This window comes from Paraburkholderia largidicola, from assembly GCF_013426895.1.
In the GTDB taxonomy this organism is placed as follows: Bacteria; Pseudomonadota; Gammaproteobacteria; order Burkholderiales; family Burkholderiaceae; genus Paraburkholderia; species Paraburkholderia largidicola.
Genome location: NZ_AP023175.1, coordinates 2,336,820 through 2,563,163, shown reverse-complemented (window position 1 = coordinate 2,563,163; position 226,344 = coordinate 2,336,820). Strand labels below are relative to the sequence as shown.

Sequence of the window (226,344 nt, the reverse complement as noted above, 5' to 3'; positions counted from 1 at the left end):
CGCCGACGTAATCACCTGCCCTTCGTCGACGTAGAGCGCATCGGGCTTCACGCGCAGTTGCGGAAAGCGCTGCTGCAGTTTCTCCGCGTATCGCCAGTGGGTCGTGACCGTCTTGCCGTCGAGCACACCCGCCGCGGCCAGCACGAACACGCCCGAGCAGATCGAACAGACCCGCGCGCCACGCTCGACGGCCGCGCGGATCTTTTTCAGCAGCGGCTCGGGCGGACGCTCGTCCGGATCGCGCCAGCCGGGCACGACGATCGTCGACGCGCGATCGAGCATCTTGAGCGAATACGGCGCGGCAATGCCGATCCCGCCCGCCGCACGGATCGGCCCGGGTTCGACCGCGCAGACGGCGAAGCGATACCACGTCACGCCGAGTTCCGGACGCTCGAGCGCGAACAGTTCGGTCACGCAGCCGAATTCGAAAGTGCACAGGCGGTCGTAGACGAGCGCCGCGACGAGATGATCTTGCATGGCGTGATGTTACCGGAGATTGACGATTGCGCCACTTACGAACATGCGGCCCGCTGCCCATAATCGACACATCATCCCCGCCATCGACAAGGAGAACACGCATGATCCCGTCCACCGTCAGCGCCATGCCCGCCGCCGACAGCGCAAGCGCGCTCACGCATTTCGAGTCGTCGCTGCGCTTCGAGACCGACTGCTGGGACGTCTCCGACAGCCTCGCATCGGGCCACGCCGACTTCGTGCTGCTCGACGTGCGCAGCCCCGAGCTTTTCGCGCGCGGCCATATTCCGGGCGCGATCAATCTGCCGCACAGAAAAATCATCGAGTCTAAATTAAGCGAATATCCGGCCGATACACTATTCGTGACCTATTGCGCCGGCCCGCATTGCAATGGCGCGACGCGTGGCGCAATCCGGCTCGCGAAACTCGGCCGGCCCGTGAAAATCATGATCGGTGGCGTGACCGGCTGGCTCGACGAAGGCTTCGCGCTGGAAACGCAGGCGGCATGCGCCTCTACAGAAGTGGGACAGGAACCCTGAGCTTCGACGGAATATTTCGCCCGCCATTTTGCGCGGGCGATTTCATGCCTTTAAAAGACTTCAAAAGCCGCTAAAGCGCTTTCAAACTCTTTCGCTAAATCTTCGAATAAAACTTTTAAAAAAGTGCTCAATGTTTTAGAAGTGCTGCCGTTAACCAGTCGAGGGAACTTCCTCTTGCGACGGAACTGACATGCAGAGCACTTATCATCTGGGTCTGGTTGTCGTGTCGCTCGCCGTCGCAACACTGGCTTCATTCACGGCGCTCGACCTGGCCGGACGTATTTCGACCATGGCATCCGCCCGCCTGCGCCACCTTTGGCTGGCAGGCGGCGCGGCAGCAATGGGCACGGGCATCTGGTCGATGCACTTCATCGGGATGCTGGCCTTCTCGCTGCCTATTCCGCTGGGCTACGACTTCGCGATCACCAGCTACTCGCTCGTCATCGCGATGATCGTGTCGTACTTCGCGCTGATCCAGGTGGCGCGCCCGACGCTCTCCGTCAAGCGCCTCGTCACGGGCGGCCTGCTGATGGGCTTCGGCATCGCCGGCATGCACTACACCGGCATGGCCGCGATGCAGATGCAACCGGGCATCCACTATCGTCCGGGTCTGTTCGCCGCGTCCGTCGTGATTGCGATCGCGGCGTCGATCGCCGCGCTGTGGATCGCTCATACGCTACGCGATTCGCGCCAGCATCGCGTGCTGCTCAAGCGCATCGGCGCAGCTTGCGTAATGGGCGTCGCGATCACGGGCATGCACTACACGGGCATGGCCGCCGCCGACTTCCTGCCCGGCTCGGTGTGCGGCGCCGCGCGCGGCGTCAACGCGCAGTGGCTCGCGACGACGATCATCCTGTTCACGTTCGCAATTCTCATTGTCACGCTGATCCTGTCGCGCTTCGATGCACGCACAACCTTCCTGGCCGGTTCGGTTTCGTCACTGAACAACCAGATCGTGCGGCTCGCTACCTACGACACGCTCACCGATCTGCCGAACCGCCGCACGCTGAACGAGCGCATCGAGCGCGCGATTCACGCGTCGAAGCTGAGCCACCGCGGCTTCGCGATCCTCTTCATGGACCTCGATGGCTTCAAGACGATCAACGATTCGCTCGGCCACGCGTTCGGCGACGAAGTGCTGAAATCGTTCGCGCAGCACCTGCGGCAATGCGTGCGCAACGTCGATACCGTCGCGCGGCTCGGCGGCGACGAGTTCGTCGTGCTGGCCGAAAACCTCGGCGCGCCTCGCGACGCGGAACGGATGGCCGAGGCCGTGCTGGAACGGATGCGCGCAGGCATCAGCACGCAAAGCCAGATGCTGCAGATCATGCCGAGCATCGGTATTTCGCTGTATCCGCAGGACGGGCATTCCGTCGACGAGCTGCTGAAACACGCCGACGCCGCGATGTACGAAGCGAAGCGCGGCGGGCGCAGCACGTACCGGTTCTTCGAAGCGCACATGAACGAAGCGGCGATGCGCACGCTCAAGATCCAGCGGGCGCTGCACGAGGCGCTCGGCAAGGGTTATTTCTCGCTGCACTTCCAGCCGAAATTCCGCGGCGACAGCGGCGAGGTGGCAGGCGCGGAAGCCTTGATCCGCCTGAATCACCCGGAACTCGGCGTGCTCGCGCCGATGGACTTCATCCCGATCGCCGAGCGTTCCGGGCAGATCGTGGAGATCGGCTATTGGGTCGTGCGCGAGACCTGCCGCCAGATTCGCCGCTGGGAAAACGCCGGCCTGCCGTCGATGAAAGTCGCGATCAACCTGTCGCCGCGCCAGATGGCACAGCCGGACCTGGTCACGAAGATGCTGGAGATCGTGCGTGGAGAAGGCGTCGTATGCAGCCAGATCATGTTCGAGATCACGGAAACAGTCGCGATGCAGGACGCGGCCAAGACGACCGAAATGATCCGCGAGTTCCAGAACAGCGGCTTCGAAATTTCAATCGACGACTTCGGCACCGGCTATTCGAGCCTCGCCTATCTGCAGCGTTTTCGCGTGAAGCAGTTGAAGATCGACCGCTTCTTCACGAGCGGCCTCGATGCCGACGGCCATGAAGGCAGCGCGATCGTGCAGGCGATCATCGCGCTCGCGCATTCGCTGGAAATGGACGTGGTGGCGGAAGGCGTCGAAACGGCATCGCAGCTCGACAAGCTCAAGGACCTGCAATGCGACGAAATGCAGGGCTTCCTGCTCGGCAAGCCGCTTACGGCCGAGGCGTTCAGCGAACTGCTTCAGGAGCGCATGCCGACGACGTGACGTGAGCGGCCGTCCAGACCCGTCACTGATCCGCGGTCGACGCCCGGGCCTGTTGTAAAGCGAACGTCGCGGGCTCGATATGCGGGCTCGCCGGCACGGGGGTCGTATCGCGCCGCGCCAGCTTGCCATCCACCGATGCGCCCACATCCATCCGCAACTGCTGGTAGTAGATGTTGCCCGTGATGTGCGCGTTCTCCTGCAGCTCGACGAAGTGGTCGGCGATCACGTCGCCCGTGATCCGGCCGTTGACGATCAGGTCGTAACCGTACACGTTGCCCGTGATCGAGCCGCGATTGCTCAGCACCAGCAGCGTCTCGCATCCCGCTTTGCCCGATACATTGCCTTTCACGTGGCCGTCCATGCGCAGGCCGTCGCTGAACTCGACGTCGCCCGTGATGTGTACGTCGTGTGCAATGAGGGTCGCCAGTTTGTTCTGGGAGACGCCGGGTGACTTCTTCTTGCTGAACATAATCGATACCGGGATGAAGTTGAACATGCGCCCCGCCTCAGCGGTGCGAACGGCTTTGACCCTGCAGAAACAGAACTTGCGCCTGGAGCCGGCGCACTTCGACGGTGAGCGCGTCGGCGGATTTCTGCACACTGGCGCGCGACGCCGCTTCCTGCTTCAACGCCAGTTGCGCGCGCGCCAGCGCGTCTTGCAACGCGTCGTGCGCTGCGGGCGCAACGCAAGGCGGATCGGCTGACACATCGGCCCTCACGTGGCCACGCATCGCCGCCGCGCCCGCCGCCATGCACGCGATGCAAACGAGCACCCACACGCCGATGCACACCGCGCGCGAGCGCACGGGCTGCAACGCATACGCGCGCTGCGCCACGACATGCCCGCGAACGTGCCCGCGCCGCCGGCCAGAGCGAAGCAAATCAGCCATGAGACGGCCCCATGAACAGTGCGAGATAGTCCGTCGGATCGACAGGCGCGCCATTGACGAGCACTTCGAAGTGCAGATGCGGGCCCGTCGAGCGGCCCGTCGAGCCGACATCGGCGATATGCTGGCGCGGCAGCACGAGATCACCCTCCTGCACGACGATCTTCGACGCGTGCCCGTAGCGCGTGATCAGGCCGTTGCCGTGATCGATCTCGACGGCATTGCCATAGCCGCCTTGCGGGCCCGAGTGAACCACGCGGCCGCCCGCTGCGGCGAGAATCGGCGTGCCCGGCGGCGCGACGAGATCCACGCCCGGATGAAAGCTGAGGTGATGTGTGAACGGGTCGACGCGATTGCCGAACGGCGAGCCGAAACGCGCGCCATCGACGGGCATGCGGCCCGGGAACGACTCCCAGTTCGCGACGTGCGGCGTCGTTTCCTGTTCGAGCGCCGACAGCGTCGTGACGAGGCAGGCGATCTGATCGTGAATCGCCAGCGCGTCGCGCGCCGGGTGGCCGATCAGTTCGTCGCAACGGCGCGGCGGCAGCGATGGCCCGCCTTCGCCGCTTTCTGCGGCGGCTTCGCTGGCCTTGTCGATTGGCTGTCCGGCGGGGCTCCCCGTCGACGGGCCTTCAGGGACGTCCGCATCATGATTCGGAGCGGCGCTTGCGCCGCCCTTCGCCGACGGCCGGGACTTCCCCGTCTTCTGCCGCGCGACATCAGTCACGTCGTCGCCTGCATCGTCACCGAGCACGTCGCTCGCCGACAACACGGGCGGCGCGAACACGGGGCGCGGCAGGGACTTGATCGTCTTCAAACGCGTTTCGAAATCGTGCAGCGTCGCGACCTGCGAGGCGAGCTGCGTCAGACGCGGCTGCATCTGCTCGATTGATGCATTCAGCTTGCCGAGTTCCGCGATCGTGTAGTCGCGGGCGACGCGGCTGTCGCTGGCTTGCAAGGCCGCGTTGCGCTTCGGATGATCGCGGCCGATCACGATGCCCGCCGTCAACGCCAGCGCCGAACTGCAGCATGCGACGAGCGCGGCGAGGGTCAGCGCGGTGTGCCGCGTGACGAAGCGCACCGAGCCGTTCGTCAGGCTCTTGCCGGTTCCCCAGATCAGCGACATCAGCAGCCGCCCTGCGTCCCGATCATGACGATGCGCGGCGACAGGCATGCGAGCGACGAAGACGCCGCAAATGTCGTGATACGCGCGACAGACGGCGCGGTGTTGCGGTGAACCAGCATACGCAGGATGACGAATCGATCTCGTTGATGGGAAAACGGTGGCGCGAATTATCATGCCATCCGCGAGGCCCGCATCTCAAATTGGACGACATCGGATTCGTCGCATGTCCGCGTGTGCGTTTGCGTGACTCCGTGTGCGGTCGACGCAGACGAAGTCACGCAACCCGCCGAGCAAATTCAGACGGCAAGCAGTTGCTGCAAACGCTCCCGCAATATTTCGCTCGCCTGCGTCATCGGCGCGCGCAAATCGCCTTGCATCAGACCTTGCACGGCAAGCGCCGCCTTCACAGGCGCGGGGTTCGACTCGGCTGTCAGCGCGCCGATCAACGGCACGAGCGAATGGAACAGCGCGCGCCCTTCATCCAGACGCCCCGCCTTCAGCGCGCGATCGAGCGCGACGAAACGCTCCGGCCACACGTGCGCCGACGCCGCGATCGCGCCGCTGCCACCCATGCAAAGCGTGTCGAAGAGGCGGATGTCGTCGCCGGCGAGCACTTGCAGCCGGCCGTCGAGAATCAGCGCGTGCGTCTTGTCGAGCGAGCCCGCGCAGTCCTTGATTGCTTGAATGCGCGGATGAGCCGCAAGCGAAAGCAGCGTGTCGAGTTCGATGCGCACGCCGGTTCGCGCGGGAATGTCGTACAGCACCACGGGATGCTCGCTCATGTCGGCAAGCATCGTGAAGTGCGCGGCGATGCCCGCCTGCGACGGCCGCACGTAGTAAGGCGCCGAAATCAGCACGCCCGCGAGCGGCAACGCGTTCAGGCGCAACACGCGCTCGCGCATGCCGTGCGCGTTATTGCCCGATACGCCGACGATCACCGGCAGCGCGCGGCCCGCCGCGTCGAGCGTGGTCGCGAGCACGGCCTCCTGCTCGCCGGGGTCGAGCGACGACGGCTCGCCCGTCGTGCCGAGCGCGACGACACCCGCGACGCCTGCGGCGGCGTAGAGCTTGATCAGGCGGCGCAGCGCATCGTGATCGACCGTGCCGTTTGCGGAAAACGGGGTAACAAGCGGAATCCAGATACCGGAAAAATTGGACATGACTTTCCTCGAACGCGACCGTACGGGAACCGTTCAGCGGCGAGGCAGCAGGATCAGAAGCGGGAGTGTCGAGGACCGTTGATCGAGGCTGTTCCGTCGCGCATCTGACGGAACAGCAGCTCCGGTCAGATGAGCAACTGTTTTTTGGCTTTGGAAGCGGCGCGTGCGAGCGCGGCACGCAGATGCGCACCCGTTTCCACACGATCACGAAGCAATGAGCCGTTTTCCATGTCCGGCAGTGTAACCGCAAATCCGCGCCTGCTGCCGCGAGCTTTTCGCCGGCGCAGGCGAAAACAGCCGCACCGGACGGATTGATGCACGAAATTCCTTGACTTCCTCGCCCGGCGAATTAATATACGCACCGCGTACATCCACCCGATCTCCTGACGAAAAGAGAGGCAGCCCATGAGCGTCCCGCAACAAGCATTTCTCCGTGACGCGATGCGGCGTCTGAATCTCACCCGCGACGGCTTCGCGACGCGCATCGGCGTGTCGAAGCGCGCACTCGACACGTGGCTGCTGCCCGACGATTCACAGGAATCGCGCGCCATGCCGGAAATCGTCGAGCGCTTCGTGTCGGAAATCGTCGTCAACGGCGCGCCCGCCGAAAAACATACGCAAAGCGTAGATTCGCAGTCGCTGGCCAGCCAGATGCTGTTCGAAGGCAAGCCGCAGTTGCTGTCCGTCGATCAGTTCTCGCGCGACGCCGTCGAAGCGCTGTTCCGCGTCGCCGACATCATGCAGCCCATCGCGCGGCGCCGGAAAATCTCGCGCGTGCTCGAAGGCGCGGTGCTCGGCAACCTGTTCTTCGAGGCCAGCACGCGTACCCGCGTGAGCTTCGGCGCGGCGTTTTGCCGCCTGGGCGGCTCGGTGTGCGACACGACGGGCTTCACGTTTTCGTCGATGGCCAAGGGCGAATCGATCTATGACACGAGCCGCGTGATGTCCGGCTACGTCGATGCCCTCGTGATCCGCCACCCGGACCAAGGCTCCGTGGCCGAGTTCGCGCGCGCCACCAACATTCCTGTGATCAACGGCGGCGACGGCCCCGGCGAGCACCCGAGCCAGGCGCTGCTCGACCTGTACACCATTCAGCGCGAGTTCTCGCGTCTGGGCAAGATCGTCGATGGCGCGCATATCGCGCTGGTCGGCGATCTGAAATACGGGCGCACCGTGCATTCGCTCGTCAAGCTGCTCGCGCTGTATCGCGGCATCAAGTTCACGCTGATTTCGCCGCCCACGCTGGAAATGCCCGCGTATATCGTCGATCAGATCTCGCGCAACGGACACGTCGTCGAACAGACGCACGATCTCACCAACGGCCTGCGCGGCGCGGACGTCGTCTATGCGACGCGCATCCAGAAGGAGCGCTTCGCCGATGAATCGTTCGAAGGCTACACGCCCGACTTCCAGATCAATCAGGCGCTCGTCGATACCGTGTGCGGCCAGGACACACTGATCATGCACCCGCTGCCGCGCGACAGCCGCCCCGGCGCAAACGATCTGAGCACCGACCTGAACCACGATTCGCGCCTCGCGATCTTCCGCCAGACGGACAACGGCATTCCCGTGCGGATGGCGATCTTCGCGGTGCTGCTCGGCGTCGAGAAACTGGTTCAACATTCGATGCGCGATGCCGCATGGCGTCCGCCCGCCTATCTCGGTCCGGACGATGCGGTGTTTCATGGCATCGATTGATCGGCGGGTACGCTGATGCGTTGCTGGTTCATGTAAAACGCGCGTCGAGGTTCGACGCGCGTTTTTGTTTTTGCATCGCGCCTGAAGTCGTTCGACGCATGGCGTATACGCCATCCTCCCGCCATCTTGGCGCCATCTATCCGTCACCGCTGCGCCACGGCGGATGTGCCACGATCAACACGTGCTTTCAACGGTGCGCGAACACGCCGCAACCTTGTACCTTGCGCCGCGCCAAACGCAGTGTGAAGTCGCTTGAGAAAGCCGTTCGCCGCGTGTGCGGTCGTCCTGTGATGTTCTGCACCAGCGGCATCGAAATTGCTCATTGACAAGGCTTGCCATGCACGGGCGCCCGCTTCGGGTTCGATGTGACGCAAGCCTGCATCGAACTTCCATGGAGCAAGCAGAACATCATGTCCCACGATATCGACTGTCAGGGTTCGTGCCCGCAACACGATGCGCCCACGTCCCGCCAGGACGAGCATGACGTCTCGCCATCCAGCAATTCGCGCCGCCGCTTCCTGCAATCGGCTGCCGCGGCGGCGGCGGTAGGCGCCGCACCGCACGCGCATGCGCAAACACAAACGCCGCCCGCAGCACAGCCCGTTGCACGCACAACGGTACCGCCGCGCGCCGTGAAGCTCAACATCAATGGCCGCGATTACGCGCTGCAACTCGAGCCGCGCGTGACGCTGCTCGACGCGCTACGCGAATACGCCGGTCTCACTGGAACGAAGAAAGGCTGCGATCGCGGGCAATGCGGTGCGTGCACCGTGCTCGCCAATGGACGACGCATCAACGCGTGCCTCACGCTCGCCGTGATGCACGAAGGCGAAGCGATCACGACAGTGGAAGGACTCGCGAGCAACGGCACGCTGAACCCCGTGCAACGCGCGTTCATCGAACAGGACGCGTTCCAGTGCGGATACTGTACGCCGGGGCAAATCTGTTCGGCGACAGCTTTGCTCTCGGAGTTCGACGCCGGCACGGCCAGCACGGTCACGGCAGACGTGCGACGCCGTCCGCCGAAACTGACGGATGAAGAAATCCGCGAGCGCATGAGCGGCAACATCTGCCGCTGCGGCGCGTACGTGAATATCGTCGCGGCCGTGCAATCCGCGCATCGCGGCACGGTCGGCACCGGCACGGACTACAGCTACTCGACGTTCGTCATCAAGACGAGCGACGTCGCGTAAAGGAGACCATCATGGATGCAATCTCCTACGAACGTGCCGCCGATATCACCAGCGCCGTGCGCGCGGCGCAGCAGCCGGGCACGATGTTCATCGGCGGCGGCACCAATCTGCTCGATCTGATGAAAGGCGGCGTGACACGACCTGTCAGGCTCGTCGACATCACGCGCATACAGGGGCTCGATATCGTATCGACGCTGCCTGACGGCGGCCTGCGCATCGGCGCGCTGGTGCGCAACAGCGACGCCGCAAATCATGCGCTCGTGCGCGCGCGTTATCCGCTGCTGTCACAGGCGCTGCTCGCGGGCGCTTCGGCGCAGTTGCGCAATATGGCGACCGTCGGCGGCAACCTGATGCAGCGCACGCGTTGCCCGTACTTCTACGACACCGCGTTCACCGCCTGCAACAAGCGCGATCCAGGCAGCGGCTGCGCCGCGATCAATGGCCACAACCGCACGCATGCGATTCTCGGCGCGAGCACGCAATGCATCGCCGTCAATCCTTCCGATATGAGCGTCGCGCTCGCCGCACTCGATGCGAACGTGCGCGTGAGCGGTCCGCAAGGCGAACGCGTGATTGCGTTCAGCGAGTTTCATCGGCTGCCGGGCGAGCGCGCGGATCTCGACACGACGCTACGTCCCGGCGAGCTGATTACGTCCGTCGATCTGCCGCCGCCCGTCTTCAGCGAGCACGCGTATTACCTGAAGGTGCGCGACCGCGCGAGCTATGCGTTCGCGCTGGTATCCGTCGCGGCCGCGCTGCAGATGGACGGCAACAACGTGCGCAGCGCGCGTATCGCGTTGGGTGGCGTTGCGCACAAACCATGGCGCGCGACGGTGGCCGAGCAGATGATCGCGGGCAAGCCGCTCGATAGCACGACATTGAACAACGCCGCCGCCGCGGCGCTGAATGACGCGAAGCCGCTACACGACAACGCGTTCAAGGTGCGGCTTGCGCAGAACGCGATCGTGCGCGCGGTGAACCAGGCAGCGGGAGGTGTCGCATGAATACGATGATCGGACATCCGCTCGATCGCACCGATGGCTTGCTGAAAGTCACGGGCGAAGCGCGCTACGCAGCCGAGTTTCCCGAAGCGCGTCTCGCGCATGGCGTGCTGGTGACGAGCACGGTGGCAAAAGGCGCGATTGCATCGATCGACACGAGCCGCGCGCAGGCATTGCCCGGCGTGCTGCTCGTGATGACGTACCAGAACGCGCCGCGCCTGCCGAACGGCGGACGGCCCGCGCTCGCGCCGCCGGCGGGACGACATCTGTCGCTGCTGCAGGACAACCAGATCCACTACAGCAACGAGCCGATCGCAGTAGTGGTCGCAGATACGCTCGAACATGCAACCGATGCCGCGCGTCAGTTGCGCATCACGTATGCGGCGCAACCGGCGGCGCTCGACTTCACGAAAGCCAAGTCCAGCGCGCATGCGCCCGACAAGCCGCAAGGCCGCCAGACCGACACCTCGCGAGGCGACTACGATGCGGGTCTTGCTGCGGGCGTGGTACGCGTCGACGCCGTCTACACGACGCCGATGGAGCATCACAACCCGATGGAGCCGCACGCGACGATGGCCGTGTGGGACGGCCCGCAACTGACGCTCTACGATTCGACGCAAGGCGTGACGGGCACGCGCACGTCCGTCGCGAAGACACTTGGCATGTCGCCCGACGACGTGCGCGTGATTTCGCCGTTCGTCGGCGGCGGCTTTGGCTGCAAGGGCTCGGCGTGGTCGCACGTGGTGCTGTGCGCGATGGCCGCGAAGCAGACGGGGCGGCCCGTGCGTCTCGCGCTGGAGCGGCCGCAGATGTTCGGCTCCGTCGGCGGGCGGCCGTACACCGAGCAGCGCCTCGTGATCGCCGCGAAGCGCGACGGCACGTTGACCGCGATGCGGCACGACAGCTTTTCGAACACGTCGATGACCGAAGACTGGACGGAGACCTGCTGCATGGTCACGCGGATGATGTACGCGGTGCCGAACCAGGTAACGACGCATCGTCTGGTACAGCTGAACGTCGGCACGCCGACCTTCATGCGCGCACCGGGCGAGACGACAGGTTCATGGGCGCTCGAAACGGCCATGGACGAACTGTCGTATCAGTTGAGCATGGACCCCATTGCGCTGCGCCTGAAGAACTACGCGGAGAATGATCCGCAGGAAAACAAGCCGTGGTCGAGCAAGGCCTTGCGCCAGTGCTATAGCGTCGGTGCGGAACGCTTTGGGTGGTCGCGTCGCAAGCCGCAGCCGCGTTCGATGCGCGACGGCAATACGCTGATCGGCCTTGGGATGGGCACGGCGACGTACCCCGCCAATCGCAGCGAGGCGGCGGCGCTGGCGCGCATCCTGCCGGACGGCACCGCGATGGTGGTGTCCGGCACGCAGGACCTCGGCACGGGCACGTACACGGTGATGACGCAGGTCGCATCGGATGCGCTCGGCATTGCGCCGGAGAATATCCGCTTTGGCCTCGGCGATTCGTCGCTGCCGAAGGCGCCGGTGTCGGGCGGCTCGCAGTCGGTCGCGAGCGTGTCGCCGGCTGTGCGCGATGCGTGCGATCAGGCGCGCGGCAAGCTGGTGGCGATGGCGCTTGCGGATCGTGGTTCGCCCGTGTTTGGCGTTCCACCGGATGATGTCGTCGTGCAGAACGGTTGGGTCATGAGTCGCGCCGATTCGTCGAAGCGCGATCCCATCGCGGCTGTGCTTGCCCGCGCGGGCGGGCAACCGATCGAGGCGACCACGAGTACCAAACCCGGCGACGAGAAGCAACGCTATTCGTTTCATTCGTGGGGCGCCGTGTTCGCCGAAGTACATGTCGATGCTGATCTTGGATCGATTCGTGTGGCGAAGATTACGGGCGTTTATAACGTTGGGCGGATGCTGAATGTGAAGACTGCGCGCAGTCAGTTGATGGGTGGGCTTGTGTGGGGGATTGGTGCTGCGCTCGAAGAGGCAACCACGCTTGATACGCAGTATGGGCGGTTTATTAACGCCAATCTCGCTGAGTATCACGTGCCTGTGAATGCCGATGTTGGGGAACTGGATGTGCTTGTGCTCGATGAGCCTGATCCTTTTATTAATTCGCTCGGGTCTCGGGGGATTGGGGAGATTGGGATCACTGGCGTGGTGGCGGCGATTGGGAATGCGGTTTATCACGCCACCGGCGTGAGGGTTCGGGATTTGCCGATTACGATTGATAAGGTTGTGATGGTTTGATTTTTGGTTTTTTCCTTTTTCGTTTTTCTGTTCTTTTTGTTCTTTCTGTTCTTCTGTTGTTGGTGTTTTTGTAGTCCGCGCTGGCGTTCGGGGTTGGCGCCTGCGCGGCGCGGATGGTGTTTCTTGCTTTTTGCTGCGCATGCGGTGTGGCTTGCTTGTGTTTGCGCTGGCATCCGCGTTTTGCCTTCGTGCTTCAAGCGTCGCCCCTGTGCGGGGCGGCACCTACTTTTCTTTGCCGCCGCAAAGAAAAGTAGGCAAAAGAAAGCGGCTCACACCGCCAGCACGTGTTCCTATCCACGGGCCCCCAACGTCCCCGCACTTCACACGGCAGTGCCCTGGTTGGTGTTCGTTGCCAACGCGTCGAATGAACGCTTCACCCACTTCAAATACCCGTGCTCAGGCCAGCGTCAGCGAATGGTATATGCCGCCCAGGTGGCAAACTGTGTGCAGGTTGTCGCACCGCATAGGTTAGTGCTCTTACCAGAAACACCAATCTTGCTACCCAGTCCGGAGTGATGCGCGTATGGCGCGAAAGCCTACACACAGTTTGCCACCTGGGCGGCGGCGGACTATCTGGTACGGCGTGCTGTAACGCGGGCACATGAAGCGGGTGAGGCGTACAGAGAGAACGTTGGCAACGAACGTGAACAGGCGCGTTGCCGTGTGGAGCGTAAGACCGGTTGGGGGCCCTCAGGCAAACACTGAAACTGGCGGTGTGAGCCGCTTTCTTTTGCCTACTTTTCTTTGCGGCGGCAAAGAAAAGTAGGTGCCGCCCCGCACAGGGGCAACGCTAGCAGACCAATAACATCACGCGGATGCCAGTGAAAGAGCAAACCGCGGATGCCAGCGCAAGGTCCGCAAAAACCGAACGGCAACGCCCGCGCCACGAAGGCAACCAACGACCACCCCAAAACCAAAAACAAAACCCTTGCCCCCTTCCCCCGTTGCACCGCACAATGCCCATTCAACCCCGACCACCTTCTGGTGCCACCCATGGCATACGCCTCCCTCGCTACCGGCGTGCTGCTCGCGGCCGGCTACGGATCGCGCTTCGACCCGGAAGGCATCCACAACAAACTCCTCGCTCGCCTGCCCGACGGCACCCCCGTCGCTTTCGAATCCGCGCATCGTCTGCTGCTGGTCGTTCCGCATGTGATCGCCATCGTGCGCCCCGGCTCCGAAATGCTCGCCCGCGTCCTCAATGATGCCGGCTGTCATGTCATCTTTTCCGCCGACGCCGAGCGCGGCATGGGCGCAAGCCTCGCCGCCGGCATCGAAGCCAGCGACGACGCCGACGGCTGGATCGTCGCGCTCGCCGACATGCCCCGCATCGCCACGTCAACCATCGAAGCCGTCGCGCGCGCAGTCGATGGCGACGGGTCGATCGTCGCACCCTACTATCAAGGCCAGCGCGGCCATCCCGTCGGCTTCGGTATCGAGCATCGCGACGCGCTGCTCGCACTCGACGGCGACACCGGCGCGCGCGCGCTCTTCGCAACGCATCCCGTCAAACGCATCGAGGTCGACGACCCGGGCGTCCTCAACGATATCGATACGCCCGAAGACCTGCGCAACGTCTAGTTTCCTCGCGCTCACACCGTTGACATATCCGCGCCCTTGAATCCGAAACACACCGCCGCGCACGGTGAGCACATCCGGGAGCCCAGCGTCGATCAAGGTGAGCCGATACAGGAACCACCGTTCTATTCACGCCCAGGCAGGCACGACGCTTGCGCACTGCTGCACCGCGAAAACCGGCCAGCACGCATCGCATCGTTGGTCTAAGCTGTCCACGATGCCGCGCCGAAATGGTGCGCGCTATCCATGCACCACGCCGCCCGGCGCCCGTCCCGTATCCAGCCCAGGATCTCATGAGCGAAACCAGTCCGCGTCTGTTCATCGTGTCACCGCACTTCGACGACGCCGTCTTCGGTTGCGGCGCACTGCTCGCCGCGCATCCCGATGCCGCCGTCTGCACGGTGTTCGCCGCGCCGCCCGCGCAGGACATGCATACCGAATGGGACGAGAAGGCAGGCTTCGCGAGCGCTTTCGAATCGATCCACGCGCGCACGCTCGAAGATAACAACGCACTCGCCGTGCTCGACGCAATCCCTGTGCGGCTGCCGTTCCGCGACGCTCAGTACGGCGATTCGCCGTCGATCGGCAAGCTCGCCGCCGCGCTCGAAGAAGCGATCTATGGCTCGACGTCGAACACGCTGCTGATGCCGCTCGGCCTCTTCCACGACGATCACGGCCGCGTGTTCGAAGCCTGTTGCGAGATCCTGCCGCGCATGTCGCACCTGGAATGGTTCGCGTACGAAGAAGCGATCTATCGTCCGATGCCGGGGCTCGTCCAGCAACGCCTCGTCGATCTCGCCGGGCGCGGCATCGTCGCGACGCCCGCCAGCCCGGCCGCGGATCACACGCTCGACCGCGAGCGCCAGGCGCTGCTCAAGCGCGAAGCCGTGTCCGCGTACGAAAGTCAGCTCGTCGCGTTCGGGCCGCATGGCTACGACGACGTGTATGCCGCGGAGCGCTACTGGCGGCTGACCGTCGACCGGCAGCGCGCCCGCAAAGCGGGACATTGAGCCGTATCAAACTGCATTGAAGGTTGCGTCAGGGGATCACGCCAGCAGTCTTCGCGGCCATCGCCTACGCTAGTGAAAGCAGGACGCTTCGTACCTTGCCGCCAGAGCAGCGCGAATGCGTTCACCGCCGGTTGCCGCATCGTCCACATCGGCCGACCACATCGCCACGAGGTCACACCATGCACACCAGTCCGATTCCCGATCCGAACGCCGATCCGACGCGCGACCCCGAAGGGGACCCGCTCACGCCGCCGTCGCCCGGTCATCACAACGATGAGCCGCAACGCCCCGAGGGCCCACCCGACAAGGACCCCGTGCTTCGCTGACGCTGCGGTGACGCGCCGGGACGCTCAGTCCAGCTCGATCGGCTGGCCGTGCGGCGTACGGCGCGCCGCCGCGTCCCACGCATCCTTGCGTTCGATCAGTCCCTCGCGCGTCACGCAGCCTTTGGCCGTCGCGATGCGTTCGAGCGCCGTCAGCCAGTGCCCGTAGTACGTGTCGCCGCGATCGGGGTCGCCTTGCGCCTGCGCGTCGCGGATCGCATCGGCGAGGGTTGCGGCCCATTCGGGCCATGTGAACACGCCGCGCTCGTAAAGCGCGAGCGTCATCGCAAATGCCGCAGCCTGCCACGGCGCGGCGAAAACCGGGCCCGCGCCGTCGCGCGGCAGGTCGGGCAGCGCGTCGAGCAACTCGCGCGGAACCTCCTGCGACTTACTGCATGCAGGCGCGTTCATACCGTCCCGTCCGCTTCGAGATACGGCTCCCAGCAATCGGCGCACACCGACGACGCCGTCGTGTCCTTGCCCCACAGTTCGACAGCGTCAAAGCGCACCGTGTAAAGCCATTGCGGATCTTCGCCGCGTCCAAGCGCGTTCGAATCGGGGAACACATGCGCGCCACGCACCGCGACGATCCGGCCACGCTTGCCCCGGCAATAGCGCGGCAGGCGCGTGTGCGTCGGCGGGTTGAGCATCAGCGTGCGCACCGCGTCGCCAACGGCAAAGCGCGCGGGCTGCGGCTCGGGCCGCGACGCGGGACTGCCGCGGAACAGCATGGGATTGACCTGGTCGGCGGCGAGCACGCGCGGCACGGGCGCACCCGCGCGCTGCGACACACCGCTGTCGATCTCCTCGCGCGTTGCGAGTCCCGTGTCGATCAGCAGCTTGCGCAAGCCCGCGAACCAGATCTCGTAGTAGCTGCTCGACAGATATTGCGCGGGCGGCAGGCTCTCGCGCGCGGCGCGCGACATGTCGATGTTCCATTTACCCGTCGAGCCCATCGCGATCGTCAACGCCAGCGCGCGACGCTCCCAGTCCGCGTGGAAATACGGCTCGTCGGTTTCGGGCGCGATGGGCCCGAACGACTGCATACCGCCAAGATCCTGTGCGCCGTTCATGGCTGACCTCCGCTTGCGGGCTTCGCGTCGTGCGGCGCGAGCGCAAGCCCTGTGCCGATCATCGAGTCGCGCGTGACGAGATCGGCGAGTGCGTCTTCATTCAGCGTATCCGTGTTGGGCGGGCGCATCGGCAGCACGAGATAGCGCACCTCCGCCGTCGAATCCCACACGCGGATGTCGATGTCGTCGGGCAACGCCACGCCGAATTCCGCGAGCACGCCGCGTGGATCGATCACCGCGCGCGAGCGGTACGGCGCGGACTTGTACCAGACAGGCGGCAAGCCGAGCACGGGCCACGGGTAGCACGAACAGAGCGTGCACACGACCATGTTGTGCACGCCTGGCGTGTTCTCCAGCGCGACCATGTGCTCGCCCTGCCGCCCCGTAAAACCAAGCGATGCTATCGCGGCCGTCGCATCGTCGAGCAGCCATTGGCGAAAGCCGGGATCAGACCATGCTTTCGCGACGACACGCGCGCCGTTGCGCGGTCCGACCTTGTGCTCGTAGGTTTCGATCAGCACGTCGAGCGCTTTCGGATCGACGTAACCCTTTTCGATCAGCAGCGACTCGAGCGCGCGCACGCGCAGATCCATCTCGGGCAGCGCGCTGCCTTCGTGCGCGTGATCGTGATCGTGGTCATGTTCATGTGAAGCGTCATGGCTCATCTGCGTTCCGCCTGAAGAATGCGACACTCGGCCAGTATGGTCGGGCAAATTGGCGAATGCAAACGCATGCGGGTGTCGAGCGCATTCGCCGCCTCATATCTCCACCCGCGCGCCGACCTCGATCACGCGATTCGCAGGCAGCTTGAAATACGCCGCCACGTTGCCGACGTTATGCAACATCACCGCGAACAGGCGCTCGCGCCACATCGCCATGCCCGCGCCCGGTGTCGGCACGACGGTCGCGCGGCTCAGGAAATACGATGCCTCGCACGGATCGAAATCGAGACCCAACGCGCCCGCGGATGCGAGCGCTTTCGGCAGATCGACTTCGTCCTTGAAGCCGTAGCGGATCGTGATCTGATAACAGCCTTCGCACACCGTGCGCAGCGCAACGCGCTCATGTTCGGCGACCCAGGGAATCTCCTCGTTGTTCACGGTCAGGAACACGACGTGGTTGTGCAGCACGTGGTTGTGCATCAGATTGTTCACGAGCGCATGCGGCACGCTGTCAGGATTGGGCGTGAGAAAGATCGCCGTGCCGGGAACACGCACCGGCTGACATGCGATCAGCTTTTCCAGATACGCCTTGAGCGGCATCGTGCCCGCGTGCACGCGCGCTTCCGCGCGCATGATTTCCCCGCCGCGTCCCCATGTCGCCATGATCGTGAACATCACGAAGCCGATCATCAGCGGGAACCAGCCGCCTTCGACGATCTTCAGCAGATTCGCCGAGAAGAACGTCGCGTCGATCACGAAGAAGAACGCGGTCGCGAACACGCACAGTATCCAGTTGTAATGCCATGCGTAGCGCACCACGAAGAAGGTCAGCAGCGTCGTGATCAGCATCGTGCCCGTCACCGCGATGCCATATGCGGAACCCAGCGCCGTCGAAGACCCGAAGCCGAGCACGGCTGCTACCACGGCCGTGAGCAGCGTCCAGTTGATGCCCGGCACGTAGATCTGGCCGATCTCCTTCTCCGACGTGTAGACGACGTTCATGCGCGGCAGGAAGCCCAGTTGCATCGCCTGCTTGGTCATCGAGTAGGTGCCGGAGATCACCGCTTGCGACGCGATCACAGTGGCGATCGTCGCGAGCACGATCATCGGATACAGCGCCCATTGCGGAAAGAGCCGGTAGAACGGATTTTGCAGCGCGGTAGGTTCGGCGATCAGCAGCGCGCCCTGCCCCAGATAGTTCAGCGCGAGCGCAGGAAACACGAGGCCGAACCATGTGATGCGGATCGGCCGCGCGCCGAAGTGGCCCATGTCGGCATAGAGCGCCTCGGCGCCCGTCAGCGACAACACGACGGCACCCAGCGCGACGAACGCGAGCCACTCGTGACGCAGGCAGAACGCGAGACCGGCGAGCGGATCGAGCGCGGCGAGAATCGCGGGCGCGGCGACCACGTTGGTCACGCCGACCACGGCCAGCACCACGAACCACACCACCATCACCGGCCCGAACACCGCGCCGATACCCGACGTGCCGTGCTTCTGCATCACGAACAGTGTGACGATCGCAACGAGCGTCACGGGTATCACGCAGGTCTTCAGAAAGGGCGCAGCGACTTCCAGCCCTTCCACCGCGCTCAGCACGGAGATCGCGGGCGTAATGATGCTGTCGCCGTAAAAGAGCGCTGCGCCCATCACGCCGACGATCAGCAGCACATGACGCAACCGCGGCCGGTCCGCCACCGACGAAGCCGCCAGCGCGAGCAGCGCCATGATGCCGCCCTCGCCGTGATTGTTGGCGCGCAGGATCAGCGTCACATACTTGAGCGACACGACGATGGTCAGCGACCAGAAGATCAGCGACACGATGCCGATCACATTCAGCGGCGTGAGCGGCAGCCCGCCCGCCGACGCGAAGACGGTCTGCAGCGTGTACAGCGGACTCGTGCCGATATCGCCATAGACGACGCCCAATGCAGCAAGCGCGAGCGAACGCAACGCCGGCTTGTGCGGCGCGGGCGCGCCAATGGCCCCCGCGCCGGGATGCGTGGCTGACAGGCTCATGTCTCCTCCAGTGATCGCCTCGTCGTTAGCTGCTATTGGGCGATCTGAAAGCCGGATGAATGGTCGGACCTTTGAGTACGCGTGTCCGTTGTGCTTGCGGCTGATCCCAGTATAGAAAGCGCTTCGGGAAAAGCGCAGCCGACGCCGTGGACATCGTGCCACATGCGATGTGCGCTTCACCGCATATTTCGGTTCTGCTTAAGAAAGTGCATTGACTCGGCTTTGCGCGCGGGCATAGAATTCTCTTATCTTGAAATTTGAGGGGCGTTGCCTTGGACAGTTGCAGTAGTACGTTTTCGAACAGTTTCGCCGCCTGATCGGCAGACGTCCGCGCTTCCTCATCTATAGCCGCCGTCTTGCCAGCAGGCAGACGGTGCGCGTCGCAGTTTCATTCCTCGTGCATCCTGTTTAGCGTCGTTGGGTTCAGCACCCGGCGCAGCGCGTTCGCGCGTGATCCGCAGCCGCCTTCGTGACAGGCGCGGCTACGCATCGCACGCCGGCGTCCGTGCGCGTGCCCGTCAGCGATGCGCCGACGCCGCGAAAGTTCGACCTGTCCATCGCCACGCGTCTCGCCGACGTGCGTTTCGCGAATTGCGATGCGTTTTTTCAATGAACCGGGAGCCACCATGCCCGACAGTGACAGTCATCCCTTGAGCCCAGCAATGCCTTTATCGACCTGAGGCAGGCAAGCCGACCGCTTTCGATTCCATCGATTCTCCCGCGCCTGCCGCCTCGCATGCACGAGCCTTCGTGCCGGAGAACCGACATGTACTTCCTGCTTCTTTCGACCCTGCCGCAAACCCGCGAAGCACGCGCGCACTACGACGCGTTCCTTTCGCTGAATCACGGGCGACGCGATGTATTCGCGACGCTCGCCAGCAAGCTCAGCAGCATTGCCGCCCGCCTGAGGAAGCGGCAAGCCGCATAAACGGAAATCATTCGACCAATATCCGTTCAAGGGAGAATAACAATGGCAACGCCACCACAAGCACTGCCGACGCGCACCGCCGTTCTCGATGACGCGCATGTCGGCGATATCCGCGGCGCGCTCGGCACGATCGCGCATCACGACACGGCCCCTCGCAACAGCTGGGGCGCACGCTTGCGCACACTGCTCGCGATCGTCGGACCCGGCCTCATCGTGATGGTCGGCGACAACGACGCGGGCGCCTTCGGCACCTATACGCAGGCCGGGCAGAACTACGGCACCACGTTGTTGTGGACGCTGCTGCTGCTCGTGCCCGTGCTGTATGTCAATCAGGAGATGGTGCTGCGCCTGGGCGCCGTGACGGGCGTCGGTCACGCGCGCCTGATCTTCGAACGTTTCGGCAAGTTCTGGGGCGCGTTCAGCGTCGTCGATCTGTTCATCCTCAATGCGTTGACCATCGTCACGGAGTTCATCGGCATCACGTTCGTGCTCGACTTCTTCGGCGTATCGAAGGTGGCGGGCGTGTGCATCGCGGCCGCATTGACGATGGCGGCCGTCAGTACCGGCGACTTCAAACGCTTCGAGCGCTTTGCGATCGTGCTGTGTCTGTTGAGCCTGTTGCTCGTGCCGGTGCTCGTGACGATTCATCCGCCCGTCTCGCAGATGGCGAACCATCTGTTCATGCCCGCATGGCCCGCGCATGCAAAGCTCTCGGACGTGATGCTGCTCGTGATCGGCATCGTCGGTACCACGGTCGCGCCGTGGCAGTTGTTCTTCCAGCAGAGCTACGTCATCGACAAGCGCATCACGCCGCGCTTCATGAAGTATGAAAAGGCAGATCTGTGGATCGGCATCGTGTTCGTGCTGATCGGCGCCATCGCGATGATCTCGTTCAGCGCCGCGCTGTTTGGCGGCAAGCCGGAGTTCGGCCAGTTCACCGATGCAGGCGGCGTGATCGCCGGCCTCGAACAGTATGCGGGCCGCACGCCCGCCGTGCTGTTTGCGATTGCGCTGCTCGACGCGTGCATCATCGGCGCGGCGGCCGTGTCGCTGTCGACGGCCTATGCAATGGGCGATGTGTTCAAGATCCGTCATTCACTGCATCGCGGCGTCGCCGATGCGAAGGGCTTCTATCTCGTGTACTTCGGCATCGTGGCGGCGGCTGCAGGGCTCGTGCTGATTCCGGGCAGCCCGCTCGGTCTCCTCACGGAAGCCGTGCAGACGCTCGCAGGCGTGCTGCTGCCGAGCGCAACCGTGTTCCTCCTTCTGCTGTGCAACGACCGCGCGGTGCTCGGGCCGTGGGTCAACTCGAAAGGGTTGAACCTGTTCACGGGCGGTGTCGTGTGGGCGCTGGTGCTGCTGTCGGTCGTGCTGACGGCGTCCGTCGTGTATCCCGACATCAGCGGACACGCGATCATCGAGATTCTCGCGGGCGGCACGCTGCTCGCCGTGGTGGCACTCGTTGCGGCGACGGCGCTGCGCCGGCTGCGGGGCGCGCAGACTGCGGACAGCGCGCCGTTGGTCAGCCATGCCGAGCGGGCAACGTGGCGCACGCCGCCGCTCGATACGCTGCCAAGGCCCGCGATGACGCTCTCGCGCCGCATCTGGATGGGCGCGCTGCGCGGCTATCTGGTGGTGGCCGTGGGGCTCGTGATCGTGAAGGTGGTGCAGCTCGCCTTGACGTGAGTCAGAGCACGCTGACGTCACTTTCGAAGAATCCCGATAGTCCGCCTTGGGCGGTTGTGACAGAGTATCGGCGGCCGGTCCACGGTGCAGGTAGCTGCCGACGCAATGCGAAGCGACAGCGCATGCCCTGAGCGTCGCGTTTCGGTTGATGGGACGTGGATCGGCCCCCTTCCGTTTGCCTCCCCCCGCCAGAAACACGACGAGGCGAGCCATGCGATCTGGCTCGCCTCCACTCCGAACACACGCCGATCAAACCAGACGAGGGTCCGTCGGCACATTGCCGTGATACGGCATGATGACGGGACCGTCGCCGCCCGCATGCACGGGCGGAAGGGGTAGATCGATCGGCGGCCAGGGCATCGACGGCTTGCCGGGGAAGCCAGGCCACGGGCTCGGCTCCGTCGGCTTGGTGATGGTGAGGATGCCGCCACGCGTGGCCTTGGCTATTTCACGGTCGAGTTCGTCGACCCTCGAGAGGTCTTTCACAAGCAGGTGCGTCATGATGTGTCTCCAGCAACGGTAAAGGTTGGCGAGCGCGCGCTACGTCGTGCCCGATCACCGTGCTGCACGCACCATGCCAAATGCGACAAAGCCCGCTGTCGCGGGCCTTTCATCGATGTGGGAGAAGCCAACTGAACGATCCGGGCCAACTGTCGGCCGTCGAGGTGTTGGCTATCCGGATGCGGTTGGACTCACAGGGTTATCAGCCAGTCGCCGGGTTTGCTTTGCGATTCAGCGTGGCAGCCACGTAAGCGGATCGACGGGCTTGCCGTCCTTGCGCACTTCGAACTGGATGGACGGCACGCCGTTGCTGTCGACACCGACTTCGCCGATCGGCTGACCTTGCGTGACGGCATCGCCTTCTTGCACGAGCAACCTGCTGTTCTGGCCGTAGGCCGTGATCAGCGTGTCGTCGTGCTTGATGATGACGAGCGGCCCGTAGGCCTCGAGCGTGCCCGCGTAGACGACCCGCCCGGTCGCGGCCGCGCGCACCTGATCGCCAGGACGCCCGCCGATCACGATCCCTTTCGACTTGCCCGGCAAGAACGGCTTGAGGATCGGACCGCGCAGCGGCCACGCAAGCGCCACCTGCGCGGGCGCAACGGGCGCCGGCTGGACGGGCGTCGTGGTGGGTGCGGGTGTCGGCACGGGCGTGGTCTGCGCATAAGTGGGCGGCCCGACCCGCAGCAACTGGCCGGGCGCGACGGGCGACGACAACGTCAGACCATTCCAGGACGCGATGTCCTGCGTGCGCTGACCGTACGCGCCGGCGATGCTCTGCAGCGTATCGCCCGGATTGACGCGGTAGAACCCGGCAGGCACGCCGCTGGCGGCCGCGCCGCCCGATGTCCGGTAGGTGGGCGCCTGCGACGGCGCGTTATCCCACGGGTACGTGGTACACGCGCCGAGCATGCTCGCGACAGCGAGCGAGATCAAAGCCTGCGTGACGACGTATTGCCGTTTTACTGTCATTTTTGTGGCCCTCGACGCGGTATGGGACGGCGGCTCTCATAGGGGCCGCGCGTCGTTTGAACGTGTAGCGGGATATGCAGTGCAAATATTATGCCTCGACTGTCCGCCGAAACGATGACGGATTGATATGCGCGGGCGGCGCAGCCCCGACACGCCCGTCGCCGACGGTCGACTCGCTCGCACTGCTGCTTCGACCTGCCGCTTGATTCCTTCTGCAATCCCAATCAATTTCGCCTGATCAGCGAAAGCGAAAGGTCACACGCTGCCTTCCGACTCGATCACCAGAATGCGTGCTTCGCCGATCGGATGCGCAACGTGTTCCGTGCCGACCGATGCATGAAACACGTCGCCCGTCTCGAGTACCGTTGAATGCTCGATGCCCGCTTCGCGGTAGCGCATCTCCACGCGCCCGTCCAGCACGGCGAACACTTCCTCGCCATCGTTGACGTGCCATTTGTACGGCTGGTCGGTCCAGTGAAGACGCGTGGTGATGCCGTTCATGTTGGCGATATCGAGCGCGCCCCATGGACGCTCAGCCGTGAACGTGCTGCTGCGGACGATTTTCATGACGGTCTTGCGCAATGACGGTGGTCGGACTGGTCATTATAGTGGCGCTCGCGCGCATGCACGTGTCTTGCTCACATGGCCGGAGAAGTCCATTACATGCGGCTCGCGAGCCATTGCATAGCTGGAGTGCTCGCCTATACTGAAACTTGCTGCGGTCAACAATTATGCGCAGACCCGCAAGACGATGCGCGGCAAGACGGTTCATTCCACTTCAGCGTTTCCGTCTAACGAGGAGGTTCCATGAACAAGGCGTTGTTTCTTGCCGTACAACTGAATGTCGATGAGATGACCGCATCGCCTGCGCTGGTCGAACTGCTCAATGCGCATCTCGTCTTCGCCGTCGATGTCGCCGAGGCCGCCGATGCCCTCGTGCAACTGGCGAGCGTGAGCCGCCTGTCGAGCGGCGTGGAAGCGAGCGTCGAGATTCCGGCGGTCGCCCTCGAACAGTTACGCCAGGCGCTCGAAGCGCTCAGCGAATACGACCAGTCGTGGCTCTTCGCGCTGGAACCTAGCCGTGCACTATTCGACGATATCGCGCGTGGGCAACGCACATTGCATTGATGCGCCCGCAACCCTGACGAGGTACGGCTTCCCGGCCGCCTACCGAGGACCGATCGTGAAAAATCTCCTGAACATGCGTCGCGCTACCGTCAGCAATGGTGCCGCGGCTCACCTTCATTTTCAGCCACACAACCCCGCGCAGGCCGCCCCGCTCGACGACCTTCCCACCAGCGAAAGCGATGCGGGCGCAACCATCGAAGCGCGCCCGGCCAGTTCGCCGCCGCGCCCCGTCACGCCGCTGCATGCGGTGCAGGTCACGCCCTCGGCGCCGAACGGACGCGCCGTGCAGCTGGCGGACGCAGCTGATGTAGAACGCATGAGCGACAACGCGGAACTCAAGACATTCCATACGTTTCGCACTTTTGACTATTCGGTCAGTCTGCTGTTTTACCCAAAGGAATTGAAATACTTCGTCGCACTGTTTCAGGAAGATCGCCTATGGCGCGTGCTGAGCACGAGCGACATCAATACGGCGAAGCAGCTGTTCCACCATATGCAGGATCAGGCGACACGGCTTTCCGACGGCGAGACACGCCGCCTGCAGCTCGAAGCGCAGAACGAGCAGCTGAAGCGGGCGATCGCGGAATCCGAGGCGCACGCGGAGCGGCTGCGTCAAGGTTTGCAGCGCACGACCGAGCAGGATCAGGCGGTGACGAGCCGGCAGCATCAGTTGCGCAAGGAACTCGCGCAACTCGAAGCGCAACGCACGGCCGCGCAGGCGCAGTTGAACAAGACGCATCGGCAGGTGCATCAGCTGAACGTTGCGAACAACGAAGCGATTCCGCATATTCCGCGCTAGGGTGACCGCGGCCTGACCCGACTTCGGCCGCCCCGGACGCAAAAACGCCGCCCAGGTTTTACCTTGGGCGGCGTCTTTTTTACCTATGCGTCTCAGCAGGGCTCGCGGACCCTGGCCGGCGCTTTCGATCTGGTTACTGCGTCAGCCTGGCCGGCAATCAGTTGCCGAAGAAGACCGAACGCGGACCCTTCTCGTCAGCCAGCGAGCGGCCAGCTTGCGACGTGCCGTTCGTCTGCACGCCGTAGCCGCTTGCGTTGGCGTCTTCTGCGTGGACGCGTGCTTCCGCGGCCTGGATGTTGTTCGGGTAGTTCTGGCGATCCGACAGCGGATCGTAGCCGGCCTTCTCCAGACGGGCGAGATCGGCGCGAACTTCGGCGCGCGTCAGCGGCTGCTGGCTCGATTGGGCAAACGATGCGACGGGAGCGGCAACAGCGGCAGCGAGAACGACTGCGGAAATCAGGGCTTTCATGGACAACCTCCGAGAACTTGTTTTTCGATTCGCTGCGAACATCGTGTCCGTCAGCGTTGATGCAAGTTTATGGAAGGGAACGTCCTAGGGAAATCCCTAATCTAGCTAAACTATGTTGCGCGAATTGAAATAATCCACGCAGTCGGGTGTTCGATTCGATTTATGAGATCAAATAATTGCAACACTGTGTTCCAAAAAGTGTGCATCGGGCGAAACAATGAGCCGCACGAAGGCAAACGCCCCGGCGCCGTGAGGCGCCGGGGCGTTTGCAATCAGACCGATCTTCGCGTGACGGGCTGAAACTTCGCCCGTTCGTCCGCTCAGGACCAGTTCGCGTGGTAGCTACCCGGCTTGTCGAGACGCTCGAACGTGTGCGCGCCGAAGAAGTCGCGCTGCGCCTGCACGAGGTTGGCGGGCAGACGCGCCGAGCGGTAGCCGTCGAAGTACGCGATCGCCGACGAGAACGCCGGGACGGGCACGCCCGCCGTGGTCGCGGCAATCACGACGTCGCGCAGCGCCCCCTGGTAGTTCGCCGCGATGTCGCGGAAATACGGGTCGAGCAGCAGGTTGGCGATCTGCTTGTCCTTCGAATAGGCGTCCGTGATCTTCTGCAGGAAGCGAGCGCGGATGATACAGCCGGCGCGGAAAATCTTCGCGATCGTGCCGTAGTCCAGATCCCACTTGTATTCGTCCGACGCCGCGCGCAGTTGCGCGAAGCCCTGGGCGTAGGAAATCACCTTGCTGAAGTACAACGCGCGGCGCACGGCCTCGATGAACGCGGCGCGGTCGCCCGAGAACGGCTTGGCGGCCGGCCCTTCGAGCACCTTGCTGGCTGCCACGCGCTGATCCTTCAGCGACGACAGCACGCGCGCGAACACGGCTTCCGTAATCAGCGGCAGCGGCGCGCCGAGGTCGAGCGCGTTCTGGCTCGTCCACTTGCCCGTGCCCTTCTGCGCGGCGCGGTCCATGATGATGTCGACGAGATCCTTGCCCGTTTCCTCGTCCTTCTTGTCGAAGATCTTCGACGTAATCTCGATCAGGTAGCTGTCCAGCTCGCCCTTGTTCCACTCGGTGTAGACGGCACCCAGTTCCTGGTTCGACAGCCCGAGCACCTGCTTGAGCACCGCATAGCTTTCGGCGATCAGCTGCATGTCGCCGTATTCGATACCGTTGTGCACCATCTTCACGAAATGGCCCGCGCCGTCCGGACCCATGTACGCGACGCACGGCTCGCCGTCCGGCGCCTTCGCCGCGATCTCGGTGAGGATCGGGGCGACGAGGTCATACGCTTCGCGCTGGCCGCCCGGCATGATCGACGGGCCCTTGAGTGCGCCCTCTTCGCCGCCCGATACGCCCGTGCCGATGAAGTGCAGGCCCGACTTCGCCAGTTCCTGATTGCGGCGGATGGTGTCGGTGAAATGCGTGTTGCCGCCATCGATCAGAATGTCGCCCTTCTCCAGCAGCGGCTGCAGCGATGCGATCGTCGCGTCGGTGCCTGCGCCCGCTTTCACCATCATCAGGATGCGGCGCGGCTTTTCGAGCGACGCGACAAATTCTTCCAGTGTGTAGGTCGGAACCAGCTTACGGTCGGGAAACTCCGCGATCAGTTCGTCGGTTTTCTCGCGGGTGCGGTTGAACACGGACACCGCGTGACCGCGGCTTTCGATGTTCAGCGCCAGATTCCGGCCCATCACCGCCAGCCCCACTACGCCGATTGCCTGTTTGCCCATGTGAATTCTCCTGATTCCACCGCTACGCGGCGGTGAGTCGTGAAGCCGCGCCCACCATCAGGGCGCGTCGAGGATGAAAGAATAAAAGAAATGACGGGATGACGCTCGCGTACTCCCCGACCGCCGTGTCCGGCACGCTCGATGCATACGGGCTTTCGCCGTGCTTTCGCGCCGAGCAGTTTGCACGACTCGCTGCCGGCTCTCTAAAGCTTAGTCCGCGAAACGCGCCGCGAAGGTTCGTCGTGCTGTCGCAGAGCAAGGCGTCAGACCCGGCGCGTGCGCTAACGTTTCCTGAACACGAGGCTGAAGTTGTTGGCGGGCATCTCGACCGGCTCGTCGGCATCGAAGCCCGCTGCGTCAGCCAGCGCCACCACGTCTTCCATGTTGCGCACGCCCCATGTGGGATTGCGGCGTTGCAACTGCTCGTCGAACGCGGCGTTGGTCGGCGCCGTATGCGCGCCGCCGCGCCGGTACGGTCCGTACAGAAAGAGCACGCCGCCCGCTCCCAGCAGCCGGCCGGCGCCGCCGATCAGCGCCTGCGCGGACTCCCACGGCGAGATATGGATCATGTTGATGCAGACGATCGCCGCAGCGGCTTCGATGCCCCACGACGCGTCGCGCACGTCGAGCGCGAGCGGCGGCCGCACGTTGGGCAAGCCGCTGTGTGCCGTCCAGGCAGCAATCGACGCGCGCGCCTCGTCGTCGACGTCGCTCGGCTGCCAGACGAGGTGCGGCAGCGCCGCGGCGAAGTGGATCGCGTGCTGGCCCGTGCCGCTCGCGATCTCGAGCACGGTGCCCGACGCGGGCAGCACGCGTTCGAGCACGGCGAGGATCGGTTCGCGGTTGCGTTCGGCGGAAGGCGCGTGCTGGCGCAGGTTGAGATCAGGCGTAGTCATGGTGTTTCGATCAGTAGAGACCGGTTCGCATCCGTTCAACGAGGTCGCGATCATACGCGAGCGCGTCGAAAGTCTCACCGAAAATGCGCTTGTGCATATCGCCCGCGCTCGGCAGCCGCGAGCGCTCCACGTAGCGCGACGGGTCCCACAGTTTCGAGCGCGCCAGCGCTTTCGAGCAATGAAAGTACACCGCGTCGATATCGACGATCAGCACGGTGCGCGGCTTCTTGCCATCCACTGCGAAGCTGTCGAGCAGCGCCGATTCTGCCGAAATGCGTCCGCGTCCATTGACGCGCAGCGTCTCGCCGACACCCGGCACGACGAACAGCAGCCCGACATGCGGGTTGACGATCACATTGCGCAGACTGTCGATGCGGTTGTTGCCGACGCGGTCGGGAATCGCCAGCGTGCGCGCATCGATCAGCCGCACGAAGCCGGGCGCATCGCCGCGCGGCGAGCAGTCGAGCCCTTCCGGCCCGGCCGTCGCCAGCACGATGAACGGCGATTGCTCGATGAACGCGCGATAGCAGTCGTTGACGTACGGGATCTCCTTGCGTATCGAGCGCTCATGCGGCTCTCCATACAACGCTTCCAGTTCTTCTATCGACGTGAGCATCGGCGTTCCTCGTGAATGGAGATGAAACTGGCGGGCATCTACGTGCCTTAGCTGACCGCGAGACGCGCCGCGAGCGCGGCGAGCGCATCGCCGCATGGCGCTTCCACTTTCAGCGACAACAGCGGGTCGGCACGCGTGCGTCCGAGATTGATCGCGGCCACCTGCTTGCCCATCTTCTGCGCCCACACGCAGAAACGGTAGCCCGAATACACCATCAACGACGAGCCGACCACCAGCATCGCGTCGGCGGCATCGAGCGCGTGGGTAGCCGCCTCGACGCGCGCCTTCGGCACGTTTTCGCCGAAGAACACGACCGCGGGCTTCAGCAGCCCGCCGCAGTTCGGGCAAGGTGGCACGCGGAACGAGCCGAGGTCGTGCCATTCGAGATGAGCGTCGCCGTCGGCGGCCGGTTCGGCGATCACATCGAGCAGCGCAGGGTTCGTGTTGATCAGCGTTTGCTGGATCGACGCGCGCGTGTGATGCGAGTTGCAATCGAGACACGTCACTTCGCCGATGCTGCCGTGCAGTTCGATCACGTCACTGCTGCCTGCGCGCTGATGCAGGCCATCGACATTCTGCGTGACGAGCGCGCCGACGTGCCCGGCCGCTTCGAGCCGCGCGAGCGCGTGATGCGCGGCGTTCGGCGCGGCCTTCGCGACCACGGGCCAGCCGACCGTGCTGCGCGCCCAGTAACGCTGACGCGACGCAACGGAGCCAAGAAACTCCTGCAACGTGATGGGCGGCGAGCGCTTCCATTCGCCATTTTCGTCGCGATAGCCGGGGATGCCGGAATCGGTGCTGATGCCCGCGCCCGTCAACACGAAAAGCCGCGGATGGCGTTCGACGAAGTCATGTAAAGCGGCAAGCGCGTGAGGTTCGATCAGCGTGGACATAGAGTCGATGAAGCGGCGCGAGTGAGTGGTTGCAGAGAGTGGTGACAACGGAGCAAGAGGCAAACGCTCAGCGCTTCTTGCCCGGGTCGTCTTCGTGCTCAACCGGCTGCGCGTGCCGCGCTTCCCACGCAGCCAGCGCCGCGCGATACCGCGTGAGTTCTTCCGCGTACAGATCGAACACGCACGGATCGCAGCCGCTATCGCAGCACTCGCTGGGGTCGGGCCGCGTGGGCGGTGTGGGGCGCGGATCGTCGGTGGCCGGCGCCCCCGGGTGCGTGGCCTCGTCAGCAGTCACATTGACGTCCAGTGGTTCGGGAAGCGTCAAGTATACGTCGGCTGCCCGCGCCGCGTGGTGTCACATGTGCGTCATCCGCGGCCGACGAACGGCATCTTGCTCGCCATGATCGTCATGAATTGCACGTTCGCCGACAGCGGCAGGTTCGCCATGTGCAGCACGGCATCGGCGACATGTTCGACGTTCATCAGCGGCTCCACTGCGATCGTGCCGTTGGCCTGCGGCACGCCGCGCGCCATCCGCTCGGCCATTTCCGTCTCGGCGTTGCCGATGTCGATCTGGCCGCACACGATGTCGTAAGGCCGGCCATCGAGCGAGACCGATTTGGTGAGACCCGTGATTGCGTGCTTGGTCGCCGTGTACGCAATGCTGAACGGTCGCGGCGCATGCGCCGAGATCGAGCCGTTGTTGATGATGCGGCCGCCGCGCGGCGTTTGCGCCTTCATCATCGCGAATGCCGCGCGCGTGCACAGGAACACGCCCGTGAGGTTCGTATCGACGACGGAACGCCAGTCGTCGAGTTCGATCTGGTCGATTTCGACGGGCGGCGCATTGCGGCCCGCGTTGTTGAAGAGCACATCGAGCCGCCCGTAGCGCAACCGGATCGCGTCGAACAGCGCTGCCACGCTCGCGGCATCCGTCACGTCGCAGGCGACGGCGAGTGCATCCTGGCCGTTTGCTTGCGCATCTGTTGCGAGCGCATCGAGTGGGGCTTGCCTGCGCCCCGTGAGCACGACGCTATAGCCGTTGGCAAGCAGCTTGAGCGCCGTTGCCTTGCCGATGCCACTGCCCGCGCCTGTCACGAGCGCCACTTTGTCTGCTTGCTTTGTCTCTGCTGTCTGCGTCACACCGTCTCTCCAGGTCGTGCTGCCCGCGACGCGGCGCGACGCAGGCCCGTCAATCGAGCGCGCGGTCGTTCGGCTTCGCGAACAGCTGTTTCATCTCCGCCGACAACGGGTAGTTCAGGTTGATGCCCTTCGGCGGAATGGGTTGCGTGAACCACTTCTGATAAAGGTTCGCCGCTTCGCCTGAAGTTTGCAAGCGCGCGATCACGCCGTCGACCAGTTTCTTGAAGTCCGGATCGTCCTTGCGGAACATGCAGCCATACACCTCCGACATCGGAGAGGTGCCCGTGATCACGTAGTCGTCGGCGTTCTGCTCTTTTGCTTTCGCGCCGTACAGCAGCGGATCGTCCATCACGAACGCGACGGCGCGCCCCGTCTTCACGTTGAGGAACGACTCGGCGTGATCCTTCGCGCTGATGAGGCGCATGTTCATCGACTTCTCGGCGTTCATCTGCCGCAGCAGACGCTCTTCCGACGTGCCCGCCGTCGTCACGACCGTCTTGCTGGCGAGATCGCCGAAGTCTTTCACGCCTGAGTCCTTCTTCACGATCATGCGCACGCCGTACTGGAAGAAGCTGTTCGAGAAGGCGACCTGGTTGTCGCGCTCTTTGGTATGCGTGGTCGAGCCGCATTCGATATCGATCGTGCCGTTCTGCACGAGCGGGATGCGGTTCTGCGACGTGATGGGAATCTCGCGGACCTTGAGGTCCGACAGCTTCAGCTCTTTCTTCACCTCGTCGACGATCTTCAGCGCGATCGCCTGCGAATAGCCGATCACGTGCTGCTGTTCGTCGTAGTACGAGAACGGCACCGACGACTCGCGCACGCCGAGCGAAATCGCGCCTGTTTCGCGGATCTTCTTCAAGGTCGCGCTCGATTCCTGCGCGTATGCGCTGCCGCCGGCGACGGTGACTGCGATCAGTGCCGCGAGCGTTGCGTGCTTCGTCATCGTTGTTTTCATGGTCTCTCCTGTTATGGATGTGTGTGCAACGAAATCAGCGGTCGTAGGCGTAGGCGTTGACATCGACGGACGGCGCGCGGCCCGCGATCCTGTCCGCGATCACACGCGCGCTGCCGCACGCGAGCGTGAAGCCCAGCGCGCCGTGTCCGGTGTTGAGCCAGAGATTGCCGTACGGCGTGCTGCCGATCAGCGGCTTGGAATCGGGCGTCGCGGGACGATGGCCGCACCAGGTCTGCGCGCTCGCGTAGTCGCCGGCGGCGGGGAAGATTTCCTGCGCCTGGCGCTTGAGCAGTTCGACGCGCCCAGCCCGCTGCGCATCGCTCAGACCCGCGATCTCCACCATGCCCGCAATCCGCAAGCGCCCGCCAAGCGGCGCATAGACGATCTTTCGATGCAGGTCCGTCACGCTGACGCGCGGCGTGTGCAGCGGATCGGCGTTGTGAATCGTCAGGCTGTAGCCCGTCAACGGATAAACGGGCAGACGCACGCCGAGTGCATCGAGCAAGGGCACGCTCCCAAGACCGAGCGCGACGACGAACGCATCGGCTTCGATATCGCCTGCCGCCGTGCGCGCCGCGACGATCCGCCCGCCCTCGCTAACCAGTTCGCGCACGGGCGTCTCGTAGCGGATCGTCACGCGATGCCGGCGCTGCAGCGCATCCGCGAGCGCGACGCCGAAGCGATGGCAATCGCCCGCTTCTTCCGACGGCGTATGGATGCCGCCAGCGATCAGCGGCAACGCGTGCGCAAGCGCGGGTTCGAGCGCGACGCACGCGCTGCCGTCGAGCGCACGCTGGTTCGAGCCCGCCGCGACGAGCAGTTCCATCTTGCGGCGCGCGTGCTCGAACTCGTGCGGATCGCGATAGACGACGAGCTTGCCGTTGCGCACGTAGTCGAACGCAATCGACTCGTGCTCGACGATTTCATGCAGCGCCGCCTTGCTGAGCGCGCCGAGGCTCAGCATCTCCAGCGCCGTCTGCCGCGCGCGACGGCTGCGGCACGCGAGCAGGAACGCGGCACACCAGCGCCACTGCTGCACATCGAAACGCGGAACGAAACGCAGGGCGGAATCGCGTTGCAACAGCCACGCGGGCAGCTTGGGCAGGACGGCGGGATCGGCGAGCGGCGCGACGTAGCTGTAGCTCAACTGGCCGCCGTTCGCGAAGCTCGCTTCGAGCGCCGCGCCGCCGCGCGCCTCGACGATCGTGACGTCGTGGCCGTCGCGGGCCAGGCTCCAGGCCGTCGTCAGTCCGACGACGCCCGCTCCGAGAACACAGACATGCATGAAGTTTCACTACCTTGCGATTACATTGCAGGCGAGTGTCGCGCGCCGAAAACGGCGGATCAAATGACCAGATGCGAGGCTGCATAACCTCAGGTTAAGGGTGTGCGCGTCCCCGCGCCCGATCTACGCGAAATGCGCGCGCAACATGTCGACGAACGCGTTGCCCGCCTGCGAAGTCAGGCCGCCGTCGCGCCACAGCGCGAACACGCCGACCGACAGCGGCGGCGTGACGGGCCGCACAGTCACGGCTTCCGCGCCGCTCTTCGCGGTCAGCTCGTCGAGCAGCGCATGGCCGATGCCGCGCGCCGCGAGCGCGCGGGCGACGTGCCACGTGTGCGCCTCGACAGCGGGCGCGTGGCCGTCGAGGCCCAAGGCTTCCAGCGCGTTGCCGATCATCTCGCCAAGCGGATCGGCATTGCCGATACCGATCCAGTCACCTTCGACGAAGGCTTGCAAAGTCATCGGCGCGTCGCCTGCGGCTTCATCGCGAGGGCCGACGCACACGACGGGCGTGCGCCCCAGTTCGGCGGACGCGATGCCCGGCCGGGCTGGCGGATTCAGCGCGACGGCCAGATCGAGATCGCGCGTGAGCAGCGCATTCAGCAGTTCCTCCGTGTGGCGCGTCTGGATTCGCAGCGACACCCGCGGATACGCCGCGCGAAACGCCTCGACGGCGGGCGGGATCAGGCTCAGGCCAAGGCTCGGCAGACAGCCGATGCGCAAATGCCCTTCGGGTTGCAGCGCAAGATTGCGCGCGAGATCGCGGATGCTGTCGAGGTTGGCCTGCAGCTTCTGCGTTTCGGAAAACAGCAGCTCGGCTTCGCGCGTCGGCTGAAGGCGGCCGTGCACGCGGTTGAAGAGCGTCAGGCCCGCACTGCGCTCCGCGTGCGCGAGCACCTTGCTGACGGCCGGCTGCGAAACGCACAGCAGTTCGGCTGCTTTCGAGAGCGAGCCGGTGCGCATGATGGCGTGGAAAACTTCGATGTGGCGCAGACGCATGGCGCGGGTTCGGGTCGGCCGGTCGGTGGAAAGGGGTCAAGCATACTGGCTTCGGCTCTGTTACGGCACCTGTCCCGGCTTCTGTTCCGCCGCTCCGCGTTCCGTCAATTTTCCGAACCCGGCGTCCGTCCTCGCTCTCTTTCCAACCCTGCCAAATCCGGGACGGGACGCGCGCCAATGGTATCGTTCGCGTTTGACGTGCATCACGAAAGTCCTGCTGGTATGACGAAACGGAATCCGGCAGACGAAACGCATCATGAATCAACCGAATCCGCCGCTGCCGCGCGCCGCCGCGAATACTGCGCGCGGGCGCCGCTGGCCCCGCACAGGCAATCCGCCGATGTTCAACGCCACCATCGCGTGGCATGCCGCGATGCTCGCGGGCTGGGCGCTCACGCCCATCGCCTGGCCGTGGTGGCTCGCCGGCATCTTCGTGAGCCATGTGGTCGTCGTGACGATCGGCTTGTGGCCGCGCTCGTCGCTGCTCGGCCCGAACTGGACGCGCCTGCCCGACACGCGGCGCAACGCCGACGCCGTCGCGCTGACGATCGACGACGGCCCCGACCCGGTCGTCACGCCGCAAGTGCTCGATCTGCTCGACGCGCACGGCGTGCGCGCGACGTTCTTCTGCATCGGCGCGCACGCGCAGCGTCATCCGGCGCTGATGCGCGAGATCGTCGCGCGCGGGCATGCGGTCGAGAACCACTCACAGGTTCACGTTCACACGTTCTCGGTGACGCTGCCGCGCGGGCTGACGCGGGAGATCGACGCCGCGCAGCATACGCTCGAAGCGCTGACGGGCGAGCGCCCGCTGTTCTTCCGCGCGCCCGCCGGTCTGCGCAACGTGTTTCTCGAGCCGGTGCTGCAAAAGCTCGACTTGCGGCTCGCCGCCTGGACGCGGCGTGGCTTCGACACCCGCGAGCGCGATCCGCAGCGCGTGCTGGAACGGCTCGTCGACGGGCTCGCGGCGCGCGACATCCTGCTTTTGCACGACGCGAGCGCAGCAATGGGCGCCTCAGGCAAACCCGTCGTGCTCGACGTGCTGCCGCGCCTGATCGAGACCGTGCGTGCGCGCGGACTGCGCTTCGTGACGCTGCGCGAGGCGCGCGACGCCTGACGGACAGCGCCGCGCGAGGCGGGCGAACCGCCTGCGCCTAGGCGCGCCGCCGAACCAGGTGGTAAATGACCAGCAGGATGATTGCGCCGATGATCGACGCGATCCAGCCCGCCGCCTGCCCCGGTTGATACCAGCCTAGCGCGCGCCCGACGTAGCCCGCGATCAGCGAGCCGGCAATACCGAGAATGATCGTCATGATCAAACCCATGCTGTCGTCGCCCGGCTTGAGCGCGCGCGCAATCAGACCGACGATCAACCCGACGACTATCGTGCCAATGAGGGAAAGCATGCAAACCTCCGATCAGAGTTAGCACTACGGTGCGCTGCTACTGCTCGCTACAGACGACGGCATCCGGCCCTGCCCGATTTCCGCCGCATGCCGCGACTGTACCGTTTCGGGACGCGCGCCATCGGACACAGCCCGGCGAACGCGCGCCATCGTCGTCGGGATTCGGGCGCCAATGCCGGACGCCCGATGCCCGATGCCCGATGCCCGTCAGATACGGAAATCGGCGGACATGTCCTCGTCGGTGCGTGCCTCCAGTTCGCCGCTTCGGCACGCCTTCATGAACACGTCATAATCGCGCTCGACCTGGTCCGCATACGCCGCCGCATACCCGGCCAAGGCTTCCGCGAACTGGTCGCTGCGTCCAATATACGCGCTGATCTCGACCGCCTTGCCGCCCGCCTTCGCGTGCGCGCGGGCCAGCGCCCAGCCGCATAGCCGCGCATAGCCGTTCAGCTGATCGACGTCGAACAGGTCGACGCTGGGCGTCAGCTTCATGTCGCGCAATTGCCGGAAATAGAAGTGCCGGCCCGCCGGACCCGTCGACCAGCCGAGAAAGAGATCGCTAGCCGCCTGCAGCATGCGCTGGCCCAGCACGACGCGCTCGCCCTCGTGCTTCGGCTCGAACTTGCGCGGCCCCGCCTTGAAATGCTGCGCGATCACCGAGCGCCGGGCCTCCTTGATCTGCAGAAAGAGCGGCTTGCCGTGCGGATCGACGGTCAGCAGCACGAGACAGCGCGTGCCGACACTGCCGACGCCGACCACCTTGAACGCGAGATCGTGTGGCACGAACTGCTCCAGCAGTTCGCGGCGGTCTTCGTTGAGCGTCTTGAGATAGCCCTCGTACGTCTCGTGCATCAGCTTGCGCCAGTCGCCGATCCGGAACCAGTCGTCTTCGGCATCGAACAGCGTGCCCGAACCATGCACGTGGAACAGGCTGGGCGGCATGTCGCGCATCACGTAGCGGTCGCCCTCGCGCTCGCACAGCTTGTCGAGCATGCTTTCGTGCGTGCGGGTGGCCGCCTTTTCCATTGCGCGACGGATCAGCCGGCGATTCTCGGCGTTCACCGCCATGTCGACCATGCGATCGAACGTGATCCGTTCGTACCACAGCTCCAGCGCGCCGCATTCGGCGTACTGCGCCATGCGGTCGCGATACTGGTTGGCGGCCGTCATCACGAGATCGTAGGCGGCACCGCTGCTGAAGCGCATGTGCCGGGCGGCGACCACGAAGCTCGCGACCAGCCGCTTCAGATCCCATTCGAACGGCGCGGTGGACACTTCGTCGAAATCGTTCAGGTCGAAGATCAACTGGCGTTCGGGTGTCGCGAAGCCGCCGAAATTCAGCAGATGCGCATCGCCGCAGATGGGCAGCGTCAGCGGCGTGTGCGGCGTCATGCTGAGATCGTGCGCCTGCAGGATCGCACTGCCGCGATAGAAGGTGAACGGCGACACCGCCATGCGTCCGTAGCGCAGCGGCACGAGACGCTCGACCCGCCCTTCGCTGCTTTGCCGCAGCAGGTCGACGGGATTGCGATGCATATGGCCGAGCGCGCGGTGACTGGAGCGTTTTGCGTGTTCGCGGGCCGCGCGCCCGCTGGCTTCCCGTTCCGCGATGGTGCTGGCCTTCATGCTGTTCTCCGTTCTTGTGAATCAGCTTGCATCGGGGCGCACTGCAACCGCATGCCGCCAGGGCGCATCGTGACATTGACCGCTTCGGGCTGGCGCGCGCGGGATCGTTCGAGAGAGGCACGTGTCGCCGATTTGCGCAAATGGTGCCGGACCGCAAACGTCCATCGGATGGACTGTATTAAATCCTGCGGCGAACGGGCGCGCAAGTCCGTGCACCGCGAAAGCGCAGCGGCACCGGACCAGACGAGAAAGGAAGAAGCGATGGCGCAGGCCGCGCCATCGCATGGCCGCGTCAGAAGAAGCGCGGCGGCTGGAGAGTCAAGGCAATGCGCACAGCCGGCGACGGCAGCGCAGCCAGGCTCGTGCGGGCGGCCTCGGCGCGCTCGTTGAACGCGACGCGCGCGGCGCCCGACAGCGGCGCGACGAACTGATGCGCAGTCAGCGTCATCGGATCGACGGGATGGTCGTCCCTGCGCACTTCGAAGTGCAGATGCGGCCCGGTCGCCGTGCCCGTGCGGCCGACATAGCCGATCACCTGCCCCTGCTCGATACGCTGGCCGACCTTCAGCGCGCCAGCGAACAGCGACAGATGCGCGTAGTGGGTCGAGTAGCCATTGTCGTGACGCAGCACGATGTGCTTGCCGTAGCCTCGGCCGCTCACCGCCATCTCGACGGTGCCCGCGGCTGCCGCGTAGATCGGCGTGCCAGCGGGCGCGGTCAGATCGACGCCCGTGTGAAAGCGCGGCTCGCCAAACACGGGATGGATACGCATGCCGAACGGCGAACTCACGCGCCGGTAGTCCAGCGGCATCGCGAACGGCTCGCTCGCGATCAGGTCGCCGTCGAGCGTGTAGTACGCGCCTTGCGACGCGCCGGGTGCGGTGAACCAGAGCGCATCGTACGCCCGGCCAGTCAGACGGACTTCCAGTGAAGCAATGTGCGATGCGCCCGATTCGCCCATTGCGTCCAGCACGATCCGGTACTCGTCGCCTGCAAGCGCAGGCGCGTCGATATCCACGCGGCCCGCAAAGATCCGGCCGATCTGCGCGACGAGCGTCGCCGGAACGCCCGCTTGGGCGAGCGACTCGCGCAGCGTCGTGTCGATCGGGCCGGAACTCGAGCGAAGCTCATCGGAAGCCAGATGGAAGCCGCTGACGTCGCCGAATGGCGTCACCGGGGCGGGGTCGCCCGAGGCACCTTCGGGCGTCACGCGGCCCGACCATTCGTGGCCATCGCCGGAACGATCATGCCCAACGGGTACGCACATCGTCGGCGTGGTGGCGCAGACGGTGCCGGGCACGAGTTCGTTCGACGGCATGCGCACGTTGATCGAAGCCGTCGAGTAGGCGCGGGCGACGGCAGGCGCCGACGATACATCGTCGGCGGAATAGACAATGGATTCGGCCAGCGCGCGATCGGCGTCGCGCAATGGCGGCCGTATCGCGTTGAACGAAGTAGCGGGTTGCGCGCCCGGCAATGTCATCTCATGTGCAAGTGCGTGATGGCGCCGCTGCTTGTGCGAGGAACCATGCTTGTGGGCCTTCGGCGCGGCCACGGCGGTGGACGTGCCAGGCACGACGGAAGCGCCGATCCACAATGCCGAAAAAGCGGCCACGCCCGAAAGCGTCTTGCGTTTGACGGACAGCGGACTGAGCGCTGCCGTAGAGATGCCCTGCCTGCGCGCGAGGAATGATCGCAGGTGCTTCACGTCAGGTTCTCGCGTTGGAATCAAAGGGCGGCGGGCATGAGCGGCTGTACCGGGAAGGCACGGCTACGGCGCGTGGCGAGGCGAAGACGGATCGATCGATCCCGCGACCCGTTGGTCGCTCCATCGCGCCGCGCAGCCCGACAAGTGAACTTTCAAGTGTAGGGAGCGCAGGACGCAGGATGAATCGCCTTATTCTTAATTTTCTTAAAACAGTTTCGAGATTGACGTGTTTGCGTTGAAGAAACTGAGAAAAAATAAGCCGTCGTCCGTTACGGACGACGGCTTCGGGCTACGACCGCTCGTTAAAGCAAACCGCGCAGATAGGCGTCCCATTCGCCGATGCGCCTGTCCCACGCATAGAAGCGCGTGAAATATTCGACCTGTTGCGTGCGCAAGGATTCGTCTTCCGCCTTGCGCAACCGGACCGTTTCGATTGCATCGTCGAGCACGGCGGCGAAGCGCTGCGCGTGAACCTGCCGGTTTTCAGTGAACGGATAGAGCCTCGCGAAATTCGCACAGGTTTCCGGCAAGCCGCCGTACGCCGCGCAGACGGTGAGGCAGCCCGCCGACATCGCCTCGATGGCGGCGATGCAGCTCGTCTCCGGCTCGATGTTCGGATACGCGAAGATGTCGCATTCACTCAGCGTCTGGCGCACGACGGCATTGAGCTGCGCGCCGTGATAACGGATACGCGGATGCGCGCGGCATCGCTCGAATAGCGGTTGAAACGGCGCATCGCGCTCCGTCCAGTCGTAGATGCTGAAGCTCGAAAAGACATCCAGCTCGATGTCGGGATGGCGCGCAGCGAGATATTCGAAGACGGGCACGAGAATTTCGAGGCCGCGATCCGGCGTCGTGTGATAGATCAGGCGGATGCGCTCGCTGCGTCGCGGAAGATATGCGCCGAATGGCTCAATCGCGTTTTGCAACACGGTCATCTCGGCGTAGGGCACGCCAGGAATCATCTGATACAGCGCCGCTTGATAGTGCGACACGCACACGATGCCCGCAAACGCCGCACGATTTTCAGGCTGCTCCAGGAAGCTGGATTCTTCGCGGCTTGGTTTGTCGTGCAGCCAGAGAATGCGCTTACGGTCCGGGTCGAGTCCGCGCACGCGGGAAGGAATGATCTGAAACTGTCGCGTCAGTTCCGGATCGAGTCGCGCGTGAAGCGCTTGTAGCATCAATTCCGTGCCGCCCCGTGCGCGCACGCTCAGTTCGTTGGTTTCCATTTTCATGCGTCGAACCCGTTGCGCGTCAGCACTCGCCGCCGATCGCCGTCAGCGGACTGGCCGCAAGCGATGCGCCGAAATCGCCGTGCCACGTGTAGAGGCCCTGATGCGATAGCTTCGATTGCGTATCGACGAATACCTGCCCACCGATATCGCGCCAGCGACGGCAGAACGCATAGTCCTCCGACAGATAACGGCCCGTGGAAGGCTCGACCATCACGTCGAAGAAGCGGTAGCAGAGATCGTAGAGCGGCGAATCCTGCGGACCGTCGGGCACGTACTTCAATTCGGGCAGCCGGGCGACCATCGTTTCGATCGCGCTGCGCCTGATGCACATGAAGCCCGTCGGCGCTTCGCTGACTTCGAGAAAGCCGTCGCCGTCGATCGCCGGAGACACACCGTCGTGCGCATTCACGGGATAGCGCAGGTAGCGTGCAGCAAAGGTTTCCTGCGTGAGTCCGCCCGGCAGCACGCCGGGCCAGTCGAAGCGCTTGAGCGGATAGACGCCCGCGACGACATCGCGATCCGCAAGCAGCAGACGGAACACCTGATCGACGGAAAAACCAATGTCCGCGTCGATCCAGAACAGATGTGTATAGCCCGGATCGAGCAGAAATTCCGCGACGGCCTCATTGCGCGCGCGGGTAATCAGGCTCTCGCCTGACCGGATTCGCACCGAGCCCCGCATGCCCGTCTGCCACATGGCGTTATTGAGGGCGAGCAGGCTATTTGCAAAGTTCGCCATGACGTTGCCGCCGTAGCATGGCGTCATGAAAACCGGCTTCATCGATTGGAGCGCGGACGGGTCGAGCATCGAGGCCTCTTTGTTGGGATGAAAATGGGGGTCGATGAGTATCGCGGACTATCCGAAAAATAACTGTAAGAAGACTCCTAATGCGATAAGGCGCTCACTGGATTGAGATACGGAACTGGCACATTGACGCCGAACAACGGGCTCGCCGCGAATGCCTCGCATCGCCTGAAAACAGCCTTCCGTCTGGATTCCGATCCCACGCAGCCGTCGCATTTTTAGGACGCGTCTCATATTCGCGCGCAGGTCCGCGCGACACACTTTCGCCTTTCGACTTTCATCCCGCAGCGTCACGCCTGCTGCGCCATTGCCGTGAACCCCCTTCTGCTCAAACGATCCAGCATCGCCTGCTTCGCGCTCCTCAGCTCCGCGTGCTCCCTCTTCGTGCCCCGCTCGGCCGCATCGTCCTCGACGCCCGCGGACAATGCGCTCTTCATCGCCCCCGCTCGCGACTTCGCGTACATGCCCGCGCGCGATGGCCACGTTAGCTTCGATCGCATCGCCAACACGGCGACGACGTCGATTCTGTTGAAGAAAGGTGTCGAGTCCGCGGTGCGCGACGCCGTCGTGTCCGCATGGCGCAAGTCGGGCATCGCAGTCACGACGCACGACAAGCTGACGCTGAGCGGCCGCATCGAGGTGTTGTCGGTGGACGATGCACGGCAGCGAGCTACGTGGATGATGACGATCTGCTACTTCGTCACCAATGCGTCGACGAACCAGACGGTCTACGTGAAGAGCAATACGGTCCATCTGTTCCGGCAGAAGTTCACGAATCCCGCATTCGCACTCGATGACGTGGTCAAACTCAGCGTCGATACGATCGTCAGAGATCCGTCGTTCCATCAGGCGCTGCAGCCTGTCCAGTAACACGCGCGTCTCCCCCCGCGCTGGCGCCGGCGGGTTGCGGCGCACATTCTCTTCCGCTGCGGCGTGACCGCAGCCGGCATTTCGCTACAATCACATATTCCCCATCTGAATTTTCCGCCGCGCGCGCCATGCGAACACACGCCGCACGGCGGCTCCGTCCGAGCGAGCTGTCATGTCTCTCACCGCCTGGCTGTTTTTCCTTCCCGCGTGCTTCGCTATCAACATGGCGCCCGGGCCCAACAATCTGCTGTCGATCAACGTCGCCGCACGGCACGGCTTCATGACGGCGTTCGTCGCCGGAAGCGGACGGCTGGTCGCCTTTGCCGCGATGCTGGTGCTCGCTGCAACGGGCCTTGCCGTCGTGCTGCACGCATCCGAATTGTTCTTTCTCGCGATCAAGCTGGTGGGCGCCGCCTATCTGATCTGGCTCGCCATCCAGTTGTGGCGCAGCGACGCCGGGCCGATGGATGCGCTGAAGCAGGACGACGCATCGCTGTGGCGCATCGCGCGTCAGGAATGCTTTGTCGCGGCGGGCAATCCGAAGGCGATTCTCGTGTTCACCGCGTTCCTGCCGCAATTCGTCGATATTTCGAAGCCGATGCTGCCGCAGTTCGCCGTGCTCGGCGCGAGTTTCCTCGTGCTCGAATGGTTCGCGATCGCGCTGTATTCGTGGGCGGGCATGCATCTCGGCAAATGGCTGACGCGCGCCACCGTGCGCCGCTGGTTCAACCGCTGCTGCGGCGCGTTTCTCGGCGCGATCGGCGTGAGCTTTCTGCTGGTGCGGCGCTCGAGCTGAACCTTCGCCGCGGCGCTTGAAAAAAACGGATCGGACGCACAACGTCCGATCCGTTTTTTATTGCTGCGTCGCGATCAATGTTCGAGCGCGAGCCAGATCGACTTCGGCTCCGTGAAGTTTTCGATTGCGACATCGCCGTGTTCACGGCCGAAGCCCGAATCGCCCGAGCCGCCCCACGGCAGGCGCACGTCGGTATAGCCGTAGGTGTTGACCCACACCGTGCCCGCCCTCAGCGCATGCGCGACGCGATGCACGCGGCCGATATCCGCGCTCCACACGCCCGCCGCGAGGCTGTACGCGGTGCCGTTCGCGATCCGCACAGCGTCCTCTTCGTCGTTGAAGCGCACGACGCTCGCCACCGGCCCGAAGATTTCCTCCTGCGAAATGCGCATTTCGTGCTCGACGTTCGCGAACACCGTCGGCTCGACGAAGAAGCCCTTTTGCCCAATACGCGCGCCGCCCGTCACAAGTGACGCACCTTCGTTGCGACCGATGTCCACGTAATCGAGCACCGTCTTCATCTGCGCGGCCGACACGAGCGGCCCCATGGTCGTTTCCCGCTCGGACGGATCGCCGACCTTGAGTGCTTTCGCGCGCGCCGCAAGCCGTTCGACCACTTCGTCGTAGACATCCCGATGCGCCAGAATGCGCGAGCCCGCCGAACACACCTGGCCCGTATTGAAGAAAATGCCCGAGGCAGCCGCGCGGACCGCGTTGTCGATATTCGCATCGGCGAAAATCACGTTCGCCGATTTGCCGCCGAGTTCCAGCGTCACGCGCTTGAAGTTACTCGCCGCGCCTTGCAAAATGCCGCGCCCGACCGACGGCGACCCGGTAAACGTCACCTTGTCGATACCCGGATGCGCAACGATCGCATCGCCCACCACGCGCCCCTTGCCCGTCACGATATTCAGCACGCCGGGCGGCACGCCCGCCTCCAGCGCGAGTTCGCCGATGCGCAGCGCGGACATCGGCGTGATCTCCGCGGGCTTCACGACCAGCGTGCAGCCGCATGCGAGCGCGGGCGCGATCTTCCACATGCCGATCATCAGCGGGAAATTCCACGGCACGATCGCGCCGACCACGCCGACGGGCTCGCGCACCGTGTAGGTCAGCGCATCCGGGCGCACCGGCACGACCTGGCCGTTGATCTTGTCGCACCAGCCGGCGTAGTAAGCGAGCGTATCGATGGCGGCGGGCACGTCCTGGCGCTTGACGGCGGCTAGCGGCTTGCCCGCGTCGAGGCTTTCCAGCGCGACGATTTCGTCCTGGCGTTCACGCAGCAGTTCGGAAAAGCGCATCAGGATGCGACCGCGCTCGGCGGCGCGCATGCCATTCCACACTTTGAGCGCGGCGCGCGCGGCCTTGACGGCCGTATCGACATCCTGCGCGCTGCCTTGCGCGACGAGCGCTATCGGCTCTTCCGTCGCGGGGTTGATGTTGACGGTGTATTCGCCGGTGCCGGGCGGCAGCCGCTTTCCGTCGATGAGAAGATCGTAGCGTCTGAGGTCGGTTTCAGTGTCCATCTCGTACTCCTTGCGATTGCGATATCCCTGCTTCGCGAACCGTTGGCTGAACCGCCCGCACCCTCGCGCTTATGAGGCTCGCATTAACGCCTCTTCATCGGGTACGCACGGCATCGGTTCGAGTGTGGCTCCTTTTATGGTTGGATTGGCAGATGCCGTGCCAGGCGTCGCGGACGCACCAGCACGGTCGGGCAATTCCTTGCCGGCAAACAGCGCCCAGACGGCTTCGGCATTCGGTCGCAACGAGCGGTTGCGGCGGCGCACCAGCATCGTCGTCACGGACACTTCAGGCACGAGCGGAACCGCGACGAGCGAAGCCGGCAGCGCGGCGGAATGCGTGTCGACAGGCAGCACGCCAATGCCGAGACCGAGTTCGATCATGCGCAACGCCGCGGCGAGATGCCCGCATTCGTTGGCGCGTGCCGCGTCGATACGATGCATGTTCAATGCCCGCTCGGTCACATTGCGCGTGCCCGCTTCCGCATTCAGCGTGACGAGTTGCGTGACGGTCCGGGTACTGCGCAGCGCTTCCCAGTGCAGCGCGGCTCCCGAGGCGAGCGGATGCGCCTGCGGCAGCACCGCGCACAGCGGCGTCGAGACGAGCGGTTGCGTGTGAAAGGCATCGGCGCCCGCGACATGCGCGTCGCACAGTACGCCGAAGTCGACTTCGCCCTGCTCGATGGCGGCGAGCACGGCATGTTGAGGCTGTTCTTTCGCGGTGACGATCAGGTCGGGGAACGTCGCGGCGCTGCGCGCGAGCCGCTCGGGCAACCAGCCCGACGAGGTCACGGGATCGCACGCCACCACTACGAGGCCGGTGTGCTCTTCGTGCGCGGCGCGCTCTTCGCGCAGGGTCAGCTCGATTTCTTCGATCAGGCGCCCGATGCGCCGTTCGAGCCGCGAGCCCGCTGTCGTCAGTTCGACCTGACGCGTCGTGCGGTCGAAGAGACGCAACGCAATCGCCTCTTCGAGTTCGCGCACGCACCGGCTCACGGCCGACTGCGTCAGATCGAACTCGCGCGCCGCACGGGTGAAGCTCCGCTGACGCGCGACGGCGACGAACACCTTCAATTGCTGCAACGATACGTTCATGTGTTCAGGTCGCCATGTTGAAGTGAAACGGGTTTATTCGCCCGTCTGTTCCGGCCAGTGACGCAGGCCCGGTCCGCTTGCCGCCAGTTCCGGCTCGAGTTCGTGCGATGCCTCGTTCGATGTGGCAATCCAGCGTGCGCGCATCGGTGCCAGCACGAACTTCGCCGACACGCCCGCCGCAATCGTGATGACGGCCGATACGATGAACACCAGGTTCCAGCCGCCCGTCGCCGCGAGCACGGACGCGATCGGCACGATCAGCGATGCCGTGCCCTTCGCCGTGTACAGCGTGCCCGCATTCGCCGCTGCGTACTTGCTGCCGAACGTATCCGCGCAGATGGCCGGGAAGATCGAGAAGATTTCGCCCCAGAACAGGAAGATCAGCGCCGCGAACGTCATGAACGCATACGGGTTCTGGCCATACTCCATCAGCCCGAGCAGCGCGAGACCTTCGCCGATAAAGATCGCGAACATCGTGTTCTCGCGGCCGAACTTGTCGGAGATGAAGCCGCACAGCGGACGCGTGAAGCCGTTGCAGACGTTGTCGATGGAGAGCGTCATCGTCAGCAGCGGGAGCGTCGCGCCGAACAGCGTCATCGGCAGTTTTGCGAGGCCCCAGTCTTTCGCGATCGGACCGAGCTGCGCCGTCGCCATCAGGCCACCTGCGGCCACTGCCACGAACGATGCATAGATCACCCAGAACACAGGCGACTTGATCATCTGACCTGGCGTGTAGTCCTGCTTCGTGACAGCGAACTTGCGCTTGGCGGGCGGTGCCTTTGCGCCGTCGGGTTTTCTCAGCAACAGCGCGAGCACGAAAATGCAGACGCCCTGCAGGATGCCGAAGAACAGGAACGTGTGCTCGTAACCCGTGCGCGTGATCATGTTCGCAATCGGAATCACCGTGACGGCCGCGCCTGCGCCGAAGCCCGCTGCCGTCAGACCCGCGGCGAGACCGCGCTTGTCCGGGAACCACTTCAATGCATTGCCGACGCACGTGCCGTACACGCCGCCCGCGCCGATACCGGCGATCACGGACGCGGCGTACAGCTCAGGCAGCGTCGTCGCATAGGAATTCATCACCCACGCAAGGCCCGCGCAGATCGCGCCACCCGCGACGACGGGACGCGGACCGAAACGGTCGACGAGCCACCCTTCCACCGGCACCAGCCAGGTCTCGGTCAAAATGAAAATCGAGAACGCGAGCTGAACTTCGGCCTGCCCCCAATGATGCTTTGTGCTCATCGGTGTGACGAACAGCGTCCACGCGTACTGAAGGTTGGCGACGAGCGCCATACACAGGATGCCAAATGCTAGTTGCCACCACCGGTTGCGCCAGAACGCAACGGGAGCTTGCTGAGAAATGCTGTTCATGTGCCTGTCTCCGCTATCTATTTAGGGCAGCCGGCCAAAACGCCGGTCTGTATGCATGCCACCTTATAGTTGTGTCCCCAAACGGGCTGCTTCGGGGTATTGCGCAATGCCAATTCCACTACTTCTTTTATAAAAACCTTTAAGCCGATTTACCGTCTGCTTTTATTCGCCTGTTAAAAGTACTTGTGACCGGCTCTTGTTCCTGTCGCATCGGAGCCTTGTTTTTAAGCGTTAACCCGATGTTTCTGCTGCGAATCGTCCATTACAGAATCCATGCTAGGGTCAATGCTGAATTAGTGATAATTAAAGTTTGTTACCATGAGGATTCATCTTCGCTTATACATCTGCCATGACAATGCGTAACGCGACCCTGCGCCAACTGAAAGTCTTCGAAACCGTGGCGCGGCATCTGAGCTTCTCGCGCGCGGCGGAAGAACTGCATCTCACGCAGCCCGCCGTTTCCACCCAGGTCCGGCAGCTCGAAGAGCACGCCGGTTTGCCGCTTTTCGAGCAGCTCGGCAAGAAGATCTACCTGACGCCGGCGGGCACTGAAATGCTTCACTACAGCCGCGCGATCATTCAGCAATTTCATGAAGTCGACGAAGCGATGGGCCAGCTCAAAGGCATATCGGGCGGCAAGCTGAACGTCGCGGTGATCAGCGCGGGCGACTACTTCTTTCCTCGCCTGCTGGCCGAATTCACGCGCCGCTATGCGGGCGTCGAACTGAATCTTGCCGTGCACAACCGCGAAGAACTTCTGCATCAACTGTCGACGAACCAGACCGATCTCGCGGTGATGGTGCGTCCGCCGCAGGAAATGGACGCGATCAACGAAGCGTTCGCGCCGCACCCGTACGTGATCGTCGCCGCGCCCACGCATCCTCTTGCGAACAAGCGCAACATCAAGATCAGCCAGCTTGCGAGCGAGGCGTTCGTGGTGCGCGAACGCGGCTCCGACACGTGGAACTCGATGGAAGAAGGCTTTGCGGGGCGTCTCGCGAACCTGAAGATCGCCATGGAAATCAAGAGCACCGAGACGATCAAGCAGGCCGTGATCGCCGGCATGGGCATCGCGTTCCTGTCGGCGCATACGATCAGCCTCGAATTGCAGGTCGGGCATCTCGTCGTGCTGGATGTCGAAGGCTTTCCGGTGATGCTCAACTGGTACGTCGTGCATCGCAAGAACAAGCGGCTTCCGCCCGTTGCCGTTGCGTTCAAGCGCTTTCTGATGGAAGAAGGCGCGGCACTGATCGAGCAGATTACGCGCGTGAATCAACTGGCCGTCCATAAGTGACACGCTATGGATAGCCAATAAAACTTTAACTATTGCAGATTCATTGCGGCTCCTATGCTTCTGACGAGCCTCGTCACTCGACATGGGAGTCTTGCAATGAATCAGTCTGCCGATCTGCACAACGAAGCGCTGCTGAGCGCCTACAACGCCGCGTTCAGCGATCTGGGCCTGCGGTTTCGCTGGAGCCAGGCCACGCTCGATTTCTTCGACGATGTCAGCAATGAAATGGCGCGCATCACCGCCTATATCGAGCGCTTTCAATCGCATCTGCTCAACGCCTATGACGCCGACTTTCTCGCGCAACTGATCTTCGACCGGAAGAGCCAGTTCTATCGCGAATCCGTCGCTCAATGACGCAGGGTTGCAGTTCATCGATGACTCTCTCCGACGGCCGTGCTTCGTGAATCGAGGGATTCGCGAAGCGCGGCCGTCCCGTGTTGATTCAGTAACTTCAGTGACGCTTGACCTGATAACGCTGGCGGCTGCGCACGCGCATCGCTGCGTGCGTCATATGCAGGCTTCTTGCTGCTGACAGGCAGCGCGCCTGCGTGCGGCGCGGATTGCTCGTCCATGTCCAGCGCTGCGTGAAATCGTCGGCGACTTGCATGCGCGCAGGATCGCCGTCCCACGCGACCCGCAGCGACGCCCCACGCCGCGCCAACATGCCGCAATGCGCCGGCGCGCGCACATCGTGCTCGTGCGTCGTCAACATCACATGCGCGCCCAGCGCGGCCGCCAGCAGGCTCACCGCGAACAGCGCCGCGATTCCCGGCAACTGCGCAGGCTCGTTGACAAAAGCGTAGCCAAGCCAGATACACAATCCCATCGCCAGCAGGTCGACGATCTTGTCGCCTGCCGCGACTTGCCGCATGTTCCGCCCGCGATGCGTGAGCCGGTTGATGAGCGCAGTCGACGCAATCGCCAGCGCCAATGCGCCCGAAAACACGAACACATATAGCTCCAGCCGTTCGAGTCCCGACCATGCGATGAAGCTCGCAGCATCCGGCATGTCATCTCCTTGCGTCGCGCGTCTGCGCTTGTTCCGCTTGTTCCGCTTGTTCGTTCTGTGCTTCGCTCAGATCGCACCAACGGTTCTGAGCGCTTCGATCTGTTCACGCGAATAGCCGAGTTCGGCCATCACTTCATCCGTGTGCTCGCCGAGCAGCGGCGAACGCGTCACGTCCGTCGGACTGTCCGACAGCTTGATCGGGTTGCCCACTGTCAGATACTTGCCGCGCACCGGATGATCGACCTCGACGATCGTGCCTGTTTTACGCAGCGAGTCGTCTTCCGCGATCTCCTTCATCGACAGGATCGGCCCGCACGGAATGTCGTATTTGTTCAGGATTTCCATCGCCTCGAACTTGGTCTTCGTCATCGTCCAGCGTTCGATCTCCGCGAAGATTTCCTTCAGGCGCGGCAGGCGCGCGGTCGGCGTCGCGTATTCGGGATCGGTGGCCCACTCTTCCTTGCCGATCACGTTGCAGATCTTGACCCACACGGGTGCCTGCGTGATGAAGTAGATGTAGGCGTTCGGGTCGTGCTCCCAGCCCTTGCACTTGAGAATCCAACCCGGCTGACCGCCGCCCGATGCATTGCCCGCGCGCGGCACCGCTTCACCGAACGTGCCGTTCGGATACTGCGGGTACTCCTTCATCACGCCCGTGCGCTCCAGCCGCTGCTGGTCGCGCAGCTTCACGCGGCACAGGTTCAGCACGCCGTCCTGCATCGCCGCGAGCACCTTCTGGCCGCGGCCCGTCATCGTGCGCTGGTAGAGCGCCGTGACGATGCCCAGCGCCAGATGCAGTCCCGTGCCGCTGTCGCCGATCTGCGCGCCCGTCACGACGGGCGGGCCGTCATCGAAACCCGTCGTCGAGGCCGCGCCGCCCACGCACTGCGCGACGTTCTCGTAGACCTTGCAGTCCTCGTACGGCCCGGGACCGAAGCCCTTGACCGACGCGACGATCATCTTCGGGTTCAGCTCCTGGATGCGCTCCCACGTGAAGCCCATGCGGTCCAGCGCGCCCGGCGCGAAGTTCTCCACCAGCACGTCGCACTTCTGGATCAGCGCCTCGAGCACCAGCTTGCCTTCGGGATTCTTCGTGTCGATGGTGACCGAGCGCTTGTTGTGGTTGAGCATCGTGAAGTACAGGCTGTCGGCATCGGGGATGTCGCGCAGCTGTTCGCGCGTGATGTCGCCTGCGCCTGCGCGCTCTACCTTGATGACGTCTGCGCCGAACCATGCGAGCAACTGCGTGCAGGTCGGGCCTGATTGCACGTGGGTGAAATCGAGAATGCGCACACCGTCGAGTGCCTTGCCCATGTTTGTCCCCTCCGAGCACTTGACGCTCTGTTTTCGATCGTCCGTGTTCTATACGGTATGTGATATATCTAATCGCTGCAAGCGCTTTCACCTTCGTAAGAAGAACGCGCGAGAATCGCCAAAAGCCTTACGAGACAAGGCACAGACGCCAAATCACGCATTAAGAATCTGCTTCACAGAGGGAAAACCCCGATCCATTTATCTGCTTGAGCATCTCTGATATATCACATACCATATTTCCACCCTGAGCCGACCGCCCTATCAATTGACGCCACCAAGCGTCGAATCCATCCAGCGAGGAGACAGGTGAATATTCACGAATATCAGGCGAAGGAACTGCTGAAGGGCTATGGCGTCGCCGTGCCGAATGGGCGCGTCGCGTTCACGCCGCAGGAGGCGGAAGACGCGGCGCTCGCGCTAGGCGGCTCGGTGTGGGTCGTGAAGTCGCAGATTCATGCGGGCGGGCGCGGCGCGGGCCGTTTCGTCGACGATCCGAACGGCAAAGGCGGCGTGCGCGTCGTCAAGTCGGTTAGCGATGTCGGTCTGAATGCGACGCAGATGCTGTCGCACGTGCTCGTCACGAAGCAGACGGGGCCGGCGGGACGCGAAGTGAAGCGTATCTATATCGAGGAAGGCTGCGCGATCGAACGCGAGCTGTATCTCGGCATGCTGATCGACCGCAGCACGTCGCGCATCACGGTAATGGCGTCGACGGAAGGCGGCATGGAGATCGAGGAAGTGGCCGCGCGCACGCCCGAAAAAATCCTCAAAGTCGCAATCGATCCCGCGACAGGGCTGCAACCGTTCCACGCGCGCCAGCTCGCGTTCGGCCTCGGACTGACAGGCAAGCAGATCAAGTCGGCGACGCAGTTCATCGCCAACGCGTATCGCGCGTTCGTCGAACTGGATGCGTCGATCGTCGAGATCAATCCGCTCGTCGTCACGCAGCAAGGCGACGTGATCGCGCTCGACGCAAAGATCAATTTCGACGACAACGCCCTGTTCCGACATCCGTCCATTGAAGCGCTGCGCGACGAAGCCGAAGAAGACGCCGCCGAACTCGAAGCCGCGAAGCATGGCCTGAACTACGTGACGCTCGACGGCAATATCGGCTGCATGGTGAACGGCGCGGGCCTCGCGATGGCAACGATGGACATCATCAAGCTCTATGGCGGCGAACCGGCGAACTTTCTCGATGTGGGCGGCGGCGCCACCAAGGAGCGCGTCGCAACCGCGTTCCGGCTGATTCTGCGCGATCCCAAAGTGGAAGGGATCCTGGTCAATATCTTCGGCGGCATCATGCGCTGCGACGTGATTGCCGAAGGCGTCGTGAGCGCCGCGCGCGAGGTGGATTTACGCGTGCCGCTCGTCGTGCGACTGGAAGGCACGAACGTCGAACTCGGCAAGCAGATTCTGCGCGACTCGGGCCTGCCGATTCTCTCGGCCGATCATCTCGCCGACGCGGCAAGCAAAGTCGTCGCCGCAGTCAAAGAACGCAACGCGACGGAGGCAAACTGACATGGCCGTACTGATCGATCGCAACACGAAAGTGATTTGCCAGGGCTTCACCGGGTCGCAAGGCACGTTTCACTCCGAGCAGGCGCTCGCTTACGGCACGCTGATGGTCGGCGGCGTCACTCCCGGCAAGGGCGGCACGACGCATCTCGGGCTGCCCGTGTTCGACACCGTCGCCGATGCCGTCGATGCGACGGGCGCGAACGCGTCCGTGATCTACGTGCCGCCGCCGATGGCCGCCGATGCGATTCTCGAAGCCGTCGAGGCCGAGCTTCCCCTCGTTGTCTGCATCACCGAGGGTATTCCCGTCATCGACATGGTGCGCGTGAAGCGCGCGCTCGCCGGCTCGGCGACGCGCCTGATCGGGCCGAACTGCCCGGGCGTCATCACGCCGGGCCAGTGCAAGATCGGCATCATGCCGGGGCACATCCATCGTCCGGGCAAAATCGGCGTGGTGTCGCGCTCGGGCACGCTGACCTACGAAGCCGTCGCGCAAACCACGGCGGCGGGCCTCGGGCAGACGACCTGCATCGGCATTGGCGGCGATCCCGTCAACGGCACGAACTTCATCGATTGCCTGGAGATGTTCCTCGCCGACGACGAGACCGAAGGCATCATCATGATCGGCGAAATCGGCGGCTCGGCTGAAGAGGACGCGGCGCAGTTCCTGAAGGATTCAGGCTCGAAGAAGCCGGTGGTGGGATTCATTGCAGGAACGAGTGCGCCGCCGGGACGGCGCATGGGGCACGCGGGCGCGATCATCTCGGGCGGCAAGGGCACGGCGGGCGCGAAGATCGACGCGATGCGCTCGGCGGGCATCCATGTCGCGCAGTCGCCGGCGGCGCTCGGCGAGACGATGCTCAAAGCCATGCAGTCATGATGTGAAAAATGCCAGCGGACTGTCAGGTCCGCTGGCATTTGCATGCATCAAACAGCAACGCTCAATCCAGAAAATCGCAATTCGCTTCGACGAAAGCAGCGAGACCGAGCGAGTGATCTCGCACGAGACGCTCGGCGAGTTCGGTATCGCGTTTTTCCAGTGCCTCGATGATGCGCAGGTGATCGACGATCGAGCGCGACGCGCGGTCGCTCTGCGAAATCGTCATGCGACGGATCGCGCGCACGTGGATAAAGATGTTCTTGATCGTGTCGAGAATGATCTGCGACTTCGACAGTTCGACGATGGACTGATGGAACGCAATGTTCGCATCCGAATACTCGGCAATATGCTCGGCCGGCGTCGAATCGCGGAACTGGTCGAACATGTGACGCAGCCGCGCGATCTCTTCGTCCGATGCGTGCAGCGTGGCGAGACGCGCGGCCATGCTTTCCAGCGCGGCCCACATCTGGATCATCTCGACGATCTCACGCTTGCTCTTGCGCACAATATAGATGCCGCGCCTCGGCACCATGCGCAGAAAACCTTCCTGCTCCAGCAACGTCATCGCCTCGCGCACGGGCGTGCGGCTCACGCCCAGCGATTCGCTCAGCGCGCGCTCGTCAAGACGGATTTCTTCGCTCGATGCGTAAATGTCGGCGTCCGCGATGGCCTGACGCAGTAACGCGTAGGCCTGATCGCGGAGGCTGACGCTGTTGCCGATTGGCTGCAGCGCCAGAGGCAAGCTCAGTGCAGGTGTGGACACTGCTTAGTTCGACGAGCCGACCGCGTTCATCGCGGCTTCGACACGCGCGCGGTACGGCGTAGCTTCACGCACGACGGCGGCTTCGAGACCGGCATAACGGCCGTGCTTCGATGCCAGCTCGGCGACATGCTGCGGAATCCACTTGGTCAGCAGCACGGTTGCGGCCGAACCCAGGCCCACGACAGCGACGGCGAACATTGCAAGCGACACGAAATCCATTTGATGCTCCGGTCATTGAGTGATTGGATGACTCAATCATATGCTGCGTCGCGGAAAAAATCAAGTATCTTGTATGTGGTATATCAGATACAGTTGTTCAGCAATTGCAACAGTCTCAACGTAGCACGCCGCACGCGGAACCGCGATGGCTGGCCGTCCCAGCCGATACTGTGCTTTTTTTATCCGCTGCGAACTGTACTTCTAGAAGCGTTTGTCAGTACCGAAACAGCGTCGAACGCTGTTCCAAAAAACCACAAAGCAGCCTTTCCATGTGCATACGCAGCAACCGACGGGCCCAAATCGATTCCGCCCCGAAATGAATACGGGCGCATGGCGCGTCAAGCGGTCACCTGCGGCAGCATGTCGCTTGAAATCGCTGTATCCCGCTGCGCACAACGGTCCTGGCGGTTTCCATATGCATTTAATTCTCATATTGCCAAGCGGATCGTGTGCACCTATCGTCTCGCCATTGCCGAATTTGGCCTCCAGGTAGCACGTTTTTGAATATGTTGCAGCCCAACATATCTATCGAAACTTGCGCTACCTCAAGTTTTGGCAATTGAAACCGATAACCAGACGTTTAGCCCGATCGGAGACCGACCATGAGCAGCATCACTGAGCCCGGCGGTAACGCCAGCTCGCCATCCTTCTTTTCAAAACAGGCAACGATCGCCCAACCTGGCTTTTCCCGCTGGATGGTGCCGCCTGCCGCCCTCGCCGTGCACCTGTGCATTGGCCAGGCCTACGCGTTCTCCGTCTTCAACGGCCCGCTCACCAAAGTCATCGGCATCACGCAGTCCACGCCGGACGACTGGTCGCTGACCACGCTCGGCTGGATCTTCTCGCTCGCGATCGTCTGCCTCGGCTTGTCGGCGGCGTTTGCCGGCAAGTGGCTCGAAAAAGTCGGTCCGCGCCGCACGATGTTCACGGCCGCATGCTGCTTCGGCGGCGGCTTCATCGTCTCGGCGATCGGCGTGTGGACGCACCAGATCGCGCTGCTGTATCTAGGCTATGGCGTGATCGGCGGAATCGGGCTCGGGCTCGGTTACGTGTCGCCTGTATCGACGCTGATCCGCTGGTTCCCGGACCGCCGCGGCATGGCGACGGGCATGGCGATCATGGGCTTCGGCGGCGGCGCGATGATCGCCGCCCCGCTCTCCGTCGCGCTGATGAACCACTTCAAGAGCGCGACGAGCATCGGCGTGGCTGAAACGTTCATCGTGCTCGGCATCGCGTACTTCATTTCGATGTCGATCGGCGCACTCGCGATCCGCGTGCCGCCCGCCGACTGGAAGCCGGCCGGCTGGACGCCGCCCGCGACCACGACGCAGAAGATGATCACGCGCAACCACGTGCACATCGACCAGGCGCTGAAGACGCCCCAGTTCTATCTGATCTGGCTGGTGCTGTTCCTGAACGTGACGGCGGGCATCGGCATTCTCGGCCAGGCTTCCGTGATGATCCAGGAAAGCTTCAAGGACACGGTAAGCGCCGCGGCAGCCGCGGGCTTCGTCGGCCTGTTGTCGCTGTTCAACATGGGCGGCCGCTTCGTGTGGGCGTCGGCGTCGGACTACGTGGGCCGCAAGAACACGTACTTCATCTTCTTCGCGCTGGGCGCCGTGCTGTACTGGCTCGTGCCGAGCTTCGCGTCGGCGGGCAACATTGCGCTGTTCGTGCTGTGCTACTGCGTGATTCTGTCGATGTACGGCGGCGGCTTCTCGACTGTGCCCGCCTATCTGGCGGACATGTTCGGCACGGCATTCGTCGGCGGCATTCACGGGCGTCTGTTGACGGCGTGGGCGGCAGCGGGCGTCGCGGGCCCCGTGCTCGTCAACTACATCCGTGCCTATCAGGTTGCGCATGGCGTTGCGAAAGCGGACGCGTACACGATGACCGTGCACATCATGACCGTGCTGCTCGTGATCGGCTTCATCTGCAACCTGCTCGTCAAGCGTGTGGACGACAAGCATCACATGACGGACGCGCAACTCGCGTCCGCCAAATAAGGTCTGACAAAGGAGAACCACAATGTCGACGCAAACCGCTCATCCGACGAACAAAGGCCTGCTCGCCGTGTTCTGGGTATATGTGCTGATTCCGCTGACGTGGGGCGTGGTGAACACGCTGCTGCAGGCGATGAAGCTGTTCGGCTGAGCCGATTTCAGCACCGCAGTTTGAAAAAGGCCGGGCATCGCTGCCCGGCCTTTTTTATTGCGCTAGAACTTCGGCGCGTCCGCGGTTCCGGTGGGCGGAAGCTGCAGCGGAAAGGTGATTTCGAACGTCGTGCCGACGCCGCGCTGCGAATCGAAGCGCAGTTCGCCGTCCAGCATCCGGGACAATTCCTTGACGATAGCGAGGCCGAGCCCCGCGCCGGGCACATCGTCGTCGTTGGCGCGCTCGAACTCCTTGAACACACGGTCACGATCCGATGCGCCGATGCCCACGCCCGTATCCGACACGCGCAGACACCATGCGTCGTTGCCGCGCGCCCTTACTTCCAGCGTGACCTCGCCCGCCTTCGTGTATTTCGATGCATTCGTCAGCAGATTGATCGCGATCTGCTTGAGCTTGAGGCGGTTCGACTGCACGGACGCCAGTTGCCCGTCGAACGATGCATTCAGCTTGAGCCCCTTCTCGCGAATTGCCGGGCCGCATGACGCGACCAGTTCGTCGAACAGCGCGTGAAGATCGACGGTTTCGACAGCGGCCTGATTCGTGTCGCCGAGCACCACCGAATATTCGACCAGTTCATCGACCAGCACCTTCATGTCGGCGGCCTGCCGGTTCGCGAGCGCCAGCGCGGCCTCGGTCTTTGCCGGCGCGCGCGCGACGAGCTGCAACGCCATCGAAAACACATTGAGAAAGTTTCGCAGATCGTGCACGACGCTACGCGTGATCTGCATGCGCGACTCGTACAGTTCGCCGACCAGCTTTTGCTTGAGCAGCAGTTCGTGGTTGGCGCGTTCGAGCCGCCCTGTATATTCGTCGATCTTGCGATCGCGTTCGGTGACGACTTCACGTATCGACGTCAGCGTGACGAAGCTGACGGCTTCGTCGATGAAATAGCGCGCACGTTCTTCGTGGCGCCGCGTAAAAGCGGGATGCGCCTCCGCGTACTGGACGACGGCGCCCATCAGCACCTGGCGGAACAGATCGAGCTCGCGCACGAGTTCGTCGATGCGGTAACCCTGTTTCCAGCGCATCTTGCCGTGCAGCTTCGCCTTGCGCTCGATTTCGGGCTCGACCTCTTCGAGGTCCTGCTGCTCGAGCGCGCTGCACATCGAATCGAGAATATCGGGGACGTGATCCGCCAGTTGCTCGTTCGTCAGACGATCATGTTCCGTCAGTTCGACATCGCTGAACACGGCCTTCAGCCAGCGTTCGGTCAGTTCGACCTCTTTACTGCGGATGTGCGCGGCGAATGCGCCGAGCGGTCGTGATTGCGTCGTGGCCATGGTTGTCGTTCGCGTGTCGCCCAAAGCGTCGTGCTGCGATATCGAACGGCTGCGATGCGGCATTACCGGCGCACTACCCGCATACCGCAGCCCTCTCCCATGTCGGCTTCGCGCCAACGACGTTCATCGTACTACGACTTCAGGCGATAGCCCGTTTTGAATATCCATGCGATCACCGCAAGGAAGATGCAAAGAAACAGCGCGGTCATGCCCAGACTGATGCCGACGCTGACATCCGCGAGCCCGAAGAAGCTCCAGCGAAAGCCGCTGACCAGATAGACGATCGGGTTGAACAGCGTAACGATTTTCCACGCGGGCGGCAGCATCGCGACCGAGTAGAAACTACCGCCGAGAAACGTCAGCGGCGTGATGATGAGCAGCGGCACGAGCTGCAGCTTCTCGAAGTTGTCGGCCCAAATCCCGATGATGAAGCCGAGCAAACTGAAGGTAACGGCCGTCAACACGAGAAACGCGATCATCCAGACAGGATGCTGCACCTGCAACGGCACGAACAGGCCGGCTGTCGCCAGAATGATCAGACCGAGAATGATCGACTTGGTCGCCGCCGCGCCGACGTAGCTGACCACGATCTCCACATATGACACGGGCGCGGACAACAACTCGTAAATCGTGCCGGTGAAGCGCGGGAAATAGATACCGAACGACGCATTCGAAATACTCTGCGACAACAGCGACAGCATGATGAGCCCCGGCACGATGAACGAGCCGTAGCTGATGCCTTCCACTTCGCGGATGCGCGAGCCGATCGCCGAGCCGAACACGATGAAATAGAGCGACGTCGAAATGACGGGCGCTATCACGCTCTGCATCAGCGTGCGACCGGTGCGCGCCATTTCGAAGCGGTAGATGGCGCGGATGGCATGGATGTTCATCGCACGCTCTCCTCTTGTTGTTGCTTGTGCACGAGACTCACGAAGATGTCTTCGAGCGAGCTTTGTGTGGTGTGCAGGTCCTTGAAGCGGATGCCCGCTTCGCTGAGATCGTTGAGCAGCGCAACGATGCTGCTGCTCTTCTCGCGTTCGGCGTCGTACGTGTAGATCAGTTCGCCGTTGTCGTTCGCAAGCTCCAGCCCATAATCCGCCAGCGACGCCGGAATGCTCGCGAGCGGCGATTCGAGCTGCAGCGTCAGCTGCTTCTTGCCGAGTTTGCGCATCAACTCCACTTTGTCTTCGACGAGCATGATCTGGCCGCCGTTGATCACACCGATGCGGTCGGCCATCTCTTCGGCTTCGTCGATGTAATGCGTGGTGAGGATGATCGTCACGCCGTTCGCGCTCAGCGAGCGCACCAGCTTCCACATGTCGCGGCGCAGTTCGACGTCGACGCCCGCCGTCGGCTCGTCGAGAAACAGGATGCGCGGCTCGTGTGACAACGCCTTGGCGATCAGCACGCGCCGCTTCATGCCGCCCGACAGCTGGATGATGCGGCTATTGCGCTTCTCCCACAGCGAGAGATCGCGCAGCACCTTCTCGATATGCGCCGGATTCTTCGGCTTGCCGAACAGGCCGCGGCTGAACGAGACCGTCGCCCAGACCGTTTCGAACGCATCCGTGGTCAATTCCTGCGGCACCAGCCCGATCAGCGAGCGCGCGGCGCGATAGTCGTTGCGGATATCGCGGCCGTCGACGGTCACGGTGCCTTCGCTCGCATTGACGATGCCGCAGATGATGCTGATGAGTGTGGTCTTACCCGCGCCGTTCGGCCCGAGCAATGCAAAGATTTCGCCTTGGCGAATGGAGAGGTCGATACGCTTGAGGGCCTGAAAACCCGATGCGTATGTCTTCGACAGATTCGAGACCGAGATGATGGGTAGCATAGACGCGAACGATAGCAGATACCGCCCCGCCACGCCGTTACTCTGCCCGATTTGACGTTCCAGCGCCGCCCGTGCGGGCGAATCCGTCAAAGACCGTCGTCTTCCTGACTTTCGATCACCATTCGTGCTTCGACGCGCACGGGCACGCGCGTCAACGCCGCGCCAAGGCAAGGACCATCGACGCACACGCCGTCTTCGAAGCGGAACATCGCGCTGTGATGCGCACACATCAGGTGCTCGCCGTCATAGGTCCAGAAAGTGTCCGGCTCGTAGTTGAGCGGGATCGAGAAGTGCGGGCACACGTTGCGGTAGGCCCACGCGCGATCGCCGCGGCGCAGCACGACGATCGCCACCTCGCCCGCCTCGTCACGCGAGACCTGCCGGCCGCCGCCATCGGGAATGTCATCGAGCGGACATAGTGCCGTTGCCGTCATCATCATGCCGCTCCGTCTGAGCGCGTCAGCACGAAGTCGCGCTGCACGTCGAAGAATGGGCTCGGCAAGTCCCACTCCTTCGCGTCGGCGCGGCTCTCGTTCGTCACATACTCGACCACGAGCGAAGGCTTCACGCCGAACACCGCATCCGAATCGACATACGGGTCGTCGGAACTGAACAGCGCTGTGGTGAGCGTGTCGTAGCCTGGCGCCTGAATCAGGAAATGCACATGCGCGGGCCGCATCGGATGACGGCCGAGCGCGAGCAGCATCTGGCCGACGGGGCCGTCCGTCGGAATCGGATAGGGTGTCGGCTTGATCGAACGGAATGCGTATTCGCCATTCGGTCCCGAACGGAAGCGGCCACGCAAATTGCTCTCCGGCTGGTCCGGGTCCTGTCCTTCGTACATGCCGTTATTGGCCGTTTCCCACACTTCGATCAGCGCATCGGGGACAGGCTTACCCGCTTCGTCGATCAGCCGCCCGCGAAACAGCGCCGGCTCGCCTTCGGTGCGCGCGATGTTCGCGCCGAACGCTTCGTCGTGCGCGCCTTCGCGATAGAACGGCCCGAGCAGGCTGTGCTCCGTGGCAGCCGATTCCGTCACGTCGTGCTGGCGATGAATCGCGTCGAGCATGATCGACAGGCCGAGCGTGTCCGACAGCAGAATGAACTCCTGCCGAATGCCGTCGCACTTCTTGCCCGTCTGCGTGAGGAACTCGATACCACGCCGCCATTCGTCGCCCGTCAGTTGCACTTCTTCGGCAAACGCGTGCACGTGTTTGATAAGCGCCGTCATGATCTCCTTCAGGCGCGCGTCGGCGCAGCCCGAAAGCGTGGCGAGCACGATGTCGGTAGTGGGGTGAACTGCGGAATTGCCGTTTGTCTCGCTCATGATGTTGTCCTCACGCTCTGTGGGCGCTGGTTGCGTTGTTCATTGCTTCACGTCCATACCGCTTGCGCTATGCAGGCCTGCGTCCTTCGTAAGCATCTTCCAGCAACGCGCGAAGCGGCTCGCGCTCCACCGCGCGAGGATTCCAGTAAGGGCTCTTCAACGCGAGACTGAGCGCAACATCAATCTCGCTCTCCTTCATGCCGATGTCCCTCAGCGCGATCGGCGCGCCGTTGTCGCGGGCGAGATCGTACACGGCTTGCGCGGCATCGTCCGCATGCAGGGCACGCGCGATACGCTGCATCGCTTGCGGCGCCGCCGCGCGGTTGTAGGCGAGCGCATGCGGCAACACGATCGTGTGCGTCCCGGCATGCGGCAGATTGAACGTGCCGCCAAGCGTATGACACAGCTTGTGATGCAGCGACATGCCGACACTGCCCAGCACCGAGCCGCACAGCCACGCGCCATACAGACACGCAGCGCGCGCATCGAGATCGTCGGGCGTCTTCATCACGCGCGGCAAGCCTTCGCCCAACGCGCGTATGCCCTCTTCCGCCATCAGGCTCATGATGGGATTCGCGTCCTGCGCATAGAGACCTTCGGCGGCGTGCGCCATCGCGTTGATGCCGCTCGTCAAGGAAAGCGCCCCCGGCAGCGAAACAGTCAAAGACGGATCGTAGATGACCGTCTTCGGCAACACGCGCAAGTCACGGCCCGTCTTCTTCACGCCGCTTTCCGTGAGGCCGTAGATCGGCGTCATTTCGGAACCGGCGTACGTGGTCGGAATCGCGATGATGGGCAGCGACGTTTCGAGCGCAATTGCCTTACCGAGGCCCGTCGTCGAACCGCCGCCAATGGCAATCGCGCAATCGGCACCGACCCGCGCCGCGTATTCGCGCGCGGCACGCGCCGTTTCGACGGGCACGTGCATCACCGCTTCAGCATACACGCCCGCCGCACGCGGCCCGATGCGTTCCGCGAGTTGCTCGGCCTGTGCGCGCTGCTGCGGCGTCGACAGCACGATGGCGCGTTGCGCGCCGAGCAATTCGATCTCACGGCCCAATTGATCCAGACTGCCGACGCCGAATACGACGCGCGAAGGCAAGCCCTGATAGACGAACGATTCCATGACGTTAATCTTCCAACCCGGTTTCAGCGCGGATAGTAAGGCGGGATCTGCGCATCGACATTGATCCACACCGACTTGGCCTGAGTGTACTCGCGCATCGCTTCGAACCCCATCTCACGTCCATAGCCGCTCGCGCCGACGCCGCCGAACGGCGAACCCGGACTCACGCGCTTGTAGCAGTTGACCCACACCATGCCGCTGTGAATCTCACGCGCAATCAGATGTGCGCGTTGCAGGTCGCGCGTCCACAGCCCCGCGCCGAGGCCGTACTCGGTGCCGTTCGCAATCGCGAGCGCTTCCTCGTCGGTGCGGAACGTCGTCACGCTCATGAATGGGCCGAACACTTCTTCCTGCGATACGCGATCGGTCGGCTTCGCTTCGACGATAGTCGGCTCGACATAGCAGCCGTTCGCGAGCGCCGCATGGTCCGGCGACTTGCCGCCCGACAGCACGCGTCCGCCCTGCTCGCGCGCGATATCGACATACGACAGCACGCGATCGCGATGCTGGCGTGACGTCAGCGGGCCCATTTCCGTCGATGGATCGAGCGGATCGCCGATGCGGATCGAGCGCGCGAGCGCTACGAACTTCTCGAGCACTTCGTCCGCAACGGACTCATGCACGATCATCCGCGACGCGGCGATGCACGCCTGCCCCTGGTTATGAAAGATGCCGAACGCGGAGCCTTGCACGACGGCATCGATATTCGCGTCGCCGAACACGATGTTCGCGCCCTTGCCACCCAGTTCGAGTTGCACCTTCTTCAAATTGCCGCTCGACGCCTGCACGATCTTGCGTCCCACGGCCGTCGAGCCCGTGAATGCGACCTTGCCGATCTCCGGATGTTCAGCGATGTACTGACCCGCCACATGCCCAAGCCCCGGCAGAATATTGACGACGCCAGCAGGAAAGCCGACTTCGGCCATCAGCTCGGCAATCGCGAGACTGGACAACGGCGTGAGTTCGGCGGGCTTCATGATCACGCAGTTGCCCGCTGCGAGCGCCGGCGCCATCTTCCAGCTGGTGAACATCAGCGGAAAATTCCACGGCACCACCTGCCCGACGATGCCCACCGGCTCGCGCGTCAGGTAATTCAGAAAGCCCTGCTCGACGGGAATCACCGAGCCTTCGAACTTGTCGGCCATGCCGCCGAAATAGCGGAACGTCGCCGCCGTGCGCGGCACGTCCAGATTGCGCGTGTCGCGGATCGGATGACCCGTGTCCATCGATTCGAGGCGCGCGAGCCGGTCCGCGTTCGCTTCGATCGCATCGGCAAGCTTCAGCAGCAGACGCCCACGATCCGCGCCCGCCATGTTGCTCCATTTCGGGAACGCCGCTTTCGCTGCGGCCACGGCGCGATCGACGTCGCCGTGATTCGCCATCGCAACGTCAGCGATCACCGAGTTGTCGTGAGGGTTGAGCGTGGCGAGTGTTTCGCCCGAGAGCGATGGCACGAAGCGGCCGTCGATGAAGAGTTGCGTTTGCATGTCAGTCCTGCTCGATGAGGCGTTTGGGCGTGAGCGTCCCCGCGGCGCCACCTGTCTGGCGCCGTCCACAGGGAACACGAAAGGAAGTGCTTAAAGCTGAATCGGATACGGCGGCAGTTCACCGCTCTCGTAGCGCTTCGGTAAATCGGGCGTCGCGTTCTCCCACACCAGCAGCATCGAACGCTTCTGCGAATAGCCCTTGTGGCGGATATCGGCGGGCATCGCGGCAATGTCGCCTGCGTTCATCGTGATGCGCGCACGCGGCTCGCCCGTATCCTTGTCGGCGACATCCCAGATGATCTGATCCGACAGTTGCAGGAACCACTCGACGCGATCGTTGCCGTGAAACACGGGCAGCACGAATTCTTCCGTGGTCGGGCAAAACAGGCTCTGCTTGCACACCGACGTCACGGACGGATTCCACGTCACGTCAGAACGCGACAGATACTTGAACAGACTGAACGCATGCAGTTCGTTTTCGAAGCCTGGCGCGGCGTGAATCTCGGGCTCGTCCTGCGCGACATCGGCAAACTGGCGGTTGATCGGGAAATCGTCGCGCAGCGGCGAATCGCCTTCGAGTCCCGGCATGCGCTTCGTCGCAATGCGCGTGCGTTCGATCGCCGCGATGTTGTCGCCATGTTTTGCGCCGAACGCGGAACCCGTCTCTTCAGGCGCGGCGAACGGGTCGAAGCCCTCGTTGACCCAGTCCCGCAGAATCGCCTTGAAGGTCGCCATGATGACGGGCGTGTCGAACTGCTGCGTGTGGTCGACGCCGGCGTCGCGGAAGCTCGCGTTATACGCGCCCGCATACATGTCGACCTTGCCGTAGTGATTGCGCGTGCCGATCACTTCGTCGAAATTGACCCAGCCGTAGAAGAAGCCCCACGCGACGTCCCGCATCATTGCGCGCAGGAAGTCGTCGGCGTGCATCTGATGCGAGCGCTGCTCGCCTTTCGCGGGCCACTTGACGGTGACGAAGTAGGCGTCGCGTGAAAACTCGAAATCGCCGAGGCGGAACGTGCGATAACCCGTGGCGGCATCCGGCTCGCCTGCGCAGACGTTTTGCAACGTATTGACTGTGCTCATGACCGACTCCAGAAAAAGGTGGTGCGTTACTGAATGCAGATGTCTTTCCACTTCTCGACCGAATAGCGGCCCAGAATGGTCTGCACGAGCAGCACGCCTTGTCCTGCCGTCTCGAAGCGATACGCGGCGCCCGCAGGCAACAGCGCCTGATGGCCGCGGCGCAGCCGCACGAAGCCCATGCTCTTGCCCGAAGGCGTGCCGTCGAGCCGCACGCTGCCCTCCGTTTGCGCATCGACCAGCGGGCCGTCGGATGGCTTGATGAAGTGCACGTCGATCTCGCCGTCCATCACGACGCAGAACTCGTCGTGCGACGCTGTGAACCACGGTGACGTGCCTTCTGCGCGCAGCGTTTCGATCACGTACTTGAGGTTCTTGCCGACCACGATCTTCTCGTACGGCGCGGCATGGCTCGCGACTTCGAACACGTTCGACATTGCGTAGTGCTCGGGCTTGCCCTTGATGATTTCGATGGAGCCTTTACGGTAGCTGTCGAGACTCCCCAACCAGGTCTGCTGCATGTCTGCCTCCTTGAATCTTCGTTGATCCTGTCGGCCACGTCTTGCGTGGTCTTGCGTGATTCCATGGACGCAAGAGTAAGTGCCGGGAGGCGCAACAGCAATGATCCGAGGTTCGGCAAATCAGAACGCTGGGTGCGGGCAGAAGACCCCAGGGAAATTACCTGGCGGCGTCGTTCGACGCCCGCCGCGCGGGTCGCGGGCGCTCACTGGTCGGCGAGTTCTTCGCCGACGCTCTTGGTGTCTTCGTCGTCGGGCGCGATGCCGAGCGCCTTGTCCCATTGCGGCTCGCGCAGATAGCGCCCGCGCAGGAAGTCGACGAACGCCTTCACCTTCGCAGTCGAGCGATGCGACGCGGGGTACACGGCCGACAGCCACAACGGCGGCGCCGCGTAGTCGGGCAACACGCGCTCCAGCCGGCGTTCGAGCAGATCGGCGGCAGCGACCATGGTCGGCAGATAGACGACGCCTGCGCCCGCCCGCGCGAATTCGAGCAACAGGTGCACGCTATTGGTCTTCAGCACCGGATTCAGCGCGATTTCGAAGCACTCGTTGCCCTTCATCAGCGGCCACTTGTCGCCCCACGGGTAGTACGAGTAACGCGCGAAATCATGCCGCAGCAGATCGAGCGGCGTCTCGATCACGGGCTCTTCCTTCAGATAGCCGGGCGCGGCGCACAGCACGCCGCGCACGGGAAAGAGCCGTCGCTCGACGAGCAGATTCGACGCGGGCGGATAGATCTGCAACGCGAGATCGAAGCCTTCCTGCACGGGGTCGATCACGCGATCATTGACCGTCACGACGAACTCGATGCGCGGATGCGCCTCGCGAAATTCGATCAGCGCGCGCGAGAAATGACCGAGCGCGAATCCCGGCAACACATGCACGTTGAGCGTGCCCGACAGCGACTCGTGTTGCGCGGCCGAGCGGCCCGACAGATCGTGGACCTTGTTGACCAGTTCGGCGCATTCCCGGTAATACGTCTCGCCGAGTTCCGACAGACGCACTGCGCGCGTCGAACGATGAAAGAGCGGCACGCCGAAATGCTCTTCGAGCTGCTTCACGCGCGACGTGACGACGGATTTCGCCACGCCCAGCTGGCGCGCCGCGCTCGCGAAGCTCTGGGCCTCGGCGGCCCTCACGAACGCTTCCATCGACATGAACAGATCCATGCTGTCTCCTGTGCAACGCCTGCCAGATGACGGACCGTTCCCTGCTGCATGGCATGAGGAAGGCCGTTTCCACTAATAGGGTGAGTGTACGTTTTTTCGCGCGGCACATCGCGATGCGCGCCGAATCAGGATGCCGCGTAAAAACGGCAATGCCGCCGTGCAGTTTGTACAGAACAATGTGCGGCGCAACAATCCGACTATGGGTGAACGGCCTTGCTGCACCGCGGATGCAGGCAAATCCCAAAACCTGGAACGGCCGTTGCTTGATCCGGCGAAAGCTATTGCCCTGCCGCGAAGTCCGCGCGGCTGCAATCAATCGGACATGGAGGGTTCATGCGTCTGTCGATTCTGATCAATACTTCCGACCCGACCGTCAATCACGACTACGCCGTGTTGTGGCTCGACACGATCAACCACGCGTGGACGTCGCAGGATCGTCGCGGTGTCGAGTTGCCGTCGTCGGGCGAGGTGCGCGAGGACGGGCACGTCATGTCGCTGTGCGCGCGCGGCAGCGAAGCGCCGCTCGTCACGCTGTATGGCGTGCGCGTGGACCGGCACGGCAATGTGACGTCGGCGCAAGGCCAGGCGACGTGGATATCGCACTCGCGGCCCGACGCCGTCGCGGGCTTCTGGCGCTTGCAGGCCGTCGAGCGTGACGGCTCGCCTTCGATGCACCGTTAGCCGCTTTCCCCTCGCTCGAAAAAAAACGCCGTTGCTGCGCGGTGGCAGCAACGGCGTTTCTACGCCTGAGCGGTTGGATGTTTTACGTCACGCAGGCACGGTCTCGGCCATCTCCCGACGCGCCCACACGCGATGCTGGCCCATCGCTTCGATGAACGGCTTCAACACCGCCTCGACCTTGCCGTCGTCACCGATGAACACGCCATCGCCTTTCTCGGGCAGATGCGCCGCGCTCAGCACGTCCTTGCCCGCGCCGGTTGCCGCGATCGCCTTCAGATGCCGGAACGCTTCGAGCACGAAGTGGCGCGCGTCGCCCGATTGCGCGAGCGCCTTTGCGCCCTGCGCGCCGCCCACGACCACCACGCCGTCGAACATGATCGACGGCATGCCGGAGATCGTCGCATCGGGGTTCATGCCGTCGATGGCCGCGAGCGTCGGCGACACCAGCAACGGCGTGGCGCCCTGCGACTTCAGCGCCGCCTGCACGCTCTTGATGGCTGCGCCATCGCTGCCCGGCGCGGCGAGCACCGCGATCTTGCGTGTCTTGATGCCGGGCACGCCACGGTTCAGCAGGCTCAACGCCGGCGAAGGCTGTTGCTTGCCCGCTGCCCGCGCGCCCTTGGCCGGCTTCGGCAAGCCGAGACCTTCGGCCACCGTGGCGGCGAGACCCGCGTCGAAGTTAGCGAGAATCTCGTTGACCACGCGCGCGCGAATTTCCGGCTTCGTCACCTTGCCAAGTTCGAACTGATACGCGAGCGCGATGTGCTCTTGCTCGACATCGCTCATGCTCTGATAGAACAGCGCTGCCTGCGAGAAATGATCGGCGAACGATTCGCTGCGCACGCGGGTCTTCGTGCCTTCCATCGGCTCGGGGTAGCTCTCGAAGCCGCCATCCTTTGCAGCGGGATCGGTTTCCTTGGGCCACGCGTCGCTCACTGAATTCGGCTCATACGAAGCCTGGCCAACATTGATCGTCTGCCGGTGCATGCCGTCGCGCTGGTTGTTGATGTTCGGACTGACGGGACGGTTGATCGGAATCTCGTGGAAGTTCGGCCCGCCAAGCCGGCTAATCTGCGTATCCGTGTACGAGAACAGACGCCCTTGCAGCAGCGGGTCGTTGCTGAAATCGATGCCCGGCACGACGTGGCCCGGGTGGAAAGCGACCTGCTCGGTTTCGGCGAAGAAGTTGTCCGGATTTCGATTCAGCGTCATCTTGCCGATGATCTTCACGGGCACGATTTCTTCGGGCACGAGCTTGGTGGGATCGAGCAGATCGAAACCGAACGAATCCTGATCCTTCTCTTCGATGATCTGCACGCCCAGTTCGAACTCGGGATAGTCGCCGCGCTCGATGGCTTCCCACAGATCGCGCCGATGGAAATCCGGGTCCTTGCCCGCAAGCTTTTGCGCTTCGTCCCACAGCAGCGAATACGAGCCGAGCACGGGCCGCCAGTGCAGCTTGACGAGACGCGACACGCCCTTCGCGTTGACGAAGCGGAACGTGTGCACGCCGAAGCCTTCCATCGTGCGCAGGCTGCGCGGGATGGCGCGGTCCGACATCGTCCACAACACCATGTGCGTGGCCTCGGGCACCAGCGACACGAAGTCCCAGAACGTGTCGTGCGCCGATCCGCCCGTCGGCATTTCGTTCGGCGCTTCGGGCTTCACGGCATGCACGAAGTCCGGAAACTTGATCGCGTCCTGAATGAAGAACACAGGCATGTTGTTGCCGACCAGGTCGTAGTTGCCTTCCGACGTGTAGAACTTCGTCGCGAAGCCGCGCACGTCGCGCACAGTATCGGCGGAACCGCGCGGACCCTGCACGGTCGAGAAGCGCACATAGACGGGCGTTTGCAACGACGGGTGCTGTAAAAAGGCTGCCTTCGTGTATTCGGCCATCGATTCGTAGACCTGAAACACGCCATGTGCCGCCGAGCCGCGCGCATGCACGATGCGCTCGGGAATGCGCTCATGGTCGAAGTGCGTGATCTTTTCACGCATGATGAAGTCTTCCAGCAACGACGGGCCGCGCGGACCCGCGCGCAACGTGTTCTGGTTATCCGCGATTTTCACGCCCTGGTTGGTGCGCAGCGCTTCGTTTTGCGGCCGCGCGCGAGAGCGTTCGAGATCCTTCGACTTGAGATCTTCCGCAGGGGCGGAAGGCTGCTGGTTACGCTGCTTGCTTGCCATCAGTGAGTCTCCTTTGCTTGAAGAGCCGCGCGACGCACGGGGCGTCTGCGCCTGCATCCTTCAAGTCTCCGCAAGTGGCGTTCCAGAGAAAGTGATTCACCGCGAGTCAGTCGTGCTGCTCGTGCGGCATGGGGTTTGCGCTATGGAAAGCACGGGCGGGTCAACAGCACCGACTCGTGAAGATCAAACCATTTTGGGAGGTTCGACCATGAATCGCACGATGAAGAAGGTACTTGCTACTGCCCTGGTGATGGCTTTGTCCGGTGGTGTCTATGCGCAAGGCGCAGGCGGTGGCGCTGGGGCGGGTGGCGGCGCTGGAGCGGGTGGAGGCGCGGCTGGCGGTGGTAATGGCGCGGGCGGCGGCTCGTCCGGCAACGGCGTAGGCGCGGGCGGCGGCAATACGGGTGGCGCAGGCGGCGTGGCAACGCCGGGTGCAGGCGTGAACCGCATGCAGCGCGGCAGCACGAACGACAGCGGCTACGGCACGCCGGGCACGACAGCCACGGGCGGCGGCGCGGGCACAGGCACGGGCTCGACGCCCAACAGCGCCGGTATGAACCGTTCGAACAACAGTACGATGCAGCAGAACGGTATGAAGCAGCCGGGTACGAACGGCACGAATCAGGGCGGCCAGTGATGCCCTGCCCGTCCTTCGGATCGTAGAAATGGGCGGGGTTAGACGCGCCCCGGCGTCATATCGACGCCGGGGCGCTTTCGCTTGTGTTGCTCTTGCTACGACGCACCTCGATCGACGCGCGATGAACTTACGCTGCGTCCAGCGAGTCCATTGATGCACAGGCGCACGCCTGCAGACGCCGCCTCGCTCTTCGCGGAGACAAACCTTGAGTGAACGGACAGACCTGATCGTCGCGCGTCCCGAAGGCCTGTACTGCCCGCCAGGCGACTTCCATATCGATCCATGGCGGCCCGTCGAGCGCGCGATCATCACGCATGCGCATGCCGACCACGCGCGCTTCGGGCATCGCCGCTATCTCGCTGCTGAACCCGGCGCGCTCGTGCTGCAATCGCGGCTGCCGGGCATCGAGCTGCAGACGCTCGCGTATGGCGAGCGTATCGCGATCAACGGCGTCGACGTGTCGCTGCATCCGGCGGGACATGTGCTGGGCTCGGCGCAGGTGCGCGTCGAATATCGCGGCGAAGTGTGGGTCGCATCCGGCGACTACAAGCTCGACCCGGATCCGACTTGCGCGCCGTTCGAGCCCGTGCGCTGTCATACCTTCATCACCGAGTCCACCTTCGGCCTGCCCATCTATCGCTGGGACGCGCCGCAAACGGTATTCGACGGCATCGACAGCTGGTGGCGCCACAACGCGTCGACGGGTCGCGCTTCCGTGCTGTTCTGCTATTCGTTCGGCAAGGCGCAGCATATTCTCGCGGGCATCGATGCGGGGATCGGCCCGATCTTCTGTCACGGCGCGGTCGAGCCGTTGAATCGCGCGTATCGCGCAGCGGGCGTCGCGCTGCCGCCCGTGCGCCTCGTCAGCGAGATTCCCGCGACGAACAAAGAGGCCTTCCGCCAGGCACTGGTGATCGCGCCGCCGTCCGCGCAAGGCAGCGCGTGGCTGCGACGCTTCGGCGAATACAGCGACGCGTTCGCGTCGGGCTGGATGCGTCTGCGCGGCACGCGCCGGCGGCGCGGCGTCGATCGCGGCTTCGTGCTGTCCGATCATGCCGACTGGCCCGGCCTGCAAACGGCCATCGCCGCGACGGGCGCGCAGCGCGTGATCGTCACGCATGGCCAGGTCGAGCCAATGGTGCGCTGGCTGCGCGAGCAAGGTCTCGAAGCGGGTGCGTTCGCGACCGAGTACGGCGACGATGCAATCGAAGCCGATGCAGCGGCTGCCGCCAGCGAAACCGAGCCTGCAATGAGCGCCGACGTATCGACGCCCGACGCATCATGAAGCGCTTCGCCACACTCTATACCGCGCTCGACGCCACGACGTCGACACGCGACAAGCTCGATGCGCTGATCACCTATTTCCACGCCGCGCCGCCCGAAGATGCCGCGTGGGCGTCGTATTTCCTCGCGGGCGGCAAGCCGCGCCAGGCAGTGCCAACGCGCCTGCTCACCGACATCGCGCGCACCCGCGCCGGCCTGCCCGAGTGGCTGTTCGAAGAGTCGTATCAGGCTGTCGGCGATCTCGCGGAGACCATCGCGCATGTCTTGCCGCCCGCCGGGCGCACTTCGGAGCTTGGCCTCACGCAATGGATCGAGGAGCGCATCCTGACGCTGCGCGGCGCGTCGCCGGAAGCGTTGCGCGAGCGGCTCGTCGCGTACTGGGACGAACTCGACTGGAGCGGCCGCTTTCTGTTCACGAAGCTGATCGGCGGCGGCTTTCGTGTCGGTGTGGCGCGGCAACTCGTGGTGCGCGCGCTCGCCGATGTCGCCGGCGTCGATCACAAGCTGATCGCGCAGCGCATGGTCGGCTGGACCGATTCGAGCCAGCCGCCCGACGCCGCGCGCTATCTGCGCCTGATCGCGCCCGCGCCTTCCGGCGACGCAAGCGACGATGCACAAGCCGCGCACAGCCGCCACGAAAGCGAACTCGGCCTACCCTATCCGTTCTTTCTTGCGCATCCGTTGCAGGCCGATCCCGCGACGCTCGGCGAGCCGTCGTCGTGGTTCGCCGAATGGAAGTGGGACGGCATCCGCGCGCAGGTGGTGAAACGCGATGGCCGCGTGTGGGTATGGTCGCGCGGCGAAGACCTGATCACGGACCGCTTTCCGGAAGTCGTCGCGCTAGGCGAGGCGCTGCCCGACGGCACAGTGCTCGACGGCGAAATACTCGCTTGGGAACCCGGCGCGCTCGCGCCGCTGCCGTTCGCCCGGTTGCAGCCGCGCATCACGCGCAAGTCGCTGACCAAACGCGTGCTCGCCGAATCGCCGGCGACGTTTCTCGCCTACGACCTGCTCGAAGCGGACGGCGGCGATCTGCGCATGCAGCCGCTGCAGGAACGGCGTGCGCGGCTCGATGCGTTGGGAGCGACGCTCGCAGGCACGCTCGCGAAAGATCTGCTGCGCGTGTCGCCGCTCGTCGACGCACGCGACTGGAACACGCTTGCCGCGATGCGTGACGAGAGCCGCGCGCGCGGCGTCGAAGGTCTGATGCTGAAGGACCGCGCGTCGATGTATGGCGTGGGACGAACCAAGGCGTCGGGCACCTGGTGGAAGTGGAAGATCGACCCCTATGCCGTCGATGCCGTCCTGATCTACGCGCAACGCGGCCACGGCCGGCGCGCGAGCCTCTATACGGATTTCACGTTCGCCGTCTGGGACGAGGCGGACGGCGTGCGCACGCTCGTGCCCTTCGCGAAAGCGTATTCGGGCCTCACCGACGAGGAGATGCGCGAAGTCGATGCCGTCGTGCGCAAGACCACCGTCGAAAAGTTCGGCCCGGTGCGCAGCGTCACGCCGACGCTCGTGTTCGAACTCGGCTTCGAAGGCATTCAGGCGAGTCCGCGCCACAAGTCGGGCGTGGCCGTGCGCTTTCCTCGCATGCTGCGCTGGCGCACCGACAAGCACATCGACGATGCCGATACGCTCGCGACGCTGAAAGGCTTCATCGACGAACGCGAACGTGCGCGTTGATGTCCGCGTTTTTGTGCATTCTAGCCAATGGTGTCAAAATACGGCTTTTGGGCATTTCCAGGACCGAGGCAAACCATGGCAGGAGTTCGTCAGTTCAATGAAGACGACGCTTTCGCGCACGCACTGGACGTCTTCTGGCGCAAGGGCTTTCGCGCCACGTCGATGCTGGACCTCGCGGAAGCGACGGGCGTGCAGCGCGGCTCGCTGTACAACGCATACGGCGACAAGGAAGAGATCTTCATCCGCGTGTTCGAGCGCTATGCGCAGCGTTTCGTCGCGGATGCGCGCAAGGCACTCGACAAGCCCGATCTGCACGACGCTTTGACGTCGTTCTTCACGTTCGCGATCCGCTCGATCTCGCAGGGCACGCCCACGCGCGGCTGCCTGTCGACGAAAACGGCCGTCGAGATCGACCCCGACTCGCCGCGTCCGCGCGCAGCGTTGCAGGCCATGCTCGACGCGCTCGAAGCAGCCCTGCTGAACGTGCTCGACACCAAGGAAGGACGCGCGCAACTGACGCTGCCACCGCAGCAGGCAGCGAACCTGATCGTGACGACGACGCGCGGCATCGCGGTGATGGAACGCGTCTATGGCGACCCGAAGAAACTCAGGCAGACGGCGTTCGCACTCGTCGATGTGCTGGTGCGCAAACACTAAGCCATTCGCTTCAGGCGATACGCGTACGTCACGTACGGCACCGTCACGGTATCGTGCGCGGCCAGCGCCGGTTCCGACGCGATCAGCGCGCGCACCTCGTGTTCCACTTGCGCCCACTCTTCGGGCGGCAACGCGAGAATGAAGCTGGTCGAGTGCACGCGCGTGACGATCACATCTTCGACCGATCCCGTGTGCCCGTGCGGCATGTGCCGCTCTTCCAGATCACCGAACCCTTCTGCCGGAAACACGTTGCGCCATTCGCCCGTGTGATAGCGCGGCGCATCGCCTTCGCGCGCATTGACGATCGCATCGAGCCGCTCGACCCACGGCACGCGCGCATCGCGCACATTCCACACGAGCCCGAGATGGCCGCCCGGTTTCAGCACGCGGCGAATTTCGACGAGCGCTTCCGGTGTCGCGAACCAGTGGAACGACTGCGCGCACAGCACGGCATCGACGGACGCGTCGTCGAGCGGCAAGCGCTGTGCGGTGCCCTCGCGGACATCGACTTGCGGCAGCGCAGCGGCGATTTTTTCGCGCATCTGCGCGACGGGTTCGATGGCGATCACGCTCGCGCCCGTTTCGACGAGACGCGGCGTGAACTTGCCGGTGCCCGCGCCGAGATCGACAGCGATCTTGCCCGGCCCGAGCGCCAGCTCGCCTTTCAGCCAGCCTGCCAGTTCCGGCGGATAGTCGGGACGGCCTTTGACATAGGTATTCGCGCCCTTCGTATAGCCTTCCGATGCGGCGTGATGAACATGTGGCGTGGGATCGGTCATATCGGTGATCTCGGTATCGAAGCGCTTCATTGTGAACGATCCATTTACGCGCGAGCAAATGCTCGCTCCCATGACGCGCTGCCGCATGGATCAGAGGTCGCAACGTAACGCGTGCATGACAATTCGCAAGGCAAACGGGCATCGCTCTTGCAAGACTGTTGTGCGCGCGTTCACAGCGCGATAATGGTTTTCACGCCAGCGCACAGCGCATGGAGGTCGGCATGCAAGGCAGCCAGCTCACCGTGTTCGCGGCCACCACCGGCCCACGCAAGCATCATCAGACGACCGTCGGCTGGATACTCGACGAAGCGCGGCAAGCGGGCATCCAGGGCGCGACGGTTGTCGAGGTCAGCGAATGCGTGGACGTGCACGGCAAGTACCACGCGGCACGCTTTGTCGAACTCGCCGATCAGCCCGTCGCCATCACGCTCGCGGGAGAAAGCGCGCGCGTCGATGCGTTGCTCGACCGCTTGCGGCAAGGCAACGTGCCGCTCTTTTATACGCGCTGTGCAGTCGAATACGAGGTGCTCGGCAGCGGTGTGCCGTGAAAACGCGTAATCTGTTTCAGGTCTGACGCACACGCTTGACCTGGATGCTTTCGACCCACGCACTAGCGGTGCAACGCGAATCCGGGCGACAGGAGAAACGCGATGAAAACAGAGCCAAGACTCTTGCATGATGTCGGACTGTTCGATGCGGTGTTCGCTTACGTTCAGGACAAGGACCCGACGGTGCACGCAGGCGCGATGTTCGGCTGTCCGGCTGCGTTCGTCGGCTCGAATCTCGCGTTTTGCGTGTACGGCAGCGGCATCGGCATCAAGTTGCCCGCCGAACGCGCGGCGATGCTGGTGGACACGGGCCGTGCGTTCGCCTTCCAGCCGTATGGCCGCTCGGCGATGCGCGAATGGGTCGAGATACGGATACCGCGCGAGCGCGTCGGCGAAATCGCCTCGGTGCTGATCGAAGCGGTCGACTATGCGCGGCATCACGTGAGCCATGCGGGCACCAAGGCGCCGTCGGCTTCGGCGTCGCGGGCGTAGCGGGGTTGGCCCGGGGTTGGCCTCCAGATTCGGGCGTCGTGATGAACGGCTGTCAATTGACTTTCTTCACCGAGCGCAACCGGCGACACGGTCATCAGACCGTTTGTGAATGGCTGCTGCATGAGGCGCGGGCGCTTGGTATCCGTGGCGCGACGGTGGTCAGTTGCGCGCAGGGCGTTGGGCACGCGGGGGCTCTTCATGCTGCGCATGCACTTTCGCTCGGTGATCAGCCGCAGCAGCTTATTCTCGCCACTACGGATGCCGAGGCGGACCGCCTGCTGGATATCGTGCGCGCGGCGGATGTTCATGTGTTTTTTACGCGTACGCCGGTGGAGTTTGGATGGATTGGAGGTGATGGCTCGGCCGGGCGTGGGTAAGGGTTTTTTGGGTTTGTCTGCGACGCTAGGGGTGGTTTGCATTTTCGCTGGCATCCGCGTTATGCATTCGCGGCGCGGGCGTTGCCGGGCGGTGTTTTGGTTTTTTCGCTGGCATCCGCGTGATGTGATTGGTTTGCAAGCGTTGCCCCTGTGCGGGGCGGCACCTACTTTTCTTTGCCGCCGCAAAGAAAAGTAGGCAAAAGAAAGCGGCTAACACCGCCAGTTCTTGTGTTTGCCTGAGGGCCCCAACCGGTCCCACACTTCAAACGGCAGCATTTCTGTTTGCGTGCGTTGCTAACGCTCTGAACAGAAGCCTCACCCGCCTCAGATACCCGTCCAAGGGCCGGCGGCAGCGAATGGCGCGTGCCGCCCAGGTGGCAAACTGTGTGTAGGTTGTCGCACCGCACAGGGTAGTGCTCTTACTAGGAACATTAATCTTGCTACCCAGTCCGGAGTGATGCGTGCAAGGCGCGAGAGCCTACACACAGTTTGCCACCTGGGCGGCGGTGGACTGTCTGGCACGGCGTGCTGAGACGCGGGCACATGAAGCGGGTGAGGCGCACCGCAAGGGCGCTGGCAACGGACGCGAACAGGAAAGTTGCCGTGTGAAGCGTAAGACCCGTTGGGGGCCCTCAGGCAGGAACAAGAATTGGCGGTGTGAGCCGCTTTCTTTTGCCTACTTTTCTTTGCGGCGGTGTACAGACTGGAGACATCGCTGACAGGTGTACAGGGACATGACTGACACTTTCGGGTAATCAAACGCCCGGATTCCAACCATGCCCTGGGATGTAAAAGACACCATGAATCGTCGCGAAGACTTCGTCTGCGAGGCCGCCACACAGGCGCTCCCGTTCAGCGAGCTATGCCGTAAATTCAAGATCACCCGCCAGACCGGCTACAAGTGGCTCGCCCGCCACAAGTCTGAGGGTAGCAAGGGGCTGGCCGACCGCTCCCGGCGCCCGCATCACAGCCCCACACGCTCACCGGAGCACATCGAGGCACTGGTGCTGGACCTGCGCCGCGAGCATGGCTGGGGCGGACGCAAGATCGCACGGCGCCTGCGCGATCTGGGCCAGATTGAGGTTCCCGCGCCCGCCACCATCACCGAGATCCTGCGACGCCACGGGCTCATTGACGAGCAGGCGTCCCGCCAGCGCCAGCACTGGCAACGCTTCGAGCACGAGCATCCGAACTCGTTGTGGCAGATGGACTTCAAGGGCGACTTCCCGACGCTGGAGAGCGGGCGCTGCGCGCCGCTGACGGTCATCGATGACCACTCGCGCTACAACATCGTGCTGAGCGCCTGCGCGCGCACCACCACCGGGATCGTGCAGGCAGAGCTTGAGCGGGCGTTTCGCTGCTACGGGCTGCCATCGCGCATCAACACCGACAACGGCGCGCCGTGGGGCTCGCCCAGTGCGCCGGGGCAGCTCACCGAGCTCGCGGTCTGGCTGATCCGGCTGGGCATCCAGGTGAGCTATAGCCGCCCGTATCACCCGCAGACCAATGGCAAGGATGAACGGTTTCACCGCTCGCTGAAGGCCGAAGTGCTGGAGCGGCACACGTTCACCACGCACGCGCACGTGCAGCAGGTACTGGATCGCTGGCGGCAGGTGTACAACACCGAGCGTCCGCATGAGGCACTGGACATGGCGGTGCCGGTCACCCGCTACGCGTGCAGCCTGCGCAGGATGCCGGAGCGGCTGCCCGAGCCCGAATACGGTTGCGGCGATGAAGTGCTACAGGTCAATGCAAGCGGCGTGGTGCGCGTGCGAGGCGAGAAAGTGAAGCTCTCGATTGCGCTCAAGGGGCTGCAGGTGGCAGCCCGCCCGAGCGAAAACGAAGACGGAGTGATCGAGCTCTGGTTTGCCCATCAGCGAGTCGCAAAACTTGACCTGAAGACAGTAAAACCCTGACCATCATGTGTCAGCGATGTCCCTGTACATGTGTCAACCATGTCTCCAGTCTGTACACGGCGGCAAAGAAAAGTAGGTGCCGCCCCGCACAGGGGCAACGCGTGAAGCACGCTAACAAATCGCGGATGCCACCGCAAACCAAAACAAACCCACCAGCGTCGCAGGCAAAGCAAAGTCCCGCCCCACACAGGGGCAAATCCAGTTGTAACCACAACGTCATGGCACTCGACAGACCGTCTATGCAATAATCAACGTTCACTTACATCGCTCGCCGCCCGTGCTGCTTGCCATCAAGGCTTTTATCGCTCCCGTCATCGTCGCCTGCGCGATGTTCATGGAGAGCGTCGATGCGAATGTCATCGTCACTGCGCTGCCTGAAATGGCGCGCGCCTTCGGCCGGGACCCCGTCACGCTGAAAATCGCCGTCACCAGCTACGTGCTGGGGCTCGGCGTGTTCATTCCCGTTTGCGGATGGCTGGCCGACCGTTTCGGCGCGCGCTCGGTGTTCCGCACGGCAATCGGCATCTTCGTGGTCGGCTCGCTGGCGTGCGCGGCCTCGACATCGCTTGCGACATTTACGGTCGCGCGCTTCATACAGGGCGTGGGCGGCGCGATGATGGTGCCTGTCGGGCGGATCATCATCTTTCGCGTGGTGGAGCGTTCCGAGTACATCCGCGCGATGAACTACCTGAGCGTGCCCGCGATGCTCGGACCCGCGGCCGGGCCGCTGCTCGGCGGCTTCATCACGACTTATCTGCATTGGCGGCTGATTTTCTTCATCAACATTCCCGTCGGCATTCTGGGCATCTGGCTCACCAACAAGTACATCAAGAACACGCGTGAGCCGCATCCGGGTCCGCTCGACTGGGTCGGTTTCGTTCTGTCGGCGGGCGGGGCGTCGCTGTTTCTGCTCGGGCTTTCGCTCACCGACGGCGAACTGGTGACGGGCACGACGGCGACCGTGATGACGGTGATCGGCGCGGTGATGCTCGGGATTTATGTGCTCTATGCGCGACGTGTCGAGCGTCCATTGCTCGATTTGCGGTTTTTTCGCGTGCCGACGTTTCAGGCGAGCGTGCTGGGTGGTTCGTTGTTTCGTATCGGGCTTGGTGCCGTGCCGTTTTTGCTGCCGCTCGTGCTGCAGGAAGGGCTTGGGATGAGCGCGTTCGAATCGGGGTTGATTACGTGTGCGTCGGCGTTTGGCGGCATGTTCATGCGGACGCTGGCTGCCACTGTCTTGCGACGCTGGGGTTTTCGCACTGTGTTGATGTACAACGCGGCGTATTCGGGTATCGCGATTGCCGCGTGTGGGGCGTTTTTTCCCGGGACGCCGACGTGGTTGATCTGGCTCATTGTGCTGCTTGGTGGGTTCTTTCCTGCTTTGCAGTTTACGAGTTTGAACTCGATGACTTATGCGGAGATCGAAAGTCGTGATGTGGGTCGGGCGACTAGTCTCGGCAGTGTTGTGCAGCAGATTTCTCTCGGGCTTGGGGTTACCGTTGCGGGTATTGTTTTGTCGATTACTCGCGCTGTGCATGGGCATGCTGCGCTGCAGTGGTCGGATTTCTGGCCAGCGTTTGTTGTGGTTGGGTTCTGTTCGTTTGCTTCGATTCTTGTTACCAGGAAGTTGTCGGCTAATGCTGGGGATGAGATCGTGAGGGGGAAGCGGGAGATCACCACGAAGTAGGGTTTTTTGTTGTCTGCGACGCTGGGTGGTTTGCTTGTGTTTGCGCTGGCATCCGCGGTTGCGTTTTCTCGGCGCGGGAGGGTTAGGTATGCGGGTCTTTTCGCTGGCATCCGCGATTTGTTATCTAGCTTCACGCGTTGCCCCTGTGCGGGGCGGCACCTATTTTTCTTTGCCGCCGCAAAGAAAAGTAGGCAAAAGAAAGCGGCTCACACCGCCAATCCTTGTTCCTGCCTGAGGGCCCCCAACCGGTCCCGCGCTTCATACGGCAGCGTATCTGTTCCCCTGCGTTGCCAACGCTTTGAATCAACGCCTCACCCGCTTCGAGCACCCGTGGTAAGGGTCATTAGTGTCGAACAATTTCGACCCCATAGGTGGCAAACTGTGTGTAGGTTGTCGCGTCGTATAGGATCGCGCTCTTACAGGGTGGAACGCATGCGCGGCGGTCGGAGCGAGGCGTGTGAGGTACTACGGCCTACACACAGTTTGCCACCTGGGCGGCCGCGGAGCATCTGGCACGTCATGCGGTAATGCGGGTGCGTGGAGCGGGTGAGGCGTACAGAGAGGACGTTGGCAACGAGCGCGAAGCAGGGCGTTGCCGCTTGAAGCGTAAGACCCTACGGGGGCCCTCAGGCAAATACTAGATCTGGCGGTGTGAGCCGCTTTCTTTTGCCTACTTTTCTTTGCGGCGGCAAAGAAAAGTAGGTGCCGCCCCGCACAGGGGCAACGTTTGAAGCACCAGTAACAAAATGCGGATGCCAGCACAAACACAAGCAAACCACCCAGCGTCGCAGACAGAGAAAAAAGGAGCCACTGCCATGCCAGAAACATCGATCAGCCGCTACCCCGTCCCGACCCCGGGCGAATGGCCCGACGACATCCGCGCGCGAATACTGGAAGTCCAGGCCAAAGCGGGCTTCGTCCCGAACGTCTTCCTGACACTGGCTCATCGCCCGGACGAATTCCGGGCCTTCTTCGCCTACCACGATGCCTTGATGCTGAAAGAAGGCGGTCTCACCAAAGGCGAGCGCGAAATGATCGTCGTCGCAACGAGCGCGGTGAACAATTGCCTCTACTGCGTAGTCGCGCACGGCGCCATCCTGCGCATCTACGAAAAGCAACCGTTGCTAGCGGATCAACTAGCAGTGAATCATCGAAAGGCCGACATCACCCCACGCCAGAAAGCAATGCTGGATTTCGCCATAAAAGTGTGCAGCGATTCAGCCTCCATCAACGACGAAGACTTCAAAACACTACGCGACTACGGCTTCGACGATGCCGACATCTGGGACATCACCGCCATCACCGCGTTCTTCGGCCTGTCGAACCGCATGGCCAACGTCATCTCGATGCGCCCCAACGACGAGTTCTACCTGATGGGCCGCATCCCACGCGAATAGAAGTCAGCCAGGAGCACTACTGCTCCATTGCCCGCGAGCGCGGCGCCAGCGGCGACGACATCAGCGCGTCCAGCGACATCGGCCGCGCCAGGTGATACCCCTGCCCGTGCGCCGCGCCGATCGTGCGCAACAGTTCCAGCGTCGACTGGTCCTCGATGCCCTCCGCAACCACCGTCAGTTCGAGCGACTCCGCCATCCGCACGATCGCGCGCACAATCGCGCGGCTGCGCGCGCTTTGTGTCAACTCGAGCACGAACGACTTGTCGATCTTCAATCCGCTGAATCGGTACTGGTGCACATAGCTCAATGAAGAAAAGCCTGTGCCGAAATCGTCGAGCACGACGCACATGCCGTTATCCGCGAGGCTTTGCATCGTCGTGCGCGCAAGGTCCGGCTCGGCAACGAGCGCGCCTTCCGTCAGCTCGAGTGAAATGCGCGAAGGATGCACGCCATAACGTTTCAACAGTTCGAGCAGTTCGTCCGCGAACTCGGGGCGCGTGATGCTGTAGCTGGACAGATTCACCTGCACGGGCGGCCAGTCGATATGCTCCGGCTGCGCGAGAATCTCCGCCACACGCGTCAGCATGTACATGTCCAGTCGCCCGATCAGCTTCAGCCCTTCCACCGCGGGCAAGAATCGCCCCGGCGCCCAGACCTCGCCGTTCGGCTGCCGCCAGCGGATCAACGCTTCTAGCGCAACGAGCTGGCCGCTGCCGATATCGACGATCGGCTGGAAATACGGCACCAGCTCGTCATCGCGCTTGAGCGCATTGCGCAGCGCGCCCTCCGTTTCGATCTGATCCGACAGCTCACGGCGCATCTGGTGGTTGAACACCGCGAAGCTGTCCCGGCCGCGATTCTTCACGCGGTACATCGCGGCATCGGCGTCGCGCAGCAGATCGGCGGGTTCGCGGTGATGCGCGCTGTCCGCGCTCACCACGCCGACGCTGCACGACGTGAACACGGTCTGCTCGCCGATGTTGAACGGCGTATCGAAAGCCGCCAGGATGCGCTCCGCGAGCGACAGCACCGTTTGCAGGTTCGCGCCCGGCACGACGACGGCGAACTCGTCGCCGCCCAGACGCGCGAGCAGATCGTCGCGCCGCAAGCATTCGCGCAACCGACCCGCCACGTCGACGAGCAATGCATCGCCGAACAGATGACCGAGACTGTCGTTGACGACCTTGAAGCGGTCGAGGTCGATGAACAGCACGGACAACGGCTCGCCGCGCTTGCTGTAGCCAAGCCACGCCGCTTCGAGCCGCTCGTACAGATGCGAGCGGTTCGGCAGGCCCGTCAGTGCGTCGTGATAGTTCTCGTGCAACAGCCGCGCGTTGGCCGCGTCGAGTTCCTGCGTGCGCACCAGCACGCGCGCTTCGAGTTCGAGATTCGCCGCATGCTGCGCTTCCGCGACGCGCCGCCGCGACAGCGCCGTATCGATGTGGCGCGACACGAAGGTCAGCAGTTCCTGATCGCGCCTGTCGTAACGCACGCTCGACGAATAGCTCTGCACGACGAGCACGCCGCGCACCACGCTGCCATCGAACAGCGGCACGCCAAGCCACGAACGCAAGCGGATGTTCTCGCTGTCCAGCTTGATCTCGCCCGCCTCGACGAGACGCACGGCGTCGCTGGTGTCGAGCAGGCAAGGCACGCGCTGGCGGATCACATACTCGGTCAACCCCCGCTCGCCGCGGCGCGGCGCTGGTATGTCGTGCTGCGTTTCGTCGATGTAATACGGAAACGACACTTCCGCCGTCGCGGGTTCGAACAGCGCGATATAGAAGTTCTTCGCATACAGCAGCCCGCCCACGATCGCATGCAGACTGCGAAAGAACTTGCCGATATCGACCGATTGACTCGACAGCTCGGCGATCTCGAACAGCGCTGCCTGCAGATGCTGCGCGCGCTCGCGCTCGGCGATTTCCGCGCGCAGCGTGTCGTTCAGCCGCGACAGCTCGGCCGTGCGGCGCGCCACTTCGGCTTCGAGGCCGACGCGGTGCAGAATACGGTCGAGCGCCATCGCCACGTGCCGCGCAACGACCAGAAACAGCGCGCGGTCTTCAGCGCTATAGATGCGCGACGCGTCGTAGACCTGCATCGTCACCATGCCGAACACTTCGTCCGACGCGTTCTTCAGCGGCGCGCCCATCCAGAACTTCGGCCGGTGCCCGACGCAGTAGAAGCGCCCCGTCGCGGCCGCATCGATGATGCCCTTCTCGTCGATCAGCAGCGGCTGGCCTGTGGTCAGCACGTAACCCGTGAGCGACAGGCGCTCGGGGTCGACCATGTCCATGTGATTCGTGTCGACGGCTTCCGTGTCGATCAGGTCGATGTAATACGGATACGTGACGGCGCCCGTTTCGCCGTCGTAGAGCGCGAGATAGAAGTTCTCCGCGTCGATCAGCGTGCCAAGACGCTCGTGAATGGCCTGCAGGAATTCGCCGCGCTCGCTGATCGAACTGGCCAGATACGCGATGTCGTACAGCACGCGCTGCACGTTTTGTGCGCGCACCAGCGCGTCGGCCTGCATCTGTTCGCCGATCGCGCGCGCGAGCGCCGCAAAGGCGGGGTCCGACGCGAACGACGCGGGCGCGAGCAGCCAGCCGAGCGCAAGATCGCTGCGGCCCGTCGGCCACGCGAACCAGCCGCGCTCGACGCAGGCGTCGTGCAGCATCGCGGGCACGATCGAGCGCGGCCAATCGAACCGCGTCGCACCTTCGCGCACCAGTTCGAGATGCTGGCCCGCGCGATACCATGCCCAGGGCACGCCGCGCGCCTCCACCGCACGCGCTGCGTCGTCGATCGATTGCGAGCCCGCCCCGCCTGCCGACAGATCGGCATTCCACATAAATCAGCCCTCGTGCCGTCCCGTGATTGTTTTCCGCCTCGAACCGTTATATCGACGTAAGCAACAGCAAACTTAATGTATCTGGCCCGCAAAAAAAATGGCTCAAGCACACGAAAACGTTTGCTTGAAGATTTTTCGAATGCGGTTTTGCCCTGATTGCTGCGGAATGCGATTTGCTGTTTAGCTGACGTCCGCGCCGCTCATGCGAAGCAGTCTTTCAACTCGCATGCACGGCGCATCAGCATCAGTTCGAGGAGCAGACATGCAAGCACATACGAGGGGCGCGGTGCACGCGGACGTATTCCGGCTCGGCCCGCGCGACTGGGTGCCGAACAACGCGCATCTCCCCGTCATCCTGTATCGGGACGTGCTGGACGGCGACGCGTCGGGCGACCGGCTAGCCGACGCGTTCGAAGCGATGTTCCAGCGCAACGGCTGGCCGCCGAAGTGGCGTAACGGCGTCTTCGACTATCACCATTTTCATTCGTCGGCGCATGAAGTGCTGGGCATCGCCGGGGGCACGGCGGATGTGATCGTGGGCGGCCCGGGCGGCCGTGTCGTGCATCTGGAAGCGGGCGACGTGATCCTGCTGCCGGCGGGCACCGGGCATTGCCTCGAATCGTCGAGCGGGCCGCTCAATGTGATCGGCGCGTATCCGCCGGGCCAGCAATGGGACATCCGGCGCGACGCGTTGACCGACAAGGAACGCGCCGCGATGGAAGCCCTGCCGTTTCCGCGTAGCGACCCGGTGGGCGGCGCGCAGGGGCCGTTGATCGAGCACTGGCTGAACGAGGCGTAAGCGTTCGCAGCGCGAGCGTTGCCCCGCGATGGTGCGGCGTCAGTGCTGCACGCCCCAGCGGCGCACGGTGACGCGCTCCAGCGTATCGAACACCAGATGCTCGACGAGCAGACCGATCGCGATGACAGCGGCGAGTCCCGCGAACACGCGGTCGGTATACAGCTCGTTGCGGTTCTGGAAAATGTACCAACCCAGTCCGCCGTTGCCGCTGCTCGCGCCGAACACGAGTTCGGCCGCAATCAGCGTGCGCCACGCGAAAGCCCAGCCGACACGCAGCCCCGCGAGGATGGACGGCAGCGCAGCGGGCACGAGTATCAGCACGACATGGCGCAGGCCCGTCAGGCCATAATTGCGACCCGCCATCCGCAAGGTCGCGGGCACGGCGCGAAAACCCGAATACGTGTTGAGCGCAAGCGGCCACAATACGGCATGCACGAGCACGAACAGCAGGCTGCCCGTGCCGAGGCCGAACCACAGCAGCGCGAGCGGCAACAAGGCGATCGACGGCAACGGGTTGAACATCGCGGTGAGCATCGACAGCAGATCGCGGCCGATGCGCGTCGACACCGCGAGCGAGGTCAGTACGAACGCGAGCGCGACGCCGAGCAGGTAGCCGCGCAACAGCACCGACATCGACACAGCCGTCTTCTGCAGCAGTTCGCCCGACGCGATGCCCTGCACGAATGCCACGAACGTCGCGCCGAAGGTCGGCAGCAACAGGTCGTTGTTGATTGCGCGCGCCGCGATTTCCCACACGGCGATCAGCACGATCGCGATGATCGTCTTGCTCAGCCATGTCTGGTTCGCAAGACGCCGCGCGAGCGGCAACGGCGCTTCGACGGCGAGATCGCCGACGGGTTCGAGCGGCCGCTCGTATTCCGCGCGCACGGGCGGCAACAGGGTGGATGGGGTGCTCATCGGGCGGACTCCGTCTCTTCGAACAGCAGGCGATGAATCTGCGCGACGCGATGCTGGAAGTCGCTGCGGCCAAAGCTGTCGTGTGTGTACTGGTGGCTATTGAGTTCGGCGCGCACGCGTCCCGGATGCGGCGACAGCAGCAGAATGCGGCTACCTACGACCAGCGCTTCCTCGATCGAATGCGTGACGAACAGCAGCGTGAAGCGCACCTCTTCCCACAGGCGCAGCAACTCTTCCTGCATCTTGCGACGCGTGAGCGCATCGAGCGCAGCGAACGGCTCGTCCATCAGCAGCACGCGCGGCTGCATCGCGAGCGCGCGCGCAATCGCGACGCGTTGTTTCATGCCGCCCGACAACGTGTGCGGATACGCATCGGCGAACGCTGCGAGGCCGACCTTGTCGAGATAGTGCTGTGCGCGCTCTTTCGCTTCGGCACGGCTCAATTTCTTTGCCGCGCGCAAAGGGAATGCAATGTTCTCCAGCACTGTCTTCCACGGCGGCAACTGATCGAACTCCTGGAACACGACGATGCGATCCGCGCCTGGCTCGCGCACCGTTTCGCCATCGAGCGTGATCGTGCCCGAGGCCGGCTTGATGAATCCGCCGACGGCTTTCAGCAACGTCGACTTGCCGCAGCCCGATGGCCCGAGCAACACGAAACGGTCGCCGCCATACACGTCGAAGCTGACGTCGTGCGTGGCGCGCACCACGCGCTCGCGCGTGCGGTATTCGAGGCTCACGCGATCGACGGCAAGCAGGCGGCTCGAATGCACCGGCTCGCTTGCCTGCGTCGCGGCTTGTTCAGGGAAAAGCACGGAAGGATTCGCGACCATCAACGCGCTCCTTTGAGTTGAACTGCGTGCGAAATAACTTTCACGATGACGACACCGCATAGGCAAAACGACAACATACGGTGAGCCTCCGCAAAGACCAACCAATGAAAGTAGATATTCAATGCGCTGTGATGCATAAGCGCCGTAAATCGCGCTATGACCGCCGTCGCGTCTTGTCCAACAGCGCGATTTCACTCGCGCCAGAAACGGAAAAACCCGCTGAAATAGCGGGTTTTTCGTGTGTCGAACGTGGCAGCGGTCAGCTTCCGGCTGCAGTCGCCGGATCATCGAAGAAGTAGTCTTTCCACGACTTCGGTTCGTTGCGAATCGCGCCGACGCGATACATGAACTGCGCAAGCGCAAACGTGTTTTGCGGTGCGACCTTGAATTGCACCTGCGGATTGCGGATCACCGAGAGCAGCAGATTGCGATCCGTCTTCGCCTGATTCACGCGAATGTAGATATCCGCGGCGGCTTCCGGATTCGCCGTGATGAATTGCGCCGCATCGGCCAGTCCGTTGACGAACGCGCGATACGTCTTCGGGTTCTCGTTACGGAACTTCTCCGTTGCGTACAGCACGGTTGCCGAACTCGGTCCGCCCAGCACATCGTATGAATTCAACACGATATGCGCTTTCGGGTTCGCAGCCAGTTCCTGTTCCTGAAACGGCGGGTTGCCGAAGTGTCCCGTGATTTCCGTGCCGCCCGCAATGATCGCCGCCGCTGCATCGGGATGCGGCACGGCCTGCGTGAGCTTGTCGAGACGGTTGTACTCCTTGTCGCCCCAACGCTTCGCCGCCGCGAACTGCAACACGCGCGACTGCACCGACACCGTAACAGCCGGCAGCGCGATGCGGTCCTTGTCGGTGAAGTCGGCAATCGTCTTCACGTTCGGGTTGTTCGACACGAGGTAATACGGCAGATTGCCGAGCGACGCGACGCCCTTCACGTTCTGCTTGCCATGCGTGCGGTCCCAGATCGTGAGCAAGGGACCCACGCCTGCGCCCGCAACGTCGACCGAGCCGGACAGCAGCGCGTCATTCACGGCCGAACCGCCCGACAGCTTCACCCAGTCGACCTTGATATCGAGCCCTTCCTTGCGCCCTTCTTTCTCGATGAACTGTTGATCGCGTGCGACGTTCAGCAGCAAATAGACGATGCCGAACTGTTCGGCAACACGGATATGACCTTCAGCGTGCGCATCGAGCGACATGCCGAGGCTGGTTGCGCCTAGCGACAATGCAAGCATCGTCGAAACAAAACGGCGCGCGAAAGACGGCCGCGCCGCGGCCGGTCGAAATGAAAACGGCATCGAAACTCCGGGTGTCGGAAACGGAAATGAAGACTGCGCGCGGATCAGAACGGCGCGTTGCCTTCGATCGTCGTGCGATACAGCTTGCGACGCAGATGATCGGGCGTGCCTGCAGCGAGATGCATCAGCGAGCGGTTGTCCCAGAACACGAGATCGTGCTCCGACCACTGGTGACGATAGATATGTTCGTCACGCACGCTGTGCGCAAACAGAGCTTCGAGCAACTCGCGGCTCTCGTCTTCGGGCAGGCCGACGATATGCGTCGTGAAATGCTCGCTGACGAACAGCGCCTTGCGGCCCGTCTCCGGATGCGTGCGCACGATGGGATGCACCACGGGCTTCACTTCCGCGATCTGCTCGGCCGACAGATTCGGCCGCCACGGGTTGCGCTTTTGCAGTTCCGCGTATTTGGCGAGATACGTGTGCTCGGCCGTGCGTCCTTCGACGGCCTTGCGCAAATGCTCAGGCAATGTGTCCCACGCCAGATGCATGTTCGCGAACAGCGTGTCGCCGCCTTCCGAAGGCAGTTCCTGCGCGTGCAGCAGCGAGCCGAGGCTCGGCTTTTCCTTGTACGACAGGTCCGAATGCCAGAAGTGGCCGGCGTCGCCGAGTCCGATCGGCTGACCGTTCTCGCGAATGTTCGACACGATCAGCACTTCAGGATGACCGGGCAACTGAAACTGATGCAGCACGTGAATCTGCAACGGCCCGAAGCGGCGGCTGAAGTCGATGTGCTGCGCGGGCGTGATGCGCTGGTCGCGAAACACCAGCACGTGATAGTCGAGATGGGCGCGGTGAATGCGCGCGAAATCTTCGGCGGAAAGCGGCTCGTTCAGATCGAGGCCGAGCACTTCGGCGCCGACGGGCGCATCGAACGGAACGATTTCGAGCGGCTGGCGCACGCCGGCCGTTTGCACGCGCGGAGCGGCGTGTTGAGAGGACGAAACAGTGGTTGTCACGCTGAATGTTCTTTGTAGGGTTGCAACGATGAAGTCAATCTACGGCCAGCGTCCGGGTGCGTCAACGAAGCAAATCCCATACTCATATCTGCTTTAGCGATAAACGGCTGGCTAGCCTGGAGCACCGCACTTGATGGTTTCGCGCCATTGTGCGAGGCCGCTTCGCGGCGCGCGCGCCACTTTGAGAATCCGTCGCACTGTGCGGCCGCATGGTGGCATCGCTCGTTAGCGCACAGACGTTCGCTGACGTGCGTGACAACTTCGGGCTACCATCAGGGACCGGCCATCTCCGGCTCAGGGTCTCGCGCCAAACATGACAAAGGATTACATCCACTCGATTGCCGTGCTGGCCGCCCTGGGTGCGGGACTCTGCTGCACGCCCGCGCGTGCGCTGGACCTCGACGACCAGCTCGTCTGCAAGACCGACGCGCATACCTTCATTCAGCCGCTGCTCGACGATCAATACATCGACCCGAATCCGATGCGGGTCGAATCCAATTCGGTGAATGCGTTTCGCCCGAAGCGCGGCCGCGATCTCACGGCGTTCGGCTTTCACGTCTATGCCGTGCTCGGCTACCAGCGCGACGACGCGATCTTCCGGCAGGGCTCCGGCAAGGTAGAAGCCGATTCGATCTATGGCGTGGTCGTGTCCGGTCCTTCGGAGTCGGTGCGCGTGCGTGTGCAGCAGTCGGGCAGCGAAGCGACCGTCAAACAGGTGTTGCCTTTCATTCTGACTGCGATCGTGTGCAGCGCCGGCTGAGAGTGTTGTAATTCGCCCAAACGGTGCACGCTGCCATCAAACAGAAATCCCCTCCCAGCTAATCTCATCCGCGCAATTCATGCGTAGCGGGTTGATCGCGCGCCGCTTCACGGCGAACTTTTCCAGCGATTATTTCGATTTGATGAATCATTTACACCGTGTGACGCAAGAGTCTGCTGCAGCAACACGGCGTTAAATCGAGCCCCGCGTTTTCCTATACTCGCCAGGCTGTTTTTCACTCATTGTCTGGAATAGCTGGAGCTCAACCATGAAAAGAATTCCCGCCGCAGTCGCGGTGCTCGGTGCATTGGCTGCAACGGGCGCGCACGCGCAAAGCTCGGTCACGCTGTACGGCATCATCGACGCGGGCCTGATGTACACCAACAACGTGCAAAAGAGCGGCACGAGCGGCGCGCTGTTTCAGGCGACGAGCGGCACCATCAACGGCAGCCGCTTCGGCTTGCGCGGCGCTGAAGATCTGGGCGGCGGCTACAAGGCGATCTTCGTGCTCGAAAACGGCTTCAACGTGCAGAACGGCACGCTCGGCCAGCACAGCCGTCTGTTCGGCCGCCAGGCTTACGTGGGCATCAGCAGCGCCAACTACGGCCAGCTCACGCTGGGCCGCCAGTACGACTCGCTGGTCGACTTCGTCGCGCCGCTGTCGGGCACGGCAGGCACGTTCGGCGACACGGGCTTCGCTCACCCGTTCGACAATGACAACCTGAACCACTCGGTACGGATGAGCAATGCCGTCAAGTACACGAGCAGCAACTACGCGGGCTTCAAGTTCGGCGCGTTGTACGCGTTCTCGAACAGCACCGACTTCGCGATCAACCGCGCATACAGCGCGGGCGCGAGCTACCAGTGGGGTCCGTTGAACGTCGCAGCCGGTTACCTGCAGATCAACGGCTCGAACAGCACGACGAACACGGGCGGCGCAGTCGATACGGCGGAATCGGCGGCGAACGGCGTGGGCGGATTCCAGGTTGGCGCGGGCGTCGAGCGCGTGTTCGGCGCGGGCATCAACTACGCGTTCGGTCCCGCGACGGTCGGCTTCGTCTACACGAACAGCCACTATCAGCAAACGAACGCCTTCGCGATGACGAACGGCTCGATGCATTTCGACAACTACGAACTGAACGCCAAGTATCAGTTCACGCCCGCCATCACGTTCGGTATCACCGATACCTATACGGACGGCCACATCAGCGGCTCGCCGACCTTCGGTTCCGATCCGAAGTTCAACCAGGTCAACGCGCAGGCCATCTACGCGTTCTCGAAGCGCACGGACGTGTACGCCGAAGCGATGTATCAGCACGCCATCGGACAGCACTATGTCGCGTTCATCAACACGTCGGGCGGCGCATCGTCGACGGCCAACCAGGTTGTCGCGACGATCGGCATGCGTCACCGCTTCTAAAGCGTCACTGCTTTAACGAACCATCCGGGATTTGCGTGTTGAAGCCCGCCGCGTTCTGCGCGGCGGGCTTTTTTTACGTGTCCATTGCGCCGCATCTTTCTGCGAGACGGAAGGCTGCCTTCCAGATCGGGCCGTTTTTCTCCGCGGGTGCGATCCGTAGACTTGTTTTGCCGGCTCATGCAACACCGCCGGCACCCCGGATCGCTATTGGAGAACGTCTTGAAGTCCACAGTTGCCGCCGCTGCCGCCATGTTGACAGCGGCCTTGCTCGCCGCCGCACCCACCCTCTCGCAGGCGCAGGAACCCAGCACTCGTCTCACGCGCGCGCAGGTTCGCCAGGAACTCGCCGATCTCGCCTCCGTCGGCTATCAGGCGGGAGGCGGCGAAGACCCGACTTATCCGTCGAAGGTGCAGGATGCGATGCAGCGGCTCGCTGCCAAACGTGCCGCCGAATCGGCGTATGGCGCGGGCATCTCGGGTTCGTCGCAGACGGGCGCGGGGCGTCCTGTCGCGCAGTGATGTTTCGACTGGCGCAGTGCCGCGCGATTGCGCGGCACTTTCACGCTGTGTGCGCCTCGCGGGGCATTGCCTGATGTGCGAGGCTCGCCGCCCTTATCGTACGAACAAATGTACGACGGCCTGTGCCACGCGATCACCGCTCACAAATTCAATCAAGTTACATCATTTATCGCGCAATTGCGCGCTTCTTCTCGCTTCCGTCTAGCAGTTAGCCACGCCACCGCACGCGGATTGAGTCCAAAAACAACGATTAGACCGCAATCTCAATCTGGCTTTGTGCATCGCACCATATTTTTGTCTATAGTGGTGGGTGGACATGTCTTTCGCATCCGCGAAAGCGCTGATTATTGACGGATAGTCCGCCCCGAAGCGGACACCAGCCCGCCGCGGCCCATCGGGCACGCGGTCGCTCAGGCGAGGAGAAATCACGATGTTCGATGCCGAAATCGCCGCAAAACTGCTGAACCGGTGGACGGTCAGGCCGCCCGCCTCGCATTGCGACAGCTATCTGGATCTGCTTCGCGAGGGCAATCTCAACTTCACCCATCAGATGGGCCGCGCGACACCGGGCGGCGTCGCTTCAGAGAGTCTCTTCGATCTCGAATCGCTCGTCTTCGTCGACGGCTCGCGGGCGCTTCGCCTGAAAGCGCCCGGTGCGACACCCGACTGGACGCAGTGGGCCGCGTTCGAGCCGCCGCTGCGCCCCGTGGCGACCGTGGCCGCCACACCGTTTCCCGACGAATCCTGCACGCTCGAAGCGCCCGAACGCTGAGTCATTGCCTACGCGCCGTTACTGCGCCGCCTTGATCCGCTCGATGAGCGCCATCGCGGCAGCGGGATTGTGCGCCTTGTGCCCGCTGATCACGAACAGATAGACATCGCGCGCCTTCTTCGGCGCGGCGCGGGCATAGGTGTCGAGATCGTCGGGTGCGCCGCCTGCGGCCCAGGTCTGCGCGCGCTCGGTCCACTTGTCGAGCGCCTTCTTTGCATAGCCGCTCGGATTCGCCTCCTCCGTGCCCATGATGCGCGCGTAGACGAACGACGCCGTCGGATCGGCGATCTGCGGATACTTCGAATCGCCCGCTACGACGATCGCGACACCGTGCTTGCGCGCCAGCGCGACGAACGCCTCGTCGCAGAAACTCTCGTGACGCACTTCGACGGCATGGCGCAAGGTCTGTCCATCGACCTTCGCGGGCAACAATTCGAGGAAGCTGCCGAAGTCATCGGCATCGAACTGTTTGGTGGGCGGGAATTGCCAGTTGATCGGGCCGAGCTTGTTCTTGAGTTCGAGCACGCCGCTCGCAACAAAGCGCTCGACGGAATCGCGTGCTTCCGCCAGCACGCGCCGATGCGTCGCAAAGCGCGGCGCCTTCAGCGCGAACATGAAGTCGTCGGGCGTTTCGTCGTGCCACTTCGCGAACGTCGCAGGCTTTTGCGAGCCGTAGAAGGTGCCGTTGATCTCGATCGCCGTCAGCTGGCGGCTCGCGTATTCCAGCTCGCGCTTCTGCGCGAGCCCTTTCGGATAGAACACGCCGCGCCACGGCTCGAACGTCCAGCCGCCGATGCCGACACGGATCCGCGTTGCGTTCGCCGTCTTTTTTCGAGTCGTCATGGTTCACGCCTTGGCGCAGGCCGCGCGAGAGCAATGATGCACAGAATAGACGATGCAAGCCGGCATTTCCGAACGGCGCATCGGCGCATCACGCCAAACGAAGGCGGAGAAGGCAAGGCGGGGCTGGCCGTGTCGCGGCAAACGGAGCGCTCGCCCGTTCGCCGCGACGCGTAGAAGAACAGACGATCAGAACACCGCACGCACCACGCCGCCATCCGCGCGCAACGCCGCGCCATTGGTCGCCGACGACAGTTCCGAGCACACGTACACGACCATGTTCGCGATTTCTTCGGGCGTCGTGAAGCGCTTGAGGATCGAACTGGGCCGGGCCTGTTCGAAGAACTGTTTCTCGAAGGCCTCGAAGGTCTGTCCGCCCGAGAGCTTGTCGATGAATTCCTCGACGCCGTCCGAGCTGGTCGGTCCCGGCAACACCGAGTTGACCGTCACGGCCGTGCCCGTGCAGGTTTCGGCGAGACCGCGTGCGAGCGCGAGCTGCGCGGTCTTGGTCAAGCCGTAGTGAATCATCTCGGTTGGAATCTGGATGCCGCTTTCGCTGCTGATGAACACCACGCGCCCCCAGTTCTTCTGCTTCATACCGGGCAGATACGCGCGCGACAGCTGCACGCCGGACATCACGTTCACGTTGAAGAAACGCAGCCACTCTTCATTGGAAATTTCTTCGAACGGCTTCGGATCGAAGATGCCCATGTTGTTGACGAGAATGTCGACCTGCGGAAAGCGCTCGACGAGCCGCGCGACTTGTGCCGCGTCCGACACGTCGCCGGCGAATCCTTGCACGGTGGCGTTGGGCACTTGCGCGCGCAGCGTCTCGATGGCGTGATCGACCGATTGCTGCGAGCGGCCGTTGACGATCACGTTCACGCCTTCGCGCGCGAGCCCGACGGCGATCGCGTGGCCGATGCCTTTGGTCGAGCCTGTCACGAGCGCAAGCTTGTTGCTGATCTTGAGATCCATCTGGTTTCCTTTCAATCGGTCGATAAACGGAACGCAGACAAGACGCGCGCAACGCGCTATCGTCCTGCATCGCGAAGTTGCAATCGCGAGTGTAGGACCGGGGAAAAAATATTGCAGCCGGCGGGACGGGTGCCACGCGCGGCGCGGGCAATCACTGTGAAGTCAGCGGCTTGCGCGATTGCGAGCAGGATTCTTCAAACGGTACTAGCATCCGACTGACATTCGCCGGGCGCGCGACAACACATCCATGCATAACGCGTAGCCAACCGGTGCAATGTCCAGATAACGAGTTATCCACGCATTGAGGATACGAAGAGACGCTCATGAAATTACGCACACGGCTCGCGGCGCTGCTCGCACTCGCCTCTCCCGTCGCATTCGCGCAGAACAGCGTGACGCTCTATGGCCGCATCGATGGCGGCATCCAGTATCTGAATCACATCGCAACGCCCTCAGGCGGCAGCACCTCCAGCTGGACAGCCGAAGGCGGCGACTGGGGCACCAGCATGCTGGGCTTCAAGGGATCGGAGGATCTTGGCGGCGGCATGTCGTCGGTGTTCGATCTGGAAACGGGACTGCAGGTGATGAACGGCACGACGAGCGGCGGCCGGCTGTTCTCGCGCCGCGCGTATGTCGGACTCGCCGACAAACGCTACGGCCAGATTCAGGCAGGCCGCAACCTGTTCATCGACAGCGACGGCGTCTGGGAATTCGATCCGTTCGTGCAGCAGGCTTTTTCGTCGGCATCGCTCGTGCGCGGGCGCAACTGGCAACAGACGAGCAATAACATCGAGTATCACAGCCCCGTCTTTCATGGCTTCGATGTGCAGGGGCAATACGCGTTAGGTAATCAGGCGGACGGATTCAACCGCGGCGCGCCCGGCGAGTTTGGCCGCTCGGACGGCATCATGCTCACGTATCACTCGCAACTGTTCGACGTGCGCGGCATCTACGACGAACTGCGCGACGTGAATGGACGCATGACCAATGTCTTCACGAGTTCGCGCGAGTACTTCGTCGGCGCGAACGTGCGTGTATCGAAGGTGAAGATTCAGGGCGCCTATACGCACCTCGCCGCACCCGATACGCCGGCAGGCCTCGCCGACAGCGCCGACTACTACTGGCTCGGCGCGACGTGGGAGGCCACGCATCAGTTCGCCGTGACGGCGGCCGCCTTCTACGTCCATCTGAGCGACGGCTCCGGCGACGCGACGCACGATCCCGCCGGACACGCGACGATGTTCGTGCTCGGCTCCACCTACAACCTGAGCCAGCGCACCTTCCTTTACGGCACGGTCGCCTACATGCGCAACAGCAGCCATGCGAACTTCTCTTTGCTCGCGACCTCGCGCGATGCAACGGGCAGCGCGAACACGAACCCGTTGCCCGGCGAATCGCAAACGGGCGCCTATGTTGGCGTGATGCACGTCTTCTGACCAAAACCGTATTCGTACGAACAATGACAGGCGCATTCCACTTTGGCATGGACCTCATGCCACTGCCGGAATACGCCCCGCTGTCACCCGATTCGAGTAGTACTTCGATATGCGGCGCTTGACCACGCGCAAGGCAGCCCGCATTTGCCTACTATTGAATCGCACAGTGATTCAACCTGAGACGGAAGCCAGAGATCAATACGCGCGTTCGCGCTCACCGCATCTCTCCAGGTCGACTTCGATCGCAGCAATCGCGCTCCTGCCGCTGACGGGCTTGCTTCCGGCCCATGTTCAGTTTCGACAACGGCAATGAGAAAGACCGTGTCGCGCATGACATCAACGTCGTGAAGCGCGACCCGCCAGCGAATGCTGCCGCAGCGATTTCAACCTTGAAGGAGGTGCCATGAAAAGCCCCATTTATGAAGAGCGTCTCGAACTGCTTGGCTTGATCGCGCGCGAGGCGCTCGGCATCGAGGAACTGAACGAGCATCCGGACGTGCTCGCCGCGCTGGAAGCGGCGTACGACGCGGGGCTGTGGGTCGGACATAGTGTGGGCCGGCGCGAGGAAGCCTGCGTCGGCTGACGTGAAAGCGGCGCGCGGGCTGTGTGACGGCCCGCGCGTTTGACTCTGCGATACGACACCGCGACTTAGGCGGCCTTCGCGCTAGGCGCAGCGTGCTCCGGCTTCGCCGCAGGCGCGTCGTCCTTGCGCTGCGCGATCTGCTCGCGCAGCTTGATCAACGCGAGAACGGTATCGATGGTCGGCGTTTCATGCCCGACCAGCCGCCCCATTTCCTGCACGACGGTCAGCAGCGGATCGATTTCCATCGGGCGTCCCGCTTCGAGATCCTGCAGCATCGAGGTCTTGTGCGCACCCACTGCGCCCGCGCCATCGATACGCCGCTCGACATCCACCCGGAAATGCACGCCGAAGCGGTCCGCCACGGACTTCGCTTCGAGCATCATCGTCTTCGCGACGGCGCGCGTGCCGACGTGACTGGTGATGACATCGAGCGTCGCGTGCGTCAACGCGCTGATCGGGTTGAAGCACAGATTGCCCCACAGTTTCAGCCAGATTTCGTCGCGGATGTTGTCGCGAATGGGCGCATCGAGTCCCGCTGCAACCATGACCTGCGACAGCGCTTCGACGCGCGCAGAACGCGTGCCGTCGGGTTCGCCGATCGGAAACTTCTTGCCGTACACATGCTTGATCACGCCCGGCTCGACGATCTCCGCGGCGGGATAGACGACACAGCCGATTGCGCGTTCAGGCCCGAGCTTCTTCCATTGCGTGCCGCCCGGGTCGATGCTTTCGAGCGTCGTGTTCGCGAACTCGCCGCCATGCTTGTAGAAGTACCAGTACGGAATGCCGTTGACGGCCGTCACGATGGCCGTTTCAGGCCCGAGCAGCGGCTGCATGGCATCGACGACACCCGGCACCGAATGCGCCTTCAGCGCGATGATCACGTAGTCCTGCGGCCCCAGCTCGCGCGGGTCCGACGAACACCGCACATTGACGAGACGCTCGGTATCGTCGATCAGCAAACGCACGCCGTTGCGTTGCATCGCGGCAAGATGCGGGCCGCGTGCGACGAAACTGACATCGGCGCCCGCAAGCGCCAGTTCCGCGCCGACATAGGCGCCAATCGCGCCGGCTCCATAAACACAGATCTTCATCTATCTGCTCCCATTCCAAGAAGTGATCAGTGAGATCGAGCCGGGCGTCTCGCGACGCAGCGCGCGATCGTCATTGTCGATTCATGGTCGACTCATTGGCGATGACGCGTCCGGCTCTCATTTGCATGCTCAGTGCGTGTTCTTTTCAGGCTGCCGTTTCGAGCTGCCTTGCGACGGCGAGCTGGTTCGGCAGCGCGCCGATCCCGTCGATCGACACGACGACCGTCGCGCCGTCCTTGATCGAGCCGACGCCGACCGACGTTCCGCAGGCGATCACGTCGCCGGGCATCAGCGTCATGTCGTGCGAGATCATGCTGACCTGTTCGGCAGGCGTGAAGATCATGTCGGAGATCGGATAGTTCTGCCGCTCGACATCGTCGAGGCGCGTGACCACATTCGCGTTGCGCCAGTCGAACTGCGTTTCGATCGCGGGCCCGATGCAGCTGAACGTATCGAAGCCTTTCGAGCGGCACCATTGCGCGAAATTCGGGTCTTCGTTCAGCAGGTCGACGGCCGTGACGTCGTTGATGCAGGTGTATCCGAAGATGTAGCTGTCGGCTTCTTCGGGCGAGACATTCGTGCAGCGCTTGCCGATCACGATGCCGAGTTCGCCTTCGTAGGCGATCTTGCCGCTATAGCCTTTGGGGCGGCGAATGGGCGCGCCGGGACCGATCACGGACATCGGCGGCTTGATCAGAAAGAGCGGATGCGAGGGCGCGGCCTTGCCGAGCTTCTGCGACAGCGCATGAAAGTTGTTCCAGAGCGCGACGACCTTGCTCGGCACGCAGGGGCTCAACAACTCGACGTCGTCCTGTTGCAACTGCTTGCCCGTCGCCGTTGCCTCGCCGAACATGTCGCCTTCGAATTCGGCGATGCTGCCGTTATCGAGCACGCCGAAACCGATATGACCTTGCGGCTGCCGAAAGCGTATCCACGATGTCATCGAAACTGTCTCCACAAATTTTTTGTCGACCGACACGGTGAATACGCCCGCGTCACGAAGTTGAATCTTCAGATTGCGCCGACCGTCCTCAGCGCTTCGATCTGTTCACGCGAATAGCCGAGTTCGGCCATCACTTCATCCGTGTGCTCGCCGAGCAGCGGCGAACGCGTCACGTCCGTCGGGCTGTCCGACAGCTTGATCGGATTGCCCACTGTCAGATACTTGCCGCGCACCGGGTGATCGACCTCGACGATCGTGCCTGTTTTACGCAGCGAGTCGTCTTCCGCGATCTCCTTCATCGACAGGATCGGCCCGCACGGAATGTCGTATTTGTTCAGGATTTCCATCGCCTCGAACTTGGTCTTCGTCATCGTCCAGCGTTCGATCTCCGCGAAGATTTCCTTCAGGCGCGGCAGGCGCGCGGTCGGCGTCGCGTATTCGGGATCGGTGGCCCACTCTTCCTTGCCGATCACGTTGCAGATCTTGACCCACACGGGTGCCTGCGTGATGAAGTAGATGTAGGCGTTCGGGTCGTGCTCCCAGCCCTTGCACTTGAGAATCCAACCCGGCTGACCGCCGCCCGATGCATTGCCCGCGCGCGGCACCGCTTCACCGAACGTGCCGTTCGGATACTGCGGGTACTCCTTCATCACGCCCGTGCGCTCCAGCCGCTGCTGGTCGCGCAGCTTCACGCGGCACAGGTTCAGCACGCCGTCCTGCATCGCCGCGAGCACCTTCTGGCCGCGGCCCGTCATCGTGCGCTGGTAGAGCGCCGTGACGATGCCCAGCGCCAGATGCAGTCCCGTGCCGCTGTCGCCGATCTGCGCGCCCGTCACGACGGGCGGGCCGTCATCGAAACCCGTCGTCGAGGCCGCGCCGCCCACGCACTGCGCGACGTTCTCGTAGACCTTGCAGTCCTCGTACGGCCCGGGACCGAAGCCCTTGACCGACGCGACGATCATCTTCGGGTTCAGCTCCTGGATGCGCTCCCACGTGAAGCCCATGCGGTCCAGCGCGCCCGGCGCGAAGTTCTCCACCAGCACGTCGCACTTCTGGATCAGCGCCTCGAGCACCAGCTTGCCTTCGGGATTCTTCGTGTCGATGGTGACCGAGCGCTTGTTGTGGTTGAGCATCGTGAAGTACAGGCTGTCGGCATCGGGGATGTCGCGCAGCTGTTCGCGCGTGATGTCGCCTGCGCCTGCGCGCTCTACCTTGATGACGTCTGCGCCGAACCATGCGAGCAACTGCGTGCAGGTCGGGCCTGATTGCACGTGGGTGAAATCGAGAATGCGCACACCGTCGAGTGCCTTGCCCATGCTACGTCTCCCATCATTGTTGAATGTGTTGCTTGCGCATGCCGGGCGGTTTTTGCCCGCGCTTTGAACACGCCTGATATGTGATATATCGTATTTACAGCCTGGTATTTGAGCAAGCTTTTTTGCCAGGTTTTTAGTGGGGATAAACCCCAAGGTCTTGTTGGGCGCTGGCGATGGGTGGTTTTTGTGGTTTTTTGTTCTTGGCCGTGGTTTTTTTGCGTCTGCGGCGCGGGCTTTTTTCGCTGGCATCCGCGTGGCGCCTACGCGGCGCGGGCGTTGCCCCTGTGCGGGGCGGCACCTACTTTTCTTTGCCGCCGCAAAGAAAAGTAGGCAAAAGAAAGCGGCTCACACCGCCAATCCTTGTGATTACCCACGGGCCCCCAACGTCCCCACGCTTCGAACGTCGACGAAATAGCCAACGCAAGTTGCCCACGCGCTTATCAAGTGCCTCCCCCGTTTCACGCACCGACGCCGTGACCCACGATATGGAATATCGACGGCCCCATAGCGGCAAACTGTGTGTAGGTCGTGCCGTCGTAAAAGGCAGCGCTCCTACATGGAGGTACGCGTGCAATTACGGTCCGAAGTAACGCATATGCGGCGCGATGGCCAACACACAGTTTGCCGCTACAGAACGTGGGAAATCTGGTCACGCGCGCGACGACGCGGGAGCGTGAAGCGGGTGAGGCGCAAAGAGAGGGCGTTGGCAACGCACGTGAACAGGATTGCTTCGGTGTGAAGTCTGGGGACGTTGAGGGCCCGTGGATAAGAATACGGGCTGGGAGCCTGTCCGCATTTTTGTGGGCGAGGCGGTTAAAGGAATCGTTAGCCGCGCGCCTGCGTGAATCGATCGCCAAACAGAATAGCAAACTGGTTCATGGCTGACTTCCAGTCGAAGGCTGAGCGCACGTTTTTGGCCAGGACGTTGCGCAATGCCAGCCAGAGTAGCTTGATGGCAGCATCGTCATTGGGGAAGTGACCGCGGGTCTTGATGATCTTGCGTAACTGCATGTTCAGACTCTCAATGGCGTTCGTGGTGTACACGACCCGTCGGATCTCGGGTGGAAACACGAAGAACGGCGTGACGTGCTCCCATGCGCGCTGCCAGGACTGCACGATGCTCGGGTATTTCGCGCCCCATGGCCCATCAGCGAAGGCTTGCAGAGCCTGCTTCGCGGCCTCTTCGCTGGCCGCTGCGTAGATCGGACGCAGCGCCTGGGCGACGGCCTTGCGGTCCTTCCAGCCCGCGTATTCCAGGCTGTTGCGGATCAGATGCACGATGCAGGTTTGCACCGCCGTCTTCGGATAAGCCGCGCCGATCGCGTCGGTCAGCCCCTTCAGGCCGTCAACGACCGCAATCAGGATGTCCTGGCAGCCGCGGGTCTTGAGTTCGTTGAACACCTTGAGCCAGAACTTCGCGCCCTCGGTCTGCTCGATCCACAGGCCCAGCACATCGCGCTGGCCGTCCGCCTGAATGCCCAGAGCCAGATACACCGCCTTGTTGCTGACCACACCGTCATCGCGGATCTTGACCCGCAACGCGTCGAAGAAGACCACCGGGTACATCGTCTCGAGCGGACGGTTCTGCCAGGCCAGCGTTTCGGCCATCACCTCGTCGGTGACCGAACTGATGAAATCGGGCGACACCTCGGTGCCGTAGCTCTCGGCCAGAAAGGCCTGGATCTCACGCACGCTCATGCCACGCGCGTACATCGCGATGATGCGCTCGTCAAAGCCGGTGAAGCGGCGTTCGTGTTTGGGGATCAGGATCGGCTCGAAGCTGCCGTCGCGGTCGCGCGGCAACTCGACCCGGACGACGCCACGATCGGTGATGACCGTCTTGCGGCTGGCGCCGTTGCGCTCGTTGGCCTGGCCAGCGGGTTTGGATTCGCCCGGCGGATACCCCAGATGCAGATTCATCTCCGCACCCATCGCGCGTTCGATAATCGCCTTGTTAAACGCCAGCATCAGATCCTGCACCTCGCCTGGCGTCATCGGCCCTTTGACCAGTTCGTCCAGCAGTGCCTTGGGCAGTTCAGGCAGCGGCCCTCGGGCCGCTGCCTGAGACGCCACCGTGCGTTTCTTCTTCATTGGCATATCCATGACTTTTACCTCTCATGATATGCCTCGCCCACAAAATGACGGATAGGCCCCGGGCTGGCGGTGTGAGCCGCTTTCTTTTGCCTACTTTTCTTTGCGGCGGCAAAGAAAAGTAGGTGCCGCCCCGCACAGGGGCAACGCGTGAAGGGGTACGTCATAACGCGGATGCCAGCGCAAACACAAGCAAACCACCCAAGCGCCGCACGGCAAAAAAACCTTCACCCCGCCTGCGGCCCAATAACCGCAAAAGCAACCCCGCGAGCAGCGGCAATAGCAGCCGCCTCAGTAGCAAACACAGTGTGATCAACAACCTGTTGATAAGGCAGAACATGCACGGGCGCCTCAGCCCCATCATCCAGTTTGCGAACGGCGGCAAACGCCGCCCACCCACCGTTATGAATGAACTGCATAGCCGACAGCTCGACCTGATAAGGTCCAAAAATTTCCACACGCATCGATGCTCTCCGTACTGAATCGCCGCAACGGCGATAGACGTTGATATTGACTGCGCGAGTGCAAGGCGGCGCATACCGCCTTCGAGAACACCTCAGGCGCCGATGCGCGCCTCAAGCTCCGCGATGCGCTTGCGCAGATTGCGGTCTTCCTGGAAGCGCGCGGTTTCATCGCGGATCACCGCGACAATGCCCGTGAGTTCACGCTCGGGTGAATACAACAGTGCAACCGTAAAAGCGATCGACAACGCCCGCCCGTCTTTATGCACAGCAGGCACGCGTAGAAGATCGTTGCCATAGCGTGTCTGTCCCGTCGCCATGGTCTTCTCATAGCCTTCCCAGTGACGCCCGCGCAAACGCTCGGGAATGATCAGATCGAGCGACTGACCCAGCGCGTCTTCCTGCGTAAAACCAAAAATGCGCTCCGCTGCGGGATTCCACAGCGTAATCGCGCCTTGCGCGTCCGAAATCACGACGGCATCGCCGATCGCGTTGACCAGCTGTTCAAAATCGATGGCTGCTTGCATATAGGGCTCGTGTGTTATGGGCTCGCTGCCGCTCAGTAAAAACAGCGCCACGCGGGCGCTGTTCGTGTGGGCTCCGTCTCTCCTGTGCCGGAGCCCATTGTTACGCCGATGACGATTACACCACTTTCGCTTCCCGCAAGTTCGCGATCTGATCGAAGCTGTAGCCCAGGTCCTTGAGCACTTCTTCCGTGTGCTCGCCGAGCAGCGGCGAACCCGTGATCTCCGGCTTCATGTCCGAGAACTTGATCGGGCTGCCAACCGTCAGGTACTTGCCGCGCGCCTTGTGGTCCACTTCGACGATCGTGCCGCTCGCACGCAGCGACTCGTCGTTGGCGATTTCCTTCATCGACAGAACCGGTGCGCACGGAATGTCGAACTTGCGCAGGATGTCGACAGCTTCGAACTTCGTCTTGTCGGCGAGCCACGCTTCGATCGTGTTGAAAATATCGAAGATGTGCGGCTGACGTGCTTGCGCCGTCATGTAGGCCGGATCGTCGATCCATTCCGGCTTGCCGATCGCACGGCAAATCGGCTCCCACGCGTGCCCTTGAACCGTGAAGTAGATGTACGCGTTCGGGTCCGTTTCCCAGCCCTTGCACTTGAGCACCCAGCCCGGCTGACCGCCGCCGCCCGCATTGCCGCCGCGCGGCACGACGTCGGTGAATTCGCCGTGCGGATACTGCGGATACTCTTCGAGGTAGCCGACGCGGTCCAGACGCTGCTGGTCGCGCAGTTTCACGCGGCACAGGTTGATCACGCTGTCCTGCATCGACACGGCCACCTTCTGCCCCTTGCCCGTCTTGTCGCGGCCGATCAGCGCCGTGAGAATGCCGATGGCCAGGTGCATACCCGTGTTGCTGTCGCCGAGCGCCGCTGCGCTGACCGTCGGCGGGCCGTCCCAGAAGCCCGTCGTCGATGCCGCGCCGCCTGCGCACTGCGCGACGTTTTCATAGACCTTCAGGTCGTCGTAGTGGTGGCCGTCGCTGAAGCCCTTGACCGATGCCACGATCATCTTCGGGTTCAGTTCGTTGATGCGCTCCCACGTGAAGCCCATGCGGTCCAGTGCGCCCGGTGCAAAGTTCTCGACCAGCACGTCCGATTCCTGAATCAGCTTTTCGAGCACTTCCTTGCCGTCCTGCGTCTTCGTGTCGAGCGTCAGCGAACGCTTGTTGCTGTTGAGCATCGTGAAGTACAGCGCGTCGGCTTCCGGAATGTCGCGCAGCTGGTTACGCGTCACGTCGCCCGAGCCGGGACGCTCGACCTTGATCACATCCGCGCCGAACCAGGCAAGCAACTGGGTGCACGCAGGACCTGCCTGGACGTGCGTGAAGTCGATGATCTTGACGCCTTCGAGTGGTTTGCTCACTTTTGTATCTCCGTGGTTGGCTGATGTCACTTTTTCATTGCCGCGCTTTGCGGGTTCAGATTGGTCAGGCGTCCGCTTTCGGTGCCCGCCGCTTCGTCGATCACTGCGTTGATGAGCGTCGGCTTGCCGGATGCGATCGCTTCCTTCACCGCTTTCTCCAGTTCTTCTGGCGTCGTCACGTTGTAGCCGATGCCGCCGAATGCCTCGATCATCTTGTCGTAGCGCGCGTCCTTCACGAACACCGTCGGCGCGACGTCCTTGCCGCCTGTCGGATTCACGTCGGTGCCGCGATACACGCCGTTGTTGTTGAAGATGATCGTGCACACGGGCAGGTCGTAACGGCAGATCGTTTCGAGTTCCATGCCGCTGAAGCCGAACGCGCTATCGCCTTCGATCGCGAGCACCGGCTTGCCGCTCGTCACGGCTGCACCGATCGCGAAGCCCATGCCAATGCCCATCACACCCCACGTACCCGAATCGAAACGCTTGCGCGGCTGATACATGTCGATGATGGCGCGCGCATAGTCGAGCGTGTTCGCGCCTTCGTTGACGACGTTGATATCCGGATTCGCCTTGACGATGTCGCGCAGCACGCGCAGCGCGCTGTGGAAGTTCATCGGCGACGGATTCTTCGCGAGCGTCGCGGCCATCTTCTGCAGGTTCGTGTTCTTCTTCTCGCTGACGGCGTCGAGCCATTCCTTCGGCGGCTGCGGGAAGTCGTCGCCAACCTGGTCGAGCAGCGAAGCAACGCACGAACCGATATCGCCGACGATAGGCGCCGCGATCGCGACGTTGCTATCCATTTCCTGCGCCGAGATATCGATCTGCACGAACTGCTTCGGCTTGCCCCAGGTCTTGCCCTTGCCGTGTGACAGCAGCCAGTTCAGACGCGCGCCGACCAGCACGACGACATCCGACTCGGCCAGCACGAACGAACGCGCAGCCGAAGCCGATTGCTCGTGCGTATCGGGCAGCAGGCCCTTGGCCATCGACATCGGCAGATACGGAATGCCCGTCTTCTCGATGAAGGCGCGGATTTCCTTGTCGGCCTGCGAGTACGCTGCGCCCTTGCCGAGCAGCACCAGCGGACGCTTCGCGCCTTTCAGCAGATCGATCGCGCGCTTGACGGAATCAGGCGCGGGCAGCTGGCGCGGCGCGGCGTCGATCACGCGTACCAGCGACTGCTTGGCCTTCACGGCGTCGATGGTCTGCGACAGCAGCTTCGCGGGCAGATCCAGGTACACGCCGCCCGGACGACCCGACACGGCAGCGCGAATCGCACGTGCGAGGCCGATGCCGATGTCTTCCGCGTGCAGCACGCGATACGCAGCCTTCGCGTACGGCTTCGCTGCGTTGAGCTGATCCATCTCTTCGTAGTCGCCTTGCTGCAAGTCGACGATTTCACGCTCGCTCGATCCGCTGATCAGGATCATCGGGAAGCAGTTCGTCGTTGCGTTGGCGAGGGCCGTGAGGCCGTTCAGGAAGCCCGGTGCGGACACCGTGAGACAGATGCCGGGCTTTTGCGTCATGTAGCCCGCGATAGCGGCTGCATGACCTGCGTGCTGCTCGTGACGAAATCCGATAAAGCGCATTCCTTCGGCTTGCGCGAGGCGCGCGAGGTCGGTGATAGGAATGCCGACCAGACCAAAAATCGTGTCGATATCGTTTGCTTTGAGTGCATCGATGACGAGGTGGAAACCGTCCGTCGTTTGTTGTGCGTTCTCTTCAGCGGATTCTTGCGGTCTGATCTCAAGTACATCTGCCATGACGTCTCCTCCTTGGCCGGGTGTTGTGTGGCGTCTCGTGATATACAATATTCCAAACACAATATTAGTCAACGGATTTTTGCAGGTGCTTCGGGTTCCGTCTGGTGTTGCTGCATTGCAAAAGTTGGCTAGGGCTTTGTGTCTGAAGGGTCTGGGCGCCTGAATCGTGCATCGCATCAAGTGCCCGTTCGGGATAGTCCTGGGGTCGCTATGTGTCGGTGGTGGCGGCCCTCAGTCCAGAAAATCGCAATGCGCTTCGACATACAACGCGAGGTCGAGCGAGTGCTGGCGGACCAGCGTCTCGACGCGCTCGGTGTCGCGCGCTTCCAGCGCTTCGATGATGCGCATGTGGTCTTCGATCGAACGCGACGCACGGTCGCTCTGCGCGATCGTCATGCGGCGTATCGCGCGCACGTGCATGAAGATGTTCTTGATCGTGTCGAGGATGATCTGCGAACCGGATAGCTCGACGAGCGCCTGGTGAAACGCGATGTTCACCTCGGAGTACTCCTCGATGTGATCGGTCGGCGTCGCCGAATGGAAGTCGTCGAACATCCCGCGTAGCCTGGCAATGTCCTCGTTCGACGCGCGCTGTGTCGCGAGACGCGCCGCCACGCTTTCGAGCGCGGCCCACATACAGATCATCTCGACGATCTCTTTCTTGGTCTTGCGCAGGATGTACACGCCGCGGCGCGGCACCGTGCGCAGAAAGCCTTCCTGTTCGAGCAGCGTCATCGCCTCGCGCACTGGCGTGCGGCTCACGCCGAGCGCCTCGGTCAATTCCTTTTCATCCAGCCGCACTTCGGTGCGCGAGTGATAGATGTCGGTGTTCGCGATCGCGTGCTTGAGTCGCGCGTACGCCTGATCCCGCAGCGAAGCTGTCGCGCTGATCGGCGTGAGATTCAGACTCAACGGGATCGTGCGGACATTTTCTTGCGTGTCGGTGGACATGGTCGACGTGTCTCCTCATTGTCGAAAACGGTGATGGCCCGCTCGACGGATGCGCCGGTTAAGGCGCGGTCGTTCGGCCTTTCTGCATGTCTGCTAATACCGCTTTGCATATGTGCAATACTGTATATCACATATCTTGTCGTCACCACTTCTCCTGCACCCTAGGTCTGCAGCAGGTTCTCCATAAACGTTAGTGAATAGTTTTCAAAGAAAACTTTAACTATCGTGAATCTATCGGCGCGCCTAAGCTGTCTTCACGCAATCGATGAACTGGAGAGCATGATGCGCAACGCACACGATCAACACCGGACTCACTACGAGCGCGCAATCGAGGCGCAGCTGTGCGCCTTCAACAGCGCATTCGCCGACCTCGGTTTGCGCTTCCGCTGGGACGCGCAGACGCTGACGTCGCTTGCGACGATCGACGGCGAACATGCTCGCGTCGTCGCCTATCTGGAGGCGCATCAGGCGCATCTGCTCAATGCGTACAGCGCCGAGTTCCTGAGCGCGGCGATTCTCGCGAAGAAGAGCGCGCATACGCCTGAGGTGCTGCCGACGCGCATCGAGGCGTCGAGCGATGCGCATCGTTCGAATCGTTCGGGCTTTTCGTTTTCGCAGTACTTTGCCGATGACGGTGTGCCCGCTCTTGCAGGCGCCTGAAGAACGGCAAGCCGCACACGCAGCAGGACGCAAGCAATCTCCCGCGCTGATGAAGCGCGGGAGATTTTTTATTGGCTCGTCGATTGCCGAAGCGATGCGGTCGGCGCAAACAGACGCGTGTGACTCAAGCGGAAAAAACTAAGCGGCGCGCCGCCCCTTGAGGCCGCGCACCGCTTCAACACTTCAATGATGATCCTCGCTGCAGCGCGCCAGAATGGCGCCCTGCCTCACTCGCCCGAGCTTGCGCTTAATCGCGAAGCGTTGGCCGACGAAGAGGACGCGGATGTCCCCGACTCGATCAACCGTGCACGCATCGGTGCGAGCACGAACTTCGCCGACACGCCCGCCGCAATCGTGATGACGGCCGAGACGATGAACACCAGACTCCAGCCGCCCGTGGCCGACAACACCGACGCAAGCGGCACCAGCAGCGCCGCCGTGCCCTTCGCCGTATACAACGTGCCCGCGTTAGACGCCGCAAACTTGCTGCCGAACGTATCCGCGCAAATGGCCGGGAAAATCGAGAAGATCTCGCCCCAGAACAGGAAGATCAGTGCCGCGAACGTCATGAACGCATACGGGTTCTGGCCGTACTGCATCATGCCGAGCAGCGCGAGACCTTCGCCGATGAAGATCGCGAACATCGTGTTCTCGCGGCCGATCTTGTCGGAGATGAAACCGCACAACGGACGCGTAAAGCCGTTGCAGATGTTGTCGATGGACAGCGTCATCGTCAGCAGCGGGAGCGTCATGCCGAACATCGTCATCGGCAGCTTCGCGAGGCCCCAGTCCTTCGCGATCGGACCAATCTGTGCCGTTGCCATCAGGCCGCCCGCGGCGACCGCGACGAAGGCTGCGTAGATCACCCAGAACACGGGCGTCTTGATCATCTGCCCCGGCGTGTAGTCGATCTTGCTGACCGCGAACTTGCGCTTGATGTTCGATGCGGCGCGCGTCGTCGGCTTGTGCAGCAGCAGCGCCAGCACGAAGATCGCCACGCCTTGCAGGATGCCGAAGAACAGGAACGTGTGCTCGTAACCCGAGCGCGTAATCATGTTCGCAATCGGAATCACCGTCACCGCCGCGCCTGCGCCGAAACCCGCAGCCGTCAGGCCCGCGGCGAGACCGCGCTTGTCCGGGAACCACTTCAACGCATTGCCGACGCAGGTGCCGTACACACCGCCCGCGCCGATGCCGGCCACGACGGACCCGATATACAGCTCGGGCAGCGTCGTCGCATGCGCGAACAGCATCCACGCGAGGCCCGCGCAAATCGCGCCGCCCGCGACGACGGGACGTGGACCGAAACGGTCGACGAGCCATCCTTCGATAGGTACGAGCCACGTCTCCGTGACGATGAAGATCGAGAATGCAAGCTGGATCGATGCTTCGCCCCAGTGGTGCCGCGCATTCATCGGCGCGACAAAGAGCGTCCATGCATATTGAAGATTGGCGACCAGGGCCATGCACAACATGCCGATCACCAATTGACACCAACGGTTCGAAAATAGACCGCTTCCCGTCGCCTGTCGGGTGTTTCCATTCATGAGCATCGTCTCCGCATTTCTAGTGTTTTCGATGCTGGCGGCGCAATCGGTCATCACGCTGCCCGCATCCGCCTTGCTGTTTTCTTCTACCCGGCGCTGGGGACTTTCGACAGACCTGTGTAGTTAACCATTCAAACAGGTTTCAGTCTTTACATTTTTATTCCAGCAGCCTGCGGATTTTCCCGAATGCAGTGCGCTTAAAAACGCTCATTGCACGTGTTAACCCTTAAATCAGGACGCATCCGGGCTGACCCATCGTAAGAGCACGCACCGGATTGGGAATAATTAAAGAAACTTATCGAATGTATTCGCGATCGTTTATGAATGCGATGACGCGGGGCGCGCAGGGAAGCGCGCCGGTTGGCAATGAGGGAAGATGCGGACATCCGTGAACGGATGTCCGCGGTAGATCAGGGAGAAGCGACTGCTCTCAATCGAGAAAATCGCAATTTGCTTCGATGAAGGCGGCGAGGTCGAGCGAGTGCTGGCGCACCAGACGTTCCGCGAGTTCGGTGTCGCGTTTTTCCAGTGCTTCGATGATGCGCAGGTGATCGACGATCGAGCGCGACGCGCGGTCGCTCTGCGAAATCGTCATGCGACGGATTGCGCGCACGTGAATGAAGATGTTCTTGATCGTGTCGAGAATGATCTGCGACTTCGACAGTTCGACGATTGCCTGATGGAACGCAATGTTCGCATCCGAGTACTCGGCGATATGTTCGGCTGGCGTCGAATCGCGGAACTGGTCGAACATGTGACGCAGCCGCGCGATCTCTTCGTCGGTTGCGTGCAGCGTGGCGAGCCGCGCCGCCATGCTTTCCAGCGCGGCCCACATCTGGACCATCTCGACGATCTCACGCTTGCTCTTGCGCACGATGTAAATGCCCCGGCGCGGGATCGTGCGCACGAAGCCTTCCTGTTCGAGCAGCGTCATCGCCTCGCGCACAGGCGTGCGGCTCACGCCCAGCGATTCGCTCAGCGCGCGGTCGTCGAGGCGTATTTCGTCGCGCGACGCATAGATATCGGCATCGGCGATTGCCGCGCGCAGCATCGCGTACGCGCGATCGCGCAGACTGGCGCTCGTCCCGATGGGTTGCAGTGACAGGGTGAACGGCGTGGCCGCTGGCTGACTGTCAAGTTCTGACGACATGCATCGCCTCTGATCCGGTCGGTGCGAGTGAGCACCGTAGTTGGCTCGAACGGCGCAACCGCGCCGCTCCCGTATCCGCGCCGTCTACTGCCTTCATCGTCACGCGGACTGTGAACGTATTTAGTATATCAGCGTGTGAGGTATTGTCGATGAAAGCCGCATCAGTGCTGGCTGCGCAGCTTCGTCGCGCACGTCGCGCAGCGTAGCGCGCCTGGCAAAAGCGCTTAAGGATTGGGAACCGTCGATGCGGCGCCCGTCGCGGCTGCCGTCAACGCCTCGGGCGCCTCGGACGCCTGGCGAGGCGCTTCATGCGCGATCGTGCCGCATTGCAGCTGGCCGTTGTCGCTGGATTCGAGCTCGGCGGCGTTCAGGCTCGCGCAGGCCGCATCGACGATCGTGCCGATGTCGTGCCGGTTGCGCTCACGCGCGGCGTGCTTCATTTCGCTCTGGAGCCAGCCGCTGAAACTGACGACAGCGAACACGGCAACGGAGAGCAGTACGGACTCGGTCTTGGACACACGCATCTTTGATAGGGCTTTGCAGGAGGGACGGCCACACACGTTATCGGCAGCGGCGCGAAAAGCTTGAATGCGTTGCGTGGTTTGCGTGGCGCGTGGGAATCAGCGCGCGTGATAGAAGCCGTCGAACACCGCCATGGGCGCATCGACGGCGAGCGCCCGGAACGGGAAACACTGCTTGAGATCGGCCATGCCGGCTTGCCGCGCGATGCGTTCGAGAAACCACGTCTGCATGTCTGCCCGCACGTTGCCGTGCCGGTCGAGGAATTGCCCCCATAGCGGCATGTTCTGAAATCGCGAAGCCAATTCGCGCGCCGTTTCCACATAAGCCGCTGGAAATAGCCTGCGATAAGCGGGCAAATTGTAAAGCCACGAAGTACCCAATACGCGTTGCATAGCGGGACGCGTCTGGCGCACATGATCGAATAGCGCGCGCAATTCGGCGCGTCTCGCACCGACGCGTTCATGGCTCAATGGCGAGCAGTCAATCGATTCCGCATTGGCGAAATGCAGGCGAATGGAATCATCGCCCGCATCCGAGAAAGAAAAGCAGCCAAAAGTAGCAAGTAACGAAGGCGGCGGCACAGGCTCGCAGGTGAGATAGAAACGCCATGTCCACTCCGCCGGCTCAAGCGCATTTCTCAAACCGTCGATATACATTTGCCACACAGCGTCCTTAGGATCGAATTCGCGGCCGAGTCCAAAGCGGATATAGAAATTGGTGTAATCCAGCAGCGCCCGCTCGAGCGGCATGCCCGACACAGCGGCGACACGCTCCGCAAAACGCCATTGCAATTCGAAAAATGCCCGGCTATATCGGATCACGCATTGCCTTTCATGCAAATTGTGTTGAGCCAATCGTCTTGGTGTTAGCTGAAATGATCCTTTAGCGTGCCGACCGTTTCAAGCTTTAAGCTTCAATACCGCGAACATTACTCCCGGCTTTCGCATTCGATTCGACAAGCCGCAATATGCAAACCGGATTGTGCCAATCCGATCAATGGAGACCGCCATGGCCGCCGAACCCGACAGCTTCCGCGATCAATTCGTCTCGCTGTTCCAGTCAGCCGTCGATCAGGTCGTGCGCAGCACGACGCCTTCCGCGACGCTCGCCTCGCGGCCTGGAACGGACAACGCGCTCGTCAACGCGGCAGCGACGATTGCGTCGCTGAAGTCGCAAGGTCAATCGACGTTGCCCGACGTCGCGCCGGGCGAAGTCGCGCAGGACGCCTGGACGTGCGCGAAGATGGGCTTCGCGCTGATGGAAGCGCGCGCCCGCGGCGACGCGGCAGGCGCGGACAGCATTGAGAACGACCTGCGCTACAACGTCTGCGATCCGGCGTGGATCAAGGTCATCGAGAGCTACATGCAGTTCTTCGGCCCGGACGGCAAGCGCGCGTCGATTCCCTACCGGCGCGCGGCCGCCATCGGCCCCGTCACGGTGCCGCTGAAAGGGGGCGCGACGGTCGCGCTGATCGCCGACTGGGGCACGGGAACGGACGTCGCAGTGGATCTGCTGAAGCAGGCAGCGCTGCAAAACCCCGACGTCGTGATTCATCTCGGCGACATCTACTATTCGGGCACGCCTCAGGAATGCGATGCGAACTTCAGGAACATCGTCGACAGCGTGCTCTCGCGCAACACGAAGGACGTACCCGTCTACACGCTTTCGGGCAACCACGACATGTACTCCGGCGGCGCCGGCTATTACGGGCTGATCGACACGCTCAACGATCACGCTCGCCTTCAGCCCGCCAGCTTCTTCTGCCTGCGCAACGACGACTGGCAGTTCATCGCGATGGACACTGGGCTGCACGACTACGACCCGTTCCACGGAACGGAAGTCCTCACGTTTCTCGAGCAGGACGAAGAGGACTGGATTGTCGAGCGCATCGCCGAATTCAGCGGCAAGACGATCCTGCTCTCGCATCACCAGCTGTTTTCCGCGCTGTCGCAGATTGGACCGCTGCAGAGGGGCGGCAAGCTCGTCGCGCACAACCCGAAGCTGCTCGCGAGCTTCCAGCGTTTCGCGCAGGCCGCGAAGCAGCCCGTCAGCGCATGGTTCTGGGGCCACGAGCACAACCTGAGCATCTATCAGCCGTACCTCGGATTGAACCGCGGACGCTGCATCGGCCATGGCGCGGTGCCCGTGATCGTCGACGGACGGGAGAACGCGCCGGACCCGCGCATCGTCAATCCGCCCGCGCTGCAAAACGTGCTGCTGAAAGAGGCGGACAAGATCTACATGCACGGCTTCACGATCATCCGGCTCGGGCAAGGCGCGCAGAGCGGGCAGGCGTCCGCCGAGTACTATGAAAGCAGCGACGGCACGACGCCCATGTTCACGGAAACGCTTTAGCGTTCGATGAACCCCATCACATGTCGACGATCACTTCGAAGCCGCCGTAAATCAGCCGCTTGCCGTCGAACGGCATCGTCATCACATCGGGTTGCAGACGCGGATCGGCCATTACCTTGCCCATGCCTTCGTCGCGCTTCGCGCGCGAAGGCCAGACGACCCACGAAAACACGACCACTTCGTCCGGCTCACGCTTGACGGCCAGCGGGAACGACGTGAGCTTGCCTTCGGGCACGTCGTCGCCCCAGCACTCGACGACGTTCAGCGCGCCGTACTCCTTGAACACGCCCGCTGCCGTCTCGGCGTGCTTGCGGTAAACCTCGCGATTCTCCGCCTTCACTGCCACCACGAATCCATCCACGTAGTTCATTGCCGCTCTCCTGTGCAAAGTCGTCAGATGCCGGGCATAAAAAGCGCGGTTGCCCGGTTCTACACAGACGACGAACGGCGCGACAGCAAATCGACAGCTTCGCGAAGATTTTCATGTGCGAATGTGCGGCGGGGCCCGCACCGTATGCCGCGCCAATGTCATAATCCGCGCAGGATCCCACACACGTTTTCAATCAACATGGCGAGCCGGTTCCATCGGAAGATTGGCTGCATTCTCGGATTGCTCGCTATCCTGATGGCGGCGCTCGCACCTACCGTCTCGCAGGCCATTGCGGCGAGCCGCGGCGCATACGATCCCGCCGCCGCGCTCTGTTCCGCGCAAACGGCCAGTCCCGCCGAAACCCAGGAAGACGACGCCGGCAATACGCACACGCTCGCCTCGCACTGGCATGCGTGTGGCTATTGCAGCCTGCTCGCGCACATTCCCGTGCTGCCCGCCTCGCCGTCGACGTTTGCGCTGACGGTCGCCGCGATTACGCAGCGTGTGGCGGTTCGCTTCGAAAGCGTCGCGCTCGTCACACCGTTCGAAAGCGCGCAGCCGCGCGCGCCCCCCGTGCATCTCTGAGTCGAACCCGCGTACCCGCAACGCCGTCACGGCGTTGCCGTTTTCGCGCACGCCGCGTTACCGCCTTCCGGCGCGTACGCGGCGGGCGCGCGCTCTCACTCAGGATCACACCTATGAATACCCGACACTTCGCGCGCGGCACACTGCCGCTCGCCGGCTGCATCCTCGCCGCCCTGCTCTTTCCGTCCATGTCTCACGCGCACTCCATTGCAGGCGACCGCGTTTTCCCCGCCACGATGGCCGTCGACGATCCGGGCGTCAGCGACGAACTCAACCTGGAATACGGCCATCAGCGGGTGCGCGGCGACGATGGCGACCAGAGCGTCAACAGCTTCAGCTTCGAATACGACAAGCTGATTACGCCGCGCCTCGCGGTATCGATCGGCGGCGCGTACGTCGGGCAGAACAATCCGACCGCGCACGGCTTCGACAACTTCAGCGTCGGCCTCAAGTACCTGCTGTACGTCAACGAAGCGCATGAGTTCATGACGTCGGTCGGCGTCGACGCGGACCTGGGCGGCACGGGCAGCCACGCGATCGGCGAAAGCTTCTCGACCATCTCGCCGACGATCTTCGCCGGCAAGGGCTTCGGCGACCTGCCCGATTCGCTCGCGTATCTGCGTCCCATCGCGATCACGGGCGAAGCGGGCCCCGCGTTCACGACGGGCGCGGGCCAGCCGAACGCGTTCAACTACGGCGTGACCGTGCAGTACAGCCTGCCTTATCTGCAGCAGCACGTGCGCGACGTCGGTTTGCCGCAACCGCTTGCGAACCTGATCCCCATCGTCGAGATTCCGCTGTCGCGCAGCCAGGGGCAAACCACGGGCACGATCAACCCCGGCGTCATCTGGATCAACCGTTATGGGCAGTTCGGCATCGAAGCGCAGATTCCCGTGAATCACGCGAGCGGCTCGCATGTCGGCGTGCTGGTGCAGGCGCATCTGTTCTTCGACGACATCGCGCCCACGACGATCGGCAAACCGCTTTTCCCCTGACGAGGACACCACCATGAACACGACACGACTCGTGGCGGCCCTCGCGCTGTCACTCATGCTGACGCCGCTCGCGGCGCTCGCTCATGTGTTTCCGCAAAAGCAGGAGCCCGGCGCGGGCACGACCGTCGAAGCACCCGCCAGGGTGACCATCACGTTCGATGGCCCGCTCGAACCCGCCTTCAGTTCGTTGACCGTCACGGATGCGGCGGGCAAGCCGGTGAACACCGCGAAATCGACGGTCGATACGCAGCAGCCGAGCGTCGCGTCCGTCGCGCTGCCGCCTGCGCTGGCCGCGGGCAAATACACGGTGCACTGGGTCGCGGTGGCGTCGGACGGACATCGCACGCACGGCGACTACTCGTTCAACGTGAAGTGACGATGCGTTCCGGAGTCGACGTACGCTCTGCTGCATCGCGATTAAAAATGTCGTAGAAAATGGCTTGAATGCGCGGCGCGCGGCGTCATGGAACTGGGCATGACGCCGCGTTGCACGAGGCCGTGCTACTGTCGCAAACAGCCGTTGCAATCAGCGGCTGCCAACGACGATTTGAACCTGCTGCCCTGCACGTCTCTTTGACCGTTCAACCCCGCTATGGAGTGTGCGTGAACAATCCGCTGATTTTTGGCTTTGCGCTCGTCGCAGTCGATGTCGTGATCTGGCGTTGCACCACACCCAAAAACGAAGTGGCGCGGCTGCTGGTGCGCCTGTGCATTTATGCCGCGTTCAGCGCGCTGCTATTCGGCTCGGGCCTGAGTCCGTTCTCGCAGGCGCCCTATGCGGATTCGACGCCGTTGCACGTGCTGGGCCAGGTGCTCGAAATCATCTGGTGGCTGATGGGCGCGCGCCTGCTGAGCCTTTTGCTCGACACGCTGCTGTTGCCGCAGACCTGGCGCCGTCAACGGCTCTTCTCGGACGTGTTCGGCGCGGTGGTGTTTCTCGCGGCTGCCGTCGCGGCGCTTGGTTTCGTGCTCGAACTGCCGGTGCGCGGGCTGGTCGCGACATCGGGCGCGCTCGCGATCGTGCTGGGTCTTGCGATCCAGAGCACGCTCAGCGACGTGTTTGCCGGCATCGTGATCAACACGACCGAGCCGTATCACATCGGCAACTGGGTGATCATCGACGGCGTCGAGGGCAAGGTGCTGGAGATGAACTGGCGCGCGACGCATCTGCTGACCTCGCAAGGCAACATCGTGATCGTGCCCAACGCCGTTGCGGCGAAGGCAAAGATCACGAACAACAGCCGGCCGCCGTCGCTGCACGGCGTCACCTTGATGCTGGAAATCACGCCCGAAGCGCGCCCGAGCGTGGTGGTGGCCGCACTCGAACGGGCGCTGGCGGGTGTGCGCGCGGTGATTGCCGACCCGGCGCCGTATGCGATCGTGAAGCGTAGCAGCGCGATGTCCGTCACCTACGAGGCGACCGCATATGTCGATGACATGAGCAAGAAGCTCGCCGTCACGAATGAACTGTATGACCTGTGTTACCGGCAGCTGCAGGCAGCGGGTGTCGAACTGAGGCCGCTTGGCGCGGGTTATGTGGCGTCGTCTGCTTCGCTGGCTGCGCAAGCCGATCCGCGTATCGCGCTGCTGCGGCGCGTCGACATTTTCGCCGCGTTGACGGCCGAAGAGTTGCAGCGTCTCGCGCCTTTGCTTTCGCGTCGCTCATATGAGCGTGGTGACACCGTGGTCACGCCGGATAACGTGCTCGACCATTTGACCATTGTCGATTCGGGTGTGCTTTCTGTCGTGGCTGAAGATGCGTCTGGGCCTGTCGAGGTGACGCGGCTTGGGCCGGGTGATGCGTTGGGGGAATCGGGCTTACTGGCCGGCATGCCTGCGCGCGTGACCATTTCGGCGCTTACGTCGGCGACTGTTTATCAGTTGAAGAAGGAGGACTTGACGCCGCTGCTCAAGGATAAGCCGGATGTCGCCAGACAGATGTGTGAGATGCTGTCGAGGAGGCAGGATACGTTAGGTAAGCTCGGGACGCCGACGCCTGTTGCTCAGTCGGAGCAGTCGATTTTTCAATGGCTGCTGGATGGGATGAAGAAGTTGCATGATCTGACGTTTTGAGTTTTTTTGTCTGCGACGCTGGGTGGTTTGATTGTGTTTGGTGGCTGCGCTAGCGGTTTGGTTTGGTTTGGTTTGCTTGTGTTTGCGCTGGCCTCGGCGTTATGACTTACCCGTTCAAGCGTCGCCCCTGTGCGGGGCGGCACCTACTTTTCTTTGCCGCCGCAAAGAAAAGTAGGCAAAAGAAAGCGGCTCACACCGCCAGCCCTTGTTCTTTTCCACGGGCCCCCAACGTCCCCATCCTCCATACGGCAGCGTATCTGTTTGCGTGCGTTGCCAACGCTTTGAATGAACGCATCCCCTACTTCAGATAGCCTCACTATGATTCGGTGTTGTCGAACACGTTCGGCCGCATTGCGGCAAACTGTGTGTAGGTCGTGCCGTCGTATAGGGCAGCGCTCCTACATGGTGGCACATCGCGTCGGGGCCGAAGTGAGGCGGGTGCGGTACTACGGCCTACACACAGTTTGCCACCTGGGCGGCAGCGGAATGTCCGGTGGGGTGTGACGTAACTCGGGTGCGCGAAGCGGGTGAGGCGCACTGCAAGAGCGCTGGCAACGGACGTCGGTCACGTGGTTGCCGTGTGAAGCGTAAGACCCTTTGGGGGCCCTCAGGCAAACACAAGCACTGGCGGTGTGAGCCGCTTTCTTTTGCCTACTTTTCTTTGCGGCGGCAAAGAAAAGTAGGTGCCGCCCCGCACAGGGGCAACGCTAGCAAACCAATAACATCACGCGGATGCCAGCGCAAACACAAGCAAACCAAACCGCTACCGCAGCCACCAAACCACCCAGCGTCGCAGACAAAAAACCGAAACCCACCTCAATGACCGAACTACACCGCCCGGACCTCCGCCCTGCCCTGGAATGCCGCTCATTGAGCAAAGCCTACGCTACAAACCGCGTGGTACTCGCAGACCTCGACTTCAAGCTCGCCGCAGGCGAATTCATAGCAATAATGGGCGACTCGGGTGTCGGCAAATCAACGCTATTGAACCTGATAGCGGGCCTGGACCACGCCGACTCCGGTGAGGTGCTCATCGACGGCACGCCCGTCTCCACGCTGAACGACGACGCCGCCACCCGTCTGCGCCGCGAGAAACTCGGCTTCGTCTTCCAGGCGTTCCACGTGCTGCCACATCTGACGCTCGCGCAAAACGTCGCGCTACCGCTATTGCTGAACGGCATCGCCCCCCAACGCGCACGCGACATGCTCGCCGCCGTCGGCCTCGAGGGACGCGGCAACGACATGCCCCGCCAGCTATCGGGCGGCGAACTGCAACGTGTCGCCATCGCGCGCGCCCTGGTGCATCGCCCCACGCTGCTCCTCGCCGATGAGCCCACGGGCAATCTCGACCCCGACACCGCGCATGAAGTGCTCATGCTGCTGCGCGACGAAACCAAAGCCAACGGCGCAGCGACGATGATGGTCACGCATTCGCAAGCAGCAGCAGCCGTTGCCGATCGCGTGCTCATCCTGAGCGAAGGCAAGCTGCACGCGATGCAAGCAACCTCGCCCCACGCGTCGCGCCAAAACCATGAATGACACCGCGCTGAACGCAACCGCGCACCGCGCGCACACCACGCGCCACGGCCTGCGTACCCTCACCCGCTGGCTGCTCGCCGCCGAATGGCACAGCCACAAAGGTCGCGCGCTGATCGCGATTGCGACCATCGCGCTCGGTGTCGCACTCGGCTATGCCGTGCAACTGATCAACAGCGCTGCGTTCAACGAATTCTCGGCGGCGACACGCAGCCTGTCGGGCCAGGCCGACCTGCAGGTGCGCGGCGCGCAACCCACGTTCGACGAAAGCGCCTATCCCCGACTCGCGACACAGCCCGGCGTCGCGCTCGCCAGCCCCGTGCTCGAACTCGACGTGACCGTGCCGGACCGCACCGCGCCGCTGAAAGTGCTCGGCATCGACATGTTCCGCGCAAGCCGCATCGCGCCCGATCTGACAGGTGTAGCAGACAGCGACAGCCCGCTCGACGCGCTCGCGAGCGACGCCATCTTCCTCTCGCCCGCCGCGCAGCAATGGCTCGGCGTGCGCGTCGGCGAGACGGTGACGTTGCGCAGCGGCACGTCCGACGTGCGTCTGCGCGTGGCGGGCGGCATCGTGCGGGCGCGGCCCGGGCAACGCATCGCGGTGATGGACATCGCGGCTGCGCAATGGCGCTTCGGGCGCATCGGCAAGTTGTCGCGCGTCGATCTGCAACTCGAGCGCGGCGTCGATCGCGAACGCTTCCGGCACGCGTTGCAGGACCAGCTCGGCAGCCGCTTCGCCGTGGGCGAAACGCGCGATGTCGAAAGCCGTACCGACCGACTGTCGCGCGCTTACCGGATCAACATGAACGTGCTCGCGCTCGTCGCGCTCTTCACGGGCGCGTTTCTCGTGTTCTCGACGCAAGCGCTCGGCGTGGTGCGCCGGCGCGCGCAGTTCGCGATGCTGCGCGTGCTCGGCCTCACGCGGGCGCAGCTGTTGCGGCAGATTCTGCTCGAAGGCGCCTTGCTCGGCACACTCGGCTCGATCGCCGGCATCGCGCTCGGCTTTGTGCTCGCCTCTGTCGTGCTGCGCTTTTTCGGCAGCGATCTGGGCGGCGGCTATTTCCCCGGCGTTCAACCGACAGTCGGCTTCGAGCCCATCGCCAGCGCGATCTTCGTTGCGCTCGGCATCGGCGTATCGCTGCTCGGCAGTCTCGTGCCCGCGCTCGAAGCGGCGCGCGCGCATCCCGCGCCTGCGCTGAAAGCAGGCGGCGAGGAAAGCGCGCTCGGCAAGCTGTCGACGCCATGGCCCGCGCTCGCCTGCATTGCGCTCGGCGTGGCGCTGACGCAGACGCCGCCCGTCTTCGACGTGCCGATTGCGGGCTATCTCGCCGTCGCGCTGCTGCTGATCGGCGGCATCGCGCTGATGCCGCGCGTCACGTCGCTGCTGTTTCGCGCGCTGAGCCGTACGCTCGATGCCAGCCCACGGCGGCCCGCCGCGCCCGTGATCGCGCTGGCGCTCGCGCGCCTTGCGAACGCGCCGGGTCAGGCATCGATTGCGATGGGCGGCGTGCTGTCGAGCTTCACGCTGATCGTCGCGATGGCGATCATGGTGTCGAGCTTCCGCGTGTCGGTCGAAGACTGGCTCGCGCACCTGCTGTCCGCCGACGTCTATGTGCGCGTCGCGCCGAACGGCGACACGGGCGGCCTGAACCCGCAACAGCAGGCGATGCTCGCCGCCACGCGCGGCATCCGGCACGCCGCGTTCGCGCGCACCTCGCAACTGACGCTCGACGCGTCGCGGCCGTCCGTCGCCTTGCTCGCCCGCGAAATCGATGCCGCCGATCCCGGCGCGAACCTGCAGATCACCGGCGCGATCCTGCCGCCGTCCGCATTGCACGCCAGCGAGACGCCCGTGTGGGCATCGGAAGCGATGGTCGATCTGTATGGCTATCACGTCGGTCAACGGCTGATGCTGCCGATCGGCGAGCACGGTGCCGTGTTCGTCGTCGCGGGCATATGGCGCGATTACGTGCGGCAGACGGGCGCGCTGCAGATCCGTCTGGCCGACTACCGGCGCCTCACGGGCGACACCGGCGCGACCGACGCCGCCCTTACCCTGGAGCACGGCGTGAGCGCGGCGCAGGCCATCGCCGCGATGGGCGCGTTGCCGTTCGCGAGCGCGCTCGACTTCGCGCAACCCGGCGAGATCCGCGCGCGCACGCTGACGATCTTCGACCGCAGCTTCGCCGTCACGTATCTGCTGGAAGCCGTCGCGATCGTGATCGGCTTGTTCGGCGTCGCGGCGACGTTTTCGGCGCAGACGCTGTCGCGCTCGCGCGAGTTCGGCATGCTGCGACATGTGGGCGTGACGCGCGGACAGATTCTCGCGCTGCTCGCGACGGAAGGCGGACTGCTCACCGCGCTCGGCATCGCGATGGGCTGCGTGCTCGGCTTCGCGATCAGCCTGATCCTCGTGTTCGTCGTCAATCCGCAGTCGTTTCACTGGAGCATGTCGCTGCATGTACCGTGGACGCTGCTATCCGTGCTGGCGCTCGTGATGCTCGCGTCGTCGTGCACGACGGCCGTTGCGGCGGGCCGCCGTGCTGTTTCCGTCGATGCCGTGCGCGCGGTCAGGGAGGACTGGTGATGCGTGCCGCCCGTATTCTGTCGCTCGCGTGTACGTGCCTCGTTAGCGCATCGTTCGTGTTCGCGGCCGAACCGCAGTTCGCGGTCGTCTCGCCGGGCAAGTCGATCGAACTGCCGCGCGACACGGGCGCGCATCCCGCGTTTCGCACCGAATGGTGGTACGCGACGGGCTGGCTGGAGACGCCCGATCATCAGCCGCTCGGTTTCCAGATCACGTTTTTCCGCTCGGCTACGGGCCATCCGGCGAGCGATCCCAGCGCGTTCGCGCCGACGCAACTGATCGTCGCGCACGCCGCGCTCAGCGATCCGAAGCTGGGGCGGCTCGTGCACGACCAGAAGATCGCGCGACAAGGCTTCGGCCTCGCCTACGCAAAGCCCGACAACACCGATGTGCGGCTCGATACGTGGCGTATGGTCCGCGCGCCCGACGGCCACTACGACGTGAGTGCCGAGGCGGCCGGCTTCGCGCTGCATCTGACGTTCACGCCGACGCAGGCGCCGCTGCTTCAAGGTGACAACGGCTACTCGCGCAAAGGACGGCTGCCGGAACAGGCGAGCTACTACTACAGCGAGCCGCAACTGCGCGTGACGGGCAGCGTCGTGCGTCCCTCCGCCGATGGCGCGAGCCGCGCCGCGACGCCGACGCCCGTCACGGGTAGCGCGTGGCTCGATCACGAATGGTCGAGCACGCTGCTCGCATCCGATGCCGTCGGCTGGGACTGGCTCGGCGCGAACCTGGCGGACGGCGCCGCGCTGATGGCGTTCAAGGTGCGCGCCGCCGATGGCCGCGCAGTCTGGGCGCACGCTGCGCTGCGCACGGCCGATGGCCGCGTCACGCAATACGGCCCCGGCGACGTGGACTTCTCGCCGACCCGCCAGTGGCGCTCGCCGCGCACCAGCACGCAATACCCGGTGGCGACCGTCGTCCGCACGGGCGACACCCGCTGGCAACTGACGCCATTGCTCGACGACCAGGAACTCGATTCGAGCGAATCGACGGGAGCCCTCTACTGGGAGGGCGCTGTCGCCATCCGCCGCGACGGGCAACCCGCAGGCCACGGCTACCTCGAACTGACCGGCTATGGAAAAAAGCTGAAGCTGGAACGGCGCTGACGCCCACCCGGCGGGCACTTAGGGGTAAACCCTTAAATCTGGAAAAGTCACTTCCACGGGATGGTCTTAATCTTAAGCGCCTACATACCTACACTAGCTTCAACTGATTGCGAACAGGGCTGTTCGCAAAGTCGAAAGCAAAGTTGGAGGTTCATCATGAAGTCGCTGATCAAGGCTGTTGCCGTCGCTGCCGTTCTCGCTATCCCTGCTGTGTCGTTCGCTCAGTCGAACCAGCCCGTGACTCGCGCTCAGGTCCGCGCGGAACTGGTTCAGCTGGAAAAGGCCGGCTATCGCCCGGGCGCAGGCACGGAAGCGCACTACCCCGATGAGATCCAGGCTGCGCAAGCACGCGTCGATGCTCAAAACGGCGCAGCCAGCGGTTACGGCGGTGTCGCTAACGCATCGCAGTCGGGCCGCCCGGGCGTGTCGGCTGCGGACTGGAATGCGATGTACAACCGTCCGTAACTCGCTTTGATGCTCGCTTCTCTCTGACGTCTGTCATAGCGTTTACTTCGTGCCCGCCGTTCCCGTCGCGGGCGCGATTCGCCACACCGCGTTGCCGACATCGTCGGCAACCAGCAGCGCGCCGCGCGCATCCAGCGTGACACCGACGGGCCGCCCAACCGCGTGCCCATCCGGCGTCAGAAATCCCGTCAGAAAATCTTCCGGTCCGCCCGACGGCTTGCCATTCTCGAACGGCACGAAGATTACCTTGTAGCCCGCGAACGGCTTCCTGTTCCACGAGCCGTGCTGACCGACGAACGCACCGCCGCGGTAACGGTCCGGGAACAGCTTGCCGTCATAGAACGCCAACCCGAGCGATGCCGTGTGATTGCCGAGCGCATAGTCCGGCGCGATGGCTCGCCCGACCATCTCCGGGTTCTGCGGCTTGACGCGCGAATCGACATGCTGGCCGTAGTAGCTGAACGGAAAGCCATAGAACGCGCCGTCCTTCACCGAAGTCATGTAGTCGGGCACGAGGTTGTCGCCCAGTTCGTCGCGTTCGTTCACGGTCGTCCACAGCATGCCCGTCTGAGGTTGCCACGCCATCCCGTTCGGATTGCGCAGGCCGGTTGCATATGGCCGCATCGTGCCGCTCGCGATATCGAATTCGACAATGCGGGCACGGTCCGACTCTGCTTCGACGCCGTTCTCCGCGGCGTTGCTGTTCGAACCGACCGTGATGTAGAGCCGCTTGCCGTCGCGGCTCGCAAGAATATTCTTGGTCCAGTGATGGTTGATCGGGCCGGCAGGCAAATCGGCCACCTTCACGCCCTGCGATGCGATCTGTGTTTCGCCCGTGACGTAATCGAAGCGCAGCAGCGCGTCGGTATCGGCGACATAGAGTTGATTGCCGATCAGCGCCATGCCGAACGGCGAATGCAGTTTGTCGATGAATACGCTTTGCGTTTCGGCGGTGCCGTCGCCGTCTGCGTCGCGCAGCAGCACGATGCGGTCAGGGCTCGGCACACCGGCGCCTGCGCGCTTCTGAAACTGCTTCGTGATCCACCCGACCACGCCACGGCCTTTGTCATGCGGCTGCGGCGTGTTGGTTTCGGCGACCAGCACATCGCCATTCGGCAGCGTGTAGAGCCAGCGCGGATGCTGGAGATTCGTGGCGAACGGCGTGACCGCGAATCCAGGCGGCGCGCCCGGATGCGTGCCGGCTGCACGCGCTTCGACAGGCGCGACGTGGACCGTCGGCACGAGCGATTTGGCGGGCGCGGGTAATGTCGGCGAAGGGCCGAAGCTCGCTTCTTCCGGCGCCGTAGATGGCGCCGCGCAGGCGGCAAGCGGAACGACGACAATCGCAATCAGAAAGGGACGAACGCGCATGGGACCTCCAGCTTCAGCGCAACCGGGAGCGGCGCGATTGGTCACTGCTCAGCAAATGTCTTGCCTGATGGTGGCTATCCATGGCGGCGTGTGAATTACATCCTGTGATAATCAGCGGCCGTGCATATGGATTGCGGAGGGCGTGTGGTGAATATTGCGTCCCCTTTGCGTCCTCAGACATCCATTCCTGGACGTTTTTCGATGCGCTGCGGTACGGAAGCGACGTTCGACTTCGAACGCGTAACGCTGCGATTTAACGTTTAGAAGGAATTGGACGAGCGGATGATGCAGCAGGCGGAGAACTGCGTCGGCGCCAACGGATGTCATCAGGTCCTCGACCTGCTGCGACCGGCGTTCACAGGCTGACATCTCAGACACAGCCGGCGTATCAGACAATTGCTAGAGTGTCCTGATTCGCTGCGCCTGAAGGTACGGCATTTTTTCCTAACCGATATCGCCAAGCCACGTCCAGCATATGCCGCTGTCATCTCCGAGGCCCAGGCGCGGCATCACATCACCCTCCATTATCCGGCGCTTGTCACCTGCCACCTTGAAGGTATGAAAAGCAGTTGTGGTGAGGCCGCCCGGCATGTCAGGAATCCAATAACCGCTACGCGGGCAGCATTCGCCCGTCAGGGCCGTCATCTTCGAGTCTGGGTAAGCTTCCCAGCGCCACATTGTGGCCGGGCCAACGCTTTTGCGGGAGCCGCCCTGCTGGTGCTCCATCGTACGGTCGGGAAACCTGTCACCTCTACGGAGAATCTGCGGAAAATCATCGCGTACGTTGCTCTTGTCATACGCACGGTAATAACCGCTCTCTTCAACAACATCACCAATGAGGTGGATTTGATTGAACAACTGCTGACGGCGATGATCTTCGAAGTTGTTCAGATCACGTGTTGTTGCAGGGAAATCCTCAGCAAAAATCACGTCTGTCTGCTTGAAGGTGAAATCCGCTCTGCCCGCCAGCTTTTCTGGCTGCAACACCTTCCCAATAAACAAGCCTCCGTTAATTGCGTATCGGCCTTTCACGAAGCGCCGATCAGGATAGGTAAGAAACCTGACCATACGCGTCTGCCCCGCGGGCACCCGCATAACCGCGTCGGTGAAGTTCGACTTGTCGACTAATGCACCGCCGCCGAATTGCATGAAAAACTGCTCGTCGGTTTTTGTTCCTTTCGCTCCGACAACTTCTGTGTACGACTTTCCTGCGATCGGATTAGGTATGCCTTCCCACGTCGAAGGACTTGCGAACATCACGTCCTCCCGCCCACTGTTGGAAAACGTGAGAGTAACTAGCAGCTTGCTGCCACGGGTCTCTACAGTTGCAGACACGTCCAGTTTGGCTACCGGCTCCCCATGCCTGGAAAACGACGACAGCAAATCACCTACGAAGCGGTTTATCTTTTCTCCAGGCTCACCCAAGCCGATAAGGTTGAAAGCTGAATCGAATTTACTCCCATCTGGGCAGGAAAGTATCGCGGCAAGGTAGAGGTCATTTCTCGGCGCCCTCAGCGTACCAGGATCAATCGAACAAACAGCAGTCCTGAGTTCGCGAAAGCTTGCTTCGTCGCGTTCGGAAAGCGTACCTTCGAACACACCAATCCCGGTCATCGCACCGGCTCCTGTCTGACCTCTCATTGCAAGAGTGAACCACCCGGCTCCAATTGTGAAGGTTGAGGGCGCCAGACTAAGCCCGTTGAAGCTGACAGTTGATATTTCATTGGCAGGTTGCTTAAGATCGTTTGCCATAGCGACACTCATCGTCATTGCGAGACCAATACCTTGCGTAAGAACCGTGCGTACAATCGAATTCATTTCGTGACACTCCACTGCCGACCAACCTTCTGCTGAAACCAGTCGCGAATCCGGTATATGTAATGCGGTGGTGTAACCGAGGTCTGGTTAAACATCCCCCTCCCCATCAGGTTGTCTCTTGTTGTTCCCTGCCAAGTGTCCTTGTTGGGGTTGTTCTGTGCTAATGACAAGTTAATTGTCTGATCCGGCTTTACATAGTCCTTGTGGACACTGCCCCCCTGGTCGTAGTATTCATCCGGAAAGCTGAGCAGATGGCCCACCTCATGAGCCTTCACATGGTCTACTGGCAGATTAGTCACCACACCACTCCGTACGCTAACCCCCTTCTCCCCCCAGTTTGCTGAATCGGCCCGCTCCGCAGTCGGATACAAATTGATCTCAGCATGATGTGCGTCCCTGCTATCCGGCGAAACAAACTCGACCCTGAAAAAAACTGGAAACTTACAAGAGCATTGATCACGCCTGGGGCAGTTCGAGACAGCGAGCTTATACCCGTCCTGATTCAGAACAGCTTCGATATCACCCTTCATGCTGTTGAAGCTGCCGACTTCAGAAAAAGGACGATCTACGATTCTTCGCCCCGGTGTGCCCGGCGGCTGGTCTTTGCTTGTGTGATAAGGAACCGTCTTGATCGAACCGTCAGCATTCTTTTCAGGCTCGCCCGTCTGCGCATTGACGACCTGAACAACCTTTGCATGAACAAGTATTCGGACGGTCGCAGTTATGGTGTGGGTGCTGGCCTCGAAATACATGTCGAACGTACCTCCTCCGCCCCCTCTAACTATTGCACCTCCGTTGTAGGGTGTGCCATCCTGGAAAACGCCCCTGTAGTCAACCGTTTCCATCGCCCTGTAGAAGTTCTTCTGCTGAATATCACGTAGCTTCCAGGTACACGAATGGTCCGGCTCGAACATTGAGCCACTCTGCCCATTGTTCGCCTGACTTAACGCACCAGACTGTCCCGAAGCCAAGGGCTGCATTGACAGATGCGCCCCAGCTTCACCCTGTTGTGCCACCGGACGGGAGGATGAATCCGTCGTCGCCCCGTTGAATTCATTGGCCTGTAGTGCAGAACAACTAAGCTCGATAGGATGCGGGGCCAAGGGCGCAAGTCCTGCGGGCACCGACAGCGGATTCTCCTGCTTCACGTCGGCGGAGTGAAACATCACCTTTCCACCCGTGTAGACGGTAAAACCACTACTGTCAATTACCACCTGCGTCCCGCCCGCGTTCCATACCAGCTTATTTGACGCGAGCACTTCAACCGTATCGAGAGAGCCAATCGACACCTTCTCTCTCGCCCGCAGTTCAATCAGGCTGTTACGCGCAACAATCGAAATGCGATCCATCGCCGATACAAGCTTCATCGGGCCACGCATCACACACATTGACACGGTATCGCGTACGCTTGCGTACAGTGACCTGGCAGCGGCCAGAGCGACGTTACGTCCTGCGGTAACAGCAACGTCGTCATTCGCCGCAACGTGAACCCCGCAACGTGCAGTTACCGCGACACCCGCAGCGCTTGACAAAACCATGTCAGGCCGCGTGAACTCCGGAAATTCTTCACCACTGGCGGTATCGCCTGAAATCGCGTTGTTCTGCGTGCCAATTGCCCGGGTCACATCGCTCTGTTCACTGCCCGGTTGCTGCGCTTCATTCTGTTGCGCGACTGTTGCAAGATCGTCGTGCAGAGTCTGCGCGTTCGTCAGCCGCGCGACCGTTTCCCCCATGTCTTTCGCTGGCGCACCCGCCCCGCTACGTGCTTCAGTGGTCACCAGCATGCCTGTGTTAGCCCGCACGACACCAACCTTCTCGGTCGCCAGCTCGAAACCTTCGCCACGCGGGTCGCTACGTCCTTTACGCCCGTCGATGCGCGTGTTGTACCCCAGCACAAGCCGCGACTGCGCATGATCGCTTGCAATCTGCACCTGCAGCTTGCCGGGCGTGTCGTCGGTGAGCACATGGTTGGCATTCCCTCCCTCCAGGTCACGGCTGCGCAATCCGGTCAACGCGAGATTGTCGGGTAGTTTCCACGGCGGCTGGTTGAACTGGTTGACCTTGCTCGCGGACACGAAAGGCTTGTCGGGATCGCCTTCGTGATAGCTGACCGTCACTTCATCACCAATGCGCGGAATCGCGATAAAGCCATAGCCGTTGCCCTGCCACGGCGACGCCACGCGTAACCAGCAGCTTGAATTCAGATCTGCCTCATTGCGCCGGTCCCAGACAAAATGAGCCTTGACACGCGCGTACGCATCGGGCCATACAGCCCGGTCATCGTGGCTGGTCACGACAGCAGTTTCCGCATGCGCACGGGGCTTCTTTTTCAGTCTGTTCCTGAAGAACGTATTGGCCGGTTGCAGCACGAAATCCGTCACGCACTGATAAGCACTCTCGCCGCCTGTGCGTTGCGCTTCCAGCCCGCTATTGCGGATATCGATTGTCGTGGATACCACGAGGTAATCTGCATTGACGGACTGCTCGGGATGGTCGATCAGCCAGAAGGTCTTGCCCGTCGAAAGTCCGCGCAGGTTGCCGGTGCCTTTCAGCCGCTGGCGGCGGCAACGCATTGCATCCAGCCGCACATTCGCCAGATTGTTGGCCTCGGTCTCGTAGTCGCTCAATTCGGATGACAGCCCCTGCGCACCCGCGAGGGGCTGCGAGTAGTCGCCCCACTGGTAATGCCTGGCCTGCTCGGAGGGGCCACTGTTGTTATAGCTCTCGCCCGTGAAGATCGCCCGTGACTGCGTGTAGTCATAATCCACAAGATCGACCTGGCCGGTCGTGATCCTGCGCGACACTTCCAGCCGGTGAATGTGTTCCTCATCAATGCGTGCGCCGTCCGGTGCGTGATAGCGCACCTCGTCACACATGTCGTCGTGCGTCCTGTGCGAGCCGGGCGAATCGCACAGGACGAGCTTGCTTCCGTCGTAAAAGTAATAGATCCCCCACTCGCGCCATAGCATGGTGAGGAACTCAAAATCCGAACACCAGAACTGCCGCACATAGTCGCGCACCGGATAGCCACCGCGGAAGCCCGGCGCAGCGAGCCGCTGCTCGACCACGATGTTGTAGTCCGCCAGCACGTCTTCGGTGATTTCGACGACGTTGCTGTTCTGGAAAATGCGGTTTTCAACGGCTTTCTTTGTCAGCCACAGACTGGGTCGCACGATGAACCGGTAGTACATATGCCGGTCGTCGCTGCCGGTGATCTGGACGCTGGTAATCAGGCCGCTGATCGTGCGGGTTCCCGCGCCGATGTTGCACGCGCCTGAGTGACCTGGCATGCCTGGTATGAACGTGCCTTTGCCCTCGAACTCGATGATCATGTCGATGACCGCGCCCGCGAGCTCGTCTGGCCGGATCATCTTGCGCGCCTCGTAGACACGGAGCGTCGGCGAGTCGATGGTCATCAGGTCCAGCTCGTAGCGGAAGAGCTTGCCAAGCGCCTCCGTGCCCCTGAGACGCACCGGGGCGAGCACTTCATCATTGCCCCAGGTGGGGAAAGCATCGCAGCGAACAGACAGCGTACGTGTCTGCAGAGGCTTGAACATTGATATGCCCATGTCAGACCCGCACAAGGGTTGCGCCGCACACCGTCTGATCGCCGATGTACGCGACACGCCTGCCCTTGTGGGTCATTTCCCCTGTCGCGATGATAGGGAACGGCCCGCCGCACTTCGGACACCCGGTCAGATGACCGTCCAGCGCAACAGGAATGCCCATCTGCGTAAAGTCGGAAGCGCCCTCGATGATGGTGCCGCCGTGATCGGTAGTGTCACCGAGCCGCGCCACTTCTCGGCCCTTTATGTCTCTCATTACCACCCCGTGTTAATTAGTCATGCCATGTATTCTGCATGCACCAGATCCTGCGCAAGGCCAATCTGATACTTAACCTGATCACCACAGGAATTGGTATCAGATATATTCGAAAATCATCCGACCAGGCAAAGATTGTGCAAAACGGTTGACGAAAGATAAAAAGGAGCCTGCTTGTGGCAAAGCATCAATGCGAAGCCTTGCGATGGAGATGACGGGCCGGTGCCAGTTCCGCTACCTGGAGTCGAGACGGGCGAGACTCGGTCAGTCAATCGTATAGCGGCGCGCACTCACCCACTTTGAGAGAGTGAGGTCACGTGTGGCCCTGTCGTTAGAGGCCCACTGGGCCGTCATCACATACCCTGTTCGTGCACATGCCCCGGTTCCAATAGCTGTGGTGACCGTCACCCGACATCAGCTATCTGTGCGGCACCCTCTGCTGGGGCGCCGTCGAACAACTTCACATCGAACTGACATACCCCGTTGCACTGACCTGAGGGGTCCGATGGTTCGGCTTTTCCCTACACCGAAATAGATCACTACGAGCAATCTTTCTTTTCGCCCTACATCTTCATATGCGTCTAATCGATACGATGAAATAGCTGCCTGGTTGTTTTCTCAACCTTGCAGCACAGTGGTCGCAATAGCGGCCATTTCAAACGAGTAAAGCCAGGAGAAACTTAAATGAAAGTGAAACTCGCTGCCTTCGTTTTATTTGCAATCTCTACACTGTTATTCACGACGCAGTCCGCTCGTGCAGGAGAAGGGGGCGGTGGCTGGGACGTCTGTTACGACTGGGACGGTCACGGGATTCCCGATCAGTGCTATTGGCAAAGTCCTTACGGCTGATTAATTAGCGTTCCTCTGACGGGGACCAGGGATTTACGTCACAGCATCCTCGCTCCGAGCCACGCTGCGTTGATCGGGGCGTCTGGCATCGATCTCGATGTCCCGTTCACGACGCACGAGACAGACGTCCTTGTCGCATGGATGCAAGATCTCCTTCTGCACCCTGCGGTGTTCCGTCTTACGGACAACCGCAGGGCCATACGCCAACGACCAAGTTGTTGAATTTAAACAGAATGAATGTGTGTAGACCTTGATCCGGCGCGGGGCAGATTTATCCACAGCTTTCGTGGGTAAGCCTGTGAGTATCCTGCGCAAGACTCGCGCAAGTCATTGATGCGATTCAGATTGCAGGTGATGCATCCACTATCGCTCGAAATGCTGCCCCGATGTTATCCACAGTTTTCGTGCACAACCCTGTGGACAACACCCGGACTCGCGCCTTATCCCACTGACGCATCACGACTTTTCATCCCGACGCTCTCGTGCAGCACACTCCGCTACTGCCGCGCATGCACGCGCTCCCGGACACCCTCCAGCCGCTCCCGCACGAACCGCACATGCTCGCGCAGCACATAAAACCCATCGGCATAGGCGAGCGGCATCCGCAGCGTATTCAGCGACGACTCGATCCCATCCAGTTCCGCAAGCAGCTTCGCGCGTTCTTCGTCCGATGAACTGCGCATCGCGTCGCGCTCGATTGCGATCAGCGCGCCGTAGTACCGGTAAATCCGCGAGCGCACGCGCCAGCTGAACAGCGCAGGAATGAGCCGCAACGCCGGAATCAGCAGCACGGCGATCGGCAGCAGCAACACCAGCAACCGGTCGACCACCGTCGCGAGCCAGAACGGCAGCGTCCGGTACAGAAAGCTCTTGCCGGATTTGTAGTAGCGCGTCGCATCCTCGCTGATGCGGAATTCCCGTGCGACGGAATTGGGAAACTGACCCGCCTTCTGCAACAGTCCTGCCGGGCCATTCACTTCCTGCGAAGCTTCGATCAACAGATCGGATATCGCCGGATGCAGGTTCGCGCGCGCCACCATCTCGACGGTGGGGCTGATCAGATGCAGCGGCTCGGGCGGAATGCGGCGCCTCAGATCGAGCAGGCCAACAGGCAGATCGAGGTTGTCCAGATACGGAAAGATCCGCGTGTAGGCATCCGCTTCGTTGAAATTCATCACCGACACGCCCGGAATGGTCAGCAGACGCAGGATCATCGCCCGCGCGGTCGAGTCGCCGCTCAAGAGCGCCGCGTCGATCTCGCCGGTGACGAGCGCTTTGGCGGCGTCGAGCCCGTCGAGCGACAAGAGCGTCGTCTCGCCGCCCGGCAGGATGCCGTTCGCCCCGAGCAGTTCGAGGGACAACATCCGCGTGCCGCTGCCTTCGCGGCCAATCGCGATCCGCTTGCCTTCCAGATCCGACAATTGCGACAGCCCCTTGCCGCGATACACGACGATCAGTGGCACGTACGACACCGTGCCGAGCGACATCAGCGACGTCGTATCCCGGCCAGCCGAGACGCCGCCCTGCACGAGCGCGACATCGATCTTCTGTTTCGGGTCGAGCAGCCGGTCGAGATTCTGCACGGAGCCATCGGACTCCAGCACGTTGAGCGTCACCCCATTGCGACCGAGTATCTTTCGATATTCCTGCGCGTACTGCATGAACGAGCTGTCGTGCGGCCCGGCGCTGATCGTGATCGAGCGCGGCGGCGCGGGATCGACCAGCCATATCACGAGCCAGGCGAGCACGGCGAACAGCACCACGAACGGCAGGAACGACACGGCCAGGTCGCGCCACATGGCATGCGTGTGATCGCGAACGACTCGCGGAGAATGCTGACGAACATTTTTCTTCATGGCCCGGCTCGCCTCCGAGAAGCATCATCGCCATCGTAGCTGTCTCGCGCCGCTCTGTGGAGCACCTTGCGCGGTCCCATCCGAAGCCGCTGCTTCGCCCCGCTTACCGGGCGATTTTGTCATCGACAATAAAATTGCCCCAGGCACTTGCGCGATCGAATGTGTGTCTCTATAATTCGCGCTCTTCGCTAGGCTCGTAGCTCAGCTGGTTAGAGCACCACCTTGACATGGTGGGGGTCGTTGGTTCGAGTCCAATCGAGCCTACCAACGAACAGGCAGTACATGAAAGCGGCAAGCATTCCATGCTTGCCGCTTTTTTTCGCGCTCCGCTTAAACGAAAAAGCCGAAGGACAAAGCTGTCCTTCGGCTTTCGTTCACCGGCCATCGCACTGACGCGCAATGGCCGGATGCCCGTGCAACGGATTCAACGCGACATCATGTTCATGCTGACGTTGTGCATCACCCACACCGTCCCGAACACCAGGAACATCGCGGCCAGCACCGTATAGGCAAGCGCAAGGGCGTTCCAGCGCTGTCCGGATGTCGACACGCTCATGTGCAGGAAGAACACCAGGTGCACGACGATCTGCACGACGGCGAGCGCCGCCAGCACGAACGGCGCCGATGTGGCGGGGAGCCAGCCTTGCATCACGACGCCGAACGCGGCAGCCGTCAAGGCCACAGCCAGCACGAACCCGACCACATATCCGCCGATACCGCCGTGCCCCGCTTCGTCATGAAGCGCAGGGGAATTCGAGTGAGCCATTTAGATCGCGCTCCCGAGATAGACAAAAGTGAACACGCAAATCCACACGACATCGAGGAAGTGCCAGAAAAGACTCAGGCAGGTCAGCCGCGTGATTTCGCGCTGCGTCAGTTGCGGCGCGCGCGCCACCTGAACGGCGAGCACGGCCATCCAGACCAGCCCCGTCGCGACGTGCAGGCCGTGCGTGCCGACCAGCACGAAGAACGACGACAGGAACGCGCTGCGCGACGGCCCCGCGCCTTCCGCGAGCAGATGTGAGAACTCGCTCAGTTCGAGCTTCAGAAACACGGCGCCGAGCACGAACGTGACGGCCAGCCAGCCGAGCACGGCACGCGTATTCTGCCGGCGCGCGGCGACCATCGCGAAGCCGTACGTGATGCTGCTCAATAGCAGCGCAGCCGTTTCGACGGCGACGCCCGGAAGGTCGAACAGATCCTTGCCGGTTGGCCCGGCGTTGAACTGATGCGCCATCACGGCGAACACCGCGAACAGCGACGCGAACAGCACGCAGTCGGTCATCAGGTACAGCCAGAAGCCGAACACCGAATGCGATTCGCCATGATGGCCATGGCCATCGACCTCGTTCAGGGTTGCGGCATGGACTTTTTGCAGCATCACTCGACCTCCGCGAACGCCGGCGACACTTCCACATGCTTCGGAAGCGGCGTGCGGCCTTTGTTTTCGATTCCCCGCACCACGTCGGACGGGATGTAGTAGCCGTCGTCGCGACCGAAGCTGCGGCCGATCACGGTCACGGCAATGGCGAGCAGCGAGACGATCGCGAGCCACCAGATGTGCCACACGGCTGCGAAACCAAACGCGAGGCTGAATACGCCGATGAAGAAGCCCGCACTCGTATTCGAAGGCATGTGGATGTCCTGATACGCCGCCTGAATGCCGAGGCCCCTGCCCGTTTCTTTCATATGCGCGAACGCATCGAGTTCCTCGACGACGGGAATCGTCGCGAAGTTATAGACGGGCGGGGGCGACGAGATCGACCATTCGAGCGTGCGGCCGCCCCACGGATCGCCCGTGACGTCGCGATACGCCGGCTTGTTGCGGTTGATGATGCTGACCACCACCTGCGCGACCTGGAACACGACGCCGACCGCGATCAGCGCGACACCGCATGCCGCGACGATCATGTACGGCTGCCATGCGGGATTGTCGTAGTGGTTCAGACGACGCGTCGCGCCCATGAAGCCGAGCACGTAGAGCGGGGTGAACGCCACAAAGAAACCGACGAACCAGCACCAGAACGCGCTCTTGCCGAGCTTGTCGTTGAGCTTGAAGCCGAACACCTTCGGGAACCAGTAGCTGAACCCGGCCAGATAGCCGAACACCACGCCGCCGATAATCGTGTTGTGGAAGTGCGCGACCAGGAACAGCGAGTTATGCAGCACGAAGTCCGCGCCCGGGATCGCGAGCATCACGCCCGTCATGCCGCCGATCGTGAACGTAACCATGAAGCCGATCGTCCATAGCACGGGCGCCGTGAATTCGAGGCGGCCGCGATAGATCGTGAACAGCCAGTTGAAGATTTTCACGCCTGTAGGGATGGCGATGATCATCGTTGCGATGCCGAAGAACGCGTTGACGTCGGCGCCCGAGCCCATCGTGAAGAAGTGGTGCGCCCACACGAGGAACGCCAGCACCATGATCGCGCACGACGCGTAGACCATCGTCTTGTAGCCGAACAGCGGCTTCTTCGCGAACGTCGAGATCACTTCCGAGTAGATGCCGAACGCGGGCAGAACCAGGATGTAGACCTCCGGGTGTCCCCAGGCCCAGATCAGGTTCAGGTAAAGCATGGCGTTTCCGCCGGCTTCGTTCGTGAAGAAGTGCATGTCTGCGTAGCGGTCGAGGCCGAGCAGCGCCAGCGCGACCGTCAGGATCGGGAATGTCGCCATGATCAGCACGTTCGAGCACAGCGCCGTCCACGTGAACACGGGCATCTTCATCAGCGTCATGCCGGGCGCGCGCATCTTGATGATCGTCACGAAGAAGTTGATCGCCGTGATCAGCGTGCCGACGCCCGAGAGTTCCAGCGCCCAGATGTAGTAATCGACACCGACGCCCGGACTGAACTGCAACTCCGACAGCGGCGGATACGCGAGCCAGCCGACCTGCGCGAACTCGCCGATCACCAGCGAAATGTTCATCAGGATCGCGCTGATCGCCGTCATCCAGAAAGACAGCGAGTTCAGGAACGGAAACGCGACATCGCGCGCGCCGATCTGCAACGGCACGACGATGTTGAACAGCCCCACCATCAGCGCCATCGCCATGAAGAAGATCATGATGACGCCGTGTGCGGTGAAGATCTGGTCATAGTGATGCGGCGGCAGATAGCCCGCCGCGCCGCCGCTCGCGAGCGCGAGTTGCAGGCGCATCATCACGGCGTCGGCGAAACCGCGCAGCAGCATCAGCACGGCGACGACGATATACATCACGCCGATGCGCTTGTGATCGACGGACGTGAGCCATTCCGTCCATAGCCAACGCCATTTTTTCAGGCGCGTAACGAGCACGACGACGGCCAGAACGATCAGGCCCATCAGCGCGGCCGCGCCCATGATGATCGGCTGATCGAACGGAATCGCCTCTAAAGTCAGATTGCCGAACATGGGTTACTCCTTCGAAGCGTTCGTGCTGCAGTTGGCGTCACGGAACTCGACGACACGCCCGCTGTTGTATTTCGCGATCACGTTGCGGAACAGCTTCGGGTCGACCGCGGAGAAATAGCGCACCGGGTCTTTCTCGCTCGGTTTCGCGACTGCGTAGTACCCGTCCATATCGAGCCGTTCCGGTGACGCCTTCACCTTCTGCACCCAGGCATTGAAGTCGGCGGTGCTCACGGCGAGCGTGCGGAACTTCATGTCCGAGAAGCCCTTGCCGCTGAAGTTCGCCGACACGCCCGCGTAGTCGCCCGGTTCATCCGCGATCAGATGCACGCGCGTCTGCATGCCCGCCATCGCGTAGACCTGTGTGCCCAGTTGCGGGATGAAGAACGAGTTCATCACCGAATCCGACGTGATGTGGAAATTGACGGGCGTGCCGACGGGCATCGCCAGCTGGTTCACCGATGCAATGCCGAGATCGGGATAAATGAACAGCCACTTCCAGTCGAGCGCGACAACTTCGACGTCGATCGGCTTCACGTTCGATTCGAGCGGCTTATACGGATCGAGCTCGTGCGTGGTTCGCCACGTCAGGATGCCGAGGAACAGGATGATCAGCGCGGGTATCGTCCACACGACCACTTCGATCGCGGTGGAGTGCGCCCACTTCGGCGCGTAGACCGCGCTTTTGTTCGACGCGCGGTAGCGCCATGCAAAGAACAACGTCAACAGAATGACGGGCACGACGACGATCAGCATCGTCCACGTCGCCGTCGCGATCAGCGACTTCTCGGCGACGCCGACGCTGCCCTTCGGGTCGAGCACTTCAAGTTGACATCCCGTGAGAAACGCGGTCAGACCGATGCTGACCGGTAAGAGGCAAGCTCTTAAGGTTTTTCTGGCTAACATGTTTGCCCAATAATCGTTGAACCACGCTGAACACGTGTGGGGTTTGCAAGGCAAAGCGCACAAGGTCCCATGTGCCCCGCGATTCTATGGACGCGCTGCGTTCGAAGTCCTGATCCGCGTCAAGGACGCCGCACGAAGGACAGTGATAGATGTGCGACGGGATGTCGCACGGCCGGAGATGGGCGGGTGTCTTCGATTTTTCTTGTGTCGGCCCGCTCGCCTTTGCTGCATGGACGCTGCCAGGCGAGTCCGTCGGGAAGCCGCCCGATCATCGAATGGATGCGGGCGGCCATCTGAATTACGCTTGCCGCGGTGGTTCGCTGTCGCTCGGCGCTTTAGTTCGCCAGATCGGCGGGCAGCTTGCCGCCATTCGCGGCGAGCGCCGTCATCAGCTGCTTGTGCAGCCAGATGTTCATCGACGCCGAATCGTTCGTGTCGCCGCCGTACTTCAGTTCGCCCGCCAGTTGCTTGCGATGCTCGAGGCTGCTGTCGACGTCGAGCAGCTTCATCAGATCGACGATCGAACGACGCCAGTCGAGCTTTTGCGGGTTCGCCGCGGCCAACTGGTCCATCACGGCCGCGACATCGACATCCGCGAGCGCCGTCGACACAGCGGCGACGGGCGCGCCCGCCGATGCGTCGGCAGGCGCCGGAGCGACCGGCTCGGCGGGCAATGTCTCGGCCGGCTTGGCCCTGCCAAAAATCTTGCTGACGATGGTTCCAAAGATGCTCATGTTTCGGGGCCTTCCTTTTCAAGTGGATAACGGGAGACTGCACAACGCCGTCCGCGTTCCGATTGTCTGGACGCACGGCGACGCTGCTTGCGACTAACGCCATTTGATCTCAAGCGTTGACCTTTGCGCGAGGTCGATACCAAGTTTCACGTTTGTTCGCACTTCGGCGCATCCACGCGACACCCTCATGTCAAATTTTGAAAAACTTTGCATGCCTTAGCAAAATTTCTATTCATTTGATGAAAAATCCTGTCCTGACTCTCCACTTCATCTCTCCAACAACGCCACCACAATCATGAAAAAACTGTTGACCGTCGCAGCCTGCGCCCTTTCCCTGTCGATGCTCGCCGCGTGCAGCGGCCTCGATCGCAGCAAGGAAGAAGCGCTGAACCAGCAAGCCGGGATCGAAGTCACGCAGACCAGGGAAGGCGTGCAGGTCCGTCTGCCGGAGAAGGTCCTGTTCAACTTCAACGAATCGAGCTTGCGCCCTGACGCGGGCCCTGCCATTGCCCGCGTGGTGGTCGTGCTGAGCCGCACGCAGAAGCCGATGATCGTCGAAGGCCATACGGATAACGTCGGCACGCGTGAATATAACCAGCAACTGTCCGAAGCGCGCGCGAAGTCGGTCGCGGATGAACTCGAGCGCCGCGGCATCAGCGCGTCGCGCATCACGCTGGTGGGCTATGCATTCGATCGCCCCGTGGCGAGCAACGACACACCCGATGGCCGCGCGCGAAACCGTCGTACCGAGATCGTCGTGAAGGGCGAATCGCTCGAAGCGGTGATGGGCAAATAACGGCCAACTCGCTCACACAGGCGCCGTCCGGCGGCGCCTTGTTGTCGTGTCTTTTCGCGAGTGCGTGAAGGTTTGTCAAAAGATCGTCGAGCCTGTCGCCTACGGTCAACGTGAAGATTTTGAGACCGTTAGACCCGCTTCTCTTGCTGATTCGTGGCCTGTCGTGTCAACCGTTCGTCTTTTTGGATTACTAGGAATTTTTGGACTATTTGCCGGATGCGCGCAGCTTCCGTCCGGGCATCAGGCATCGAGCACGACTGGAATCGTGTCGACGCCAATCCAACCCGCCAACTCTGACAGCGTGTCGGATAACGCGAAGGGTCAATCCGAAGCCGTCGCACTTCGGCCAGCGGGTGCCGCGCCGCAAACGGGCCACGCCTCATGGTATGCGCGCAAGTTCGAGGGACGCCGCACCGCCAATGGAGAACGCTACGACGGTCACGCGTTGACGGCTGCGCATCGCACGCTGCCGTTCGGCACTTACGTGCGCGTGACGTCGCTGTCCACTGCGAAGTCGATCGTGGTTCGCATCAACGATCGCGGTCCGTTCGTCAAGGGACGCATCATCGATTTGTCTTATGCGGCGGCAAGCGCACTCGGCCTGACGCGAGCGCCTTCGATGGGCGTGCAGATTGAGCGCGTCGAAGAGCAAGCAGACACTCGAACGGCATCTGGTGGATCGGAATCTTGATCCGAAAGCTGGCGGCATCGCATTCACACGCGGCGAGACGGACGACACTCAGCGCCGTAGCCCGACATGTCGCACTTGCCGCGTGGTTCGTCGCATGGTGTGCGTCTGACGCATCCGCTGCACGCCGTCAGCCCGAGGCGCCCGTTTCAGGTAGCGCGCCGTCGCAGAGCCTCGACAAGCCCAAAGCCAAAGCCAACGCGAAGGCATCAAAACCCTCGCGCAAAACCCATCGGAAAACCAAAGCGGCTCGTCGGTCAGAAGTGTTTTACCGCTGGTCCGACGAACAGCTGATGTTGGGCGGCATCAGTCCATCGCGAATCGGCAAGCACGGCGATGACGCAAACGGTAAGCAGACAAGCGAAGGCGCGGCCTCCGCAAAATAGACGCCGCGCCCGTCACCCAGTCTTAAATCGACCCGCCGCTGTATCTCACGACATCGAGCAGCGCCTTCTTCCTGTCCTGATAGTGATACAGCGTGATCGCGCCTTCCTTCATGTCGCCGTGCGCGTCGAAGGCGATGTGCCCGATCACACCGTTGTAATCGGACATGGGCATCGCGGCGAGCACCTTCGCGGCGTCTGTGGTGTTGGCGCGCTTCATTGCATCGACGACCACGTACACGGCGTCGTAGGCGAACGGCGCATTGAAGAGAATCGGGCCGTTGAAACGCGCCTCGAAACGCTTTTCAAACTCGGCACCCTGCGGCATGCGCGACACCGCAAGACTCGCTTCGGAACAGACGAGATTGTTCACAGCGTCGCCCGCAAGCTCGGCCACTTTTTCCGTGCACGCGCCGTCGCCGCTCAGCACTTTCGCATTCAAACCAAGCGCCGCCGCTTGACGAATGAACGGACCGACCGTCGAATCCATCCCGCCGAACATGATGACATCCGGATGCGCGCTCTTGATGGTGGTGAGAATGGCGCGGAAGTCGGTGGACTTGTCGGTCGTGGCCTCGCGCGCGACGACGCGCCCGCCGCCCGCCTGGGCCGCCTTCGCGAACTCGTCGGCGAGGCCTTTGCCGTAGGCCGTTGCATCGTCGACGACGGCAATGGTCTTCGCGTTCAACGACTTCAGCGCATAATCGCCGAGCGCGGGCCCTTGCTGCGCATCCGTCGCGACCACGCGATACGCGCTCTTGTAGCCCTGTTTTGTATACTCGGGATTGGTCGACGACGGCGAGATCTCCACGATGTTCGCGTCGTTATAGATGCGCGACGCGGGAATCGACACACCCGAGTTCAGGTGGCCGATCACCGCGACGACATGCTCGTCGACGAACTTCTGTGCGATCTGCGTGCCTGTCTTCGGATCCGCCGCGTCGTCCTCGCCGTCGAGTTCGAGGCGCACCTTCTGCCCGCCGATCACGAGCCCCGACTTGTTGATTTCCTCGACAGCGAGCCGTGCGCCGTTCTCGTTGTCCTTGCCGAGATGGCTGCTGCCGCCCGTGAGCGGCCCCGCGTGGCCGATCGTCACCACCTGCCCGGCGACGGCGCCCTTGCCTTGCGCGGCCTCGTGCGATGGTGGATCTTTCTTGTCGCAACCCATCAGCGTCAGACTGGTCAGCGACACGCCGACCACGGTCAGTTTTGCCAGATTGTTCACGGCTTTCTCCTCCATGATTGTTTGAACTTCAACCTACCGTCGTTCGATTCGCATTCCGAATGAATACTCAAAAACGGTAGCACAGGGGAAAAGCCGGCACTGTAAAGATTAGTCAAGCGCGAAGCGCATTGAGCTCACCAACGACAAACGGGCTAGCCGAAGCTAGCCCGTTTGCTTTTACAGCGAACAAAACACTCGTCGATCAGGCCTCGGCCAGTTCGGCAGCCTGCGCGTCTTCCAGATCTTCGACACTCGTGCGGATCAGATGATCGAACGCGGCAAGCGATGCCTTCGCGCCTTCGCCCACAGCGATCACGATCTGCTTGAACGGCACCGTCGTCACGTCGCCGGCGGCGAACACGCCCGGCACCGAGGTCGCGCCCTTCGCATCGACGACGATCTCGCCGTGCTTCGACAGTTCGACCGTGCCCTTCAGCCATTCGGTGTTCGGCACCAGACCGATCTGCACGAACACGCCTTCCAGCTCGACATGCTTCGACTCGCCCGACGCACGGTCCGTGTAGGTCAGACCGTTGACCTTCTTGCCGTCGCCCGTGATTTCCGTCGTCTGTGCCTGAGTGATGACCACCACGTTCGCGAGGCTGCGCAGCTTGCGTTGCAGCACTTCGTCGGCGCGCAGTTGTGCGCCGAATTCGATCAGCGTCACATGGCTCACGACACCCGCCAGATCGATCGCCGCTTCGACGCCCGAGTTACCCCCGCCGACCACCGCGACGCGCTTGCCCTTGAACAGCGGACCATCGCAGTGCGGGCAGTACGCGACACCATGATTGCGGTATTCGCGCTCGCCCGGCACGTTGATCTCGCGCCAGCGCGCGCCCGTTGCCAGCACGATCGTCTTCGCCTTCAGCACCGCGCCGCTCGCGAGGCGCACTTCGTTGATCTTGCCGGGGATCAGCGCTTCGGCGCGCTGCACGTCCATCACGTCGACTTCATAGCTCTTCACGTGCTGCTCGAGCGCCGTGGCGAACTTCGGCCCTTCCGTTTCCTGCACCGACACGAAGTTTTCGATTGCAAGCGTGTCGAGTACCTGGCCGCCGAAGCGTTCCGCGACGACGCCCGTCGCAATGCCCTTGCGCGCCGAGTAGATCGCAGCCGCCGCGCCAGCAGGACCGCCGCCGACGATCAGCACGTCGAACACCGGCTTCTTCTCCAGTTCCTTCGCGGCGCGCGCGCCGGCGTTGGTGTCGAGCTTCGCGAGGATTTCCTTCACGCCGCTGCGGCCCTGGCCGAACACTTCGCCGTTCAGGAACATCGTCGGCACGGCCATGATCTGGCGCGACTCGACTTCGTTCTGGAACAGCGCGCCGTCGATTGCAACGTGCTGGATACGCGGGTTGATCAGCGCCATGATGTTGAGCGCCTGCACGACTTCCGGGCAGTTCTGGCACGACAGCGAGAAGTACGTCTCGAACGCGTAGTCGCCGTCGAGTTCGCGGATCTGCTGGATCACGGCGTCGTCGAGTTTGATCGGGTGGCCGCCCGTTTGCAGCAGCGCCAGCACCAGCGACGTGAATTCATGACCCATCGGAATGCCGGCGAAGCGGATGCCTGCCGCCTTGCCCGGTTCGCCGATCGAAAACGACGGCTTGCGCTCGTCGTCGCCGCGGCGTTCGATCACGCTGACGCGCTCCGACAGCGTGGCGATGTCGTTCAGCAGCGCGAGCATTTCCTGCGACTTCGCGCTGTCGTCGACGGAAGCGACGATCTCGATGGGACGGCTGACTTTCTCGAGGTAGGCTTTGAGTTGGGTCTTCAGATTCGCGTCGAGCATGGTTTTTCGAGTCCGTGGCGAGATGGGAATGAGAGGTTCGATTCGCGCCGATGCGTTACGACGAACGCGGCGCGTAAGGCAGTTCGCAAGGCTTGTGACCTTGCGGACTGCCTCACAACGGCGCCGCGCGAGGCGGCGCCGCTCAAGGCAGGATTTGCAGCGGGTAGCGTGTGGCTTCTAGCGAGCCGGCAACTTAGATCTTGCCGATCAGGTCCAGCGACGGCGTCAGCGTTTCAGCGCCCGGCGTCCACTTGGCGGGGCAGACTTCACCCGGATGCGCCGCGATGTATTGCGCAGCCTGCACCTTGCGCAGCAGTTCGCCGGCGTCACGGCCGATGCCGTTGTCGTGGATTTCGCACAGCTTGATCTCGCCTTCCGGGTTGATCACGAACGTGCCGCGCAGCGCCAGACCTTCTTCTTCGATCAGAACGTCGAAGTTGCGCGAGATTGCCAGCGTCGGGTCAGCGATCATCGGGTACTTGATCTTTTCGATCGTGTCCGACGTGTCGTGCCATGCCTTGTGCGTGAAGTGCGTATCCGTCGACACGCTGTAGATTTCGACGCCGAGTTTCTTGAATTCTTCGTAACGGTCGGCCAGATCGCCCAATTCGGTCGGGCACACGAACGTGAAGTCGGCCGGATAGAACACGACGACGGACCATTTGCCCTTGAAGCTTTCGTCGGTGACGGTCACGAAATCGCCATTGTGGTATGCGGTGGCCTTGAACGGTTTGACCTGGCTGTTGATGATCGGCATCTGATGCGTCCTCTTCGGTTGAGTGGGTTTGGGTGCTGCGATGGATTGGATTATGAAGAAGTCGCAGAATTTGATAAATTTGATTGTTGCGATGCACACCATTTAGATTTTCTATCGGCAAGCCAAAACCCTTGCCCCACAAGGGAAAGCGCCCCGGGCACGCGGGTTCGGGCACGGGTAGAATTGCAGAAAAAAATATCCGGCGAAGCGTTTTCAGCAGAGGTTTTTCGTTTGAGTGAGCTTCAACTGGGTTTTCTTCTCACCCGTCACTGGCGCGATACGGCGGCCGGCACGGAGGTCGAGTTCTGGCTCGCGACCGACGACGGTCCGCGCCATATCCGCCTGCGCCCGCAGCCGAACGTCGCGTTCCTGCCCGCCGCGCACCGCGAGCGCGCGGAAGACCTGCTGCATCGGGAGAAGAACGCCTCGTCGCGCGGCGTCGAACTGCGCCCGCTCGATTTGTGCGACTTCCAGCATCGGCCGGTGCTGGGGCTGTACTGCCCGCAGTACCGGCAACTGACCGGGCTCGACAAGCGTCTGAAGCAAGGCGGCGTCGACGTCTACGAAGCCGACGTGTTCCCGCCCGAGCGCTACATGATGGAGCGCTTCATCACCGCGCCCGTGCAGTTCGGCGGCGACGCGAATCCTGCCGGTCATGGCCCCCTGCTGAACGCCGACATGAAGCCTGCGAGCGGCTATCGCCCCAAGCTCAAGCTGGTGTCGCTGGATATCGAAACCAGCGCGCACGCCGAGCTGTATTCGATCGCGCTGGAAGGCTGCGGGCAGCGCCAGGTGTACATGCTCGGACCGCCGAACGGCGACGCTGCGGACATCGACTTCGCGCTCGAATATTGCGATACGCGGGCGCAACTGATCGAGCGGTTGATCGGGTGGCTGGAGACGCACGATCCCGATGCGATCATCGGCTGGAATGTCGTGCAGTTCGACCTGAAAGTGCTGCACGAAACCGCGCAAAAGTGTGGCGTGCCGCTGCGCATCGGGCGCGGCGGCGCGGTGATGGAATGGCGCGAGCATGGCCTGACGCAGAACCATTTCTTTGCGGGCGCGGCGGGGCGGCTGATCATCGACGGCATCGAGGCGCTGCGTTCGGCCACGTGGAGCTTTCCGTCGTTCAGCCTCGAATATGTCGCGCAGTCGGTGCTGGGCGAAGGCAAGTCGATCGACAACCCCTATCAGCGGATGGACGAAATCCAGCGCCGCTTCGACGAGGACAAGCCCGCGCTCGCCCGCTACAACCTGAAAGACTGCGAACTCGTCACGCGCATTTTCGACAAGACCGAGCTGCTGCGCTTCCTGCTCGAACGCGCGACGGTCACGGGGCTGCCCGCCGACCGCAGCGGCGGATCGGTGGCGGCGTTCACGCATCTGTATATGCCGCGCATGCACCGGCTCGGCTACGTCGCGCCGAATCTCGGCGACGTGGCGGGCGCGGCCAGCCCCGGCGGCTTCGTGATGGACTCGAAGCCCGGCCTCTACGATTCCGTGCTCGTGCTCGACTACAAGAGCCTGTATCCGTCGATCATTCGCACGTTTCTGATCGATCCCGTGGGACTGGTCGACGGCGTACGTCATCCCGACGACGAGCATTCCGTGCCCGGCTTCCTCGGCGCGCGTTTTTCGCGCGCGCATCACTGCCTGCCGTCGATCGTCGCGCAGGTGTGGGAAGGACGCGAAGCGGCGAAGCGTGAGCAGAACAAGCCGTTATCGCAGGCGCTGAAGATCATCATGAACGCGTTCTATGGCGTGCTCGGCTCGACGGGCTGCCGGTTCTTCGATCCGCGCCTTGCGTCGTCGATCACGATGCGCGGCCACGAGATCATGCACCGCACGCGGGAACTGATTGAAGCGCGCAGCTACGCGGTGATTTACGGCGACACGGATTCCACTTTTGTATGGCTGCGCCACGCGCATGACGAGGAAGACGCGGCGCGCATCGGACGCGAACTGGTAAGCGGAATCAATGCGTGGTGGCGCGAGCATTTGCGCGAGCGCTTCGGACTGGAGAGCGCGCTGGAACTGCAATTCGAGCGGCACTACAAGCGCTTTTTCATGCCGACCGTGCGCGGCGCGGAGGAAGGCAGCAAGAAGCGCTACGCGGGGTTGACTGTTATGCCTGACGGCAGTGAGGAGGTGGTCTACAAAGGTCTTGAAACCGTGCGCACGGATTGGACACCGCTTGCGCAGCGTTTTCAGCAGGAACTGTATCTGCGCATTTTCAAGCAGCAGCCGTATCGGGACTATGTGCGCGATTATGTGCGGCGCACGCTGGCGGGGGAGTTCGATGATCTGCTCGTGTATCGGAAGCGGCTGCGTCGGCCGCTCTCCGACTACGAGCGCAATGTACCGCCGCATGTGCGTGCTGCGCGAACCGCCGATGAGTTCAACCGGCAGCGCGGTCGGCCGCTTCAATATCAGAATGGTGGATGGATCAGTTATGTCATGACGGGTAGCGGGCCTGAGCCGCTTGAGACGCTGCGTTCGGAAATCGACTATGAGCACTATCTGACGCGGCAGCTTCAGCCTGTTGCGGATGCGATTTTGCCTTTGTTGAAGGATGATTTTGCTACGTTGGCTTCGGGGCAGAGGGTATTGTTCTGAGCGGTTTTTTTTGTCTTGCGACGCTGGGGTGGTGTTTTTGTTTTTTTTGCTGGCATCCGCGTGATGTTATTGGTTCGCAAGCGTTGCCCCTGTGCGGGGCGGCACCTACTTTTCTTTGCCGCCGCAAAGAAAAGTAGGCAAAAGAAAGCGGCTCACACCGCCAGTTCTTGTGTTTGCCTGAGGGCCCCCACAGGGTCTTACACTTCAAACGGCAACCACATGAACCACGTTCGTTGCCAGCGCTCTTGCAGTGCGCCTCACCCGCTTCACACGCCCGCACTACAGCACGCCGAGCCAGATCGTCCACGGCCGCCCAGGTGGCAAACTGTGTGTAGGCCCAGGTACTCCCCACGCCTCACTTCGGACCGATAGCGCACGCGCCCCACACTGTAGGAGCGCCAAGCTATACGCCGCGACAACCTACACACAGTTTGCCACCTGGGCGGCACATACCATTCGCTGCCACATGCCTTTGTACGGGTATTCGAAGCGGGTGAGGCGCTTATTTGGAGCGTTGGCAACGCACGCAAACAAAGATGTTGCCGTGTGAAGGGTGGGGCCGTAGGGGGCCGTGGATGGGAATTCGGGCTGGCGGTGTGAGCCGCTTTCTTTTGCCTACTTTTCTTTGCGGCGGCAAAGAAAAGTAGGTGCCGCCCCGCACAGGGGCAACGCTTGCGAACCAATAACATCACGCGGATGCCAGCGCTAAGCCCAGAACACCGAACGGCAACGCCAAAAGGATGAAGGCAAAACGCGGATGCCAGCGAAAAAACAAAAACACGGCCCCAGCGTCGCAGACAAAAAACCAACCCACTAAACACTCTGCTCAACAGGCACAACCACCACCTCAACCCGCTGCGCCCCGCGCAAAACACTCACACTCACAGAGCGGCCGATCCTCGACCCATCCAGCACGCGCTGCAGCGCATCAACCCCTTCAACAACCTCCCCATCCACCGCAATGATCGTGTCATCCGTCCGCAGCCCGCCGAGCGCAGCCGGACTCCCCTTTACGATCTCCATCACCCGCACGCCGCTTTCCGACTCCAGCGCAAAATACCGCTGCACACGCCGCGGCAACGCGAAAGTCGTCCCCGCCACGCCGATATAAGCGCGCCGCACGCGCCCGTGCGCAAAAATCTGCATGATGACCCACTTCGCGGTATCGATCGCCGTCGCGAAACTGATCGACTGCGCGCCCGGAATGATCGCCGTGTTCACGCCGATCACCTGCCCCGCCGAGTTGATCAGCGGCCCGCCCGAATTACCGGGATTCAGCGCGGCATCCGTCTGGATCACGTCGTAGATCATGCGGCCCGAGTTCGATCGCAGCGAGCGGCCGAGCGCGGAAACGACGCCCGCCGTCACCGTCTGCTCGAGTCCGAGCGGATTGCCGACGGCGACAGCGATCTGCCCGACACGCAGCTTGCCCGATTCGCCAAGCGCGACATGCGGCAGCGGCTCCGGCGAGCCGATGCGCAACACGGCAAGGTCGCTGTGCGGATCGTCGCCGACCAGATCGGCGTCGAACTTCGTGCCGTCGGCGAGTTGCACCCGGATATGCGTCGCGCCGTGCACCACGTGGCTGTTGGTCAAAAGATATCCGTCGGGCGTAAAAATGAAACCCGAGCCGGTGCCCGCGCGCGCGTGGCGCTCCGGCGCGCCCGGCACGCGGCGCTCGACAGTGATGAAGACGACGGCCGCCCGCACCCGTTCGAGCGCATCGATGACGGTGCGCGAATAGGCGTCGAGGAGTGCGTCGTCTTCGGACGATCCGGCGGCAGCGGCGCTCGGCAGCGCACCCGACAGATCGTCGACAAAACGGGGACGGCTTCCCATGACAAGGCTCCGTATAAACGAGAGCCGCACATGCAGGGCAGGCAAGCCGTTTTCAAGCGCGGCAGCCGGCGAAGGAAAAACAGCGAGGCCAGCCGCCGGAGGAGAGGCGTCAGATGAGCCTGAGGTTGCGGATGCGGCCGATGCGCGGCGAACGTTCGAGTATCAGCTTCTCGATCGCCTCCGCCAGGAGCGCCTTGGGAATGTTCGACGGCACATCCGACACCAGTTGCGACGGCACATTCACGATGAAGTCGTCGGGGGCGGTGGCGAGGCTGTGCTCGTAGGTAACGCGGTAGTCCATGCTGGGTGTGCGAAAACGTAGATGATGTTGCGAAGTCGTGGCGTCGGAAGGCGCGGCGCTATCGCGCGGGCGCATTCTTTCCGAGATCGTACCGCAGACCCGCAGCGCGCGCGGCACAGCGTGCGCCATCAATGTGCGCCGCCGAACGCCTGCCATCCTCGGGCCACGTGTCGCGCCGCGCAAAAAAGCCGGACGGGACGCTCACGCGCCCACGTCCGGCTGCTTCAGGTCTCGATCGCGTAATCTTTCTGGATAAATCGCGGTCATACGGCCTTCAACGGCCCTGCCGCTGCCGTGCGGCCGCGCTTACCGGTGCCATCCGCCATGGCCCCAGCAGCAGCTATAGCCGATGCCGACGTTTACCGACGGCCCCGCGTAATACCCCGGTGCGTAGCCATAGGCCGGCGCGTAACCATAACCATACGGCGGCGCGACGACGCAGCCTCCCAAACCGATCGTCGCCAAAGCGACGGCTGCCAGCGTCAGAAGCTTTTTCATGGTCGTTCTCCCTTCTCTTCTGTCATTTGAGCAGACGCTACAGAAGACGTGCGTGACCACTTGTGACGGCGCATTACGGCTCGATACGAACGGGCAGCCACCGCGCCTCCCACCCGACCCGCGCAAGAAAGGAGCCCGCGCAACCCAGGGCCTTTACGTGCAGACCGCGCACTAACAGTTGCTTACCATTCGCCGGGACGTGGAGGAAGCAGCCGGCTCGCTCACAGGCACATTTCGATGACGGCGGTATGAATCCGGAATCGGCCTCTGTTCGACCAATTGAACGCGAGCCCCGCAGCGCACACTGCAGTCATGCCAGTGCACTGAGGAGCCTGAAATGTCTTCCCGTCATGACCGAAGCAACCCGTTCGAACCCGACGCGCTCGACACGCCGGAATGGCACAACCCGCAGGACTATCCGCAAGCGGAGCTGATGCGCGGCTTGCAGCTCGCGTCCGACACGGTGCTGCGCCTCGCGACCCAGACGCACTCCGCCGTCGCGCGTGGCGACGCGGTCAGCGCGGAACTGGCGCGTGTGTCGCTGGAGAAGCAGCTTGCACTGACCACGCGGCTGATCGACGAGCTTCTGTTCGACGGCGAGACGCAGCACACGACGCACTGACCGGCCGCCCGCGCGACCGGGCGAACTGAACATAACGGCAGCAACCGCACCAACCGCAGCGCCGACCGACTGAGACTGGAACTGGAAATGAACGTTTTGACTGTAATTCTCTGCATCTGGGCCATGGTGGCGTTGTGCGCAGTGCTGTTCATCCGCGGCGCAAGCCCGCGTGTCGAGCGTCCCAGCAAGGCGAAGCAGACGCGGACCTCGCGCTTTTCCATCGCCGAGTAAATCTTCCGCCGATGTGGCGAGGCTGCGCAGACCGTCAGCGCCCTCGCCGGCCGACCGGCACTTTCCGAAGTTGCTGTCCCGACAGTCCGATAACGCGCCGCCGCGCGCTATCGTGCCCTTTTTTCAGGTCAGCCCGTCGTCGCGCCTAGCGACGGCAGCGCCACCTGCCCTTCCTGAGCCGCCGGCTCCGGCCAGCGCATACGCTCGACGGTGATCTGCCGCCGCGCCGCCTCCTCCACGAACGCATCGAGCGTGTCACGAATATCCCGGTCGATGAAATCGGCACGCTCCGCGTCGATCAGCACCGTCGCGCGGTCCGGAATCTGCGCGAGACAGCGCGTGAGCATCGGCTTCGACAGGAAGGTCGCGTCCTTGCGCAGCACCAGCAGATAGTGATCGTCGTGACACGTCAGCGTGAAGGTGCGCGACAGGTTCGCGCGCAGCGCGAGCACCGCGCTCGTCGCGATGCCGATGCCAATGCCGATCAGCAGGTCCGTTGCCAGCACGCCCGCGATCGTTGCCGCAAACGGCACGAACCGGTCGACGCCTTCGCGCGCCATCGCCGCGAACAGCGCCGGCTTCGCGAGCTTGTAGCCCGTATGAATCAGGATCGCCGCCAGACACGCGAGCGGAATCAGGTTCAGCACGGCCGTCAGCGCGAACACGCTCGCCAGCAGCAGCACGCCGTGAATCACGGCCGACATGCGCGTCTGCGCGCCCGCGTTCACATTCGCCGAACTGCGCACGATCACGGCCGTCAGCGGCAAGCCGCCAAGCACGGCCGCCACCATATTGCCCACGCCCTGTGCCTTCAGCTCGCGGTCCGGCGACGCGCGGCGGCGCTTCGGATCGATCTGTTCGACGGCTTCGAGGCTCAGCAGGGTTTCCAGACTCGCGACCACCGCGAGCGTCAAGCCGACGCGCCAGACGTCGGCCTCGACGAGCTGCGTGAAGTCGGGCATCGAAATCGCGCCTGTCAGCGCGGCGAACGAATCCAGCGACACCAGCGACACCCGGTGCTCAGCCGGCACCGCAAGCGCGGGCGCGAGCACATCGAGCGCAAGCGTCACGCCGATCCCGAGCGCGACGACCGCGAGCGGCCCCGGCAGCATCCGCACGATGGCGTAGCGCTTCGCGCGCGGCGTCTCCCATGCGAACAGCATCGCCAGCGAGACGAGCGCGAGCGCCGTCGTCACCATCGACAGGTCGCCGAACGGCGTCGCGAGCATGGCCGCGTGCGCGACGTTGGCATCCGCACCGCTTACGAGCCCGACGCCGAGCGGAATCTGCTTGACGATCAGGATGATGCCGATCGAAGCCAGCATGCCCTTGATGACGGCGACGGGCACGAAGCTGGCAAGCTGTCCCGCGCGCAGCAGGCCAAAGCCGATCTGCAACGCGCCCGCGATCAGCACGGCGGCGAGAAACGCGGAGAAACTGCCGAGCGACGCGATCGCCGATACGACGATCACGACAAGGCCGGCCGCGGGCCCGCTCACGCTCAGATGCGAGCCGCTGAGCACCGCGACGACCAGTCCGCCGACGATGCCGGACACCAGCCCGGCAAACGGATCGACGCCGGACGCAGTGGCGATGCCGAGACACAGCGGCAGCGCGACGAGAAACACGACGATACCCGCGAAGACATCGCTGCGCAGGTTCGACAAACGGGAAACAGGTGGAGTGTGCATGGTATCCGCAAGGTCGAGTTGAGCCACGCCGCCGGCGACGTGCGCAGGCGGCTCGTTGGTCTTACGTGTGAAAAGGCGTGAGCCGGTATGAAAAGGGGCGTGGCCCGAAGCTCGCTACGCGGCGACGGATTGATGCGCTTCGGCGTGCATTCCGGCGATGTCGCGGGCTTCGTCCATATCGGTGAGTTGCGTGATGAGCCCTGCGCGCAGCCCGAAAATCCAGCCGTGCACCTGCGGCGGACGCGGCGCGCGGCGCACGATGGGCGACTCGCGCAACAGGCGCACCTGCTCGATCACGTTCAACTCCGCGAAGCGGTCGACACGTTCGTCGAAGTCCGCGATCGCATGCAGTTCGTCGCGATGACGTCCGGCCAGCTCGCGCAAACCGGCGATACGGCGATTCACGATGGGCAGCGCATCCGAGGGCGGCGACAGCGCGGCGCGCACGCCGCCGCAATGGTGATGCCCGCAGATGATCACGTGCTCCACCTTTAGCGCATGCACTGCGTATTCGATCACGCTCGATGTGTTGCCGTCGTCGGACGTGTAGAGATTCGCGATGTTGCGATGAACGAACAACTCGCCCGGCTGCGCATTGGTGATGCGCTCGGCGGGCACGCGGCTATCGGAGCAGCCGATCCACAGGAAGCGCGGCTGCTGACCACGCGCGAGTTCCGAGAAGAACTCGGGCTCGCGCGTCGAGACCTCTTGCGACCATGCCAGATTGGAAAGCAATAAGCGTTTTGGATGATTCATCGATCGTGCTCCTGCCGGGTTCGGAATTGAACGGAGTCAGTCCATCGCGGACCAACGCGATGGTGTTTACGAAAAGCTTACGGCAAGAAGGTTCCGAAAAAAAATCAACAAAAATCATTTGATGCCGGCTGCATCGGATGCCCGGAAAGCGTGCATACATGCGGCTTTCGGGACTTTTATGTCGTTTGCGTGATGGGTTGCACCGCTATGAAGCGGCACTTTCCGGAAGCGGGAATTTTTTGTCATTGATTTTTGTCAAGCGTGCCAGGTTTGATCAACCTTGACAGCGACGTCAACGACGATGAACCGGCGACGACGCGTCGCGATCCGATAGAAGAAATGAAAACGTTGAAGCCCTCGAACGAGGGCTTCGATGTCACTGCAACAGGCCGGAAACTAGCGGCCCGTTCGCGTGCTCATTGCGCACTGACCTCGATGGCGTCCACACGGTCGCGATAGAACGCCACATGTTCCCGGATCGACTCGACGGCTTCGTACGGGCTTTCGTAACTCCACACCGCATTGATGGACCGCTCGCCGCCGGCGGGAATGCTGTAGTAGCTGCACTCGCCCTTATACGGGCAATACGTCGAATGATCGGTGCGCTCGAGCAGCGACATGTCGACGTCCTTGCGCGGAATGTAGAGCACTTCCGGGTACGCGGCTTCGTGGAAAGACAGCGCGTCGGTGCTGTCGGCGATCTTGTGTCCCGCCACGGACACGACCACGCGCGATGCGCTTTTTGCAATCGTGATGGGATGATCGGGTCCGGGAATCTTCACTGTCTTGTGCATGACGGCGTGTCCTTGCGATGGAAACAGGTTGTGGCCGGGCGGCGAAATACCGTCCGAGTATGGCCGCCCGCCTTGCGATGTCAAGACAAGACCTTGCGCCGCGTGGCGGCTATCGGGCGTTTCCGCGCGCGACCGGTGTGCATATGCATCGCCGGACAGCCTGATCCAGCAAGCGATTGGCGTCGATTGCCGCTGCCGTGCCGTCCCATTGTTTGAGTTAGATAAATTGAGTGTTCATTTAGCTGGCATTTATCTGCCAATGGCAAGCCGTTAGGATGCACGCCATGTGACCGGTCATCCGTGCCGGCCGCGAAAGCTGATTGCAACGCTGTGATGCAGCGTGAGGCCGCTCCCATCGTTCGCCGTCAGGGCGCAGCGACGCGCGGCGCATGCGTTTTCGCCCGCGCGCAAGTGGCCGCAATGGTGGCTGCCGGGTGGCCATGACAAGCAGAACGTAAGGTTCTGCCTGATCGAAGAGTCGCCTCGATGGGCAACGCTTTAACGAGGAGTCGACGTGAGCAGGATTGGAACTGCAACAGGCACGATGCCTGAACCCAGGCCTCGCGCCCACGCAAACCGGCGCGCGAACGGTGAGCCGGAACTGCGTCGCAAGGAAACGCTATACGCCGACCTTCGGTCCGAGCCTGCAGGCGGCGGCATGGCGCCTGCCGCGCCCGCGCTGCACGACCCATGGACCGCGACGATCTCGCGGCTCGGCAAGTCGCCCACGCAGGACAGCAAGCTCGCATCGTCGGACAAATGCGACAAGGGCGCATGCGCCGCGCGTCCCGCGCGCCGCAGCGCCACCGCCGAACGCGCGCAAACGGCTGCGAGCCAGCATAGCGACGCGGTGATCACGTTCGTCGAACGCTTCGGCGCCAAGTCAATTTCGATCACGTGGCGCGATTCGACGGCCGGCCGCTATACCGAGCAGCTGTGGGTGCGCCGCATTGCGCGCTCGCGCGGCGTGTGCGCGCTGACGGGCGCCAGCATCGTACGCGGCGATGCCGTCTACGGACCGTTCAGCCGTCCGTCGAGCCGGCCGCGCAACATGTCGCAGATGATCCTCGCGGAACAGCTCGACGACCTCGAATGATCGACACGGCGCGCACGCGCTACACTTCGGACGCGCACGGCGAGCGTGCGACGCGCCGCCCGCGCTGACACGCCGGGCGGCGCTTTCAGTTCCGGAGACCTGCCATGGCTACACAAGCCGATGTGGCGCGCACGGCGCCCGTCAAGCTGCACTCCGCGTCGTCGGCGACGATCGACGGCACGACTAACACGAGTGCAATGGATCGCTTCGGCTCGCTCAACATCTTCGTGCGCGCCGCCGAAACCCGCAGTTTCACTGAAGCGGGCCGCCAGATCGGCATCTCGGCTTCCGCAGTCGGCAAGGCCATTTCACGGCTGGAAACACGGCTCGGCGCGCGGCTCTTTCATCGCAGCACGCGCAGCATCACGCTGACGCCCGAAGGCGCGCAGTTTCTCACGCGCTGCCAGCGCATCTTCGAGGAGATCGAGGCTGCGGAGAGCGAACTCGCGCTCGCGCATGCCGCGCCGCGCGGCAAGCTGCGCGTGAGCATGCCGATGGTCACGAAGCTGCTGATGCCCGTGATCGGCGAGTTCATGAAGGCGTACCCCGAGATCGTGCTGGACATCGACTTCAGCGATCGCATGGTCGATATCATCGAAGAAGGCTTCGACGTCGTGATGCGCACGGGTGACGTCAACGACTCGCAACTGATCACGCGAACGATGGGCACGTATGTGCATCTGATCGTCGCTTCGCCCGCCTACCTCGCGAAGCATCCGCCGCTCACGACACCTGAGGCGCTCGTTCATCATGCGTGTCTTCAGCATCGCTTTCCAACTACGGGCAAGCTGCGCCGCTGGCCGCTCGAACGCGATGGCGAATCGATCGATATCGACTTGCCCACGACCGCCGTCGCCACCGCCGTCGAGCCGCTGATCGCGATGGCCGAGCAGGATCTCGGCCTTGCCTGTGTGCCCGATTTCACGGTGCGCGCGCAGGTGGAGAGCGGCACGCTCGTCCCGGTTCTGCGCGAATACTCCGGCGCGCTCAGCGTGTTTCGCGCACTGTGGCCTTCAGGCGGGCAACTGACGCCGAAAATGCGGGCCTTCGTCGACTTCATGAGCGTGCATCTTTTTCCCGCGGAAACCACTGTGAAGACACACTCGCGCAGCGACTGAGCCGATGCGCGCAATGCTGTCAACGGGCTGCAAATCGTACAATGTGTGCGCGTTGTTTTCGTCCGCTCACTGCTCACAGGTCACCATGCTTTCGCACGAACCGCTTCAGAAGCTCGACATCATCGCGCCCGATCAGATCGGCGCCCATCTCCCCGCGCACGTCGCCGCGTCCATCGAAGGCCGCGACATCGTCGTGTTCTCCGTCACCGACGACGCATCCGACACAGCCGACTTCAGCGCGCGCTACGGCTTTCCGATGGAAGACTGCGCGAACACGATCGTCGTCAAGTACAAGAAGGACGGCGGCGAGCATCTGGCCGCGATCGTGACGCTCGGCTCGCTGCGCCTCGACGTCAACGGCGCAGTGAAAGCTGTCCTCGGCGCAAAGCGCATTTCATTCGCGCAGCGCGAAGTCGCAACGGAACAGAGCGCGATGGAGTTCGGCGGCATCACGGCGTTCGGCCTGCCCGCGAACTGGCGTGTTCTCGTCGATGCCGGCGTGATGGAACGCCGCCAGGTGGTGATGGGCGCGGGCATTCGCAAGGCGAAGCTGTTGCTCGCACCGTCGATGCTCGAGCAACTCGACAACGTCGAAGTCGCGCAACTGACATTGCCGCCGGACGCCCCCGCAGCATCTTGAACAACGGCGCATTGAAAGCGCGAAGAAGTCTCGCGCATTCAGTGCGCCCCGCCGCCGGCCTCAACACCAGAAGCCGCTCAGCCAAACAGCTTGGCCGCCGTCTTCGCGACCAGTTCGCCCTGATGCCGCGCGCCCTCGAGATCGATTGCGCTCGGTTGACGCGAACCGTCGGCTGCTGCGATCGTCGTGGCGCCATAAGGTGCACCGCCGACGATCTCCGTCATGTTCATCATCCCCTGATGGCTATACGGCAAACCCACGATGATCATGCCGAGGTGCATCAGGTTCGTGATGATCGAGAACAACGTGGTCTCCTGGCCGCCATGCTGCGTCCCCGTCGATGCGAACGCCGCGCCGACCTTACCGTTCAGCGCGCCTCGCATCCATAGTCCGCCCGTCTGATCGAGAAACGCGGCCATCTGCGACGACATGCGCCCATAACGTGTGCCCGTGCCGACCACGATCGCATCGTATTGCTCGAGATCGGCGACCGTCGCAACGGGCGCCTGCTGATCGAGCTTGAAGTTCGACTTCTTCGCAATCTCTTCGGGCACGGTCTCCGGCACGCGCTTGATATCGACCTGCGCGCCCGCGCCACGCGCGCCTTCCGCGATGGACTCCGCCATTTTTTCGATGTGCCCATACGACGAGTAATAGAGAACGAGAACCTTGGCCATTGCGATCTCCTGACGAGTGTGCGAAGCGTGCATGCTTCGCGTTTGAGAGAAGGCGGCATCGATTGCCGTGCCGCTAACGATACTCCCGTCGCGCTGCACATGTCTTCGCAAGAGCACGCACCGCGCGAACGCATTGCATCGACGCGCGCGGCGCGCCACAAGCTTTACGCCCCGTTACACAAGCGACATCGTCGTTTCACCTGCACGCGGGAGCGGCCCCTAGAATGCCTTCGGCTGATTCATAGCTCTTATACAGTTCACTGAAGGAGAACACATGATCCGTTTGCCCATCGCTTCCATCGTCTGTGCATCCACGACCAGTCTGTTGCTGTTCGCATCGGCGGTGAACGCGCAAACCACGCAACCGGCACAAGCCGCGTCCGCGGATTCCGTGCGGCTGCATGCAGCCGACCAGACCTTCGTCAACGACGGCACGCAAGCCGTGGCCACGCAGCGCGATGCCGCGCGTATCGCGACGTCGCGTTCGACGGACCGCGACGTGAAGGCATTCGCCGAAAAGGCCGCCGCCGACAACCTCACGATCGCCAATGCGCTGCGCGCGGCGAGCCCGCGCGGCGTCGACGTGCCGCACAACAACCCGGATACGGCGACGCTCGACAGCATCAAGAATCTGCGCGGCGCGGAATTCGACAAGACGTATATCGAGCAGATCGCCTTGAGCGGCGAGCAGAAGACGCTGTCGGCATTTCAGGCGGAGATCGCATCGGGACGCGACGCGCAGTTGAAGGAAGCCGCGCAGAAGGCGCTGCCCATCATCCAGGCGCAATACGCGGCCGCACAGGAACTGGCGAAGCGCAAGCATCTCGCGACGCAGTAAGCACACGGTTTCGATAGAAGCCGAAGTTCGAACAGGCGCATCGCGGCATCGCCGCGCGATGCGCCTGTTTCATTCAGGCGTCGGCTCGGCTTCCTTCGCGGACCAGCTGACGCTCGACACGCTCTTCTCCATGCTGATCCGGCTCGCCATCAATTCGAGCTTGGCCTGATCCTTCGGGTGCATCCGCAACGTCGCCGTCACCTGAATACGCGACGGATCGTCTTCGACATCCTCGCTCGTCAGACTCTGAAACGACAACGGTTGCGAATACATCGAGTTCGACAGCACCGTGCGAATGTGGATTTCGTCGTGCTCGCGGCACACGACGGTCAAAACATATTCCCGCACGAGGTCCGCGCTCGACACCGGCGTCGCATTGATCGCGCGGCTCACTTCGCGCAACACCGTGTTGGTCGCAAGCACGACCACCGTGCCCGCAAGCGCCGGTCCGTAATGCCCCGCGCCGCACAGCACGCCGACGGCCGCCGAGCACCAGAGCGTCGCCGCCGTATTGATGCCCTGGATCGAGCCCTTGTCGCGCATGATCACGCCGCCGCCCAGAAAGCCCACGCCCGACACCACATACGCGGCGATCTGTGTGACGCCCGCGACACCATTGCCCGTCAGCATGCCGAGCGTGACGAACAGGCAAGCGCCGCTCGCGACGAGCGTGATCGTGCGCAGCCCCGCGGTGCGCTGCCGCATCTGACGTTCGAGACCAATTGCCACGCCGCACGCAAACGCGGCGAGCAGCCTCCAGATGAAATCCGCTGACATTTCGTTTGACTAGCTGACGCAGGACCGACGTGGAATGAAGCCCGGTTGCTCGATCCGGGGGCATGGGGACGATATCCCGAGGGGGCTGTGTATCAGGTCTGTGTTACGCGATCATGTTGGTCGCTGAATGAGTACGATTGCCGCGACGTGCCAGGCGATCGACACGTGAAAATGCCATCCGCATAAAACCGGTTGCGCTCGATCATGCCTCGTTGCGCCGTCAACCCCTGAGGCAACCTCTCCGCTTTCCCAATCCTCCACGGTCAGAGTTTCCGAACGACCGCTGTTCTTGAGTCAAGTTTCCCGATTTGGCAAACGTTTGCGGTTTGCATATCAAGTTCGACGCAATCCTGCCGACAAATCCGAAATAGCGTCAACGACTTCTGGGAGCAGCTCGTGAAGCAGCTTGCGTTTTGTATGGTGATCGCGGCACTGGCCGGTTGCGCGCAATTGCCCGCCAATACGGCGCCTCAGGCGGAGAAGCCGCCCGTTTCGAACGATGTCATCAGTTTTACGATTCCGCCCGACGCGCTCGGCGCCCGCGATCCGCAACTGTCGGCCGTGCTCGCCAAGGCGGGTGCGCTGGCCGCCGCGCAGAAGCAGCCGACCACGATTCTCGTCACCGCACTCGGCCAGGATCTGCCGTACCTGAACCAGGCGATCTGGCGTGGCGTGCCGTCGCAGCATCCCGCGAAGCTCAGCCTCGAGAACCTGACGGCGGGCGCGAACCAGCCGTATAGCGTGTCGGTCCGGCCGACGGCCGCGACGCCATGAGGGGAACCCACGTCATGTTCCGCACTGTCATCTTCTCAGCGAGCCTCGCGCTCGCCATGTGCATGAGCGAAGCCGCGCACGCGGGCCAGCCGGCCGTCGCCGGCGCGCTGTCGGCGAACGGCGCCAACAGCACGAATAACGCCACTAGCGCAGCCGCGACAGCCGCCGCCGACAAGGTCTATCCGCCGCTGCCGACGCTCGCGATGCTGCCGCCCACGACCGACGACGACGAGCCGCTCGCCCCGAAGCCCGCCGCAAAAAAACGCAAGGTGCGCGCCGCCGTCGACGTGCGGCCCACCGCGCCCGCCGCGCGCCTCGTCGTGTCGGACGCTTCGCGCACCTATCTGCGTTCGGTCGACAAGCAGCTCGACCTCGCACTGGCGAAGTAACCGCTGATCCGCGAACTCAACGGAGCGTCACACGTGTTCAACCATCGACTCCGCGCCGCGCCCCGCTCGCTGCGCCCGCTCAGATGCGCGCTAGGCGCGCTCGCGCTTTCGCTTGCCTCGTTGACGTGCGGCACGGCCCGCGCCGACGACTGCTTCGAGCAGGCTGCCGTCTATCAGGGCGTCAATCCGCTGATCCTGCGCGCCGTCGCTTGGCATGAATCGAAAGGCGATCCCGCGGCCGTCAACCGCAACGCGAACGGTTCGATCGACGTCGGCCAGTTGCAGATCAACTCCGTGCACTTCAGCGATCTGAAGCGCCTGGGCATCCCGCATCGCGCGCTCACCGATGCTTGCGTGAACATCTATGTCGCCGCGTGGCTCATGAAGCAGAAGATGGTGAAGTACGGCAACACGTGGCGCGCGATCGGCGCATATCACTCCGAGTCGCCGAAAGAGCGCGACGCTTACGCGCGCAGCATCCAGAAGATTCTTGTCGCATGGGGCGAACTGCTGCCTGCAGCGCGCTGAGGCCAACGACGCGCGCTTACTTGCGGGATTTGGTGAGCCGGTGTCCGAGGCCGAGATTGGTCGCGATCTGCCATGTATAGACACGCGAGTAGCTGACACCGAACCGGGCGCGTATCAGCTCGCGCAGACGGTTGCTGGTCCATGCATCGGACGGAAAGCCGTGAATGCCCGCGGGCCCGCTCAGCGCGGCCGCAATCCACTGCATCGCGGCTTCGTCGAGTACCGACGAACGGCCGCCCACACTCATCTGCCGCAACGACTCCAGTCCGCCCTCGTTCACCAGCGCGCGATACTTGCGCACGGTGTTCTCGGAGATATGCAGTTGCGCGGCGACGTCGCTGACGGACGCGCCCTCCATCAGCATCTTGCCCGCCGCGAGCCTGCGCATGACAGTCGGCAATGCTTCGTTTCGTGAAGGCATGAGCGGTCTCGCTGACGGTCGGAAGACGCAAGCCCGAGGTGCCGCACGAAGGACCCGCGTGACGCATGACATGACACAAGACAAAAAACCAATATATGTTCCGGGCCCCGTTGTGTCGGCTGCCCGTAAAATTTCATGAATATGAAAAAACCATTTGCGGATTTTATTGCGTTGCCATTAACGTCAATAAACAGTCAAACCATTTCGATCAACAATAACAGTCCTCGAAATTTTTCAACAGCATTACATTGCTCGCCTTGAACTTACCGAAATCGTTTGCTAGCATGCTGTAACAGCTACTCGCACCGAGTACAAGCCCAGTCTGACAATCCGCACTTTGGTCCGTGCGCCTGCTACGTTTTCAAGGGAACGTTGTATGGCAAGACCTCGCTTCAAAATCGAACCGCTCGATTGCATCGTCAATGATCATTATTCACGCCTGGTTCGCGGCTCTAAAAAGCGGCGTGTATGGGCATGCTCAAAGAAAATGCTTTTGCATAATTGAGTTAAATCAATATTCCATCGTAGCAATACAAAGTCATCTAAAAACGGCATAACCGGATAATCGGAATCGCCTGTGGCGCAGCATGCTCATGCTCATGCTCATGCTCGCGCGACGGCGCATCACGCGCGGAGGTCAGGATGGAAGCCGAACGGGTCGAGCGTATCGTGTTGGCACTGCGACGCGCCGCGGAACATGAGCGTCTCCTCAGTTATCAGCGATTTCACGCCATGTTCGGCGCGGGCGATCCGCTCACCGCCCGCTACGACGCACTCGAGCGCGCCATCGCGTCGCTCGGCGAAGTGTCGGACATCGATTACGGCGTGCTGCTTGCGCTGAGCAACGGCTTGCCCGGCCCCGACTTTTTCCGCCGCTACCAGAAGCATCGCTATGCCGACTACGTCGCGGTCATGGGACCGCCCATTCATCGCCAGTCGGTCAAGCGCAAGCGCCTGCTGGTCGAGGCGGAACGACGCCGCGTCTATGAAGATGCAAGAAGAAAAGCGGCGAACCACGCCGCCGAACCCGCCTGAATCCGATCGCCGGTATCGCGCCCCGCTAGTCGCGACCCTCCGGCCCACGGACCGCAGGCCCATTCAAACGAGGAGTCTCACATGCAACTTGCAGCTCGCCGTCCGGTTCGCCTCCTGGCCATCGCAGCCGCATGTGCTGCGCTCGCCGCACCCGCCATCGACGCTCACGCGCAGGACAATCCGGCATCCTCACCCACCCCGAACGCGGTCGGTACGGCCGCCGTCGCCGAAGTAACGGCGCATATCGTCAAGATCGACGCCGACAACAACGAAGTGACGATCCGCGGGCCGCGCGGCGAAACGACGATCGTCGATGTCGATCCCGATGTCGGCGACGTGAAGAAGCTGAAAGTCGGCGACGAGGTGCATATCTCGTACAAGGGCGCGCTGTTGCTGACGGCGGACAAGGTCGACACGAAGGGCGTGCGTTCGCGCGTCGAATCGCAAACGACCACACCCGCGCAAGGCGGCGCGTCGACGCAGACGCGCCACGTCGAGGTGGTCGCGACCGTGCAGAAAATCGATCGCAAGAAGCGTCTGGTGACGCTGCGCGGCCCTCAACGTACCGTGGTCCTGCAAGTTTCGGAGGACGTGCCGCTCACCAAGATCAAGGTGGGTGACAGCATTCGCGCGACCTACGTGTCCGCGACGGCCGTGCAGATCATGCGCAACGGCGCGCCAATCAAATAACCACCCGTTTGCATGACTCCGTCTCGCCTTGCCGGCGAGACGGGCCGCAGCAGATCGTCTCGCAGTCCCGCATGGTCGACCGATGCCTATCGAACCCTGGAATTCCCCGAAGCGCCGCGCGCGCCGCAAAATGATCTGGAGCAAGGCACACGTCGTGCTGGCCGCGATCGGCACCTTGTCGGCCGTCGCAGGCATTGCCGTCGCGATCAACGGCGGGCTCGAATTCAACCGCACCAAGGTATTCGTCGGCGTCGGCATCATCATCGTGTCGACGGTCCTCTACGTGTCGATGCTGTTCGTCGACGACTAGCGCAGACGCGCTTACCCGACGAGCGTCGCCACGCGATTGCGCCCGCCGCTCTTTGCCTTGTACATCGCGCGGTCCGCTTCGTCGACGAGTGTGCGCCCGAGGCTGTCGAGATCGGCGCCCTGGTGCATCCCATGCGCGGATACGCCGATCGACACCGTCAAGGGAATGCGCTTCCCATTCTCCGCGCTGTCGTTCGGGCTGTCGCTCGGGCTTTCGTTCGTGCTTTCGTTATCCCGCAGGTCGAGTTGCGCGACGGCCGCGCGCATGCGCTCGGCCACGACGAGCGAGTCCTTCAGGTCGCCTTGCAGCAGCACGGCAAATTCTTCGCCGCCGTAGCGCGCAATCGTGTCGCCGAGGCGCGTCTGCTTGCGCAGACAGGCGCCGACCATGGCCAGCGCGCGGTCGCCGACAGCGTGACCGTACGCATCGTTGATCGGCTTGAAGCCGTCGATATCGATGAACAGGCAGCCAAGCGGCAGCCGGTAGCGCGACGCGCGCGTCGTCTCTTCGCGCAGGCGTTCGTCGAAATAGCGGCGGTTGGGGAGGCCCGTGAGCGCGTCGGTTGCGCCAAGCCGTTCAAGCTGCTCGCGATGCGCGACGTTGTCGAGGCTCGCCGCGACGATCACGGTAAAGCGCTCCAGCATGTCGGTCGCCATGCCGGGCGCAAAGCGGCTTTCGTTGTCGCTCGCGAGGCACAGATAGCCGCTCGGCTGCCCGTTCGTCGCGAGCGGCAGCAGCGCGAGGCTGGCAGGCCGCGGCTCGCTGCCGAAGCACGCATTGCGCGCCGCGTCGTCCATCGCCGCCGGCGCGCCGAGCCACGGACGGCCCTGAGAACACAGCCGCGCGGCGGCATCGCCCATCTCGCGTGAAGTTTTCAGCGACGATGCGGCCTTGCCGTTGTTCCCGTCGGCACGTTTCGTCCCGCTACTCGCGTGACGCAACGCCAGTTCGTGCAGCAGCGGCAGCGTGTCGTTGAGCCACAGCGTCACGCGCTCCAGTCCGAACTCTCGCGGCAGATAGTCGAGCAGCACACGACAAAGCGACGGGAAATCCTGCGCGCGGATCAATTGAAGCTCGACATCCTGGAAGCGGCGCAACGTGCGTTCGTTGCGCTGCACCGTATCGACGAGTGCGCGAAGGCGGACGGACTGGGGCGTATGTGTTGTGCTCATCTGGACCGTTGCATTGGGGCCCGCGACAGAGGCCCAACGTCTGGTTATCGGCCTCGAAGCGCGTTTGCTTGAGGCCGTGCGTGCAACCAGACCGGTTCAGATGTGTCCGCAACGAATCCGCTTACGAGCGCCGGCCGAGCGCTTCGTCGATCTTGCGGTCGGTGTTGTACTGGCTGAGCGCGTACACGGACCAGATCGCGGCAGGCAGCCAGCCGATGATCGTGAGTTGCAACACCAGACAAATGATCCCGGCGAACGGTCGACCAATCGTGAAGAACTGGAACCATGGCAAAAGCAGGGCAAGCAACAGACGCATTGGCATTTCCTTCTGGTTGAAAAACTTCGGTTACACGTTGCGGCGCACGTGGACGGCGGTTCCATAGCACAGCACTTCCGCCACGCCCGCGCCGATCTCCGTCGCATCGTAACGCATGCCGATCACGGCATTCGCGCCGAGCGTCGCCGCTTCCGCCAGCATGCGCTCGTAGGCATCCTGCCGGGCGCGCTCGCACAGCGACGTGTACAGCGAGATATTGCCGCCAAAGATAGTCTGCAGCCCCGCACCGATCGAGCCCACCACCGAGCGCGAACGCACGATGATGCCCCGCGCGATGCCAAGCGACGCATCGACGGTGTAGCCTGGCAAATCGAAGGCCGTGGAGACCATGTTTCGTTCGATCATGTCGTTCCCTTCCCTGTTGCAGCTTGTTCGATCAGCGTCCCGCCGCCCATAGCAGCGACAGGCCGGACGACAGCATCAGCCCGTCCACGACGAGCCTGAATGTGCCGGGACTCATGCGCACGACGATGCGTCGCGCGCAGAACGCGCCCACCATCAGCGCCGAGCCTGTGATCAGGCCATCCAGCACGACGTGCAGCGGCAGCGCGCCGAAGTGGTTGAACGTCGCGACCTTGGCGGCATAGACGGCGAGCGAGCCGGCCGCTTCCGTCGCGAGAAACGCGCCTTTCACGAGGCCATACCCCATGAACACGGGCACCGTGATCGGCCCCGTCGACACGACGATGCCCGTCAGAAAGCCGACGGGCGCGCCGATCGCCGCCAGGTGCCATGGCGAAAAGCGCACCGAGCGACGCGCAAGCCAGCGCCGTACCGGCACCATCGCGACGAAGAAGAGGCCGAGCGCGATCTCGACGGCATGCGGCGGCAGCGCGAGCAGCGTGCGCACGCCGAGCGCCGCGGCCGGCACGGCGGTCGAACAGTACGCGCCGCAGGCGCGCCAGTCGATCTCCCGCCACCACGCGAGGACCTTGCCGAAATTGCCCATGATGGCCGCGATCGCCATGACGGGCACCGCCTGCTGCGGACCGTACAGCATCACGAGCACGGGCATCAGCATCATCGACGAGCCCGTGCCGATCACGCCGCTCAGCGTGCCCGCCGCGAGGCCGACGGCGAGAACCAACAGATAACCCATGCGCATCCCCGAAAAACGCGTTGGCGCCATGCTACTGGAAAATGGCGGCACATCAGTCAAACCTGTGACGAATCCCGCGCGCCAGATTTTTTTTGCCCGCGTTGCTGCATCCAATTGCTGCTACAACTCGTAATGCATACGAGCGCAGCTCGCGCTTTTTTTGTCTGCGGAATACGCGTGCGTGTAGCGGCGCGTGTGTCGACGTGTGCGGGATAGACCTGAAGGGAAGCGCGATGTTGAGTGAGTCCAACAGAATGTTCGTTGCGGGCGGCCTGCTGATCGGCGCGCTGGCCCTTGCGACGCTCGGGCTTCGGTTCGGCAATCGCGAATCGGCAGCGAAGGATGCGGACGGACGGGTCGATAGCGCCCTGTCGTCCGCCGCGCGTCCCGTGACGCCCGACGCGCCTATCGAGGACCCGCGCAACGCGGGCATCGCACGCGTGCTGCAGGCGGTGCACGACAGCCTGCAACGCGGCGACCTCGCGTCCGCGCACGTGCTGCTCGACGCGGTGCTGACGATGCGCAGTGACGAGCCGCAAGCGCTGCTGCTGAAAAAGGAACTGGATGCACGCGAAGCGCAGGCGCGCGAATTACGGGCGGCCACACGGGATGAGCCAAGCGCCGCGCAGCCGCCCGCACGTACCCATACTTCCGTGAAGACGACGCGTGCGCGGCCTGCAACGTCGCGTCATGTGACTGACACTTCGGCCCGCGACCAACCCGCAATCGATGCAACGCCGCGCAACGATATCCGTTCTGGCAGCGCGACCGACAATGCAACGGCCAGCGATCACGCGGCCGACACGGCTTCGCTTCAAACTCATGCGCAGCCTGAAACGGTCATCGCCTCGACGGTGCACACGGCGGCGGCGGCCGCCGAACCCGTCGAGCAGCCGCCGGCACCCGCCGCCGGGCCATCGACAGCGCAAATCCATGAGCCCCCTGCTCCGCCGCCCGCCGCCGCACCCAGCGACGGCCCGAAGACACGCGCCCAGGTGCGTGACGAACTCAGTCGCGCACGGACGAATGGAACGATGTCGCGCTTCGGCAACCCCGATCCCTATGGCCCGGGCGGTTCGCCGAGGGACAACACGCAGCCTGCGATCCGGACCTGGTAGTCTTCATAATTTGGTCCGCATTGCGAACCACCAACATGAATCAATTCGCTCGCGTACGCGCCATCGCCCATCTGCGCGTCGCGGAATCTTTAGTGGTTAACCCCGCCAATTCCGCGTCATCAGCTATCTCACAATAGCCACGAATCCCACGCCAGATCGCCCCGCACGGCCAACTAGCGGATCCATCGACCTCGCTCTACAATGGTCCGCTATGCGAACCCTATCGGCACAGGCGATTGACACGGAGTTGAGCGACATGACAGCATTCGCCCGAAGTACCAAGGCAGGAGACAAGCGCGACATGCGTCCGAAGCAGCCGCAAGAGCACCGCGATATCGCGCGTTTCGACAACGAGCCGTATGAAACGGATCGCGAGTTCGTTACCGCACTGGCGCGCGGACTGGAGTTGCTGCGCTGTTTCGGCCTGAAGGAACGGCATCTCGGCCTGACCGAACTGGCGCGTCGAACCGGCTTGCCCAAGGGCACCGTCGCGCGGCTCGCCGGCACGCTCGCGAAGCTCGGCTATTTGCGCTACGAGGAAGCGCTCGGCAAGTACAGCCTCGGCACGGGTGTGCTGTCGCTCGGCTACGCGATGTTGTCGAACCTCGACATTCGCGACCTCGCGCGCCCGGTGATGCAGGAACTCGCCGAATATGCAGGATGCTCGGTCGCGATCGGCGTGCGCGACCGGCTGTCGATGATGTACGTCGAATGGGTGCGCAGCAGCGCGCCGATCACGGTGATGCGCAGCATCGGCACGCGCCTGCCAATTGCGACGACATCGATGGGCCGCGCGTATCTCGCCGCCGCCACCGATGCCGAACGCAACGCGGTGCTCGACCAGGTGCGCGCGCAGGACGAAACCGCCTGGACGCGCATCGAAAGCGGCATCGACGAAGCAATAAAGGATTACGCCACGCGCGGCTTCTGCCTGTCATATGGCGACTGGGATGCGGACATCGCGAGCGTCGGCGTGCCGTTCACGGCGCCCGACGGCACGCAGATGGCCTTCAATTGCGGCGGGCCTGCCTTCGTGCTGAGCCGCGACAAGCTGGAGAACGACATCGGGCCGCGCCTCGCGGGTCTTGTCAAACGAGTGGAGGCCGCCATCGGGCGGCGATGAAGAAGAACCGGCGCGGCGCGCATCGCGCGTTCATGCGAACGCGACAGGCGAACCGCGTCATAGCACACAGGTAAAACGATGATCCGCGATCAGGAAACACTGTCCATTCTTCTCGATTCGCTGTCGCGCTTCGTGCGCGAGCGTCTCGTGCCCGCCGAAAACGAAGTCGCCGAAACGGATGAAATCCCCGCCGGCATCGTCGGCGAGATGCGCGAACTGGGTCTCTTCGGGCTGTCGATTCCCGAGGAATACGGCGGCCTCGGACTGACGATGGAAGAAGAAGTGCTCGCCGCATTCGAGATCGCGAGGACTTCGCCTGCGTTCCGTTCGCTGATCGGCACGAACAACGGCATCGGCTCGCAAGGGCTCATCATCGACGGCACCGACGAGCAGAAGCACTACTATCTGCCGAAGCTCGCATCGGGCGAACTGATCGCATCGTTCGCGTTGACGGAGCCGGGCTCGGGTTCGGATGCCGCGTCGCTGCGCACGACGGCCGTGCGCGACGGCGACCATTACGTGATCAACGGTACCAAGCGCTTCATTACCAATGCGCCCGAAGCGGGCGTCTACACGGTGATGGCGCGCACCAACCCCGAGATCAAGGGCGCAGGCGGCATCTCGGCGTTCATCGTCGAGAAAGGCACGCCCGGACTGTCGCTCGGCAAGATCGACAAGAAGATGGGCCAGAAAGGCGCGCATACCTGCGACGTCATCTTCGAGAACTGCCGCGTGCCCGCGGCGAACATCATCGGCGGCAAGGAAGGCGTCGGCTTCAAGACGGCGATGAAGGTGCTCGACAAAGGCCGCCTGCATATCTCGGCGATCTGCGTCGGCGCAGCCGAACGCATGCTCGACGATGCGCTGCGTTATGCGATGGAGCGCAAGCAGTTCGGCCAGCCGATCGCCGAGTTCCAGCTCGTGCAAGCCATGCTCGCCGACAGCCGCGCGGAAATCTACGCCGCGCGCTCGATGGTGCTCGATGCCGCGCGCCGCCGCGACGACAAACAGGACGTATCGACGGAAGCGTCGTGCTGCAAGCTGTTCGCGTCGGAGATGTGCGGACGCGTCGCGGATCGCGCGGTGCAGATTCACGGCGGCGCGGGGTATGTGTCCGAGTATGCCGTCGAACGCTTTTATCGCGACGTGCGCCTGTTCCGCATCTACGAAGGCACAACGCAGATCCAGCAACTGGTGATCGCGCGCAACATGATCCGCGACGCCAGCCGCTAGTGATTCAAGAACATCGATCGAGGCGAACAATGCAGTCGCCTTGATCGATGTCATTGCTTTTGTTCCACCCACCCACTCCGGCATATTTCAGATTGCCAGAAAAATCATCCCGACCTACACTGGGTTGTTGACGCAATGCAACAAGCACCGGGTCGCGCAGCCTGCGTGTCCGATGTTGGCATTCATCAATGCGTCATGCTTCTGCCATTTTTTTCGCTGATCTTGATCGAAGCCGCGCCTCGTCGAGGCGCGTTGAAGTCTCGCCCTGGTTTCAGGCCGCGCGACTCATTGCGACGATGCTCGCGCGTCGGGTAAGCGCTTCATGCACGCATCGCGTTTGCATGTGAGCCTCGCATGAGACCGTGGCGCCGACCCTTTGAGGGAGCAGATGCGACCATGAATCAGTCTCAACCGAACTTCGCTGCACCTGAAACATTCGCGCCTTCGATGCCCTTCGCATCGATGCCCGGCAATCTGTTCGCGCAAGGCTACGCCTACGCCGTCGACGCATGGCAGCGCAGCGTGCTGTTCGCCGACGTGATGCGCGAACGCGGCAATCAGTATCAGTCGCACATGCAGGAGCGCGTGCCCAACGTGCTCGACTTCGACACCGAGCTCATCATCGATGGCCGCACGCTGCCGCGTCCCGTCAACTACGGTCTCGTGCGCATCGTCGCGCCGGATGATCTGAAGCCCGACCGCGACCTTGTGGAAGGACACGATCCCGGCCGGCTGCGACCGTTCGTGGTCGTCGATCCGCGCGCGGGACACGGGCCGGGCATCGGCGGCTTCAAGCGCGACAGCGAAATCGGCTCGGCATTGCGCGCGGGCCATCCCTGCTACTTCATCGGCTTCCTGCCCGACCCCGTGCCGGGACAAACGGTCGAAGACGTGATGCACGCGGAAGCCGCGTTCCTCGAAAAAGTCATCGAGCTACACCCTCACAGCCCCGGCAAACCCGCCGTGATCGGCAACTGCCAGGCAGGCTGGCAAGTGCTGATGACAGCCTCGATGCGCCCCGAGCTGTTCGGGCCGATCGTCGTCGCGGGCGCACCCGTGTCGTACTGGGCCGGCTGGCGCGGCAAGAACCCGATGCGCTATTCGGGCGGCATGCTCGGCGGCTCTTGGCTGACGGCGCTCACGGGCGATCTCGGCGATGGCCGCTTCGACGGCGCGTGGCTCGTGCAGAACTTCGAGAACCTGAACCCGGCGAACACGCTGTGGACCAAGCAGTACAACCTGTACGCGAACATCGACACGGAAGGTCCGCGCTACCTCGGCTTCGAGAAGTATTGGGGCGGCCACGTGTTCCTGAACGCAGGCGAAATGCAGTACATCGTCGACAACCTGTTTGTCGGCAACCGCTTCGTCAGCGGCGAGATCGTGACGTCGGAAGGCGTGCGGCTCGATCTGCGCAATATCCGTTCGCCTATCGTCGTGTTCTGCTCGTATGGCGACAACATCACGCCGCCGCCGCAAGCGCTCGGCTGGATCACCGATCTCTATCGCGACGACGCCGATCTCCTCGGCCACGACCAGACCATCGTCTACGCGACGCACGACAGCATCGGCCATCTCGGCATCTTCGTGTCGAGCAGCACGGGGAAGAAGGAGCACCGTGAGTTCGTCAGCAATATCGATCTGATCGACCTGCTGCCGTCGGGCATCTACGAAGCGCACATGGGCGCGAAGACGGATGCGACGCCGCACGCGGACCTCGTGCAAGGCCAGTTCGTGCTGTCCATTTCTTCGCGCACCATCGCCGACGTGCGGGCGATCGTGCAGCCCGACCCCGAAAGCAACCGGCGCTTCGCCACGGCCGCGTATCTGTCGCGCGTCAATCTCGGGCTGTATCGCAGCTTCATGCAGCCGTGGGTGCGCGCATGCACGACGCCGTGGACAGCGGATCTTTCGAGCAAGCTGCATCCGCTGCGCGTCACGTACGAACTCTGGTCCGATCGCAATCCGTTTGCGTCGTCCGTTGCGCAGGCGGCCGAAAGCGTGAAGGAAGCGCGCGCGCCCGTCGCGGCCGACAATCCGTTCCTGCAGATGCAGACGGCCATGTCGGATGCCGTCATCGCGTCGTTCGATTTCTATCGCGACATGCGCGACGCCGCCGTCGAGCAGCTTTTCGAAACCGTCTATGGCGCGCCGTGGCTGCAAGCCTTCGCGGGCCTTCCGCCGCGCAGCGACAGCGAAACGGACGCTGCGTTGACGGAACCCGGCGACACCGAGGAACGCGAAGCGTCGATCGTCGCGGAGCACGAACGTCTGCGCCACGACATGACGGAAGGCGGACTCGTCGAAGCGAGCGTGCGCGCGCTGCTGTACGTGCGGCGCACGCATGGCGAAGCGGACGAGCGGCGCTTCAACCTCGCGCGCGAAATGCTGAGCAGGCTGTCGGATCACGGCATTCTGTCGTTCAAGCATGTCGTGCGCGAACAGGCCGCGCTGCTGCGCCTCGACAGCGAAGCGGCAATCGACGCATTGCCTGGCCTGCTCGCCAGCGCGCCGACCGACAACATCCGCAACGCCGCGCGCGACATCGACAAGCTCAGCACGATGCTGCCGCTCGACGAGCACGAGCGCGCCGATCTTGCACGCATTCTGACCATCTTCGAATCGGCATCGAAGAAAAAAGCCTCGCGACGCGCGGAGCCCGCGCGGCAGCAGGTCGAATGACAGATGGCATCCGCGTGCGCGAGCGGACGGTGACAGTCCGCCGCGCGCGACAGGCACTCCGTTCGCATCATCTACGAGGGCATTGAAGATGGAACACAAGCGCGAGAAATACGAGCGTCTGGTCGCCTTTGCCGCCACGCTTCCGCCGACGCCTACGGCCGTTGCGCATCCATGCGATCACGATTCGCTGTCGGCTGTCGTCGAAGCCGCGCGCCTGAAACTGATCGCGCCGATACTCGTCGGCCCGCGCGCGAAAATCGAAGCCGCCGCAAAGGAAGGCAACCTCGATCTGGGCGATCTGCCCATCGTCGACGCGGAACATAGTCACGCGGCCGCCGCGCGTGCAGTGCAACTCGTGCACGAGGGGAAAGCGCAGGCGCTGATGAAAGGCTCGCTGCACACGGACGAGCTGATGGGCGAAGTCGTCGCGCGCGCCACCGGCCTGCGCACCGAGCGGCGCGTGAGCCATTGCTTCATCATGGACGTGCCGGGACGCGATGAGGCTCTCATCATCACCGACGCCGCCGTCAACATCACGCCCACGCTCGACGAGAAGCGCGACATCGTGCAGAACGCCATCGACCTCGCGCATGCACTGCGTTTTCCCGTTGCGCGCGTCGCGATCCTGTCGGCAATGGAAACCGTCAACTCCAAGGTCCCGTCCACACTCGAAGCCGCCGCGCTGTGCAAGATGGCCGATCGCGGCCAGATCAAGGGCGGCATACTCGACGGCCCGCTTGCACTCGACAACGCGATCAACGAAGAAGCCGCGAAGATCAAGGGCATCGAGTCGCCCGTCGCGGGCCATGCGAACGTGCTCGTCGTGCCCGATCTCGAAGCGGGCAACATGCTCGCAAAAAGCCTCACGTTCCTCGCGGGCGCAGACGCCGCCGGCATCGTGCTCGGCGCGAAGGTGCCCATCATTCTCACGAGCCGCGCGGATTCCGTCATCACGCGGCTCGCTTCGTGCGCCGTTGCGTCGATGGTCGCGCTCGCGCGGCGCGAGCAACCCTCTTCCGCCATCGTTTGACACGTCTTGAGGGAGTGGCATGGACGTCATCCTCGTCATCAACGCGGGTTCGTCGAGCATCAAGTTTCATGCGTTCGAAGCGAAAGGCGCACAGCTCGAACCCATTGCGGGCGGCAAGATCGAAGAGATCTACACGAACCCGCGCTTCACCGCGAAGCGGCAAAACGGCGAAGTCATCGAAGACAAACGCTGGCCCGAAGGCGAGCGCCTCGGGCACGACGATGCGACGGCATTTCTGCTCGACTGGCTACGCAGCCATGGCGAGGGGCGCGCAACACTCCTCGCGGTCGGCCATCGCGTCGTGCATGGCGGCGACAAGTATTCGAAGCCCGTGCGCGTCGATGCGCAGGTGATGCAGGATCTCGAAGCGCTCGTGCCGCTTGCGCCGCTGCATCAGCCGCACAATCTCGCCGTCATCCGTTCGATCATGGCGCGCAATGCGCAGGTGCCGCAGATCGCGTGCTTCGATACGGCGTTTCACCACACGCAGCCTGCCGTCGCGACGCGCTTCGCGTTGCCGCCCGACATCACGGAGCGCGGCGTGCGGCGCTATGGTTTTCACGGGCTGTCGTACGAATACATCGCAAGCGTGCTGCCGCAAATCGACGAGCGCGCCGCGAAAGGCAAAACCGTCGTGCTGCATCTGGGCAACGGCGCGAGCATGACGGCCTTCGACCAGTGCAAAAGCATCGCGAGCACGATGGGCTTCACGGCCGTCGAAGGACTCGTGATGGGCACGCGCTCGGGCAGCCTCGATCCCGGTGTCGTGTTGTGGATGCTCGAAGAAGCGAACATGGATGCGCGCGCGATCGAATCGCTGCTCTACAAGCGCTCCGGCCTGCTCGGCGTGTCCGGCATTTCCAGCGACATGCGCACGCTGCTCGCGAGCGACGATCCGAAGGCCGCTGAAGCCGTCGAGCTGTTCTGCTATCGCATTTCGCGCGAACTCGGCTCGCTTGCGGCTGCGCTCGGCGGGCTCGACGCGATCGTGTTCACGGCAGGCATCGGCGAACGCGCGGACCCGGTGCGCAAGCGCGTGGGCGAGATGGCGGCGTGGCTCGGCGTCTCGCTCGATGAAGCGGCGAACCAGCGTCATGGTCCGCGCATCAGCAGTCCGACCAGCACCGTCGACGTATGGGTGATTCCGACCAACGAAGAACTGATGATCGCCCGGCACGCGCTCGGCCGGCTGGAGGGATAAGCATGAACACGCCAACGAGTCAGGTGATGGCGGGACACAAGGTGCTGGTCGTCGGCATCGCGAACGAGCATTCGATCGCGTACGGCTGCGCCCGCGCGTTCCGCGAGCTTGGCGCCGAACTCGCGATCACCTATCTGAACGACAAGGCGAAGTCATACGTCGAGCCGCTCGCGCAGGAACTCGGCGCATCGCTGCTGCTGCCGCTCGACGTATCGAAGCCGGGCGAACTCGAAGCCGTGTTCGATGAAATCCGCGCGACGTGGGGACGGCTCGATGTCGCCGTGCATTCGATCGCGTTCGCGCCGAAGGCCGATCTGCAAGGCGGCCTGCTGAACAGCTCGGCGGAAGGCTTTTCGGTGGCGATGGACATTTCGTGCCACTCGTTCATCCGCATGGCGCGCCTCGCCGCGCCGCTGATGGACGACGGCGGCTCGCTGTTCGCCATGAGTTATCTGGGTGCGACGCGCGTGGTGCCGAACTACGATCTGATGGGGCCCGTGAAGGCCGCGCTCGAAGCGTCGTGCCGCTACCTGGCGCATGAGCTCGGTCCGAAGCGCATTCGCGTGCATCCCATTTCGCCTGGACCGTTGAAGACGCGCGCCGCGTCGGGACTGAAGGACTTCGATCTGCTGCTCAACGAAGCCGCCGAGCGCGCCCCCATCGGCGAACTGGTCGACATCATGGACGTCGGCTACACTTGCGCGTTCCTGGCGACGCCCTACGCGCGCCGCATGACGGGCAACACGGTGTTCGTCGACGGCGGCGTGAGCATCATCGGATGAACGGTACAACCGCATGAAACTCCTGATCAGCGGCCTGCCGCAAAAAGCCACGCTCGACGAAGTGAAAGCGCTCGTGTTCCGCTATTCGCACGCCGACTGCCGCGATGTCGAACTGATCGGCGAAGCCGACGAGCACCCCGCCGCGCTCATCGCCATCAAGGGCGCCAACTGGACGACGCTCAACACTATCCGGCGCCGCCTGCATGGCATGTACTGGCATCGCTGCCGGCTGTCGGTGCAGGTGCTGTCGTTCTGGGACGTCAGCGAAGCGGCCGAGGCACGCCGCCAGTCAAAGACAGCGTTGCCGGCGCGCGTTTAATCCAGCGCCTGTAAACCGTTTACCGCTACGAGGCGTTGTACTTCTGCACGTCGCACGCTTCGCGCGCTGACGCCGCCGCCGTTATGTCATAGCATGATGGATCTCGCAGCGCGGCTGCCGGCCACGGCCTGCGTCCGTCCCTCCTCTCCAGTTATCGGTTCGAAAGAAACACGTTGTCGAAATGAACGATGCGTCGCATAAGATAGGTTCTATCTCTCCGCCGTCTAAAGCTTCCGCCGTGACCACACCGTCTACCGTTCCCGAGCCGGAACGTGCGCAGGACACGTCCTGCGTCGCGAAGGATGCCGCGAAGCACGGCGGCACGCCGTGGACGATGTTCGCGCTGTCGGCCGTCGGGCTGCTGGTCGGCGCGTTCGCGGTGATCGGGCCCGAACATGTGTCCGTGGCCGTCGCCAAGACGCTGCTGACGGTCGGCTGCCTGCTGGTCGCGGCGCTCGCGGGCGTCGTTGCGGCCGATTTGTCGCGCGATCGGCGCTAACGGGCATGCACCAGCACGGGGCATCAGCAGTTGCATAAAACTGGTGCACTGCACCACCTTTTCTGCTATACTCGCAGATTCACTTTTCCGCACGCGTCGAATTGCGTCCTTACTGGAAGGCACTGCGCGGAAGTCGGGTGGACGCACTGGCATGCCAGTGCTTCGCCAGTGACTTCGAGCACACCGTTCCGCGTCAATCGATTCGTGCAACACCCCGCCCACACCTCACGATCCGACAGGTCAGCCCGCCTGCCGCGCGTGTTCGCGCGGGGATGCGAAACAGCCTGCCGAGGAGAACGTATTGGCAAAGCTTGACCGGGACAACTCCCAGTTCGAAACCACCACCGCATCGAAAGCGCCTAAGCGCGCAGCAAAAGCGAAGGCGCAACCCGCCGCCGCGCCGCAAGATGCGGCCTTGCTGGAATCCCTCGCTGAAGAGCGACAACGTCAGATGCGCGCGTTGATCGCGCTCGGCCGCGAGCGCGGCTATTTGACGCACGCCGACATCAACGACCACTTGCCCGACAATTTCACCGAAACGGCCGCGATGGAAACCATCGTCAGCACGTTCGGCGAAATGGGCGTGTCCGTGTACGAAACGGCGCCCGACGCGGAAACGCTGCTGCTGAACGACGGCCCGTCGGCTGCCGCATCGGACGATCAGGCCGATGAGGAAGCGGAAGTCGCGCTGTCCACGGTCGACTCCGAGTTCGGCCGCACGACCGACCCGGTCCGCATGTATATGCGCGAAATGGGCGCGAGCGAGCTGCTCACGCGCGCCGGCGAAATCGAAATCGCCAAGCGCATCGAAGGCGGCCTGCAGGACATGGTGCAAGCCATCGCGATGTGCCCGTCCATCATCTCGACGATCCTCGCCGACGTGGACCGCGTCGTCGCGGGTGAAATCCGCATCGACGAACTGGTCGACGGCATCAGCGACACGAGCGAAGCCGCCGAACTCAACGAGGAAGCAGCCGAAGCCGCTGCCGAAGAAGAGCTGGAAGCGAGCGCGTCGGACGAAGATTCGGACGACGAAGACGGCGACCTGTCGGACGACGGCGGCGAAAAAGCCAACGCCGCGCGCCTCGAGCAACTGACGGCCGACAGCCTCGCGATCTTCCAGCGCGTGCGCGACCTCTTCGCCAGCGTGCCCGACATGCCCGTCACGGACAAGCGCCGGGCAACGGCTATCGCGAACCTGCGCGAGTCGATCCAGCAGGAACTGACGCCGATCCGCTTCACGGCCAAGACCATCGACCGCCTGTGCGCGGAAGTGCAGGCGCAGGTCGCGCAGGTTCGCGCGATCGAACGCAACATCCTGCAGATCGCCGTGGATCGCTGCGACATGCCGCGCGAAGCGTTCGTCGAGTCGTTCCCGGGCAACGAGACCGATCTCGACTGGACCATGCGGATCGCCGCGAAGTCGAAGTCGTACGGTCCGGCGCTCGAGCGTCACCTGCCCGCCATCCAGTCGGAGCAGCAGAAGCTGGTCGACATCGAAGCGTCGATCGCGCTGCCGCTGCAGCAACTCAAGCAGATCAACAAGCAGCTCGGCTCCGCAGAAGGCAAGATGCGCCAGGCCAAGCGCGAGATGATCGAAGCGAACCTGCGTCTCGTCATTTCGATCGCCAAGAAGTATGTGAATCGCGGCATGCACTTCCTCGACCTGATCCAGGAAGGCAACATCGGCCTGATGAAGGCAGTGGACAAGTTCGAATACCGTCGCGGCTGGAAGTTCTCGACGTACGCAACGTGGTGGGTCCGTCAGGCCATCACGCGCGCGATCGCCGACCAGGCGCGCACCATTCGTGTGCCGGTTCACATGATCGAATCGATCAACAAGCTGAACCGCATCCAGCGCGAGATCGTCCAGCAGACGGGTCAGGAGCCGCATCCGTCCGTGCTGGCCGAGCGCATGGACATGCCCGAGGCGAAGATCCGCAGCATCCTGAAGATCGCGAAGAATCCGGCCTCGCTGGATTCACCGGTGGGCGAAGATGCCGACACGACGCTCGGCGACATGATCGAAGACACGTCCGCGACGTCGCCCGCCGACGCCGCCGTGCACGCGAACATGCGCCGCGCGATCGACGAAGCGCTCGACGCCCTCACGCCGCGTGAAGCGAAGGTGCTGCGCATGCGCTACGGCATCGACACGGCGTCGGAACTGACGCTCGAAGAAGTGGGCCGCCAGTTCGACGTGACGCGCGAGCGTATCCGCCAGATCGAAGGCAAGGCGATCCGCAAGCTCAATCACCCGAGCCGTGCAGACAAGCTGCGCCCGTTCCTCGAACGCAGCTGATGCCTGAAGCCGCCGCCTGATACGGGCGCGGCAGAGCCTCAAACGAAACGCGGCAGCCCAAAGGCTGCCGCGTTTTTTTATGCTTGCGATTCGCTCGAACTCGAAGCGAACCGCATGACCCGCTTAGTGATGCTCGCTGTATTCCTTGCGAGCGATCGGCGTTGCGCGAACCTTCGCGTACTGGAACGCCGGAATGGCCTTCACAGCGTCCTTGGTCGCGCCTGCCCACACCAGCTTGCCGCCCGTAAAGTCGATCTGCGAGAACGGCACGGCGACGTCATGTTGCGACACGCCGAGGAACTGATGCGCAGCGACGATCGCGAACGAAGCAGCGTTGTCCGGCGCAATGATGATGTCGTGCAACACGCCGACCTTCTGGCCCTGCTCGTTGTAGATCGGCTTGCCGAGCAGGCTCTTCTTCGCGCTCCAGCCGTTGACGATGATCGATTCCTGCTCGACGCTCACGCCAATGGTCTGCGAACCTGCCACCTGCGCGCTTGCCTGGCCTGCCATCACGCCGAACGTCGATGCCGCGATCAGAACCGCTGCCCACTTTGCCTTCATAGCTTTATTCTCCGATGTTGATGTTGCGAGGGACTGCCGCTGCTGTAAAAGGAAGCGTAATACCTTACCGCATCAGAAAGAAAAAGTCGCAGAAGGGTACGTAGCATTTTTCCGAACATGTGTACGCCATTTCCGATCTGCACGGCGACACGCATCGCGTGGACAGGCGCCACTACTTCGCGAGCCGCAGTCCTTTGCCGATCACGGTGCCGTCTTTCTGGTTCACCAGCCAGACGGCCTGAACGTTCGCGTGCAGCGTCGAGGTGCGGCGCGTGACGTCGGTGGGTTCTTCGTCGGTGGGGTCGCTGTGCTCTCGCGTCTCCGTCAGGTACGGCGGTTCGAGCGTGCAGACCAGCACGATCGCGAAGTTGTTGTCGGCCTGTTCGAACGCTGCTTGCGGGACGGTCAGACGCCCGCGCGCTGTCGTCTTCGCCTTGCCCTCCCCCGCCAGTTCGATCGAATCGATCTTCTGGATAAAGCCCTTTGCCTTCGCGTCGGGCGCGATCACGAGGCCACGCCCGCTCGGGCCGACGATGCTCTGGTAAAGCTGGATCGCGTCGGGATTCTCGTCGCTCGCAAGCGGCACGTTCACGCTCAGCACATGCTTACTCGACCGATACAGAATGCCGTGCGGTGCCGGAATCATGAACAGGAAAGTGCGTTGCCCGTTTTCGGCCGCTGCGGCGTGGCCGCGCACGATGCGGTCGTACGGCTCGCGCGCGAACTTGCGAATGCGAGTGGTTAGCGAATCCGTCGGAGCCGCGGGCATCTGGCTCGCGAGCATGTCGCGCACCTTGACGGGGTCGTCCGGGGTAAAGCGGTCGGGCGTTGCCGTGGCGCTTGCCTCTTGCGCCGCGTTGCCCTTGGGCGCGGCCGCCGTTGCGTTCGCCGCGCCGGCGCATAGTGCCAGCGCAATACACAGCATCGGCAGCCTTCGATTGGCCGAAGCAACCGTGCGATTCAGTAGATGCACAACATCCTCTCCGTTGAAAACGGCGCTATTGGTGCGCCTCGCTGCGTTGAACGCAATCCATTTCAGCACGCATTCTAAGCGTATTCGATCAACGGGATATGGCATGCACACATTCGCTCGAATGCGTCGGAAAAAAAAGCCAGGTGCGCAAGCACCTGGCGTATATCGACATCGAACTGCACAGGCGCGCGAAGCGCCTTTGTTCTTCTTGGTTATTTGATGGCCAGCACGGTGCTCACCAGTTGGCTCCACCAGGCAGGCAGATTCTTGTACGGATTTGGCAAGCCCGTCGATGTGACGAACACGCTGCCCGCGCCATGCTTAGCCGCGTACGACACGATGCCCGGCATTTGCGCTTCCGTCGCGCCGTACACCATGTGCACGAAACGCTGCGTTGGATAGGCGGCTTGCCACTTCGCCGGTGCATAGCTTGCGTAGCGCTTCGCCGAATCTTCGAAGACGACGAACTGATCGGCGGTGGGCAGGCTTGCGTAAAGCTCGGGAATGTTGGTGCCCGGATTGCCCATCACCGAGTACGCGGGCGAAAGCCCTTTGATGTAGTTATGGACCGACTGATAGAACTGGATATGCGACGTCACGCTATCCGACGTCATCTCATCGATGAAGAAACCGTCGATCTTATAGAGCGCGATATAGCGATTGATGTCCGTCACGACGGCCGACAACGAACGCTTCGCATACGACGTCGACACATAGCCGATCACGCGACCGCCTGCGGCATGCACTTTCGCGATTGCCGCGATATAGGTTGCGTCCGCGTTCGTGCCGGGACCGCTGTTGGGATTCAGAATGACCGTAGTCGGCACTTTGGCCGCCGTCGCGGCGAGATCGCTCCAGTAGCCGGCGCCCTTGCCGACGGGATCGAAATACGCGGGAACGGTAAGCGGCAACACAGTTGTCGCATAGGCATTGGCATGAACGGCAATGGCCAACGGTGCCACTGCAAGCAACGCCACACGACGCAACCACTGAATAGCGCGAAATCCCGAAACGGGTGTGCGAGCGTTGGACATCTCGATGCCTCCTGACGACGGTTTGTCACCGTCCATCGATTGGCCCGCCGCGGATGCAACGGGCAACTGGCTAACTCCTGAATGGAGTCCCTATAGCTTTGCGTCGCCGGATCGCTCCGGTTTTGCCCTTCCGTGTATATCGACGCCCAGTTGCCCGTCTTTAGGCTTGAATGCGGATTTTTAAATGGGGAAAGAATGCCCTGACTATTCGATGATTTGGTGATCCTGATTATTTGAACGTTTGCGAATAACGATAACGCCATTCGCAAACGTTTCCTTTCTTTATATTCGCGGCAATAGAGCCAATAGGGCCGCGAAAAAAATCAATGCACGCGCGCACCAAGCAGCCCGCGCGCCGCGAGGTTCGCGTAGAGCGCGCGCACGCCGAAGGTCCACGGCGTGATCTCCGTGCACAACTGCACCGTGTTACGCAATGCGCCGAGTTGCGGCGTCGAGATCGTCACGATATCGCCGAGATGGTGTGTGAAGCCGCCGCCTTTCGCGTCGCGGTCCTTGATCGGCGAAAACATCGTGCCGAGAAACAGCATGAAGCCATCCGGATACTGATGGTGCTTGCCACACGTCTGCGCGACGAGGTCGGCGGGATCGCGGCTGATCTCCGACATGTGACTCACGCCTTCGAGCAGAAAACCATCGTCGACGCCTTCGACGCGCAGCGACACGCTCGTGCGCCGTACGGTATCCAGCGTGAAGTCGCCGTCGAAGAGCCGCACGAATGGTCCGATCGAACACGAACCGTTGTTGTCCTTGCACTTGCCGAGCAGCAACGCCGAACGCCCTTCGATATCACGCAGGTTCACATCGTTGCCGAGCGTTGCGCCCACGATCACGGCCTTGCTATTGACGGCCAGCACGATCTCCGGCTCCGGGTTGTTCCATGTCGATGCCGCGAGCAGGCCGACATCCGCGCCGAAGCCCACGGACGACATCGGCTGCGACTTCGAAAACACTTCCGCGTCGGGGCCGATACCGACTTCCATGTATTGCGACCACGCGCCGCGCCGCTCGAGTTCCGCCTTCAGACGCGCCGCCGCTTCCGAGCCCGGCTTGATCTTCGACAGGTCGGTGCCGATCACTGTTGCAATCGTCTGCCGCACTTCTTCGGCCTTCGCGGGATCGCCGCCCGCCTGCTCTTCGATCACGCGTTCGATCAGGCTTACGGCGAACGTGACGCCGCACGCCTTGATCGGCTGCACGTCGCAGGGCGCGAGCAGTTGCAGGTTCGCCGACGCGTCGTTCGCGAGGCTCGCGGCGATCAGTTCGGCTGCACTGCCGAGCCGTTCGCCCGGCGCATTGCGTGCAATCTCGACGGCATCGTCGCGTTCGAACAGATCGGCCGTGGTCGGCGCGCTCGATGTGATGTCGAACACTTCACCATTGCGCACGGCCACGACGCTCGGCCCTTCATGACCGTCCGTCTTGCGCCACACGCGGCCAACCAGCAGCGCGCGATCGAGGTCGTCGGGAAGATAGTTCGTTTGGTTCGATGCAGTCATGAAGCGAGTCTCCAATGATTGTCTGGTCAATGCGGATCGATGCGAGTCAATGCGAATGCCGCGGATTGCCGCGCTCGGCGATCACTTTCAGATAGAGCGTCGCGGGCTCGAGACAGCCGCCCGTCGAAAGCTGCCCCACCGTCTGACGATACAACTCCTGCCACGGCGTTTGCGCAGGCGCAATGTCGAAGGTCATGCTCGTGCGGCGACGCGCCAGCTCTTCTTCATCGACGAGCAATTGCACGCTGCGCGCGTTGAGATCGACGCGAATGCGGTCGTTCGTGCGCAACAGCGCAAGGCCGCCGCCGACTGCCGCTTCCGGCGACATGTTGAGAATGGACGGGCTCGCCGAGGTGCCGCTCTGCCGTCCGTCGCCCATGCAAGGCAAGGACGTGATGCCTTTGCGCACCAGTTCCGCAGGTGGCGCCATGTTCACCACTTCCGCGCTGCCCGGATAACCGACCGTGCCCGCGCCGCGAATGACGAGCATGCAATGCTCGTCGATTTCGAGCGATGGGTCATTGATGCGCGCGTGATAGTCCTCGGGACCGTCGAACACGATCGCACGCGTTTCGAATGTGTTTTCCTTGCCCGGCTCGCTCAGATAAGTTTTCTGGAACGCCTCACCGACCACCGACATCTTCATGATCGCGCTATCGAAGAAGTTGCCCGACAGCACGATAAAGCCTGCGCCATGCTTGAGCGGATCGGCGGTCGTGCGAATCACGTCGCGATCGCCCGTCACCGAACGCGCGGCGATATCGCCAATCGTGCGGCCCGATACCGTCATGCACGCTTCGTGTATGAGGCCCGCTTCGCCGAGTTCGTGCATCACGGCAGGCACGCCGCCCGCGCGATGAAAGCTCTCGCCGAGATACTCGCCCGCCGGCATGCAATTGACGAGCAACGGTACCTGTTCGCCGACACGCTGCCAGTCCGCGAGACTCAATTCGATGCCCATGTGCCGCGCGATCGCGATCAGATGCGGCGGGCAATTGCTCGACGCGCCCAGCGCGGACGCCACGACGATCGCATTCTCGAACGCCTCTTTCGTCATGATGTGCGAAGGCTTCAGATCTTCGCGGACCATCTCGACGATACGCTTGCCCGTCACGTACGCCATCTGCCCGCGCTCGCGGTACGCAGCGGGAATGCTCGCGCAACCCGGCAGCGACATGCCGAGCGCTTCCGCGAGACTGTTCATCGACAGCGCCGTGCCCATCGTGTTGCAGTGTCCAATGGAAGGCGACGAGGCCGTCGTCAGTTCCATGAAGCCTTCATAGTCGATCTCGCCCGCTGCCAGCAGATTGCGCGCATGCCAGATCACCGTGCCCGAGCCGACGCGTTTGCCCTGATGCCAGCCGTCGAGCATCGGGCCACCGGACAGCACGATGGCAGGCATGTCGACCGTCGCGGCCGCCATCAGACACGCGGGCGTGGTCTTGTCGCAGCCCGTGGTGAGCACCACGCCGTCGAGCGGAAAGCCATGCAGGATTTCAACGAGGCCGAGATACGCGAGATTGCGGTCGAGCGCGGCCGTCGGACGGCGGCTCTGCTCCGCTAGCGGATGCACGGGAAATTCCATCGGGATGCCGCCCGCGTCGCGGATGCCGGCCTTCGTGCGCGCAGCCAGTTCGATGTGGTGGCGATTGCAGGGCGCGAGATCGCTGCCCGTCTGCGCGATGCCGATGATCGGCCGGCCCGACTGCAACTCTTCGCGCGTGAGGCCATAGTTCATGAAGCGCTCCACATAGAGCGCGGTCATGTCCGCGTGCGAAGGATCGTCGAACCACTCCTGGCTGCGCAGACGACGTGCTTGCGTGTTCTCCGTCATCGTGTGTCTCCATGTTTGCTTGTGCCGTCGTTGCTTCGTTCGCGTCGCTTCGAAGGCGCATTGCGTACGGCACGTTATCGGTAACATCGGAGCATGTTAGCACGGCACTCGCGCGGCACGAAAGCCCGCGATGCAAGCGTCAGGCGCTTTCGCGCGCGATCACCGTGTAGTCGATTTTTACGCTCTTGCGCGTCGAGGCGCGTGCCGATGCATGACGCGCCGCACCGTCGTTTTCGGCGAGCGCGGCCAGCAGCGTTTCCCCCGTGCGCGCGCCGATGCCGTAGGCGTCGACGGAAACGGTCGTGATGGAGGGTGTGCAGCACGCGGCCATTTCGAAGTTGCCGAAGCCCGCAATCGCGATATCGCCAGGCACCGACAGGCCGCGCCGATGGCACTGCATGATCGCGCCGAACGCGGACATGTCGCTCACGCACATCACGGCATCCGTGTCGGGCCATTGCTGCAACAGCGCTTCGAGCGCGGGCGCGCCGTGGCTCATCGTAATGGGCGAATCGCCCAGCCGCACGACGCGCGGCTCGCCCATGCCCTGCGCCTTCACTTCCTGCAGATAGCCCTTCAGGCGCTCCATGCCGCGCCGGTCGAGTTCGCTCGCGCCGCCCAGAAAGCCGATGCGCCGATAGCCGCGCCCGGCCAGATAGCGCACCATCTCGCGCGCCGCTTTTGCGTTGGAGAAACCTACGGCCGCGTCGATCGGCGTCGCGGGCAAATCCCACATCTCGACGACGGGCACGCCCGAGCGCACCAGCAGTTCGCGCGTCGCGGGCGTGTGCTGTGCGCCCGTCAGCGCGATGCAGCGCGGCTGATGACGCAGCATCGACCGCACGAGCCGCTCTTCGCGTTCGAGGTCGTAGTCGGTGTCGCCGATCAGCAATTGCAGGCCGTGCGGTTCGAGCGCGGCCGTGAGACCGCGCACAGTGTCGGAGAAGTTGGAACTGGCGAGTGACGGCACGAGCACCGCGGCGAACGCCGAGCGCCCGGACGACAGCGCGCCCGCCGCAGCGTCCGCAACGTAGCCGAGTTCGTCGATCGCGAGCTGCACGCGCTCGCGTGTCGCGGGCGCGACGCCGCGGCCAGCCAGCACGCGCGACACGGTCATCTTCGATACGCCCGCCAGCGCCGCGACATCGGACATGCGCGGCGGTCCGGCGAGCGTGTTGGGTGTTGCGGAGACGCGCCTGGTGATGCGTGGAGTGCTCGACATGCTGATGGGTTCGGTCGCATTCGTGGACAGGCGCATATGATAACGGCTGCGCCACGCGCCCCACCCATCCGCGACGGATGCGACGCCGCGCTTACTGCGTCACGCGTAGCGCACTGCGCTTTTCGATCAGGCCCGGCACCGATACGCGCATCGCGAACACGCCACCCGATTGCGGAAACCTTTCGATCTCTTCCGCGGGACGGCCCCCACGCGCCGTCGTCACGAAAAGCGTGCGCAGATCGTCTCCGCCCAGCGCGCACATCGTCGGGCAGCGCGCGGGCAACGCATGTTCTTCGACGACCTTGCCTTCGGGCGAAATGCGCACGACGCGCCCGCCCTCATACAACGCCGACCAGTAGTAGCCTTCGCTATCCACGGACGCGCCATCGGGACGTCCGCGGTCCGTCGGTGTCGGCTCGAACTTCACCCAGTCTTCGCGCGGCCCGACCTCGCCGCTGTCGATGTCGTACGGATGACGGTAGATCGTGAAGCGTGGCGTATCCGAGTGATAGCACCAGCGGTAATCGGGGCTGAACGCCATGCCATTCGATGTCAGCAGGCCCGCGTCGATCTTCGTCAGCGCGCCGTTCGCGTAGCGATACAGCGCGGCCGCATCGCCGGCCTTGGGCTCGTCGAGCGTGCCGAGCCAGAAGCGCCCGCGCGCGTCGCAACGGCCGTCGTTGAAGCGGCTCGTCGCGGGGTTCTCCGCGTTCGCGCACAGCTTGCGCACGACCTGTCCTTTCGCATCGAGCAGGAAGATCCCCGTGCGCATGCCGGCGATGAAACCGTCGTCTTCGGTCAACGAGAAGCAGCCAATGTTCTCGGGCATCGAAATCGCTGTGTTCTCGCCTGTCTTCGGATCGAAGCAGTTCAGCGCGGGCGCGTTGATATCGACCCACCACAGCTTCGCGCGGCGCTCGTCCCAGCGCGGACATTCGCCGAGCGCGGCGGCGGCAGGCAGCACACATTCCAGTGTCGACATGATGACGATCCTCTTTGCTGGCTTACGGGCGGGCACGCAACGCGACGCGCGAACCCGTCAACAGTAGCAAACAATCATGCAATCTTCAGCGTCGACACGGCCGGCTCGCTGCAATCTGCCGTCGCGACCCAGCGGCGTGCATCGCAGCGGCGCATCCGCGCGCGCGGCGCACGCCGCTCCCTGAGCCGTTCGGGACGAATGGACGCGCCCGGTCGCAAGCGGTCTTCGCTTTCGTTCAGGTGCCCTTCCGGCGACACCTTGTCCCGCACAAAGAAATCGATCAACGTCGAGATGCGCTGCTTCATGTCGTCCCCAGATGCTTTTCGTGCGACGTCCGTCGTCAGTAAAACGCAAACGGCGTCCCGACAGCCCGGTGCGAGACCAGACCGAGGGGACGCCGTTGTCCAATTCGATGCTGCATAAACCTGCTAAAGCGCGGCTCGTCGTTGATGCCGCGGAGGTTCGATGATGCAAGCGCTATGCCATGTGTGCGGCAACCGCCCGAATCCGCGTGGCCCGGCCGTTTGCAGCAGGGCCTGCTTCCAGCGGCTCACGCCGCGCGAATCATCATGATGCTTTCAGGCACGTTCGTGGTGCGTCGCAGCACTGCGCGAGTGCGGCGAACATCGGGATGACGGACCGGCACGTACGACATGGTTTCCCGCATATGAATGCGCTCAGCGAAGCCAGCCGCGCCTCGGCCACGCGCAACACGCGAACATCGAACGCATTGGCCCTGTTCTTGCGATAACGCTTTCGCCGGCAAAGGCGCCGGCAACGAATCGAGTGTGGGCACGCAGCATCGCGCGCCCGCTATGGAAAACAGGCAAGATCAGTCAGGACAGCGGCGTCCCCTTCGTGCATGCACGGACGGGACGCCGTTTTGCATTGGCGGCCACAGATCGACGATCACGCGATGGAGAACAGAATGAACACGGGCAAAGTCACACTCGTCAGCGCAGGACCCGGCGACCTCGATCTGCTGACCTTCAAGGCAGCCAAGGCGATCGCAGCCGCCGACGTATTGCTGATCGACGACCTCGTGAACGGAGAGATCACGACGCTGAAAGCGCCGCATGCCCGCGTCATCAAGGTCGGCAAGCGCGGCGGCTGCAAGTCCACCCCGCAGGCATTCATCCAGCGCCTGATGCGCCGTTACGCGCTGCAAGGCAAGCACGTCGTGCGCATCAAGGGCGGCGACGCGCTGCTGTTCGGCCGCGCCGGCGAAGAGATCGCGGATCTGCGGCACGCAGGGATCGACGTCGAGATCGTCAATGGGATTTCGTCGGGCTTCGCGGCAGCGGCTGCGCTTGGCGTGTCGCTCACGCATCGCGATCATTGCCAGGGCGTGATCTTCGTGACGGCGCATCTGCGCGACGGCACCGAGCCCGACTGGGCGGCGCTCGCGGCAACGGGCATGACGCTCGCGATCTACATGGGCGCGAGCCGTATCGACAGCATCAGTGAAGCATTGGGCGAGACGCTCGCGCCCGACACGCCCGCAGCCGTCGTGCAGTGGGCCGGCACATCGCGCGAAAGGCGGGTCTGCGCGCCGCTCGGCGAGATCGCGGCACAGGCAGCGGCGCAACAGATTGCGAGCCCGGCCGTGATCCTGATTGGTGGGGCGATCGGCGAGGCGATCGTGGAAGTGGCCGCGCGCGGCGAACCGCTGCGCCAGCTGAGCGCGTAACGCTTTTACACGGCGCGCTTACGCACCGCCTGGACGTCCGTACATGATCTTGATGATATCGGCCTGAGTCAGCATGCCGACGACGCGGCCGTCCTCATCCGTTACAGGCAGATGATGGTGGCCGTTCGTCGTGAAGAGCGGGATGACTTCAGTGAGAGGCGCCGTCGCGTCGACGGACTGGGCGTGGTTCGACATCACTGACGTGACGGGCCATTCGCGCCTTTCGGTTTCGGGCGCGACGGTGTCGGAAGCAAGCTTCAGAAAAGGCAGCACTTCGTCCAGCGGCTGCAGATCGACGTGCGTGACGACGCCTTTGAGGCGCCCTTCGCCATCGACCACGGGCAGCAGCTTGATATGGTGCGCGTCCAGCGTTGCCAGCGCGCCGCCGATGGTCTCACTCACGGAAACCGTGACGGGCGGCTTGCGCATCACATCCGCGCACGTGAGCCGCAGCAGATCGTGCAGATACGCCTGCCGACGCAGTTCGTCGAGCAGCACCTGACGTTCGTCCTGCCGCTGCGTCGGACGGCCCTCGCCGTCTCCCGATTCACCGTTGCCGTGGTCGAGTCCCATATGATGCCGCTGGGGTCCGAAACACCAGTGCAATACCGACGAAATCGACATGTTGCGCCTCCACACCATCAGCTTACATCGCTTTCCGTTACTTTACATCATAACGTGAGGTATTTGCACGCGAGGCGCCACGTGCTGGCGCGAACAGGCAAATCAGCCCGGCATGCGATAATTCACCGATACGTCGCGCCGCGGCGACCTTTGGCTTCAACCCTTGAAATCGCTTCTCGTCCCGCTCGATCAGATCGCGGATTTCGATGAAATCGTCGACGTCCGCACACCACTCGAATTCGCCGAAGACCACATTCCCGGCGCCATCAACGCGCCCGTGCTGTCCAACGAAGAACGCGTGATCATCGGCACGATGTACGCGCAGGTGTCGCCGTTCGAGGCAACGCGGCAAGGCGCCGCAATGGTGTCGCGCAACATCGCCGCGCATCTGGAGACGACCTTCGGAGACCGCCCGCGCAACTGGCGTCCACTGATCTATTGCTGGCGTGGCGGCAAGCGTTCCGCGTCGATGGCGACGTGGTTCAATCTGATTGGCTGGCGCGCGCGGCAACTCGACGGCGGCTACAAGACCTACCGCCGCGACGTGGTCGCGCTGCTCGACACGCTGCCGCGGCAATTCCGCTACATCGTGCTTGCGGGTCACACAGGCAGTGGCAAGACGCGCTTGCTGAACGCGCTCGCGGGGGCCGATGCGCAGACCCTCGACCTCGAAGCGCTGGCCGCGCATCGCGGCTCGATTCTCGGCATGCTGCCCAACGAGCCGCAGCCTTCGCAGAAAGCGTTCGATACCGCGCTGGTCGGCACCTTGCGCAGATTCGATCCGAAACAGCCCGTGTTCGTCGAAGCGGAAAGCCGCCGTATCGGGTCCATCGCATTGCCCGCTTCGTTGACGGATCAGATCCGTCACGGCTCGTGCGTCGCGGTGGTGACGGAGCGCGACGAGCGCATCCGCCTGCTGCTGCAGGACTATGCGCACCTGTTCGACGACCCCGCCCTCTTCAAGTCGCAACTCGCGCGGCTCGTCGAATTGCATGGACGCACGCGAATCGGCGAATGGCACACCATGATCGACGAAGACCGCCGTGTCGAGCTATTCGAACAGTTGATCGATCTGCATTACGACCCCGCGTATGCGCGCAGCACGGGCAAGCATTTTGCGCGGCTGCCCGAATCGACGCGTTTCGCGCTTCGTCCCACAGCCGCCGATCTCCACGACCAGGCTTGCGCGCTGCTCGCGCAACTGCATTCGTCGAGCAGTGAACCGGCCCTCCGCTAAGCACCACATCACCAATGCTCGGCTGTCGGCCACGGCAGACGCTGCAGCGACCAGTCCAGCTCCGCGCCGACCACGCAGCGTCCCGTAGCCGACTGCAACGCGACCGTCACCGCGATGCACGGCCTGCCGCTCGCCAGCGACAGATACGGGCTGCTCGTGATGGGCACGCCCGGCCGCAGCACGGCATTGCGGAAGTACGGCCGGTGGTCCCAGCGCGCATCGCGCGGATTCGCGACGGGATGCAGCGACCCTCCGTCGATGACCGACGCCCTGCCCGGCACTTCATGCCCGACCTGCCGGCCCGTGTCGTCGAGTACGAAACAGCTGATGCACAGCTCCATTTGCGCGAGATCGTAGAACGCGTCGTTGAGCGGCACGCCCTTGAGCCACGCATCGACGCCCGCGTCGAGCGCCTGCCGGTATGGCCGCACTTCCGATTCGAACAACGCATGCTGATGCGCGCGCCCTTCGGCGATCACGTCGAACGCGTGATCGATGCGCCGGTGCACGGCATCGGGCGGCGTGACGGACGGCGCCGGACGGCCGAGCAGATAACCCTGCGCGAAATCGACATTCGATTCGACGGCGAGAATCAGTTGTTCCGTGGTCTCCACGCCTTCGACGACCACGAGCATGCCCGCCTGATGCAGCAGCGACACGAGCTTCGGCAAGATCGGCTGATCCGCGCCGGGGCTCTTCGCGCGGATCAGTTCGCCGTCGAGCTTCACGAGATCGGGCCGGATGCGCAGCAGCCGGTCGAGGTTCGAATGGCCTGCGCCGAAATCGTCGACGGCGATCAGGAAGCCGTGATCGCGATACTGGCCTGCCGCGCGCGACATGTCGTCCACACTGCCGCCGTGCGACTCCAGCAGTTCGAGCACCACGCGCTCGGGCGGGATGCCCGCTGACTGCGCAATCTCTGCAAGCTGGTCGGGATAGCCGTCGGCGACGAAGGTCGCGGGCAGGATGTTCAGGAAGACCCACGCGTCGTCCGGTATCAGGCGGCGCGCATTGCTCAGATGCAGCGCGTGGCTGGTGCGGTCCAGCTCGCCCTGATCGGTGAATGGCTTGGGAGAAAACAGCTCGACGGGCGGCACCTGTGCACCGTCCTCGCGCTCGCCGCGCAACAGTGCCTCGAAGCCGACCTGCTTCTGATGCGAGAGGCTATAGAGCGGCTGAAAATGCGAGGTCAGCCAGAAGTCGTCCCATTGCTGGCGGATCGGCTGCGACGCCGCGCCGCCGTCCTCGCGGACGTGTGACCATGTGAGACGCACCGGGTCGACGAGGGTCGCGCGTTCCGCGCACACGCGGTTGCGCCCCGAATACTTCGCGCGCAGCAACGCCTCGTCGGCGCGGTCGAGTAGCGCCATCACGCTTTCGCCCGGCCGGTATTCCGCGACGCCGAAGCTCGCGCTCAACTGGCCATCGGGGCGCGCGATGCGCCCGATCGCCGCGCGCAACGTTTCGGCCAGTTGCGCGGCGGGACGCAACGCGGCGTCGTGAAGCAGCGCGAACTCTTCGCCGCCGATACGGCTCACGATATCGGCTGCTGCCGTCAACTCCTTCAGCACGCGCGCCACGTCCGACAGCGCCTGATCGCCGACCGCGTGGCCGAACTGGTCGTTGAGCGACTTGAAGTAGTCGATGTCGAGAAAGATCGCGCTGACTTTCGCGCCGCTATCCAGCTTCGACAGACGCAGCGCTGCCTGCTCCAGAAACGCGCGGCGGTTTTGCAGGCCTGTGAGCGGATCGGTAGCGGCGAGGCGCGCGAGCCGGTCTTCGAGCAGGAAATGATTGCGCCGGAACCAGTAGAAGCCGAAGTGAAACACCGCCGAGGTCGGCACCGCGATCAGGATCCACATCCAGCACACGACGCTGACGTCGCCGCGCGGATCCGGCAGGCTCAGCAGCAGCGGCGTTCCCGCCGCATAGAACAGCGCGGTGCCGATCCAGAAATGCGCGGGCGTGAGCCACAGCGGCGCGGCGCAGACGGAGACCACCACGATCGCCGGCAGCGCCCATAACAGCGGCTCCGCGAGCCCGACCACATTCAACGCGAGCCCCGCCAGCAGGACGAGCGTGTACGCGACGCCGATGCCGCCGAATACCCAGGTGCTTTTCGTGCGCGGAATCGCGACGACCAGCAGCGCGAGCACGATCGCGCACGCGAGCCGCCACACGAGCGGCACGGCCGGTCCCGCGTCGAGGCTGCGCGCGCAAGCGAAGGCGATAAACGCGACGACGGTAAACGCCATCGTCACGGTCGAAAGGGGGCGCTGATGTTCCAGCGAACGTCGGTGAAACCGGCTTCGAAATCCGGCGTCGGACGTGTGTTCCGTCGGGGAGAAAAGCATTATTCACTCAGGCCAGTTTCGGTCACTCTGCCGATGTATAACGGCAGCAAACCCCTGAGGTTAATACTTCACATCAATTCCCACAGACAGGCAGTCAATCCTTCTGCCCCCGCTTTGTTAAACATTTGACGTTTCCGCTGCGGGCAGCTTGCATTCGGTGCAATTTATGTTGCGGACGCAACCGTCTATTCCCTTTATATGGGAAATAAATGGCACCGTGCGCGTTAAAGCGGCGGCCGCTGCAACTGAACCCAGCGTTGCACAGACGGCCTTTGCCACTGATGCCGCGAGTAATCGGCGAGATGTGCCGGCACGTCGTCGCCGTTCAGCACGAGGCGGTTGAGCATCAACGCGAGGTCGACATCGGCAATGCACCAATCATCGAACAGTTGCTGTGCGCCTCGCGCGAGCCATGCATCGCACGCCGAGAAAAGTTTGTCGGCGGCCTTGCGCGCGACGGCGGAGAGCACCTCGCCTTGCGCGCCGTAGAACACGACTTCTGTTGGGCGCTCGCTGCGAATCGGCATCAGGTCGCTGCGCAGCCATGCCTGAATCAGGCGCGCCCGCGCGCGCAGTTTCCGATCCTTTGGATAAAGCGGCGTGCCTTCGAAAGTATCGTCGATGTACTCGGTGATCGCCGACGACTCCGACAGTGCAAACCCGTCATGAACCAGCGTCGGCACGCGCTGCGTCACGGAAGTCGCGGCGTAGTCCGGTTCGTGGTTCGCATGACGGCCCAGATCGACGGTCCGCATGTCGAATGTCAAATGCTTTTCGTGAAGCGCGACGAAAACGGACATCGCATACGGACTCGCGAATTGCGCGTCCACATAAAGAAGCAGTGAGTTGGCCGACGACATAGGCTCCTTGCAAGCATGCGTGATGAACATTCGTGGCACGCGGCCTCTCGCACTTCAGAGCACGAGTTCGAGAAAGCGCGTACCGGGAACGGGATTCGCATAGTACGGAGACGTTTCGGTAAAACCCAAACGCTCATAGAGTCGTTGCGCGAAAGCCGTTTGAGGTACGGAATCTAACACGAGCTTTGCGTAGCCCAGCGACCTCGCCCTGTCGATCAACGCGTGCATGAGCTTCTCGCCTAGCGCAAGCCCACGGTACGCGGACCGCACGTAAAGCCGCTTCACTTCGGCGACTTCATTCGAATGACGCAGCAGCCCTACGCAGCCCGCCATCTCCGCCGGGGTTTCCGCGACCAGGAACAGGCCCGAAGGCAACGTGTACGTTTGCTCGAACGATTGCATTTCTTCTTCGAAGCCGCGATACGACAGATCCATATCGAGCCATCTCACGTATTCACGAACGATCTCGACGAGCGGCGCGGTATCGCCCGGATACACAGCTTCGCGAATCTGAGGAAGCGCCTGTGGTCTGGTTGAAGTGGTGGAAGTCGTCATGTCACCCTCGCACTGGATACCCGGATCTACCGTACGCAATCCAGCGTATCGCGCACGGCGGCACGCAGTCTTGAACGTTTGTGCACGCGCCGCGACCGCTCAGCGCGCCATGTCTTCCACATCCTGACGCACGCGCAACTTCTCGTAAGCAATCGGCTTTATGGGCCGTTGCTCGCCTGAATGCGCGCGCACGCGGCACCTATCCTTGCAGATCGAGACTATCTGCATCGAGGGGCCAATGCGCTTTACCACTGCTTCCATCCTGCTAGCGACCATCCTGTGTCTGCAAGGATGCGCGACGTCGCTTCAGACCTTCATGCTCGGCGGCCTGGTCGGCGCGGCGGCGGGCATCAGCGCCGTCACATGCGTTGTCGTGTGTCACTAGCCATCCGTATTCCGATGAAGCTCAACCGATACACCGTAGCCGCACTCGGCCTGCTCGCGATGACGAGTGCCCATGCCGCCAGCTTCAATTGCGCGAAGGCGCATTCGCCGGCGGAGACACTGATCTGCCACGACGATGGTCTGTCCCGAGCGGACGACGAACTCGGCAAGCTGTTCAAGCTCGCGCAGCGACAAGCCGCCGACCGTCGCGCGTACCGAAAAGAGAGCGACAGCAAATGGGCATGGCGCGAAGAGAACTGCAGGGACGTGGCGTGTCTGACCGATTGGTACTCGACGCGTATCGAAGAGATTCGCGATCAGTTGCACCAGCCGTCGCCGGACGAACCGCGCGCGCCACGCCCCGTCGATACGGATCTGGCGGCCGTGAGCAAGCCCGCGAACAAGCCGAAAGCATTTGATTCGCAGGCATTCAGCCGCGACGTCCAGCAATGCACGGCCACCACGCAAGACCTCGTGCCGCCCGTGCAATGCGATAACGTGCTCGGCAAACACACGCAATGGCAAGCGCGTGAACCTGCATCCGATGGCTGGTTCTGCGGCGTCGCAATGATTGCCGCGCCTTCCGCCGACGGCAGCGCGTCGCAATAAGAAATTCGTCGCAAGCAGTAATAGCAGAGAAGCGAAGTGCCAAAACCAAAAAGCTCGAACGCCAAAACGTTCGGGCTTTTTTATTGCAGGAGCGCTCCGAAGGGTCGCTGCGACGGTTGCAGGCGCATGTCGAGCCGCGACGGTAGACTTTCCCTTTTCGAACCGAATCGAGGAGCGCCACTTGAACACGCCCGCTATCGTCTATCTCTTCTCGTACGGCACGCTGCAGGATCGCAACGTGCAGATTTCCAGCTTCGGGCGTGAACTCGCCGGACGCCCCGACGCACTGCCCGGTTATGCGCAGACGTTGCTGGCCATCGGCGATCCGAAGGTCGTGGAGATCAGCGGCAAGACCCATCATCCCGTGGTGCGCCCGAGCGCCAATCCCGCCGACGAAGTGACGGGCACGGTCTTCGAAATCACCCAGCAAGAGCTGCTCGCCGCCGACGAGTACGAAGTGGCGGACTACAAGCGCGTGCTCGTCACGTTGAAGTCCGGCATCGATGCGTGGGTGTATATCGCCGCATGACACGCGCGCCCGGTTTGCTTACCGGGCCTTACCAGGCCTCAAGTTGCGCGCACAACTGGACGTTAGCGCCATCAGTGCAACTGGAATTCGCGACTGAAGGAGGCGTGCAATGGTAAGCAGTGTCGGATATGGGACGGCGACGACGCCGTCGACACAACGCACTTCCGTGTCCGGCGAAGCATCGGCGCAAACCGCGCAGTCCACGGCCAACGACGCGATCGGCGCCGTGCAAAACGAAGGCAAGCAGGACGGCGCGACGAAACCCGCGCAGCCGGGCGTCACGGTCAGCATTTCGCCCGAAGGCGCGGCGGCGGCCTCGCGCGCGCAGACTACGGATCAGGCGAACGCGCGGACGGCGACGGCATCCACTGACGCAGGCACGGATTCGGACACCGACACGCCGGACTCCATCGTTATCGACGGCGGCATCGACGATCCCACTGCCACCGATGAAGCGACGGGCAGCGCAGATGCGAGCCGGACCAGCGTCTCGCCGGTGAAGGCATTCGCCTATGGCGCATTGGGACTGGAGCGGCCGGACCAGCCGCAGGACGAGCGCAACAGCTTCTACACCGCGGGCAAGTGGCTCGCGGCGGGGTTGACCATCGGAGGATTGATCTCGCTGCTCGCATGATGCGCGCAGCGAGCTAGGGCAGGCTTCAGCGCTTCGGTCGCTGCGCGGCTTGCTTGTCGAGTGTGTCGATATCTTCGTCGAGACTCTTGCGAATCGTGTCGATCGCCTGATCGACGTTGGCGGGCTTCAACTGGTTACGCGCCAGCGCGACGTACACGTAATGACGCAGCGCCGGATCGTGCGTCTTCGACAGCACGTCGTGATAGACCGCGTTCATCTCGGCATCGCGTCCGCTCATGTCGTAGAGACGCTGCAGATGCTCGAGATCGTTGACGGCCGCGAAGCCAGGACCATGCGGCGGCGGAGCGTCATGTGCAGGGCCATCGTGCGGCGGCGGAAAATCGGACGAAGGCGGTACTTGCGCATGAGCGGCGGACGTCAGCGCGACCAGCGCGGCGAAAAGAGAGATGCGTTTCAGCGAGATCATGGCGATCGGCAGAACGGCGGCTGCCGTTGCAGTAATGAAGATGCCGAAACGATAACAACGCGTCCCACGCGATGGGAGGCTCGCTATAAAGGGCTCGCTTACGCGGGCTTTCACGTATCACATGCGTGCTGGGTCGATCGCGCGTGCCAACGGGCGGCGGGCTCCGTCCGGGCTCGTCAGATGGTTATCGTCCTTCGCTAACACGAGCCAGCAAAAGAAAGGCGGTGAAAGACACCCTGTCCTTCACCGCCACGCTCGATGCGTCACGACACGCTCACAGCACGCCGAGCATCGCCTTCGGTTCGAGAAACGCTTCGAGACCGTACGTGCCGTACTCGCGTCCAATACCCGACTGCTTGAATCCGCCGAACGGCGCAGCGGGTTCATGCGCCAGCGTGTTGACGAGCACACGTCCCGCCTCGATACGCGACGCCACCTGGTGCGCGCGCGCCTTGTCCTGCCCGAACACGTATGCCTGCAAGCCGTAGTTCGTATCGTTGGCAATCTTGATCGCTTCTTCGGTGTCGCCGTACGCGATGATCGACAGCACCGGTCCGAAGATTTCCTCGCGCGCGATCGTCATGTCGTTGGTCACGTCGCTGAAGACGGTCGGCCGCACGAACCAGCCGGCATCGAGACCATCGGGACGCCCTTCGCCGCCCGCGATCAGCCGCGCGCCCTCGTCGATACCGATGCCGATATAGCGCTGCACGCGCTCCCATTGCTTCTGGCTGACCATCGGGCCGACGGTCGTGCGCGGATCGCGTGGATCGCCGGATTGCGCCAGCGCCACTTCGTCGCGCACACGCGCCTCGAACTCCGCGAGGCGCTGGCGCGGCACCAGAATGCGCGTACCCGCGATGCACGCCTGACCGCTGTTCATGAAGCCCGCATTGATCGCGAGCGGCACGACCTGGTCGAAGTCCGCGTCGTCGAGCACGATGGTGGGCGACTTGCCGCCCAGTTCCAGCGTCACGCGTTTCAACGTATCGGCGCCCGTACGCAGAATCGTCTTGCCGACCGCCGTCGATCCCGTGAACGAAATCTTCGCGACATCGGGATGCGAGCTGATCTGCGCGCCGACGGAATCGCCGCGCCCCGTCACGATATTGAACACACCCGGCGGCAAGTCCGCTTCGTGCAGTGCCTGCGTGACGATCCGCGTCTGCAGCGCGCTCATTTCGCTCGGCTTGATGACGGTCGTGCAGCCCGCCGCCAGCGCAGCCGCGAGCTTGCCGCAGATGAAGCCCGCGTTGCTGTTCCACGGCGTGATCAGACCCGCGACGCCGAGCGGCTGCATCACCACTTGCGCCGTCCCTGCTTGACGCGTGAATTCGTACTGCTCCAGCACCTTCGCCGCTTCGATCAGCACGTTGCTCGCATGCTGCGCCATCCAGCGGCCGCGCGACACGGGCGCGCCGTATTCCTCGACGATCGCATCGTAAAGCTCGTCCTCGTTCGCGACGACGGCGGCGTGCATGCGCTTGAGCATGTCGATGCGTGCCCTTTTGCTGGTGCGCGAGAACGCCGGAAACGCGCGCTTTGCCGCCGCGATGGCATCGCGCGCATCCTTGGCGTCGGCGAGACGCACGCGGCCGATCACGCGCTCGGTCGCAGGGTTGAAAAGCTCGAACCACTCGTCGCCGTGCGGCGTGACGAACGCGCCGTCGATATAGATCGTGTCGATTGTGTGCATCTGCGTATCCCGTGACTTGCCTTCAGTGCCATAAAGATAGCGGCGCCTGATTGACGCGACTAGTCGTACAATCAGACATGACCTATTGAGTAAAACAGGATAATGAAAACCACCGGCCTGAGCGAACTCGAAGCCGTGCTGGCTGTGGCGCGTCACCGGAGCTTCCGCGCTGCCGCCAACGAAATGGGCGTTTCGACCTCGGCGCTGAGCCATTCCGTGGCGGCGCTCGAAGCGCGGATCGGCGTGCGGCTTTTCAATCGCACGACGCGCAGTGTGTCGTTATCGGAAGCGGGCGCGCAGTTCGTCGACAGCGTGGCGCCTGCGCTATCGTCCATTCGCGTCGCGCTGGAGCAGGCGGGCAGCTTTCGCGACACGCCGGGCGGGACGTTGCGGATCAACACTGCCGTGGGCGCGGCGCATCAGGCGATGCCTGTTTTCATTGCGTTCCTCGCGCGCTATCCGGAGATGAAGCTCGATATCGTGACGGAGGGGCGGCTGATCGATATCGTGGTGGAAGGGTTCGATGCGGGGATTCGGCTTGCGGAGACGGTGCCGCAGGACATGATTGCTGTGCCGTTCGGGGATAAGCAGCGGTTTGCTGTGGTCGGCAGCCCGGCGTATTTTGCGCGGCATCGGCCGCCGCGGACGCCTGACGAGCTTGAGCAGCATCGATGCATCCGGACTCGTATGCCGAGTGGGGCGATCTATCAGTGGGAGTTCGAGCGGCATGGGGAGACGGTGCGGGTCGATGGCAAGGGTGCGCTGACTCTCGATGAATCCGGGTTGATGTTGAGCGCTGCGCGGGCCGGGGTTGGGCTGACTTACTTGTCCGAGTGGACGGTGGCTGCGGATCTCCAGGCAGGGACGCTGGTTCGTGTGCTCGAGGATTGGACGCCGCCGCTGGATGGGTTGTGTCTTTATTATCCTGGGAGGCGGCATGTGCCCGCAGGGTTGCGGGCGTTGATCGATATGATCAGGGAGGCGGCGGATTTGCAGCGCCGGGATACCGCGGGCAAACGGAAGAGGTAGGTTTTTTTGTCTGCGACGCTGGTCGGGTTTTTTGCTGGCGCTCGCGGGGTGAGTGTTCTTGGTGCGGCAGGTTTGGTGTTTTTGTGCTTTCGCTGGCATCCGCTTGATGTTATTGGTTCGCAAGCGTTGCCCCTGTGCGGGGCGGCACCTACTTTTCTTTGCCGCCGCAAAGAAAAGTAGGCAAAAGAAAGCGGCTCACACCGCCAGCACGTGTGCTTATCCACGGGCCCCCTACGTCCCCATCCTTCACACGGCTGCGCCCTGGCCAGTTCTCGTTGCCATCGCTTCGAATGAACGCCTCACCCGCTTCGAATACCCATACTTGAGCCAGCGGCAACGAATGGTTTGCGCCGCCCAGGTGGCAAACTGTGTGCAGGTTGTCGCGTCGTATAGCCTGTCGCTCTTACAGGGTGGGACGCGTGCGCTATCGATCCGGCGTGAGGCGTGTGAAGCACCAAGGGCCTACACACAGTTTGCCACCTGGCGGCGGTGGACTGTCTGGCGCGGCATGCGGTAACGCGGGAGCGTGAAGTGGGCGAGGCGCACTGCAAGAGCGCTGGCAACGAGCGTGGGTCACGTGGTTGCCGTGTGAAGTGTAAGACCCTTTGGGGGCCCTCAGGCAAATACTAGAACTGGCGGTGTGAGCCGCTTTCTTTTGCCTACTTTTCTTTGCGGCGGCAAAGAAAAGTAGGTGCCGCCCCGCACGGGGCGACGCGTGCAGTGGTAAGTCATATCGCGGATGCCAGCGCAAAAGCCAAAACACCAAACGGCGACGCATGACAGCACGAAAAACCCAAAAGCCCCACCCAGCGTCGCAGACATCAAAAAAACCAAAAAACCCAACCCATTATGTCGATTCTCCCCACCCTCACCCGTCGTCAAAATGAAAACCGCCCTATCGCGGTTTCGACAATCCTGAAAGGAGAAAAATCATGCGCGTCATGGTAATCGTCAAAGCAACGACCGACTCAGAAGCGGGAAAAATGCCCACCACCGAACTACTCACAGCAATGGGCCAATACAACGAAGAACTCGTAAAGGCCGGCATCATGCAGGCAGGCGAAGGCCTGCACCCCAGCTCCCGCGGCAAGCGAGTGCGCTTCTCAGGCGCAAACCGAACCGTCATCGACGGCCCATTTGCAGAAACAAAAGAACTGATCGCCGGCTTCTGGCTCTGGCAGGTGAAATCGATGGAAGAAGCCGTCGAATGGGTCCGGCGCTGCCCCAACCCGATGGAAGGCGATTCGGAAATCGAAATTCGTCAGATCTTCTCAGCCGAAGATTTCGGCGGCGAATTCACCCCCGAACTGCGCGAACAGGAAGACCGCCTGCGCGCCGAGATCGAGCAACAAACGCACAAACCAAAATAAAACGAAGCCCGTCGGCGGCACGCAGCAAACCTCACCGCGCACGCAATGCATCGACGATATTCATACGCGCCGCCCGCATCGCGGGCAAAAAACCGCCGACGAGCCCCATCGTCATCGAAAACACCAGCGTCTTCCCGACAATCGCGGGCGTCAGGATGAACCGGAACGACAAGTCCGCAAAGGTCTGGAAGTTCGTCGTCGAAAACGACGCGAACTGCATGAAGGCCGCACACCCCAGACCCGCCAATCCGCCCACCAGCCCCAGCAACACCGCCTCGATCAGAAATGCAGCCAGCACGTTCGCGCGCTGGAAGCCTAGCGCGCGCAGCGTGCCGATTTCGGCGACGCGATTGGCGACGGACGCGTACATCGTGATCATCGCGCCGATCATCGCGGCAATCGAAAAGATCGTCGACAGCGTAAAGCCCAGGATGTTGAGAAAGGTCGACAGCGCCTTCGACTGGTCGCTATAGAACGTCTGCTCGCGCTTCGCTTCCTCCGCGAGGCGCGGGTCGACGTCGATGTCGGCCCTGAAGCGCTCGAACTGATCGGACGCCGCGAGCCGCACTACCATCGACGAATAACTGGTGCGTCGGAACGACTGCATCAACTGATCGACGTCGCCCCAGATTTCCGAATCGAAGCCGCTGCCGCCCGCATCGAAAGTGCCGACCACGGTCCAGTCGCGCTGCGCGAAACGCAGATGCTCGCCCAGTTGCGTGCCGCTGAAGCCCTTCGCAATACTGCTGCCCACGATGATCTCCGACGATCCCGGCGCGAACATGCGCCCCGACGCGAGCTTCACTTGCGGCCGCAAGCTCATGCCCGCTGGCGACACGCCGCGTATCACCACGTTCGACGGCTTGCCCGTGCCCAGCTTCAGCAGCGAGATCAGCACGACGGATTCCTTCGACGCCATCCGCTTGCCATCACCGCCCATCGCCACGGCGGGATGCATTTCGATCACGTTGGCCTGGCCGCGGTCGATCGCACTCTGCACTTCCGTCTCCGCGCCCTTGCGGATCACGACGACGTTGTCCGCTTCGCCCGTCGAAACCAGCGTCTTTTTGAGCCCCGCATCCAGCATCAGCACCGTCGCGAACACGAACACCACCAGCGCGAGGCCGCCCGCCGTCAGCGCCGTGGTCAGACGGCGCGTCCACAGGTTGCGGGCGATGTACGAAAGCGGAATGGCCACGTTGTGCTTGCCTATGTCCTTGCGTTGCGTTGAATTCAGCCGATCGCCCGCAGGCCTTCGACGATCCGCACGCGCGCCGCCTGAATCGCGGGAATGATCGCCGCAGCCAGCCCGACGACGAGCGCGCACGCGGCCTGCTGCAGCATCGTTTCGCGCGACACGGTGAACACCGGGAACACGCCGCCCGTCGCCTGCTTGAAGAAGCTCGCAGCGGGCGGCGTCGCGAGCATGCCGAGGCCCGCGCCGACCGTGCAGATGGTCAGCGACTCGCCGAACATCAGCAGCGCGAGAAAGCCCGGCCCGAAGCCGAGCGCCTTGAGGGTCGCGTATTCGGTGGTGCGCTCGCGCGCGCTCATCGCCATTGCGTTCGCCATCACGGCCATGATGATGACGATCACGACGTACGACACGAGGCGAATCGCCGCGATGATCTGATTCGACATCGCGACGAAACCGAGTTGAAACGCCTGCTCCGTCTCCGTCAACGTTTCGGCGAGCGAGTTCTTGAACACGTTGTCGACGTTGCGGGAAATCGCGGCGGCATCGTCAGGATTGTCGATGCCGACCACGTACACGCCGACCTGATCCGCGCGCCGCCCCGGCATCTTGCGCACGGATTCGTTCAGATAGTCCCAGTGAAAGATCATCTGGCGTGTGATCGTCGATTCGTCGCGGCCATCCAGAATGCCGCGCACGACGAATTCCCACGTGCCCGGATAGATCGTCCCCTTGATGGGGATCACGTCGCCCACCTTGAATCCGTATGCAGTCGCAAGCTGCCGGCCGATCAGGCAGCCCTTGCGGTCGCGCTCGTAATCGGAACGCTGCTGCGCGGGCAGAATGAACTCAGGGTACAGGTCGAGATAGTTGTCCGATACGGCGAACTGCGCGAAGAAGTTTTTCGGGTCGCGGTAAACGCCGCCGAACCAGTTCGAGCGCGCAACCAGTGTCACGCCGTCGACGCCGCGAATGCGGTTCTCGTAGCTGAGCGGCAGCGGGAACGCGAGCGAGATCGAGTTGCGCGTCACGAGCCGCGCATTCGAGGCCGCCGCCGCGCCCGCATACCACGCGTCGATCACGGTATGCAGCAGCCCGAACGCGAGCACGGCGATCATCAGGCCGAGCACGGTCAGCGTCGTGCGCAGCTTGTGCCGCAGCGCGTTACGCGTGATCAGCTTCAGCAGGTACATGGCGCCTTGCTTGCGCGAGCGGGTTCGCGCGTCTCAACGAGCCGTGCCATCGATCAGCTCTCCCTTCTCCAGATGCACGAGCGCACGTGCCGCGCCCGCCGCGTGCGCGTCGTGCGTGACCATAATGATCGTCTTGCCCAATTCGCGGTTCAGGCGCTGCAACATGGCGAGCACTTCCTCGGCGGAGGTGCGGTCCAGGTCGCCCGTCGGTTCGTCGGCGACGATCAGCGTCGGGTCCGTGATCAATGCGCGCGCAATCGCGACGCGCTGCTGTTGCCCGCCCGACAGCTCCGATGGGTAATGATTCGCGCGATTGCCCAGATTCACCATGTCGAGCACGAGCGCGACGCGCTCGCGCCGCTCCTTGCGCGTCAGGCGCGTGAGCATCAGTGGCAGTTCGATGTTCTCGAACGCCGTCAGCACGGGCATCAGGTTATAGAACTGGAAGATGAAGCCGACATGCGCCGCGCGCCACTGCGCGAGCGCGGATTCGTTGAGCCGTGTGATATCCAGTCCGCCGACGCGCAGTTCGCCGCCGTCCGGCCGGTCGATGCCCGCAATCAGATTGAGCAGCGTGCTCTTGCCCGAGCCCGACGGCCCCATCAGCGCGATGAAGTCGCCTTCGCCGATCGCCAGCGTGATGTCGGACAACACGGGCACGGTCTGCACGCCGCGCCGGTACGATTTGACGAGATGCCGGATGTCGACGAGCGGCTGCGCCGCGTTGATCGGCTCGCTCACTGTTTCTTCGCCACGGTGACTTTGGCGCCGTCCTTGATGTGCTCGTTCGGCGCGCGCACCAGCACGTCGCCGGGGCGCACGCCGCTGACTTCGACCAGTTCGCCGAGCGTCGCGCCCGTGGTGACGGGCACTTCGTGCACGCTGTCGTCCTTGACGACGAACGCCACCTTGCGGCCATCGCGCTCGACGATAGCAGCCGGCTGCACCGCGACCACCGGCTTGCGGTCGTCGGGTGGCACCGGCTTCGACAGAAACGCGATTTTCGCGCTCATGTCGGGCAGCACGCGCGCATCGCGATCGACGAAGCGCACCTTGACGAGCACCGTCGCTTTCGAACGGTCGACGGTCGGCACGATGCGCGACACGCTGCCCGCCAGGCGCATGTCCGGCAACGCGTCGAGCTGTATCTCGCAAGGCGCGTTCACAGCGATCTTGCCGATGTTCGATTCGGCGACGTCGGCTTCGACTTCGAGCGTGTCCATGTCGGCGATGGTGACGACAGCGCCCTTGCTGTCCGATGCCTGCGAAAACGGCGTGATGTTGTCGCCGACGTTTGCGTGCTTTTCGATGACCACGCCGTCGAACGGCGAACGGATCACGGTCTGATCGACGGCGACCTGCGCGGCCTGCGCATTCGCCTGTGCGGCCACGATGGCGGCGCGGCTATTGTCGATCGACGCCACCGCCTTGTCGTAGCGCGCGACATCGGCGTCGTACTGGGTGGCGGAGATCGCGCCGTTCGGCGCCAGGATTTTCGAGCGCCGCAAGTTGACCTCGGCGTTCTTCAGTTCGGCCTGCTGTAGCGCGAGGTTCGCCTGCGCAACCTTGATCTGCGCCTTCGCCTGCGCAAGCGACGCCTCGACGTCGTGACTCTCGATCCGCGCGATGATCTCGTCTTTTTTCACGCGCGTGCCTTCCAGCACGCCGAGCCATTCGAGGCGCCCCTGCGCCTTCGAAGACACCGCTGCCTTGCGCTGCGGCACGACATAGCCCGTTGCATTGAGCAGCGTATAGGTTTGCGAGGGATAAGCCGACACCACGGTCGTGGTCTCGACGGTCTGTGGACTCGCCAGCCTGAGGCCGACGACGAGCGCGACGACGAGGATCAGCGCGACGACCCCGTAGCCGATCCAGTTGCGCCGGCGGCCGCCCGTAGCGACGGCTGGCCGGTCGATTTTCAGCCGCTTCAGATCGTGATCTGCCAATTTCTTATGCCGTTGCCGCAGGGTGGATGCCGTCGCGCGTCTCGACGCATCGCCACGCTGGCGACTTATCGCGTGTAAATGGGTCCACAGTATAGCGCCGCGCCCTGCCCGCGTCTGTACGGGCCTGGCATCCCGCTTGCAACGACACAGTGCTTGCGTGCAAAACGCCGGGAGTGCTTACGATTCGTCCATGGCAAAGCGTTGCGGTGTATGCGATAAGCATCCCGTCGCACCGCGCAAAAGTTGACAGGCATCTGCGCTAACGGTTTAGATTCTGGCCGTCGGCGTTCGATTTCCGAGGGAGGCATCATGGAAGAAAAACAAACTGTCGCGGCGGACACCACTGCCGTGCGCGTCGCGCTGTGGCGCGCGATGCACGTTCAGGTCGATGCGCCGCCGCACGTGCTCGACGACGAAGTCGGACTGCGGCTCGCGGCGCCCGACAAAAGCTGGCGTGAACGTCCCGACATGGACGCGCAGGGAACGCGCGGCTATCGCGCGTCGATCGTGGGCCGCGCGCGTTTTATCGAAGACCTGGTTGCGGAGCAGGCGGATCGTGGCGTCGGTCAGTACGTCATTCTCGGCGCGGGTCTCGATACGTTTGCGCAGCGCAAGCCGCGCATCGCGTCGCGGCTGCGAGTCTTCGAAGTGGATCGGCCGGGCGCTGTGTCATGGAAACGTGAGCGCCTGCTCGAACTGGATTATCGCATTCCCGACTGGCTGCGGCTCGTCCCCGTCGACTTCGAGGCGGGTCAGTCGTGGTGGGAACAGATCGCGGACGCAGGTTTCGATGCGAGTGCGCCCGCCGTGATCGCATCGACGGGTGTCTCGATGTACCTGACGCGCGAGGCGAATCTGGCGACGCTGCGTCAGATCGCGAAACTCGCGCCGGGCTCGACGCTGGCGATGACCTTCCTGCTGCCGCTCGATCTGATCGATCCCGCCGAGCGCGCGCAGCATGAGTTCGTCTACGAGCGCGCGCGGGCAGCGGGCACGCCGTTCGTCAGTTTCTTCAAACCGGTCGAAATGCTCACGCTCGCGCGTGAAGCGGGTTTCAAGGGCGTCAAACATGTGTCGACGGCCGATCTGATCGAGCGCTACTTCGCTGGCCGGTCCGATGGTCTGAAGCCGTCGACGGGTGAAGCGTTTCTCGTTGCGACCACCTGAGGGCGCATTGAGCGCGCGCCGCCCGTCATGAAAAGACGGCGCGCGATCATCGCCTAGAACCCGTGGGACGTCTTCCGATAGCTGCTCCAGTTGTTGCCGCCCGTGCAGTTCAGCTGCGAGCCCTGCGCCTGGCACCACGCCTCATAACCCGGCGAGTAGAGCCACTCTCCCATCCAGTTCAGATCGACATGCGTGTCGCCTTCCGCCGACACGAAGTTCGACGCGTCGTCGGTGCTGCCCGAGCCGGTGTAGCGCGCCACGGCCGGATACGGGAATACCGGGCGTGTGCGCGTGGTTTGCCCCGTCGAATCGACGATCGACGCGACGATCTTGCCCGGCTTCGCGCCCGTCTCCGTCCATGACATCAGCGGCGTGAGGATATCGAACGTATTCGGACCATCTCCGCCGCCGCAATGCGCGACGCCAGGGAACAGATAGAGCTTCGCGAAGGTGTCGACACGCTCGCTGCCCATCACGCTCTTCATCGCGGTGTAGTACTCGATGGTCGAGCGCGGCGAGATGTGCTGATCTTCGAGGCCATGCCACAACATCAGCTTGCCGCCGCGACGTTCGAACGGATGCAGGTCAGGGTCGGTCGCCGCGAGATACTTCGAGGTCGGCACGGTCTTCAGGAACGCATCGATCGTGAATTTCAGGTCGCTGAACGCCGCCGACGCATTCGATCCATTGAAGTAGTCGAGATAGCGCAGGAACGGCATCACGAAGTTGATGCTGCCGCTCGGCCCGGCATCTGTCGTCGGCACGAACAGACTCCAGTTCAACTCCGAACCCCATTCGCGCGAGACGAACGGCTCCAGACGCGCGCCGCTGGCGTCGGTTGCGCCGTCATGAATCTTGCGCACCACGGTCGCTTCGGCCTCGGACAGACACGTCGACGCCGCCTGCCCTTTCGCGCACACCAGCGTCGCGGGATCGAAACGACACGCCTGCGGACGGTCGACCACGCCATCCGTCACACCGTCGATGCCGTCGCACGCCTTCAATACAGCGGCATGGACGAGCGGCAACTTGTCCGCGAGCAGAATGTATTTGCCCGTCTTCGGATCGATGTTCGCGGCGGCCGCCCAGCCGTGATGGAAGGTGTTCTGCACGATCAGGTCGTTGGCGGGCGCGCCTGCTGCAATACCGTCGAAATCGTCGGGATAGCGCTGCGCTTCCATCAGCGCTTCGCGCCCGCCATCGGAGCAACCGTCGAAGTACGCGTATTTCGCGGGCCGCGCGTAGAACTTGTTGATGATCGCCTTCGCCACTTGCGCCGTCGCGTGCTCCGCGCGATACGCGAAGTCGAGCTTCGCCTTCGGGTCGAGCGCCCATGAACCGTCGTTGCCGCCTTCGTGGCCCATGTCGGTGGCGGCCATCGCGATCTGTCCGTTGGTGACGGGCACGCAGGTCGATGCCATCGGTGCGTTGACTGACAGGTTGCCGCACAGGCCGCCGCAGCCCGTTTGCAGATAGCGCTGGGTCCAGCCCTGCGTCGGCAGTTGCAGTTCGAATAACGACGCACCCGGTCCGATCGTGCCCTTCACGTCGCACACGGGCGCGGGCAGCGTACGCTGCCCGACAGCCGTTCCCGCCGGCAGCACGACGGCCGAGGTGATCGTGACCGTGCCGTCCGTCACGCCGCTCAGGTCGAGTCCCGCGACGGCTGCGCAGTTCATCGCGGGCATCACGGCGGGCAGATTGGCGAGGCCCGCTGCGGCATGCGCGCCGGACGGCCAGGCCAACGCCGCCAGCAGCGAGACGAGCAAGGTGAACGCGGCCAGCAGGCGGCGCATGAAGTCATGTTGCACACGTTCTGTCACACGCCCTGCGCCCGCCCCTGTCGGCAAGGCGCACGCAAGCGATCCTGCGTTGCAGATCACACGCATCTCTGTCTCCTGTTGTCATCGGAATGCGGCGCTCGCGCGATGCGCCGTTAGCAGAACAAGCAACCAGTCGCACGCTCAGGATAGCCAACGTAAGGGACTGACACGATTGCCAATTTGGCGCGATTCAATCTGTTTTTGTTATCGGCGCGTGGACGGTGGCCAGCTAAGCCTGCGCTAACTCTTCGACGGCACAATCTCCCACATGCACCGGGACAAGGCGTGTCAACGCCTGAAACCACGCGCCCAACGCGGGATTTGCAATCCGTCTGCCTGTTTTCAGAAGCGGTGATATGGTGGCGCGCAAATGGCGGCGACGCATGTCGTTGCCCACTCACCTCAATGGTGCAGCGTGCGACGCCGCACGCCACGCACCCATTCATCGATCAGCGATAAAGACATGAACTTCGAAAACAACGCTTCGAGCAACACGCCAGACGTCGCCGACGGCACGTCTTCGCCGTTGCGCGCATGGCTCGCGGTAGCGTCGGTGACAGTCGGCGCATTCGCGTTCGTGACGACGGAATTTCTGCCCGTGGGTCTCCTGCCGCAAGTCGCGCAGACCTTCGACGTCTTGCCGGGCACAGCCGGCCTGATGGTGACGATTCCCGGCATCATGGCCGCCATCTCCGCGCCGGGTCTGATGCTCGCCGCCGGGCGCGTGAACCGCCGGCTGATTCTCATCCTGCTGACGGTGATGCTGCTCGCGTCGAACCTGCTGTCGGCGTTCGCACCGAATTTCCCGATGATGCTCGTGGGCCGCGCGCTGCTCGGTGCCGCGCTCGGCGGCTTCTGGACGCTCGCGCTCGCGGCGGCGGGGCGTCTGGTGAAAGCGCACGAAGCGCCCCGCGCGACCGCTACGATTCTCGCCGGCGTCACCTGCGCGACGGTGATCGGCGTTCCTCTCGGCACCTTCATCGCGAGTCTCGCTTCGTGGCGCATGTCGTTCATCGCGACGGCCGTGCTCGTGAGCGTCGCGCTGATTTCGCAGATTGCACTGCTGCCGTCGCTGCCGTCCGCAGCGGCCTTGCGTTTCGCCGATCTCGTGACGCTCGTGCGCCGTCCGTTTCCGCGCAAGAGCCTGTTGATGGTCGCGCTGATTTTCGGCGCGCATTTCTCGTCGTACACGTATATCGCGCCGTTTCTGCAGAACGCGCATTTCAGCACGTCGACCATCACCGCCGTGCTGCTCGGCTTCGGCATCATCGGTTTCTTTTCGAACTTCGCGGTATCGACGTTCGTTGCCCGCAGGCTCAAGGGCTCGCTCGCCACGGTGACCTTGCTGCTGATGTTCGCGTTGCTGACCATGCCGCTGCTCAGCGACATGGCGCCTGTCGTGACGGGCATCGTACTCGCGTGGGGCGTCGCGTTCGGCGCGATTCCGCTGTGCGTGAGCGTGTGGATGCAGGAAGCGTCGCCCGATTTGCCCGAAGCGGGTTCGGCGCTGTTCGTCGGCATCATTCAGGTGGCGATCGCCGTGGGTTCGTCGGTGGGCGGCACGATCGTCGATCACGCCGGCATTCCCGTCGATTTCTGGTTCGGCAGCGTGCTCGCGATTCTCGGCCTCGTCACGCTGGCGAGTTTCCGTTCGCGCAACAACGCCACGCAGGTCGCCGCGCCCGTGGCATCCAACGAAGTTCAGACCGAGTGCGTGTGATGCGCGAAGCGCGGCGTCTTCGCGCCGCGCTTTTCACTTGCGCTTGAATGCGGCGCGCCGCTCGGCGCGCTCGTTGGCGAACTGGCTGCTGAGGGTCGACTCCAGGTCCTTTCGCTCCACGTGTTCGCCACAATGCGGACACACGTTCGCCAGCCCGACATCGTGGCCGCACTTGCGATGCACGAAGCGCACCGCGATGTCCTCGTGCTTCTCCTTGCACCACGTCTCCCCCCACGCGCGTAACGCGTGAATCACGGGATAAAACGCCCGCCCTTTCTCCGTCAGACGATATTCGTAACGCAGCGGCTTCTCGCTATACGGTTGACGCTCGATCATGCCGTCCGCCTCGAGCGATTTCAGACGCGTCGCCAGCATTTGCGGCGTCGCTTCCGTCTGGATCTGTATCTCCTCGAAACGCGCTGCGCCCATGTACAGCTCCCGCAGGACGAGCATCGACCACCGGTCGCCGACGACATCCAGCGACCTCGACACCGGACACACCGTACCGGCCTTCTCCACGACACGTGCCACGATCCATCTCCCATCGAAACTCTTAATTTCATAGTAACACAAACGTACATCGGCGTGCATACGCACACGCCGTCTACGCGGGTCCTGCCGGACCTTGAAGGCTGATCCGCAGCCTTCGCAAAACGACCTGCAAACCCAAACAGCACTTGACACTATGATTTTCATAGTTATATGCTGCGTTCACGTTAGCGATGTGCGAGACGTCACGCATCGTCCGATCAAGGCGGCCGGCGCCGGGTGCGAACGCCAATTCGTACGCACCGTTTTCGATGGAGAACTGAAATGCCCAATACTGTTTATCGTGCGGAGCGCACCGGCCTGTTGCTGGTCGATCCCTACAACGACTTTCTGTCGGAAGGCGGCAAGCTGTTTCCGATGATCAAGGAAATCGCGACCAACGTCCGCCTGCTCGACAACCTGCGCGCGACGGTCGCCGCTGCGCGCAAGGGCGGCATCCAGGTGTTCTACGTACCGCACCGCCGCTGGCAACCGGGCGATTACGACAACTGGGATCATCCGAATCCGACACAGCGTCTGGTGCAGCAGCGTCAGACGTTTGCAAAGGGAACGTGGGGCGGCGAATGGCATCCCGACTTCGTGCCTCAGGAAGGCGACATCGTCGTGCAGGAGCACTGGGCGCAAAGCGGCTTCGCCAACACCGATCTCGACTTTCAGCTGAAGCAGCAAGGCATCACACATGTGATCGCCGTCGGCCTGCTCGCCAATACATGCATCGAATCCACCAGCCGCTTTGCGATGGAACTGGGTTATCACGTCACGCTCGCGCGAGACGGCACCGCTGCTTTCTCGGAAGCGATGATGCGCGCCGCGCACGAACTGAACGGTCCGACCTTCGCGCATGAAATCCTGACGACGGCCGAACTCATCGCCGCGCTGCCCGCAGTGGAAGAAACAAAAGGAGCACAGGCATGACACTCACTGGCAATCTGCTGATCGGCTCGCATGAGGTTGATGCGACGGCCGGCACCATGAAGGCGTTGAACCCCGCGACGAATGCCGCGATCGAACCGGATTTCGCGTTCGGCGGCGTCGCGGAAGTGAATCTCGCGGCTCAACTCGCCGACGATGCATTCGACAGCTTCAACAACACGTCGCTCGAAGAACGCGCTGCGTTTCTCGAACGCATCGCCAACGGACTCGATGCCGTCGCCCCTGAACTCGCGCAGCGCACGTCGCTCGAAACAGGCCTGCCTGCCGCGCAGTTCGAAGCGGAAACCGCCAAAGCGGCCACGCAATTCCGTCAGTTCGCGACCGTGGTGCGTCAAGGGCGATTCCGCCAGGCGACGATCGATCCCGCTCAACCCGAACGGCAACCGCGCGCACGCATGGATCACCGGATGCAGAAGATCGCGCTCGGCCCCGTCGCGATCTTCGGCGCAAGCAACTTTCCGATTTCGTATTCGGTCGCGGGCGGCGATACGGCGTCGGCGCTGGCGGCCGGTTGTCCCGTGATCGTGAAGGCCCACAACGCGCATCCGGGCGCATCCGAAATCATGGGCCGGGTGATCCAGCAGGCCGTCGCAGAATCGGGCCTGCACGAAGGCGTGTTTTCGATGCTGCGCGGCGGCGGCAATGAAATCGGTGAAGCGCTCGTCGATCATCCGCTTATCAAGGGCGTGACCTTCACGGGATCGGAAGCGGGCGGCATGGCGCTGTTCCGGCGCGCGCAGCAGCGTCCCGATCCGATTCCCGTGTTCACGGAAATGACGAGCGTCAATCCGACCTTCGTGCTGCCGGCAGCGCTCGCTGCGCGCGGCGCTGCAGTCGGCGACGGCTTCGGCGAACGCATGCTGGTCAACGTCGGGCAAGCGTGCCTGAAGCCCGCGATCCTGCTCGCGATCGACGGCCCAGGCTACGCGGAACTGCGGCAGGCGCTGATTGCCCGCGTCGAAGCGATGCACGCGCGCACGATGCTCACGCCCGGCATCTGGAAGTCGTACGGCGACAACCTTGAGAAGCGCAAACACGCGGGCGCGGAACATATCGCGGCAGGCGGCAAGGCGGAAAGCGCGTGGGACGGCCAGGCGGTGCTGCTCGAAGCCGACGGCGCGCGCCTGCTTGCCGATGCTTCACTGTCGGAAGAAGTGTTCGGGCCGGCTGCGCTGCTCGTGCGTGTTGCAGATGTCGAGCAATTGATCGCGATCGCCAGGCAGTTCCGCGGCCAGTTGTCGGCGACGATGCAGATCGATTCCGCCGATCACGCGCTCGCCGCGCGCCTGCTGCCGGTGCTCGAACGACGCACGGGACGCATCGTCATCAATGCGTTCGCGCATCCACAGGAAGTGTCGTATGCGTCGATTCACGGCGGCCCGTTCCCCGCGACGTCCGACAGCCGCTTCACTTCCGTCGGCATGACGTCGATCGAGCGCTTCTTGCGGCCGGTGTGCTATCAGGGCTTTCCGGACGATCTGCTGCCTGAAGCATTGAAGCACGACAATCCGCGCGACCTCTGGCGTCTCACGGATGGCGAGTTGTCGAAAGCCTGATCGCCTTCGGTGAAGCAAAGCCCGCGCCGGTGAACGTGCGCGGGCTTTTTCGCTTGCGTTTAAAGATCCAGCACCAGCAGTTCGCTTTTCGCGCGCGAAACGCAGAGCGTCAGGAAGTTCTGCTGATCGGCGGCATCGAGGATGCAATCCTGATGCTCGACCTCGCCGCTCAGATAACGCACCTTGCAGGTCGCGCACAAACCGGCCTCACACGATGTCTGCACGCCAATCCCTGCCGCCTTGAGCACATCGGCGATGCTCCTGTCGATGGGAACGGGCAGACGTTGCCCCGTGCTCGCGATCTCGACGGTGAACTCACCCGGCTTTCGATCAGCGGGCGCGCTCGCGCGCTCCGGCGCCTTGAAATGCTCGCAGTGCACCGCCTCCTTCGGCCAGTGCCCGCACGCATCTGCACAGGCGCGCATGAAGCCCGCGGGACCGCAATAGTAGACATGCGTGCCGTCTTGCGCCTCGTCGCGCAAGAGCGCCGCGATATCGAGGCCGCGCGCCGGATCGCCACCATCGAAGTGAAAATGCAGCCGGTCTCGTTCGACGAGCGCCTGCAATTCTTCCGTGAACGCCGCGCATTGCACATCGCGCGCGCAATAGTGCAACTCGTAGTCCACGCCGTCCATTTCCGCAAGCTGATGCGCCATCGACTTGAGCGGTGTCACGCCGATCCCGCCTGCGATCAGAATCACCTTGCGCGCCCCTTGCGCGAGTTCGAAGTTGTTGCGCGGCACGCTCACGCGCACGCGGCCTTGCACTTGCAACTGCTCGTGAACGGCCTTCGATCCGCCGCGCCCTTTTTCATCGCGCAGCACCGCAATCACATAGCGATGCCGGTCCGCGGGTGAATTGCACAGCGAATACTGCCGGATGACGCCATTCGCAAGATGCACGTCGATATGCGCGCCCGCCGTGAACGGCGGCAACGCCGCGCCGTCGGGATCGACCAGTTCATACGACTGGACATTGCGGCCTTCGTAGCGGACTTGCCGCACGAACAACTCCAGCGTCGCCGCTGCCTGATTGAATGCTGTCAATTGATGTCTCCTTGCCACTTGCCTACGCGCGTTGTTCGCAGATGCGGCGCCACATCAGTACTGTGTGGCGCCGCGTCCCGCTTATTCGCGCGTCGACTGCTCCAGCTCGTCCATCTTGGCGCGCACGAACGCGGCCCGCTCGTCGCCCTTCAGGTGATCGCTCTGCGTGAGGATCGCGACGACCGCTTTCGAAATGCGGCGGCGTTGCGCGACTTCTTCTTCGACGGTCGCAGCCTCGGGTATCTCGAACACGTTGCCGGAGCAATAGCTGTTCGGCGTCGCACCGACATCGCGCAGCCACTGCGCAAACTCCGCCGGCGACGCTGCGGGATTCGTGCCGCGCACGGCGTCGCGCAGCATCTTGCGGAACAGATAGAGACCGGCGTCGAACTTGGTCGGATGTTCGAGCGAATGCACGGCGATCGGGCGCTGGCTGATGATCGCTTCGTAATCGCCCGGTGCATACTGCGCGTCCTTGTAGTGCGCGCGCTCGCGATGGTTCGGCGGAATGGGCGGCATGTCTTCGAGCTTGTACTTGCCGAAGCGCTCGGGCCTGCGCATCGCCACCTGGCCTTCGAGGAAGTCGATCGTTTCATAGCCGACCATCGACTTGTCGCCGACGCCGCGCGTATCGACGCCCGGCCCCATTACGCGCCAGCCGATCATCTTGCTGTTCTCGTCGTCGACGGGCACCGTCCAGCGGATCATGTGGAAGCGGCTGAACAGCTTCTTGTTGAGCCCGTCTTCCGACGTGTATGCGTGCAGGCTCAGATTCGGCAGCACCTGATGCTGGACGCGCACGAACAGATGATCCTTGTCCGCGCGGCGCGCACCTGCGCAAGCGAGACTGCGGCCTTGCTGCACGGGGATGAACTGCATGTCGGGCGGCACTTCCATCGACGCCGCGCCGACTTCGTCGAACGTCGTGCCCTGGTAGTGGCCGCCTACCACGTTCCTGCCCGCGTGCAGCGCGGCCGTGTGGTAGTTGTCGGCGGCGTTGTCCTGGACCTGCAGCCAGTTGCAGTGCTGGAAGTTGCTGTAGGGCACGAGTTCGTCCGTTGGCAGCACGGTGAAGTTGCCTTCCCACTCGGGGAACGGCGGCTCTTCGTCGGGCGGCCCCATGTAGGCAAAGACGAGACCGTTGCGCTCGACAGCCTTGTACGCGCCCTGCCGGATCGAGCACGCGTACTTCTCGGCTTCCGCCTCTTCGCCCTTCGGAAACGGCGCATGCAGACAGGTGCCGTCGACGTCGAACACCATGCCGTGATAGCAGCACTGGATGCCGCGCTCCTGGATCGCGCCGTATTCGAGCGACGCGCCGCGATGGACGCAATGCGCATGCAACAGGCCAATGCGGCCGCTGCCGTCACGGAACGCGACGAGTTCTTCGTTGAGGATCTTCAGGAAGCGGGGCGTGTCGGTGAGTTCCATCGACATGCAGACGGGATGCCAGAAGCGGCGCATGTACTCGCCCGTCGGCGTGCCGGGACCCGTTTCGGTCAACTCGACATCGTGCGTCGGGATCGTGTTCGTGTAGTAGCCGCCGTAGGGAATCAGCTTTTTCACCACCGTGCCGCCCGCGCTGCCGCCCTTCTCCATCTGCTCCGACTTGATCGTCATGACCGCTCCTTTGAATGTGGGTTTTGACTGCTTTCGTTCGCCTGAATGCGGATACCGAACTCTGTATACAAAGATTAAGCATGTGCAGAATCGCCGCCAATCAAGGTTTACACCTAAGGTTGACCTGAACGTAACCGCAATGTAGTCTGTATCCAAAGTACAGAGGGTTGACATGACACTGAAATTCGAAAAGCTGCAGGTCCGTCCCGACTATGTCGAGGAGGTGTACCGCGTGTTGGCTGATGCGATCAGCGACGGCTCGCTCGCGCCGGGCACGCGCTTGACGCAGGAAGAGATTGCGGAGCAGTTCGCGGTGTCGCGTTCACCTGTGCTGCAGGCGCTGCGTCTGTTGAAGAAGGACGGGCTGGTGCAGGATGCGCCGGGGCGCGGCGTGCTGGTCGCGCCGCTCGATGTCGAGTGGACGAGTCATCTGTACCAGGTGCGCGGCGCGCTGGATACGCTGGCGGCGAAGCTTGCCGCTGAGCGCGGCGCGGTGATCGATAGCGCGTTGATCATGCGCGGGCGGCTGGTATCGAAGGGCAAGGACGTGAAGGCGATGATCGATGCCGATATAGCTTTTCATTCGGCTATTTATGAGGCGTCGGGGAATCCGTTGATCGTCGAGAGTGCGCAGTTGCATTGGGTGCATTTGCGCCGCGTGATGGGCGCCGTTTTGCAGTCTTCGCGGTTGCGGGATTCGATATGGGATGAGCATCAGGCCATCGCTGATGCAATTGCTGCGGGCGATGCCGCGCGGGCTGCTGAGCTTACCGAGTTTCACACTAGCAGTGCGAGGCAGAATCTTGTTGCCAGGCTTGGGGAGATGCTGAAGGCGGGTTAGTTTTTTTGTCTGCGACGCTCGTTGAGGTTTTTTCTCGCATTCGCGGTGTGACTTCGTGGTGCGGCTGGTTTTGAGTTTGCGCTGGCATCCGCGTTTTGCTTCTGGTTCGCAAGCGTTGCCCCTGTGCGGGGCGGCACCTACTTTTCTTTGCCGCCGCAAAGAAAAGTAGGCAAAAGAAAGCGGCTCACACCGCCAGCACGTGTGCCTATCCACGGGCCCCCAAAGGGTCTTACGCTTCACACGGCAACGCTATGGTTCGCGCTCGTCGCCAACGTTCTCTCTCTACGCATCACCCGCTTCGCGCGCCCGCGTTACCGCATGCCGCGCCAGACAGTCCACCGCCGCCCAGGTGGCAAACTGTGTGTAGGCCGTAGTGCCTCACACGCCTCACTTCGGACCGATAGCGCACGCGTTCCGCCCTGTAAGCGCGCCACGCTAAACGGCGCGACAACCTACACACAGTTTGCCACCTGGGCGGCGCATACCATTTGCTGCCGTCTGCCGTTGTGTGGGTGCCTGAAGCGGGTGATGCGATTGTTCGAAGCGTTGGCAACGAGCACCGGCGAGGGCACTGCCGTGTGAAGGATGGGGACGTTGGGGGCCCGTGGATAGGCACACGTGCTGGCGGTGTGAGCCGCTTTCTTTTGCCTACTTTTCTTTGCGGCGGCAAAGAAAAGTAGGTGCCGCCCCGCACAGGGGCAACGCTTGCAAACCAATAACATCACGCGGATGCCAGCGCAAAACACAAAAACCCCAAACCAGCCGCGCAAAAAACTCACCCCGCGAGCGCCAGCAAAACCCCCAACCAGCGTCGCAGACAAAAAAACCCGCCCCCCCTATTCCCGCTTGGAAAAAACGTTCACATGCGCCCGCCGCAGCGTAAGCGTCAACAAACTCCCAAGAACCATACTGACAGCAATCCCAACGACCCCACTCCCAGTAGACCCAGTCGAAGTCTGCAAAAACCCGATCACATACGGACTCACAACCCCCGAAATCGACCCAACCGAATTAGCAAGCGCAATCCCGCCAGCGGCAGCGGTACCTTGCAAAACAGCCGGCGGCACAGTCCAAAACTGCGAAATCGTCGTAATAACACCCATCGTCCCAACAGTGAGCGCGATCATCGCCAGCACCGTCTGATGCGCATAGACGACACTCGCACACAACGCAATCGCGCCAACCACGCCAGGCAACGCAAGATGCCAACGCCGCTCGCCATATCGATCCGAACTCCGCCCGACGAGCACCATCGTGACAGCCGCCGCCGCATAAGGCACAGCCGACAGCAGCCCGATATTCAACGTCCCCGACACCCCCGAAGCCTTGACGAGCGAAGGAAGCCAGAAGCTCACCCCATACAACCCCATCGTGAAGAAAAAGTAGATCGCCGACAGCAACAGCACACGCGGACTCGCCAGCCCATCGCGCAGCGAATGCAGCTTGTGATGCCCACTCTCCGCCTGCAAATCGGCTTCGATCATCGCCTTCTCGTCATCACGCAGCCACCGTGCATCCGACACCTTGTCGTCGAGATAAAAGAACGCAACGATCCCGACGAGCACCGTCGGAATACCTTCCAGCAGAAACAGCCACTGCCAGCCGGCAATGCCATGCGCGCCGCTCATCGAATGCATGATCCAGCCCGACAACGGACCGCCGATCACACCCGACATCGGAATCCCCGTCATGAAAAGCGCCGTCACCTTGCTACGCCGTCCAGCAGGAAACCAGTACGTCAGATACAAAAGAATCGCCGGAAAGAACCCGGCCTCAGCAACGCCCAACAGAAACCGCACCACGTAGAACTGCGTCGGCGTCGACACGAACATCATCGCCGCCGAAATCACGCCCCACGTCACCATGATCCGCGCAATCCACCGCCGTGCTCCCACCTTGAGCAGAATCAGATTGCTCGGCACTTCGAACATCAGATAGCCGACGAAGAAAATCCCCGCGCCAAGCCCATAGACGGCATCGCTCATCCCGAGATCCTGCAGCATCTGCAGCTTCGCAAAGCTGACGTTGATGCGATCGAGGTAAGCGCACAGATAGCAGAAGAACAAGAATGGAATCAGGCGCCATGCGACCTTCGCATAGACGCCCGCTCCCGAACGCTGCAGATACACGTCCTGGCTGATCGAACTCATGGGGATGTCTCCGTCGTGTATTGATCTCGTTGGATGATTGCGGCGGGAGGACAATGCAATGTCGCCCGCCGCGTCGTACTGCAATGAGCCGGCTTTAATCGAACATGTCGGGCTGCGTCTTCACGAGCTGATCCCAGATGGTCTGGAAATGCAGCCAGCCGATGTATTCGCTGCCGACATGCTCGCGGCTATAGCGCGCGCGTTCTTCCGTCACGAAGCGCGGCTTGAGGCCCGTCGACTCGATCATCAGTTGCTGCTGGCAGCAGCGTTCGAGCGCGATGAACCAGAACGCGGCCGATTCGATGCTGTGCCGGCTCGCCGTCAGCAGCCCGTGGTTCTGGTGAATCGCCGCCTTCACGCCCTTGAAGGCATGCGCGACCTTGTGGCCCGCCTTCACTTCGACGGCGACCTGTCCCGCTTCCTCGCCGATCACGACGTGGTCTTCGAAAAAGGCAGCCGCATCCTGACTGATGGGATCGAGCTTCTTGCCGAGCGATGCGAACGCGGTGCCGTACACGGTATGCGCGTGACACATCGCGACGATGTCCTGATGCATCTCGTGAACGGCCGCGTGCAGCACGAAGCCCGCGCGATTGATCGCATAGTCGCCCTCGACCACATGGCCTTCGTGGTCCGCGCAGATCAGGTTCGATACCTTGACCTGCGAGAAATGCACGGCCATCGGGTTCGTCCAGTAGAGGCCCGGATGCTCCGGATCACGCACCGTCAGATGACCCGCGAAGCCGTAATCGAAGCCCTGCAGCGCAAACGCGCGGCAGGCGGCGACGAGGCGCTCCTTCAGATACTGCCGGTGCTGCGCGTGGCTCTCGAAGGTCGGCAGTTGCGGAAAGATCAGGCCGTCCTGCTCGGGCTGATAGATCGAGACGCGGCCCTTGAGGTCGATCGCTTTCGATGGGGCTTCCATCACTTCGGACATGTCGGCTCCTTTTGAACATGTGGACATTAGGTAAGCACATGGTCGTTCCCGCCGATCGCGTTGACAAACGATGGTTGTTCATGAAAGCATGAATGACATTCACCTGAACGGGAAACACATGAGGCGCATGCCGAATTTCGTGCTGCTGCGCTCCTTCGAAGCCGCCGCCCGGCTGGAGAGCTTCGCGCTCGCCGCACAGGAGTTGCATCTGACGCCGTCGGCGATCAGTCATCAGGTGAAAGAACTCGAAGAATATTTCGGGCGCCCGCTGTTTCTGCGGCGCAACCGGCGTATCGAACCCACGCCCGAAGCCGTGCGTCTGCTCGAAAGCCTGAGCCGCGTGTTCGATGTCGTCGAGGCGGCCTGCAGCGAGGTCATGCTCGCGCCCGACGCACAGGTGCTCGCCGTGCATTGCGCGCCGAGCTTCGCGGTGAAATGGCTCGGCCCGAAGCTGCCCGAATTCAACAAGGCGTATCCGCACATCACCATCCGTCTGTCGACGGGCGCCGAGCCGCTCGACCTCACGCGCGTGCAGGAAGTGGACGTCGAAATTTCGTACGGCAGCGCGCTCGATCGTCCCGGCATCGACACCGTGCCACTGGGCCGCGAAGCGATCGTTCCGCTCTGCTCGCCCGCGCTGCTGGGCGACGCCGCGTCCGTCGCGACGCGCATGAGCGAACTGACGCTGATCGATACGCAACTGAGCCGCGTCACGTGGGCCGACTGGTTCGCGGCCAACGGGCTCGACATGCCGACCACGCCCCGTCCGTCGTTCGATCGCGCCGCGCTCGGCATCTCGGCGGCAGCCGACGGCATGGGCGTGGTGCTCGAAAGCGTGCGGCTCGCCGAACGCGAAATCGTGCGCGGCGATCTCATCGAAGTGCGCAGCGACGCGTTCGTGCGCTTCGAGCGCGACACGCATTTTCTGTCGTATCGAAAGAACGAATTCCGCGTCGAGAAGGTGGCCGCTTTCACGCATTGGCTGCTTGAGCGCGCAGGTGTTGGAAAGGGCGAAAACGCGCCGCAATAGGCACCAGGGCCACGCCCGCCCGCGCCTAATTTTCTCCTCATTTGCGTGACGCATGATGTCGTCACAGCCAGCCAGGACCGCACAGTCGAGCTGGCAACGACGACATCGAGCATCAACGGCAAATCAGGAGCCACCATGGACTTTCACCCGCCCTTCCTCGTCTTCTGCGCACTCGGCGCGAGCGTCATGATCGTTTCGGTGTTGCTCGCGATTGCCGCCGAAAAGATCGACAACTGGCTCACGCTGCAAACGGAGCGTGTTTCGAGCCGGCGCCCCGTCGCCGTTCGCCATGCGGAAACCTCGCACTTCCTGTAAGCCACACGAAACGCAACGTGTGACCGCGCGCCGCCGCCGGCCTGCCGCGCAAGGAGCATTGTCATGAACCGTCTGCATGCCATCGTCCCGCTCGCCGCGTTGCTTGCGGGCATCGTCGCGGGCCCCGTCGATGCGAAGACCGTCAGCTATCCGCTCGAAAACCTCTGCCCTGTCGTCGCGAACCGGCCGGACCACGATCCGTCGGCACGCGAGCAGATCGCGCACACGCCGCAAGGCGACATCGCGTATTACCGCTTCGGCCACGGCAGTCCCATCGTCCTGCAGACAGGCTTTCGCGCGACGCTCTCCGAATGGGACGCGGCGTTTCTCGCGGACCTCGCGAAACATCATGAAGTGATCGTCTTCGACAATCGCGGTGTGGGCCGCTCGCTGCCGACGGCGTCGAGCTTCACCGTGCAGGACATGGCAAGCGATCTCTCCGCGCTGATCGACACATTGAAGTTGCGGGACGTGACCGTGCTCGGCTGGTCGATGGGCGGCGCAGTCGCCACGCAACTCGCCATCGACCACGCCGCAAACGTGCAGCGCATCGTGCTGATGAGCGCGCCCGCGCCTGGACACCTCGGCGTGCCCGTCGCGCCCGACGTCGAAGCCACGCTGTCCGGCAAACCGGGCACGACATTCAACGACGTGATGAAGGTTCTGTTTCCGCCATCGGCTGCGAACGCGGCGGGCGGATGCTTCCGCAAGAACATGTTCGTGCCCGCCGGCTACGCGTCGCCGGCCATCTCCGCGACCGTGACGGCGGGCCAGACGGCGCTACTGCGCGCGTGGGAACAGGACGATGCCGCCGCCGGCGCGCTGCGCACGCTGCACACCGACACGCTGATCCTCACGGGCGACGACGACACCATCCTGTCGAAGCAGAACGCCGAAGCGCTGGCCCGCACGCTGACCGACGCGCAGTTGCTGGTGGTGCGCTCGGCGGGTCACGCGATGATGTATCAGTATCCGCATGCGCTGGCTTCGGCCATCGACCGCTTCATCGCGCAATCGCAGGCGCATCCGCGGCAGACGGTGAAAGCAGCGCAATTGCACGAGCAGGCGTAACATCGAAAGCCTGCTTCGAGGCACAACGGCGCGTTCTGTTGCGACCCATCCGGAGGTGGCGATGACGAACGAAACCTGCCCTGTACGTCGTCTGCAGCTTCTGCTGCACGACCCATGCCGCACCGACGCGGCACGCGAATCGGCCCGACTCGCCGCCGAGCAGCTCGGCATGCAGATCAGCGGCGAGGGCCACGCCACGCTGTCCGCGCGTATGCCGGATGACGCATTCCGCCAGCTTTTTTCCTGTTCTTCCGCCACGAGCGGAACCCTCGCCGTGCCCAGCAGTCTTCAACCGTACGTCTCGTCGATCAGCGAAGCGCCGCAGCATCTTTCATTCGATTAACCTGCATTCGTCTTGCATGTGACGGAGGTCCGCGCATACGCACCCATGCGCCGGCGCCCGTCGACACAGGAGAAGAAACGATGAAGGCCTACGATCCCAAAGACGCGGCCGGACGGCCCGCGCGCGGCGATGCCGCCCACGAAGAACTCCGCGTTGCCGTGACGTTCAACCGGCCCGGCCAGGACTTCGGGCCGACGAGGTTCGGCGCGCGCATGTCGACGGAAACCGTCTCCTCGTTCATACCCGATCCCGCGCAGGCCGACCTCGCGCTCGCCGAACTCGCGCGGCGCGGCTTTACGCTGACGGGACGCGGCTCGCTGTCGGCGTCGATGCGCTGCACGCGCGCGCAGTTCGAAGCGGTGTTCCAGACGCGCCTCAAGCGCATGAAGGCGCCGTGCGCGTCGGCGGCACAATTCAGTTCCGTGCTCTACCCGCCCGACGACGCGCCATGGGACCCGGACCCCGCTATCAAATCGCTGCTCGACGACGTCTATATCCAGTGGCCGCACATCTACATGGCGAGAGCGGCGAAGGCGGCAAAGAGCACGAAGGCAAAAAAGACCACGTCGGCCGCGAAGAAGCGTCCCGCCGCGAAGCAGCCGCGCGAGGCCGGTGCGCCATCCGCGACGCCGCCCGCCGTGCCCTACTTCCATCTCGCCGCACCCGCCGATATCGCGCTCAAGCTCAACGCGACGCCCGTGCATCAGCAGGGCATCACGGGCAAAGGCGTGCGCATCGCGATGATCGACAGCGGCTTTGCTCACGGGCATCCGTATTTCAAGGCGCACGGTTATTCGTCGTCGATCGTGCTCGCGCCGGGCGCCACCGATCGCCGCACCGACGGCAACGGCCACGGCACGGGCGAATCCGCCAACATCTTCGCGATCGCGCCGGGCGCGACCTTCATCGGCGTAAAACTCGACAACGAAGCCGATCCGAGCAGCGGCGCGTCCGTGCTCGAAGGCTTGCAAGAGGCGCTCAAGCACGACCCGCAGGTGATCTCCGTGAGCCTCGGCTACGACCTGCGCGGGCCCGGCGACACGCCGCTCAAGACGCTGCCGAATGGGCTCGTCGCGCTGGAGGCGGAAATTCAGGCCGCGGTGAAGCGCGGCATCGTGATCGTTTTCTCGGCGGGCAACGGCCACTATTCGTTCCCCGGCCAGATGCCCGACATCATTTCGGCGGGCGGCGTGTTCGTCGATCAGCACAACGCGATGCGCGCGTCGGACTACGCGAGCGCGTTCACGAGCCTGATCTACTCGGGCCGCAGCGTGCCCGACGTCTGCGGGCTGGTCGGCATGCTGCCGCACGCGACGTACATCTCGCTGCCCGTCTCGCCCGGCTGCGAGATCGACCGCGAGAACGCCGCCTTCGACGGCACGACGCCCAACGACGGCTGGGGCGTGTTCAGCGGCACGTCGGCGGCCGCGCCGCAACTGGCCGGCCTGTGCGCGCTGCTGTTGCAGGCGGACCCGCACCTGTCGCCGGGCGACATCAAGGCGATCCTGCGCCGCACTGCGCGCGACGTGACGAAGGGCCATGCGAACCCGGCGAGCGATCCGAAAGGCGCGGGCGTGCCGGCAGGCGTCGGCGAAGACGGCGCGACGGGCGCGGGACTCGCCGATGCGCTCGCAGCCGTGAAGCAGATCTGACGCTGTCGCGCGCAGACGGCCTTCCGTCCCGGAAGAACGCCCAGCCGTCTGCGCGGGGCAGGACGCCGTGCCATACTTGCGGATCGTCCCGGCCCACATTCGAACGTAATGATCGTCCCTTCCGCTTCCATCGGCTTCAATCTCAACCTGCTCGACCGCCGCTCCGAACAGCGCGAAGACGCCGTCTTCATCACCAGCCTGCACGATGATCCCGCCGCGCGCTTTCTGGTCTTCGATGGCGACGTTCCCTTGCTCAAGCGCGGCAACGCACACGAGGCATGGTTCGCCGCGAGCGAGGCGGCTGCATTCGGCGAGCCGCTGCAACGCGTGTTTCTCGGCCAGGACAGCGACGGCAGCGGGCGTTTCGCGCTCGGCTTCGCATCCGGTCTCATGCAGGACGAAGGCGAATCGAAAGAAAAACTGCACGACCGCATCGACCTGCGCTCGATCGCGATGCAAGGCCTCGTCGCGCAGGAAATGCTCGGCGTGCTTGGCCAGGCCAAATCGATGTTCGACTGGCACCGCCGTCATCGCTTCTGCGCGAACTGCGGCGCATCGAGCCGCGCGACGGCGGCCGGCTGGCAACGCACCTGCGATGCGTGCGGCACGCGCCATTTCCCGCGCGTCGACCCCGTCGTCATCATGCTGACGATCGACGGCGAGCGCTGTCTGCTCGGACGCCAGCGCCAGTTCGCGCCGGGCATGTACTCGGCGCTCGCGGGCTTCGTCGAGCCGGGCGAAACCGTCGAAGATGCCGTGCGCCGCGAAGTCCATGAGGAAGCCCACGTGGCATGCGCGGAGGTCGTGTACTTCGCGTCGCAGCCCTGGCCGTTTCCCTCGTCGCTGATGATCGGCTGCTTCGCGCGCGCCGGCACGACGGATATCGTCATCGACACCAACGAACTCGAAGACGCGCGCTGGTTCACGCGCACCGAAGTCGCCGCGATGCTGGCGGGCACGCATGCCGATAACCTGTCGGCGCCGAAGCCGTTCGCGATTGCGCATCACCTGCTGCACGCGTATGTCGAACACGGCGAAGCTGTGCTGCGCGGTTGACCTGCAGCGCCCCTTCTGACTCTCACGCCCTCCATGCAATGAGCTAACGCTCGCGCCACGAAAGCCCGTGGCGCGCGTCAACCTGTACGCGAACGTTCACGTTGACGTATAATGCGGCCCATCCCGACCGTACGTCAGCCGCATTTCCCGCATGTCCATCGAAGTTCCCAACGCCGTCACGATCAGCGCCATGCTCCCTACGCACGCCGCGGCGATGTCGCGCGCCCGCGCGTAACCGCCATGTCGGTCGCATCTACGCCGTTCGTCGCCAGGCGGTTTCGCGAGGACCTCTTCCCGTGGGCCATCGCGCTCGCCACCGGCCTCGAGTATTTCGACAACACGATCTTCTCGTTCTTCACCAGCTATATCGCGGGTGGCATCAATGCCTCGACGGACGAACTCGTGTGGTCGTCGAGCGCGTACGCCGTCGCATCCGTGCTCGCCATTCTTCAGCAGCAATGGTGGGTCGAGCGGGTCGGCTATCGGCGCTATATCAGCGGATGCCTGCTGTTGTTCGCGGCGGCCTCGGTGGCGGCGGCGCTGAGCGAGTCGTCGATCGAACTGGCCTTCGCGCGCGGCGCGCAGGGCTATTTCATCGGCCCGATGATGAGCGCGTGCCGGATTCTCATTCAGACGAACTTCGCGCCGCAGCGGCGGTCTTCAGCGGTCCGCGCGTTTCTTTCGATGATCCTGCTGGCGAGCGCAATCGCACCGCTCGCAGGCGGCTATCTGGTCGCTTCGTTCGACTGGCGCGCGCTCTTCACCTGCACGACGCTGGTAGCCGTCGGCCTTGCGCTCCTCGTGCTGCTCGTCGTGCCGCCTGCGGGCAAGCTGCATCCTGAAGCGCGCAGCGAAGCGCACTTCTGGCCGTATATCGTCTTTGCGTTTGCGCAGGGCGCGTTGCAGATCGCGATGCAACAGGTGCGGTTCGAACTGTTCTTCAGTTCGCCCATGCTGGTTGGACTGACGGTCGCGGGATTGCTGTCGCTCGGCTGGTTCGCGTGGCATCAATGGCATCACCCCGCTCCCCTCGTGCGGCTGCACGCGCTGCGCGAGAGAACCTTCCAGACGGGCATCGCGCTGTACGTGCTGTTCTATTACATCAGCAATGCGATGAGCTACCTGGTGTCGCGCTTTCTCGAAAGCGGCCTTCGCTATCCCGTGGAGAACGCAGGGCGGCTCGTCGGTCTCACCTCGTTCGGGTCGCTGGCCTTCGCGTTCGTCTATTTCCGCGTGTCGCCCCTCATCACGCACAAGCGCTGGCTGATCGCCCCCGGCTTTCTGATGGCCGCGCTGATCGGCGGCTGGATGGCGAGCATGCCGCCCGACGTCAGCATGCCATGGCTGTTGCCGCCGCTTCTTCTGCGCGGCCTGCTGCTCGTGTTCATCGTATTGCCCGTCGCGAACCTCGCGTTCCGCATCTTCTCGATCGAAGAGTACAACCATGGCTACCGCTTCAAGAACATGGTCAAGCAACTGACCTACTCGTTCTCGACAGCGACGATCATCATTCTCGAACAGCATCGTGAAGCCGTGCACGAAACGCGTCTGACCGAGTTTGCGAATCCGTTCAATCCCGCGTTCCAGAACTCGTTCGACAGCCTGACGCGGGCATTCGAAGGTCTAGGGCACACAGCGGGCGACGCGAAGGGCCTCGCACTCGTCGAAATCAGCCGCGTCGTCTCGCAACAGGCGAGTTTTCTAAGCTCACTGGACGGCTTTTACTTCCTGATCGGTATCGCGCTTTGCGGCGGCCTCTTTGCGCTCTACCAGCGGCAAATCGATTGATCGCGTATTCTGCAAAGCGTTATCAACATCGATTGCAGATTGAAGTGCGCAAGCTTGAAGAAGGTGCGCGACGCGCACTGTGGAGCGTTTGACCAGTGGATACTCTCACCAACATGCGGATCTTCGCTCGCGTAGCGGAGGAAGGCAGTTTTACGGGCGCTGCGCAGCGCATGAACGTCACGGTGCCCGCCGTATCGCGCGCCGTGTCCTCGCTCGAAGCCTATCTGCGCACGCGCCTGTTGAACCGCAGCACCCGCAAGGTCGTGCTGACGGAAGCGGGACATCGTTACCTGCAGCGCTGCGAGCAGATCCTCGCGTTCGTCGATCAGGCCGAAGCCGAGGCCGCCGATGCTCAGGTTCGTCCCACCGGCCAGCTGCGCGTGCATGCCACGTCGAGCTTCGGTCAAACCTATGTCACGCCCGCCATCGTTCGATACCGGCAGCGCTATCCGTCCGTCTCCATCGAGTTGACGCTGTCGCAGCATATGCCCGACATCATCGACGAGGGGTATGACGTGAGCGTCCAGTTGAGCGTCGACGAATTGCCCGATTCGAGCCTCGTCGCGCAGCGGCTCGGCACGGTGCATAGCGTGCTATGTGCAGCGCCCGTGTACCTGCGCGAGCACGGCACGCCGCGCGACGTGCAGGCACTGGCGCAGCACGCCTGCTTCCAGTTCGTCTCCCCCGTCTATCCCACCGACCGCTGGTTGCTGGAAGGACCGGACGGCATCGAGACCGTGCATCTGCGGGCCGGCGGGTTTCGCATCAACTCGGCGGACGGGCTGGCCGTCGCGCTGAAAGAAGGCATCGGTATCGGCGCAGTGCCGATGTCGACCGCCGTGTCGGCGCTGCGCGACGGCTCGCTCATGCGCGTGCTGCCGGACTACCACCTACAGCCGCTCTCGGCTTATGCGCTTTACACGTCGCGTCGCTATCTCGACGCGAAGATCAAGACCTTCGTCGAGTTTCTGAGAGATGAGATTCCGCAGATGCTGAGTTCATCCGTGGCCAACCTGCGTGAAATGAAACAGGCGCACGCCGATGCGTGAGCGCTGCTGCCCCGAACTCAACGCTCCCAATACCCTTTCTGATTGAAAACCGCCGTGTAAAAGTCGATGAAGGTCCGTACCTTCGACGACACGGTTTTCTTGCGCGGATACACGGCCCATATCGCGGGCACGGCGCGGGTCGGCTGAGCGTCCCATTCTGGTAACAGATGCACGAGCTTGCCATCGCGCAGCGCGGCCCCGATCGCCCATGTCGGCAGCAATGCGATGCCGCGCCCTGCGAGCGCCAGCGCGATCGACGCCTCGACATCGTCGACGCGCAGCCGGCCATGCAGTTGCACGGCTATTTCCGCGGGCTTCGTGCCGTCATTACGATTGAAGAAAAGCCAGCGGTCGTCGGCCGCTAGCGGCGAGCGCAATGCCGCATGCGCCGTGAGATCGTCGGGCGTGGCGGGCGTGCCGTGTTGCGCGACATAAGCTGGGCTTGCGCAGACGATGCGCCGCTGCACCGCGAGTTGGCGCGCCATCAGTTCCGAATCGGGCAATACGCCGATGCGGATCGCGAGATCGATGCCGGAGTCGATGACGTTGACCGTGTCGTCCGTCATCACGGCATCGACGTCGATCTTCGGATAGCGGTCCATGAATTCGGGCAGATGCCGGATCACGTGCCGCAGCCCAAATGAGCGCGGCATCGTCACGCGCAACAGCCCGCGCGGCGACGTATTCAGCGAAGCGGTGATTTCGCGCGCATCGTCCAGCGTCTTGATGACGACGACGGCATGCTCGCGAAACACTCGCCCGCCTTCCGTCAGCACGAGACCGCGCGTCGACCGGTTGAACAGCGCAATGCCGAGATCGCGTTCGAGTTCGCTGACGTAGCGCGATACCGTCGACGTCTTCACGTCGATGCGGTTCGCGGCCTTGCTGAAGCTCCCCAATTCGGCGGCGAACAGAAATGCACGTATGGCAGAGAAGTAGTCCATGTGAATGCCGCGTTCCGAATGACAAGCCGCGCCCAGTGTATTGCAATGCTTTGCGCGAAGTTATCCCCTTTCTGCAAAGCTGATTTCCGGCCAGCGTGATTCTGTCACACGAATCGCGTTCCTATAGTTGAGTCAACGCCGTTGCGCCGGGCTTCAGTGGTGACGAGCCGCCCGCGACGACGCTTCCCGCGCGAGAAGCGCCTCACCCTCACTCAGGAATTCAGTCATGTTGGATAAGACCGCGCCGTCGACGCTGCAATTCGACGATCAAGCCGTGACACTCGACGCCGAGTATTTCGAATACACCTCGTCCGCCAATCCCATCGGCGCGAAGCTGATTTCCCGCGTGCCGTACCGCACGTTTTTCGCATCGTTGTACGACAGCGGACCGACGCGCATGGTGCCGCTCGATCTGTCCGCCGAGCTTGGATGCGACTACCCGGCGACAGGCCCGGGCCTGATGGCGAACTTCCTGCGCATCGTCGCGGGTGAATCGCTGACGGTCCATCCGAAGGCGACGTCACAAGTGTTCTATGTGCTGGATGGCTCCGGCTCCGTCACGCAGAAAGACACGGCATTCCGCTTCGCGCAAGGCGATTTCTTCTCGCTGCCGGGCGGCGCGCAGGCGCTGCTGACCGCCGATTCGACGGCGCGTCTGTACTACGTCAACGACGCTCCCCTGCTCGCGTACCTCGGTGTCGACGTGTCGCGTGCGCGCTTCAAGCCGACGCTCTATCCGGCTGCCCGCGCCAAAGAAGAACTCGCAAAGGTTGCGCGCGCGCCGGGCGCGGCACAGCGCAATCGCGTGAGCGTGCTGCTCGGCAACCGCCTGTTCCCGCAGACCCGCACAGTCACGCATTCGATGTGGGCGATGTACGGCGTCGTCACGCCGAACAGCATGCAGAAGCCGC

Annotated in this window: 220 protein-coding genes, 1 tRNA gene and 1 riboswitch (2 of these 222 running past the window's edge); of the genes, 101 read left to right on the top strand and 120 right to left on the bottom strand. The window is 63.0% G+C overall.

The genetic code is table 11. The features are described from left to right. A protein-coding gene (gene ftrA / locus PPGU16_RS28195) for a transcriptional regulator FtrA (RefSeq protein ID WP_180723650.1) crosses the window boundary here: on the bottom strand, positions 1-477 show its beginning. Its footprint begins 489 nt before the window's first position; the window shows 477 of its 966 coding nt (coding positions 1-477); its start codon is at positions 475-477; the stop codon falls past the left edge of the window. Positions 478-578: 101 nt separating this feature from the next. On the opposite strand from ftrA, the gene PPGU16_RS28190 reads away from it, so the two are divergent. Both PPGU16_RS28190 and PPGU16_RS28185 read left to right on the top strand, forming a co-directional pair. Then, on the top strand, positions 579-1,013 hold the full coding sequence (locus PPGU16_RS28190; RefSeq protein WP_180723649.1) for a rhodanese-like domain-containing protein: 435 nt from the start codon (positions 579-581) through the stop codon (positions 1,011-1,013). A gap of 190 nt (positions 1,014-1,203) precedes the next feature. Continuing rightward, positions 1,204-3,273, top strand: coding sequence for a putative bifunctional diguanylate cyclase/phosphodiesterase (locus tag PPGU16_RS28185; protein WP_180723648.1), 2,070 nt, complete (start codon positions 1,204-1,206; stop codon positions 3,271-3,273). Between the two features lie 22 nt (positions 3,274-3,295). Here the strand turns inward: PPGU16_RS28185 and PPGU16_RS28180 are convergent, their stop codons facing one another. The 5 genes from PPGU16_RS28180 to PPGU16_RS28160 all read right to left on the bottom strand — a co-directional run bounded on the left by PPGU16_RS28180 (position 3,296) and on the right by PPGU16_RS28160 (position 6,766). After that, a complete protein-coding gene (locus PPGU16_RS28180; RefSeq protein WP_180725237.1) occupies positions 3,296-3,742 on the bottom strand; it encodes a bactofilin family protein in 447 nt (148 codons plus the stop codon). A 37-nt stretch (positions 3,743-3,779) separates the two neighbouring features. Further along, on the bottom strand, positions 3,780-4,163 hold the full coding sequence (locus PPGU16_RS28175) for a hypothetical protein (protein ID WP_180723647.1): 384 nt from the start codon (positions 4,161-4,163) through the stop codon (positions 3,780-3,782). Further along, positions 4,156-5,286, bottom strand: coding sequence for a M23 family metallopeptidase (locus PPGU16_RS28170; RefSeq protein WP_180723646.1), 1,131 nt, complete (start codon positions 5,284-5,286; stop codon positions 4,156-4,158). The genes PPGU16_RS28175 and PPGU16_RS28170 overlap by 8 nt, the downstream gene beginning before the upstream one ends. A 296-nt stretch (positions 5,287-5,582) precedes the next feature. Next, on the bottom strand, positions 5,583-6,446 hold the full coding sequence (dapA, locus tag PPGU16_RS28165) for a 4-hydroxy-tetrahydrodipicolinate synthase (protein ID WP_180723645.1): 864 nt from the start codon (positions 6,444-6,446) through the stop codon (positions 5,583-5,585). Positions 6,447-6,571: 125 nt separating this feature from the next. After that, entirely contained in the window at positions 6,572-6,766 is a 195-nt protein-coding gene (locus PPGU16_RS28160) for a hypothetical protein (protein WP_180723644.1), read from the bottom strand. 85 nt (positions 6,767-6,851) lie between these two features. Here PPGU16_RS28160 and PPGU16_RS28155 point away from each other — a divergent pair, with 85 nt between their 5' ends. From PPGU16_RS28155 to PPGU16_RS28140, 4 genes are all read left to right on the top strand, one after another. Beyond that, positions 6,852-8,144, top strand: a complete 1,293-nt coding sequence (locus tag PPGU16_RS28155; RefSeq protein WP_054935205.1) for an aspartate carbamoyltransferase — start codon at positions 6,852-6,854, stop codon at positions 8,142-8,144. A 410-nt stretch (positions 8,145-8,554) separates the two neighbouring features. Continuing rightward, positions 8,555-9,337, top strand: a complete 783-nt coding sequence (locus PPGU16_RS28150) for a (2Fe-2S)-binding protein (protein ID WP_180723643.1) — start codon at positions 8,555-8,557, stop codon at positions 9,335-9,337. Positions 9,338-9,348: 11 nt separating this feature from the next. Next, the gene (locus PPGU16_RS28145; RefSeq protein ID WP_180723642.1) at positions 9,349-10,341 is read left to right on the top strand and encodes an FAD binding domain-containing protein; all 993 of its coding nucleotides are present in this window, start codon (positions 9,349-9,351) and stop codon (positions 10,339-10,341) included. Further along, positions 10,338-12,554 carry a xanthine dehydrogenase family protein molybdopterin-binding subunit gene (locus tag PPGU16_RS28140; RefSeq protein WP_180723641.1) on the top strand — a complete coding sequence of 739 codons (2,217 nt, stop codon included), beginning with the start codon at positions 10,338-10,340 and terminating at the stop codon, positions 12,552-12,554. Before PPGU16_RS28145 ends, PPGU16_RS28140 begins: the two co-directional genes overlap by 4 nt. On the opposite strand, the gene PPGU16_RS28135 is transcribed toward PPGU16_RS28140, so the two are convergent. After that, positions 12,491-12,751 (bottom strand): hypothetical protein, encoded by a 261-nt coding sequence (locus PPGU16_RS28135; protein WP_180723640.1) that lies wholly within the window; start codon positions 12,749-12,751, stop codon positions 12,491-12,493. The two genes, PPGU16_RS28140 and PPGU16_RS28135, sit on opposite strands and share 64 nt — an antisense overlap. 796 nt (positions 12,752-13,547) lie before the next feature. Here PPGU16_RS28135 and PPGU16_RS28130 point away from each other — a divergent pair. The 3 genes from PPGU16_RS28130 (at position 13,548) to PPGU16_RS28120 (ending at position 15,468) form a co-directional block, all read left to right on the top strand. Beyond that, the gene (locus PPGU16_RS28130; protein WP_180725236.1) at positions 13,548-14,135 is read left to right on the top strand and encodes a nucleotidyltransferase family protein; all 588 of its coding nucleotides are present in this window, start codon (positions 13,548-13,550) and stop codon (positions 14,133-14,135) included. 290 nt (positions 14,136-14,425) lie between these two features. Next, positions 14,426-15,142, top strand: coding sequence for a PIG-L deacetylase family protein (locus PPGU16_RS28125; RefSeq protein WP_180723639.1), 717 nt, complete (start codon positions 14,426-14,428; stop codon positions 15,140-15,142). 179 nt (positions 15,143-15,321) lie between these two features. Next, positions 15,322-15,468: a hypothetical protein gene (locus tag PPGU16_RS28120; RefSeq protein ID WP_167352363.1), complete on the top strand. Its 147-nt coding sequence runs from the start codon at positions 15,322-15,324 to the stop codon at positions 15,466-15,468. Between the two features lie 24 nt (positions 15,469-15,492). Here the strand turns inward: PPGU16_RS28120 and PPGU16_RS28115 are convergent, their stop codons facing one another. The 4 genes from PPGU16_RS28115 to PPGU16_RS28100 all read right to left on the bottom strand — a co-directional run bounded on the left by PPGU16_RS28115 (position 15,493) and on the right by PPGU16_RS28100 (position 19,219). Then, positions 15,493-15,876 carry a nitrile hydratase accessory protein gene (locus PPGU16_RS28115; protein WP_180723638.1) on the bottom strand — a complete coding sequence of 128 codons (384 nt, stop codon included), beginning with the start codon at positions 15,874-15,876 and terminating at the stop codon, positions 15,493-15,495. Then, positions 15,873-16,538 carry a nitrile hydratase subunit beta gene (nthB, locus tag PPGU16_RS28110; RefSeq protein WP_180723637.1) on the bottom strand — a complete coding sequence of 222 codons (666 nt, stop codon included), beginning with the start codon at positions 16,536-16,538 and terminating at the stop codon, positions 15,873-15,875. Before nthB ends, PPGU16_RS28115 begins: the two co-directional genes overlap by 4 nt. Continuing rightward, on the bottom strand, positions 16,535-17,203 hold the full coding sequence (nthA, locus tag PPGU16_RS28105) for a nitrile hydratase subunit alpha (protein WP_180723636.1): 669 nt from the start codon (positions 17,201-17,203) through the stop codon (positions 16,535-16,537). The genes nthB and nthA overlap by 4 nt, the downstream gene beginning before the upstream one ends. A gap of 93 nt (positions 17,204-17,296) precedes the next feature. Beyond that, positions 17,297-19,219 carry a potassium transporter Kup gene (locus PPGU16_RS28100; protein ID WP_180723635.1) on the bottom strand — a complete coding sequence of 641 codons (1,923 nt, stop codon included), beginning with the start codon at positions 19,217-19,219 and terminating at the stop codon, positions 17,297-17,299. Between the two features lie 766 nt (positions 19,220-19,985). Between PPGU16_RS28100 and PPGU16_RS28095 the strand changes: the two genes are divergently transcribed. Both PPGU16_RS28095 and PPGU16_RS28090 read left to right on the top strand, forming a co-directional pair. Next, complete coding sequence (locus tag PPGU16_RS28095; protein ID WP_180723634.1) at positions 19,986-20,147, top strand: hypothetical protein; 162 nt, start codon at positions 19,986-19,988, stop codon at positions 20,145-20,147. A gap of 42 nt (positions 20,148-20,189) precedes the next feature. Beyond that, positions 20,190-21,833, top strand: a complete 1,644-nt coding sequence (locus PPGU16_RS28090; RefSeq protein WP_180723633.1) for an NRAMP family divalent metal transporter — start codon at positions 20,190-20,192, stop codon at positions 21,831-21,833. A gap of 249 nt (positions 21,834-22,082) precedes the next feature. Here the strand turns inward: PPGU16_RS28090 and PPGU16_RS28085 are convergent, their stop codons facing one another. The 3 genes from PPGU16_RS28085 to PPGU16_RS28075 all read right to left on the bottom strand — a co-directional run bounded on the left by PPGU16_RS28085 (position 22,083) and on the right by PPGU16_RS28075 (position 23,873). After that, positions 22,083-22,334 (bottom strand): hypothetical protein, encoded by a 252-nt coding sequence (locus PPGU16_RS28085; protein WP_180723632.1) that lies wholly within the window; start codon positions 22,332-22,334, stop codon positions 22,083-22,085. Positions 22,335-22,565: 231 nt separating this feature from the next. Beyond that, positions 22,566-23,306 carry a peptidoglycan DD-metalloendopeptidase family protein gene (locus PPGU16_RS28080; protein ID WP_180723631.1) on the bottom strand — a complete coding sequence of 247 codons (741 nt, stop codon included), beginning with the start codon at positions 23,304-23,306 and terminating at the stop codon, positions 22,566-22,568. 255 nt (positions 23,307-23,561) lie between these two features. Continuing rightward, positions 23,562-23,873 (bottom strand): cupin domain-containing protein, encoded by a 312-nt coding sequence (locus PPGU16_RS28075; protein ID WP_180723630.1) that lies wholly within the window; start codon positions 23,871-23,873, stop codon positions 23,562-23,564. Between the two features lie 240 nt (positions 23,874-24,113). Here PPGU16_RS28075 and PPGU16_RS28070 point away from each other — a divergent pair, with 240 nt between their 5' ends. Together PPGU16_RS28070 and PPGU16_RS28065 are read left to right on the top strand one after the other, a co-directional pair. Then, positions 24,114-24,434 carry a hypothetical protein gene (locus tag PPGU16_RS28070; protein WP_180723629.1) on the top strand — a complete coding sequence of 107 codons (321 nt, stop codon included), beginning with the start codon at positions 24,114-24,116 and terminating at the stop codon, positions 24,432-24,434. Between the two features lie 55 nt (positions 24,435-24,489). After that, a complete protein-coding gene (locus tag PPGU16_RS28065; protein WP_238269738.1) occupies positions 24,490-25,233 on the top strand; it encodes a DUF2968 domain-containing protein in 744 nt (247 codons plus the stop codon). A 157-nt stretch (positions 25,234-25,390) separates the two neighbouring features. Here PPGU16_RS28065 and PPGU16_RS28060 read toward each other — a convergent pair whose 3' ends face one another. The 10 genes from PPGU16_RS28060 to PPGU16_RS28015 all read right to left on the bottom strand — a co-directional run bounded on the left by PPGU16_RS28060 (position 25,391) and on the right by PPGU16_RS28015 (position 34,222). Next, a complete protein-coding gene (locus PPGU16_RS28060; RefSeq protein WP_180723627.1) occupies positions 25,391-25,702 on the bottom strand; it encodes a DUF4148 domain-containing protein in 312 nt (103 codons plus the stop codon). Between the two features lie 320 nt (positions 25,703-26,022). Beyond that, positions 26,023-27,432, bottom strand: a complete 1,410-nt coding sequence (gene gnd / locus PPGU16_RS28055; protein WP_180723626.1) for an NADP-dependent phosphogluconate dehydrogenase — start codon at positions 27,430-27,432, stop codon at positions 26,023-26,025. A 281-nt stretch (positions 27,433-27,713) separates the two neighbouring features. Next, entirely contained in the window at positions 27,714-28,328 is a 615-nt protein-coding gene (locus PPGU16_RS28050; RefSeq protein ID WP_180723625.1) for a DUF938 domain-containing protein, read from the bottom strand. A 10-nt stretch (positions 28,329-28,338) separates the two neighbouring features. After that, complete coding sequence (locus tag PPGU16_RS28045) at positions 28,339-28,944, bottom strand: pyridoxamine 5'-phosphate oxidase family protein (RefSeq protein ID WP_180723624.1); 606 nt, start codon at positions 28,942-28,944, stop codon at positions 28,339-28,341. A gap of 47 nt (positions 28,945-28,991) precedes the next feature. After that, the gene (locus PPGU16_RS28040) at positions 28,992-29,837 is read right to left on the bottom strand and encodes an NAD-dependent protein deacetylase (RefSeq protein WP_180723623.1); all 846 of its coding nucleotides are present in this window, start codon (positions 29,835-29,837) and stop codon (positions 28,992-28,994) included. 67 nt (positions 29,838-29,904) lie between these two features. Next, positions 29,905-30,132: an oxidoreductase-like domain-containing protein gene (locus PPGU16_RS28035; protein WP_180723622.1), complete on the bottom strand. Its 228-nt coding sequence runs from the start codon at positions 30,130-30,132 to the stop codon at positions 29,905-29,907. Between the two features lie 71 nt (positions 30,133-30,203). Then, positions 30,204-30,980, bottom strand: a complete 777-nt coding sequence (locus PPGU16_RS28030) for an SDR family oxidoreductase (protein ID WP_180723621.1) — start codon at positions 30,978-30,980, stop codon at positions 30,204-30,206. Between the two features lie 49 nt (positions 30,981-31,029). After that, positions 31,030-31,926 (bottom strand): glutamate/aspartate ABC transporter substrate-binding protein, encoded by an 897-nt coding sequence (locus tag PPGU16_RS28025; RefSeq protein WP_180725235.1) that lies wholly within the window; start codon positions 31,924-31,926, stop codon positions 31,030-31,032. A 46-nt stretch (positions 31,927-31,972) separates the two neighbouring features. After that, positions 31,973-33,223: a D-amino acid dehydrogenase gene (locus tag PPGU16_RS28020; protein ID WP_180723620.1), complete on the bottom strand. Its 1,251-nt coding sequence runs from the start codon at positions 33,221-33,223 to the stop codon at positions 31,973-31,975. A gap of 123 nt (positions 33,224-33,346) precedes the next feature. Beyond that, positions 33,347-34,222: a LysR family transcriptional regulator gene (locus PPGU16_RS28015; protein WP_180723619.1), complete on the bottom strand. Its 876-nt coding sequence runs from the start codon at positions 34,220-34,222 to the stop codon at positions 33,347-33,349. Positions 34,223-34,478: 256 nt separating this feature from the next. On the opposite strand from PPGU16_RS28015, the gene PPGU16_RS28010 reads away from it, so the two are divergent. Continuing rightward, entirely contained in the window at positions 34,479-35,339 is an 861-nt protein-coding gene (locus PPGU16_RS28010; RefSeq protein ID WP_180723618.1) for a polysaccharide deacetylase family protein, read from the top strand. Between the two features lie 37 nt (positions 35,340-35,376). Here PPGU16_RS28010 and PPGU16_RS28005 read toward each other — a convergent pair whose 3' ends face one another. From PPGU16_RS28005 to PPGU16_RS27985, 5 genes are all read right to left on the bottom strand, one after another. Then, positions 35,377-35,628 (bottom strand): GlsB/YeaQ/YmgE family stress response membrane protein, encoded by a 252-nt coding sequence (locus tag PPGU16_RS28005; protein WP_180723617.1) that lies wholly within the window; start codon positions 35,626-35,628, stop codon positions 35,377-35,379. Between the two features lie 207 nt (positions 35,629-35,835). After that, on the bottom strand, positions 35,836-37,257 hold the full coding sequence (locus tag PPGU16_RS28000) for a DUF2252 domain-containing protein (RefSeq protein ID WP_180723616.1): 1,422 nt from the start codon (positions 37,255-37,257) through the stop codon (positions 35,836-35,838). A gap of 292 nt (positions 37,258-37,549) precedes the next feature. Next, entirely contained in the window at positions 37,550-38,965 is a 1,416-nt protein-coding gene (locus tag PPGU16_RS27995; protein ID WP_180723615.1) for a M23 family metallopeptidase, read from the bottom strand. Positions 38,966-39,267: 302 nt separating this feature from the next. Then, the gene (locus PPGU16_RS27990) at positions 39,268-40,203 is read right to left on the bottom strand and encodes a glycosyltransferase family 4 protein (protein WP_180723614.1); all 936 of its coding nucleotides are present in this window, start codon (positions 40,201-40,203) and stop codon (positions 39,268-39,270) included. A 19-nt stretch (positions 40,204-40,222) separates the two neighbouring features. Continuing rightward, positions 40,223-41,011, bottom strand: coding sequence for a hypothetical protein (locus PPGU16_RS27985; protein WP_180723613.1), 789 nt, complete (start codon positions 41,009-41,011; stop codon positions 40,223-40,225). Positions 41,012-41,392: 381 nt separating this feature from the next. On the opposite strand from PPGU16_RS27985, the gene PPGU16_RS27980 reads away from it, so the two are divergent. Next, the gene (locus tag PPGU16_RS27980) at positions 41,393-41,878 is read left to right on the top strand and encodes a hypothetical protein (RefSeq protein ID WP_224029246.1); all 486 of its coding nucleotides are present in this window, start codon (positions 41,393-41,395) and stop codon (positions 41,876-41,878) included. Between the two features lie 172 nt (positions 41,879-42,050). Beyond that, a complete protein-coding gene (locus PPGU16_RS27975; RefSeq protein WP_180723611.1) occupies positions 42,051-42,674 on the top strand; it encodes a LysE family translocator in 624 nt (207 codons plus the stop codon). A 74-nt stretch (positions 42,675-42,748) separates the two neighbouring features. Here the strand turns inward: PPGU16_RS27975 and PPGU16_RS27970 are convergent, their stop codons facing one another. The 3 genes from PPGU16_RS27970 to oxlT (PPGU16_RS27960) form a co-directional block, all read right to left on the bottom strand. After that, on the bottom strand, positions 42,749-44,200 hold the full coding sequence (locus tag PPGU16_RS27970) for an aldehyde dehydrogenase family protein (RefSeq protein ID WP_180723610.1): 1,452 nt from the start codon (positions 44,198-44,200) through the stop codon (positions 42,749-42,751). Between the two features lie 69 nt (positions 44,201-44,269). After that, positions 44,270-45,292 carry a LysR family transcriptional regulator gene (locus PPGU16_RS27965; protein ID WP_180723609.1) on the bottom strand — a complete coding sequence of 341 codons (1,023 nt, stop codon included), beginning with the start codon at positions 45,290-45,292 and terminating at the stop codon, positions 44,270-44,272. A 33-nt stretch (positions 45,293-45,325) separates the two neighbouring features. Continuing rightward, on the bottom strand, positions 45,326-46,666 hold the full coding sequence (gene oxlT / locus PPGU16_RS27960; protein WP_180723608.1) for an oxalate/formate MFS antiporter: 1,341 nt from the start codon (positions 46,664-46,666) through the stop codon (positions 45,326-45,328). A gap of 349 nt (positions 46,667-47,015) precedes the next feature. Here oxlT (PPGU16_RS27960) and PPGU16_RS27955 point away from each other — a divergent pair, with 349 nt between their 5' ends. Continuing rightward, a complete protein-coding gene (locus PPGU16_RS27955; protein WP_180723607.1) occupies positions 47,016-47,960 on the top strand; it encodes a LysR family transcriptional regulator in 945 nt (314 codons plus the stop codon). Positions 47,961-48,056: 96 nt separating this feature from the next. Beyond that, the gene (locus PPGU16_RS27950) at positions 48,057-48,314 is read left to right on the top strand and encodes a hypothetical protein (RefSeq protein WP_036001019.1); all 258 of its coding nucleotides are present in this window, start codon (positions 48,057-48,059) and stop codon (positions 48,312-48,314) included. Positions 48,315-48,411: 97 nt separating this feature from the next. Here the strand turns inward: PPGU16_RS27950 and PPGU16_RS27945 are convergent, their stop codons facing one another. Next, entirely contained in the window at positions 48,412-48,969 is a 558-nt protein-coding gene (locus tag PPGU16_RS27945; RefSeq protein ID WP_180723606.1) for an NADP transhydrogenase subunit beta, read from the bottom strand. Between the two features lie 66 nt (positions 48,970-49,035). Next, a complete protein-coding gene (gene frc / locus PPGU16_RS27940; RefSeq protein ID WP_042311218.1) occupies positions 49,036-50,283 on the bottom strand; it encodes a formyl-CoA transferase in 1,248 nt (415 codons plus the stop codon). 306 nt (positions 50,284-50,589) lie between these two features. Between frc (PPGU16_RS27940) and sucC the strand changes: the two genes are divergently transcribed. Together sucC and sucD are read left to right on the top strand one after the other, a co-directional pair. After that, positions 50,590-51,801, top strand: coding sequence for an ADP-forming succinate--CoA ligase subunit beta (gene sucC / locus PPGU16_RS27935; protein ID WP_180723605.1), 1,212 nt, complete (start codon positions 50,590-50,592; stop codon positions 51,799-51,801). 1 nt (position 51,802) lies between these two features. Further along, positions 51,803-52,678, top strand: a complete 876-nt coding sequence (gene sucD / locus PPGU16_RS27930; RefSeq protein WP_180723604.1) for a succinate--CoA ligase subunit alpha — start codon at positions 51,803-51,805, stop codon at positions 52,676-52,678. 61 nt (positions 52,679-52,739) lie between these two features. On the opposite strand, the gene PPGU16_RS27925 is transcribed toward sucD, so the two are convergent. Both PPGU16_RS27925 and PPGU16_RS27920 read right to left on the bottom strand, forming a co-directional pair. Beyond that, positions 52,740-53,420 carry a GntR family transcriptional regulator gene (locus PPGU16_RS27925; RefSeq protein WP_180725234.1) on the bottom strand — a complete coding sequence of 227 codons (681 nt, stop codon included), beginning with the start codon at positions 53,418-53,420 and terminating at the stop codon, positions 52,740-52,742. Positions 53,421-53,444: 24 nt separating this feature from the next. Beyond that, the gene (locus PPGU16_RS27920; RefSeq protein WP_180723603.1) at positions 53,445-53,660 is read right to left on the bottom strand and encodes a hypothetical protein; all 216 of its coding nucleotides are present in this window, start codon (positions 53,658-53,660) and stop codon (positions 53,445-53,447) included. A 27-nt stretch (positions 53,661-53,687) separates the two neighbouring features. On the opposite strand from PPGU16_RS27920, the gene PPGU16_RS27915 reads away from it, so the two are divergent. The 3 genes from PPGU16_RS27915 (at position 53,688) to PPGU16_RS27905 (ending at position 55,814) form a co-directional block, all read left to right on the top strand. Then, positions 53,688-54,164, top strand: a complete 477-nt coding sequence (locus PPGU16_RS27915; RefSeq protein WP_180723602.1) for a hypothetical protein — start codon at positions 53,688-53,690, stop codon at positions 54,162-54,164. A 98-nt stretch (positions 54,165-54,262) separates the two neighbouring features. After that, a complete protein-coding gene (locus PPGU16_RS27910) occupies positions 54,263-55,666 on the top strand; it encodes an L-lactate MFS transporter (protein WP_180723601.1) in 1,404 nt (467 codons plus the stop codon). A gap of 22 nt (positions 55,667-55,688) precedes the next feature. Next, complete coding sequence (locus PPGU16_RS27905; protein ID WP_007733319.1) at positions 55,689-55,814, top strand: MFS transporter small subunit; 126 nt, start codon at positions 55,689-55,691, stop codon at positions 55,812-55,814. A 62-nt stretch (positions 55,815-55,876) separates the two neighbouring features. On the opposite strand, the gene PPGU16_RS27900 is transcribed toward PPGU16_RS27905, so the two are convergent. From PPGU16_RS27900 to PPGU16_RS27855, 10 genes are all read right to left on the bottom strand, one after another. Continuing rightward, positions 55,877-57,115: a sensor histidine kinase gene (locus PPGU16_RS27900; RefSeq protein ID WP_180723600.1), complete on the bottom strand. Its 1,239-nt coding sequence runs from the start codon at positions 57,113-57,115 to the stop codon at positions 55,877-55,879. 131 nt (positions 57,116-57,246) lie between these two features. Next, on the bottom strand, positions 57,247-58,008 hold the full coding sequence (locus tag PPGU16_RS27895) for an ABC transporter permease (RefSeq protein WP_180723599.1): 762 nt from the start codon (positions 58,006-58,008) through the stop codon (positions 57,247-57,249). Then, a complete protein-coding gene (locus tag PPGU16_RS27890; RefSeq protein WP_180723598.1) occupies positions 58,005-58,952 on the bottom strand; it encodes an ABC transporter ATP-binding protein in 948 nt (315 codons plus the stop codon). Before PPGU16_RS27890 ends, PPGU16_RS27895 begins: the two co-directional genes overlap by 4 nt. Positions 58,953-59,038: 86 nt before the next feature. Next, entirely contained in the window at positions 59,039-59,392 is a 354-nt protein-coding gene (locus tag PPGU16_RS27885; protein ID WP_180723597.1) for a Rieske (2Fe-2S) protein, read from the bottom strand. Further along, positions 59,389-60,279 (bottom strand): intradiol ring-cleavage dioxygenase, encoded by an 891-nt coding sequence (locus tag PPGU16_RS27880; RefSeq protein WP_180723596.1) that lies wholly within the window; start codon positions 60,277-60,279, stop codon positions 59,389-59,391. The genes PPGU16_RS27885 and PPGU16_RS27880 overlap by 4 nt, the downstream gene beginning before the upstream one ends. A gap of 67 nt (positions 60,280-60,346) precedes the next feature. Then, positions 60,347-61,405, bottom strand: coding sequence for a maleylacetate reductase (locus PPGU16_RS27875; protein WP_180723595.1), 1,059 nt, complete (start codon positions 61,403-61,405; stop codon positions 60,347-60,349). A gap of 23 nt (positions 61,406-61,428) precedes the next feature. Beyond that, entirely contained in the window at positions 61,429-62,892 is a 1,464-nt protein-coding gene (locus PPGU16_RS27870; protein WP_180723594.1) for an aldehyde dehydrogenase family protein, read from the bottom strand. Between the two features lie 90 nt (positions 62,893-62,982). Continuing rightward, positions 62,983-63,978 carry a hydroxyquinol 1,2-dioxygenase gene (locus tag PPGU16_RS27865; RefSeq protein ID WP_180723593.1) on the bottom strand — a complete coding sequence of 332 codons (996 nt, stop codon included), beginning with the start codon at positions 63,976-63,978 and terminating at the stop codon, positions 62,983-62,985. 26 nt (positions 63,979-64,004) lie between these two features. After that, on the bottom strand, positions 64,005-64,496 hold the full coding sequence (locus PPGU16_RS27860; protein WP_180723592.1) for a cupin domain-containing protein: 492 nt from the start codon (positions 64,494-64,496) through the stop codon (positions 64,005-64,007). Between the two features lie 203 nt (positions 64,497-64,699). Continuing rightward, the gene (locus PPGU16_RS27855) at positions 64,700-65,665 is read right to left on the bottom strand and encodes a LysR family transcriptional regulator (protein WP_180723591.1); all 966 of its coding nucleotides are present in this window, start codon (positions 65,663-65,665) and stop codon (positions 64,700-64,702) included. A 333-nt stretch (positions 65,666-65,998) separates the two neighbouring features. Between PPGU16_RS27855 and PPGU16_RS27850 the strand changes: the two genes are divergently transcribed. Then, the gene (locus tag PPGU16_RS27850) at positions 65,999-66,346 is read left to right on the top strand and encodes a DUF3564 family protein (protein WP_180723590.1); all 348 of its coding nucleotides are present in this window, start codon (positions 65,999-66,001) and stop codon (positions 66,344-66,346) included. An 87-nt stretch (positions 66,347-66,433) separates the two neighbouring features. Here the strand turns inward: PPGU16_RS27850 and katE are convergent, their stop codons facing one another. Beyond that, positions 66,434-68,536, bottom strand: a complete 2,103-nt coding sequence (gene katE, locus PPGU16_RS27845) for a catalase HPII (RefSeq protein ID WP_180723589.1) — start codon at positions 68,534-68,536, stop codon at positions 66,434-66,436. A gap of 208 nt (positions 68,537-68,744) precedes the next feature. Here katE and PPGU16_RS27840 point away from each other — a divergent pair, with 208 nt between their 5' ends. The 4 genes from PPGU16_RS27840 to PPGU16_RS27825 all read left to right on the top strand — a co-directional run bounded on the left by PPGU16_RS27840 (position 68,745) and on the right by PPGU16_RS27825 (position 72,803). After that, positions 68,745-69,173 (top strand): hypothetical protein, encoded by a 429-nt coding sequence (locus tag PPGU16_RS27840; RefSeq protein WP_180723588.1) that lies wholly within the window; start codon positions 68,745-68,747, stop codon positions 69,171-69,173. Between the two features lie 205 nt (positions 69,174-69,378). Further along, positions 69,379-70,458, top strand: a complete 1,080-nt coding sequence (locus PPGU16_RS27835) for a ligase-associated DNA damage response exonuclease (protein WP_180723587.1) — start codon at positions 69,379-69,381, stop codon at positions 70,456-70,458. Continuing rightward, positions 70,455-72,146, top strand: a complete 1,692-nt coding sequence (locus tag PPGU16_RS27830) for an ATP-dependent DNA ligase (RefSeq protein WP_180723586.1) — start codon at positions 70,455-70,457, stop codon at positions 72,144-72,146. Before PPGU16_RS27835 ends, PPGU16_RS27830 begins: the two co-directional genes overlap by 4 nt. Before the next feature lie 75 nt (positions 72,147-72,221). Further along, complete coding sequence (locus tag PPGU16_RS27825; RefSeq protein ID WP_180723585.1) at positions 72,222-72,803, top strand: TetR/AcrR family transcriptional regulator; 582 nt, start codon at positions 72,222-72,224, stop codon at positions 72,801-72,803. Here PPGU16_RS27825 and PPGU16_RS27820 read toward each other — a convergent pair. Continuing rightward, entirely contained in the window at positions 72,800-73,612 is an 813-nt protein-coding gene (locus PPGU16_RS27820) for a class I SAM-dependent methyltransferase (RefSeq protein WP_197986842.1), read from the bottom strand. The two genes, PPGU16_RS27825 and PPGU16_RS27820, sit on opposite strands and share 4 nt — an antisense overlap. 191 nt (positions 73,613-73,803) lie before the next feature. On the opposite strand from PPGU16_RS27820, the gene PPGU16_RS27815 reads away from it, so the two are divergent. The 6 genes from PPGU16_RS27815 to PPGU16_RS27790 all read left to right on the top strand — a co-directional run bounded on the left by PPGU16_RS27815 (position 73,804) and on the right by PPGU16_RS27790 (position 79,999). Continuing rightward, positions 73,804-74,130 (top strand): DUF190 domain-containing protein, encoded by a 327-nt coding sequence (locus tag PPGU16_RS27815; protein ID WP_180723584.1) that lies wholly within the window; start codon positions 73,804-73,806, stop codon positions 74,128-74,130. Positions 74,131-74,232: 102 nt separating this feature from the next. Further along, positions 74,233-74,622 (top strand): hypothetical protein, encoded by a 390-nt coding sequence (locus PPGU16_RS27810; protein WP_180723583.1) that lies wholly within the window; start codon positions 74,233-74,235, stop codon positions 74,620-74,622. Between the two features lie 41 nt (positions 74,623-74,663). Then, on the top strand, positions 74,664-74,999 hold the full coding sequence (locus PPGU16_RS27805; protein WP_180723582.1) for a DUF190 domain-containing protein: 336 nt from the start codon (positions 74,664-74,666) through the stop codon (positions 74,997-74,999). Positions 75,000-75,775: 776 nt separating this feature from the next. Then, positions 75,776-76,915, top strand: coding sequence for an IS481 family transposase (locus PPGU16_RS27800; protein WP_180720102.1), 1,140 nt, complete (start codon positions 75,776-75,778; stop codon positions 76,913-76,915). Positions 76,916-77,192: 277 nt separating this feature from the next. Then, positions 77,193-78,602 carry an MFS transporter gene (locus PPGU16_RS27795; protein WP_180723581.1) on the top strand — a complete coding sequence of 470 codons (1,410 nt, stop codon included), beginning with the start codon at positions 77,193-77,195 and terminating at the stop codon, positions 78,600-78,602. An 815-nt stretch (positions 78,603-79,417) separates the two neighbouring features. Continuing rightward, entirely contained in the window at positions 79,418-79,999 is a 582-nt protein-coding gene (locus tag PPGU16_RS27790) for a peroxidase-related enzyme (protein ID WP_180723580.1), read from the top strand. 16 nt (positions 80,000-80,015) lie between these two features. Here the strand turns inward: PPGU16_RS27790 and PPGU16_RS27785 are convergent, their stop codons facing one another. Continuing rightward, complete coding sequence (locus PPGU16_RS27785; RefSeq protein ID WP_180723579.1) at positions 80,016-82,850, bottom strand: sensor domain-containing phosphodiesterase; 2,835 nt, start codon at positions 82,848-82,850, stop codon at positions 80,016-80,018. Between the two features lie 262 nt (positions 82,851-83,112). Between PPGU16_RS27785 and PPGU16_RS27780 the strand changes: the two genes are divergently transcribed. Beyond that, positions 83,113-83,649, top strand: coding sequence for a cupin domain-containing protein (locus PPGU16_RS27780; RefSeq protein ID WP_180723578.1), 537 nt, complete (start codon positions 83,113-83,115; stop codon positions 83,647-83,649). Positions 83,650-83,688: 39 nt separating this feature from the next. Here the strand turns inward: PPGU16_RS27780 and PPGU16_RS27775 are convergent, their stop codons facing one another. The 4 genes from PPGU16_RS27775 to PPGU16_RS27760 form a co-directional block, all read right to left on the bottom strand. Then, the gene (locus PPGU16_RS27775) at positions 83,689-84,567 is read right to left on the bottom strand and encodes an ABC transporter permease (RefSeq protein ID WP_180723577.1); all 879 of its coding nucleotides are present in this window, start codon (positions 84,565-84,567) and stop codon (positions 83,689-83,691) included. After that, positions 84,564-85,400: an ABC transporter ATP-binding protein gene (locus PPGU16_RS27770; RefSeq protein WP_180723576.1), complete on the bottom strand. Its 837-nt coding sequence runs from the start codon at positions 85,398-85,400 to the stop codon at positions 84,564-84,566. Before PPGU16_RS27770 ends, PPGU16_RS27775 begins: the two co-directional genes overlap by 4 nt. A 259-nt stretch (positions 85,401-85,659) precedes the next feature. Then, positions 85,660-86,712: an ABC transporter substrate-binding protein gene (locus PPGU16_RS27765; protein ID WP_180723575.1), complete on the bottom strand. Its 1,053-nt coding sequence runs from the start codon at positions 86,710-86,712 to the stop codon at positions 85,660-85,662. A gap of 44 nt (positions 86,713-86,756) precedes the next feature. Further along, positions 86,757-87,629, bottom strand: a complete 873-nt coding sequence (locus tag PPGU16_RS27760; RefSeq protein ID WP_180725232.1) for a TauD/TfdA dioxygenase family protein — start codon at positions 87,627-87,629, stop codon at positions 86,757-86,759. A gap of 355 nt (positions 87,630-87,984) precedes the next feature. Here PPGU16_RS27760 and PPGU16_RS27755 point away from each other — a divergent pair, with 355 nt between their 5' ends. The 4 genes from PPGU16_RS27755 to PPGU16_RS27740 all read left to right on the top strand — a co-directional run bounded on the left by PPGU16_RS27755 (position 87,985) and on the right by PPGU16_RS27740 (position 91,142). Next, positions 87,985-88,431, top strand: coding sequence for a hypothetical protein (locus PPGU16_RS27755; protein ID WP_180723574.1), 447 nt, complete (start codon positions 87,985-87,987; stop codon positions 88,429-88,431). 268 nt (positions 88,432-88,699) lie between these two features. After that, a complete protein-coding gene (locus tag PPGU16_RS27750) occupies positions 88,700-89,851 on the top strand; it encodes a porin (protein ID WP_180723573.1) in 1,152 nt (383 codons plus the stop codon). A 219-nt stretch (positions 89,852-90,070) separates the two neighbouring features. Then, complete coding sequence (locus PPGU16_RS27745; protein WP_224029232.1) at positions 90,071-90,370, top strand: DUF4148 domain-containing protein; 300 nt, start codon at positions 90,071-90,073, stop codon at positions 90,368-90,370. 430 nt (positions 90,371-90,800) lie between these two features. Further along, positions 90,801-91,142, top strand: a complete 342-nt coding sequence (locus tag PPGU16_RS27740) for a hypothetical protein (RefSeq protein ID WP_180723571.1) — start codon at positions 90,801-90,803, stop codon at positions 91,140-91,142. 18 nt (positions 91,143-91,160) lie between these two features. Here the strand turns inward: PPGU16_RS27740 and PPGU16_RS27735 are convergent, their stop codons facing one another. Beyond that, positions 91,161-91,985: a DUF72 domain-containing protein gene (locus PPGU16_RS27735; RefSeq protein WP_180723570.1), complete on the bottom strand. Its 825-nt coding sequence runs from the start codon at positions 91,983-91,985 to the stop codon at positions 91,161-91,163. Positions 91,986-92,018: 33 nt separating this feature from the next. Between PPGU16_RS27735 and PPGU16_RS27730 the strand changes: the two genes are divergently transcribed. Continuing rightward, positions 92,019-92,159 (top strand): hypothetical protein, encoded by a 141-nt coding sequence (locus PPGU16_RS27730; protein ID WP_180723569.1) that lies wholly within the window; start codon positions 92,019-92,021, stop codon positions 92,157-92,159. A gap of 12 nt (positions 92,160-92,171) precedes the next feature. On the opposite strand, the gene PPGU16_RS27725 is transcribed toward PPGU16_RS27730, so the two are convergent. Next, the gene (locus PPGU16_RS27725) at positions 92,172-92,960 is read right to left on the bottom strand and encodes an SDR family NAD(P)-dependent oxidoreductase (RefSeq protein ID WP_180723568.1); all 789 of its coding nucleotides are present in this window, start codon (positions 92,958-92,960) and stop codon (positions 92,172-92,174) included. A 323-nt stretch (positions 92,961-93,283) separates the two neighbouring features. Here PPGU16_RS27725 and PPGU16_RS27720 point away from each other — a divergent pair, with 323 nt between their 5' ends. Then, positions 93,284-94,396: a porin gene (locus PPGU16_RS27720; RefSeq protein WP_180723567.1), complete on the top strand. Its 1,113-nt coding sequence runs from the start codon at positions 93,284-93,286 to the stop codon at positions 94,394-94,396. A 403-nt stretch (positions 94,397-94,799) separates the two neighbouring features. Next, positions 94,800-94,979, top strand: coding sequence for a hypothetical protein (locus PPGU16_RS27715; protein WP_042311216.1), 180 nt, complete (start codon positions 94,800-94,802; stop codon positions 94,977-94,979). Positions 94,980-95,044: 65 nt separating this feature from the next. Here PPGU16_RS27715 and PPGU16_RS27710 read toward each other — a convergent pair whose 3' ends face one another. The 9 genes from PPGU16_RS27710 to PPGU16_RS27670 form a co-directional block, all read right to left on the bottom strand. Continuing rightward, the gene (locus tag PPGU16_RS27710; RefSeq protein ID WP_180723566.1) at positions 95,045-96,073 is read right to left on the bottom strand and encodes a 2-dehydropantoate 2-reductase; all 1,029 of its coding nucleotides are present in this window, start codon (positions 96,071-96,073) and stop codon (positions 95,045-95,047) included. Positions 96,074-96,218: 145 nt separating this feature from the next. Beyond that, positions 96,219-97,016, bottom strand: coding sequence for a fumarylacetoacetate hydrolase family protein (locus PPGU16_RS27705; protein ID WP_180723565.1), 798 nt, complete (start codon positions 97,014-97,016; stop codon positions 96,219-96,221). A gap of 68 nt (positions 97,017-97,084) precedes the next feature. After that, positions 97,085-98,332, bottom strand: a complete 1,248-nt coding sequence (gene frc / locus PPGU16_RS27700; protein WP_042311218.1) for a formyl-CoA transferase — start codon at positions 98,330-98,332, stop codon at positions 97,085-97,087. Between the two features lie 825 nt (positions 98,333-99,157). Beyond that, positions 99,158-100,429 (bottom strand): IS256 family transposase, encoded by a 1,272-nt coding sequence (locus tag PPGU16_RS27695; RefSeq protein ID WP_418016271.1) that lies wholly within the window; start codon positions 100,427-100,429, stop codon positions 99,158-99,160. Between the two features lie 221 nt (positions 100,430-100,650). Further along, a complete protein-coding gene (locus PPGU16_RS27690; protein WP_180723564.1) occupies positions 100,651-100,887 on the bottom strand; it encodes a hypothetical protein in 237 nt (78 codons plus the stop codon). Positions 100,888-100,979: 92 nt separating this feature from the next. Beyond that, complete coding sequence (locus PPGU16_RS27685) at positions 100,980-101,411, bottom strand: PAS domain S-box protein (RefSeq protein ID WP_180723563.1); 432 nt, start codon at positions 101,409-101,411, stop codon at positions 100,980-100,982. Positions 101,412-101,526: 115 nt separating this feature from the next. Next, positions 101,527-102,777, bottom strand: coding sequence for a formyl-CoA transferase (gene frc, locus PPGU16_RS27680; protein WP_180723562.1), 1,251 nt, complete (start codon positions 102,775-102,777; stop codon positions 101,527-101,529). Positions 102,778-102,803: 26 nt separating this feature from the next. Next, on the bottom strand, positions 102,804-104,543 hold the full coding sequence (oxc, locus tag PPGU16_RS27675; protein ID WP_180723561.1) for an oxalyl-CoA decarboxylase: 1,740 nt from the start codon (positions 104,541-104,543) through the stop codon (positions 102,804-102,806). A 231-nt stretch (positions 104,544-104,774) separates the two neighbouring features. Continuing rightward, the gene (locus PPGU16_RS27670; RefSeq protein ID WP_180723560.1) at positions 104,775-105,494 is read right to left on the bottom strand and encodes a GntR family transcriptional regulator; all 720 of its coding nucleotides are present in this window, start codon (positions 105,492-105,494) and stop codon (positions 104,775-104,777) included. Positions 105,495-105,773: 279 nt separating this feature from the next. On the opposite strand from PPGU16_RS27670, the gene PPGU16_RS27665 reads away from it, so the two are divergent. Next, on the top strand, positions 105,774-106,154 hold the full coding sequence (locus tag PPGU16_RS27665; protein WP_408425050.1) for a hypothetical protein: 381 nt from the start codon (positions 105,774-105,776) through the stop codon (positions 106,152-106,154). A gap of 227 nt (positions 106,155-106,381) precedes the next feature. Here the strand turns inward: PPGU16_RS27665 and oxlT (PPGU16_RS27660) are convergent, their stop codons facing one another. From oxlT (PPGU16_RS27660) to PPGU16_RS27645, 4 genes are all read right to left on the bottom strand, one after another. Then, positions 106,382-107,701, bottom strand: a complete 1,320-nt coding sequence (oxlT, locus tag PPGU16_RS27660) for an oxalate/formate MFS antiporter (protein ID WP_180723559.1) — start codon at positions 107,699-107,701, stop codon at positions 106,382-106,384. A 430-nt stretch (positions 107,702-108,131) separates the two neighbouring features. Further along, on the bottom strand, positions 108,132-108,851 hold the full coding sequence (locus tag PPGU16_RS27655; RefSeq protein ID WP_036000882.1) for a GntR family transcriptional regulator: 720 nt from the start codon (positions 108,849-108,851) through the stop codon (positions 108,132-108,134). Positions 108,852-109,075: 224 nt separating this feature from the next. Continuing rightward, positions 109,076-109,375 carry a hypothetical protein gene (locus PPGU16_RS27650; RefSeq protein ID WP_180723558.1) on the bottom strand — a complete coding sequence of 100 codons (300 nt, stop codon included), beginning with the start codon at positions 109,373-109,375 and terminating at the stop codon, positions 109,076-109,078. A 96-nt stretch (positions 109,376-109,471) separates the two neighbouring features. Then, entirely contained in the window at positions 109,472-110,194 is a 723-nt protein-coding gene (locus tag PPGU16_RS27645) for a hypothetical protein (RefSeq protein WP_180723557.1), read from the bottom strand. A 187-nt stretch (positions 110,195-110,381) separates the two neighbouring features. Here PPGU16_RS27645 and PPGU16_RS27640 point away from each other — a divergent pair, with 187 nt between their 5' ends. Continuing rightward, positions 110,382-111,728 (top strand): metallophosphoesterase family protein, encoded by a 1,347-nt coding sequence (locus PPGU16_RS27640; RefSeq protein WP_180723556.1) that lies wholly within the window; start codon positions 110,382-110,384, stop codon positions 111,726-111,728. A gap of 16 nt (positions 111,729-111,744) precedes the next feature. Here PPGU16_RS27640 and PPGU16_RS27635 read toward each other — a convergent pair whose 3' ends face one another. Beyond that, complete coding sequence (locus tag PPGU16_RS27635; protein WP_180723555.1) at positions 111,745-112,098, bottom strand: DUF1428 domain-containing protein; 354 nt, start codon at positions 112,096-112,098, stop codon at positions 111,745-111,747. A gap of 198 nt (positions 112,099-112,296) precedes the next feature. Here PPGU16_RS27635 and PPGU16_RS27630 point away from each other — a divergent pair, with 198 nt between their 5' ends. The 8 genes from PPGU16_RS27630 (at position 112,297) to PPGU16_RS27595 (ending at position 121,454) form a co-directional block, all read left to right on the top strand. Further along, a complete protein-coding gene (locus PPGU16_RS27630) occupies positions 112,297-112,683 on the top strand; it encodes a DUF2946 domain-containing protein (protein ID WP_180723554.1) in 387 nt (128 codons plus the stop codon). 113 nt (positions 112,684-112,796) lie between these two features. After that, complete coding sequence (locus PPGU16_RS27625) at positions 112,797-113,678, top strand: hypothetical protein (RefSeq protein ID WP_180723553.1); 882 nt, start codon at positions 112,797-112,799, stop codon at positions 113,676-113,678. Positions 113,679-113,691: 13 nt separating this feature from the next. Next, a complete protein-coding gene (locus PPGU16_RS27620) occupies positions 113,692-114,054 on the top strand; it encodes a copper resistance CopC family protein (RefSeq protein ID WP_180723552.1) in 363 nt (120 codons plus the stop codon). A 227-nt stretch (positions 114,055-114,281) separates the two neighbouring features. Then, positions 114,282-115,751, top strand: a complete 1,470-nt coding sequence (locus PPGU16_RS27615; protein WP_180723551.1) for a mechanosensitive ion channel family protein — start codon at positions 114,282-114,284, stop codon at positions 115,749-115,751. Between the two features lie 819 nt (positions 115,752-116,570). After that, positions 116,571-117,290, top strand: a complete 720-nt coding sequence (locus PPGU16_RS27610) for an ABC transporter ATP-binding protein (RefSeq protein ID WP_180723550.1) — start codon at positions 116,571-116,573, stop codon at positions 117,288-117,290. After that, positions 117,283-119,877 carry an FtsX-like permease family protein gene (locus tag PPGU16_RS27605; protein ID WP_180723549.1) on the top strand — a complete coding sequence of 865 codons (2,595 nt, stop codon included), beginning with the start codon at positions 117,283-117,285 and terminating at the stop codon, positions 119,875-119,877. Before PPGU16_RS27610 ends, PPGU16_RS27605 begins: the two co-directional genes overlap by 8 nt. Further along, entirely contained in the window at positions 119,877-120,989 is a 1,113-nt protein-coding gene (locus tag PPGU16_RS27600) for a lipocalin-like domain-containing protein (protein WP_180723548.1), read from the top strand. The genes PPGU16_RS27605 and PPGU16_RS27600 overlap by 1 nt, the downstream gene beginning before the upstream one ends. A 156-nt stretch (positions 120,990-121,145) precedes the next feature. Beyond that, complete coding sequence (locus PPGU16_RS27595; protein ID WP_180723547.1) at positions 121,146-121,454, top strand: DUF4148 domain-containing protein; 309 nt, start codon at positions 121,146-121,148, stop codon at positions 121,452-121,454. Positions 121,455-121,496: 42 nt separating this feature from the next. On the opposite strand, the gene PPGU16_RS27590 is transcribed toward PPGU16_RS27595, so the two are convergent. From PPGU16_RS27590 to PPGU16_RS27575, 4 genes are all read right to left on the bottom strand, one after another. After that, positions 121,497-122,825, bottom strand: coding sequence for a PQQ-dependent sugar dehydrogenase (locus PPGU16_RS27590; RefSeq protein ID WP_180723546.1), 1,329 nt, complete (start codon positions 122,823-122,825; stop codon positions 121,497-121,499). A gap of 444 nt (positions 122,826-123,269) precedes the next feature. Continuing rightward, the gene (locus tag PPGU16_RS27585; RefSeq protein ID WP_180723545.1) at positions 123,270-124,643 is read right to left on the bottom strand and encodes a hypothetical protein; all 1,374 of its coding nucleotides are present in this window, start codon (positions 124,641-124,643) and stop codon (positions 123,270-123,272) included. After that, positions 124,640-128,200: a type VI secretion system Vgr family protein gene (locus tag PPGU16_RS27580; protein ID WP_180723544.1), complete on the bottom strand. Its 3,561-nt coding sequence runs from the start codon at positions 128,198-128,200 to the stop codon at positions 124,640-124,642. The genes PPGU16_RS27585 and PPGU16_RS27580 overlap by 4 nt, the downstream gene beginning before the upstream one ends. A 13-nt stretch (positions 128,201-128,213) precedes the next feature. After that, entirely contained in the window at positions 128,214-128,465 is a 252-nt protein-coding gene (locus PPGU16_RS27575; RefSeq protein ID WP_180723543.1) for a PAAR domain-containing protein, read from the bottom strand. Between the two features lie 684 nt (positions 128,466-129,149). On the opposite strand from PPGU16_RS27575, the gene PPGU16_RS27570 reads away from it, so the two are divergent. Further along, positions 129,150-129,314, top strand: coding sequence for a hypothetical protein (locus PPGU16_RS27570; RefSeq protein ID WP_180723542.1), 165 nt, complete (start codon positions 129,150-129,152; stop codon positions 129,312-129,314). A 497-nt stretch (positions 129,315-129,811) separates the two neighbouring features. Here PPGU16_RS27570 and PPGU16_RS27565 read toward each other — a convergent pair whose 3' ends face one another. Next, the gene (locus PPGU16_RS27565; RefSeq protein WP_180723541.1) at positions 129,812-131,170 is read right to left on the bottom strand and encodes a TAXI family TRAP transporter solute-binding subunit; all 1,359 of its coding nucleotides are present in this window, start codon (positions 131,168-131,170) and stop codon (positions 129,812-129,814) included. Positions 131,171-131,360: 190 nt separating this feature from the next. Between PPGU16_RS27565 and PPGU16_RS27560 the strand changes: the two genes are divergently transcribed. Then, positions 131,361-131,437 (top strand) — tRNA-Val (locus PPGU16_RS27560). Between the two features lie 157 nt (positions 131,438-131,594). Here the strand turns inward: PPGU16_RS27560 and cyoD are convergent. From cyoD to PPGU16_RS27535, 5 genes are all read right to left on the bottom strand, one after another. Then, positions 131,595-131,936, bottom strand: coding sequence for a cytochrome o ubiquinol oxidase subunit IV (gene cyoD / locus PPGU16_RS27555; RefSeq protein WP_180723540.1), 342 nt, complete (start codon positions 131,934-131,936; stop codon positions 131,595-131,597). Then, positions 131,937-132,551, bottom strand: a complete 615-nt coding sequence (gene cyoC, locus PPGU16_RS27550; protein WP_238269742.1) for a cytochrome o ubiquinol oxidase subunit III — start codon at positions 132,549-132,551, stop codon at positions 131,937-131,939. It abuts the gene before it with no gap. Next, entirely contained in the window at positions 132,551-134,563 is a 2,013-nt protein-coding gene (gene cyoB, locus PPGU16_RS27545) for a cytochrome o ubiquinol oxidase subunit I (protein WP_180723539.1), read from the bottom strand. Before cyoB ends, cyoC begins: the two co-directional genes overlap by 1 nt. A gap of 3 nt (positions 134,564-134,566) precedes the next feature. Continuing rightward, positions 134,567-135,466, bottom strand: a complete 900-nt coding sequence (gene cyoA, locus PPGU16_RS27540) for a ubiquinol oxidase subunit II (protein ID WP_180723538.1) — start codon at positions 135,464-135,466, stop codon at positions 134,567-134,569. A 335-nt stretch (positions 135,467-135,801) separates the two neighbouring features. Next, entirely contained in the window at positions 135,802-136,200 is a 399-nt protein-coding gene (locus PPGU16_RS27535; RefSeq protein ID WP_180723537.1) for a DUF3597 domain-containing protein, read from the bottom strand. A gap of 295 nt (positions 136,201-136,495) precedes the next feature. On the opposite strand from PPGU16_RS27535, the gene PPGU16_RS27530 reads away from it, so the two are divergent. Both PPGU16_RS27530 and PPGU16_RS27525 read left to right on the top strand, forming a co-directional pair. Then, a complete protein-coding gene (locus PPGU16_RS27530) occupies positions 136,496-136,996 on the top strand; it encodes an OmpA family protein (protein ID WP_180723536.1) in 501 nt (166 codons plus the stop codon). A gap of 265 nt (positions 136,997-137,261) precedes the next feature. Further along, positions 137,262-137,687, top strand: coding sequence for a septal ring lytic transglycosylase RlpA family protein (locus tag PPGU16_RS27525; RefSeq protein WP_434064428.1), 426 nt, complete (start codon positions 137,262-137,264; stop codon positions 137,685-137,687). 405 nt (positions 137,688-138,092) lie between these two features. Here the strand turns inward: PPGU16_RS27525 and PPGU16_RS27520 are convergent, their stop codons facing one another. The 3 genes from PPGU16_RS27520 to ahpC form a co-directional block, all read right to left on the bottom strand. Next, on the bottom strand, positions 138,093-139,235 hold the full coding sequence (locus PPGU16_RS27520) for a branched-chain amino acid ABC transporter substrate-binding protein (RefSeq protein ID WP_434064434.1): 1,143 nt from the start codon (positions 139,233-139,235) through the stop codon (positions 138,093-138,095). A gap of 259 nt (positions 139,236-139,494) precedes the next feature. Next, complete coding sequence (gene ahpF, locus PPGU16_RS27515) at positions 139,495-141,087, bottom strand: alkyl hydroperoxide reductase subunit F (protein WP_180723533.1); 1,593 nt, start codon at positions 141,085-141,087, stop codon at positions 139,495-139,497. Between the two features lie 193 nt (positions 141,088-141,280). Then, complete coding sequence (gene ahpC, locus PPGU16_RS27510) at positions 141,281-141,844, bottom strand: alkyl hydroperoxide reductase subunit C (RefSeq protein ID WP_180723532.1); 564 nt, start codon at positions 141,842-141,844, stop codon at positions 141,281-141,283. A 231-nt stretch (positions 141,845-142,075) separates the two neighbouring features. Between ahpC and PPGU16_RS27505 the strand changes: the two genes are divergently transcribed. Then, positions 142,076-144,463 (top strand): DNA polymerase II, encoded by a 2,388-nt coding sequence (locus PPGU16_RS27505; protein ID WP_180723531.1) that lies wholly within the window; start codon positions 142,076-142,078, stop codon positions 144,461-144,463. A gap of 813 nt (positions 144,464-145,276) precedes the next feature. On the opposite strand, the gene PPGU16_RS27500 is transcribed toward PPGU16_RS27505, so the two are convergent. The 3 genes from PPGU16_RS27500 to PPGU16_RS27490 form a co-directional block, all read right to left on the bottom strand. Continuing rightward, complete coding sequence (locus PPGU16_RS27500) at positions 145,277-146,302, bottom strand: S1C family serine protease (RefSeq protein ID WP_180723530.1); 1,026 nt, start codon at positions 146,300-146,302, stop codon at positions 145,277-145,279. Positions 146,303-146,411: 109 nt separating this feature from the next. After that, positions 146,412-146,603, bottom strand: a complete 192-nt coding sequence (locus tag PPGU16_RS27495; RefSeq protein WP_180725230.1) for a hypothetical protein — start codon at positions 146,601-146,603, stop codon at positions 146,412-146,414. Positions 146,604-146,909: 306 nt separating this feature from the next. Continuing rightward, positions 146,910-147,101, bottom strand: coding sequence for a hypothetical protein (locus PPGU16_RS27490; RefSeq protein ID WP_180723529.1), 192 nt, complete (start codon positions 147,099-147,101; stop codon positions 146,910-146,912). 337 nt (positions 147,102-147,438) lie between these two features. On the opposite strand from PPGU16_RS27490, the gene PPGU16_RS27485 reads away from it, so the two are divergent. Further along, positions 147,439-147,723, top strand: a complete 285-nt coding sequence (locus PPGU16_RS27485; protein WP_180723528.1) for a hypothetical protein — start codon at positions 147,439-147,441, stop codon at positions 147,721-147,723. Positions 147,724-147,810: 87 nt separating this feature from the next. Further along, a complete protein-coding gene (locus tag PPGU16_RS27480; RefSeq protein ID WP_180723527.1) occupies positions 147,811-147,954 on the top strand; it encodes a hypothetical protein in 144 nt (47 codons plus the stop codon). 128 nt (positions 147,955-148,082) lie between these two features. Here the strand turns inward: PPGU16_RS27480 and PPGU16_RS27475 are convergent, their stop codons facing one another. From PPGU16_RS27475 to PPGU16_RS27465, 3 genes are all read right to left on the bottom strand, one after another. Next, positions 148,083-149,645, bottom strand: a complete 1,563-nt coding sequence (locus tag PPGU16_RS27475) for a SulP family inorganic anion transporter (RefSeq protein ID WP_180723526.1) — start codon at positions 149,643-149,645, stop codon at positions 148,083-148,085. Between the two features lie 114 nt (positions 149,646-149,759). After that, complete coding sequence (locus PPGU16_RS27470; protein WP_180723525.1) at positions 149,760-150,401, bottom strand: carbonic anhydrase; 642 nt, start codon at positions 150,399-150,401, stop codon at positions 149,760-149,762. A 416-nt stretch (positions 150,402-150,817) separates the two neighbouring features. Next, positions 150,818-151,195, bottom strand: coding sequence for a DUF427 domain-containing protein (locus PPGU16_RS27465; protein WP_180723524.1), 378 nt, complete (start codon positions 151,193-151,195; stop codon positions 150,818-150,820). Between the two features lie 514 nt (positions 151,196-151,709). Here PPGU16_RS27465 and PPGU16_RS27460 point away from each other — a divergent pair. The 3 genes from PPGU16_RS27460 (at position 151,710) to PPGU16_RS27450 (ending at position 154,049) form a co-directional block, all read left to right on the top strand. Then, positions 151,710-152,291, top strand: a complete 582-nt coding sequence (locus PPGU16_RS27460; protein WP_180723523.1) for a DUF3331 domain-containing protein — start codon at positions 151,710-151,712, stop codon at positions 152,289-152,291. 104 nt (positions 152,292-152,395) lie between these two features. Then, a complete protein-coding gene (locus PPGU16_RS27455) occupies positions 152,396-153,409 on the top strand; it encodes a LysR family transcriptional regulator (RefSeq protein ID WP_180723522.1) in 1,014 nt (337 codons plus the stop codon). Positions 153,410-153,494: 85 nt separating this feature from the next. Continuing rightward, positions 153,495-154,049 carry a YbaK/EbsC family protein gene (locus PPGU16_RS27450; RefSeq protein WP_180723521.1) on the top strand — a complete coding sequence of 185 codons (555 nt, stop codon included), beginning with the start codon at positions 153,495-153,497 and terminating at the stop codon, positions 154,047-154,049. Positions 154,050-154,126: 77 nt separating this feature from the next. On the opposite strand, the gene wrbA is transcribed toward PPGU16_RS27450, so the two are convergent. Further along, positions 154,127-154,726 carry an NAD(P)H:quinone oxidoreductase gene (gene wrbA, locus PPGU16_RS27445; RefSeq protein ID WP_180723520.1) on the bottom strand — a complete coding sequence of 200 codons (600 nt, stop codon included), beginning with the start codon at positions 154,724-154,726 and terminating at the stop codon, positions 154,127-154,129. Between the two features lie 274 nt (positions 154,727-155,000). On the opposite strand from wrbA, the gene PPGU16_RS27440 reads away from it, so the two are divergent. Continuing rightward, the gene (locus tag PPGU16_RS27440) at positions 155,001-155,564 is read left to right on the top strand and encodes a DUF4142 domain-containing protein (RefSeq protein WP_180723519.1); all 564 of its coding nucleotides are present in this window, start codon (positions 155,001-155,003) and stop codon (positions 155,562-155,564) included. A 69-nt stretch (positions 155,565-155,633) separates the two neighbouring features. Here PPGU16_RS27440 and PPGU16_RS27435 read toward each other — a convergent pair whose 3' ends face one another. Beyond that, a complete protein-coding gene (locus tag PPGU16_RS27435; protein ID WP_180723518.1) occupies positions 155,634-156,341 on the bottom strand; it encodes an MgtC/SapB family protein in 708 nt (235 codons plus the stop codon). A 417-nt stretch (positions 156,342-156,758) separates the two neighbouring features. Here PPGU16_RS27435 and PPGU16_RS27430 point away from each other — a divergent pair, with 417 nt between their 5' ends. From PPGU16_RS27430 to PPGU16_RS27420, 3 genes are read left to right on the top strand one after another with little or no spacing between them, the layout of a single operon-like run. Next, the gene (locus tag PPGU16_RS27430; RefSeq protein ID WP_180725229.1) at positions 156,759-157,115 is read left to right on the top strand and encodes a hypothetical protein; all 357 of its coding nucleotides are present in this window, start codon (positions 156,759-156,761) and stop codon (positions 157,113-157,115) included. 14 nt (positions 157,116-157,129) lie between these two features. Then, the gene (locus tag PPGU16_RS27425) at positions 157,130-157,504 is read left to right on the top strand and encodes a hypothetical protein (RefSeq protein ID WP_180723517.1); all 375 of its coding nucleotides are present in this window, start codon (positions 157,130-157,132) and stop codon (positions 157,502-157,504) included. A 33-nt stretch (positions 157,505-157,537) separates the two neighbouring features. Next, a complete protein-coding gene (locus PPGU16_RS27420) occupies positions 157,538-158,032 on the top strand; it encodes a lytic transglycosylase domain-containing protein (protein WP_180723516.1) in 495 nt (164 codons plus the stop codon). Positions 158,033-158,048: 16 nt separating this feature from the next. Here the strand turns inward: PPGU16_RS27420 and PPGU16_RS27415 are convergent, their stop codons facing one another. Then, positions 158,049-158,453: a helix-turn-helix domain-containing protein gene (locus PPGU16_RS27415; protein WP_180723515.1), complete on the bottom strand. Its 405-nt coding sequence runs from the start codon at positions 158,451-158,453 to the stop codon at positions 158,049-158,051. A gap of 642 nt (positions 158,454-159,095) precedes the next feature. On the opposite strand from PPGU16_RS27415, the gene PPGU16_RS27410 reads away from it, so the two are divergent. The 3 genes from PPGU16_RS27410 (at position 159,096) to PPGU16_RS27400 (ending at position 160,488) form a co-directional block, all read left to right on the top strand. Beyond that, entirely contained in the window at positions 159,096-159,488 is a 393-nt protein-coding gene (locus PPGU16_RS27410) for a hypothetical protein (protein WP_180723514.1), read from the top strand. Positions 159,489-159,569: 81 nt separating this feature from the next. Then, the gene (locus tag PPGU16_RS27405; RefSeq protein ID WP_180723513.1) at positions 159,570-160,178 is read left to right on the top strand and encodes a hypothetical protein; all 609 of its coding nucleotides are present in this window, start codon (positions 159,570-159,572) and stop codon (positions 160,176-160,178) included. An 82-nt stretch (positions 160,179-160,260) separates the two neighbouring features. Continuing rightward, complete coding sequence (locus PPGU16_RS27400; protein WP_180723512.1) at positions 160,261-160,488, top strand: DUF2964 family protein; 228 nt, start codon at positions 160,261-160,263, stop codon at positions 160,486-160,488. 11 nt (positions 160,489-160,499) lie between these two features. Here PPGU16_RS27400 and PPGU16_RS27395 read toward each other — a convergent pair whose 3' ends face one another. The 4 genes from PPGU16_RS27395 to PPGU16_RS27380 all read right to left on the bottom strand — a co-directional run bounded on the left by PPGU16_RS27395 (position 160,500) and on the right by PPGU16_RS27380 (position 163,096). Continuing rightward, the gene (locus PPGU16_RS27395; protein WP_180723511.1) at positions 160,500-161,660 is read right to left on the bottom strand and encodes a GGDEF domain-containing protein; all 1,161 of its coding nucleotides are present in this window, start codon (positions 161,658-161,660) and stop codon (positions 160,500-160,502) included. 121 nt (positions 161,661-161,781) lie between these two features. Further along, entirely contained in the window at positions 161,782-161,976 is a 195-nt protein-coding gene (locus tag PPGU16_RS27390; RefSeq protein ID WP_007586056.1) for a YqaE/Pmp3 family membrane protein, read from the bottom strand. Between the two features lie 30 nt (positions 161,977-162,006). After that, positions 162,007-162,342 (bottom strand): YbjQ family protein, encoded by a 336-nt coding sequence (locus tag PPGU16_RS27385; RefSeq protein WP_180723510.1) that lies wholly within the window; start codon positions 162,340-162,342, stop codon positions 162,007-162,009. Between the two features lie 31 nt (positions 162,343-162,373). After that, the gene (locus tag PPGU16_RS27380) at positions 162,374-163,096 is read right to left on the bottom strand and encodes a sulfite exporter TauE/SafE family protein (RefSeq protein WP_180723509.1); all 723 of its coding nucleotides are present in this window, start codon (positions 163,094-163,096) and stop codon (positions 162,374-162,376) included. Between the two features lie 233 nt (positions 163,097-163,329). On the opposite strand from PPGU16_RS27380, the gene PPGU16_RS27375 reads away from it, so the two are divergent. The 10 genes from PPGU16_RS27375 to rpoD all read left to right on the top strand — a co-directional run bounded on the left by PPGU16_RS27375 (position 163,330) and on the right by rpoD (position 175,385). Next, a complete protein-coding gene (locus PPGU16_RS27375; RefSeq protein ID WP_180723508.1) occupies positions 163,330-164,214 on the top strand; it encodes a DUF4148 domain-containing protein in 885 nt (294 codons plus the stop codon). A gap of 256 nt (positions 164,215-164,470) precedes the next feature. Continuing rightward, on the top strand, positions 164,471-165,337 hold the full coding sequence (locus PPGU16_RS27370; RefSeq protein ID WP_180723507.1) for an IclR family transcriptional regulator: 867 nt from the start codon (positions 164,471-164,473) through the stop codon (positions 165,335-165,337). A gap of 78 nt (positions 165,338-165,415) precedes the next feature. Further along, the gene (locus tag PPGU16_RS27365; RefSeq protein WP_180723506.1) at positions 165,416-166,570 is read left to right on the top strand and encodes an acyl-CoA dehydrogenase family protein; all 1,155 of its coding nucleotides are present in this window, start codon (positions 165,416-165,418) and stop codon (positions 166,568-166,570) included. A gap of 396 nt (positions 166,571-166,966) precedes the next feature. Further along, positions 166,967-169,252 carry a DUF3141 domain-containing protein gene (locus PPGU16_RS27360; RefSeq protein ID WP_180723505.1) on the top strand — a complete coding sequence of 762 codons (2,286 nt, stop codon included), beginning with the start codon at positions 166,967-166,969 and terminating at the stop codon, positions 169,250-169,252. An 88-nt stretch (positions 169,253-169,340) separates the two neighbouring features. Then, on the top strand, positions 169,341-170,282 hold the full coding sequence (locus PPGU16_RS27355) for a phosphate acetyltransferase (RefSeq protein ID WP_180723504.1): 942 nt from the start codon (positions 169,341-169,343) through the stop codon (positions 170,280-170,282). Between the two features lie 19 nt (positions 170,283-170,301). Continuing rightward, positions 170,302-171,483: an acetate/propionate family kinase gene (locus tag PPGU16_RS27350; protein ID WP_180723503.1), complete on the top strand. Its 1,182-nt coding sequence runs from the start codon at positions 170,302-170,304 to the stop codon at positions 171,481-171,483. 2 nt (positions 171,484-171,485) lie between these two features. Beyond that, a complete protein-coding gene (fabI, locus tag PPGU16_RS27345; RefSeq protein ID WP_180723502.1) occupies positions 171,486-172,265 on the top strand; it encodes an enoyl-ACP reductase FabI in 780 nt (259 codons plus the stop codon). 13 nt (positions 172,266-172,278) lie between these two features. Beyond that, the gene (locus tag PPGU16_RS27340) at positions 172,279-172,584 is read left to right on the top strand and encodes an RNA-binding protein (protein ID WP_180723501.1); all 306 of its coding nucleotides are present in this window, start codon (positions 172,279-172,281) and stop codon (positions 172,582-172,584) included. A gap of 238 nt (positions 172,585-172,822) precedes the next feature. Next, entirely contained in the window at positions 172,823-173,083 is a 261-nt protein-coding gene (locus tag PPGU16_RS27335; RefSeq protein ID WP_224029301.1) for a hypothetical protein, read from the top strand. A 301-nt stretch (positions 173,084-173,384) separates the two neighbouring features. Continuing rightward, a complete protein-coding gene (gene rpoD / locus PPGU16_RS27330; protein ID WP_180723499.1) occupies positions 173,385-175,385 on the top strand; it encodes an RNA polymerase sigma factor RpoD in 2,001 nt (666 codons plus the stop codon). A gap of 123 nt (positions 175,386-175,508) precedes the next feature. On the opposite strand, the gene PPGU16_RS27325 is transcribed toward rpoD, so the two are convergent. The 8 genes from PPGU16_RS27325 to PPGU16_RS27290 all read right to left on the bottom strand — a co-directional run bounded on the left by PPGU16_RS27325 (position 175,509) and on the right by PPGU16_RS27290 (position 183,816). Next, positions 175,509-175,949, bottom strand: coding sequence for a PRC-barrel domain-containing protein (locus PPGU16_RS27325; RefSeq protein ID WP_180723498.1), 441 nt, complete (start codon positions 175,947-175,949; stop codon positions 175,509-175,511). A 172-nt stretch (positions 175,950-176,121) separates the two neighbouring features. Next, positions 176,122-176,922 (bottom strand): hypothetical protein, encoded by an 801-nt coding sequence (locus PPGU16_RS27320; RefSeq protein WP_243460620.1) that lies wholly within the window; start codon positions 176,920-176,922, stop codon positions 176,122-176,124. A 212-nt stretch (positions 176,923-177,134) separates the two neighbouring features. Beyond that, the gene (locus tag PPGU16_RS27315) at positions 177,135-177,956 is read right to left on the bottom strand and encodes a spherulation-specific family 4 protein (protein WP_180723496.1); all 822 of its coding nucleotides are present in this window, start codon (positions 177,954-177,956) and stop codon (positions 177,135-177,137) included. Between the two features lie 58 nt (positions 177,957-178,014). Continuing rightward, positions 178,015-178,093: riboswitch (cyclic di-GMP riboswitch) on the bottom strand. 186 nt (positions 178,094-178,279) lie between these two features. Beyond that, the gene (locus PPGU16_RS27310; protein ID WP_180723495.1) at positions 178,280-179,473 is read right to left on the bottom strand and encodes a fumarylacetoacetate hydrolase family protein; all 1,194 of its coding nucleotides are present in this window, start codon (positions 179,471-179,473) and stop codon (positions 178,280-178,282) included. Positions 179,474-179,519: 46 nt separating this feature from the next. After that, on the bottom strand, positions 179,520-181,307 hold the full coding sequence (locus tag PPGU16_RS27305) for an IlvD/Edd family dehydratase (RefSeq protein ID WP_180723494.1): 1,788 nt from the start codon (positions 181,305-181,307) through the stop codon (positions 179,520-179,522). Positions 181,308-181,446: 139 nt separating this feature from the next. Continuing rightward, entirely contained in the window at positions 181,447-182,460 is a 1,014-nt protein-coding gene (locus PPGU16_RS27300; RefSeq protein WP_180725228.1) for a LacI family DNA-binding transcriptional regulator, read from the bottom strand. A gap of 160 nt (positions 182,461-182,620) precedes the next feature. Further along, complete coding sequence (locus PPGU16_RS27295; RefSeq protein WP_180723493.1) at positions 182,621-183,511, bottom strand: SMP-30/gluconolactonase/LRE family protein; 891 nt, start codon at positions 183,509-183,511, stop codon at positions 182,621-182,623. Between the two features lie 74 nt (positions 183,512-183,585). Next, complete coding sequence (locus tag PPGU16_RS27290; protein ID WP_180723492.1) at positions 183,586-183,816, bottom strand: hypothetical protein; 231 nt, start codon at positions 183,814-183,816, stop codon at positions 183,586-183,588. 623 nt (positions 183,817-184,439) lie between these two features. On the opposite strand from PPGU16_RS27290, the gene cobA reads away from it, so the two are divergent. Beyond that, entirely contained in the window at positions 184,440-185,201 is a 762-nt protein-coding gene (gene cobA / locus PPGU16_RS27285) for a uroporphyrinogen-III C-methyltransferase (protein WP_180723491.1), read from the top strand. Between the two features lie 18 nt (positions 185,202-185,219). Here the strand turns inward: cobA and PPGU16_RS27280 are convergent, their stop codons facing one another. Beyond that, the gene (locus PPGU16_RS27280; protein ID WP_180723490.1) at positions 185,220-185,825 is read right to left on the bottom strand and encodes a CBS domain-containing protein; all 606 of its coding nucleotides are present in this window, start codon (positions 185,823-185,825) and stop codon (positions 185,220-185,222) included. 163 nt (positions 185,826-185,988) lie between these two features. Between PPGU16_RS27280 and mnmH the strand changes: the two genes are divergently transcribed. Then, a complete protein-coding gene (gene mnmH, locus PPGU16_RS27275) occupies positions 185,989-187,062 on the top strand; it encodes a tRNA 2-selenouridine(34) synthase MnmH (RefSeq protein ID WP_180723489.1) in 1,074 nt (357 codons plus the stop codon). A gap of 8 nt (positions 187,063-187,070) precedes the next feature. Here the strand turns inward: mnmH and PPGU16_RS27270 are convergent, their stop codons facing one another. From PPGU16_RS27270 to PPGU16_RS27260, 3 genes are all read right to left on the bottom strand, one after another. Then, the gene (locus PPGU16_RS27270) at positions 187,071-189,416 is read right to left on the bottom strand and encodes a bifunctional diguanylate cyclase/phosphodiesterase (protein ID WP_180723488.1); all 2,346 of its coding nucleotides are present in this window, start codon (positions 189,414-189,416) and stop codon (positions 187,071-187,073) included. Between the two features lie 224 nt (positions 189,417-189,640). Further along, positions 189,641-190,276 carry a glutathione transferase gene (gene yfcF, locus PPGU16_RS27265; RefSeq protein WP_180723487.1) on the bottom strand — a complete coding sequence of 212 codons (636 nt, stop codon included), beginning with the start codon at positions 190,274-190,276 and terminating at the stop codon, positions 189,641-189,643. Positions 190,277-190,330: 54 nt separating this feature from the next. After that, positions 190,331-190,831, bottom strand: a complete 501-nt coding sequence (locus PPGU16_RS27260; RefSeq protein ID WP_180723486.1) for a GNAT family N-acetyltransferase — start codon at positions 190,829-190,831, stop codon at positions 190,331-190,333. 238 nt (positions 190,832-191,069) lie between these two features. Between PPGU16_RS27260 and PPGU16_RS27255 the strand changes: the two genes are divergently transcribed. From PPGU16_RS27255 to PPGU16_RS27240, 4 genes are all read left to right on the top strand, one after another. Next, positions 191,070-191,216 (top strand): hypothetical protein, encoded by a 147-nt coding sequence (locus tag PPGU16_RS27255; protein WP_180723485.1) that lies wholly within the window; start codon positions 191,070-191,072, stop codon positions 191,214-191,216. A 14-nt stretch (positions 191,217-191,230) separates the two neighbouring features. Next, complete coding sequence (locus PPGU16_RS27250) at positions 191,231-191,824, top strand: lysozyme inhibitor LprI family protein (RefSeq protein WP_180723484.1); 594 nt, start codon at positions 191,231-191,233, stop codon at positions 191,822-191,824. 181 nt (positions 191,825-192,005) lie between these two features. Then, a complete protein-coding gene (locus PPGU16_RS27245; protein WP_180723483.1) occupies positions 192,006-192,353 on the top strand; it encodes a gamma-glutamylcyclotransferase family protein in 348 nt (115 codons plus the stop codon). A gap of 109 nt (positions 192,354-192,462) precedes the next feature. Continuing rightward, positions 192,463-192,987, top strand: coding sequence for a hypothetical protein (locus PPGU16_RS27240; protein WP_180723482.1), 525 nt, complete (start codon positions 192,463-192,465; stop codon positions 192,985-192,987). Between the two features lie 25 nt (positions 192,988-193,012). Here PPGU16_RS27240 and PPGU16_RS27235 read toward each other — a convergent pair whose 3' ends face one another. Further along, the gene (locus tag PPGU16_RS27235; RefSeq protein ID WP_405032686.1) at positions 193,013-193,414 is read right to left on the bottom strand and encodes a hypothetical protein; all 402 of its coding nucleotides are present in this window, start codon (positions 193,412-193,414) and stop codon (positions 193,013-193,015) included. Positions 193,415-193,688: 274 nt separating this feature from the next. Beyond that, positions 193,689-195,110 carry an aldehyde dehydrogenase family protein gene (locus PPGU16_RS27230; RefSeq protein WP_180723481.1) on the bottom strand — a complete coding sequence of 474 codons (1,422 nt, stop codon included), beginning with the start codon at positions 195,108-195,110 and terminating at the stop codon, positions 193,689-193,691. A gap of 102 nt (positions 195,111-195,212) precedes the next feature. On the opposite strand from PPGU16_RS27230, the gene PPGU16_RS27225 reads away from it, so the two are divergent. After that, a complete protein-coding gene (locus PPGU16_RS27225; RefSeq protein ID WP_180723480.1) occupies positions 195,213-196,139 on the top strand; it encodes a LysR family transcriptional regulator in 927 nt (308 codons plus the stop codon). Between the two features lie 932 nt (positions 196,140-197,071). Next, positions 197,072-197,509, top strand: a complete 438-nt coding sequence (locus tag PPGU16_RS27220; RefSeq protein ID WP_180723479.1) for a YciI family protein — start codon at positions 197,072-197,074, stop codon at positions 197,507-197,509. Positions 197,510-197,540: 31 nt separating this feature from the next. On the opposite strand, the gene PPGU16_RS27215 is transcribed toward PPGU16_RS27220, so the two are convergent. Genes PPGU16_RS27215 through PPGU16_RS27200 form a run of 4 tightly spaced genes read right to left on the bottom strand, consistent with a single transcriptional unit; the run spans position 197,541 to position 201,843 of the window. Next, the gene (locus PPGU16_RS27215) at positions 197,541-198,707 is read right to left on the bottom strand and encodes an ABC transporter permease (RefSeq protein ID WP_180723478.1); all 1,167 of its coding nucleotides are present in this window, start codon (positions 198,705-198,707) and stop codon (positions 197,541-197,543) included. Between the two features lie 35 nt (positions 198,708-198,742). After that, the gene (locus PPGU16_RS27210) at positions 198,743-199,897 is read right to left on the bottom strand and encodes an ABC transporter permease (protein WP_180723477.1); all 1,155 of its coding nucleotides are present in this window, start codon (positions 199,895-199,897) and stop codon (positions 198,743-198,745) included. Between the two features lie 33 nt (positions 199,898-199,930). Continuing rightward, positions 199,931-200,638 (bottom strand): ABC transporter ATP-binding protein, encoded by a 708-nt coding sequence (locus PPGU16_RS27205; RefSeq protein ID WP_180723476.1) that lies wholly within the window; start codon positions 200,636-200,638, stop codon positions 199,931-199,933. Next, positions 200,635-201,843: an efflux RND transporter periplasmic adaptor subunit gene (locus PPGU16_RS27200; protein ID WP_180723475.1), complete on the bottom strand. Its 1,209-nt coding sequence runs from the start codon at positions 201,841-201,843 to the stop codon at positions 200,635-200,637. The genes PPGU16_RS27205 and PPGU16_RS27200 overlap by 4 nt, the downstream gene beginning before the upstream one ends. Before the next feature lie 309 nt (positions 201,844-202,152). Here PPGU16_RS27200 and PPGU16_RS27195 point away from each other — a divergent pair, with 309 nt between their 5' ends. Then, positions 202,153-203,010 carry a class I SAM-dependent methyltransferase gene (locus PPGU16_RS27195; protein ID WP_180723474.1) on the top strand — a complete coding sequence of 286 codons (858 nt, stop codon included), beginning with the start codon at positions 202,153-202,155 and terminating at the stop codon, positions 203,008-203,010. Positions 203,011-203,063: 53 nt separating this feature from the next. Here PPGU16_RS27195 and PPGU16_RS27190 read toward each other — a convergent pair whose 3' ends face one another. Next, positions 203,064-204,899: a tannase/feruloyl esterase family alpha/beta hydrolase gene (locus PPGU16_RS27190; protein ID WP_180723473.1), complete on the bottom strand. Its 1,836-nt coding sequence runs from the start codon at positions 204,897-204,899 to the stop codon at positions 203,064-203,066. Between the two features lie 397 nt (positions 204,900-205,296). Between PPGU16_RS27190 and PPGU16_RS27185 the strand changes: the two genes are divergently transcribed. Continuing rightward, on the top strand, positions 205,297-206,553 hold the full coding sequence (locus PPGU16_RS27185; protein ID WP_180723472.1) for an MFS transporter: 1,257 nt from the start codon (positions 205,297-205,299) through the stop codon (positions 206,551-206,553). Between the two features lie 33 nt (positions 206,554-206,586). Here the strand turns inward: PPGU16_RS27185 and PPGU16_RS27180 are convergent, their stop codons facing one another. Beyond that, positions 206,587-207,084 (bottom strand): winged helix-turn-helix transcriptional regulator, encoded by a 498-nt coding sequence (locus tag PPGU16_RS27180; protein WP_180723471.1) that lies wholly within the window; start codon positions 207,082-207,084, stop codon positions 206,587-206,589. Between the two features lie 282 nt (positions 207,085-207,366). Between PPGU16_RS27180 and PPGU16_RS27175 the strand changes: the two genes are divergently transcribed. Together PPGU16_RS27175 and PPGU16_RS27170 are read left to right on the top strand one after the other, a co-directional pair. Then, positions 207,367-208,017 (top strand): cysteine hydrolase family protein, encoded by a 651-nt coding sequence (locus tag PPGU16_RS27175; RefSeq protein WP_180723470.1) that lies wholly within the window; start codon positions 207,367-207,369, stop codon positions 208,015-208,017. After that, positions 208,014-209,591 (top strand): aldehyde dehydrogenase (NADP(+)), encoded by a 1,578-nt coding sequence (locus tag PPGU16_RS27170; protein ID WP_180723469.1) that lies wholly within the window; start codon positions 208,014-208,016, stop codon positions 209,589-209,591. Before PPGU16_RS27175 ends, PPGU16_RS27170 begins: the two co-directional genes overlap by 4 nt. Before the next feature lie 59 nt (positions 209,592-209,650). Here PPGU16_RS27170 and PPGU16_RS27165 read toward each other — a convergent pair whose 3' ends face one another. Next, the gene (locus tag PPGU16_RS27165) at positions 209,651-210,637 is read right to left on the bottom strand and encodes a PDR/VanB family oxidoreductase (RefSeq protein WP_180723468.1); all 987 of its coding nucleotides are present in this window, start codon (positions 210,635-210,637) and stop codon (positions 209,651-209,653) included. A gap of 81 nt (positions 210,638-210,718) precedes the next feature. Then, a complete protein-coding gene (locus tag PPGU16_RS27160; RefSeq protein WP_180723467.1) occupies positions 210,719-212,257 on the bottom strand; it encodes a Rieske 2Fe-2S domain-containing protein in 1,539 nt (512 codons plus the stop codon). Positions 212,258-212,429: 172 nt separating this feature from the next. On the opposite strand from PPGU16_RS27160, the gene PPGU16_RS27155 reads away from it, so the two are divergent. After that, complete coding sequence (locus PPGU16_RS27155; RefSeq protein ID WP_180723466.1) at positions 212,430-213,098, top strand: GntR family transcriptional regulator; 669 nt, start codon at positions 212,430-212,432, stop codon at positions 213,096-213,098. A gap of 836 nt (positions 213,099-213,934) precedes the next feature. On the opposite strand, the gene PPGU16_RS27150 is transcribed toward PPGU16_RS27155, so the two are convergent. Beyond that, positions 213,935-215,248: an MFS transporter gene (locus PPGU16_RS27150; protein ID WP_180723465.1), complete on the bottom strand. Its 1,314-nt coding sequence runs from the start codon at positions 215,246-215,248 to the stop codon at positions 213,935-213,937. 94 nt (positions 215,249-215,342) lie between these two features. After that, positions 215,343-216,185 carry a class II aldolase/adducin family protein gene (locus tag PPGU16_RS27145; protein ID WP_180723464.1) on the bottom strand — a complete coding sequence of 281 codons (843 nt, stop codon included), beginning with the start codon at positions 216,183-216,185 and terminating at the stop codon, positions 215,343-215,345. 88 nt (positions 216,186-216,273) lie between these two features. On the opposite strand from PPGU16_RS27145, the gene PPGU16_RS27140 reads away from it, so the two are divergent. The 8 genes from PPGU16_RS27140 (at position 216,274) to PPGU16_RS27105 (ending at position 224,489) form a co-directional block, all read left to right on the top strand. Continuing rightward, on the top strand, positions 216,274-217,215 hold the full coding sequence (locus PPGU16_RS27140; protein ID WP_238268236.1) for a LysR substrate-binding domain-containing protein: 942 nt from the start codon (positions 216,274-216,276) through the stop codon (positions 217,213-217,215). Positions 217,216-217,350: 135 nt separating this feature from the next. Further along, entirely contained in the window at positions 217,351-217,530 is a 180-nt protein-coding gene (locus tag PPGU16_RS27135) for a hypothetical protein (RefSeq protein ID WP_180723463.1), read from the top strand. A gap of 63 nt (positions 217,531-217,593) precedes the next feature. Then, positions 217,594-218,601 carry an alpha/beta fold hydrolase gene (locus PPGU16_RS27130; protein WP_180723462.1) on the top strand — a complete coding sequence of 336 codons (1,008 nt, stop codon included), beginning with the start codon at positions 217,594-217,596 and terminating at the stop codon, positions 218,599-218,601. Positions 218,602-218,662: 61 nt separating this feature from the next. Continuing rightward, positions 218,663-218,944, top strand: a complete 282-nt coding sequence (locus tag PPGU16_RS27125) for a hypothetical protein (RefSeq protein WP_180723461.1) — start codon at positions 218,663-218,665, stop codon at positions 218,942-218,944. Between the two features lie 80 nt (positions 218,945-219,024). Next, positions 219,025-220,596: a S8 family serine peptidase gene (locus PPGU16_RS27120; RefSeq protein ID WP_180723460.1), complete on the top strand. Its 1,572-nt coding sequence runs from the start codon at positions 219,025-219,027 to the stop codon at positions 220,594-220,596. Positions 220,597-220,704: 108 nt separating this feature from the next. Beyond that, positions 220,705-221,652: an NAD(+) diphosphatase gene (gene nudC, locus PPGU16_RS27115; RefSeq protein WP_180723459.1), complete on the top strand. Its 948-nt coding sequence runs from the start codon at positions 220,705-220,707 to the stop codon at positions 221,650-221,652. A gap of 240 nt (positions 221,653-221,892) precedes the next feature. After that, positions 221,893-223,440 carry an MFS transporter gene (locus PPGU16_RS27110; RefSeq protein WP_180723458.1) on the top strand — a complete coding sequence of 516 codons (1,548 nt, stop codon included), beginning with the start codon at positions 221,893-221,895 and terminating at the stop codon, positions 223,438-223,440. 95 nt (positions 223,441-223,535) lie between these two features. Next, positions 223,536-224,489, top strand: a complete 954-nt coding sequence (locus tag PPGU16_RS27105) for a LysR family transcriptional regulator (protein ID WP_180723457.1) — start codon at positions 223,536-223,538, stop codon at positions 224,487-224,489. A gap of 17 nt (positions 224,490-224,506) precedes the next feature. Here the strand turns inward: PPGU16_RS27105 and PPGU16_RS27100 are convergent, their stop codons facing one another. Then, the gene (locus PPGU16_RS27100) at positions 224,507-225,433 is read right to left on the bottom strand and encodes a LysR family transcriptional regulator (RefSeq protein ID WP_180723456.1); all 927 of its coding nucleotides are present in this window, start codon (positions 225,431-225,433) and stop codon (positions 224,507-224,509) included. A gap of 226 nt (positions 225,434-225,659) precedes the next feature. Here PPGU16_RS27100 and PPGU16_RS27095 point away from each other — a divergent pair, with 226 nt between their 5' ends. Then, positions 225,660-226,344, top strand: the 5' portion of a protein-coding gene (locus tag PPGU16_RS27095) for a cupin domain-containing protein (protein ID WP_180723455.1). The gene runs 263 nt beyond the window's last position; the window shows 685 of its 948 coding nt (coding positions 1-685); its start codon is at positions 225,660-225,662; the stop codon falls past the right edge of the window.

What these genes read in the sequence shown, in the direction of transcription:
- PPGU16_RS28190 (WP_180723649.1), top strand. Translation starts at nt 579, where the DNA reads ATGATCCCGTCCACCGTCAGCGCCATGCCCGCCGCCGACAGCGCAAGC.
- PPGU16_RS28185 (WP_180723648.1), top strand. Translation starts at nt 1,204, where the DNA reads ATGCAGAGCACTTATCATCTGGGTCTGGTTGTCGTGTCGCTCGCCGTC.
- PPGU16_RS28180 (WP_180725237.1), bottom strand. Translation starts at nt 3,742, where the DNA reads ATGTTCAGCAAGAAGAAGTCACCCGGCGTCTCCCAGAACAAACTGGCG.
- PPGU16_RS28175 (WP_180723647.1), bottom strand. Translation starts at nt 4,163, where the DNA reads ATGGCTGATTTGCTTCGCTCTGGCCGGCGGCGCGGGCACGTTCGCGGG.
- PPGU16_RS28170 (WP_180723646.1), bottom strand. Translation starts at nt 5,286, where the DNA reads ATGTCGCTGATCTGGGGAACCGGCAAGAGCCTGACGAACGGCTCGGTG.
- dapA (WP_180723645.1), bottom strand. Translation starts at nt 6,446, where the DNA reads ATGTCCAATTTTTCCGGTATCTGGATTCCGCTTGTTACCCCGTTTTCC.
- PPGU16_RS28155 (WP_054935205.1), top strand. Translation starts at nt 6,852, where the DNA reads ATGAGCGTCCCGCAACAAGCATTTCTCCGTGACGCGATGCGGCGTCTG.
- PPGU16_RS28150 (WP_180723643.1), top strand. Translation starts at nt 8,555, where the DNA reads ATGTCCCACGATATCGACTGTCAGGGTTCGTGCCCGCAACACGATGCG.
- PPGU16_RS28145 (WP_180723642.1), top strand. Translation starts at nt 9,349, where the DNA reads ATGGATGCAATCTCCTACGAACGTGCCGCCGATATCACCAGCGCCGTG.
- PPGU16_RS28140 (WP_180723641.1), top strand. Translation starts at nt 10,338, where the DNA reads ATGAATACGATGATCGGACATCCGCTCGATCGCACCGATGGCTTGCTG.
- PPGU16_RS28130 (WP_180725236.1), top strand. Translation starts at nt 13,548, where the DNA reads ATGGCATACGCCTCCCTCGCTACCGGCGTGCTGCTCGCGGCCGGCTAC.
- PPGU16_RS28125 (WP_180723639.1), top strand. Translation starts at nt 14,426, where the DNA reads ATGAGCGAAACCAGTCCGCGTCTGTTCATCGTGTCACCGCACTTCGAC.
- PPGU16_RS28120 (WP_167352363.1), top strand. Translation starts at nt 15,322, where the DNA reads ATGCACACCAGTCCGATTCCCGATCCGAACGCCGATCCGACGCGCGAC.
- PPGU16_RS28115 (WP_180723638.1), bottom strand. Translation starts at nt 15,876, where the DNA reads ATGAACGCGCCTGCATGCAGTAAGTCGCAGGAGGTTCCGCGCGAGTTG.
- nthB (WP_180723637.1), bottom strand. Translation starts at nt 16,538, where the DNA reads ATGAACGGCGCACAGGATCTTGGCGGTATGCAGTCGTTCGGGCCCATC.
- nthA (WP_180723636.1), bottom strand. Translation starts at nt 17,203, where the DNA reads ATGAGCCATGACGCTTCACATGAACATGACCACGATCACGATCACGCG.
- PPGU16_RS28100 (WP_180723635.1), bottom strand. Translation starts at nt 19,219, where the DNA reads ATGAGCCTGTCAGCCACGCATCCCGGCGCGGGGGCCATTGGCGCGCCC.
- PPGU16_RS28095 (WP_180723634.1), top strand. Translation starts at nt 19,986, where the DNA reads ATGTACTTCCTGCTTCTTTCGACCCTGCCGCAAACCCGCGAAGCACGC.
- PPGU16_RS28090 (WP_180723633.1), top strand. Translation starts at nt 20,190, where the DNA reads ATGGCAACGCCACCACAAGCACTGCCGACGCGCACCGCCGTTCTCGAT.
- PPGU16_RS28085 (WP_180723632.1), bottom strand. Translation starts at nt 22,334, where the DNA reads ATGACGCACCTGCTTGTGAAAGACCTCTCGAGGGTCGACGAACTCGAC.
- PPGU16_RS28080 (WP_180723631.1), bottom strand. Translation starts at nt 23,306, where the DNA reads ATGACAGTAAAACGGCAATACGTCGTCACGCAGGCTTTGATCTCGCTC.
- PPGU16_RS28075 (WP_180723630.1), bottom strand. Translation starts at nt 23,873, where the DNA reads ATGAAAATCGTCCGCAGCAGCACGTTCACGGCTGAGCGTCCATGGGGC.
- PPGU16_RS28070 (WP_180723629.1), top strand. Translation starts at nt 24,114, where the DNA reads ATGAACAAGGCGTTGTTTCTTGCCGTACAACTGAATGTCGATGAGATG.
- PPGU16_RS28060 (WP_180723627.1), bottom strand. Translation starts at nt 25,702, where the DNA reads ATGAAAGCCCTGATTTCCGCAGTCGTTCTCGCTGCCGCTGTTGCCGCT.
- gnd (WP_180723626.1), bottom strand. Translation starts at nt 27,432, where the DNA reads ATGGGCAAACAGGCAATCGGCGTAGTGGGGCTGGCGGTGATGGGCCGG.
- PPGU16_RS28050 (WP_180723625.1), bottom strand. Translation starts at nt 28,328, where the DNA reads ATGACTACGCCTGATCTCAACCTGCGCCAGCACGCGCCTTCCGCCGAA.
- PPGU16_RS28045 (WP_180723624.1), bottom strand. Translation starts at nt 28,944, where the DNA reads ATGCTCACGTCGATAGAAGAACTGGAAGCGTTGTATGGAGAGCCGCAT.
- PPGU16_RS28040 (WP_180723623.1), bottom strand. Translation starts at nt 29,837, where the DNA reads ATGTCCACGCTGATCGAACCTCACGCGCTTGCCGCTTTACATGACTTC.
- PPGU16_RS28025 (WP_180725235.1), bottom strand. Translation starts at nt 31,926, where the DNA reads ATGACGAAGCACGCAACGCTCGCGGCACTGATCGCAGTCACCGTCGCC.
- PPGU16_RS28020 (WP_180723620.1), bottom strand. Translation starts at nt 33,223, where the DNA reads ATGCATGTCTGTGTTCTCGGAGCGGGCGTCGTCGGACTGACGACGGCC.
- PPGU16_RS28015 (WP_180723619.1), bottom strand. Translation starts at nt 34,222, where the DNA reads ATGCGTCTGCGCCACATCGAAGTTTTCCACGCCATCATGCGCACCGGC.
- PPGU16_RS28010 (WP_180723618.1), top strand. Translation starts at nt 34,479, where the DNA reads ATGAATCAACCGAATCCGCCGCTGCCGCGCGCCGCCGCGAATACTGCG.
- PPGU16_RS28005 (WP_180723617.1), bottom strand. Translation starts at nt 35,628, where the DNA reads ATGCTTTCCCTCATTGGCACGATAGTCGTCGGGTTGATCGTCGGTCTG.
- PPGU16_RS28000 (WP_180723616.1), bottom strand. Translation starts at nt 37,257, where the DNA reads ATGAAGGCCAGCACCATCGCGGAACGGGAAGCCAGCGGGCGCGCGGCC.
- PPGU16_RS27990 (WP_180723614.1), bottom strand. Translation starts at nt 40,203, where the DNA reads ATGAAAATGGAAACCAACGAACTGAGCGTGCGCGCACGGGGCGGCACG.
- PPGU16_RS27985 (WP_180723613.1), bottom strand. Translation starts at nt 41,011, where the DNA reads ATGCTCGACCCGTCCGCGCTCCAATCGATGAAGCCGGTTTTCATGACG.
- PPGU16_RS27975 (WP_180723611.1), top strand. Translation starts at nt 42,051, where the DNA reads ATGTCTCTCACCGCCTGGCTGTTTTTCCTTCCCGCGTGCTTCGCTATC.
- PPGU16_RS27970 (WP_180723610.1), bottom strand. Translation starts at nt 44,200, where the DNA reads ATGGACACTGAAACCGACCTCAGACGCTACGATCTTCTCATCGACGGA.
- PPGU16_RS27965 (WP_180723609.1), bottom strand. Translation starts at nt 45,292, where the DNA reads ATGAACGTATCGTTGCAGCAATTGAAGGTGTTCGTCGCCGTCGCGCGT.
- oxlT (WP_180723608.1), bottom strand. Translation starts at nt 46,666, where the DNA reads ATGAACAGCATTTCTCAGCAAGCTCCCGTTGCGTTCTGGCGCAACCGG.
- PPGU16_RS27955 (WP_180723607.1), top strand. Translation starts at nt 47,016, where the DNA reads ATGACAATGCGTAACGCGACCCTGCGCCAACTGAAAGTCTTCGAAACC.
- PPGU16_RS27950 (WP_036001019.1), top strand. Translation starts at nt 48,057, where the DNA reads ATGAATCAGTCTGCCGATCTGCACAACGAAGCGCTGCTGAGCGCCTAC.
- PPGU16_RS27945 (WP_180723606.1), bottom strand. Translation starts at nt 48,969, where the DNA reads ATGCCGGATGCTGCGAGCTTCATCGCATGGTCGGGACTCGAACGGCTG.
- frc (WP_042311218.1), bottom strand. Translation starts at nt 50,283, where the DNA reads ATGGGCAAGGCACTCGACGGTGTGCGCATTCTCGATTTCACCCACGTG.
- sucD (WP_180723604.1), top strand. Translation starts at nt 51,803, where the DNA reads ATGGCCGTACTGATCGATCGCAACACGAAAGTGATTTGCCAGGGCTTC.
- PPGU16_RS27920 (WP_180723603.1), bottom strand. Translation starts at nt 53,660, where the DNA reads ATGGATTTCGTGTCGCTTGCAATGTTCGCCGTCGCTGTCGTGGGCCTG.
- PPGU16_RS27915 (WP_180723602.1), top strand. Translation starts at nt 53,688, where the DNA reads ATGACTCAATCATATGCTGCGTCGCGGAAAAAATCAAGTATCTTGTAT.
- PPGU16_RS27910 (WP_180723601.1), top strand. Translation starts at nt 54,263, where the DNA reads ATGAGCAGCATCACTGAGCCCGGCGGTAACGCCAGCTCGCCATCCTTC.
- PPGU16_RS27905 (WP_007733319.1), top strand. Translation starts at nt 55,689, where the DNA reads ATGTCGACGCAAACCGCTCATCCGACGAACAAAGGCCTGCTCGCCGTG.
- PPGU16_RS27900 (WP_180723600.1), bottom strand. Translation starts at nt 57,115, where the DNA reads ATGGCCACGACGCAATCACGACCGCTCGGCGCATTCGCCGCGCACATC.
- PPGU16_RS27895 (WP_180723599.1), bottom strand. Translation starts at nt 58,008, where the DNA reads ATGAACATCCATGCCATCCGCGCCATCTACCGCTTCGAAATGGCGCGC.
- PPGU16_RS27890 (WP_180723598.1), bottom strand. Translation starts at nt 58,952, where the DNA reads ATGCTACCCATCATCTCGGTCTCGAATCTGTCGAAGACATACGCATCG.
- PPGU16_RS27885 (WP_180723597.1), bottom strand. Translation starts at nt 59,392, where the DNA reads ATGATGATGACGGCAACGGCACTATGTCCGCTCGATGACATTCCCGAT.
- PPGU16_RS27880 (WP_180723596.1), bottom strand. Translation starts at nt 60,279, where the DNA reads ATGAGCGAGACAAACGGCAATTCCGCAGTTCACCCCACTACCGACATC.
- PPGU16_RS27875 (WP_180723595.1), bottom strand. Translation starts at nt 61,405, where the DNA reads ATGGAATCGTTCGTCTATCAGGGCTTGCCTTCGCGCGTCGTATTCGGC.
- PPGU16_RS27870 (WP_180723594.1), bottom strand. Translation starts at nt 62,892, where the DNA reads ATGCAAACGCAACTCTTCATCGACGGCCGCTTCGTGCCATCGCTCTCG.
- PPGU16_RS27865 (WP_180723593.1), bottom strand. Translation starts at nt 63,978, where the DNA reads ATGAGCACAGTCAATACGTTGCAAAACGTCTGCGCAGGCGAGCCGGAT.
- PPGU16_RS27860 (WP_180723592.1), bottom strand. Translation starts at nt 64,496, where the DNA reads ATGCAGCAGACCTGGTTGGGGAGTCTCGACAGCTACCGTAAAGGCTCC.
- PPGU16_RS27855 (WP_180723591.1), bottom strand. Translation starts at nt 65,665, where the DNA reads ATGGATCTGTTCATGTCGATGGAAGCGTTCGTGAGGGCCGCCGAGGCC.
- PPGU16_RS27850 (WP_180723590.1), top strand. Translation starts at nt 65,999, where the DNA reads ATGCGTCTGTCGATTCTGATCAATACTTCCGACCCGACCGTCAATCAC.
- katE (WP_180723589.1), bottom strand. Translation starts at nt 68,536, where the DNA reads ATGGCAAGCAAGCAGCGTAACCAGCAGCCTTCCGCCCCTGCGGAAGAT.
- PPGU16_RS27840 (WP_180723588.1), top strand. Translation starts at nt 68,745, where the DNA reads ATGAATCGCACGATGAAGAAGGTACTTGCTACTGCCCTGGTGATGGCT.
- PPGU16_RS27830 (WP_180723586.1), top strand. Translation starts at nt 70,455, where the DNA reads ATGAAGCGCTTCGCCACACTCTATACCGCGCTCGACGCCACGACGTCG.
- PPGU16_RS27825 (WP_180723585.1), top strand. Translation starts at nt 72,222, where the DNA reads ATGGCAGGAGTTCGTCAGTTCAATGAAGACGACGCTTTCGCGCACGCA.
- PPGU16_RS27820 (WP_197986842.1), bottom strand. Translation starts at nt 73,612, where the DNA reads ATGAAGCGCTTCGATACCGAGATCACCGATATGACCGATCCCACGCCA.
- PPGU16_RS27815 (WP_180723584.1), top strand. Translation starts at nt 73,804, where the DNA reads ATGCAAGGCAGCCAGCTCACCGTGTTCGCGGCCACCACCGGCCCACGC.
- PPGU16_RS27810 (WP_180723583.1), top strand. Translation starts at nt 74,233, where the DNA reads ATGAAAACAGAGCCAAGACTCTTGCATGATGTCGGACTGTTCGATGCG.
- PPGU16_RS27805 (WP_180723582.1), top strand. Translation starts at nt 74,664, where the DNA reads ATGAACGGCTGTCAATTGACTTTCTTCACCGAGCGCAACCGGCGACAC.
- PPGU16_RS27800 (WP_180720102.1), top strand. Translation starts at nt 75,776, where the DNA reads ATGCCCTGGGATGTAAAAGACACCATGAATCGTCGCGAAGACTTCGTC.
- PPGU16_RS27790 (WP_180723580.1), top strand. Translation starts at nt 79,418, where the DNA reads ATGCCAGAAACATCGATCAGCCGCTACCCCGTCCCGACCCCGGGCGAA.
- PPGU16_RS27785 (WP_180723579.1), bottom strand. Translation starts at nt 82,850, where the DNA reads ATGTGGAATGCCGATCTGTCGGCAGGCGGGGCGGGCTCGCAATCGATC.
- PPGU16_RS27780 (WP_180723578.1), top strand. Translation starts at nt 83,113, where the DNA reads ATGCAAGCACATACGAGGGGCGCGGTGCACGCGGACGTATTCCGGCTC.
- PPGU16_RS27775 (WP_180723577.1), bottom strand. Translation starts at nt 84,567, where the DNA reads ATGAGCACCCCATCCACCCTGTTGCCGCCCGTGCGCGCGGAATACGAG.
- PPGU16_RS27770 (WP_180723576.1), bottom strand. Translation starts at nt 85,400, where the DNA reads ATGGTCGCGAATCCTTCCGTGCTTTTCCCTGAACAAGCCGCGACGCAG.
- PPGU16_RS27765 (WP_180723575.1), bottom strand. Translation starts at nt 86,712, where the DNA reads ATGCCGTTTTCATTTCGACCGGCCGCGGCGCGGCCGTCTTTCGCGCGC.
- PPGU16_RS27755 (WP_180723574.1), top strand. Translation starts at nt 87,985, where the DNA reads ATGACAAAGGATTACATCCACTCGATTGCCGTGCTGGCCGCCCTGGGT.
- PPGU16_RS27750 (WP_180723573.1), top strand. Translation starts at nt 88,700, where the DNA reads ATGAAAAGAATTCCCGCCGCAGTCGCGGTGCTCGGTGCATTGGCTGCA.
- PPGU16_RS27740 (WP_180723571.1), top strand. Translation starts at nt 90,801, where the DNA reads ATGTTCGATGCCGAAATCGCCGCAAAACTGCTGAACCGGTGGACGGTC.
- PPGU16_RS27735 (WP_180723570.1), bottom strand. Translation starts at nt 91,985, where the DNA reads ATGACGACTCGAAAAAAGACGGCGAACGCAACGCGGATCCGTGTCGGC.
- PPGU16_RS27730 (WP_180723569.1), top strand. Translation starts at nt 92,019, where the DNA reads ATGATGCACAGAATAGACGATGCAAGCCGGCATTTCCGAACGGCGCAT.
- PPGU16_RS27725 (WP_180723568.1), bottom strand. Translation starts at nt 92,960, where the DNA reads ATGGATCTCAAGATCAGCAACAAGCTTGCGCTCGTGACAGGCTCGACC.
- PPGU16_RS27720 (WP_180723567.1), top strand. Translation starts at nt 93,284, where the DNA reads ATGAAATTACGCACACGGCTCGCGGCGCTGCTCGCACTCGCCTCTCCC.
- PPGU16_RS27715 (WP_042311216.1), top strand. Translation starts at nt 94,800, where the DNA reads ATGAAAAGCCCCATTTATGAAGAGCGTCTCGAACTGCTTGGCTTGATC.
- PPGU16_RS27710 (WP_180723566.1), bottom strand. Translation starts at nt 96,073, where the DNA reads ATGAAGATCTGTGTTTATGGAGCCGGCGCGATTGGCGCCTATGTCGGC.
- PPGU16_RS27705 (WP_180723565.1), bottom strand. Translation starts at nt 97,016, where the DNA reads ATGACATCGTGGATACGCTTTCGGCAGCCGCAAGGTCATATCGGTTTC.
- frc (WP_042311218.1), bottom strand. Translation starts at nt 98,332, where the DNA reads ATGGGCAAGGCACTCGACGGTGTGCGCATTCTCGATTTCACCCACGTG.
- PPGU16_RS27695 (WP_418016271.1), bottom strand. Translation starts at nt 100,429, where the DNA reads ATGCCAATGAAGAAGAAACGCACGGTGGCGTCTCAGGCAGCGGCCCGA.
- PPGU16_RS27690 (WP_180723564.1), bottom strand. Translation starts at nt 100,887, where the DNA reads ATGCGTGTGGAAATTTTTGGACCTTATCAGGTCGAGCTGTCGGCTATG.
- PPGU16_RS27685 (WP_180723563.1), bottom strand. Translation starts at nt 101,411, where the DNA reads ATGCAAGCAGCCATCGATTTTGAACAGCTGGTCAACGCGATCGGCGAT.
- oxc (WP_180723561.1), bottom strand. Translation starts at nt 104,543, where the DNA reads ATGGCAGATGTACTTGAGATCAGACCGCAAGAATCCGCTGAAGAGAAC.
- PPGU16_RS27670 (WP_180723560.1), bottom strand. Translation starts at nt 105,494, where the DNA reads ATGTCCACCGACACGCAAGAAAATGTCCGCACGATCCCGTTGAGTCTG.
- PPGU16_RS27665 (WP_408425050.1), top strand. Translation starts at nt 105,774, where the DNA reads ATGATGCGCAACGCACACGATCAACACCGGACTCACTACGAGCGCGCA.
- oxlT (WP_180723559.1), bottom strand. Translation starts at nt 107,701, where the DNA reads ATGAATGGAAACACCCGACAGGCGACGGGAAGCGGTCTATTTTCGAAC.
- PPGU16_RS27655 (WP_036000882.1), bottom strand. Translation starts at nt 108,851, where the DNA reads ATGTCGTCAGAACTTGACAGTCAGCCAGCGGCCACGCCGTTCACCCTG.
- PPGU16_RS27650 (WP_180723558.1), bottom strand. Translation starts at nt 109,375, where the DNA reads ATGCGTGTGTCCAAGACCGAGTCCGTACTGCTCTCCGTTGCCGTGTTC.
- PPGU16_RS27640 (WP_180723556.1), top strand. Translation starts at nt 110,382, where the DNA reads ATGGCCGCCGAACCCGACAGCTTCCGCGATCAATTCGTCTCGCTGTTC.
- PPGU16_RS27635 (WP_180723555.1), bottom strand. Translation starts at nt 112,098, where the DNA reads ATGAACTACGTGGATGGATTCGTGGTGGCAGTGAAGGCGGAGAATCGC.
- PPGU16_RS27630 (WP_180723554.1), top strand. Translation starts at nt 112,297, where the DNA reads ATGGCGAGCCGGTTCCATCGGAAGATTGGCTGCATTCTCGGATTGCTC.
- PPGU16_RS27625 (WP_180723553.1), top strand. Translation starts at nt 112,797, where the DNA reads ATGAATACCCGACACTTCGCGCGCGGCACACTGCCGCTCGCCGGCTGC.
- PPGU16_RS27620 (WP_180723552.1), top strand. Translation starts at nt 113,692, where the DNA reads ATGAACACGACACGACTCGTGGCGGCCCTCGCGCTGTCACTCATGCTG.
- PPGU16_RS27610 (WP_180723550.1), top strand. Translation starts at nt 116,571, where the DNA reads ATGACCGAACTACACCGCCCGGACCTCCGCCCTGCCCTGGAATGCCGC.
- PPGU16_RS27605 (WP_180723549.1), top strand. Translation starts at nt 117,283, where the DNA reads ATGAATGACACCGCGCTGAACGCAACCGCGCACCGCGCGCACACCACG.
- PPGU16_RS27600 (WP_180723548.1), top strand. Translation starts at nt 119,877, where the DNA reads ATGCGTGCCGCCCGTATTCTGTCGCTCGCGTGTACGTGCCTCGTTAGC.
- PPGU16_RS27595 (WP_180723547.1), top strand. Translation starts at nt 121,146, where the DNA reads ATGAAGTCGCTGATCAAGGCTGTTGCCGTCGCTGCCGTTCTCGCTATC.
- PPGU16_RS27590 (WP_180723546.1), bottom strand. Translation starts at nt 122,825, where the DNA reads ATGCGCGTTCGTCCCTTTCTGATTGCGATTGTCGTCGTTCCGCTTGCC.
- PPGU16_RS27585 (WP_180723545.1), bottom strand. Translation starts at nt 124,643, where the DNA reads ATGAATTCGATTGTACGCACGGTTCTTACGCAAGGTATTGGTCTCGCA.
- PPGU16_RS27580 (WP_180723544.1), bottom strand. Translation starts at nt 128,200, where the DNA reads ATGTTCAAGCCTCTGCAGACACGTACGCTGTCTGTTCGCTGCGATGCT.
- PPGU16_RS27575 (WP_180723543.1), bottom strand. Translation starts at nt 128,465, where the DNA reads ATGAGAGACATAAAGGGCCGAGAAGTGGCGCGGCTCGGTGACACTACC.
- PPGU16_RS27570 (WP_180723542.1), top strand. Translation starts at nt 129,150, where the DNA reads ATGAAAGTGAAACTCGCTGCCTTCGTTTTATTTGCAATCTCTACACTG.
- PPGU16_RS27565 (WP_180723541.1), bottom strand. Translation starts at nt 131,170, where the DNA reads ATGAAGAAAAATGTTCGTCAGCATTCTCCGCGAGTCGTTCGCGATCAC.
- cyoD (WP_180723540.1), bottom strand. Translation starts at nt 131,936, where the DNA reads ATGGCTCACTCGAATTCCCCTGCGCTTCATGACGAAGCGGGGCACGGC.
- cyoC (WP_238269742.1), bottom strand. Translation starts at nt 132,551, where the DNA reads ATGCTGCAAAAAGTCCATGCCGCAACCCTGAACGAGGTCGATGGCCAT.
- cyoB (WP_180723539.1), bottom strand. Translation starts at nt 134,563, where the DNA reads ATGTTCGGCAATCTGACTTTAGAGGCGATTCCGTTCGATCAGCCGATC.
- cyoA (WP_180723538.1), bottom strand. Translation starts at nt 135,466, where the DNA reads ATGTTAGCCAGAAAAACCTTAAGAGCTTGCCTCTTACCGGTCAGCATC.
- PPGU16_RS27535 (WP_180723537.1), bottom strand. Translation starts at nt 136,200, where the DNA reads ATGAGCATCTTTGGAACCATCGTCAGCAAGATTTTTGGCAGGGCCAAG.
- PPGU16_RS27530 (WP_180723536.1), top strand. Translation starts at nt 136,496, where the DNA reads ATGAAAAAACTGTTGACCGTCGCAGCCTGCGCCCTTTCCCTGTCGATG.
- PPGU16_RS27520 (WP_434064434.1), bottom strand. Translation starts at nt 139,235, where the DNA reads ATGGGTTGCGACAAGAAAGATCCACCATCGCACGAGGCCGCGCAAGGC.
- ahpF (WP_180723533.1), bottom strand. Translation starts at nt 141,087, where the DNA reads ATGCTCGACGCGAATCTGAAGACCCAACTCAAAGCCTACCTCGAGAAA.
- ahpC (WP_180723532.1), bottom strand. Translation starts at nt 141,844, where the DNA reads ATGCCGATCATCAACAGCCAGGTCAAACCGTTCAAGGCCACCGCATAC.
- PPGU16_RS27500 (WP_180723530.1), bottom strand. Translation starts at nt 146,302, where the DNA reads ATGGGAAGCCGTCCCCGTTTTGTCGACGATCTGTCGGGTGCGCTGCCG.
- PPGU16_RS27495 (WP_180725230.1), bottom strand. Translation starts at nt 146,603, where the DNA reads ATGGACTACCGCGTTACCTACGAGCACAGCCTCGCCACCGCCCCCGAC.
- PPGU16_RS27490 (WP_180723529.1), bottom strand. Translation starts at nt 147,101, where the DNA reads ATGAAAAAGCTTCTGACGCTGGCAGCCGTCGCTTTGGCGACGATCGGT.
- PPGU16_RS27485 (WP_180723528.1), top strand. Translation starts at nt 147,439, where the DNA reads ATGTCTTCCCGTCATGACCGAAGCAACCCGTTCGAACCCGACGCGCTC.
- PPGU16_RS27480 (WP_180723527.1), top strand. Translation starts at nt 147,811, where the DNA reads ATGAACGTTTTGACTGTAATTCTCTGCATCTGGGCCATGGTGGCGTTG.
- PPGU16_RS27475 (WP_180723526.1), bottom strand. Translation starts at nt 149,645, where the DNA reads ATGCACACTCCACCTGTTTCCCGTTTGTCGAACCTGCGCAGCGATGTC.
- PPGU16_RS27470 (WP_180723525.1), bottom strand. Translation starts at nt 150,401, where the DNA reads ATGAATCATCCAAAACGCTTATTGCTTTCCAATCTGGCATGGTCGCAA.
- PPGU16_RS27465 (WP_180723524.1), bottom strand. Translation starts at nt 151,195, where the DNA reads ATGCACAAGACAGTGAAGATTCCCGGACCCGATCATCCCATCACGATT.
- PPGU16_RS27455 (WP_180723522.1), top strand. Translation starts at nt 152,396, where the DNA reads ATGGCTACACAAGCCGATGTGGCGCGCACGGCGCCCGTCAAGCTGCAC.
- PPGU16_RS27450 (WP_180723521.1), top strand. Translation starts at nt 153,495, where the DNA reads ATGCTTTCGCACGAACCGCTTCAGAAGCTCGACATCATCGCGCCCGAT.
- wrbA (WP_180723520.1), bottom strand. Translation starts at nt 154,726, where the DNA reads ATGGCCAAGGTTCTCGTTCTCTATTACTCGTCGTATGGGCACATCGAA.
- PPGU16_RS27440 (WP_180723519.1), top strand. Translation starts at nt 155,001, where the DNA reads ATGATCCGTTTGCCCATCGCTTCCATCGTCTGTGCATCCACGACCAGT.
- PPGU16_RS27435 (WP_180723518.1), bottom strand. Translation starts at nt 156,341, where the DNA reads ATGTCAGCGGATTTCATCTGGAGGCTGCTCGCCGCGTTTGCGTGCGGC.
- PPGU16_RS27430 (WP_180725229.1), top strand. Translation starts at nt 156,759, where the DNA reads ATGGTGATCGCGGCACTGGCCGGTTGCGCGCAATTGCCCGCCAATACG.
- PPGU16_RS27425 (WP_180723517.1), top strand. Translation starts at nt 157,130, where the DNA reads ATGTTCCGCACTGTCATCTTCTCAGCGAGCCTCGCGCTCGCCATGTGC.
- PPGU16_RS27415 (WP_180723515.1), bottom strand. Translation starts at nt 158,453, where the DNA reads ATGCCTTCACGAAACGAAGCATTGCCGACTGTCATGCGCAGGCTCGCG.
- PPGU16_RS27410 (WP_180723514.1), top strand. Translation starts at nt 159,096, where the DNA reads ATGGAAGCCGAACGGGTCGAGCGTATCGTGTTGGCACTGCGACGCGCC.
- PPGU16_RS27405 (WP_180723513.1), top strand. Translation starts at nt 159,570, where the DNA reads ATGCAACTTGCAGCTCGCCGTCCGGTTCGCCTCCTGGCCATCGCAGCC.
- PPGU16_RS27400 (WP_180723512.1), top strand. Translation starts at nt 160,261, where the DNA reads ATGCCTATCGAACCCTGGAATTCCCCGAAGCGCCGCGCGCGCCGCAAA.
- PPGU16_RS27395 (WP_180723511.1), bottom strand. Translation starts at nt 161,660, where the DNA reads ATGAGCACAACACATACGCCCCAGTCCGTCCGCCTTCGCGCACTCGTC.
- PPGU16_RS27390 (WP_007586056.1), bottom strand. Translation starts at nt 161,976, where the DNA reads ATGCGTCTGTTGCTTGCCCTGCTTTTGCCATGGTTCCAGTTCTTCACG.
- PPGU16_RS27385 (WP_180723510.1), bottom strand. Translation starts at nt 162,342, where the DNA reads ATGATCGAACGAAACATGGTCTCCACGGCCTTCGATTTGCCAGGCTAC.
- PPGU16_RS27380 (WP_180723509.1), bottom strand. Translation starts at nt 163,096, where the DNA reads ATGGGTTATCTGTTGGTTCTCGCCGTCGGCCTCGCGGCGGGCACGCTG.
- PPGU16_RS27375 (WP_180723508.1), top strand. Translation starts at nt 163,330, where the DNA reads ATGTTGAGTGAGTCCAACAGAATGTTCGTTGCGGGCGGCCTGCTGATC.
- PPGU16_RS27370 (WP_180723507.1), top strand. Translation starts at nt 164,471, where the DNA reads ATGACAGCATTCGCCCGAAGTACCAAGGCAGGAGACAAGCGCGACATG.
- PPGU16_RS27365 (WP_180723506.1), top strand. Translation starts at nt 165,416, where the DNA reads ATGATCCGCGATCAGGAAACACTGTCCATTCTTCTCGATTCGCTGTCG.
- PPGU16_RS27360 (WP_180723505.1), top strand. Translation starts at nt 166,967, where the DNA reads ATGAATCAGTCTCAACCGAACTTCGCTGCACCTGAAACATTCGCGCCT.
- PPGU16_RS27355 (WP_180723504.1), top strand. Translation starts at nt 169,341, where the DNA reads ATGGAACACAAGCGCGAGAAATACGAGCGTCTGGTCGCCTTTGCCGCC.
- PPGU16_RS27350 (WP_180723503.1), top strand. Translation starts at nt 170,302, where the DNA reads ATGGACGTCATCCTCGTCATCAACGCGGGTTCGTCGAGCATCAAGTTT.
- fabI (WP_180723502.1), top strand. Translation starts at nt 171,486, where the DNA reads ATGAACACGCCAACGAGTCAGGTGATGGCGGGACACAAGGTGCTGGTC.
- PPGU16_RS27340 (WP_180723501.1), top strand. Translation starts at nt 172,279, where the DNA reads ATGAAACTCCTGATCAGCGGCCTGCCGCAAAAAGCCACGCTCGACGAA.
- PPGU16_RS27325 (WP_180723498.1), bottom strand. Translation starts at nt 175,949, where the DNA reads ATGAAGGCAAAGTGGGCAGCGGTTCTGATCGCGGCATCGACGTTCGGC.
- PPGU16_RS27315 (WP_180723496.1), bottom strand. Translation starts at nt 177,956, where the DNA reads ATGTCCAACGCTCGCACACCCGTTTCGGGATTTCGCGCTATTCAGTGG.
- PPGU16_RS27310 (WP_180723495.1), bottom strand. Translation starts at nt 179,473, where the DNA reads ATGACTGCATCGAACCAAACGAACTATCTTCCCGACGACCTCGATCGC.
- PPGU16_RS27305 (WP_180723494.1), bottom strand. Translation starts at nt 181,307, where the DNA reads ATGACGGAGAACACGCAAGCACGTCGTCTGCGCAGCCAGGAGTGGTTC.
- PPGU16_RS27300 (WP_180725228.1), bottom strand. Translation starts at nt 182,460, where the DNA reads ATGTCCGATGTCGCGGCGCTGGCGGGCGTATCGAAGATGACCGTGTCG.
- PPGU16_RS27295 (WP_180723493.1), bottom strand. Translation starts at nt 183,511, where the DNA reads ATGTCGACACTGGAATGTGTGCTGCCTGCCGCCGCCGCGCTCGGCGAA.
- PPGU16_RS27290 (WP_180723492.1), bottom strand. Translation starts at nt 183,816, where the DNA reads ATGAAGCAGCGCATCTCGACGTTGATCGATTTCTTTGTGCGGGACAAG.
- cobA (WP_180723491.1), top strand. Translation starts at nt 184,440, where the DNA reads ATGAACACGGGCAAAGTCACACTCGTCAGCGCAGGACCCGGCGACCTC.
- PPGU16_RS27280 (WP_180723490.1), bottom strand. Translation starts at nt 185,825, where the DNA reads ATGTCGATTTCGTCGGTATTGCACTGGTGTTTCGGACCCCAGCGGCAT.
- PPGU16_RS27270 (WP_180723488.1), bottom strand. Translation starts at nt 189,416, where the DNA reads ATGCTTTTCTCCCCGACGGAACACACGTCCGACGCCGGATTTCGAAGC.
- yfcF (WP_180723487.1), bottom strand. Translation starts at nt 190,276, where the DNA reads ATGTCGTCGGCCAACTCACTGCTTCTTTATGTGGACGCGCAATTCGCG.
- PPGU16_RS27260 (WP_180723486.1), bottom strand. Translation starts at nt 190,831, where the DNA reads ATGACGACTTCCACCACTTCAACCAGACCACAGGCGCTTCCTCAGATT.
- PPGU16_RS27255 (WP_180723485.1), top strand. Translation starts at nt 191,070, where the DNA reads ATGCGCTTTACCACTGCTTCCATCCTGCTAGCGACCATCCTGTGTCTG.
- PPGU16_RS27250 (WP_180723484.1), top strand. Translation starts at nt 191,231, where the DNA reads ATGAAGCTCAACCGATACACCGTAGCCGCACTCGGCCTGCTCGCGATG.
- PPGU16_RS27240 (WP_180723482.1), top strand. Translation starts at nt 192,463, where the DNA reads ATGGTAAGCAGTGTCGGATATGGGACGGCGACGACGCCGTCGACACAA.
- PPGU16_RS27235 (WP_405032686.1), bottom strand. Translation starts at nt 193,414, where the DNA reads ATGATCTCGCTGAAACGCATCTCTCTTTTCGCCGCGCTGGTCGCGCTG.
- PPGU16_RS27230 (WP_180723481.1), bottom strand. Translation starts at nt 195,110, where the DNA reads ATGCACACAATCGACACGATCTATATCGACGGCGCGTTCGTCACGCCG.
- PPGU16_RS27225 (WP_180723480.1), top strand. Translation starts at nt 195,213, where the DNA reads ATGAAAACCACCGGCCTGAGCGAACTCGAAGCCGTGCTGGCTGTGGCG.
- PPGU16_RS27220 (WP_180723479.1), top strand. Translation starts at nt 197,072, where the DNA reads ATGCGCGTCATGGTAATCGTCAAAGCAACGACCGACTCAGAAGCGGGA.
- PPGU16_RS27210 (WP_180723477.1), bottom strand. Translation starts at nt 199,897, where the DNA reads ATGTACCTGCTGAAGCTGATCACGCGTAACGCGCTGCGGCACAAGCTG.
- PPGU16_RS27195 (WP_180723474.1), top strand. Translation starts at nt 202,153, where the DNA reads ATGGAAGAAAAACAAACTGTCGCGGCGGACACCACTGCCGTGCGCGTC.
- PPGU16_RS27190 (WP_180723473.1), bottom strand. Translation starts at nt 204,899, where the DNA reads ATGCGTGTGATCTGCAACGCAGGATCGCTTGCGTGCGCCTTGCCGACA.
- PPGU16_RS27185 (WP_180723472.1), top strand. Translation starts at nt 205,297, where the DNA reads ATGAACTTCGAAAACAACGCTTCGAGCAACACGCCAGACGTCGCCGAC.
- PPGU16_RS27175 (WP_180723470.1), top strand. Translation starts at nt 207,367, where the DNA reads ATGCCCAATACTGTTTATCGTGCGGAGCGCACCGGCCTGTTGCTGGTC.
- PPGU16_RS27170 (WP_180723469.1), top strand. Translation starts at nt 208,014, where the DNA reads ATGACACTCACTGGCAATCTGCTGATCGGCTCGCATGAGGTTGATGCG.
- PPGU16_RS27160 (WP_180723467.1), bottom strand. Translation starts at nt 212,257, where the DNA reads ATGACGATCAAGTCGGAGCAGATGGAGAAGGGCGGCAGCGCGGGCGGC.
- PPGU16_RS27155 (WP_180723466.1), top strand. Translation starts at nt 212,430, where the DNA reads ATGACACTGAAATTCGAAAAGCTGCAGGTCCGTCCCGACTATGTCGAG.
- PPGU16_RS27150 (WP_180723465.1), bottom strand. Translation starts at nt 215,248, where the DNA reads ATGAGTTCGATCAGCCAGGACGTGTATCTGCAGCGTTCGGGAGCGGGC.
- PPGU16_RS27145 (WP_180723464.1), bottom strand. Translation starts at nt 216,185, where the DNA reads ATGTCCGAAGTGATGGAAGCCCCATCGAAAGCGATCGACCTCAAGGGC.
- PPGU16_RS27140 (WP_238268236.1), top strand. Translation starts at nt 216,274, where the DNA reads ATGAATGACATTCACCTGAACGGGAAACACATGAGGCGCATGCCGAAT.
- PPGU16_RS27135 (WP_180723463.1), top strand. Translation starts at nt 217,351, where the DNA reads ATGGACTTTCACCCGCCCTTCCTCGTCTTCTGCGCACTCGGCGCGAGC.
- PPGU16_RS27130 (WP_180723462.1), top strand. Translation starts at nt 217,594, where the DNA reads ATGAACCGTCTGCATGCCATCGTCCCGCTCGCCGCGTTGCTTGCGGGC.
- PPGU16_RS27125 (WP_180723461.1), top strand. Translation starts at nt 218,663, where the DNA reads ATGACGAACGAAACCTGCCCTGTACGTCGTCTGCAGCTTCTGCTGCAC.
- PPGU16_RS27120 (WP_180723460.1), top strand. Translation starts at nt 219,025, where the DNA reads ATGAAGGCCTACGATCCCAAAGACGCGGCCGGACGGCCCGCGCGCGGC.
- nudC (WP_180723459.1), top strand. Translation starts at nt 220,705, where the DNA reads ATGATCGTCCCTTCCGCTTCCATCGGCTTCAATCTCAACCTGCTCGAC.
- PPGU16_RS27110 (WP_180723458.1), top strand. Translation starts at nt 221,893, where the DNA reads ATGTCGGTCGCATCTACGCCGTTCGTCGCCAGGCGGTTTCGCGAGGAC.
- PPGU16_RS27100 (WP_180723456.1), bottom strand. Translation starts at nt 225,433, where the DNA reads ATGGACTACTTCTCTGCCATACGTGCATTTCTGTTCGCCGCCGAATTG.